201 protein-coding genes, 2 pseudogenes and 3 riboswitches (2 of these 206 only partly in view) are annotated in these 230,686 nt (G+C 67.1%); of the genes and pseudogenes, 129 read left to right on the top strand and 74 right to left on the bottom strand.

Translation table 11 applies throughout. The features are described 5' to 3' along the window. A protein-coding gene (locus I1A62_RS22420) for a PucR family transcriptional regulator (RefSeq protein ID WP_219459894.1) crosses the window boundary here: on the bottom strand, positions 1-394 show its 5' portion. The gene continues 1,181 nt to the left of window position 1, outside the view; 394 of the gene's 1,575 nt are visible here — the first part of the coding sequence; its start codon is at positions 392-394; its stop codon lies off the left edge, out of view. A gap of 163 nt (positions 395-557) precedes the next feature. Between I1A62_RS22420 and I1A62_RS22415 the strand changes: the two genes are divergently transcribed. Then, entirely contained in the window at positions 558-1,940 is a 1,383-nt protein-coding gene (locus I1A62_RS22415; RefSeq protein ID WP_219459892.1) for an MFS transporter, read from the top strand. Positions 1,941-1,977: 37 nt separating this feature from the next. Next, positions 1,978-2,994 (top strand): agmatinase, encoded by a 1,017-nt coding sequence (speB, locus tag I1A62_RS22410; protein WP_219459891.1) that lies wholly within the window; start codon positions 1,978-1,980, stop codon positions 2,992-2,994. An 85-nt stretch (positions 2,995-3,079) separates the two neighbouring features. On the opposite strand, the gene I1A62_RS22405 is transcribed toward speB, so the two are convergent. Beyond that, on the bottom strand, positions 3,080-3,760 hold the full coding sequence (locus I1A62_RS22405; protein ID WP_219459886.1) for a TetR/AcrR family transcriptional regulator: 681 nt from the start codon (positions 3,758-3,760) through the stop codon (positions 3,080-3,082). 184 nt (positions 3,761-3,944) lie between these two features. On the opposite strand from I1A62_RS22405, the gene I1A62_RS22400 reads away from it, so the two are divergent. The 6 genes from I1A62_RS22400 (at position 3,945) to I1A62_RS22375 (ending at position 11,859) form a co-directional block, all read left to right on the top strand. Then, positions 3,945-5,552, top strand: a complete 1,608-nt coding sequence (locus I1A62_RS22400; protein ID WP_219459884.1) for an AMP-binding protein — start codon at positions 3,945-3,947, stop codon at positions 5,550-5,552. Positions 5,553-5,884: 332 nt separating this feature from the next. After that, the gene (locus I1A62_RS22395; RefSeq protein ID WP_219459883.1) at positions 5,885-8,629 is read left to right on the top strand and encodes a branched-chain amino acid ABC transporter permease/ATP-binding protein; all 2,745 of its coding nucleotides are present in this window, start codon (positions 5,885-5,887) and stop codon (positions 8,627-8,629) included. Next, positions 8,626-9,366, top strand: coding sequence for an ABC transporter ATP-binding protein (locus tag I1A62_RS22390; protein ID WP_219459881.1), 741 nt, complete (start codon positions 8,626-8,628; stop codon positions 9,364-9,366). The genes I1A62_RS22395 and I1A62_RS22390 overlap by 4 nt, the downstream gene beginning before the upstream one ends. Before the next feature lie 79 nt (positions 9,367-9,445). Beyond that, positions 9,446-10,696: an ABC transporter substrate-binding protein gene (locus I1A62_RS22385; RefSeq protein WP_219459879.1), complete on the top strand. Its 1,251-nt coding sequence runs from the start codon at positions 9,446-9,448 to the stop codon at positions 10,694-10,696. 21 nt (positions 10,697-10,717) lie between these two features. Beyond that, positions 10,718-10,966: a hypothetical protein gene (locus I1A62_RS22380; protein WP_218272598.1), complete on the top strand. Its 249-nt coding sequence runs from the start codon at positions 10,718-10,720 to the stop codon at positions 10,964-10,966. A 77-nt stretch (positions 10,967-11,043) separates the two neighbouring features. Further along, positions 11,044-11,859 carry a mycofactocin-coupled SDR family oxidoreductase gene (locus I1A62_RS22375; RefSeq protein ID WP_219461338.1) on the top strand — a complete coding sequence of 272 codons (816 nt, stop codon included), beginning with the start codon at positions 11,044-11,046 and terminating at the stop codon, positions 11,857-11,859. Positions 11,860-11,935: 76 nt separating this feature from the next. Here I1A62_RS22375 and I1A62_RS22370 read toward each other — a convergent pair whose 3' ends face one another. Next, positions 11,936-12,595 carry a TetR/AcrR family transcriptional regulator gene (locus tag I1A62_RS22370; protein WP_219459877.1) on the bottom strand — a complete coding sequence of 220 codons (660 nt, stop codon included), beginning with the start codon at positions 12,593-12,595 and terminating at the stop codon, positions 11,936-11,938. 295 nt (positions 12,596-12,890) lie between these two features. Here I1A62_RS22370 and I1A62_RS22365 point away from each other — a divergent pair, with 295 nt between their 5' ends. The 12 genes from I1A62_RS22365 (at position 12,891) to I1A62_RS22310 (ending at position 26,611) form a co-directional block, all read left to right on the top strand. Next, on the top strand, positions 12,891-13,811 hold the full coding sequence (locus I1A62_RS22365) for a VOC family protein (RefSeq protein WP_219459876.1): 921 nt from the start codon (positions 12,891-12,893) through the stop codon (positions 13,809-13,811). A gap of 31 nt (positions 13,812-13,842) precedes the next feature. Continuing rightward, positions 13,843-14,979, top strand: a complete 1,137-nt coding sequence (locus I1A62_RS22360; protein ID WP_218272591.1) for an acyl-CoA dehydrogenase family protein — start codon at positions 13,843-13,845, stop codon at positions 14,977-14,979. Position 14,980: 1 nt separating this feature from the next. Then, complete coding sequence (locus tag I1A62_RS22355) at positions 14,981-16,009, top strand: acyl-CoA dehydrogenase family protein (RefSeq protein ID WP_219459873.1); 1,029 nt, start codon at positions 14,981-14,983, stop codon at positions 16,007-16,009. Between the two features lie 195 nt (positions 16,010-16,204). Then, positions 16,205-17,071 carry a branched-chain amino acid ABC transporter permease gene (locus I1A62_RS22350; protein WP_219459860.1) on the top strand — a complete coding sequence of 289 codons (867 nt, stop codon included), beginning with the start codon at positions 16,205-16,207 and terminating at the stop codon, positions 17,069-17,071. 18 nt (positions 17,072-17,089) lie between these two features. Then, on the top strand, positions 17,090-18,907 hold the full coding sequence (locus tag I1A62_RS22345; RefSeq protein ID WP_219459858.1) for an ATP-binding cassette domain-containing protein: 1,818 nt from the start codon (positions 17,090-17,092) through the stop codon (positions 18,905-18,907). After that, positions 18,897-19,619: an ABC transporter ATP-binding protein gene (locus tag I1A62_RS22340; protein WP_219459855.1), complete on the top strand. Its 723-nt coding sequence runs from the start codon at positions 18,897-18,899 to the stop codon at positions 19,617-19,619. Before I1A62_RS22345 ends, I1A62_RS22340 begins: the two co-directional genes overlap by 11 nt. A 109-nt stretch (positions 19,620-19,728) precedes the next feature. Then, positions 19,729-20,946, top strand: a complete 1,218-nt coding sequence (locus I1A62_RS22335; RefSeq protein WP_219459854.1) for an ABC transporter substrate-binding protein — start codon at positions 19,729-19,731, stop codon at positions 20,944-20,946. Then, positions 20,936-21,544 (top strand): PaaI family thioesterase, encoded by a 609-nt coding sequence (locus I1A62_RS22330; protein WP_219459852.1) that lies wholly within the window; start codon positions 20,936-20,938, stop codon positions 21,542-21,544. The genes I1A62_RS22335 and I1A62_RS22330 overlap by 11 nt, the downstream gene beginning before the upstream one ends. A gap of 281 nt (positions 21,545-21,825) precedes the next feature. After that, the gene (locus I1A62_RS22325; protein ID WP_219459850.1) at positions 21,826-23,055 is read left to right on the top strand and encodes an ABC transporter substrate-binding protein; all 1,230 of its coding nucleotides are present in this window, start codon (positions 21,826-21,828) and stop codon (positions 23,053-23,055) included. 69 nt (positions 23,056-23,124) lie between these two features. Next, entirely contained in the window at positions 23,125-24,435 is a 1,311-nt protein-coding gene (locus tag I1A62_RS22320; protein WP_219459848.1) for a Rieske 2Fe-2S domain-containing protein, read from the top strand. Positions 24,436-24,535: 100 nt separating this feature from the next. Further along, positions 24,536-25,258 carry a VOC family protein gene (locus I1A62_RS22315; RefSeq protein ID WP_219459847.1) on the top strand — a complete coding sequence of 241 codons (723 nt, stop codon included), beginning with the start codon at positions 24,536-24,538 and terminating at the stop codon, positions 25,256-25,258. 36 nt (positions 25,259-25,294) lie between these two features. Continuing rightward, complete coding sequence (locus I1A62_RS22310; RefSeq protein ID WP_219459845.1) at positions 25,295-26,611, top strand: Rieske 2Fe-2S domain-containing protein; 1,317 nt, start codon at positions 25,295-25,297, stop codon at positions 26,609-26,611. Between the two features lie 88 nt (positions 26,612-26,699). Here the strand turns inward: I1A62_RS22310 and I1A62_RS22305 are convergent, their stop codons facing one another. The 5 genes from I1A62_RS22305 to I1A62_RS22285 form a co-directional block, all read right to left on the bottom strand. Then, the gene (locus I1A62_RS22305; RefSeq protein ID WP_219459843.1) at positions 26,700-27,896 is read right to left on the bottom strand and encodes a lipid-transfer protein; all 1,197 of its coding nucleotides are present in this window, start codon (positions 27,894-27,896) and stop codon (positions 26,700-26,702) included. Continuing rightward, the gene (locus tag I1A62_RS22300; protein ID WP_219459841.1) at positions 27,893-28,336 is read right to left on the bottom strand and encodes a Zn-ribbon domain-containing OB-fold protein; all 444 of its coding nucleotides are present in this window, start codon (positions 28,334-28,336) and stop codon (positions 27,893-27,895) included. Before I1A62_RS22300 ends, I1A62_RS22305 begins: the two co-directional genes overlap by 4 nt. A 6-nt stretch (positions 28,337-28,342) precedes the next feature. After that, entirely contained in the window at positions 28,343-28,831 is a 489-nt protein-coding gene (locus I1A62_RS22295; RefSeq protein ID WP_219459840.1) for a nuclear transport factor 2 family protein, read from the bottom strand. Positions 28,832-28,873: 42 nt separating this feature from the next. After that, on the bottom strand, positions 28,874-30,826 hold the full coding sequence (locus tag I1A62_RS22290) for an NAD(P)/FAD-dependent oxidoreductase (RefSeq protein ID WP_219459838.1): 1,953 nt from the start codon (positions 30,824-30,826) through the stop codon (positions 28,874-28,876). A gap of 65 nt (positions 30,827-30,891) precedes the next feature. Beyond that, a complete protein-coding gene (locus I1A62_RS22285) occupies positions 30,892-32,403 on the bottom strand; it encodes an MFS transporter (RefSeq protein ID WP_219459836.1) in 1,512 nt (503 codons plus the stop codon). Positions 32,404-32,720: 317 nt separating this feature from the next. On the opposite strand from I1A62_RS22285, the gene I1A62_RS22280 reads away from it, so the two are divergent. The 7 genes from I1A62_RS22280 (at position 32,721) to I1A62_RS22250 (ending at position 39,858) form a co-directional block, all read left to right on the top strand. Beyond that, on the top strand, positions 32,721-34,217 hold the full coding sequence (locus I1A62_RS22280; protein WP_219459803.1) for a carotenoid oxygenase family protein: 1,497 nt from the start codon (positions 32,721-32,723) through the stop codon (positions 34,215-34,217). A gap of 5 nt (positions 34,218-34,222) precedes the next feature. Continuing rightward, entirely contained in the window at positions 34,223-35,272 is a 1,050-nt protein-coding gene (locus I1A62_RS22275; protein ID WP_219459834.1) for an LLM class flavin-dependent oxidoreductase, read from the top strand. Further along, the gene (locus I1A62_RS22270) at positions 35,272-36,024 is read left to right on the top strand and encodes an enoyl-CoA hydratase (RefSeq protein WP_160097143.1); all 753 of its coding nucleotides are present in this window, start codon (positions 35,272-35,274) and stop codon (positions 36,022-36,024) included. Before I1A62_RS22275 ends, I1A62_RS22270 begins: the two co-directional genes overlap by 1 nt. Before the next feature lie 27 nt (positions 36,025-36,051). Further along, complete coding sequence (locus I1A62_RS22265; protein WP_219459833.1) at positions 36,052-36,501, top strand: nuclear transport factor 2 family protein; 450 nt, start codon at positions 36,052-36,054, stop codon at positions 36,499-36,501. Continuing rightward, a complete protein-coding gene (locus I1A62_RS22260) occupies positions 36,501-37,325 on the top strand; it encodes an alpha/beta fold hydrolase (RefSeq protein ID WP_219459831.1) in 825 nt (274 codons plus the stop codon). The genes I1A62_RS22265 and I1A62_RS22260 overlap by 1 nt, the downstream gene beginning before the upstream one ends. A 192-nt stretch (positions 37,326-37,517) precedes the next feature. Further along, positions 37,518-38,825: a Rieske 2Fe-2S domain-containing protein gene (locus I1A62_RS22255; RefSeq protein ID WP_219459830.1), complete on the top strand. Its 1,308-nt coding sequence runs from the start codon at positions 37,518-37,520 to the stop codon at positions 38,823-38,825. 22 nt (positions 38,826-38,847) lie between these two features. Continuing rightward, complete coding sequence (locus tag I1A62_RS22250; protein ID WP_219459828.1) at positions 38,848-39,858, top strand: hypothetical protein; 1,011 nt, start codon at positions 38,848-38,850, stop codon at positions 39,856-39,858. 64 nt (positions 39,859-39,922) lie between these two features. Here I1A62_RS22250 and I1A62_RS22245 read toward each other — a convergent pair whose 3' ends face one another. Beyond that, positions 39,923-40,363, bottom strand: coding sequence for a nuclear transport factor 2 family protein (locus tag I1A62_RS22245; protein WP_219459826.1), 441 nt, complete (start codon positions 40,361-40,363; stop codon positions 39,923-39,925). Positions 40,364-40,550: 187 nt separating this feature from the next. On the opposite strand from I1A62_RS22245, the gene I1A62_RS22240 reads away from it, so the two are divergent. From I1A62_RS22240 to I1A62_RS22205, 8 genes are all read left to right on the top strand, one after another. Next, positions 40,551-41,615: a phosphotransferase gene (locus tag I1A62_RS22240; RefSeq protein WP_219459825.1), complete on the top strand. Its 1,065-nt coding sequence runs from the start codon at positions 40,551-40,553 to the stop codon at positions 41,613-41,615. Between the two features lie 57 nt (positions 41,616-41,672). Then, on the top strand, positions 41,673-43,472 hold the full coding sequence (locus I1A62_RS22235) for a long-chain fatty acid--CoA ligase (protein WP_219459823.1): 1,800 nt from the start codon (positions 41,673-41,675) through the stop codon (positions 43,470-43,472). A gap of 56 nt (positions 43,473-43,528) precedes the next feature. Continuing rightward, on the top strand, positions 43,529-44,224 hold the full coding sequence (locus tag I1A62_RS22230) for a nitroreductase (protein ID WP_219459821.1): 696 nt from the start codon (positions 43,529-43,531) through the stop codon (positions 44,222-44,224). Further along, positions 44,221-45,237, top strand: a complete 1,017-nt coding sequence (locus I1A62_RS22225) for a PDR/VanB family oxidoreductase (protein ID WP_219459820.1) — start codon at positions 44,221-44,223, stop codon at positions 45,235-45,237. Before I1A62_RS22230 ends, I1A62_RS22225 begins: the two co-directional genes overlap by 4 nt. Before the next feature lie 85 nt (positions 45,238-45,322). Then, positions 45,323-46,489: a thiolase family protein gene (locus I1A62_RS22220; RefSeq protein ID WP_219459818.1), complete on the top strand. Its 1,167-nt coding sequence runs from the start codon at positions 45,323-45,325 to the stop codon at positions 46,487-46,489. A 61-nt stretch (positions 46,490-46,550) separates the two neighbouring features. Next, on the top strand, positions 46,551-47,702 hold the full coding sequence (locus I1A62_RS22215) for an acyl-CoA dehydrogenase family protein (RefSeq protein ID WP_219459816.1): 1,152 nt from the start codon (positions 46,551-46,553) through the stop codon (positions 47,700-47,702). Further along, entirely contained in the window at positions 47,702-48,730 is a 1,029-nt protein-coding gene (locus I1A62_RS22210) for an acyl-CoA dehydrogenase family protein (protein WP_219459815.1), read from the top strand. The genes I1A62_RS22215 and I1A62_RS22210 overlap by 1 nt, the downstream gene beginning before the upstream one ends. 100 nt (positions 48,731-48,830) lie before the next feature. Beyond that, complete coding sequence (locus tag I1A62_RS22205) at positions 48,831-49,100, top strand: TetR family transcriptional regulator (RefSeq protein WP_219459812.1); 270 nt, start codon at positions 48,831-48,833, stop codon at positions 49,098-49,100. A 918-nt stretch (positions 49,101-50,018) separates the two neighbouring features. On the opposite strand, the gene I1A62_RS22200 is transcribed toward I1A62_RS22205, so the two are convergent. After that, positions 50,019-51,698, bottom strand: a complete 1,680-nt coding sequence (locus I1A62_RS22200; protein WP_257890869.1) for a 4Fe-4S binding protein — start codon at positions 51,696-51,698, stop codon at positions 50,019-50,021. A gap of 734 nt (positions 51,699-52,432) precedes the next feature. Between I1A62_RS22200 and I1A62_RS22195 the strand changes: the two genes are divergently transcribed. The 4 genes from I1A62_RS22195 to I1A62_RS22180 all read left to right on the top strand — a co-directional run bounded on the left by I1A62_RS22195 (position 52,433) and on the right by I1A62_RS22180 (position 57,988). Beyond that, the gene (locus I1A62_RS22195; protein ID WP_219459809.1) at positions 52,433-53,671 is read left to right on the top strand and encodes a cytochrome P450; all 1,239 of its coding nucleotides are present in this window, start codon (positions 52,433-52,435) and stop codon (positions 53,669-53,671) included. A 198-nt stretch (positions 53,672-53,869) separates the two neighbouring features. Then, positions 53,870-55,291 carry an aldehyde dehydrogenase family protein gene (locus I1A62_RS22190; RefSeq protein ID WP_257890868.1) on the top strand — a complete coding sequence of 474 codons (1,422 nt, stop codon included), beginning with the start codon at positions 53,870-53,872 and terminating at the stop codon, positions 55,289-55,291. A gap of 53 nt (positions 55,292-55,344) precedes the next feature. Continuing rightward, positions 55,345-56,859 (top strand): MFS transporter, encoded by a 1,515-nt coding sequence (locus tag I1A62_RS22185; RefSeq protein ID WP_219459807.1) that lies wholly within the window; start codon positions 55,345-55,347, stop codon positions 56,857-56,859. 37 nt (positions 56,860-56,896) lie between these two features. Next, positions 56,897-57,988, top strand: coding sequence for a zinc-binding dehydrogenase (locus I1A62_RS22180; protein WP_219459805.1), 1,092 nt, complete (start codon positions 56,897-56,899; stop codon positions 57,986-57,988). A gap of 21 nt (positions 57,989-58,009) precedes the next feature. Here the strand turns inward: I1A62_RS22180 and I1A62_RS22175 are convergent, their stop codons facing one another. After that, positions 58,010-61,297 (bottom strand): protein kinase, encoded by a 3,288-nt coding sequence (locus tag I1A62_RS22175; RefSeq protein WP_219459804.1) that lies wholly within the window; start codon positions 61,295-61,297, stop codon positions 58,010-58,012. 138 nt (positions 61,298-61,435) lie between these two features. Between I1A62_RS22175 and I1A62_RS22170 the strand changes: the two genes are divergently transcribed. Beyond that, positions 61,436-62,146 (top strand): TetR/AcrR family transcriptional regulator, encoded by a 711-nt coding sequence (locus I1A62_RS22170; RefSeq protein WP_257890867.1) that lies wholly within the window; start codon positions 61,436-61,438, stop codon positions 62,144-62,146. Between the two features lie 87 nt (positions 62,147-62,233). On the opposite strand, the gene I1A62_RS22165 is transcribed toward I1A62_RS22170, so the two are convergent. Then, complete coding sequence (locus I1A62_RS22165; protein ID WP_219459803.1) at positions 62,234-63,730, bottom strand: carotenoid oxygenase family protein; 1,497 nt, start codon at positions 63,728-63,730, stop codon at positions 62,234-62,236. Between the two features lie 352 nt (positions 63,731-64,082). Here I1A62_RS22165 and I1A62_RS22160 point away from each other — a divergent pair, with 352 nt between their 5' ends. The 6 genes from I1A62_RS22160 to I1A62_RS22135 all read left to right on the top strand — a co-directional run bounded on the left by I1A62_RS22160 (position 64,083) and on the right by I1A62_RS22135 (position 70,705). Beyond that, complete coding sequence (locus I1A62_RS22160; RefSeq protein WP_219459802.1) at positions 64,083-65,237, top strand: acyl-CoA dehydrogenase family protein; 1,155 nt, start codon at positions 64,083-64,085, stop codon at positions 65,235-65,237. A 276-nt stretch (positions 65,238-65,513) separates the two neighbouring features. Continuing rightward, positions 65,514-66,677, top strand: a complete 1,164-nt coding sequence (locus I1A62_RS22155) for a CaiB/BaiF CoA-transferase family protein (RefSeq protein WP_219461326.1) — start codon at positions 65,514-65,516, stop codon at positions 66,675-66,677. Between the two features lie 18 nt (positions 66,678-66,695). Beyond that, the gene (locus tag I1A62_RS22150) at positions 66,696-67,520 is read left to right on the top strand and encodes an SDR family NAD(P)-dependent oxidoreductase (RefSeq protein WP_219459801.1); all 825 of its coding nucleotides are present in this window, start codon (positions 66,696-66,698) and stop codon (positions 67,518-67,520) included. A 60-nt stretch (positions 67,521-67,580) separates the two neighbouring features. Then, positions 67,581-69,383 carry a long-chain fatty acid--CoA ligase gene (locus tag I1A62_RS22145; RefSeq protein ID WP_219459800.1) on the top strand — a complete coding sequence of 601 codons (1,803 nt, stop codon included), beginning with the start codon at positions 67,581-67,583 and terminating at the stop codon, positions 69,381-69,383. Positions 69,384-69,387: 4 nt separating this feature from the next. After that, positions 69,388-69,909, top strand: coding sequence for a MaoC/PaaZ C-terminal domain-containing protein (locus tag I1A62_RS22140; protein ID WP_219459799.1), 522 nt, complete (start codon positions 69,388-69,390; stop codon positions 69,907-69,909). Position 69,910: 1 nt separating this feature from the next. Next, positions 69,911-70,705: an enoyl-CoA hydratase/isomerase family protein gene (locus I1A62_RS22135; RefSeq protein WP_219459798.1), complete on the top strand. Its 795-nt coding sequence runs from the start codon at positions 69,911-69,913 to the stop codon at positions 70,703-70,705. A 52-nt stretch (positions 70,706-70,757) separates the two neighbouring features. Here the strand turns inward: I1A62_RS22135 and I1A62_RS22130 are convergent, their stop codons facing one another. Continuing rightward, a complete protein-coding gene (locus I1A62_RS22130) occupies positions 70,758-71,861 on the bottom strand; it encodes an alkene reductase (RefSeq protein WP_219459797.1) in 1,104 nt (367 codons plus the stop codon). A gap of 274 nt (positions 71,862-72,135) precedes the next feature. Here I1A62_RS22130 and I1A62_RS22125 point away from each other — a divergent pair, with 274 nt between their 5' ends. The 3 genes from I1A62_RS22125 to I1A62_RS22115 all read left to right on the top strand — a co-directional run bounded on the left by I1A62_RS22125 (position 72,136) and on the right by I1A62_RS22115 (position 76,176). Continuing rightward, entirely contained in the window at positions 72,136-73,611 is a 1,476-nt protein-coding gene (locus I1A62_RS22125) for an MFS transporter (RefSeq protein WP_219459796.1), read from the top strand. 67 nt (positions 73,612-73,678) lie between these two features. Further along, on the top strand, positions 73,679-74,692 hold the full coding sequence (locus tag I1A62_RS22120) for an Lrp/AsnC family transcriptional regulator (protein WP_219459795.1): 1,014 nt from the start codon (positions 73,679-73,681) through the stop codon (positions 74,690-74,692). 131 nt (positions 74,693-74,823) lie between these two features. Then, on the top strand, positions 74,824-76,176 hold the full coding sequence (locus tag I1A62_RS22115; RefSeq protein WP_219459794.1) for an amidase: 1,353 nt from the start codon (positions 74,824-74,826) through the stop codon (positions 76,174-76,176). Here the strand turns inward: I1A62_RS22115 and I1A62_RS22110 are convergent. Genes I1A62_RS22110 through I1A62_RS22100 form a run of 3 tightly spaced genes read right to left on the bottom strand, consistent with a single transcriptional unit; the run spans position 76,146 to position 79,863 of the window. After that, complete coding sequence (locus I1A62_RS22110; protein ID WP_219459793.1) at positions 76,146-77,096, bottom strand: hypothetical protein; 951 nt, start codon at positions 77,094-77,096, stop codon at positions 76,146-76,148. The two genes, I1A62_RS22115 and I1A62_RS22110, sit on opposite strands and share 31 nt — an antisense overlap. Next, positions 77,093-78,283, bottom strand: coding sequence for an aromatic ring-hydroxylating dioxygenase subunit alpha (locus tag I1A62_RS22105; protein WP_257890866.1), 1,191 nt, complete (start codon positions 78,281-78,283; stop codon positions 77,093-77,095). The genes I1A62_RS22110 and I1A62_RS22105 overlap by 4 nt, the downstream gene beginning before the upstream one ends. Positions 78,284-78,333: 50 nt before the next feature. Beyond that, a complete protein-coding gene (locus I1A62_RS22100; protein ID WP_219459792.1) occupies positions 78,334-79,863 on the bottom strand; it encodes a class I adenylate-forming enzyme family protein in 1,530 nt (509 codons plus the stop codon). Positions 79,864-79,980: 117 nt separating this feature from the next. On the opposite strand from I1A62_RS22100, the gene I1A62_RS22095 reads away from it, so the two are divergent. After that, positions 79,981-80,586 (top strand): TetR family transcriptional regulator, encoded by a 606-nt coding sequence (locus tag I1A62_RS22095; RefSeq protein WP_124394774.1) that lies wholly within the window; start codon positions 79,981-79,983, stop codon positions 80,584-80,586. Between the two features lie 163 nt (positions 80,587-80,749). Here I1A62_RS22095 and I1A62_RS22090 read toward each other — a convergent pair whose 3' ends face one another. Then, positions 80,750-81,652 carry a LysR family transcriptional regulator gene (locus tag I1A62_RS22090; RefSeq protein WP_124394773.1) on the bottom strand — a complete coding sequence of 301 codons (903 nt, stop codon included), beginning with the start codon at positions 81,650-81,652 and terminating at the stop codon, positions 80,750-80,752. 140 nt (positions 81,653-81,792) lie between these two features. On the opposite strand from I1A62_RS22090, the gene I1A62_RS22085 reads away from it, so the two are divergent. The 3 genes from I1A62_RS22085 to I1A62_RS22075 are packed head-to-tail and all read left to right on the top strand — an operon-like array spanning position 81,793 to position 86,050. Then, positions 81,793-83,160, top strand: a complete 1,368-nt coding sequence (locus tag I1A62_RS22085; protein ID WP_219459791.1) for an MFS transporter — start codon at positions 81,793-81,795, stop codon at positions 83,158-83,160. Next, entirely contained in the window at positions 83,157-84,872 is a 1,716-nt protein-coding gene (locus I1A62_RS22080; protein ID WP_219459790.1) for an acyl-CoA dehydrogenase family protein, read from the top strand. The genes I1A62_RS22085 and I1A62_RS22080 overlap by 4 nt, the downstream gene beginning before the upstream one ends. After that, complete coding sequence (locus tag I1A62_RS22075; protein WP_124394770.1) at positions 84,869-86,050, top strand: CaiB/BaiF CoA-transferase family protein; 1,182 nt, start codon at positions 84,869-84,871, stop codon at positions 86,048-86,050. The genes I1A62_RS22080 and I1A62_RS22075 overlap by 4 nt, the downstream gene beginning before the upstream one ends. Before the next feature lie 12 nt (positions 86,051-86,062). On the opposite strand, the gene I1A62_RS22070 is transcribed toward I1A62_RS22075, so the two are convergent. Then, complete coding sequence (locus I1A62_RS22070; protein ID WP_219459789.1) at positions 86,063-86,758, bottom strand: FadR/GntR family transcriptional regulator; 696 nt, start codon at positions 86,756-86,758, stop codon at positions 86,063-86,065. Between the two features lie 193 nt (positions 86,759-86,951). Between I1A62_RS22070 and I1A62_RS22065 the strand changes: the two genes are divergently transcribed. The 3 genes from I1A62_RS22065 (at position 86,952) to I1A62_RS22055 (ending at position 91,174) form a co-directional block, all read left to right on the top strand. Continuing rightward, a complete protein-coding gene (locus tag I1A62_RS22065; protein ID WP_124394768.1) occupies positions 86,952-88,316 on the top strand; it encodes an SLC13 family permease in 1,365 nt (454 codons plus the stop codon). A gap of 153 nt (positions 88,317-88,469) precedes the next feature. Next, complete coding sequence (locus I1A62_RS22060) at positions 88,470-89,666, top strand: CaiB/BaiF CoA-transferase family protein (protein ID WP_219459788.1); 1,197 nt, start codon at positions 88,470-88,472, stop codon at positions 89,664-89,666. Beyond that, complete coding sequence (locus I1A62_RS22055; RefSeq protein WP_219461322.1) at positions 89,666-91,174, top strand: carboxyl transferase domain-containing protein; 1,509 nt, start codon at positions 89,666-89,668, stop codon at positions 91,172-91,174. The genes I1A62_RS22060 and I1A62_RS22055 overlap by 1 nt, the downstream gene beginning before the upstream one ends. A gap of 68 nt (positions 91,175-91,242) precedes the next feature. Here the strand turns inward: I1A62_RS22055 and I1A62_RS22050 are convergent, their stop codons facing one another. The 5 genes from I1A62_RS22050 to gcvP are packed head-to-tail and all read right to left on the bottom strand — an operon-like array spanning position 91,243 to position 98,429. After that, positions 91,243-92,625 (bottom strand): L-serine ammonia-lyase, encoded by a 1,383-nt coding sequence (locus tag I1A62_RS22050; protein WP_219459787.1) that lies wholly within the window; start codon positions 92,623-92,625, stop codon positions 91,243-91,245. Between the two features lie 2 nt (positions 92,626-92,627). Next, positions 92,628-93,896, bottom strand: coding sequence for a serine hydroxymethyltransferase (gene glyA, locus I1A62_RS22045; RefSeq protein ID WP_219459786.1), 1,269 nt, complete (start codon positions 93,894-93,896; stop codon positions 92,628-92,630). Beyond that, positions 93,893-94,297: a glycine cleavage system protein GcvH gene (gcvH, locus tag I1A62_RS22040; RefSeq protein WP_124394764.1), complete on the bottom strand. Its 405-nt coding sequence runs from the start codon at positions 94,295-94,297 to the stop codon at positions 93,893-93,895. The genes glyA and gcvH overlap by 4 nt, the downstream gene beginning before the upstream one ends. Before the next feature lie 38 nt (positions 94,298-94,335). Then, positions 94,336-95,451 (bottom strand): glycine cleavage system aminomethyltransferase GcvT, encoded by a 1,116-nt coding sequence (gene gcvT / locus I1A62_RS22035; protein WP_219459785.1) that lies wholly within the window; start codon positions 95,449-95,451, stop codon positions 94,336-94,338. Beyond that, positions 95,448-98,429 (bottom strand): aminomethyl-transferring glycine dehydrogenase, encoded by a 2,982-nt coding sequence (gcvP, locus tag I1A62_RS22030; RefSeq protein WP_257890865.1) that lies wholly within the window; start codon positions 98,427-98,429, stop codon positions 95,448-95,450. The genes gcvT and gcvP overlap by 4 nt, the downstream gene beginning before the upstream one ends. A 121-nt stretch (positions 98,430-98,550) precedes the next feature. After that, a riboswitch (glycine riboswitch) is annotated at positions 98,551-98,642 on the bottom strand. A 291-nt stretch (positions 98,643-98,933) separates the two neighbouring features. Here gcvP and lipA point away from each other — a divergent pair. The 5 genes from lipA (at position 98,934) to I1A62_RS22005 (ending at position 104,504) form a co-directional block, all read left to right on the top strand. Further along, positions 98,934-99,854, top strand: coding sequence for a lipoyl synthase (lipA, locus tag I1A62_RS22025; RefSeq protein ID WP_219459783.1), 921 nt, complete (start codon positions 98,934-98,936; stop codon positions 99,852-99,854). Positions 99,855-99,887: 33 nt separating this feature from the next. Beyond that, positions 99,888-101,258, top strand: coding sequence for a dihydrolipoyl dehydrogenase (lpdA, locus tag I1A62_RS22020; RefSeq protein ID WP_219459782.1), 1,371 nt, complete (start codon positions 99,888-99,890; stop codon positions 101,256-101,258). Positions 101,259-101,456: 198 nt separating this feature from the next. After that, positions 101,457-101,548: riboswitch (glycine riboswitch) on the top strand. 3 nt (positions 101,549-101,551) lie between these two features. Continuing rightward, a riboswitch (glycine riboswitch) is annotated at positions 101,552-101,651 on the top strand. Between the two features lie 86 nt (positions 101,652-101,737). Then, positions 101,738-102,466, top strand: a complete 729-nt coding sequence (locus I1A62_RS22015; RefSeq protein ID WP_124394759.1) for a DUF5058 family protein — start codon at positions 101,738-101,740, stop codon at positions 102,464-102,466. Between the two features lie 25 nt (positions 102,467-102,491). Next, positions 102,492-103,229: a hypothetical protein gene (locus tag I1A62_RS22010; protein ID WP_124394758.1), complete on the top strand. Its 738-nt coding sequence runs from the start codon at positions 102,492-102,494 to the stop codon at positions 103,227-103,229. A 51-nt stretch (positions 103,230-103,280) separates the two neighbouring features. Next, a complete protein-coding gene (locus I1A62_RS22005) occupies positions 103,281-104,504 on the top strand; it encodes an amidohydrolase (protein ID WP_124394757.1) in 1,224 nt (407 codons plus the stop codon). Positions 104,505-104,573: 69 nt separating this feature from the next. Here the strand turns inward: I1A62_RS22005 and I1A62_RS22000 are convergent, their stop codons facing one another. The 6 genes from I1A62_RS22000 to I1A62_RS21975 all read right to left on the bottom strand — a co-directional run bounded on the left by I1A62_RS22000 (position 104,574) and on the right by I1A62_RS21975 (position 110,037). Further along, positions 104,574-105,917, bottom strand: coding sequence for an MFS transporter (locus tag I1A62_RS22000; protein ID WP_219459781.1), 1,344 nt, complete (start codon positions 105,915-105,917; stop codon positions 104,574-104,576). Between the two features lie 146 nt (positions 105,918-106,063). Further along, entirely contained in the window at positions 106,064-106,468 is a 405-nt protein-coding gene (locus I1A62_RS21995; protein WP_219459510.1) for an integrase core domain-containing protein, read from the bottom strand. Beyond that, on the bottom strand, positions 106,450-107,106 hold the full coding sequence (locus I1A62_RS21990; protein ID WP_219459780.1) for a hypothetical protein: 657 nt from the start codon (positions 107,104-107,106) through the stop codon (positions 106,450-106,452). The genes I1A62_RS21995 and I1A62_RS21990 overlap by 19 nt, the downstream gene beginning before the upstream one ends. Continuing rightward, complete coding sequence (locus I1A62_RS21985) at positions 107,079-107,543, bottom strand: hypothetical protein (protein ID WP_307720204.1); 465 nt, start codon at positions 107,541-107,543, stop codon at positions 107,079-107,081. The genes I1A62_RS21990 and I1A62_RS21985 overlap by 28 nt, the downstream gene beginning before the upstream one ends. 67 nt (positions 107,544-107,610) lie before the next feature. After that, positions 107,611-109,116 (bottom strand): NAD(P)/FAD-dependent oxidoreductase, encoded by a 1,506-nt coding sequence (locus I1A62_RS21980; protein WP_219459779.1) that lies wholly within the window; start codon positions 109,114-109,116, stop codon positions 107,611-107,613. A 30-nt stretch (positions 109,117-109,146) separates the two neighbouring features. Continuing rightward, positions 109,147-110,037, bottom strand: coding sequence for an SDR family oxidoreductase (locus I1A62_RS21975; RefSeq protein WP_219459778.1), 891 nt, complete (start codon positions 110,035-110,037; stop codon positions 109,147-109,149). Positions 110,038-110,113: 76 nt separating this feature from the next. On the opposite strand from I1A62_RS21975, the gene I1A62_RS21970 reads away from it, so the two are divergent. The 7 genes from I1A62_RS21970 to I1A62_RS21940 all read left to right on the top strand — a co-directional run bounded on the left by I1A62_RS21970 (position 110,114) and on the right by I1A62_RS21940 (position 117,320). After that, on the top strand, positions 110,114-110,761 hold the full coding sequence (locus I1A62_RS21970) for a TetR/AcrR family transcriptional regulator (RefSeq protein ID WP_124394753.1): 648 nt from the start codon (positions 110,114-110,116) through the stop codon (positions 110,759-110,761). A 95-nt stretch (positions 110,762-110,856) separates the two neighbouring features. After that, a complete protein-coding gene (locus tag I1A62_RS21965; protein ID WP_219459777.1) occupies positions 110,857-112,128 on the top strand; it encodes a hypothetical protein in 1,272 nt (423 codons plus the stop codon). Between the two features lie 96 nt (positions 112,129-112,224). Next, entirely contained in the window at positions 112,225-113,577 is a 1,353-nt protein-coding gene (locus I1A62_RS21960; protein ID WP_219459776.1) for an MFS transporter, read from the top strand. Positions 113,578-113,595: 18 nt separating this feature from the next. Then, positions 113,596-114,357 (top strand): IclR family transcriptional regulator, encoded by a 762-nt coding sequence (locus tag I1A62_RS21955; protein WP_219459775.1) that lies wholly within the window; start codon positions 113,596-113,598, stop codon positions 114,355-114,357. A gap of 170 nt (positions 114,358-114,527) precedes the next feature. Further along, positions 114,528-116,261: an FAD-dependent oxidoreductase gene (locus tag I1A62_RS21950; protein WP_219459774.1), complete on the top strand. Its 1,734-nt coding sequence runs from the start codon at positions 114,528-114,530 to the stop codon at positions 116,259-116,261. A gap of 1 nt (position 116,262) precedes the next feature. After that, entirely contained in the window at positions 116,263-116,571 is a 309-nt protein-coding gene (locus tag I1A62_RS21945; RefSeq protein ID WP_206008905.1) for a YciI family protein, read from the top strand. Continuing rightward, positions 116,568-117,320, top strand: a complete 753-nt coding sequence (locus tag I1A62_RS21940) for an SDR family NAD(P)-dependent oxidoreductase (RefSeq protein WP_219459773.1) — start codon at positions 116,568-116,570, stop codon at positions 117,318-117,320. Before I1A62_RS21945 ends, I1A62_RS21940 begins: the two co-directional genes overlap by 4 nt. 5 nt (positions 117,321-117,325) lie before the next feature. Here the strand turns inward: I1A62_RS21940 and I1A62_RS21935 are convergent, their stop codons facing one another. The 3 genes from I1A62_RS21935 to I1A62_RS21925 all read right to left on the bottom strand — a co-directional run bounded on the left by I1A62_RS21935 (position 117,326) and on the right by I1A62_RS21925 (position 120,283). Next, entirely contained in the window at positions 117,326-117,784 is a 459-nt protein-coding gene (locus tag I1A62_RS21935) for a hypothetical protein (protein ID WP_219459772.1), read from the bottom strand. Between the two features lie 41 nt (positions 117,785-117,825). Next, a complete protein-coding gene (locus tag I1A62_RS21930; protein ID WP_124394746.1) occupies positions 117,826-119,217 on the bottom strand; it encodes an MFS transporter in 1,392 nt (463 codons plus the stop codon). Between the two features lie 139 nt (positions 119,218-119,356). After that, complete coding sequence (locus tag I1A62_RS21925; RefSeq protein ID WP_124394745.1) at positions 119,357-120,283, bottom strand: LysR family transcriptional regulator; 927 nt, start codon at positions 120,281-120,283, stop codon at positions 119,357-119,359. A 122-nt stretch (positions 120,284-120,405) separates the two neighbouring features. Between I1A62_RS21925 and kdgD the strand changes: the two genes are divergently transcribed. The 3 genes from kdgD to I1A62_RS21910 are packed head-to-tail and all read left to right on the top strand — an operon-like array spanning position 120,406 to position 124,187. Beyond that, positions 120,406-121,320: a 5-dehydro-4-deoxyglucarate dehydratase gene (gene kdgD / locus I1A62_RS21920; protein WP_219459771.1), complete on the top strand. Its 915-nt coding sequence runs from the start codon at positions 120,406-120,408 to the stop codon at positions 121,318-121,320. A 2-nt stretch (positions 121,321-121,322) separates the two neighbouring features. Continuing rightward, positions 121,323-122,927, top strand: a complete 1,605-nt coding sequence (locus I1A62_RS21915) for an aldehyde dehydrogenase (NADP(+)) (protein ID WP_219459770.1) — start codon at positions 121,323-121,325, stop codon at positions 122,925-122,927. A gap of 51 nt (positions 122,928-122,978) precedes the next feature. Continuing rightward, the gene (locus I1A62_RS21910; protein WP_124394742.1) at positions 122,979-124,187 is read left to right on the top strand and encodes a mandelate racemase/muconate lactonizing enzyme family protein; all 1,209 of its coding nucleotides are present in this window, start codon (positions 122,979-122,981) and stop codon (positions 124,185-124,187) included. A gap of 187 nt (positions 124,188-124,374) precedes the next feature. Here the strand turns inward: I1A62_RS21910 and I1A62_RS21905 are convergent, their stop codons facing one another. The 5 genes from I1A62_RS21905 to I1A62_RS21885 form a co-directional block, all read right to left on the bottom strand. Beyond that, positions 124,375-126,246, bottom strand: coding sequence for a glycosyltransferase family 2 protein (locus I1A62_RS21905; protein ID WP_219459769.1), 1,872 nt, complete (start codon positions 126,244-126,246; stop codon positions 124,375-124,377). Next, complete coding sequence (locus tag I1A62_RS21900) at positions 126,243-128,153, bottom strand: hypothetical protein (protein WP_219459768.1); 1,911 nt, start codon at positions 128,151-128,153, stop codon at positions 126,243-126,245. The genes I1A62_RS21905 and I1A62_RS21900 overlap by 4 nt, the downstream gene beginning before the upstream one ends. Further along, positions 128,150-129,346, bottom strand: coding sequence for an NAD-dependent epimerase/dehydratase family protein (locus I1A62_RS21895; RefSeq protein WP_219459767.1), 1,197 nt, complete (start codon positions 129,344-129,346; stop codon positions 128,150-128,152). The genes I1A62_RS21900 and I1A62_RS21895 overlap by 4 nt, the downstream gene beginning before the upstream one ends. 218 nt (positions 129,347-129,564) lie before the next feature. Beyond that, on the bottom strand, positions 129,565-129,708 hold the full coding sequence (locus tag I1A62_RS21890) for a hypothetical protein (RefSeq protein ID WP_219459766.1): 144 nt from the start codon (positions 129,706-129,708) through the stop codon (positions 129,565-129,567). Positions 129,709-129,821: 113 nt separating this feature from the next. Beyond that, entirely contained in the window at positions 129,822-130,730 is a 909-nt protein-coding gene (locus I1A62_RS21885) for a DUF389 domain-containing protein (RefSeq protein WP_257890957.1), read from the bottom strand. A gap of 198 nt (positions 130,731-130,928) precedes the next feature. Here I1A62_RS21885 and I1A62_RS21880 point away from each other — a divergent pair, with 198 nt between their 5' ends. After that, positions 130,929-132,683 (top strand): SulP family inorganic anion transporter, encoded by a 1,755-nt coding sequence (locus tag I1A62_RS21880; RefSeq protein ID WP_257890864.1) that lies wholly within the window; start codon positions 130,929-130,931, stop codon positions 132,681-132,683. Positions 132,684-132,776: 93 nt separating this feature from the next. Here the strand turns inward: I1A62_RS21880 and I1A62_RS21875 are convergent, their stop codons facing one another. The 3 genes from I1A62_RS21875 to I1A62_RS21865 form a co-directional block, all read right to left on the bottom strand. Beyond that, a complete protein-coding gene (locus I1A62_RS21875) occupies positions 132,777-133,571 on the bottom strand; it encodes an enoyl-CoA hydratase-related protein (RefSeq protein WP_219459764.1) in 795 nt (264 codons plus the stop codon). Positions 133,572-133,762: 191 nt separating this feature from the next. Next, entirely contained in the window at positions 133,763-134,074 is a 312-nt protein-coding gene (locus I1A62_RS21870; RefSeq protein ID WP_219459763.1) for a DUF202 domain-containing protein, read from the bottom strand. Beyond that, entirely contained in the window at positions 134,071-134,463 is a 393-nt protein-coding gene (locus I1A62_RS21865; protein ID WP_219459762.1) for a YidH family protein, read from the bottom strand. Before I1A62_RS21865 ends, I1A62_RS21870 begins: the two co-directional genes overlap by 4 nt. Before the next feature lie 84 nt (positions 134,464-134,547). Between I1A62_RS21865 and I1A62_RS21860 the strand changes: the two genes are divergently transcribed. From I1A62_RS21860 to I1A62_RS21840, 5 genes are all read left to right on the top strand, one after another. Beyond that, positions 134,548-135,072 (top strand): MarR family winged helix-turn-helix transcriptional regulator, encoded by a 525-nt coding sequence (locus I1A62_RS21860; protein WP_219459761.1) that lies wholly within the window; start codon positions 134,548-134,550, stop codon positions 135,070-135,072. A gap of 150 nt (positions 135,073-135,222) precedes the next feature. Further along, a complete protein-coding gene (locus I1A62_RS21855) occupies positions 135,223-136,569 on the top strand; it encodes an MFS transporter (protein WP_219459760.1) in 1,347 nt (448 codons plus the stop codon). Beyond that, positions 136,566-137,792, top strand: a complete 1,227-nt coding sequence (locus I1A62_RS21850) for a CaiB/BaiF CoA-transferase family protein (RefSeq protein ID WP_219459759.1) — start codon at positions 136,566-136,568, stop codon at positions 137,790-137,792. Before I1A62_RS21855 ends, I1A62_RS21850 begins: the two co-directional genes overlap by 4 nt. Continuing rightward, on the top strand, positions 137,789-138,982 hold the full coding sequence (locus tag I1A62_RS21845; RefSeq protein ID WP_219459758.1) for an acyl-CoA dehydrogenase family protein: 1,194 nt from the start codon (positions 137,789-137,791) through the stop codon (positions 138,980-138,982). Before I1A62_RS21850 ends, I1A62_RS21845 begins: the two co-directional genes overlap by 4 nt. Before the next feature lie 52 nt (positions 138,983-139,034). Then, a complete protein-coding gene (locus I1A62_RS21840; RefSeq protein WP_219459757.1) occupies positions 139,035-140,018 on the top strand; it encodes a LysR family transcriptional regulator in 984 nt (327 codons plus the stop codon). Positions 140,019-140,125: 107 nt separating this feature from the next. Here I1A62_RS21840 and I1A62_RS21835 read toward each other — a convergent pair whose 3' ends face one another. Together I1A62_RS21835 and I1A62_RS21830 are read right to left on the bottom strand one after the other, a co-directional pair. Then, on the bottom strand, positions 140,126-141,031 hold the full coding sequence (locus I1A62_RS21835) for a LysR family transcriptional regulator (RefSeq protein ID WP_219459756.1): 906 nt from the start codon (positions 141,029-141,031) through the stop codon (positions 140,126-140,128). Next, on the bottom strand, positions 141,024-141,935 hold the full coding sequence (locus I1A62_RS21830) for a LysR family transcriptional regulator (protein WP_219459755.1): 912 nt from the start codon (positions 141,933-141,935) through the stop codon (positions 141,024-141,026). Before I1A62_RS21830 ends, I1A62_RS21835 begins: the two co-directional genes overlap by 8 nt. Positions 141,936-142,042: 107 nt before the next feature. On the opposite strand from I1A62_RS21830, the gene I1A62_RS21825 reads away from it, so the two are divergent. The 9 genes from I1A62_RS21825 to I1A62_RS21785 all read left to right on the top strand — a co-directional run bounded on the left by I1A62_RS21825 (position 142,043) and on the right by I1A62_RS21785 (position 152,021). Continuing rightward, the gene (locus I1A62_RS21825; protein ID WP_257890863.1) at positions 142,043-143,146 is read left to right on the top strand and encodes a nitronate monooxygenase family protein; all 1,104 of its coding nucleotides are present in this window, start codon (positions 142,043-142,045) and stop codon (positions 143,144-143,146) included. A 16-nt stretch (positions 143,147-143,162) separates the two neighbouring features. Further along, the gene (locus I1A62_RS21820; RefSeq protein WP_219459753.1) at positions 143,163-144,602 is read left to right on the top strand and encodes an MFS transporter; all 1,440 of its coding nucleotides are present in this window, start codon (positions 143,163-143,165) and stop codon (positions 144,600-144,602) included. Then, complete coding sequence (locus tag I1A62_RS21815) at positions 144,599-145,477, top strand: crotonase/enoyl-CoA hydratase family protein (protein WP_219459752.1); 879 nt, start codon at positions 144,599-144,601, stop codon at positions 145,475-145,477. The genes I1A62_RS21820 and I1A62_RS21815 overlap by 4 nt, the downstream gene beginning before the upstream one ends. A 55-nt stretch (positions 145,478-145,532) precedes the next feature. Then, positions 145,533-146,648 carry an alcohol dehydrogenase catalytic domain-containing protein gene (locus I1A62_RS21810; RefSeq protein ID WP_219459751.1) on the top strand — a complete coding sequence of 372 codons (1,116 nt, stop codon included), beginning with the start codon at positions 145,533-145,535 and terminating at the stop codon, positions 146,646-146,648. After that, positions 146,645-147,196 (top strand): thioesterase family protein, encoded by a 552-nt coding sequence (locus tag I1A62_RS21805; RefSeq protein WP_219459750.1) that lies wholly within the window; start codon positions 146,645-146,647, stop codon positions 147,194-147,196. The genes I1A62_RS21810 and I1A62_RS21805 overlap by 4 nt, the downstream gene beginning before the upstream one ends. A 121-nt stretch (positions 147,197-147,317) precedes the next feature. Then, a complete protein-coding gene (locus I1A62_RS21800; RefSeq protein ID WP_219459749.1) occupies positions 147,318-148,559 on the top strand; it encodes a CaiB/BaiF CoA-transferase family protein in 1,242 nt (413 codons plus the stop codon). Between the two features lie 146 nt (positions 148,560-148,705). Continuing rightward, on the top strand, positions 148,706-149,839 hold the full coding sequence (locus I1A62_RS21795) for an acetyl-CoA C-acyltransferase (RefSeq protein WP_219459748.1): 1,134 nt from the start codon (positions 148,706-148,708) through the stop codon (positions 149,837-149,839). Between the two features lie 29 nt (positions 149,840-149,868). Continuing rightward, positions 149,869-151,014: an acyl-CoA dehydrogenase family protein gene (locus I1A62_RS21790; protein WP_219459747.1), complete on the top strand. Its 1,146-nt coding sequence runs from the start codon at positions 149,869-149,871 to the stop codon at positions 151,012-151,014. A gap of 8 nt (positions 151,015-151,022) precedes the next feature. Next, a complete protein-coding gene (locus I1A62_RS21785) occupies positions 151,023-152,021 on the top strand; it encodes a nitronate monooxygenase family protein (protein WP_219459746.1) in 999 nt (332 codons plus the stop codon). 106 nt (positions 152,022-152,127) lie between these two features. On the opposite strand, the gene I1A62_RS21780 is transcribed toward I1A62_RS21785, so the two are convergent. Beyond that, on the bottom strand, positions 152,128-153,330 hold the full coding sequence (locus I1A62_RS21780) for an acyl-CoA dehydrogenase family protein (protein ID WP_219459745.1): 1,203 nt from the start codon (positions 153,328-153,330) through the stop codon (positions 152,128-152,130). A 180-nt stretch (positions 153,331-153,510) separates the two neighbouring features. Between I1A62_RS21780 and I1A62_RS21775 the strand changes: the two genes are divergently transcribed. The 11 genes and pseudogenes from I1A62_RS21775 to I1A62_RS46435 all read left to right on the top strand — a co-directional run. Next, a complete protein-coding gene (locus I1A62_RS21775; protein WP_219459744.1) occupies positions 153,511-154,422 on the top strand; it encodes an ABC transporter ATP-binding protein in 912 nt (303 codons plus the stop codon). A 1-nt stretch (position 154,423) separates the two neighbouring features. Beyond that, positions 154,424-155,329 carry an ABC transporter permease gene (locus tag I1A62_RS21770; RefSeq protein WP_219459743.1) on the top strand — a complete coding sequence of 302 codons (906 nt, stop codon included), beginning with the start codon at positions 154,424-154,426 and terminating at the stop codon, positions 155,327-155,329. Positions 155,330-155,401: 72 nt separating this feature from the next. Further along, a complete protein-coding gene (locus I1A62_RS21765) occupies positions 155,402-156,502 on the top strand; it encodes an ABC transporter substrate-binding protein (protein WP_219459742.1) in 1,101 nt (366 codons plus the stop codon). 160 nt (positions 156,503-156,662) lie between these two features. Then, complete coding sequence (locus I1A62_RS21760; RefSeq protein ID WP_219459741.1) at positions 156,663-157,121, top strand: MaoC family dehydratase; 459 nt, start codon at positions 156,663-156,665, stop codon at positions 157,119-157,121. 203 nt (positions 157,122-157,324) lie between these two features. Then, complete coding sequence (locus I1A62_RS21755; protein WP_219459740.1) at positions 157,325-158,071, top strand: SDR family NAD(P)-dependent oxidoreductase; 747 nt, start codon at positions 157,325-157,327, stop codon at positions 158,069-158,071. Next, positions 158,068-158,730, top strand: coding sequence for an enoyl-CoA hydratase/isomerase family protein (locus I1A62_RS21750; RefSeq protein WP_219459739.1), 663 nt, complete (start codon positions 158,068-158,070; stop codon positions 158,728-158,730). Before I1A62_RS21755 ends, I1A62_RS21750 begins: the two co-directional genes overlap by 4 nt. A gap of 21 nt (positions 158,731-158,751) precedes the next feature. Continuing rightward, the gene (locus tag I1A62_RS21745; RefSeq protein ID WP_219459738.1) at positions 158,752-159,822 is read left to right on the top strand and encodes a phosphotransferase family protein; all 1,071 of its coding nucleotides are present in this window, start codon (positions 158,752-158,754) and stop codon (positions 159,820-159,822) included. Between the two features lie 55 nt (positions 159,823-159,877). After that, complete coding sequence (locus I1A62_RS21740) at positions 159,878-160,612, top strand: enoyl-CoA hydratase-related protein (protein WP_219459737.1); 735 nt, start codon at positions 159,878-159,880, stop codon at positions 160,610-160,612. 25 nt (positions 160,613-160,637) lie between these two features. Continuing rightward, complete coding sequence (locus I1A62_RS21735) at positions 160,638-162,209, top strand: acetolactate synthase large subunit (protein ID WP_308340771.1); 1,572 nt, start codon at positions 160,638-160,640, stop codon at positions 162,207-162,209. A gap of 75 nt (positions 162,210-162,284) precedes the next feature. Continuing rightward, a complete protein-coding gene (locus I1A62_RS47245; RefSeq protein ID WP_219459735.1) occupies positions 162,285-162,488 on the top strand; it encodes an acyl-CoA dehydrogenase family protein in 204 nt (67 codons plus the stop codon). Next, a pseudogene (locus I1A62_RS46435) lies at positions 162,407-162,577 on the top strand (DNA alkylation response protein); the annotation flags it as partial. The gene I1A62_RS47245 and the pseudogene I1A62_RS46435, both read left to right, overlap by 82 nt. A gap of 206 nt (positions 162,578-162,783) precedes the next feature. Here I1A62_RS46435 and I1A62_RS21725 read toward each other — a convergent pair. After that, positions 162,784-163,560, bottom strand: coding sequence for an SDR family NAD(P)-dependent oxidoreductase (locus I1A62_RS21725; protein WP_219459734.1), 777 nt, complete (start codon positions 163,558-163,560; stop codon positions 162,784-162,786). Continuing rightward, positions 163,557-164,771, bottom strand: coding sequence for an acyl-CoA dehydrogenase family protein (locus I1A62_RS21720; protein WP_219459733.1), 1,215 nt, complete (start codon positions 164,769-164,771; stop codon positions 163,557-163,559). The genes I1A62_RS21725 and I1A62_RS21720 overlap by 4 nt, the downstream gene beginning before the upstream one ends. Positions 164,772-165,018: 247 nt before the next feature. On the opposite strand from I1A62_RS21720, the gene I1A62_RS21715 reads away from it, so the two are divergent. The 7 genes and pseudogenes from I1A62_RS21715 to I1A62_RS21685 all read left to right on the top strand — a co-directional run bounded on the left by I1A62_RS21715 (position 165,019) and on the right by I1A62_RS21685 (position 174,696). Beyond that, positions 165,019-166,011, top strand: coding sequence for an NADPH:quinone oxidoreductase family protein (locus I1A62_RS21715; protein ID WP_219459732.1), 993 nt, complete (start codon positions 165,019-165,021; stop codon positions 166,009-166,011). A gap of 37 nt (positions 166,012-166,048) precedes the next feature. Then, a complete protein-coding gene (locus I1A62_RS21710) occupies positions 166,049-168,358 on the top strand; it encodes an acyl-CoA dehydrogenase (protein WP_219459731.1) in 2,310 nt (769 codons plus the stop codon). 359 nt (positions 168,359-168,717) lie between these two features. Continuing rightward, a complete protein-coding gene (locus I1A62_RS21705; protein ID WP_219459730.1) occupies positions 168,718-168,849 on the top strand; it encodes an acyl-CoA dehydrogenase family protein in 132 nt (43 codons plus the stop codon). A gap of 177 nt (positions 168,850-169,026) precedes the next feature. Then, positions 169,027-169,236 (top strand): annotated as a pseudogene (locus I1A62_RS21700) (SDR family oxidoreductase); the annotation flags it as partial. 74 nt (positions 169,237-169,310) lie between these two features. Next, positions 169,311-170,954 carry an AMP-binding protein gene (locus tag I1A62_RS21695; RefSeq protein WP_219459728.1) on the top strand — a complete coding sequence of 548 codons (1,644 nt, stop codon included), beginning with the start codon at positions 169,311-169,313 and terminating at the stop codon, positions 170,952-170,954. 153 nt (positions 170,955-171,107) lie between these two features. Further along, a complete protein-coding gene (locus I1A62_RS21690; protein WP_219459727.1) occupies positions 171,108-172,541 on the top strand; it encodes an MFS transporter in 1,434 nt (477 codons plus the stop codon). A gap of 91 nt (positions 172,542-172,632) precedes the next feature. Further along, on the top strand, positions 172,633-174,696 hold the full coding sequence (locus tag I1A62_RS21685; protein ID WP_219459726.1) for a 3-hydroxyacyl-CoA dehydrogenase NAD-binding domain-containing protein: 2,064 nt from the start codon (positions 172,633-172,635) through the stop codon (positions 174,694-174,696). Positions 174,697-174,769: 73 nt separating this feature from the next. Here the strand turns inward: I1A62_RS21685 and I1A62_RS21680 are convergent, their stop codons facing one another. Beyond that, positions 174,770-175,675, bottom strand: coding sequence for a LysR family transcriptional regulator (locus tag I1A62_RS21680; RefSeq protein ID WP_257890862.1), 906 nt, complete (start codon positions 175,673-175,675; stop codon positions 174,770-174,772). A gap of 123 nt (positions 175,676-175,798) precedes the next feature. On the opposite strand from I1A62_RS21680, the gene I1A62_RS21675 reads away from it, so the two are divergent. Further along, positions 175,799-176,707 carry a LysR family transcriptional regulator gene (locus I1A62_RS21675; RefSeq protein WP_219459724.1) on the top strand — a complete coding sequence of 303 codons (909 nt, stop codon included), beginning with the start codon at positions 175,799-175,801 and terminating at the stop codon, positions 176,705-176,707. A gap of 146 nt (positions 176,708-176,853) precedes the next feature. Beyond that, the gene (locus I1A62_RS21670) at positions 176,854-177,705 is read left to right on the top strand and encodes a crotonase/enoyl-CoA hydratase family protein (protein ID WP_219459723.1); all 852 of its coding nucleotides are present in this window, start codon (positions 176,854-176,856) and stop codon (positions 177,703-177,705) included. On the opposite strand, the gene I1A62_RS21665 is transcribed toward I1A62_RS21670, so the two are convergent. From I1A62_RS21665 to I1A62_RS21635, 7 genes are all read right to left on the bottom strand, one after another. After that, a complete protein-coding gene (locus I1A62_RS21665) occupies positions 177,610-179,172 on the bottom strand; it encodes an MFS transporter (protein ID WP_219459722.1) in 1,563 nt (520 codons plus the stop codon). The genes I1A62_RS21670 and I1A62_RS21665 overlap by 96 nt on opposite strands. A 49-nt stretch (positions 179,173-179,221) precedes the next feature. Next, a complete protein-coding gene (locus tag I1A62_RS21660; RefSeq protein ID WP_219459721.1) occupies positions 179,222-180,358 on the bottom strand; it encodes a CaiB/BaiF CoA-transferase family protein in 1,137 nt (378 codons plus the stop codon). Between the two features lie 157 nt (positions 180,359-180,515). Beyond that, a complete protein-coding gene (locus I1A62_RS21655; protein ID WP_219459720.1) occupies positions 180,516-181,538 on the bottom strand; it encodes an AraC family transcriptional regulator in 1,023 nt (340 codons plus the stop codon). A gap of 73 nt (positions 181,539-181,611) precedes the next feature. Then, positions 181,612-182,613, bottom strand: coding sequence for an NAD(P)-dependent oxidoreductase (locus I1A62_RS21650; RefSeq protein WP_219459719.1), 1,002 nt, complete (start codon positions 182,611-182,613; stop codon positions 181,612-181,614). Between the two features lie 31 nt (positions 182,614-182,644). Next, positions 182,645-183,172, bottom strand: a complete 528-nt coding sequence (locus I1A62_RS21645) for a 2,4'-dihydroxyacetophenone dioxygenase family protein (protein WP_219459718.1) — start codon at positions 183,170-183,172, stop codon at positions 182,645-182,647. Between the two features lie 98 nt (positions 183,173-183,270). Further along, positions 183,271-184,356, bottom strand: a complete 1,086-nt coding sequence (locus tag I1A62_RS21640; protein ID WP_219459717.1) for a zinc-binding dehydrogenase — start codon at positions 184,354-184,356, stop codon at positions 183,271-183,273. A gap of 283 nt (positions 184,357-184,639) precedes the next feature. Then, positions 184,640-185,728 (bottom strand): Lrp/AsnC family transcriptional regulator, encoded by a 1,089-nt coding sequence (locus tag I1A62_RS21635; protein WP_219459716.1) that lies wholly within the window; start codon positions 185,726-185,728, stop codon positions 184,640-184,642. Between the two features lie 101 nt (positions 185,729-185,829). Here I1A62_RS21635 and I1A62_RS21630 point away from each other — a divergent pair, with 101 nt between their 5' ends. Together I1A62_RS21630 and I1A62_RS21625 are read left to right on the top strand one after the other, a co-directional pair. Beyond that, complete coding sequence (locus tag I1A62_RS21630; RefSeq protein WP_124394739.1) at positions 185,830-187,131, top strand: MFS transporter; 1,302 nt, start codon at positions 185,830-185,832, stop codon at positions 187,129-187,131. Next, positions 187,128-188,429 (top strand): amidohydrolase, encoded by a 1,302-nt coding sequence (locus tag I1A62_RS21625; protein ID WP_219459715.1) that lies wholly within the window; start codon positions 187,128-187,130, stop codon positions 188,427-188,429. The genes I1A62_RS21630 and I1A62_RS21625 overlap by 4 nt, the downstream gene beginning before the upstream one ends. A 46-nt stretch (positions 188,430-188,475) precedes the next feature. Here the strand turns inward: I1A62_RS21625 and I1A62_RS21620 are convergent, their stop codons facing one another. From I1A62_RS21620 to I1A62_RS21585, 8 genes are all read right to left on the bottom strand, one after another. Then, complete coding sequence (locus I1A62_RS21620) at positions 188,476-189,318, bottom strand: metallophosphoesterase (RefSeq protein ID WP_124394738.1); 843 nt, start codon at positions 189,316-189,318, stop codon at positions 188,476-188,478. A gap of 43 nt (positions 189,319-189,361) precedes the next feature. Next, complete coding sequence (locus tag I1A62_RS21615; RefSeq protein WP_124394737.1) at positions 189,362-190,264, bottom strand: carbohydrate ABC transporter permease; 903 nt, start codon at positions 190,262-190,264, stop codon at positions 189,362-189,364. A gap of 21 nt (positions 190,265-190,285) precedes the next feature. Beyond that, complete coding sequence (locus tag I1A62_RS21610) at positions 190,286-191,254, bottom strand: carbohydrate ABC transporter permease (protein WP_219459714.1); 969 nt, start codon at positions 191,252-191,254, stop codon at positions 190,286-190,288. After that, complete coding sequence (locus I1A62_RS21605) at positions 191,254-192,120, bottom strand: phosphodiesterase (protein WP_124394735.1); 867 nt, start codon at positions 192,118-192,120, stop codon at positions 191,254-191,256. Before I1A62_RS21605 ends, I1A62_RS21610 begins: the two co-directional genes overlap by 1 nt. Before the next feature lie 26 nt (positions 192,121-192,146). Beyond that, positions 192,147-192,896: a tyrosine-protein phosphatase gene (locus I1A62_RS21600; protein ID WP_219459713.1), complete on the bottom strand. Its 750-nt coding sequence runs from the start codon at positions 192,894-192,896 to the stop codon at positions 192,147-192,149. Between the two features lie 34 nt (positions 192,897-192,930). Beyond that, positions 192,931-194,292: an extracellular solute-binding protein gene (locus I1A62_RS21595; RefSeq protein WP_219459712.1), complete on the bottom strand. Its 1,362-nt coding sequence runs from the start codon at positions 194,290-194,292 to the stop codon at positions 192,931-192,933. Further along, complete coding sequence (locus I1A62_RS21590; protein WP_219459711.1) at positions 194,292-195,461, bottom strand: ABC transporter ATP-binding protein; 1,170 nt, start codon at positions 195,459-195,461, stop codon at positions 194,292-194,294. The genes I1A62_RS21595 and I1A62_RS21590 overlap by 1 nt, the downstream gene beginning before the upstream one ends. Before the next feature lie 139 nt (positions 195,462-195,600). Next, entirely contained in the window at positions 195,601-196,470 is an 870-nt protein-coding gene (locus I1A62_RS21585) for a MurR/RpiR family transcriptional regulator (RefSeq protein ID WP_095862689.1), read from the bottom strand. 212 nt (positions 196,471-196,682) lie between these two features. On the opposite strand from I1A62_RS21585, the gene I1A62_RS21580 reads away from it, so the two are divergent. Next, the gene (locus I1A62_RS21580; RefSeq protein ID WP_124394731.1) at positions 196,683-196,886 is read left to right on the top strand and encodes a three-helix bundle dimerization domain-containing protein; all 204 of its coding nucleotides are present in this window, start codon (positions 196,683-196,685) and stop codon (positions 196,884-196,886) included. 67 nt (positions 196,887-196,953) lie between these two features. On the opposite strand, the gene I1A62_RS21575 is transcribed toward I1A62_RS21580, so the two are convergent. The 5 genes from I1A62_RS21575 to I1A62_RS21555 form a co-directional block, all read right to left on the bottom strand. Continuing rightward, a complete protein-coding gene (locus I1A62_RS21575; RefSeq protein WP_257890861.1) occupies positions 196,954-197,769 on the bottom strand; it encodes an FAD:protein FMN transferase in 816 nt (271 codons plus the stop codon). Next, positions 197,766-198,254 (bottom strand): FMN-binding protein, encoded by a 489-nt coding sequence (locus tag I1A62_RS21570; RefSeq protein ID WP_124394730.1) that lies wholly within the window; start codon positions 198,252-198,254, stop codon positions 197,766-197,768. The genes I1A62_RS21575 and I1A62_RS21570 overlap by 4 nt, the downstream gene beginning before the upstream one ends. Before the next feature lie 7 nt (positions 198,255-198,261). Continuing rightward, a complete protein-coding gene (locus I1A62_RS21565; RefSeq protein WP_257890860.1) occupies positions 198,262-199,707 on the bottom strand; it encodes a ferredoxin reductase family protein in 1,446 nt (481 codons plus the stop codon). 217 nt (positions 199,708-199,924) lie between these two features. Continuing rightward, positions 199,925-200,590 (bottom strand): zf-HC2 domain-containing protein, encoded by a 666-nt coding sequence (locus I1A62_RS21560; RefSeq protein WP_257890859.1) that lies wholly within the window; start codon positions 200,588-200,590, stop codon positions 199,925-199,927. Next, positions 200,580-201,137, bottom strand: a complete 558-nt coding sequence (locus tag I1A62_RS21555) for a sigma-70 family RNA polymerase sigma factor (protein WP_257890858.1) — start codon at positions 201,135-201,137, stop codon at positions 200,580-200,582. The genes I1A62_RS21560 and I1A62_RS21555 overlap by 11 nt, the downstream gene beginning before the upstream one ends. Positions 201,138-201,348: 211 nt before the next feature. On the opposite strand from I1A62_RS21555, the gene I1A62_RS21550 reads away from it, so the two are divergent. From I1A62_RS21550 to I1A62_RS21530, 5 genes are read left to right on the top strand one after another with little or no spacing between them, the layout of a single operon-like run. Next, on the top strand, positions 201,349-201,840 hold the full coding sequence (locus I1A62_RS21550) for a hypothetical protein (RefSeq protein ID WP_257890857.1): 492 nt from the start codon (positions 201,349-201,351) through the stop codon (positions 201,838-201,840). Then, positions 201,824-202,942, top strand: a complete 1,119-nt coding sequence (locus tag I1A62_RS21545; protein WP_219459710.1) for a catalase family peroxidase — start codon at positions 201,824-201,826, stop codon at positions 202,940-202,942. The genes I1A62_RS21550 and I1A62_RS21545 overlap by 17 nt, the downstream gene beginning before the upstream one ends. After that, positions 202,932-203,516, top strand: a complete 585-nt coding sequence (locus tag I1A62_RS21540) for a cytochrome b (RefSeq protein WP_219459709.1) — start codon at positions 202,932-202,934, stop codon at positions 203,514-203,516. The genes I1A62_RS21545 and I1A62_RS21540 overlap by 11 nt, the downstream gene beginning before the upstream one ends. 27 nt (positions 203,517-203,543) lie before the next feature. Beyond that, positions 203,544-203,873 carry a helix-turn-helix transcriptional regulator gene (locus I1A62_RS21535; RefSeq protein WP_219459708.1) on the top strand — a complete coding sequence of 110 codons (330 nt, stop codon included), beginning with the start codon at positions 203,544-203,546 and terminating at the stop codon, positions 203,871-203,873. Beyond that, entirely contained in the window at positions 203,873-204,571 is a 699-nt protein-coding gene (locus tag I1A62_RS21530; RefSeq protein ID WP_219459707.1) for a cation transporter, read from the top strand. Before I1A62_RS21535 ends, I1A62_RS21530 begins: the two co-directional genes overlap by 1 nt. An 18-nt stretch (positions 204,572-204,589) precedes the next feature. Here I1A62_RS21530 and I1A62_RS21525 read toward each other — a convergent pair whose 3' ends face one another. The 3 genes from I1A62_RS21525 to I1A62_RS21515 are packed head-to-tail and all read right to left on the bottom strand — an operon-like array spanning position 204,590 to position 207,679. Continuing rightward, a complete protein-coding gene (locus tag I1A62_RS21525) occupies positions 204,590-205,801 on the bottom strand; it encodes a CoA transferase (protein WP_219459706.1) in 1,212 nt (403 codons plus the stop codon). 25 nt (positions 205,802-205,826) lie between these two features. Continuing rightward, positions 205,827-206,834 carry a MaoC family dehydratase gene (locus I1A62_RS21520; protein WP_219459705.1) on the bottom strand — a complete coding sequence of 336 codons (1,008 nt, stop codon included), beginning with the start codon at positions 206,832-206,834 and terminating at the stop codon, positions 205,827-205,829. Then, positions 206,831-207,679, bottom strand: a complete 849-nt coding sequence (locus I1A62_RS21515; protein WP_124394721.1) for a CoA ester lyase — start codon at positions 207,677-207,679, stop codon at positions 206,831-206,833. Before I1A62_RS21515 ends, I1A62_RS21520 begins: the two co-directional genes overlap by 4 nt. Before the next feature lie 181 nt (positions 207,680-207,860). Between I1A62_RS21515 and I1A62_RS21510 the strand changes: the two genes are divergently transcribed. The 3 genes from I1A62_RS21510 to I1A62_RS21500 all read left to right on the top strand — a co-directional run bounded on the left by I1A62_RS21510 (position 207,861) and on the right by I1A62_RS21500 (position 211,408). Further along, complete coding sequence (locus I1A62_RS21510; protein ID WP_219459704.1) at positions 207,861-209,012, top strand: acyl-CoA dehydrogenase family protein; 1,152 nt, start codon at positions 207,861-207,863, stop codon at positions 209,010-209,012. A gap of 242 nt (positions 209,013-209,254) precedes the next feature. Next, positions 209,255-210,523, top strand: coding sequence for an IS110 family transposase (locus I1A62_RS21505; protein ID WP_219458512.1), 1,269 nt, complete (start codon positions 209,255-209,257; stop codon positions 210,521-210,523). Between the two features lie 132 nt (positions 210,524-210,655). Next, positions 210,656-211,408, top strand: coding sequence for a GntR family transcriptional regulator (locus I1A62_RS21500; protein ID WP_124394719.1), 753 nt, complete (start codon positions 210,656-210,658; stop codon positions 211,406-211,408). 94 nt (positions 211,409-211,502) lie between these two features. On the opposite strand, the gene I1A62_RS21495 is transcribed toward I1A62_RS21500, so the two are convergent. After that, positions 211,503-212,645 carry a beta-mannosidase gene (locus I1A62_RS21495; protein WP_219459703.1) on the bottom strand — a complete coding sequence of 381 codons (1,143 nt, stop codon included), beginning with the start codon at positions 212,643-212,645 and terminating at the stop codon, positions 211,503-211,505. A 169-nt stretch (positions 212,646-212,814) separates the two neighbouring features. Between I1A62_RS21495 and I1A62_RS21490 the strand changes: the two genes are divergently transcribed. After that, on the top strand, positions 212,815-217,299 hold the full coding sequence (locus tag I1A62_RS21490) for an AAA domain-containing protein (protein WP_219459702.1): 4,485 nt from the start codon (positions 212,815-212,817) through the stop codon (positions 217,297-217,299). A gap of 21 nt (positions 217,300-217,320) precedes the next feature. Here I1A62_RS21490 and paaI read toward each other — a convergent pair whose 3' ends face one another. The 3 genes from paaI to paaZ are packed head-to-tail and all read right to left on the bottom strand — an operon-like array spanning position 217,321 to position 220,104. Continuing rightward, positions 217,321-217,743, bottom strand: a complete 423-nt coding sequence (gene paaI / locus I1A62_RS21485) for a hydroxyphenylacetyl-CoA thioesterase PaaI (protein WP_219459701.1) — start codon at positions 217,741-217,743, stop codon at positions 217,321-217,323. 7 nt (positions 217,744-217,750) lie between these two features. Further along, complete coding sequence (locus I1A62_RS21480; RefSeq protein WP_124394715.1) at positions 217,751-218,068, bottom strand: EthD family reductase; 318 nt, start codon at positions 218,066-218,068, stop codon at positions 217,751-217,753. Further along, positions 218,065-220,104: a phenylacetic acid degradation bifunctional protein PaaZ gene (gene paaZ / locus I1A62_RS21475; RefSeq protein WP_219459700.1), complete on the bottom strand. Its 2,040-nt coding sequence runs from the start codon at positions 220,102-220,104 to the stop codon at positions 218,065-218,067. The genes I1A62_RS21480 and paaZ overlap by 4 nt, the downstream gene beginning before the upstream one ends. Before the next feature lie 159 nt (positions 220,105-220,263). On the opposite strand from paaZ, the gene I1A62_RS21470 reads away from it, so the two are divergent. From I1A62_RS21470 to I1A62_RS21420, 11 genes are all read left to right on the top strand, one after another. Then, positions 220,264-221,484, top strand: a complete 1,221-nt coding sequence (locus I1A62_RS21470) for a thiolase family protein (protein ID WP_124394713.1) — start codon at positions 220,264-220,266, stop codon at positions 221,482-221,484. Further along, complete coding sequence (locus I1A62_RS21465; RefSeq protein WP_219459699.1) at positions 221,481-222,209, top strand: enoyl-CoA hydratase/isomerase family protein; 729 nt, start codon at positions 221,481-221,483, stop codon at positions 222,207-222,209. The genes I1A62_RS21470 and I1A62_RS21465 overlap by 4 nt, the downstream gene beginning before the upstream one ends. Further along, positions 222,206-223,060 (top strand): 3-hydroxyacyl-CoA dehydrogenase family protein, encoded by an 855-nt coding sequence (locus I1A62_RS21460; protein WP_219459698.1) that lies wholly within the window; start codon positions 222,206-222,208, stop codon positions 223,058-223,060. The genes I1A62_RS21465 and I1A62_RS21460 overlap by 4 nt, the downstream gene beginning before the upstream one ends. 38 nt (positions 223,061-223,098) lie before the next feature. Next, positions 223,099-223,890: an enoyl-CoA hydratase-related protein gene (locus I1A62_RS21455; RefSeq protein WP_219459697.1), complete on the top strand. Its 792-nt coding sequence runs from the start codon at positions 223,099-223,101 to the stop codon at positions 223,888-223,890. An 86-nt stretch (positions 223,891-223,976) separates the two neighbouring features. Then, the gene (gene paaA, locus I1A62_RS21450) at positions 223,977-224,930 is read left to right on the top strand and encodes a 1,2-phenylacetyl-CoA epoxidase subunit PaaA (RefSeq protein WP_219459696.1); all 954 of its coding nucleotides are present in this window, start codon (positions 223,977-223,979) and stop codon (positions 224,928-224,930) included. Further along, complete coding sequence (paaB, locus tag I1A62_RS21445) at positions 224,927-225,232, top strand: 1,2-phenylacetyl-CoA epoxidase subunit PaaB (RefSeq protein ID WP_072936989.1); 306 nt, start codon at positions 224,927-224,929, stop codon at positions 225,230-225,232. The genes paaA and paaB overlap by 4 nt, the downstream gene beginning before the upstream one ends. Positions 225,233-225,281: 49 nt before the next feature. Beyond that, positions 225,282-226,199: a 1,2-phenylacetyl-CoA epoxidase subunit PaaC gene (gene paaC, locus I1A62_RS21440; RefSeq protein WP_219459695.1), complete on the top strand. Its 918-nt coding sequence runs from the start codon at positions 225,282-225,284 to the stop codon at positions 226,197-226,199. Between the two features lies 1 nt (position 226,200). Then, a complete protein-coding gene (paaD, locus tag I1A62_RS21435) occupies positions 226,201-226,710 on the top strand; it encodes a 1,2-phenylacetyl-CoA epoxidase subunit PaaD (RefSeq protein ID WP_087559854.1) in 510 nt (169 codons plus the stop codon). A 2-nt stretch (positions 226,711-226,712) separates the two neighbouring features. Further along, complete coding sequence (paaE, locus tag I1A62_RS21430) at positions 226,713-227,810, top strand: 1,2-phenylacetyl-CoA epoxidase subunit PaaE (protein WP_219459694.1); 1,098 nt, start codon at positions 226,713-226,715, stop codon at positions 227,808-227,810. Between the two features lie 32 nt (positions 227,811-227,842). Beyond that, positions 227,843-229,141: a phenylacetate--CoA ligase PaaK gene (gene paaK, locus I1A62_RS21425; protein WP_124394706.1), complete on the top strand. Its 1,299-nt coding sequence runs from the start codon at positions 227,843-227,845 to the stop codon at positions 229,139-229,141. A gap of 11 nt (positions 229,142-229,152) precedes the next feature. After that, positions 229,153-230,115, top strand: coding sequence for a helix-turn-helix domain-containing protein (locus tag I1A62_RS21420; protein ID WP_124394705.1), 963 nt, complete (start codon positions 229,153-229,155; stop codon positions 230,113-230,115). Positions 230,116-230,211: 96 nt separating this feature from the next. On the opposite strand, the gene I1A62_RS21415 is transcribed toward I1A62_RS21420, so the two are convergent. Continuing rightward, positions 230,212-230,686: the final stretch of an amidase gene (locus I1A62_RS21415; RefSeq protein ID WP_219459693.1), read on the bottom strand. It continues 797 nt past the right edge of the window; the window shows 475 of its 1,272 coding nt (coding positions 798-1,272); the start codon falls outside the window, past its right edge; the stop codon is at positions 230,212-230,214.

The raw sequence follows: 230,686 nt of genomic DNA, 5'->3' as shown, positions 1-230,686 counted from the left end.
GATGCGACTGGTCGACGAGGGTGGCTTCGGCCACCGACCGGGAAATGGCGACGAAGGGGAGGGGGTACCGGATCCACAGGACCGGAAACCCCAGCTCGTCGCTGGTGCGGGTGAATGCCGCCGTCAGGCGCGGGCAGTACATGTTCTCGCCGATGCCCAGCCCGGCTACTCCGGCGTCCGCGAGGTGCCGGACCAGGTCGGCCTGCTCCTTCGCCGACTTCGGGAACGACATGCCGTTGGTCATCAGGAACTCGCCGCCGGTGACCCATCGCCACGGTTCGGGCAGGTCGGAGGTGTGGGTCCAGGTGACCTCGCGACCGAGACCGGACGCCCCGGAATACACGTCCAGGCGCAGATGCGGGATCTCGACGAGCTCACCGACGGTGATGGCCACGGAGCCTCCTCTGCGTCAATGCCCAATCATGTTTGTGCGATCGAATAAAGCGTAACCACCGGTTTTGCGCATTGGCTACTCGTGCTGCGCCGGAACGGCCAGGCACTCTGTGTTGGACGTCACAATCGGCAGCACCCGCACTTGATCCAGTCCAGGAGCCCCAATGACAACTACCGGTCATCTCATAGACGATGCACCGTTGACCTCCTTCCACAAGAAGCTGACAGCGTTCTCATCCGGCGGGCCGTTCATCGACGGCTTCGCGTTGTCGATCATCGGCGTCGCGCTTATCACCCTCGAACCGGCCATGGATCTCAGTGCCACCGAGATCGGTCTCATCGGCGCGGCCAGCCTGGTCGGCATCTTCGTCGGCGGCGGTGTGTTCGGGTACGTGACGGACAAGATCGGCCGGCACGTCATGTACATCGCCGACCTCGTCGCGCTCGCCGTCTTCTCCGTCCTCTCCGCGTTCTGCGGTGAGGCCTGGCAGATCATCCTGCTGCGGTTCCTGCTGGGTGTCGCCATCGGCGCCGACTATCCGATCGCCACGTCGCTGCTCGCCGAGTTCCTGCCGAAACGGCAGCGTGGCCGGCTGCTGGGTGCCATGTTCGTGGTGTGGGCCGTCGGCGCCGCGGCCGCGTACGTGGTCGGTTTCTTCGCGAGAGGACTCGGACCCGACGCGTGGCGCTTCCTGCTGGCGAGCCCGGCGATCTTCGCGATCATCACGCTGCTCGCCCGGATGGGCACCCCGGAGTCTCCCCGCTGGCTGATGAGCAAGGGGAGGATGGCGGAGGCCGACGCGTCCATCAAGCGCGTCTTCGGCGAGCAGTACGGCGTCGCCGACCTTCCGGAGGAACCCGTCGTCAGCACGTCGTTCTTCCGGGTGTTTCAGAAGCCCTACCTGCGACGCACCATCTTCGTGGCGATCTTCTGGACGGCCCAGGTGATCCCGCTGTTCGCGGTGTACACGTTCGCCCCCGACCTTCTCGAGTCCTTCGGGCTGTACGGCGACGCCAACCTGTACGGCGGCTCGCTCCTCATCGCGATCCTGTTCGTTGTCGGCGGCATCCCCGGACTGTGGCTGGTGGAGAAGATCGGCCGCCGGAAGTTGCTGATCGGGTCGTTCGCGATCATCGTCGTCGCCCTCGCCGTGCCCGCGCTGATTCCCGACGTCTCGGCGAAGATCTTCTTCCTCGCACTCGCGGTGTTCGCCATCAGCTCCGGTGCCTCGAGCTTCCTCGAGGTGGTCTACCCGAACGAGTTGTTCCCCACCGAGGTTCGGGCCACCGCGGTCGGTATGGGCACGGCGATCAGCCGCATCGGCTCTGCCGCAGGCACCTATCTGATGCCGATGGCGCTGGTGACGTTCGGAGCCGGCGGGGCGTTGATGATCGGCGCGGTGGTCACCCTGGTCGGACTCGTCGCCTCCATTTTCCTCGCACCGGAGACCCGCGGCGCGTCGCTGTCGGACACCGCGTCGAAAACCGAGTCAGAAGAAGTAGAGAAGTCCGCCGAACCCGGTCCGGCGCCCGTGACCCGCGCCTGACCTGACAAGAACCTTCCCGAGTACAGGAGAGACAGCCATGCCCCAGCGCAGAGAATCCCTCGTCGGTGCACTGCCCGCAACCCAGGTTCCCCGCTACGCCGGCAAGGGCACCTTCGCCCGCATTGCCGACATCCACGAGGTCGACGACTACGACATCGCGATCCTCGGTGTCCCCTTCGACGGCGGCACGTCGTACCGGCCCGGCGCCCGGTTCGGCCCCATGGCCGTCCGGCAGGCGGCGCGTGCGCTGCGCCCCGGTTATCACGTCGAACTCGGTGTGGCACCGCTCGAAGAAGTGCAGGTCGTCGATGCCGGCGACGTGACGGTGACGCCGTACGACCTCGGCGAGGCCTGCCGGCAGATCGAGGCACACGCCGCCGAGATTCTCGGCGGCGGCGACCGCAGGATCGTCTCGATCGGCGGCGACCACACGATCGCCCTGCCGAATCTGCGGGCGCTGCACGCCAAGCACGGACCGATTGCCTTGGTGCACTTCGACGCTCACCTCGACACCTGGGACACCTACTTCAACGCACCGGTGACGCACGGGACGATCTTCCGGCGCGCGTTCGAAGAGGGTCTTCTCGTCGAGGACCACTCCATCCACGTCGGAATCCGCGGTCTGATCTACGACCAGGCCGACCTGAACGACGACGCGCGGATGGGATTCCGGATCATCCGCGCGGGCGATCTGGACGTGATGGGCATCGAGGCGGCCGTCGACGTGGTCCGCCGGCGCGTCGGGGACGTCCCGGTGTACGTGTCGATCGACATCGACGTCCTCGACCCCGCGTTCGCCCCCGGAACCGGCACGCCGGAAGCGGGTGGCCTGACATCCCGCGAACTGCTCCGGATGCTGCGCCAGCTGACCGGGCTCAACGTCGTCGGCGCCGACGTCGTCGAGGTGGCCCCGGCCTACGATCACGCCGAGATCACCTGCGTTGCAGCCGCTACCGTGGTATTCGACCTCGTGTCGCTCATGGTCGCGGGTTCACAACGCGACACCGTCGCCGCGGCGGCTGACGCCATCGGCGCATCGGTGCCGAGTTACTGAGCGTCCTGAATTTCTCAGCGTCCCGACGAAGCGGTGCCCCGGCGACGGGGCACCGCTTTCTGCGGTCAACTGTGCCGGTCGCCTCTCACGCGGTCGGTTTCTTCCGCGCGGTCGGCGCCCCGGCCTCGGTGCCCGGGTCCGGGAGGACGATCAGGCGTACGGCCTCCTGCGCGATCGATTCGCTCGTGTACTTTTCACGGCTGCTGTACCACCGGGACACCCAGTTGACCATGCCGAGAATGAGCCTGGTGGCCACGAGGGGATCGTCGGCGCGCAGGTGGCCGCCCTCGATGGCACGTTCGACCGTTCTCGTCCACAGTCGTTCGTACCCACTGGCCCATTTGCGCCATCTCTCGTAGGTTTCTGCCGGCAGCCCTATCCCGAAGTACACACCCGCGTACTCACGCATGCGGATCGAGGCGTCCACCTGGAACTCGATGAGAGCGATGAGCGCCTCGCGCGGGTCCTTGATCTTCCGCATCAGCTTGCGGGCCTCGACCTCGACGTTGCGGGCGCTCCGCTCGAACAGCAGCGTGTGCAGGTCGTCCATCGAGCGGACGGTTCGGTAGAGGGTCGCGCGTGACAGGCCGAGTTCCTCCGCCACGGACTCGATGGACACCGCGTCGTAGCCCTTCTCGGCGTACAACTTGGCCGCGACGTCCGCGACGACATCCAGGTCGATGACGCGCCGTGGACGCCCCACCGGGCGTTTGCCCCCGTCTGCTTCGGCGACAGCCTCGGTCGTCCTCCCACTTTTCCCCGGCATCGTGCCTCCACATCGCATCGGATATCGGGTCCACGATACGAGATCATGCGAGGTTCGACGCCGATCCCCGGACGGGGACACCCTGGCGCAGGGTCGGAAGCCGAGGTTGACGACAGTTTGCTATTTTGAGATAGTTCATTTCGTAATCCTCGGGACACCGGCCCGAAGCGCACACGGAGGTCTTATGCAGGCGTCTTGGCAGGGGATCAGGCATATTCCGGTCACCGACATCCTGGCGGAGCTGGTCTCGGCGAAACCCGGTGGCGTGTTCGCCAAGTTCGGTGAGTGGGCTCCCACATACGCCGAGATCGACGCCCGCGCGAAAGAACTTGCCGGTCAGCTGCACGCGCTGGGCGTGCTTCCAGGAGACCGGATCGCCACGCTGGCGCCGAATCGATACGAGCTACTCGAACTCTTCGTCGGTATCGCCCGTATGGGCGGCATCCAGGTTCCGCTCAATCCCTACCTGAAGGGCGAGTTTCTCAGCCACCAACTGCGAGATTCCGCAGCCAGGATCGTGGTCACCGACGGACCGGGCTGGCGCGCACTACGGCCGCTGCTGCCCGAGGTGCCGTCGATCGAAGCGGTCGTGCTGTTCGACGACGTGGACGACCACTCGGCGGACATTCCCACCGTGCTCTACCGGGAGATGCCCCACGGGATCGCGCCCTCGGTCGACGTGGGCCCCGAAACGACGATGGCGATCATGTACACGTCCGGTACCACCGGGCAACCGAAGGGATGCGTCCTCTCGCACGGCTACTACGCACGGGCCGGCCAGACCATCGCCGAGGTCATGAGGTTGACCGAGGACGATGTGTTCCTGACCCCGCTGCCGCTGTTCCACGCGGGTGGCCAACTGGCGTCGATCATGCCGTCGCTCATCGCCGGAATTCCCGTCGTCGTGGTCCCGGCGTTCAGTGCAGGCGGATTCTTCGAGACGGCCACCGAGGCCGGCGCCACCGTTGCCAACGCGGTGGGTGCGATGGGGATGATGCTGCTCGGTACGCCGCCGGGCAAGTACGACAAGGCACACAAACTCCGGCTGTTCAACGTGTCGCCACTGGCGTCGACGTATCACCCGGAATTCCGGGAACGATTCGGTGTCGACCCCTGGACCGAGTCGTACGGCCAGACCGAATGCGTGTTCCAGACCCTGAACTCCCCGTACGGTCGGCGCGACCGGGACAGCAACGGCAAACCGCTGCGAGATCTGGAGATCGCGTTGCTCGACGACCGGGGACAGCAGGTGTCGCAGGGCGAGGTGGGCGAGATCTGCGTGCGTCCGCGTCACCGCTTCGCGATGTTCGACGAATACTGGCGGCGCCCGGAAGACACCCTGGACGCATTCGAGGGATTGTGGTTCCACACCGGGGACTACGGCACGATCCGCGAGTCCGGTGCGCTCCGCTTCGTCGACCGCAAGAAGGACGCGCTCCGAGTGCGCGGCGAGAACGTGTCGAGTCTCGAACTCGAGGCGGCGCTGTGCCGCCATCCCGCCGTCGTCGAGGCCGCTGTGCACGCCGTGCAGTCCGAGCTGGGGGAGGACGACATCAAGGCGTGCCTGGTCGTGCGGGAGGGTGAGACGGTCGAACCGTCCGGTCTGTTCGAGTGGATGCAGGACCACGTTCCCTACTTCGCGGTACCGAGGTATGTCGAGATCGTCGCCGAGCTCCCGAGGAACCAGGTCGACCGGATCCAGAAGCACCTGTTGCGCGAGCGCGGAGTGACCGCCGGAACCTGGGACCACCGCGCTCTCGGGCTGACCATCGCCCGGGGCGCGCGCCGCTGATCCTCTCTGTTCATGGGATGTGCTGGTTTTCAAGCACATTGGATGTAGACGAACTCTTGTGCCCGGGTGATCGGGCCTCCCTGTGACGCCTGCTCCGCGGTACTCGCGACGCACGGTGCGGCACTGCTGCGCGTGTGAGTCCACGCGCAAAATCGTTGTGATGCAAGCGTCTCGGTGCCGATTGATGTGTGAACATGCTTCGCAAACTAATTTGCGACGGTAAGTCTTGCAATTATCGATTACTACTCATAGAGTGGGTCACGTCACACCGACCCAGCTTCGACGGCAATCCTGGCCCGAAGGCATGCGGTCTCGGAACCCCTAGGAGAGGCATGTCGAGTTTATTGCCGTTCGTGATTGCCGGGCTGACGCTCGGTGCGGTATACGGCCTGGCCGGCGTGGGTCTCGTCCTGACCTACAAGACCTCCGGTGTCTTCAACTTCGCCCATGGCGCGTTAGCCACCGTCGCCGCGTACTCGTTCTACTCACTGCACATCACAATGAAACTGCCGTGGCAGATGGCCGCCGCGATCGCGATCTTCGTGATCGGCCCGCTGCTCGGCCTGGCCATGGAGCTGCTGGCCAGAAGGATCCAGGCGACGAGCCTGCCACTGCAGGTCGCGGCCACGGTCGGTGTCCTGCTGGCGATCGGGGCGTCCGCCCAGCTGATCTACGGCACGGACCAGCTCCTGATCGTGCGGAAGTTCCTCGGAACCGGCACCTTCGAGCTCGGGGACACGACCGTCCTCACTGCCGACGTCATCACCTGCGCAGTCGCTCTGCTCGCCACCGTCGCACTGTCCGTCTACTTCAAGTTCACCCGACGCGGCATCGCGATGCGCGCGGTCGTCGACAACCCCGACCTGCTCGACGTCGTCGGCACGAGCCCGTCGATGACGCGCCGGATCGCCTGGGTCATCGGCGGCGTGTTCACGGCGGTCAGTGGCGTGCTGTTCGCGCCCCTGCTGCCGCTCGACGCCGTCCAACTGACGTTCCTGGTCGTCTCCGCGTTCGGTGCGGCCGCGCTGGGAGCCTTTTCGAACCTGTGGGTCACCTTCCTCGGCGGTCTGGTGATCGGTGTGCTCGCCTCGCTGTCCACCAAGTGGTTCACCGACGGAATTCTCGCCGGAATCCCTGCGGCGCTGCCCTTCCTCGTCCTCTTCGTCGTGCTGCTGGTCTTCCCGAAGCGTGCCCTGTCGGTTCCGGCGTTCACCGTTCCGCGTCCGCGTCCGGTCTGGGCGGCACCCATGCGCATGCATGTCGTCGCCGGCATCGCACTCGTCTTGGTCCTGGCGGCTGTTCCGATGTTCGCAGGCGTCTACCTGACGGCGTGGACGACCACTCTGGCCCTGGTCATCGTGTTCCTCTCGCTCGTTCTTCTCGTCCGCACCGCCGGGCAGGTGTCGCTCAGCCACGTGGCGTTCATGGCCATCGGCGCGGTCGCATTCTCCCGCATCGGACTCGACAGCGGGCTGCCGTGGATCGTGTCGCTGATCCTCGCCGGTCTCGTCGCGGTCCCCGTCGGCGCGATCCTCGCCATCCCCGCGAGCCGGCTCGGCGGACTGTATCTCGCCCTCGCGACGTTCGGCTTCGCCGTCCTGTTGCAGGAGATGTTCTACAGCCAGCGCTTCATGTTCGGCGCGAGCGTCACGAGCCTGAATGTCCCCCGTCCGGGTATCGACTGGTTCCAGTCCGACTCGGGCTACTACTACGTCGTCCTCGCACTGGTCGTCGTCACCGCGATCGCCGTGATGGCGCTCAACATCGGTCGGCTCGGAAAGTTGTTGCGGGCCATGTCGGACTCACCGACCGCCCTCGCGACGAGTGGTGCCTCCGTCAACGTCACCCGGGTCCTGGTGTTCTGCCTGTCGGCGTTCCTCGCGGGAGTCGGCGGCGCACTCGTCGGCGCCGCGCAGACGTCGATCTCGGCGATCTCCTACCCACCGATGCTGTCGCTGACCTACTTCGTGCTGATCATGATCGCTGCCGGCGGAATGCCGTGGAGCGCAGTCATGGCCGCCGTCGGTATGACCCTCATCCCGGCCTACGTCCACGGGGAGACCGTCAACATCGTCTTCCAGCTGCTGTTCGGTGTCTTCGCGGTCATTGCCGCGATGCAGCCCAGCTCGGCAGGCGGCGCCCCCGTCGCAGTGCAGCGCGTCGTCGACCGGATATTCGGTTCGAAGGGCAAGCACACCGAGAAGGCGAAAGCCGCAGTCGTGCCGGTCGAGCGTGAGCGGGTGTCCGGCGGCGAGTTGAAGGTCGAGGATCTCCGTGTCCAGTTCGGCGGAATCGTCGCCGTCGACGGCCTCGGCTTCTCCGCACCCACCGGAACCATCACCGGTCTCATCGGGCCCAACGGCGCGGGCAAGACCACGACGTTCAACGCCTGCTCGGGTCTCAACCAGCCCGCCCGCGGCCGAGTTCTGCTGAACGGCAAGGACGTCTCGCGTCTCGGTCCGGCCGCCCGGGCCCGGCTGGGTCTCGGACGTACCTTCCAGCGGATGCAGCTGCTGGACTCGCTGACGGTGCGCGAGAACGTCGCAATCGGTCTCGAGGCCGCCCTCGCCGGTGCCAACCCGATCAAGCACATCCTGCCCAAGCGCGGGGAGCACGCGATCGTCGATGCGCGGACCGAGGAAGCGCTCGCACTGTGCGAGCTGACCGAACTCGCGGACACGCCGGCCGCATCCCTGTCGACCGGTCAGCGCAGGCTCGTCGAACTGGCGCGGTGCCTAGTGGGTGATTTCCGGATCCTGCTCCTCGACGAGCCGTCGTCCGGCCTGGACCGGGCGGAGACCGAACGGTTCGGCGAGATCCTGCGTCGCGTCGTCGACGAACGCGGGGTCGGCATCCTCCTCGTCGAACACGACATGGCGCTGGTTCTCGACGTCTGCGAGAACATCCACGTCCTCGACTTCGGCAAGCACATCTTCTCCGGCACCGCCCGGGAGGCCATGCAGTCCCCGATCGTCCAGAGCGCCTACCTCGGGGAAGACCACGACTTCGACAAGGCTGTCGCCGACGAACTCGACGACATGGCAGTGCAGCTCCCGGAAGGTGTGCCCGCATCATGACCAACGACAACACCGTTCCCGCGATGGAACTGAAGAATCTCACGGCGGGATACGCCGGAGCGCCAGTCCTGCGCAAGGTGAACATCACGGTCCCGCCGAACACGGTCGTGGCACTGCTCGGCCCCAACGGCGCGGGCAAGACCACGCTGCTCCGCGCCGCCGGCGGGCTCCTCGGGCCCAGGGAAGGTACCGTCACGGTCGGAGGCACGGACGTCACGACGCGCCGTCCCCATCGCCGCGCCGCGGCGGGACTGTGCCTCGTACCGGAGGGCCGCGGTATCTTCTCCCGCTTGACGGTCCGCGAGAACCTGGCCCTGTTCGCACCGGCCGGCAGCAAACAGGACTGCTTCGACATCGCACTCGAGGCGTTCCCTGTCCTGGGCCGCAGGCTCAAGCAGGAGGCGGGCAAGATGTCCGGCGGCGAGCAGCAGATGCTCGCTCTGACACGGTGTTTCATGACCTCGCCGAAGGTCGTCCTCCTCGACGAGGTGTCCATGGGGCTCGCCCCGCTGATCGTGGACCAGATCTTCGAGGCCCTGCGGAAACTGGCCGCGACGGGCACCTCGCTGCTGCTGGTGGAGCAGTACGTCGGACACGCACTGGCCTTCGCCGACCGCCTGTACCTCCTCGATCGGGGTGAAGTGGCGTTCTCCGGATCGCCCGACGACATCGACGAGGACGAGTTGGTCCAGCAGTACCTCCACGTCGACACATCCGAGCACGCACGCACCGCGTGACCCGCATTCGAACCACTACACATCCCCCTCGAATCTCTCGTCCGCGAACCCTCGGGCATCGCGTCCACAAGGAGTAAAAATGCGCAATTGGAAGAAGGCCCTGGCTGTCGCCGGCACGGCGGCCGCACTGGCCGCCGTCACCGCCTGCAGCGGGGCATCGTCCTCGGGTACCGACCCCGTCAGCACGGCGTCCGGCGACCCGATCCGGATCGGATTCGTGTGTAGCTGCTCGGGCCCACAGTCGGACGCCCTCGGCGCGACCGACGAGATCGCTCTGGCGTGGGGAAAGGCGGTCAATGCCAAGGGCGGCATCAACGGCCACCCCGTCGAGATCGTCGTGAAGGACGACGGCCTCGATCCGACGCGATCGCTGCAGGCGGTCAAGGAACTCGTCGAGGTCGAGAAGGTCGTGGCCATCGTGGGCGAGGCCAGCCCGGTCGTCGACTCCTGGGCGAACTACGTCGACGCTCAGGGTATTCCGATCGTCGGCGGGCTGTCGTTCTCGCCCCCGTTCCAGAAGAGCCCGAACTTCTTCGCCAGTGGGCCGTCGCTCGCGGTGCAGGAGTACGCGGTGTACAAGATGGCGAAGGAGCAGGGCCGAACGAACCTCGGATTCCTGTACTGCGGTGAGTCGCCGGCATGCAAGGACTCCCAGGTTCTCGCCGGGAAGATCGCGGATTCGTTCGACCTCGACTTCGAGGCGATGCAGATCTCGGCGAACTCCCCGAACTTCACCGCTCAATGCATCCAGTTGAAGGAGCAGGGAGCCGACGTCCTGAAGATTCTGAACACATCGCCCGTGCAGTCGCGGGTCATGGAGAGCTGCCGGCAGCAGGGCTACCAGCCTGCCACCCTGTCCACCGCCGGCGGTCTGTCGGACGACTGGCTGAAGGATCCGAACTTCGACGGCAGGCTGACGTCCTCACCGGCCGCGAACTACACCGACGAGAGCATCCCCGCAGTCAAGGACTATCTGGACGCCGTCGACCAGCAACTTCCCAACCTGCGCGGAACCAGTCAGTTCAGCCAGCCGAACTCCCTGGTGTGGGTCGGATTCGAATTGTTCGAGGCCGCCGCGAAGGCCGGCAACGTCGGTCCGACGTCGACGCCGGACGACGTGCGGAAAGGTCTGTACGCTCTGAAGGATGAAACGCTCGGCGGTTTCTCCATCCCGCTCAATTTCACAGAGGGCACCCCGGCAAACATCCCCTGCTACTTCACGTTCGAAGTCGAGGGCGGTGAGCTGAAGTCTCCCGACGGCCCGGGCTACAAGTGCCTCAGTGACGACGAGGTGGCCAACCTCCAGCGGCTGAACCAGCCGAACACCTAACCGATCCAAGGAGTGAGTGAAATGCAGGTCGTGAATCAGGGCATCACGCAGGATGTCTCTCTGGCGGTGCTGCTCGACAACGCCCGTACCGCTATCGCGGCGGCTCGCGATGCCGGCCTCGACATCCAGAGCATCGGCATCAGCCCTGCTGACTTCGAAGCGGTCCGGGAGGCGAAGGAGTTCGAGTTGCGGGTCGGTGTTCCGCTGCGGCTCTTCGGTATCGCCATCGAGTCCGACGACGAGGTCAGTCTGGGCGCGGTGCGCCTGTAATTCGCCGTCCCGCGGTGCGCGACCGGTCACTCTGCTTGACCGACCGAAATGAATTCGAGAATTATGGAGAATATTTGATGAGTCAGCGCTTGCAAGGAAAAGTTGTTTTCGTGACCGGCGTCGCCCGCGGTCAGGGCAGGGCGATCGCGGTTCGCGCGGCCCAGGAGGGCGCTGACGTCATCGGGATCGACGTCGCCGATCACCTGCCCGGTGTTCCGTACGATTCGGCGACGCTCGAGGATTTGAAGGAGACGCGTTCGCTGGTCGAGGCGACCGGGCGCCGGGCGCTGATCGAGCAGGGCGATGTCCGTGATCTGGGCTTCATGACCTCGCTGGTCGACCGGGGTGTGGAGGAGTTCGGCCGGTTGGACGGAATCGTCGCCAATGCGGGTATCTGTATCCCGAACACGTGGGACGCGACGACGCCGGAGGAGTTCCGTGACACGATGGACATCAATGTCACGGGGGTCTGGCACACCGTGATGGCGGGTGCCAAGCACCTCGTCGATGCGGGCGGCGGTTCGATCGTCATGACCAGTTCGTACGCTGGGGTCAAGATTCAGCCGTTCATGGTTCCTTACACGGCCAGCAAGCATGCGGTCACCGGGATGGCGCGCGCCTTCGCTGCCGAATTGGGCAAGCACAATATCCGGGTGAACAGCATCCATCCGGGCGCTGTCGAAACCCCGATGGGCTCGGGTGACATGCAGCAGCGAATTGCTCAGGTGGAGGAGACCAATCCTCCGCTGGGTCTGATGGCGACGGCATTCCTGCCGGACCGCCGAATCGATGTCGACGACATCGCGGACCTGGTGCTCTTCCTGGTGTCGGACGATTCGAAGAAGATTACGTCCGAGCACATCAGTATCGATGCGGGCGCGCATTCCTACTGAGCAGGCTGCCTAGCAGAGGGCCCTCGATACCACCGGATTTCCGCTGGTATCGAGGGCCCTTCCCCGTTCCGGGCGGTCAGGAATCGGAGGAATCGGGTGTCGGCCCGCTCCAGTTGGGGAGCACGAGTTTGATGGCCGAGTTCGCGATGTCGTCCGGTGTCGGTCCGCTCGCCGAGCTGTACCAGCGCGACACCCAGTTGACCATGCCCAGGATCAACCGCGTGGTGGTCCTGACGTCGTCGCTCTCGAGGTAGCCGGCTTCGACCGCGCTCTTGACCGCCTCGGTCCAGAGTTGCTCGTACCCGCCCGCCCACGAGCGCCACTTGTCGTATACCTCGGGGGACAGCCCCCAGCCGAAGTAGACGCCCACGTAGTTCCTCATCCGGACGGACGCGTCGATCTGGAAACGGATGAGGGCGATCAGCGCGGTTCCCGGCTCGTCGTGTGCGCTCAGAATCTTGCCTGCCCTGTTCTCGACCGTCGACAGAATGCGTTCGAGGAGGATGTTGTGCAGCTCGTCCAGGGAGCGCACGGTCCGGTACAGGGTCGCGCGGGACACGTCCAGCCCTTCTGCGACGGCCTCGATGGACACGGCGTCGAAGCCGTGCTCGTCGTAGAGTCGAATGGCGACGGCAGCGACCTCGTCTGGGTCTATCCGCAGTTTCGGGCGCCCGACCGGACGTTTCGCAGGAACCGTCCGATCGCCGGAACGGCTACCTGTCGTTGTTCGAGTCATACGTACTCTCCTGGTATCGGCAAGGTCTGAGGTGCGCCCCGCTCTTGCTCGGCAGAGCCGCCACATGTTCGACACCGGCGGTCGGGCAGCAATTCGATGTTCGCCAGCTTAGTTGCTGGCGCGGAACGGTACCAGTGCCCGAGCGTGCTTACCGAGAGCGCTTTCCGCTCAACTCTTCTCCGCGTGTGCGAGCTGGTGCGATCCGGAATGAATTGACACGGGGAGTTCCGCAGGAAACATTTATGGCATAAGCTGTCTCAATATAAAGACGTCGATATGAAAGGAGGTCGAGTCCTTGTACGACGCACTTGTGTCCGCCGACATCGTGACCGACGATCCGGACGGAGCGGCCGCGACCCTCGTGGAACTACTGGGCCTGCCGGCACCGAGGCCGAATGCCTTCCTCGAACCGGAGGGCCACGGATTCCGGGCGGCGTGGTTGCGGATGCAACCGTCGCTGCGGTCGGCGCCGACCCGTATCGAACTGATCGGTGCCCGCCCACGGACCGCGCCACACGACTACGTGGAGGATCGCATCGACGCCCAGGGCAACCGCCCGGTCCGCACGCACGCGACAGTACTCGCCGGCGACGTCGAGGCAGTGATGAAGCACCTCCGGGCGAACGATGTGCGGCACCGGGTCACCCCGGTGAGCGAGGACTTCGACTTCCCCCGGGTGTGGGTCGGCGTCACCGCCGACGACCCACTGGGGTACGACGCCGACGTGGACGCCGGTCTGTGGATCGAGGTCGTCCCCACCTCGAGTTCCGGTGTGCCCGCCGTACCCGCCGAGGACGGTGCCGGTGACGGCCCAGGTGTGCGCAGGATCAGGGCCCGGCGGTTTCTGGTCGACGACGTCGACGCCGCGGTGCGGGCACTCGACGCGAACCTCGGCCTGGTGGCCACCTCGGTCGGCACGCACGAGTACGGGGTCAGCGCGACCTACGAGTTGGGGAATCCGCTCAGTGCGGCGCTCGAACTGTGCCAACCGCGCCCGGACTCCGAGTTCGGCGCGTTCCATCGGGCGTGGGGTCCGGGGCCGCACGCCATCGTCCTCGAAGTCGGCGACCTCGACCACATGGAGACGGTGCTCGCCGATCGTGGTGTCACGGGTGTCACCTCGACGAATGCGGACGGGGAGCGGATCCGTCGCCTCGACCCGTCGTCGACGCTGGGTGTCCCGTTCGAGTTGGTCGAACCCCGATCGCACTCCTGACCCGTAACCAATTCAAATCCAAGGTGGCAAAATGAATCTCGAGGAATCCTCGACCGACCACGAATTTCGGATGGAGGCCCGCGACTGGCTGCGGACGAATCGTCCGGCCGAACGGTTGCCGTCCCCCGATACCGAGCGCGGCTTCGCTCTCAACCGGGAGTGGGAGCGGACTCTCTTCGAGGCCGGGTGGGCTGCGGTGTCCTGGCCTGCGGAGTACGGCGGCCGCGGTCTCGGCCTGTGGGAGTGGATGATCTTCGAGGAGGAGTACTTCGCGGCGGGCCTGGGCCCGCGGGCCGCACAGAACGGGCTGTTCCTCCTGGCGCCGTCCTTGTTCGAGTTCGGCACGGACGCGCAGAAGGCGGAACTGCTGCCCCGCATCGCGGGGGTCGAGGACATGTGGGCGCAGGGCTGGTCGGAACCCGAGGCGGGCAGCGACCTGGCCGCTGTGCGGGTTCGGGCGGACAGGGACGAGGCGGCCGGCGGTTGGCGGGTCAACGGTCAGAAGACCTGGAGCACGCGCGCCCCGTTCTGCAACCGTCTCTTCGCGCTGGTCCGCACGGATCCCGAGTCCACGCGCCACCGCGGCCTGTCGTACCTGCTGATCGATCTGGACGCCCCCGGCGTCACGGTTCGTCCGGTGCAGAAGCTGGGCAACGAGACCGGGTTCGGCGAGATCTTCTTCGACGACGTGTTCGTTCCCGACTCCGATGTGCTCGGCGGGGTCGGTAACGGATGGAAGGTCGCGATGGCGACGACGGGGTCCGAGCGTGGTCTCATCCTGCGCTCGCCCGGCCGGTTCATGGCTGCGGCCCAGAATCTCGTCGATCTGTACGCCTCCGCCGACGGGCCTTCGTCGACCCTGAAGCGGGACGTCGTCGACGCGTGGATTTCGGCCCAGGCCTACCGATACAACTCGATGAAGACCGTCACCCGGATAGCGGAGGGCGGCAAGGTCGGAGCCGAATCGAGCGGCAACAAGGTGTTCTGGTCGGAGATGGACGTGCACATGCACGAGACGGCGCTCGACCTGCTCGGTGACGGTGCCGAGATCGACGGAAAGTGGTGGCACGGGTTCATCACGTCGATGGCAACGCCGATCTTTGCAGGAACCAACGAGATTCAGCGCAACATCGTCGCTGAGCGTGTACTTGGAATGCCGAGGAGCTGACATGCGTTTCGCACCGACCGAGGAACAGATCGCCTTCGCGGAGGCGACGAGAAGTTTTGTGTCACGGGAGTGCCGGCCCGACGTGGTCCGGGCGGCATGGGCCACCGGACGGGCGCCTGCGGCCCTGTGGGACGGGCTCGACGGGCTCGGCCTCCTGACGCTGCTCGCACCGGAGGAACTCGGTGGCGGTGGTAGCGAACTGGAGCTGACGTCGGCGTTCGAGGAGTTGGGCCGGGCCGCCGTGCCCGGGCCGATCGTCGAGCACGCTGCCGTCGCCGTCCCGCTGCTCGCCGCACTGGCTCCGGACCGGCTCGCGGATTCCGCAGTGATGGGCGGAGGCCTCACTGCGACCGTCTCTGACGTCGTTCCCTATCTCGGCGCCGGACACGCGCTCGTGCTGGAATCGGATCGCATCCGGCTCGTCGACCTGGACGGCATCGAACCGCGGGAATCGATGGACTCGTCCCGGATGGTCGGACGCCTGGACCGGTCGCGGATCGACGCGGCCGAGGTCCTCGCGCAGGGTCCCGGCGTGGCCGCCCACATCGCGCACGCGGAGGACCGTGCAGCGCTGACGACGGCCTCGTTCCTGCTCGGACTGTCCGCAAGGGCAATCGAGATCACCGTCGAATACACGTCGAGCAGAAGACAATTCGGTGCCCCGGTCGGGACCTTCCAGGCGGTCAAACATCACATGGCGAATGCGCACATCGCGGTCGAGATGGCCCGCCCGGTAGCGGAGGCGGCTGCCTGGTCGATGGCGACGGGCGCCGACGACTCCCGTCGCGTCTGTTCGATGGCGAAGGTGATGGCGAACAAGGCTGCCCGCACAACGGCCAAGGCAGCCCTGCAGTGCCACGGCGCCATCGGGTACACGATGGAAGCCGATCTCCACCTGTACCTGATGCGGATCTGGAGCCTGCTCAATGCCTGGGGGACAACCGAGCTCCACTCGGACCGGGTGTTCGACGCCTTGGGTGATGTCGTCACGGATGAGAGTCTCTCGCGGCAGGCGATTCTCGTCGGCTGAACCGCGGTCGGGGCCGATCCCAGGATCGGACCCGACCGCACTGTTCGTGTAATCAACTGGGGCAAAGTCAATTTGACGAGAATGCTCTTGTGTCTTAGATGTGAGACCAATAGGCTCTAAACTATGTGGCGGAGCTCACGCCACGGTCCCGGGACGATGTGGTGTTTCCGACGGGGCACGGCGAAAGGATTGCACGTGACGTTGCTGTGGTCGGCCTTGGCGATCGGCGCTCTGTACGCCCTCGTCGCGGCGCTGTTCAACATCGGAATGGCGCAATCCGGGGTATTCAATTTCGCTGCGCCGCAGACCGTGATGGTCGGAGCTTTCGTCTCGTACGAATTCGTTTCCCGGGGACCGCAAATCTCCGCCGTCCTGCTGGTGCCGATCTGCCTATTGGTCGGCGCCGTACTCGGCTACGTGACCGAACTGGTCGCCGTGAGGCCGGTCATCTCGAGGGGCGGTGACGGCATCTTGATCACCACGGTCGGCGTCGCCTTCGTCCTCGAGGGGATCGCCTTCGCGACGTACGGAACCGACGGGCACCGGGTTTCGGTCTTCGGGCTGGACCGGGGTATCGACCTCCTCGGCGGACGACTCGCCGTGGTCGACATCGTCCTCGTCTTCGCCGCGGTGGCCGGCATCCTGGCCCTGCACACCCTGACCCGCCGGAGCCGATGGGGGCTCGAGGGCCGGGCCGTGACCATCGACTCCACATCGGCGATGCTCAGGGGCATCAACGGCGCCCGCGGCCGGGCTCAGGTGCTGATGCTCGCCGGCGCACTGGGGAGTGCGCTGGGCATCCTGGCCGCCACGAAGATCCACTCCTCGTTCGACCTCGGGATCCAGCTCCTGGTCTACGCCTTCGTCGCATTTGCGGTGGGGGGAATCGGCAGCTTCCACGGGTGCCTCGTCGGCGGGCTGATCGTCGGCCTCCTGCAGGCGTACACGGCCCGCTACATCGGCGCGGAATACTCACTGATCTTCGCGTTCGCCCTCCTTCTCCTGACGCTGCTGATCCGCCCGACAGGGCTGTTCGGGACACGTCAACTCCGGCTCATCTGAACTAGGAGAAATCGACCCATGGAGCGCATCGTCAAGTACGGCTGGACCGTACCCGTCGTGTTGTGGCTCGTCGTCCTGCTCCTCCCCGCGCTCGGCTTCTCGATGCTGTCCGAGCGCCAGATCATCCTGATCGGCGTCTATTGCCTCGTCACGGCAGGCATTAACCTCAGCTTCGGGTTCGGCGGTGAACTCGCGCTGGGTCAGGTTGCCGTGATGGCGGCCGGGGCGTACAGCGCGATGATCTTGGGCATCAACGGGATCGACGATCTCGTCGTCAATCTCGTCGTCGGCTGTGTTGCGGGTGCCCTGCTGGGTCTGGTCACCGGCCTGCCCGGTCTTCGGCTCAGCAAGTGGTCGCTCGGTCTGACGTCGTTCTTCCTGATCATGTTGTTGCCGTCCGTCGTGGTAGCCCTGCGGGACCACACCGGCGGGCTGGAGGGCAAGTTGATATCCCCGCCCACGTTCCTCGGCGTCCCGCTGACGACCGGCGAACTCTACACCGCCACCGTCGTGGTGGTCGGATTGTGGCTCGTCATCTTCCGCAACCTGATTCTCTCCGGCTACGGCGTCGCATTGAGATCGTTCCGGGAGAACCCGCGCCTCGTGGAATCTCTGGGTCACTCGGCCACCACGATGAAGCTGAGTTCGTATGTCGTGGGCTCGATTCCCGCCGCGATGGGCGGAGTGCTCTATGCGTACCTCGCCGGATACATTTCACCGGCCCCGTTCAACCTGTCGATGCTTCTGGCGGTTCTGGCGGCCTCGGTCCTCGGCGGAACACGCAGCATCTACGGTTCGGTGATCGGTGCGGCGATTCTCGTGATCGTCCCGGACCGCATCTCCTCGTTCGAGGTGTACTCGATGGCGATCTTCGGTGCATTCCTGGTCATTGTCGCCGTGCTGTTCTCGCACGGCATCGCGGGCTACCTGTCGATGCTGACGAAACGGATGCTGGTTGGTGTGCCGGGAAGCCGGAAACTTGCCGTGCCACAGCGCGCGGACGTGGTGCTACCGGACTTGAGCGGGGGCACGCTGTCGGCGAGTGGTGTGACGAAGCACTTCGGCGGCGTGGCCGCGCTCGACGGGGCCGGTGTCGTCGCCGAGCCGGGCATGATCACCGCGATCATCGGCAGCAACGGCGCGGGGAAGACGACTCTGCTCAACGCGATCTCGGGGTTCATCCGGCCGGAGTCGGGAGTGATCGAGGTCGACGGCACGTCGATCTCTCGCCTCACAGCCGCTGCCGCGGCCCGGTCGGGCATATCCCGTGCGTTCCAGACCCCGGCGATTCCCGACGAGATGAGCATCCGGGAGATCGTCGCTTCCGGAATGCTGCGCACGGGCCGATTTCGTCCCGCGACCGCAATCCTCCGCCTGCCGTCCTACCGACGCGCGCGGCGTGAGGAGACCGACCGAGCCGAAGCGTTGATCGCACTCGTCGGGCTCGATCACCTCGCGGATCAGGAAGCGGCCACGCTTCCCCTGGGCACGCGTCGCCTGCTCGAGGTCCTCCGTGCCGCGGTCGGTGCGCCCAAGGTGATCCTGCTCGACGAACCCGCCGCGGGCCTCGACGAGACCGCGCTGAACGATCTGACGCGCCTGTTGCAGTCGCTCCGGAAACTCGGCGCAACGATCGTCCTCATCGAACACAACGTGCCATTCGTGATGTCGTTGGCCGACACAGTGTTCGCGATGCACCTCGGGAAGGTCATCGCGTCAGGTGATCCCGAGGCGGTGCGAAACTCTCCCCAGGTGATCGAGAGTTACCTGGGTCGTCCGCTGACCGTGGCAATGCCCGAGACGTTCGATCCGCAAGGAGCGCAGGATGTCCGATGAGATTCGCGGTGGGCGACTCGAGGTGACCGGCGTCAAGGTCGCCTACGGCGACATGACGGCCGTGTGGGATGCCGGACTGACCGCCTCGCCCGGAAGGGTCACGGTTCTTGTGGGGCGCAACGGCGCCGGGAAGACGTCGCTGCTCAACGGAATCGCCGGGTCGCTTCCGATCAGCGCGGGTTCGGTGGTGCTGGACGGAAAGGATCTCTCCGGCTCGCCTGCGTGGAAGCGGGCACGTTCCGGGATCAGCCTGGTCCAGGAGGGTCGGCGGATCTTCGGAGACCTGCGAGTCGACGAGAATCTCCTGCTCGGACTGCCCCGGGTGTCGTCGGCCGACCGGCGGCGACTGCTGGACGACGTGTTCGAGGACTTCCCGCTCCTGCACGAGATGCGTGCCCGCGTGGCCGGGGCCCTGAGCGGTGGGCAGCAGCAACTGCTCGCCATCGCGCAGGCGATCGCCGGTCAACCCCGGGTGCTGCTCGTCGACGAGCCGTCGTCAGGCCTGTCCCCGGTTGCCTTCGCCCAGGTCCTGGACGTGATCAAGTCCGTACGGGACCGCGGTCTCGCCGTCGTGCTCGTCGACCAACTCGTCGACATGCTCCTCGACGGGATCGCCGACGACGTCGTCGTCCTCGATCGGGGGAGGGTGACGTTCGCGGGTTCGGCCGAGGAGATGACCCCCGATCGGATCACTTCGGATTTTCTCGTCTGAGGCCGTCGCCGGTGGGCCTCGCGTGAGGCCCACGTCGAAGCGTCGTACCCCGGGCCACGTCGTACCCCGGGCCACGTCGTACCCCGGGCCACAAGGAAAGTAGGAATCGATGAATCGCACCGCCACCCGCCGATGGCTCACCGGCCTGGCCGGGCTGTCGTGTACCGCTCTCGTGTTGACCGGTTGCAGTGCCGGTGCGGGTGCGGGCAACGACGGGTCCGCATTCCACGTGCTTGCCCTGGCCCCGCTGAGCGGGCCACTGAGCTCCCTCGGATCTCTCCAGGTCGCGGGGCTCGAGGCCGCGGCTGACATCATCAACGACAAGGGCGGCATCGACGGCCGCACGGTAGTCGTGGACGCCGAGGACAACGCCGGTGACGCCGCGACCGGCGTCGAACGGCTACAGACGTACCTGACCGACGACGGCAGGCCGGACATGCTCATGCCGGGTCTGACGAGCCAGGAGGTGATGGCCGTCCTGCCTCTCGCCACCGCGAACCAGATCCTGACCATCCACGTCGGTGGTGCCACCGATGCGAACGATCCCGAGAAGTTCCCGTACGCATTCGGTTCCGGGACGACGTTCATGGAAGTGAACGCACGCGTCATCGAGCACTTCCAATCCGAGGGGTACCACAAGGTCGCGTACATCGGGGCAGACACGACGAGCGCACGACTGAGCTTGGCCGCGATGGAGAAGGCAGGTAGCGAGCACGGGATCTCGGTAGTCTCGGAACTGGTGGCGCCGACATCGGTCGACGTCACACCCACGATGCTCAAGCTCGCCGCGCAGCAGCCGGACGCACTGTTCCTCGCGGGAGCCGGGCCGATCACCGGCGTCTACCTCTCGAGTGCCCGGACCGCCGGATGGGACAAGCCGATCTTCGGCAGCAGCGAGACGTGCGCAACCGACTTCGCCACCATCGCCCAACCCGAGCAGTGGGCGGACGTCCAACTCCACTGCTACGCCTTCGCGGTCGAGGGGCAGCCGAGTGCGCAGAGCGACACGTTCGCCGCGTTCCGCCAGGCACTGGGCAACCACACCGACCAGCCGATCGGTGTGAGCCTCGTGACCCCGGGGTTCACGTACAACGATCTGATCCTCGCGTGGGGGGCGTACGAGGCCAGCGAGAGCAACGAGGCCGCGGATCTCGCGGACGCACTCGAGAGCGGCAGGGTTCCGGCCGAGATCCGGGAGAAGTACATCGGGCCCGTGGACTGGGACTTCACCACCGACGACCACACGATGACGTGGGGTGCAGACGAACTCGTGTTCGTGCACGCGGGCCCGACTGTCGACGGAATGCTTGTTCCCGATGCCGACTAGCGAGGTACAACCCGATCGGGAGATCGCCGGGAGGACCGAATCGCCGATCCTCCCGGCACCGGTCTTCGATCGTCTCATCGCCGAGATGCGACGCTTCCAGGACCTGCTCGCAGGCGCGGCCCTTCCGGTTGCCGAAGCGGAACAGCTGACAACCCTGCTCGCGACAGGTGCGTCGTCGCTCGCGGCGCACCAGGTGCCCGACGTCCGGCGCGACTTCTCGAACCGCCGCGACGTGCCGAGCCGCGGCCAATCGATGACACCGTGGTTCGAGGTGGTCGAACGGGATCACGACAGCGTGGTCGCCCAGGTGCGATTCGGGCGATTCTTCAACGGTGTGGGCGGTGTGGCACACGGCGGCACGATCCCGCTGATCTTCGACGACGTGCTCGGGTCACTGGCGTCGTGGGAACGCTCACGTTCGCGCACAGCCTATCTCAACGTGTCGTACCTGTCGGTCACACCGCTCGACACCACCCTGATACTCGAGGCCGCGTTCGAGCGGGAAGAGGGGCGCAAGCGCTTCCTCCGGGGCACGTTGCGGAACGGCGACACCGAGTGCGCGCGAGCGGAGTCGCTGTTCGTCGCCACCACGATCTGACACGATGCACGTGCTGTGAATCGGGCAGTCCTTCCGTAATCCTTTGTTGCGCAACCGTCGAAGTCGATCGGGTTGCGAATTCCGGCCCTCCACATGTTGACATCCCCACCTCCGGTCGTGTGTAGTGGGTCACATCACAGTTTTGAGTCGATAGTTCTCGTAATTGGAAATCGACCGGGGGTGGCTCGTCTCCAGCTCCTTCCCGTCGATCCGGTTCCCGATATGTCAGCAAGCGTGAATGTGCTGGGCCGCAGTTTCATTGGAATCCTGGAAGGAACGTCATGAATTTGTGGAGGAAGCTGGCCCCGATCGCCGGGGCCGCGCTGATCGCCCTGGTCGCCGGATGTGGCCAAGCCGAGGAACCGGCGAGCACGGTGACCGGGGACCCGATTCGTATCGGATTCGTGTGCAGCTGTTCCGGGGCACAGTCCCATGCCCTCGGCCGGACGGCGGACGTCGCCGAGGCATGGGCCAAATCGGTGAATGCCTCCGGCGGGATCAACGGCCACCCGGTCGAGGTCATTCTCAAGGACGACGGACTCGACGCCGCCCGCTCGCTCCAGGCCGTGAAGGAGTTGGTCGAGAACGACAAGGTCATGGCCATCTCCGGTGAAGCGAGTCTGGTCAGCTCCTCGTGGGTGAACTACCTCGCGGACAAGAAGGTCCCCGTCGTGGGTGGGCTCACCTTCTCCACACCGTACGAGACCAGCCCCGACTTCTTCTCGACCGGTGCGTCGTTGACGCTGCAGGAATACGGTGCCTATTCCCTCGCCAAGGCGCAGGGAGCCGAAAAACTCGGCTTCCTGTACTGCTCCGATTCACCGGCCTGCAAGGACTCCGCGGGCGTCGCCGAAAAGATCGTCGACGGCCTGGGTATGGCGATCGTCTCGGCGCCCGTCTCGTCGACCGCCCCCAACTACACGGCGCAGTGCCTGCAGATGCGCGACGAGGGAGTGGACGCCCTCATGATCCTCAACTCGGGACCCGTACAGACACGCGTGCTGTCGAGTTGTGCCCAGCAGGGGTACACACCGACCACCGTCTCCTCCGCCGGCGGCTCCTCGGATGCGTGGACGCAGGACCCGAATTTCGATGGTCGACTCATGGCATCGGCCATCGCGCCGTGGCAGGACGAGTCCGTCCCGGGGGTCCGGACCTTCCTCGACGCCATCGACACCTTCGCCCCCGACCTTCGCGGTTCGGAACTGTTCCAGCAGCCCGCCGCGCTCGTCTGGGCGGGACTCGAGTTGTTCAAGGCCGCAGCCGAAGGCGGCGGGGTGGGACCGCAGTCGACGCCGGCCGATGTGCGCAACGGCCTCTACGGTCTCGTCGACGAGACCCTCGACGGGTGGACTGCACCACTCAACTTCCACGAGGGGGAGACGTCGTCGGTGCCGTGCTACTTCGTGATGGGGATCGAGGACGGGGCATTCGTCTCCCCGGAGGGTGTGGACCCGATCTGTGTGGACGAAGGCGTGTACACGGGTCTGAAGGCTCTCCGCGCTCGCTGAGTGGGCGGTGAAGGCAAGGCCGGGACCCATGTCCGGGCGACATCGACAAACGTGTGTGGGAGTGAACTCATGCTGAACAAGGAAGACAACGATTTGTTGACTCGCGTCGAGGGTGACGCGCCGATGGGTGTCTTGATGCGTCAGTACTGGACGCCGGTGCTGATGTCGGAGGACGTCATCTCGGACGGTGCTCCGCGGCGGATCAAGATTCTCGGCGGCAAGTACGTGGCGTTCCGGGACACGGAGGGCAAGGTCGGGGTGCTGAACGAGGCGTGCCCGCACCGGGGTGCGTCGTTGGCGTTGGCGCGCAACGAGAATTGCGCCTTGCAGTGCCTGTATCACGGGTGGCGGGTGGATCGGACCGGCAAGGTGGTGGAGACGCCGTCGGAGCCGGCGGACAGCACGTTCAAGGACAAGATCCGGCACATCGGGTACCCGGTGCGTGAGGCCGGCGGTCTGATCTGGGCGTATTTCGGTGACCCGAAGGCCGAGCCGGAGTTCCCGGCGTTCGAGTGGACCGCTCGCAAGCCCGAGCAGATCTACACGATTCGGGTGGCGCAGCGGTGCAACTGGGCTCAGGCGATCGAGGGTGCCATCGATGCGGCGCATGCGAATTTTCTGCACAACGACTTGATGCGCCGATTAGCCGGCGGTGGCGACTACACCGGTGGGGGTGGCCTGCAAAATCTGACGCTCGTGGACGGTGCCCCCAAACTGGAGATCCAGAATCTGCCCTACGGCTTCCAATACGCAGCCGTCCGCAATGCGGTGTCGGAGGGCAGGCCGATGCAATACGTGCGGACCACCCAGTTCGTCGCTCCGAACTGGGCCCTTTTCTCCGCGCCCGAGGGGTGGGCTTTCAATCAGGTGTTCGTGCCGGTCGACGACGAGAACACCATCTTCTACTTCATCCACGCCCGACTCGACGACGAGAACATCTCGCCCGACTACCGCGCCAAGATTCTGGAATGGTCCGGCGTCGGCGAACTCGACGAAAACTTCCACATGGATTTCCACTCGGGGAACATGTGGCGGCAGGACCGGGACCTGATGGACCGCAAGAAGCACGGCGACAAATTCAGCTTCAGCGGCATGACCGGAAATCAGACCGAGGATCTCGGGGTGCAGGAGAGCATGGGCCCGATCGAGGATCGCACGCGTGAGCACCTGGGTACGTCCGATCTGGCCGTCATTCGGATGCGTCGCCTGATGCTCGATGCCGCACGCCGCAACAAGCGCGGTGAAACGCCCATCGCTCTGGGTGGCGGTTTCCTGTACGGCGAGATCCGCCCGGGAGAAGACCTGATCGAACCCGGCGTGCGCTGGCAGGAGACCGTCGGTTCGCGTGGCGAGGCGCCTGCGGCAACGCGAACCGTGTAGAGAACGGCGAAGAATCTGGCACCGCGGAGTGGAGCCCGGGACACGGCCCCGGCCTGGACTTCATTGCGCGACTACAACGATCAAGATCGGTAGGTTTCATATGACTCACATTCGTCTCAGGCATGTCGCGGTGGTGACCGCCGATCTGGCGGGCACGGTCGACACGGTGCAGCAAGCTCTGCGGTTGCCGAAGCCCTTCAACGACGATCTGGCGAACCAGTTCTCGACGCACAATGCCGTTTTCAGCCTGGGCAACTCGTTCCTCGAGATCTGCTCGCCCTACGAGGACGGTCCCGTTCGGAGATACGCCGAGGAACGCGGCGGCGATGCCGGATACATGGCGGTGTTCCAGGTTCCGGACAACGACCGTGCCCGAGCCAGATTGGACGAGCTGGGGGTGCGGATCATCGCGGAGCTCAAGTTGTTCGACCAGGGCGCGAACATGCTGCACCCGAAGGATGTGCCGGGAGCGATGGTGTCGGTCGACTGGGCGACGCCGTACGAATCGTGGAGGTGGGGAGGTCCGGCCTGGTCCGGAAGGGTTCCCGAGCATCCCGAAGGTGGGATCGTCTCCATGGAGGTGCGGATGCTGGATGCACACCGCGCCGCCGAGAAATGGGCATTGGCCCTGGACGCCAGGGTGGAAACGGTCTCGGACGACGAGGCGCACGTCCACCTGCTCGAGACCGGCCAGGTCGTGCGCTTCACCACGACGAAGGACAAGCTGCACGAGGGAATCTGCGCCGTCGAAGTGAAGCTCCCGAGCGACATCGTCGTGAAGGAGCAGTTCGACGTCGCCGGCGTCCACTTCACCTGTGTCTGATACCCACCTCCCACGGACTCGATTTGGAGACTGCTCATGCTGAACAAGGAAGACAACGATTTGTTGACTCGCGTCGAGGGTGACGCGCCGATGGGTGTCTTGATGCGCCGCTATTGGGCGCCGGTGCTGATGTCGGAGGACGTCGTCTCGGACGGTGCTCCGCGGCGGATCAAGATTCTCGGCGGCAAGTATGTGGCGTTCCGGGACAGTGAGGGCAAGGTCGGGGTGCTGGATGAGGCGTGTCCGCACCGGGGTGCGTCGTTGGCGTTGGCGCGCAACGAGAATTGTGCTCTGCAGTGTCTGTATCACGGGTGGCGGGTGGATCGGAATGGCAAGGTGGTGGAGACGCCGTCGGAGCCGGCGGACAGTACGTTCAAGGACAAGATCCGGCACATCGGGTACCCGGTGCGTGAGGCCGGCGGTCTGATCTGGGCGTATTTCGGTGACCCGAAGGCCGAGCCGGAGTTCCCGGCGTTCGAGTGGACCGCTCGCAAGCCCGAGCAGATCTACACGATTCGGGTGGCGCAGCGGTGCAACTGGGCTCAGGCGATCGAGGGTGCCATCGATGCGGCGCATGCGAATTTCCTGCACAACGATCTGATGCGCAAGTTGGCAGGCGGCGGTGAGTACACCGGCGGCGGTGGACTGTTCGACAAGGTCCTCGTCGGAGGCGCTCCGCGGCTCGAGATCGACAACCTGCCCTACGGGTTTCAGTACGCTGGTATCCGGGACGCGACACTGAAGGACGGAACGCCCAAGCAGTACGTGCGGACGACGAAATTCGTTGCGCCGTACTGGGCAATGTTCTCAGCACCGGAGGGATGGATCTTTTCGCAGGCCTTCGTGCCGGTCGACGACGAGAACACGGTCTTCTACTTCATCCATGCCCGGGAGGGCGACGAGATCATCGACGAGCCCTACCGGGCCAAGATTCTGGAATGGTCCGGTGTGGGTGAACTCGACGACGATTTCCACATGGACTTCCACTCGGGGAACATGTGGCGGCAGGACCGGGACTCGATGGACCGGAAGAAGCACGGCGACAAATTCAGCTTCAGCGGGATGACCGGAAATCAGACTGAGGATCTCGGGGTGCAGGAGAGCATGGGCCCGATCTACGACCGCACCCGCGAACACCTGGGTACGTCCGACCTCGCCGTCATTCGGATGCGTCGCCTGATGCTCGATGCCGCACATCGGAACCAGCGCGGCGAGACGCCGCTGGGCCTGGCAGGGGACTACCGCTACGACGAAATCCGTTCGGCGGAGGAACTGATCGATCCGGGTGTGCGCTGGCAGGACGTCGTCGGGGTCCCGTCGTCGGTCAAGGCCGCACAGCCGACCGACGCATGACCCGCTCGTGAGCTGAACGCACAACGCCTCGACCCCGTTGCACCGATAGAGAATCGGTACAACGGGGTCGAGGCGTGTGGACCGAAGGTCAGGCGGTGACGATCACTGCTGAACCGTGACCGAAGAGACCCTGGTTGATCGACATGCCGACATTGGCGTTCGGGACCTGACGCTCTCCCGCGTCGCCGCGCAACTGGATCGTCAGTTCCACGACCTGGGCGATGGCCTGTGCCGGTACGGCTTCGCCGAAGCTCGCGAGTCCGCCGCTCGGGTTCACAGGCACCCGTCCGCCCAGTGAGGTGACGCCGTCGTGCAGAATCTTCTCGGCCTCGCCCTCGGCGCACAGCCCGATGTGCTCGTACCAGTCGAGTTCGAGAGCAGTCGAAAGATCGTAGACTTCAGCAAGATTCAGGTCGTCCGGCCCGAGACCGGCCTCGGCGTACGCCGAGCTGGCGAGCGACGTCTTGAAACCCTCGTCCGGCGCGGGCACCGCGAGTGTCGAGTCGGTGGCGAAGTTGGGCATCTCGATGACGTTGTTCGGGTAGGTCGGCGAGTTCGTGGACAGCGCCGATATGCGAACGGCGCGGCCACCGCGTTCGAGCTGCTTACGGCGCGCGTAGTCCTCGCTCGTGATGACCAGTGCCGCGGCGCCGTCACTCGTGGCGCACACGTCCAGCAGATGCAGCGGCTCGGCGACGTACGCGCTCGCCAGCACCTCGTCCTCGGTGACCACCTTGGTGAACCGTGCGTTCGGGTTGAGTGCGCCCGCGCGGCTGTTCTTCGCCTTCACCATCGCGAAATCGCGTTCGCTCGCGCCGTACGCCGCGATGCGGCGCTGCGCGTAGAGACCGAAGTAGGTGGGGTTGGTGGCGCCGAGAAGCCGGAACCGCAGCCAGTCGGGATCGGTCTGATCGCCGCCGCCGAAGGGGCCGAAGAACCCCTTGGGGGCGACGTCGGCGCCGATCACCAGGGTGACGTCGCACAGACCGGCGAGGATGTGGGCCCGGGCGGCCCCGATCGCCTGAGCCCCCGACGCGCACGCGGCGAACGAGCTGCTCAGACGGGTTCCGTTCCAGCCGAGCTCCTGTGCGAATGCCGCGCCGCTGACCAGGCCGGGATAGCCGCCGCGCCACGTGTTCGCGCCGGCGACCATCTGCACGTCGGTCCAGTCGATGCCGGCATCCTCGAGGGCTGCACGAGCAGCTACCCGGCCGTACTCGACGAACGACTTCCCGAACTTGCCCCACGGGTGCATACCCACCCCGAGAACGGCTACTCCACTCATGATGCGACCTCCACGGTCTCGGAATTGTCGAGGGTCCAGCGCCACACCAACTGGACGCCGTCTTCGTCCTCCAGCAGCTTCTCGGTGCGCAGCGACACCGTGTCGCCGACGTTCGCGGGCGGGCTGTCGGGGCTGAGCTGCCCCAGTACGACCAGGCCGTCCTCCTCGAGCTCGACAGCGAGCACGGTGTAGGGCTCGAACGGATCGCCGGAGACGTAGGGGGCCGGAGGCTTGTAGTGGTTGCGTGTCCACGACCAGATCCGGCCGCGGGTGCTCAGAGGGTGGGTTTCGAGCACATCGCCGCCGCACCGCGGGTTGCGGCAGCGGTCGATGGTCGGGGGGAAGAAGACAGAATGGCAGCGCGTGCACGCCTTGCCCAGGAGCCGGGTCTCGCTCGCGTCGAACCAGTCGGGCACGGCGGAACGGGAAGGTGTCGTCATGATTCCCTAGTTCCTTTCGGGGTCGTGGGTGGTGGCAACGAGGTTCGTGGCCTTCGGCCGGTCGGACGCCGAATCTTCGGGTGGCAGCAGCGGGACGAAACCGGCGCGCGCAGTGAGCAGAGTGTCGCCGTACTCGTCCATCCGCTGGATCAGCCCGTCGCGGAACGTGTAGATCCAGCAGTAGTCGTTGGTGTAGGTCTCGCCGTCGATTCGCGTGGCGCGCATGAGCTGCCGGACGACTGCGGTCTCGCCGTCGACCACGACCGCGACGACATCGCGCTCGATCGTGTCGACCTGAAGTACCCGGCTCGTGTTCGCCCCGGTGAGGGCGGCGGCCACCCGATCGCGGCCGCGGAAGGGCCGGGGGCGGATGCCGGCGGGTGGATGCCATTCGACGTCCTCGGCCAGCAGCGCCGCGATTGCGTCGGCGTCGTTGCGAGCGCGGGCCTCATTGAATTGCAGGACCAGAACCCGGGTGCGTTCGGTGTCGGTCATGTCGAGATGCCTTTCGTCTTCGTAGGTATGAGGGGCTGCGGCTCATTGATCGCGCGTGCGTTCGATGAACTCGTCCGCGACCAGACGGCGAGTGCGATGCCAGTAATCGGCGTTCGTCCACGGGGTGTTGGTGACGATGCGGCCCTTGCTGTTGCGGTAGTAGGTCGTCATTCCGGAGTGGGTCCAGATCGAACCGTCCAGCGCAGCGTCGATCTCGCCGTTGTAGGCGTCGAAGACCTCCTGCCGGCATTCGATGCTCGACAGGTTCCGCTTCGCCATCCGCTCGAGCGCCTGCAGCACGAAGCGGACCTGCATTTCGACGCTCAGGACGTGGCTGCCACCGTGGCCCGCATTCGTGTTGGGGCCGTACAGGATGAATATGTTGGGGAAGTTGGGCACGGTCATGCCCAGGTAGGCCCGCGCGTCGTCGGCGCCCCAGCTCTCCCGCAACGTCGTTCCGTCGCGGCCGTGAATCTCCATGGGGGCGAGCATGTTGAGCGTTTGGAACCCGGTGGCCAGCACGATCACGTCAACCTCGTGCTCGGCGCCGGACGAGGTGACCACGCGCTGACCGTCGATGCGGGACACACCCTCGTCGACGAGGGCGACGTCGTCACGGAGAAGGGCGTCGAACCACCCGTGGTCGAGCAGCGGACGCTTGCCGTAGGGCGGGTAGTCGGGGACGCACTTCTCGATCAGCTCGGGGCGGTCAGCAAGCTTCTGCTCGATGTACCGGGTCAGGAACTTGCGGTGGCGCTCGTTCTCGGAGTTGATCGACCGGTCCTGATGCGGCCATTCCGGATCGATGCGCAGCATCGGGTGCAGCCGGTCACCGAACTTCCACGCCTGCTGTAGCCGGTACCAGGCGAGGTAGCCGGGGAACTCGGCCATGAGGAACTGCTTGGCCGGCTCCACGCCGCGAGTGGTGTTGGGATTGGGCATGATCCACTGCGCCGAGCGCTGAAAGACGGTCACCTCACGGGCGGTGCCCGCGATGGCGGGCACCAATTGCATCGCGGAGGCGCCGGTTCCGATCACGGCGACGCGCTTGTTCTCCAGGTCGATCCCGGGATCCCACGCGCCGGTGTGGACGACCGGTCCGGTGAAGGAGTCCAGACCGTCGAGGTTCGGGTAGGCGGGACGGTTGAGCAGACCCACCGCCGTGATGACGACCGGGTACTCCGCGGTGTGCGTGGAGTTGTCGGCCCGGCGGAGCGTGACCCGCCAGTGCTGCCGGTCCTCGATCCACTCGGCGGCTTCTAGTTCGGTGCCGAACTGGACCTGTTTGCGGATGCCGTACGACGTCGCGATGTCGAGGAGGTAGCCCTCGACCTCCGACTGCTTGGCGAAGTACCGGGGCCAATCCGCTCGCTGGGCGAACGAGTACGAGTAGAGGTGTACGGGAGTGTCGACGCCGCAGCCCGGGTAGACGTTCTCGTGCCAGGTGCCGCCGGCGTCCGGGTTCTTGTCGATGATCGTGTACGGCACACCGGCCTCGTCGAGACGGATGGCCGCGCACAGTCCCGAGAAGCCGGTGCCGACTACCAGGACGTGGGGTGCCCGTTCACCGGACGCGGTGTCGATGACCGGCGTTGCGCGGGAGAGCGCACCGAGTTCCTCGGCGAGCATGCCACCCTGTGCGCTCGGCACTTCTTCGTCCAGGCACCGGCTGAGGACGTGCAGTACCTGCTCGGGTGTCAGGGTGGGAGCGTCCGGCAGTTCGCCGCGGCGATGCGCCAGTACGACGTCGAACGCAAGCGTGCGAAGCTCGGCTCGAACGTCGTCGGGCATACCGCCGTCGTCGTGGTCGCCCGGCCCGCGCATGGCGGTGGGCCGGAATTTGCCTTCGAGAAGTGACAGATTGCCAGTGAGCTGCACGACCGCCGCCAGCAGTGTCGGCAGATTGGCATCGTCGAGCGCGGCGGCGAGGGACTGCTGGAACTCGGCCTCTGCGGGGTCCGAGACGGACATCGGCGCGGGAGTTGTTTGGGTCACAGGATTCCTGACTTCTGGCGACGGGAAGGGGCTCCGCGACTCGGCGGATTTTGAAACTCTAAATATCAGAATAGGTTACGCGCGCGTCGCGCCGCAATGGGAACCGCTGAATTGCTCGAGGCGGGTGAGGACGTTTCATTGCCTGCGAGCGCATTCCGGCAAGGATCGATCGTTGTGACCTCGGTGTGTGCCGGGAACCGTCGGGGCAGGAGAACGCCCAGGGCCGTGGTCACGAGGGCGCACATCCCGGCCACCACCCACACGACGTCGAACGCTCGTGCCGTGGGGACGGGGACGGATCCGGAGTCGATGCTGAGCGAGACGAGGATCATCGCGAGGGTGGCACTCGCCAGCGACGCGCCGATGGAACGGAGGAGGGTGTTGATGCCGTTGGCGGCCGAAGATTCGGATTCCGGTGCGGCCGCCATCACCAGCCCCGGAAGTGTGGCGAACGAGACGGCGGTGCCCCCGGCGATCACGAATGCAATGGCCGTGACCGTAACGACGGTGCCGGGCACCACGAGCCGGACGGCGCACGCGACGGTGGTGACGACACTCCCGATCAGCAGCACGGCCCGACCGTTCCAGCGGTCGATGAGCATGCCGGCGAACGGCGAGACCATCACCTGAGCGAACGCGGTCGTCGCGACCGCGAGGCCTGCGGAGGTGGCGGTGAGACCGAAGCCGTGACCGGTCCAGGACGGTAGTTGTAGTTGCTGCGTCGTGGCGAGCGTGTTGATGAACATCGCGAACGTGATGAGCATGCCGGCCAGATTGGTCAGCAGAACCGGGCGATGGACGGCGGTCCGCAGGTTCACCAGGGGATTGGGCGCCCGCCACTGCAGCGGCGCCCATACCGCGAAGACGACGACGGCTGCGGCAACACAGCCGAGGGTGCGCGGACCAGCCCAGCCCCAAGACCCGCCCTTGGACAGCGTCAGCAGCAAGGCAGCGAGTCCCAGCGACAGCAGCAGCGCGCCGACGAAGTCGAACCGTCCGGGTGACCGTGATCCGATGTCGGGGACGATGAGGAGCGCGCCGACGGTCAGCAGCGCACTGCAGGTTCCCGCGACCCAGAACACGGTGAGTGGTCCCGCCATGTCTTGCAGGAACCCCGCGAGCGGGATTCCGAGCGTGGTCCCGATGCCGAGCGTCGCGCTCAGGCCGCCGATCGCGGTGCCGATTCTCGCAGGGGGCAGCGTGTCCCTGAGGATGCTGATCGCGACGGGCACGAGCGCCGTCGCGAAGCCCTGGAGCGACCGTCCGGCGATGAGTGCCGGAAACGTGCCGAGGAGAGCCATGAACGAGCCTGCGGTCATCACCGACATGGCGATGACGAGCATCCGGCGCCGGCCCACCATGTCGGCGAGCCGGGTGACCACCGGGGTGGCGACCGCGGCGACGAGCAGGGTCGAGGTGACGAGCCAGGAGGCGTCGTCCGTGCTCACCCCGTAGGTCTCCGGCACCGACGGAAGCATCGGGATCGCAATCGTGTGCTGGAGCGAGACGATCGTGCCGCACAGCGCCATCAACGTGACGATCAGCCAGGTGGGAGGCGTTCGGCGGGGGAATATCACTACAGTGCCTCCGGTCTGTGATCCGTGCTCGAGACGAACCGGAGGCAACCGAGATGCTCCGGGCAGGCGTGAAGTGACGGTCGTGTTTTCGTCTGCCTACCGACCCGACCCACGATATTATGATATTTGAAGTATCATAAGTATCACGCAGCCTGCAAACGTCTCGCCGCCCGGAGTCCGGCGCGAGTGCGTCCATGCAGGTCAAGTGCTCGAATCGAGCAATGTGAACGAACGTTTCCATTCGTGTCCGGGCGGTGCTAATGTGCGACATGCTGCCGGATTTTCACCCAGCCGTCGCTATCGGAGGTACGAAGAAAATGGGATATCCGTTACCCAAGGGCAATTCGTTGCGGGGGCCGTTTCAGCCGATGCGTTTCGAGGCGACGGTCGAGGAGTGCATCGTCACGCACGGGGAGGTCCCCAAGGAGCTCGCGGGTGGTTTCTATCGAGCGGGCCCGACGTGGCGGCGTCCGACCAAGCAGGGGAACAATCCGCTGATCAGTATGGACGGCATGGTGCAGGGTCTCGTCTTCGACAATGGTCGGGCGGATTTCCGTAACCGGTGGGTCCGGACCCCGAAGTTCCTCGCCGAGGAGAAGGCGGGACGGGCCCTGTTCGAGTGGACCGACGGCGGGTTCGGGGACTGGCGCGATCACGCCTACGGCGACGTCAAGCGCGACCAGTACACCACCGGTGTTCCGCAGGGAACCAACAACATCAACGTCTTCCCGTTCGCCGGCCAGATCCTCGCGTCCGGTGAGCAGGGCGGACCGCCGATCGCCCTGCACCCGATCACGCTGGAGACGACGGGCGTCGTCCCCTGGTCGACGAAGCTGTCGCCGGGTCTGCACGAGAAGTGCACCTTCGGTGATGCGTCGTTCACCGCGCATCCCAAGTGGGACCACGACACCGGCACCCTGTACGGGTGGAACTGGCGGGACGAGGCGCCCTACGTGACGATTCACATCGTCCATCCCGACGGGGCGGTGGAGTCGCGGGATCTGCACGATGCGCCGTACAACACTGTTGCGCATGATATCTGGTTGACCCCGGAGTGGATCGTGATGCCGTTCCAGCCGTTCACCGCCGACAAGAAGCAGATCACCGAGCAGAATCTCGGCGTCTGGGGCTGGGACCGGGAACTGCCGATCGTCATCGGGCTGATCCCGCGCCACGACCTCCAGGGTGAGGTCCGGTGGATCAGCACGGACATTCCCGCCGAGTACGTCATGCACACGATGGCGGCCAACGTGGACGGCAACCTGCTCACGCTGGACGCGCCGATCTTCAACCGCCCACCCTTCCCGTTCGTGGAGGACTTCGCGGAGGGCGAGGACGTGGCGCTGTTCTTCTCGGTCTCGCGCAGCTTCCTCGGACGTTGGACGATCGACCTCGAGACCGGCTCCGCGAAGACCGAGCAGCTCTCCGACCGCCCGTCCGAGTTGCCGAAGGTCGACGAGCGGTTCTACGGCAAGCCCTACACCTTCGGGTTCCAGGTCGGTGGCGTGATCAAGCGCAACGGCATGTCGATGAACAGCCTGGTCGTGACGAACATGAAGACGCTGTCCGAGCAGGTGTACCAGATCCGGTCGACGGAGGCGGCGGCGGTGCTGGAGGCGACGTTCGCGCCGCGCACCCCGACGTCTCCGGAGGGCGACGGCTACATCATCGTGCCGGTGTCGTGGTGGGCCGAGGGCCGGGGCGAGTATCTGATCTTCGACACGTACGACATCACCACGGGTCCGGTCGCGCGGATCGAGATCCCGTTCCTGATGGGCTGGACCCCGCACGGACACTGGATGGACTTCCGCTGACCGGCATGAAGGTCGGGGTGTATTTCGATCTGCGGGTGCCGCACGGATCGGGACTCGACCCGGCCCGCGTCTACGCGCACACCCTCGAGATGTGCGAGTTCGCCGAGGCCTCGGGCCTCGACTCCATCTGGGTCAGCGAACACCACGGGTTCGACGACGGCTACCTTCCGCAGGCGCTCACGTTCGCCGCGGCGGTCGCCGCGCGCACTCGCACCGTCCGGGTGGGAACCGCGCTCGTCGTCGCACCGTTGCACGCCACCGTCGAACTGGCAGAGCAGGCGGCGGTCGTCGATCTGATCTCCGACGGCCGTCTCGACCTGGGGCTCGGCGCGGGCTATCAGCAGGCCGAGTTCGATCTCTACGGCGCCGACCGCGACGCGCGCTTCGCCACTATGACGGGTCAGGTATCCGAACTGCGGGAGATGTGGTCCGGGCAGCGGGTGACACCGGCGCCGGTCCAGTCGCCGATTCCGATCTGGCTGGGCAGCGGCGGCGAGTACGGCGCGCGTCGCGCCGGGCGACTCGGCGCCAACTTGCTGTTCGTGAATCCCGACCTGATGCCCGCGTACCGGCAGGGACGCGCCGACGCGGGGCTCGACCCCGGCACCGGGCGCATGGGTGGTCCGTTCTTCGCGCTTCCGAGCGAGGATCCGGACCGCGAATGGTCCGAGATGTCCGGGTACATCGCGTATCAGCAGAACTCGTATCGACGTCACATGGCCCGCGGAGTCGATGGGCCGCCGCCGCGGGAATACGACCCTGCGGCCGGACGGAACAGGCCGCTGTCCGGACCGGGCGCATTCTGGTTCGGGACACCGGAAGACCTCACCGCCCGGTTCGCCGCCTGGATCGGCGACTGTCCGGTCGACACCGTCTTCCTGTGGGCCTCCGTCGGAGGCATGCCGGAGAAGACGGTCGAGCGCACCGTCGACCTGATCGGTCGTCGGATGGCGCCGCTCCTTCGTGGAATCGGTCAGGGCGGCAACAACTGTGAAAGAAGTAAGACACCGCTGCCGGTCGAACCGGCAGACGAATCCGGGAGTGTGATCGTGTAATGGGCTCGACGATCGAGCTGACGAACCGGGGACCGGTTCGCCACATCCAACTCAATGCGCCTGAGCGCCTCAACGCCCTCGACCGGGACATGCTCGACGAGCTTGCCGCCGCGATCGCCACCGTCGCCGCGGACCGGGAGGCGAGTGCGCTGGTCGTGTCCGGCGCGGGCCGGGCGTTCTGCGCGGGCGCCGACGTCGGCAGCCTGTTCGGCGACACCACCCGGCCGCCCGCGGAGATCCGCGACGAACTCAAGACGGTGTACGCGAGTTTCCTCGGGATCCACGACCTGAAGATCCCGACGATCGCGGCGGTGCAGGGCGCCGCAGTCGGCGCGGGCGTCAACATCGCGCTGGCCTGCGATGTCGTGGTCGCCGGTCCACGAGCACGCTTCGTGGTGTCGTTCGCCGACATCGGCCTGCACCCCGGCGGTGGCTGCAGCTGGTTCCTGACCCGCAGGATGGGCGCCGACCGTGCGATGGCGACAATCCTCGGCGCCAAGACGATCGGAGCGGACGAGGCGTACCGCGAGGGCTTGGCGACCGAACTCGCGGACGACCCGGTGGCAACGGCACTCGAACTCGCGGAGCGGTATTCGACGCGGGATCGCGGGATGCTCGCGGACATGAAGCGTGCGGTTCAGCTCGCCCAGGACGGCGACCTGGCGTCGGTACTCGAATTCGAGTCGTGGGCGCAGGCGTCGTCGGTCACGCAGCCGGCGTTCCAGAAGTACGTGGCCGAGTTCGGCCGATGATTCGTGGAAATCGCGAAAGGAACCGACATGCCTGACAGCACTCACGTCACACTCACACCGGCCGAGGTGGTCAGCGCGTTCTACGGCGCGCTCATCGACCAGGATCCCGAGCGGCTGGGGGAGCTGGCCGACGCCGGCTTCGACGACGCGATCTTCGTGGAGATGCCGTCGTCGCTTCCCTACGGGGGCCGGGTCGAGGGCGCACGGCGACTTCGCGCAATGTTCCAGGCCATGGCCCGCGGTGTGGTGGACGTCGGCCCCCGCGGACTGACCCTCGATGCGCTCGTCGACGGCGGCAACCGCGTTGCCGCGCGGCTGTCGTTCGACTGGTACCCGCCGGGTGGCGGTGCGCCGATCGCGTCCGGCGCCGTCGAGGAATGGACATTCGAGAACGGCAAGGCGACCGCGATCCGCGCGTACTACCGGGATACGGCCGAGCTTCTCGCCGCCTCGGCCACTGCGGCGGAGGGCGCCTGATGGAACTGATCGGGGTCGGCAGCGGTGTCCGCCTCGCCGTGCACGAGCTCGGCGAGGGACCGCCGGTCGTGCTGGTGGCGGGTTTCGGTCTCGACCACTCGGTGTGGGATCGCCAGGTGCGGGTGCTGGCCGACGCGGGTTTCCGGGCGATCTGTGTGGATCAGCGGGGGCACGGCCGCTCGGACAAGCCCCGCCACGGGTACGACGTCCCGCAGCTGGCCCGTGACCTGCTCGACGTGATCGAGACCCTCGATCTCGACGGAGTGACACTGGTCGGGCACTCGTTCGCCGGGCAGGTGGGGTTCAAGGCCGCGGCCCTGGACTCCGGCCGGATCGCCGGGCTCGTGCTGGTGGGATCGAATGCGGTCCGTGCCAGCCGAAGCGCGGACTTCCCGTTCGGTGCGCCCGCGAGCGAGGTGCTGCCGCGTCTCCTCGACGCAGAGAACGCCGATCGGCTGGGGTCTCGGCGGACCAACCTGGCGGGTGCGTTCGCGCAGCCGCCGACGGAGTCGACGATCGAGTGGCTCATGCGGGTGTCGTTACAGATGCCGTCGTGGGCGGCGATCGAGTGCTACCGCTCGATGCTCGAATCCGATCAGATCGACGCGCTCGCGCACGTTCGCCTGCCGGTCCTACAGGTGGTGGGACGTGCCGACCCCGTGCACTCCGCGCGGGGTGCTGCCTGGGTCTCGGAGCAGCTGACGCGGTCGCGACTGGTCACGATCGACGGGTGCGGCCACTATCCGATGCTGGAAGCGCCCGACGCGCTCGAGCGGGAGTTGCTCGCATTCGCGCAGGTGGTGGGGTGCGAGCGGCCCGCGTAGGAGCGATCGGACACGTCGTGTCGTCCGTTTCCTTGCCACGTCTATTATGAGACGGTAATATTCAAAATAAGCGCGTGGGATGGATCACCAGCGTCACCGGCCGAGTCGCACATCGAGTAGGTACGGATCCTCCACCCTCGACGAACTTGGAACCGCAGTCCGGTCGTCAGACCCCGAACTTGGAGAGAACTCATGCTGAACAAGCAAGACAACGACCTGCTCACCCGCGTCGAGGGTGACGCGCCGATGGGTGTCTTGATGCGTCAGTACTGGACGCCGGTGCTGATGTCGGAGGACGTCGTCTCGGACGGTGCTCCGCGGCGGATCAAGATTCTCGGCGGCAAGTACGTGGCGTTCCGGGACGCGGAGGGCAAGGTCGGGGTGCTGAACGAGGCGTGCCCGCACCGGGGTGCGTCGTTGGCGTTGGCGCGCAACGAGAATTGCGCTCTGCAGTGCCTGTATCACGGGTGGCGGGTGGATCGGACCGGAAAGGTGGTGGAGACGCCGTCGGAGCCGGCGGACAGCACGTTCAAGGACAAGATCCGGCACATCGGGTACCCGGTGCGTGAGGCGGGCGGTTTGATCTGGGCGTACTTCGGTGACCCGAAGGCCGAGCCGGAGTTTCCGGCGTTCGAGTGGACCGCTCGTAGGCCCGAGCAGATCTACACGATTCGGGTGGCGCAGCGATGCAACTGGGCTCAGGCCCTCGAGGGGGCCATCGACTCGGCCCACTCCAACTTCCTGCACAACGACCTCAACCGGCGCCTGGCCGAGGGCGGCGACTACACCGGCGGCGGCGGCCTGCTCAACTTCCAGCTGACCGACGGGGCGCCCCGTCTCGAGGTCGAGAACCTGCCCTACGGGTTCCACTACGCAGGCATCCGCGATGCACTCGTCGACGGCGAGCACAAGAAGTACGTGCGCACGACGCAGTTCGTCGCCCCGTCCTGGGCGCTGTTCTCGGCACCGGAGAATTGGGTGTTCTCGCAGGTGTTCGTGCCGGTCGACGACGAGAACACCATCTTCTACTTCATCCACGCCCGTCTCGACGACGAGAACATCGAGCCCGACTACCGCGCCAAGATTCTGGAATGGTCCGGCGTCGGCGAACTCGACGAAAACTTTCACATGGACTTCCACACGGGGAACATGTGGCGGCAGGACCGGGACCTGATGGACCGCAAGAAGCACGGCGACAAATTCAGCTTCAGCGGCATGACCGGCAACCAGGTCGAGGACCTCGGCATCCAGGAGAGCATGGGTCCCATCGAGGACCGCAGCCGCGAGCACCTGGGCACGTCGGACCTGGCCATCATCCGCATGCGCCGCCTGATACTCGACGCCGCGCGCAAGTACGCGAAGGGTGAGACCCCGATCGGCCTGGGCCGGAACTTCTCGTACGAGGAGATCCGCGCCGCGGAGAAGATGATCGAGCCGGGATCCTCGTGGAAGGGTCAGGTGGGTTCGCGCGGAGTCGCCGAGAACACCGCGGTCAACTGAATCCGGTCGAGAGGAACAGAACATGGATGCACAGTCCGCATTCTTCAACGTCGTCGCGGCCGACGAGGCGATGCACGATCCCGGCCCGGAGTCGAACTGGAACGAGTCGGCCTTCTTCCACGTCGTCGAAGAGGACGGTTCGGCCGGGGCGCTGTTCCGCATCGGCCGCCGGGTCAACGAGGGTTTCGCCGAGGTAACGGCGCTCCAGTTGCGCAGCACGGGTGACGCGCTGGTCGGTTTCCGGAAAGCGAAGATCACCGACAACCTCCGATGGCAGGCCGGGGACCTCGACTTCGCCTCGGAAGGGACCGGCGGGGGCTGGTCGATCTCGTTCGACGGCGAACTGAGCCACCTCGCCGACGGCACGGAATTCGCGGATCCGGGTACGGCATTCCGTAACTCGCCGAAGGAGAAGGTCGCGTTCGACCTGTCGTGGGCCGACCTGGCCCCGCCGTACCGCACGTCGACGGACGGCACGTATCACGGCGGCGACTCGGTCGCCAAGGACCACTATGCCGGCGTCGGACAGGTGACCGGGATCGTCCGAATCGACGGTCAGGAGAAACGAATTCGCGGATTCGGTTTCCGCGATCACTCGTGGGGCGTGCGCAACTGGCAGTCGATCGACTGCTGGCGGTGGGTGTACGGCCAGCTCGATGCCGGCAACCTGTTCTCCGTCGTCGCGATGCAGGTCGGCACACCCGAACCCGCGGTCGCGGGCATCGTCCTGAAGGACGGTACGCCGCACGTGGTCACGGAGATGAGCGTGAAATGCCGGTACGACGGCGCCCCGGACTACTGGCTGGCCGGCGCGGACGTCACGATCCCGCTGCCGGACGGCGACGTGTTCGAGGCGACCTACCAGCCGACGTGCCGTCTCCCGCTCCGGCACACGAAGGGTGACGAGGTGCTGCGCATCGTCGAGCATCTCGCGAACGTGCAGATCAACGGCAAGTCCGGTGCCGGCTGGATCGAGGTCACGGACCGGATGGAGGACGGCCGCCCGTTCGGGCTCGTCCACGGCGACGCCTGACCCGGGACTTCCGCCCGTTTCGCCGATCACCGGACCGCCCGTGCGTCACGCACGGGCGGTTCCGTCATCTCTGCAGGTCAGGAAGCTCGTGGTGGGCGAGTCGCACGGCGCTCAGGTGCGCGAACTTCCAATCGCCGTCGATTTTGACGTACCGCTCGTCGTATCGCGCGAGCGTGAGCCGGGCGGGGCCGTCGTGGAAGTCGACGACGCCCACGAAATGCCACGTTGCGCGCGCAGTGTTCCCGGTCACCGTGATGTCGAGATTCGTCGTGTTGTGCTGCGAGAAGCGTATGGACTGCCCGAAACGCTCGAATGCCCGGCGAATCTCGTCGTGACCCCGGTATGCGCCGAGTCCGTCGGCCTCCCAGATGCCGTCGGCGGCGAAGAGCCGGACGATCGCGTCCGGATCGTGGTGATCGTCGCAGACGTTGCAGTACTCGGCTTTCAGGCGACGGATTCGCTCGATGTCCTCGAGCCTGATCAGGCGTTCTTCGATGCTCGGCACGGTGTCTCCCGGCGGTGTGGAACGGGTGGTCCCGGCGAATTCCGGGCGGTATGTGGATCGACTCACCGTGCGGTGCAGGATGTGAGTCAGGTAACGCGGGTGGCTTGACGGCGCTGCGTGCGGTTCCTATATTGAACCTAGCAGTCTCAATTATATTCGCGCCGACAGTCGAGGAGACTCCGGTTTCATGCTTGATACTTCCGATTTCCAGCCGAGCGCGCCGGACGAGATCACGGCCGCGTGGCTCACCGGGGCCCTCCGCCTGCAGAACCCGACGCTGACGGTCGAGCACCTCGAGGTCACCAAGATCATCTGGGGCACAGCCACGAAGGTGCTCCTCGAGGCCACCTACTCCGGACAGCCGGACGTCCCGCTGTCCCGCAACCTGTGCGTCAAGGGCGGCCTGGATCGTCGGCTCGACGACGTCTCCGACGACGCGATCCACACGATGGAGGCCCGGTTCTACGGGGAACTGCGCCACCTCTTCGAGTCGTCGGCGCCCGAGTGCTACTACGCCGGCGTCGACCGGAACGGCGACAGGGGACTGATCGTCCTCGAAGACATCGCCGCGGCGGGATCGACGTTCGTCGAGCCGGGCGACGTCCTGACCGTCGATCAGGTCGCGAGCGGACTGCGTCACCAGGCGAAGTGGCACGCCGCCACCTGGGGGAAGACCGCAGCCGACCTTCCGGGCGTCGGCGTCGGCAGCATCAACCGCAAGGCCGCGAAGCTCTTCTACCGGGAGAAGTACTGGAATTCGCACTTCGCGCAGGAGGGTGCGCCCCAGTACCCCGCGAAGCTTCAGAACCCGGAGCTGCTGTACCGGGCGTTCAAGTCCGTGTGGGAGTCGGACGACGTCGCCGTGCACTCCCTGCAGCACGGCGACGCACACCTCGGCAATACGTTCCTGCGTCCGGGCGGCGACCTCGGCTTCATCGACTGGCAGTGCTACTGCTTCGGACCGTGGTCCTACGACGTCGCCTACTTCCTCTCCGGTGCGTTGTCGGTCGAGGACCGCAGGAGCAGCGAACAGGACCTCCTCCGGGACTACCTGGACCAGCTCGCGGCGGCAGGCGGACCGCGGATCCCGTTCGACGAGGCGTGGGCCGACTACGTCCGGCACCTCGTCCACGGACTGATGTGGACGATGACACCCAAGGTGATGCAACCCTTCGAGCGCAGCCGGATCATGAGCGACCGCTACGTGACCGCCGTGATGGACCACGGCGCCGTCGCAGGCGTGTACGCGTGACGGTCCGCCGCGCTCGTACTCGAGTAGAGCTTTCGGAAATGAACAGGAGAGACCGAAGTGCACGCTGACAGTGGTCGAGAAGGTTCCGTCCTCGCCCCGGACTCCGCTCCGGCGAGTCTGTGCGCCCGTTTCCAGGACAGCGCCGCGCGCTACCGGGACCGGATTGCGTTCACGTCGTTCGACGGGTCGTTCGCAGACATCACCTGGGGTGAATACGCCCGCAAGGTCGAGGAAACCGCGGGTGCGCTCGCGGCCATGGGAGTGGGCCCGGGTGACTGCGTCGCACTCCTGTTCTCCACCCGCCCCGAGTTCCACTGGTTCGACCTCGCGGCCCTGCACCTGGGTGCCCGCACGGTCTCGGTCTACAACACCGCGCCGCCGCAGTTCATCGAGTACCTACTCACCAACTCCGGCGCCCGGGTCCTGGTCACCGAGCGCGCGTACGGCGCGCAGGCGGAGCAGGCCGCAGGCCTTATCGAGCACGTCACGGTCATCGACGAGGCCGCGGGTGGCCGGCACGCGTGGGCCGACCACGTCGCCGCGACACCCGCCGACTTCGACTTCGAGGCGCGCTGGCGGCAGGTGTCCTCGTCCGACCTCGCGACGATGATCTACACGTCCGGGACGACCGGTGTGTCGAAGGGCGTCCAGCTCACACACGGCAACATCCTGTGGGCGGTCGGCACCTACATGGAGCGGATGGGTCTGCCGTTCGGCTCCGCGCAGATGTCGTACCTGCCGATGGCCCACATCGCCGCGCGGAACATGGACCACTACGGGCAGATTCTGCGCGGCTTCCAGATGACGCTGCTCACCGACCACTCCGAGGTCCTCGACGGCATGCTGAAAGTTCGCCCGGGCCTGTTCTTCTCCCCACCGCGCATGTGGGAGAAGCTGAGGTCGCGCATCCAGGCCGAGATTGCCGCGCAGAGCGACCCGGCCCACCGTGCGGAGCTCACCGCCGCCCTCGAGCGGGGTCTCGAACGCGTCCGGCGGGACGAGAAGGCGGACGAGGCGGAGATCGCCGTCATGCGCGACATCCGAGCACTGGTCGGCCTCGACCGGATCGCGGCCGCGATCATCGGCGGCGCCCCCGTGGCGCGGGAACTGATGGAGTTCTTCCACGCCGTGGGGGTTCCGCTGGGTGAGTCGTACGGCATGTCGGAGAACGGCGGCGTGTGCACCACCAACCCGCCGGACGGCGTGCGCTTCGGAACGATCGGCGTCCCCCTCGACGGGCAGGAGGTCCGCCTCGCCGACGACGGCGAGATCCTCGTCAAGGGGCCCGGTGTCATGGTCGGCTACCGCGACATGCCGGAGGCCACCGCCGAGGCGATCGACGGCGACGGCTGGCTGCACACCGGTGACATCGCGACGCGGGACGCCGACGGCTACCTGACGATCGTCGACCGCAAGAAGGAACTCATCATCAACGCCGCAGGCAAGAACATGTCCCCGGTGCTGATCGAGGGTGAACTCCGCAAGCACGGCCGGTTGCTGTCGACCGCCGTCGCGATCGGCGAGGGTAGGCCCTACATCGTGGCGTTGCTGACCCTGGACCCGGACGCTCTCGCCACACACTGCGCCGACAACGGCATCGAACCCGCTCCGCTGGAGGAGTTGGCCACCGACGCGCGGATCCTCGCCGTCGTCGAGGAGGACGTCGAGACCGCGAACCAGGGGCTCTCACGCGTCGAGCAGATCAAGAGGTTTCACATCGTCACCGACACGTGGACACCGGGCGGAAACGAGGTCACCTCGACCCTCAAGATCCGCCGCAAGGGTGTCGCCGACCGCTACCAGGAAGAGATCCGGGCACTGTACGACCGTCGTGCCCTCGCCGGCTCCGCCGGCTGAACCGCCGAACACGACACCGACTCTCCCGAGAGTCCGACCGAATGTGGGAACCCTTCATGGACCTGATCAACTCGACGCCTGCCGATGTCCTCTCCACCCTGCTCGAGGAGCGCCGTAGCTGCCGCAGCTACCGGCCGGAACCCGTCGACCGCGACGTCATCCGGTCGATCGTCGCGGACGCGAGCCACGCCCCGTCCTGGTGCAACACGCAACCGTGGAACGTGATCGTCACCGAGGGTGAGGAGACCGAACGATTTCGCAAGGGCCTCAGCGAGCACGTCGGTGAGAAGTTCGAGGACGAACCCGATTTCACGTTTCCGGCGGGCTACGAGGGCCAGTACCTGGCCCGCCGCCGCGAGTGCGGGTTCCAGCTCTACGAGAGCGTCGGCATCGCCAAGGGCGACCGCGTCGCGTCCCGCCGGCAGATGTTCGAGAACTTCTCGCTGTTCGGGGCTCCGCACGTCGCGATCGTGACCACCGAGCGCAACCTCGGCGTCTACGGCGCGGTGGACTGCGGACTGTTCGTGCAGAGCTTCCTCCTCGCCGCACAGGCCCGCGGCATCGGGGCCGTTCCCCAGGCCGCCATGGCCAGCCAGGCCCCGTTCATCCGGGACTTCTTCGGCATCCCGGAGGAGCGGATGATTCTGCTCGGCATCTCGTTCGGGTACGCCGACACCTCGGATCCGGTCAACGACTTCCGCACCCGACGGCAGACCGCCGACGAGATCATTTCCTGGGCAGGTGAGCAATGACCATCGACGAGGCACAGACTCGATTCGAGAGCACCGCGGGCGAAAGCGGGGACGACGTGAACGACGAAGCGCTGCGGTTGCAGGTCGTGGAGGCGGTCGACGTGTCCGACTGCGTCCGCGGATTCCGGCTCGCCGCCGAGGACGGCACCGCACTGCCGGCCTGGGAGCCGGGTTCCCACCTGGACCTGGTCCTGCCGTCGGGCCTGATCCGGCAGTACTCGCTGTGCGGCGATCCCGCCGACGGCTCCGCGTACGAGATCGCGGTGCTGCGGGAACCCGAATCCCGCGGCGGCTCGATCGAACTGCACTCGTCCGTCCAGGTCGGCGACGTGCTCGTGGCACGCGATCGGCGGAACCACTTCGAGTTGCGTCCCGCGCCGTCGTACCTGTTCGTCGCCGGGGGAGTGGGCATCACGCCGATCCTCCCGATGATTCGCGCCGCGGCCGACCAGGGCGCGACGTGGCGGCTCGTGTACGGCGGACGCAGCCGTTCGTCGATGGCGTTCGTGGAGCGGGCCACGGGATTCGGTGCGGAGTCGGTCGACATCGTCGCGCACGACGAGCGCGGACTTCCGGACCTGGCAGCCGAGGTTGCGGCGACGAATCCCGACGCCCTGATCTACGCGTGCGGGCCGGAGGGCCTGCTCCGGGCACTCGAGGACGTGTGCACGGAGGCCGGGCGCAACTCGTCGCTGCACTTCGAACGATTCGGGGCGTCGAGCGAACCGGCCGAGGCGGGAGACAACACCTCCTTCGAGGTCGTGCTCGAGCGAACCGGTACGACCGTGCAGGTCACGGAGGACATCACGATCCTCGAAGCGGTCCGAGAGGTAGTTCCTGACGCGCCCGCGTCGTGCGAGGAGGGATTCTGCGGAACATGTGAAACGCGTGTTCTCGGTGGGGTTCCCGAGCACCGCGACTCCGTGCTGTCGGACGAGGAACGCGAGGCGAACGAGACGATGATGATCTGCGTCGGGCGTTCGTGCACCTCCCGGCTGATCCTGGACCTCTAGATCCCGCACTTCCCGGCGCCGATCGGAGAACGATCGTTCTGCCCGTCGCGCCGGGATCAGGCATCACCGACACGAAGGAGCCCTCATGGTCGAGGCCATCGTCACCTCCGCCGTCCGCACTGCAATCGGGACGGCGTTCAAGGGCAGCCTGGCGCGCACGCAGCCCGATGTACTGACCGTTCCGGTCATCACGGCGGCGCTGAAGGAATCGGGCGTCGCACCCGATCTGGTCGACGACGTCATCCTCGCCGAATCACTCCACGGCGGAGGTGATATCGCACGCTTCTCCGCGATCGACGCCGGCCTGACGCACGTGCCGGGCCTGGCGGTGAACCGGCACTGCGCCGGCGGGCTCAGCAGCGTACTCCTCGCCGCGGCCGGGGTGCGCGGTGGCGGCGAACGCTCGATCATCGCCGGCGGCGTCCAATCCTCCTCCACCGCACCCATTCTGCGGCTCCGTGAGGACCCGGACACCGCGTGGCTGTTCCAGTCGCACCGGCCGGCCACCGACGCGCCCGCCGACGACATGTCCGTCACCGTGGGCTGGAACGCAGCGCGCCTCAGTGGAATTTCGCGGGAGGACCAGGACGCGTGGGCGTTGCGCTCGCATCGACGCGCGCTGGCGGCGATCGAGAAGGGCGTGTTCGCCGACGAGATCGTGCCGCTGTCGGTGCCCGCAGCGGACGGCACGGTACGAATTTTCGATACCGATGAGCACCCGCGCGCCACGACCGACGCCGCGAAACTCGCGTCGCTGCGGGTGCTGCACCCCGAGATCCCCAGTTTCAGCGTCACCGCAGGCAATGCCAGCGGGATCAACGACGCCGCTGCCGCGCTCATGATCACGTCTTCGGATGTCGTCGACGCCGACGGCCTGCCCGCCCTCGCGACGATCCGGGGCGGAGCCTCGGTCGGTGTCGACCCCGTGCGCACCGGACTCGCCGTGGTCGACGCGGTCCGGAAGACGTTGTCCCGCACAGGTATGTCGGTCACCGACATCGACCTGTGGGAGATCAACGAGGCGTTCGCCTCGGTTCCGATCGCGGCCTGCCGCGCGCTGAATCTCGACGAGGACCGCGTCAACCCGTTCGGCAGCGGGTGCTCCCTCGGGCACCCCGTGGCGGCGACCGGCGCGCGCATGCTGACGACCCTCGTCCACGAACTCGGGCGCCGCGGTGGTGGCACCGGCGTGGCCGCGATGTGCGCCGGCGGCGGGATGGCCTCGGCGGTGATCGTCGAAGTCGGCCCCTGAGTACCCCGATTCCCGCGGGCCACCGCCCGCGCCCACGCTTCCCGATCCCGAAAGCCTGCACATGAACACTTCTCGATTGGTTCCCCCGGTGTCGGACGATCCGCACGCCATGGACGAGTTACGCCGCGAAGTCCGCGACTTCATCGCCGAGTGCCTCGCCGACGGTCGCGTCCGCCGGCAGGTCGACTGCTGGCTGGCCGGGTGGGACGAGGACTTCACCCTGGCGCTCGCGGCCCGCGGCTGGCTCGGCATGACCGTGCCGAGCGAATACGGCGGGCACAGCCGCAGCCACCTGGAGCGATTCGTCGTCACCGAGGAACTGCTCGCGGCCGGCATGCCGGTGTCCGCGCACTGGATCGCCGATCGGCAGATCGTCCCCTCCTTGCTGAAGTACGGCACCGAGGTCCAGAAACACAGATTCCTGCCCGCCATTGCGAGCGGCGACTGCTACTTCGGAATCGGCATGAGCGAACCGGACTCCGGCTCCGACCTCGCCAGCGTCCGCACCAAGGCCACCCGCGTCGACGGGGGATGGTCCGTCACCGGAACGAAGGTGTGGACCTCGGGTGCGCACCGCGCGCACATGTTCATCTGCCTGGCACGAACCGCCCCGGTCGATCCTGCGCACCGGCACGACGGTCTCAGCCAGTTCATCGTCGACCTGCATTCTCCGGGCGTCGACGTCCGCCCGATCGTCTCGATGAACGGCGGGCACCACTTCAACGAGGTCATCCTCGACGACGTATTCGTTCCGGACGAGATGGTGTTCGGTACCATCGGCAACGGATGGCAGCAGGTCACCTCCGAGCTGAGTTTCGAACGCAGCGGACCGGAGCGCTTCCTGTCGACGTTTCCTCTGCTCGCGGAGTCCGCCGAACAGATGCGCCGTGAGGCGTTGCCCCGGCACACCGACGTGGGCCGGTATGTGGCGCGGATCGCCGGGTTGCACCAGATGTCGACAGCCGTGGCCGGAGCACTCGGACGGCACGAACCGGCGGATACCGCGGCGGCGGTCGTCAAGGTCCTGGGAACCTCCACCGAGGGTGATATCGCCGATTTCGCCGATCTGCTCACCGGCGACCCGTCCGCCGAGCAGGCGGAGTACGCGGCGATGCTCGAGAGCGCCGTCGTCCAACGTCCGGGATTCACGCTCCGTGGCGGCACCAACGAAGTTCTGCGCGGCGTGATCGCACGAGGATTGGGGATGCGCTGATGACCACCGCAACGACGATCGACACAGATCTCGTCGACATGATGTCCGCGGTCTTCGCGCGGCACCGGCAGCAACACGAACCGGCGATCGGCGCGGCCCGCTGGGACACCACGCTCTGGGCGCAGCTCGACGAACTGGGCCTGGTCCGCCTCACCGGCTCCGAGGCCACGGGCGGGAGTGGCGGAAGCTGGCTCGAGGCGGCCGAACTGATCCAGGCCGCGGTCTGCAACGGTGTCCGGGTGCCCGTCGCCGAACACGACCTCCTCGCCGGGTGGCTCCTCGAGACGGCCGGTATGCCGGTCGGCACATCGCGGCGCACAGTGGCCGTGCTGGGCGCCTACGGTGCCGCGTCGGGTGTGCCGTGGGCACGCGAGGCCGAGCGGATCGTCACCGTGTGGCACGACGGAAACACCTACCGCGTAGCCGATCTCGCGACGGGCGTCTTCGAGATCACCGAGGGTGTCAACCTGGCCGAGGAGCCACGTGACACCGTGCGCATCGACCTGGAAGCGCTGTCCGGCGTCGCCGTCGACGAGTCGGTCGTTCGGCAGTTCTTCCTGCGTGGTGCGCTGATCCGGGCTCTGCAGACGTGCGCTGCACTCGACCGGATCGTCGAGCTGTCGGTGGCCCACGCGGGTGAACGGTCGCAGTTCGGTCGTCCACTCGCCAAGTTCCAGGCGGTGCAGAACCTGGTGGCCGATATCGCGGCGGAGGCTGCGCTGGCCCGGGCGGCCACCGAGGCCGCGCTCGCCGCGGCGGTGCGCACCCAGTGGGCGGCAACAGGTCTCGAGTTCTCCATTGCGGTCGCCCGGTCGTGTGCCGGGCACGCCGCGTCGGTCGTCGTGCGCAACGCCCATCAGGTGCACGGAGCGATCGGCACGACCCGCGAGCACCGGCTTCACGAGTTCACCAAGCCGGCACTGGCCTGGCGGTCGGAGTTCGGGTCCGTTCACTACTGGGACGACAAGCTGACCGACGCTGCGCTCGCCGCCGGCCGCGACGGCCTGTGGGGTCTCGTCACCGGCTAGAGGAGTCCCAGCCCGCGTGCGGTACAGACGGGTCGACCCGACGTTGCCCCCACGTTTTCCGATCACCGGACCTGGAAACGATCGTCTTCGTCGTCCTGCGGTGACCCTGCCGTTCTTCGGGCGGAGTTTTGATGGCGTCGGGGTCGGTGCGATCGCCGCCGCTGCGGGTATCACCGGTTCTGCTGTCTACCGCCATTTCTCCACTAAGGACGAGGTCCTCGCCGCGCTCGTCGATCGCCTCCTCGATGCTCTGCTGATTCGGATCGGCGAACCGATTGATTCCCCCACAGGCGGATTTCGAAGGCCTCATCGCCGCACATGTGGAATTCTCGATCGACAATCCCGAGCACACAACCAACTGGAACCGTGAGCAGGCGACGTTGTCGCAGGTGTACCGCGCAAACATCACGAGGCGTTAGCGCAGGTACATCGATCGTTGGATCCGCGCGCTTGATGCCAACTATCCCGGCCATGCGCGAGAAGAACTCGCGGCGGCAGTTCGCGCAGTGCATGGCCTGATCTCGTCGGACAGTCCCGTCCCGAGGGAACCACTCGTCCTTCGGGCATCTCGGGCGTGCTCCAGCGAATGGCCAAGGGGGCATTGTCGGGTTTGGAATCGCGCGGACGAATTTGAATAACTTCGTAGTCAACACGTCTTCGGTGCGGACTGCCTGGCCCGCGCTGACAGCAAGCCGGCTCAACCGGTGCTTTGTGCACCAGTCCGCGACCAGCGCCCACGCGGCGCACGGCGTACAGGGCTGAGACGGCATACGCGATTGCGAGCGAACCCCGCGCTCGCGCCCGCGACCGTTCGCGGGGCCGGGACGACGACGATCCAGACCTGTAGACCTCAGGGTGCGCCGGGGCGATGGCACCGACAGCTGGCGAACATGACTCACCGGCATCAATAGACCGAAACCAGCTGCACCGCAACCGCATCGCCTGCTCGAATCCGGGGCTGGATGGTGGGTCGATCTACGACACGGCTGGCGTTTCAGTCCTCACCTATAGCGCGCCCGGGTGGGGACGTCTCCATCAGCGCGGAGCTCTTGTGATTGAAGTGACTCATGATGCATGAGTTTTCTTCGCAGTTTGGTGCCGGTTGCATTGTGGAAGATCGCTCAGCCGCGGAGTACGCGGTTCGCCCCCGGCCCCAATGCGGCGGTAGCCCACGGGTCGGCGGCGGCAGAGGCCGCCGGGCGCAGCTGCTGGTGAGGGCGAAAATCGTGTTCGAACACGCGTCGACACCGGTGAAGGGACGACCGGAACACATCGACCATCGGTGCCGTCAGGCTGGGGGCATCGAGGCCCGCAGCAGGTCGGCAGTGGTGACGAACTTGGTGCGCGACCGGCCGTCGGTCCGGCCCGCGGCGCGTTCGCGCTCGTCGATCCGCTGCCAGCCCTCATAGTCGACATACTGCGGAGCGCGTTCCGCGACGAGTGCGGCAAGTTTCTCTCGCCCGCCGACCGGCGGCACGAGACGGCCCGCGACGAAGTCCTCGATCAGGCCGTCCACGGTCTGTTCCGAACACAGTCGGTTCGTGCCGATCACGCCGCTCGGACCGCGCTTGATCCAGCCGGCGGTGTACACCCCGGTTACGGGATTGCCGGTGGCGGGGTCGACTACACGGCCACCATCGTTGGGGATCGTGCCGCGGCGGTCGTCGAACGGCAGGTCGGGTATCGGTTTCCCCCGGTACCCGATAGAACGCAGGACGAGACCGGTTTCGAGAGTCTCCAGCACGCCGGTGCCCGACGCCACTGCCCGACCGTCCACTGTCGTGAGTGCGGTGCGTTCCAGGGTGATCGCCTCCACCTTCCCGTTCCCCGTGAGCTCGATCGGGGACGAGAGAAAGCGGAGCACGATACGTTTGTTGCCCGGTGTGACCGGCCGCTGCGCGTACTTCTCGAGTTGGCCTACTTTCCAGCGGATCCGGGGTTCGGTGTTCGGGTCGTCGTGCGACGCCTGCGTGGATGGATCGAGGGCGAGTTCGTTGTCTTCGACGACGATGTCGACGCCCTCGAGGTTGCCGAGGGCCATGAGTTCGGGTGTCGTGAAAGCGGCCTGCACCGCACCTCGTCGCCCAACGATGACAACCTCACGGATCGCGGAGCCGCGTAGCGCGGCCACGGCGTGTTCCGCAATCTCACTCCGGGCCAGGTCCTTGGGGTCGGTTACGAGGATCCGCGCGATATCGAGGGCGACATTGCCGTTGCCAATGATCACGGCACGCTCACCGGACAGGTCGAACACCCGGTCCGCATAGTCGGGATGACCGTTGTACCAGGCGACGAACTCGGTGGCTGCGTGGGAACCCGGCAGGTCCTCGCCCTCGATACCCGCGCGCCTGTCACCTGCGGCGCCGACGGCGTAGATGACGGCGTGGTGGTGGGCCAGCAACTCGGCATGGGTGAGATCGGTGCCGATCTCGACCCCGAAGTGGCATTCCGTGTTCTTGTGGCCGAGCGCGCGGCGAAACAGGTCGCCCACAGCCTTGGTGCTGGTGTGGTCCGGGGCGACGCCGCTGCGGACCAGCCCGTACGGGGTGGGGAGGCGGTCGAACATGCTCACCTCCACACGGGCGCGGGACGTCAGGTCGAGGGCCGCGTAGCAGGCAGAAGGGCCCGAGCCGACGATGGCGACTCGCAGAGTACCCAGATCTACGGGGGCGTTGACGTGGTCCCGGCCAGTCGGCCACTCCGGCCCGATGGGGTACCGCTCGTAGTACTCGGTGGCGAGCTGCTGGTACGGCTCCTGGTCCTCGGTGAGTTCGTGGTCGGCGTAGATGGCGTCGGTGGGGCACTCGTCGGCGCACGCACCGCAGTCGATACACGTGTCGGCGTCGACGTAAAGCATCTCGGTCGTCGCGAAGGGTGCCTCGTCCGGTGTCGGGTGGATGCAATTGACGGGGCAGACCGACACGCAAGACGCATCGTTGCAACACGATTGGGTGATCACGAAAGCCACGGCGGGACCTCTCTGGAACGGTGGGAGCGGTACCGCGTCGTGGTTGGACTGCCGACTGCGGTGTCGCGCTCTTCGATTGCCGCGATTGTGCCGTATTTTGATCCTCATTGTCTATATATTGTTCGGGGTCGGCTCCGGTCCGGTCGGAGTCTCGCGCCGGCCGTGTTCCGTCAGGGATCCGTCGACGCCTCCCCACCCGACGACACCACACCCGGATCGTGCGTACGACGGGCGTATGAAGTCATCTCGGGTCCGGCTCCGCCCTTCCTTGAAGGGCCGTAAAGACGGTGATGGGAGTTTATGTCGCGATCATTTGAAAGAAAGCTCATCCAGAAGATTTGCGACTGCCAGTCTTGCAATTATGAGGCCCGACTCGTTAGAGTGTGACGTATACGACCTCACCGGTGCGGATCTCGTATTTACCTACAAGACCTCCGGTATCAAGTGATAAGGAGCGGGTGAGAACGCAGACCGTCAACCAGAACTTCACGCGGGAGCCTTTCCACAGCCACCGCGGTCCCATCTGACCGTCGTACGACGTCGAGGACATCGCCCTCTGGTTGTCTTCCTCGTCTCGAACGACTCGAATATGATCACGGCTGAGCGCAGCAGTTCGATGCGGGCGCACACTCACTGAGAAATCTGGCTCCATTACGTTGATGACTGCTCGGCGGTCTCGGCGCACCGGGCCGGAACCCGTACCGCGCGGATCTTTCCAACCGAGAGGAACATCAATGACCGACATTCTGTCGTCCAAGGTCGGCGGCCTGCTGTCCGGCTTCGACCCCTGGGATCCTGCGCATGTCGACGATCCGATCGCCGTCTACACGATGATGCGCGAGACCGAACCGATGCACTGGAACACGAAGCGCGGGTTGTGGTTCGCGACGCGGTATGACGACGTCGCCCTGGTGCTGCGGGATCACGAGAACTTCTCGTCCGCCCAGTACAACATCGACAAGCCGCACATGACCGAGCGGCCGGTGGATGGCGAGCGGTACCAGGCGTTCAAGGGCCCGACGATGGTGACGACCGAGCCGCCCGAACATACACGTCTACGCAAGGGCTCGGCGCCCGCCTTCTCGACGCGCGGTCTCAAGCGGCTCAAGGATCGTGTGGAGGGCATCGCCGAACGACTGCTGAACCAGGTCGAAGGCAACGAGGGCATGGACGCCATCGCCGACTACGCCTACCCGCTGCCGGTCTACGCGATCGCTGAACTCCTGGGGGTGCCCCATGAGGACCAGGACGAGTTCTTGGCGCTGGCTCTGGCGGACAAGGGGAGCCCCGCGCACGACCCCAATGCGACCAAAGAGACGCTGGAGCGCACCGCTGCCCACGGGCGCCGCCTGCGCGATTTCGTCGAGGACGTGATCGAGAAGAAGAGGAAGCAGCCAGGCGAGGACCTCATCAGCTCCCTGTTGGTGTCACAGCAGGAGGACAACCTGACGCATGCCGAGATGATCGACACCATCCACCTCATGATGGAGGCGGGTCACATCACGACCGTGAACCTCATCGGTAACGGCCTCGATGTACTGCTTGACCGTCCCGAGGACATGGAGTGGCTCCGCAACGACCCCGACCTCGCGACTTCGGCTGTGCAAGAGTGCCTGCGCTATGTCGGCCCGGTACAGTTCACCGGGCGCACGGCGATCAAGGACACGGTGCTCGGTGGCCAGCTCATCAAGGCCGGCGAGGCCGTCATCCCGCTGATGCCGGCGGCGAACCGAGATCCGTTGCAGTTCGCGGATCCGGAGGAGTTCCGGATCGATCGCAAGCCCAACCGGCACCTGGGAGTCGGGATCGGCATCCATGTATGCATCGGTGCAGCACTCGCGCGACTGGAAACCGAGATCGCGTTCACCAAGCTGCTTTCACGCTTTCCGAACCTTCGGCGAGCGGGCGAGGCCGAGTGGAACACCAGCTTCGAGCTGCGTGGCCGGACGACACTTCCGGTCGCCTTCCGCTGAAATTAATTTGCGACAAGACGTCTTGTAATGATCTGGTTATCCGGATTAGAGTGAGGGACATCACGATGCGGCGGCCGGTCTCGGCAGCCTCACGGAATTACAGGTGAAGCGGACGACGATGCGTAAGTCCTGTTTTTCGCCGACAAGACGCAGCAATCGCAGGAATGTGAGATCACCTGCAGATGGAGGAGCCGGGTAATGGCTGAGCATTTCGCCGCTGAAATGGTCATCAACGGTAGGCGCGTGACGAGTGACTCCACCGTGGGTGTGCTCGATCCCGCGACCGAGGAAGTGTGGGCCGTCGTACCCGAGTGCTCCGATGCTCAGCTCGACGAGGCCTTCGCCGCTGCCGCGGAAGCTCAGCCCGCCTGGTCGCGGGACGAGGAGGCGAGAAGGAAGGGACTGCGTTCGGCCGCGGATGTCCTGCGCCGCAACGAGGACGAACTGTCCGAACTCCTCACCAGGGAACAGGGTAAGTCCCGCGCAGATTCACGGATGGAGATCCAGCTGTCGGCGATGTGGCTGGAACAGTTCGCCGACATGCCGGTGCCCGAGAGTTCGGTGCCGGACGACTGCGCGGGCTTCGCGGTCACCGCCGAGCGCCGGCCGCTGGGTGTGGTTGCGGCGATCACTCCGTGGAACTTCCCTGTGACACTTGCATGCTGGAAGCTCGGTCCCGCTCTCAGAACCGGCAACACGGTGGTGCTGAAGCCGTCGCCGTACACGCCCGTCTCCACGTTGAGATTCGGTGCCCTGATTGCCGAGGTGCTCCCGCTCGGCGTCGTCAACGTGGTCTCGGGCGGTGATTCGCTCGGCGCCCGCATGACCACACATCCGATTCCCGCGAAGGTGAGTTTCACCGGTTCGGTGGCGACGGGCAAGGCGGTGGCCCGATCGGCCGCGGACGATCTGAAGCGCATCACGCTCGAACTCGGCGGCAACGATCCGGCGATCCTGCTCGACGATGCCGACCCCGAAGCCATAGCCGAGAAGCTGTTCACGTTGAGCTTCGCCAACAACGGTCAGCTCTGCGGTTGTATCAAGCGAATCTATGTTCCCGCTGCGCATTTCGACCGCGTGGCAGAACTGCTGTCGGAACTCGCTCGTGGCGTGCGGGTCGGGCCCGGCATGGTCGACGGTACGGATCTCGGGCCGATCAACAATCGCCCCCAGTACGAGCGTGTGCTGGGTCTGCTCGAAGACGCTATTTCCCACGGAGCGAAAGCGATCGCCGGTGGCGAGCCGCCCGCCGGACCGGGCTACTTCCTGCCGCCCACGGTTCTGGTCGACGTTGCCCCGGACAGCCGGATCGTGCAGGAGGAACAGTTCGGACCCGTGCTTCCGCTCGTCCGCTACACCGACCTGGATGCCGTCATCGATGACGTGAACTCGTCGAAGTTCGGTCTCGGTGCATCGGTCTGGGGCCGCGATGTCGACCGAGCACGCGCGATCGGCCGCCGCCTCGAATCCGGCACGGTATTCGTCAATGCGCATTCGATCGCAGCACCGAACATTCCTGTCGGGGGCACCAAATGGAGCGGTCTGGGGATGGAGAACGGCCTCGAGGGTCTTCACGAGTACACGCAGCTGAAAGTGACATTCGAGTCGCAGGACTCCTGAGCCCGTCATCCATTAGGGCACTGTTTCTTGCTGAGAAGGGAACCGGAACAATCATGGACACCCCTGCCGACGAGAGGGTACCGGCGCCGCACGCCGCTGACGGGGTACCTGCTGCGAGTTGGACCCCACGTCTGATCATTTCGCTGATCTCGCTGTGCCTGCTCCTCGAAGTCACCGCGTCATCCAGCGCCATGACCGCGTTCGCCATCCCCGCCATTTCGCAGCACTTCCACACGGCGCAGGGCGCCTGGGCGGTGGCCGCCACCCTGCTCAGTGGTGCTGTCCTGTCGCCGCTGGTCGGCAAGCTGGCGGACATGTACGGCAAGCGCAGGCTGCTGCTGCTGGTCATGCTCGTGGCGACGGTGGGTTCCGTGGTCTCCGCGCTCGCGCCGTCCTACTTTCTGTTCGTGCTGGGACGCGTCCTGCAGGGGTTGATCGGGACCACGCTCTTCCTCGTCTATTCCCTGATCCGGGACGTGTTCCCGCGCAACAAGGTTGCCGTGGCGATGAGCCTGTCGATGGCCGGGCTGAGCATCTTCACCACCGCGTCGCCCTACCTGACCGCGTGGATCCTCGACCTCTGGGGCCTGCGCGCGATCTACTGGATGACCGCGTGTGCCCTCGTCGTCCTGGCCGGCTTCATCACGGCGAGTACCGCAGAGACGCGGGTGCGGGTGCGGTCGAGGCTGGACTTCGTCGGTGCCGCACTGCTCGGAATCGGGCTGGCCGGAGTCCTGATCGGGGTGACGTTCGGGCCGACGTGGGGCTGGACTGCGAAGGGAACGCTCGCGGGGTTCGTCATCGGGATCGTCGCGCTCACCGCCTGGGTGGTGTCGGCGAACAAATTCGCGGATCCGCTCGTCGATCTGCGACTGTTCCGCAAGCGCGCGGTCGCCTTGACCGCCGTGACCGCGAGCTGCGGGTACGCGTGCGCCCAGGCCCTCTTCGTGCTGCTGCCGATGGTGTGCATGACCCCGGCAGTGCTGGGTCTGGGATACGGCCTCGGGCTCGACGGGTTCGGGTTCGCCCCGGTACTCGCCGTCTACGGCTTCGCCAACATGGTCGGTGGCATCACCGTCGCGAAGCTGGTGAGCGGCATCCCCGCCCGCCGTTTGATGGGGGCAGGTCTGACGATCGCCGGTCTCGGTGCTCTTCTGATCACGTTGTCCCACCAGCAATTCGCCCTGCTGCTCCTGTTCAGCTTCATCGCGGGCTACGGCCAGGGCATCATTCTGGCCTCGGTGCCGAACCTGATCGTCGCCGCGGTACCCGCGGAGCAGCAGGCATCGATCGCCGGCCTCGTGAACGTCTTCACCCTGACCGGTGCCGCCGCACTGCCCGCCGTCGCGTACGCAGTCCTGAACTCCAACGTCGCGCTGGTCGCCGACGGCGAAGTCTTCTCGACGAGTACGGGCGTGACACTGGCGTTCCTCATGCCCACCGTGGCCGCCTTCGTCGGTGCGGCTCTCGCCGTGTTCGTGCCGTGGCGCCAGATGCAGCAATCACCGACACCGCCCGGTGTGGAGGAAGAGGGCACCGGCCGCGAGTTGGCGGACACCACGTTCTAGGACTCCGGGCCGACCCAACGAAACTGAGGAAGAAGACATGAAAGCATCAATCGTCGAGGAGCTCCGTCGCGGTTTCACGGTGCGCGACATCGAGATCGCTGCGCCGCTGGGCCGCGAAGTACTGGTCGACGTCAAGGCGTCCGGGCTGTGCCATTCGGACCACAGCATCGCGACGATGGGTCTCGGCTACGAGTTTCCCATCGTGCTCGGACACGAGTTGGCGGGCGTGGTCAGCGCGGTCGGCCCCGATGTCACGGACATCTGTGTCGGCGACCACGTGGTCGCCAGCCTTCTGCAGTTCTGTGGGACGTGCGTCAACTGCCTCTCCGGCAAGACCTATCGCTGCTTGCGCACCGAGGCGACCCTGCGGGGAGAGGGCGAACCGCCGCGGCTCGGCACCGAGGCAAAGCCGATCGCCCAGATGAACGGCCTCGGTGGATTCGCGCAGCAGGCGCTGGTTCACGAGAACCAGCTCGCGGTCGTGCCCGAGGAGATGCCGTTCGCGCCGGCCGCTCTGCTGGGGTGCGGCGTCTTGACCGGAGCCGGCGCCGTACTCCACACCGCCGACGTGCAGATCGGCGAAACCGTCGTCATCATCGGCGCGGGCGGCGTCGGCATGAACGGCGTGAGCGGCGCGAGGATCGCAGGGGCCGCCACGATCATCGTCGTCGACGTGCACGACGCCAAGCTGGAACGCGCACGCGCGTTCGGCGCTACCCACACCATCAACTCGGCCACGGTCGACCCGGTGGCCGAAGTCCTCAGGATCACCGGTCACGGCGCCGACTACGTGTTCGACTTCGTCGGCATCAGTTCCGTCACCCGGCAGGCACTGGAGATGCTGGCCAAGGGCGGAGGTCTGTACCTCGTCGGCCTGGGTGCCAACGACGCCCGCCTGGAGATCGACAACGTCACGATGCTGACGAAACAGATCCACGTCCACGGTGTCTGGATGGGGTCGTCGAACCTCAAGCGAGACATTCCGCTGTACGCCGCGCTCTACCTTCAGGGACGGATGAACCTCGACGACCTGGTGTCCAAGGAGATTTCGCTGCACGAAATCAACGAGGGCTACGAGGCGCTCGCGGATTCGTCCTCCGCTCGCCTGGTCATCACCGACCTGTCCTGATCGGCGACGGCCGCAAAGGCGTCACGGTGATGGTGCGGGTCGGTCTCCGTCGTGCGATTCCACCACCCACGCGGCGATCTGCGTGCGGGAAGTGAAGCCCAGTTTCGTCAGGATGTGCTCGACGTGGCCCTGGGCGGTGCGGGGCGAGATCACCAGACGGTTGGCGATCGCCTGGTTGGTGAGGCCTTCGGCGACGAGGTCGGCGACCTGTCGTTCCCGTTTGGTGAGTCTCACCGGCGAACCGGCGGGAGCGGGGGAGGCCGGCGGTTGCTCGTCGAGGGCGTACGCGACCGCCGCATCGAAATCCAGGTGCTGCCCGCTTCGGTAGGCCGCGGTGAATGCTCTGTCGCCGAGCGCCCGCCGCGTCTGCTGCTCGCACGTGTCGTGGTAGACGAGCATGTTCGAGTACATGACGGCGACGCTGTCCACCGACCGCCCCAATTCCTCGGCTGCGCCCATCAGAACCGTCGCCCGCGCCCAGTCGCGGCGTTCGCTGGCGACCCAGGCCAGAGCCTCGAGGCAGGACGCGGTGATGCGGGGGCTGTGCACTCGCCGCGTGATCTGCAGTGCCTGTTCGAGCAACTGCACGGCGCCGTCGGCATCGCCCCTGCGCCACTTGACAACTGCCATGGACCACAGCGAATACGACCGAAACATCGATTCGCCGCGCGCCTCGGTGGTCGCGAGCAACCGCTCGTGGCACTCGGTCGCGCGCTCCGTCTCACCGTGCAGTCCGTATGCGAGTGCCAGCGTGTACAGCGCACTCGTCCGCAAGGTGCGGTTCGCTTGCTTGTCGAACTCCGCGAGGGCGGCCTCGAGAACGGGGCACGCACTCGCGAGATCACCGCGGTACAGGGCGAGGGTGCCGTCGGCGTAGGTGATGAGAGCGAGAATCAGGGGGTCGCTGGTCTGCGCAGCAACCGCGCGTCCCTCCTCCATCGACGCGACAGCGGTCTCGAGGTCACCCTGAACTTCGGCGAGGACGATGCCGGCATACAGGGCCTTGATCCGTTCGAGGGTCGGCTGACCGTCGTGCTGGGTCAGCAGGCGGTCGAGCCAGCGCCGTCCCTCGTTGTAGAGACCCTGCGACGCCCAGAACAACAGGAGCGCAGCGGAAATGCGCAGTCCCGCGTCGGGGCTGTCGGACACGCTGAATTCGAGGGCCTCACGGAGGTTCGGTTGTTCCCGCTTCAGGCGGCTGATCCAGTCCAGCTGTCGGGCGCTGATCCACTCCGCCTCCGCCTCCAGCGCCAGCGCCTCGTACCAATCCCGGTGGCGGCGACGCAGAGCGAGGTCCTCGCCGGTCTGTTCGAGCTTCTCGTAGCCGTACTCGCGGAGGGTCTCGAGCATCCGGAACCGCACCACCGACCCGTGTTCCTCCCGGATCAGGATCGATTTGTCGGCCAGGGACGTCAGTGTGTCGAGCAGTTCGTCCGGGCCCAGGCCGGCGCCGCAGACCTGCTCCGCGGCATCGAGTTCGAAGCTGCCGGCGAAGACCGCCAGCCGTCCCCACACCAGTTGTTCACGGGCGGTGCACAGTTCGAAACTCCAGTCCACCGACAACCGCAGGGTCTGTTGCCGGGTCGGGGCGCCGCGGCTGCCGTGGGTCAGGAGTGTGTAGCGGTCGGTCAGTCGCTGCAGGATCTGTTCGGGTGACATCGCCCGCAACCGGGCGGCGGCCAGTTCGATCGGCAGCGGCAGCCCGTCGAGGCGGTGGCAGATCCCCGCCACCGCCGCCGCGTTGTCTTCGGTAAGCGCGAATCCGGGAACGGCGGCGGCGGCGCGTTCGGCGAACAGGGTCACGGCATCGTATTTGGGTAGACCGCGCAGGGAGAGCCTGCGGTCGGGATCCGGCACGGCCAGCGGCGGGACCCGCAGCACCGTCTCCCCGCCGATGCCGAGGGGTTCGCGGCTCGTGGCCAGAATCCGCAGTGCCGGGCACGCTCGCAACAGGGTGTCGGTCAGCTCCGCCACTGCGTCCACCAGGTGCTCGCAGTTGTCGAACACCAGCAGCAGTTCCCGTGCCGCCAGATGCTCCACGAGGACCTCGCGCAGCGGCCTCGCCGAATGGTCCCGCACGCCCACGGCGGCGGCCACCGCGTCGACCACCAGCGACTCTTCGCGCAGCTCGGCCAATTCGATCAGTCGCGCACCGTCGGCGTATTCGCGTTGCACAGTCGCCGCGACCCGCATCGCCAGCCGGGTCTTGCCGACACCCCCGATCCCGGTCAAGGTCACCAGCCGAGACCCGCCGAGCAGGTTCTTCGCCTCGGTGAGTTCGTGGCGGCGGCCCACGAAACTCGTCAGGTCCAGGGGCAGGTTCCCGGTCACGCCCCGCGGGGTGGGTGCCGTGGAGCGGTGCGGACTGCCCCGCACAGCTTGCCCGTCGTTTCCGTTCGCGGCCGGGTTCACGTGCAGCGCCATCTCGTCGACGCCGAAGTCGTGGCGAAGCTGGATCTGCCGCAGTTCCTCTCCGAAGTCTCCGGCGGTGGCCGGGCGCTCGTCCTGTGCGCCGGACATGGCGCGTCCGATCACGTCGGCCACGTCTTCGGGGATCCCGTGCTCACGCAGGTCGGGGACGGGTTGCGTGGTGATCCGCAGGAACTGCGCGACGACCTGTTCCCCGGTGCGGCGCTCGAACGCGGCGTGGCCGGTGAGGGCGCTGAACAGGGTGGCACCGAGGCCGTAGACGTCGGCGGCCGGGCTCGGTGGATCGCCTCGGAGGACTTCCGGTGCGGTGTACGCCGGCGACCCGGCCACAGTCCCGGTGGCGGTGTGGAAGCCGCCGGTGATGTGGGCGATGCCGAAGTCGGTCAGTGCGGGTTCGCCGTAATCGGTGAGCAGGATGTTCGCGGGTTTGACGTCGCGGTGCAGGATGCCGAGCCGGTGCGCCGTCTCCACGGCGCCGGCGATCTTCACGCCCAGGCGCAGCGCCTCGGTCAACGGCAGTGGCCCGCTGCGGCGGATGAGGGCGTCGAGGGAGTCCTGCGGGTGGTACGGCATCACGATGTAGGGAAGGCCGCCCGCGGTGGCCCCGACCTGCAGAATGTTGACGATGTTCGGGTGCCCGGTCAGCCTGCCCATCGCCCGCTGCTCGCGGAAGAATCGGGCCCGGTTCTCTTCGTCGATCTCGGTGGTGAGTACCTTGACCGCCACCGTGCGATCCAGGTCCGCCTGCGTGCAGCGGTAGACGACGCCGAAACCACCGCGCCCGATCTCCTGGGCGTCTGCAAATCCTGTGGCACTCAGCTCCGCGGTGACGGAGACAACCGGGTACCGCTGAGTCTCGAGCGGATCGTTTTCGCCCATCGGAACGCCACACTCAGTTCGTCACGCGGAAGTTCTCGCGTGCGAGCCCCGACGGCACGACCCCAGGAGATCCACCTTGCACTCACCTCTCGACGGCGTTCACTCAGGATATCGCTGTAGAGGCCGTTACCGGCGAACTTGCTCGGTGGAAACGATCGTTTTTGGTGCTTCGGCCGTATTCCGAAGCCAACATTCGAGGAAGAACGGTTGTGCGACGTTCACAGGTGGGGATTCGTTTCCAGCCTTCGGGCCCTTAGAATCCTGGGTATGTCCAGAGAAGATCAGATCCTCAGTGCGGCGACCCGACTGTTCTCCGAGCGGAGCTTCGACGGAGTCGGCGTCGATGCCATCGCCGCGGCTGCCGGCATCACCGGTTCGGCCGTCTACCGCCACTTCTCCAGTAAGGACGAGGTGCTCGCCGCGCTCTTCGACCGTCTCCTCGACGCGCTGCTGATCCGGATCGGCGAACCGATCGACTCTCCGGAAGCAGAACTGGAACGCCTGATTGCCGCGCACGTCGAATTCTCTATCGGCAATCCGGAACTCACCACGATCTGGAACCGTGAGCAGGCGACGCTGTCGCAGGTCTATCGCGCGAACATCATGCGGCGTCAGCGGATGTACATCGACCGCTGGATCGCAGCGCTCGACGCGAACTTTCCCGGCCATGCGAGGGAAGAACTCGCGGCGGCGGTTCGTGCGGTGCACGGCCTGATCTCGTCGGATACCTCCCGCAGGGAAGGGGCGAAGCGTCCGTCGGATATCGCCGGCATGCTGCATCACATGGCCCGAGCCGCCCTGACGGCGTTGGCCGGCGATCGCGCTGTCGACGCTGTGAGGGGTGCTTGAGGGGTTCTCGGCGGTGGCTGGCAGAGGTCCGGCCGCCGGATGCTGCGAGTGCATCACCGGCGGCCGGGACGAAGGCGCGCGCTCCGGTCAGCGGAAGTCCATCCAGTGTCCGTGCGGGGTCCAGCCCATCAGGAACGGGATCTCGATCCGCGCGACCGGACCCGTGGTGATGTCGTAGGTGTCGAAGATCAGATACTCGCCCCGGCCCTCGGCCCACCACGACACCGGCACGATGATGTAGCCGTCGCCCTCCGGAGACGTCGGGGTGCGCGGCGCGAACGTCGCCTCCAGCACCGCCGCGGCCTCGGTCGACCGGATCTGGTACACCTGCTCGGACAGCGTCTTCATGTTCGTCACGACCAGGCTGTTCATCGACATGCCGTTGCGCTTGATCACGCCACCGACCTGGAACCCGAAGGTGTAGGGCTTGCCGTAGAACCGCTCGTCGACCTTCGGCAACTCGGACGGGCGGTCGGAGAGCTGCTCGGTCTTCGCGGAGCCGGTCTCGAGGTCGATCGTCCAGCGTCCGAGGAAGCTGCGCGAGACCGAGAAGAACAGCGCCACGTCCTCGCCCTCCGCGAAGTCCTCCACGAACGGGAAGGGTGGGCGGTTGAAGATCGGCGCGTCCAGCGTGAGCAGGTTGCCGTCCACGTTGGCCGCCATCGTGTGCATGACGTACTCGGCGGGAATGTCCGTGCTGATCCACCGGACCTCACCCTGGAGGTCGTGGCGCGGGATCAGCCCGATGACGATCGGCAGTTCCCGGTCCCAGCCCCAGACGCCGAGATTCTGCTCGGTGATCTGCTTCTTGTCGGCGGTGAACGGCTGGAACGGCATCACGATCCACTCCGGGGTCAACCAGATATCATGCGCAACAGTGTTGTACGGCGCATCGTGCAGATCCCGCGACTCCACCGCCCCGTCGGGATGGACGATGTGAATCGTCACGTAGGGCGCCTCGTCCCGCCAGTTCCACCCGTACAGGGTGCCGGTGTCGTGGTCCCACTTGGGATGCGCGGTGAACGACGCATCACCGAAGGTGCACTTCTCGTGCAGACCCGGCGACAGCTTCGTCGACCAGGGGACGACGCCCGTCGTCTCCAGCGTGATCGGGTGCAGGGCGATCGGCGGTCCGCCCTGCTCACCGGACGCGAGGATCTGGCCGGCGAACGGGAAGACGTTGATGTTGTTGGTTCCCTGCGGAACACCGGTGGTGTACTGGTCGCGCTTGACGTCGCCGTAGGCGTGATCGCGCCAGTCCCCGAACCCGCCGTCGGTCCACTCGAACAGGGCCCGTCCCGCCTTCTCCTCGGCGAGGAACTTCGGGGTCCGGACCCACCGGTTACGGAAATCCGCCCGACCATTGTCGAAGACGAGACCCTGCACCATGCCGTCCATACTGATCAGCGGATTGTTCCCCTGCTTGGTCGGACGCCGCCACGTCGGGCCCGCTCGATAGAAACCACCCGCGAGCTCCTTGGGGACCTCCCCGTGCGTGACGATGCACTCCTCGACCGTCGCCTCGAAACGCATCGGCTGAAACGGCCCCCGCAACGAATTGCCCTTGGGAAGTGGGTAGCCCATATCTCTCGTCTCCCGGTGGTGAAAGTGAGCACCACGATGTCCCGTGGTGGACCACCAAAGTAACACGACCCACCAGCTTTAGTAAACGAACGTTCTCAACAGATTTCCAAGCTGTCGAAACACTCGTCGAGGCCCCCGGTGGTCCACGCTGATCTGCAATTTCTAGAGAATTATTCTGCGCTCGGGTCGGGTGTGAGTGGATCTGGTGTCGGTTCGGAACCGGTGCTACCGTCAATTGGTGAACGAACGTTCTCGGTCGCACGAAATTGGCTCGGCCCTTGCTGGCCCGGATTGGCGACCGTTTCGCGCTGGAGCGGAGAAGGGGAGACAAGTGGCGAACGATATGCCCGCAATGAGCCTGGTTCCGTCGGAGGACGAAGCTGCGCTTCGTCAGGTGGTAGCCGACGTGGCCAAGAAGTTCGACCATGACTACTTCATGGAGAAGACGCGCCAGGGACTGCCGGTCGACGAACTCTGGGACGAACTCGCCGCGCTCGGCTTCCTCGGAGTCAGCCTGCCGGAGGAGTACGGGGGCGGTGGCGGCGGCCTCTGGCAGCTGGCCATCGTCGCCGAGGAGTTGGCCGCGGCAGGATGCCCGCTCCAGTTGCTCGTCTACTCGCAGTCGATCGGTGGCAGCATCCTCGCCAAGCACGGCACGGACCAGCAGAAGGAGCGGTGGCTGCGGGGCCTCGCCACCGGAAAACTCAAGTTCTCGTTTGCGCTCACCGAGTCGGATGCGGGATCGAACTCGCAGGGGGTGTCCACGTCGGCCCGCGTCGTCGACGGCAAGTACGTGCTGTCGGGCACGAAGACGTTCATCTCCGGCGTCGAGGGTGCCGACGCGATTCTGGTCGTGGCCAGGACCGGGACGGACGAGAAGACCGGCAAGGGGCAACTGTCGCTCTTCATCGTCGACAGCGATGCGCCCGGGCTCAGCCGGCAACTGGTTCCGACTGCGCTGCAGGCGCCGGACAAGCAGTGGACGTTGTTCTTCGACGACGTGACGCTCGATGCCGACCGGCTGGTCGGCGAGCTGCACCGGGGATTCCGGGCCGTGTTCGACGGTCTCAATCCCGAGCGCGTGCTCGGTGCGGCGTTCTGCGTGGGAATCGGCCGCTACGCGCTGGACAAGGCGGCCCGGTACGTCAACGAGCGTGAGGTGTGGGGTGTGCCGATCGGCAAACATCAGGGCGTCGCGCACCCGCTGGCGGCGGCGAAGGTCGAGTTGGAGTCGGCCCGCTTGATGATGGAGAAGGCTGCCCGGCTCTACGACGCCGGATTGTCGGCGGCGGAGACCGCGAACATGGCGAAATACCTCGCCGGCGAGGCCGGCGTCCACTGTCTCGACAGTGCCATTCAGGTGCACGGAGGAAACGGCTTCGCGCTGGAGTACGGATTGACCGACATGTGGTGGCTGGCGCGTCTGATCCAGGTGGCTCCCGTGTCGCGGGAGATGGTCCTGAACTTCGTCGCCGAGCACTCGCTGGGACTCCCGAAGTCATACTGACAACGGAGTTTCCAAGCGATTGCGGCGATTGCACCCAGGTGCGGTTCCGGTGAAACAGATCACAGAAAGTGCTTGACCGCGAGATATGAGCAAAGTACTCTCAAAATTAATCCCGAACCCCCGACTCGCTTGGTCGAGAGGGTTCGACCTTTCTGCCGAAAGACATCTCGCGAGAACTGCCGACATTGCAGACACGGAGAATCCGTGCTTCCACCTGCTTTCGGTGCGCAAGGCCGCCCCCGATTCCCGGCTGTCGAAGACTGGAGTGACGTGAAGATGGACAACAGCGGAGTACGCCCACGAGGCCCTCTGGCGGGCCTGCGGGTGGTCGAGCTCGCCGGGATCGGCCCGGCGCCCTTCGGCGCGATGCTCCTGGCCGACCTGGGCGCCGAGGTCCTCCGGGTGCAGCGCCCGCGGAAGGCGAAGGCGGGGCCCGTCGACCCGCCGCCGCTCGACTTGATCGAGAGGAACAGAACCGTGTGGGAACTAGACCTCAAGGACCCGGCGGCCCGCGCCGACCTGATCGCGGTCATCGAGCAGGCCGACGCCGTGATCGAGGGCTTCCGGCCGGGAACCACGGAGCGTCTCGGCCTCGGTCCGGAAGAGATGCGGGAGCGCAACCCGAAGCTCGTGTACGGGCGGATGACGGGATGGGGTCAGGACGGTCCGCTCGCACAGACCGCGGGGCACGACATCAACTACATCGGTTTGACCGGAGCCCTCGACATGATCGGGGAGCCCGGGTCGGCCCCGCTTCCGCCGCTGAATTACGTGGGCGACTACGGCGGTGGCGGCATGCTCCTCGCCATGGGACTGCTTGCGGCCGTGTGGGAGGCATCCCGATCGGGAGTGGGTCAGGTCGTCGACGCGGCCATGGTGGACGGGGCGACCGTCCTGTCCACGCTCTACTTCAGCCTGAGTAACGCCGGGCGGTGGCGGGCCGAGCGTGGCAGCAACATGCTCGACGGCGGGGCACCGTTCTACCGCACGTACCAGACAGCCGACGGCAAGTACATGGCACTCGGCGCACTCGAACAGCCCTTCTACGAGGAGTTCGCCGCCCGGGCCGGTATCGAGAGCATGAGTGAGGCGGAGCGCCTCGACCCGGCGAACTGGAACGCGCTCGCCGCGAAACTGTCGGCGCTGTTCCTGACCCGGACCCGTCGGGAGTGGACGGAGCTGTTCCAGGACACGAACGCCTGCTGCACTCCCGTGCTGGGCCTCTCGGAGGCCGCAGAGCACGAGCACATCAACGCCCGGTCGACGATCCTCTCGGTTGCCGGTGTGGCGCAACCGGCGCCGGCGCCGCGGTTCAGCAAGACGCCGTCCGGCACGCCGTCGAGTCCGGCGCAGCACGGCGACTGGCGAGAACTGACCGCGTCGTGGGGTGCCCCGATCGGCAGCACGGACCGGCACGCGCCGCAGCCGGCCACCACCTGACCAGAAGGAGCCTCACACGTGGGAATTCTGAAGAACCAGGCAGTCGTGATCACCGGTGCGGGAGGGGGACTCGGCCGGAGCTATGCCCTCGCGGCGGCTACCGCGGGCGCGGCCGTGGTCGTCAACGACATCGACCGGGACGGGGCGCACGGCGTCGTCGCCGAGATCCGCGCGTCGGGGGGTAGGGCCGAACCGTACGTCGGATCGATCGCAAAGTGGGACGAGGCCGCGGCGCTCGTCGGGCATTGTGTCGAGTGCTTCGGCGCAATCGACGCGCTGGTCAACAACGCCGCCATCATGCACATGGGCGACGTGCTCGACGATACCGAAGCCGACTACCGCGCACTGGTCGAGACGAACCTACTGGGCTCGGCGTTCGTGGGGCTCCACGCCGCGCGGGCCATGGTCGGGTCGGGCGGCGGCCGGATCGTCAACGTCACCTCGACCGCACATCTCGGCCGATCCGGCACGAGCGCGTATGCGGCGACGAAGGGCGCGGTGTCGTCCCTCACGTACGGATGGGCCGTCGATCTGCAGAGCCACGGGATCAAGGTCAATGCGATCGCGCCGAGCGCACGGACCCCGATGCTGGAGGCCAATCCCATTGCAGGGATCGACTATTCGACACTTCCGTCGCCCGACGAGATCGCACCGCTGGCGGTCTACCTGATGAGCGACCGCGTCGCGTTCACCGGTCGAGTGCTGCGCCTCGAGAAGCGTGATCTCAAGGTGATGAACCTGCCCAGCTTCCCCGAGCGCGGTGTCGGTCGCGATACGTGGACAGCCGAGGACGTGGCCGCGGCACTCGAGGAGCACCTGGGTGAGCGCGCCACCGCGGTCTGATAATCCGCGCCTCTTCCATTTCGAGCCAACCGATTTCGGGGATTGCTGAAAGGACCAGCCATGACCATGCAGGCGGACCGGCCGAAGGCCCTCTACGCGAACACACTGCCCGAGGCATTTCAGCTCACGCTTCGGGAGCGTCCCGACGAGGTCGCGTTCCACGCGACCGACGAGATCCCCGCCATGACCTGGGCGCAATACGCGGAACAGGTGCGAACGGCCGCGGCGGTGCTGACGGGTCTGGGGTTGCGCCGCGGCGACACCATCGCGTTGCTCTTCACCTCGAGGCGAGAATTCCACTTCGTCGACTCGGCGGCCCTCCACCTGGGAATCACCAGCTTCTCGCTCTACAACAGTGCCTCGCTCGAGGCCATGCGCTTCGTGCTGAACAACTCCGGTACCCGCGTTGTGTTCACGGAGGCGGCGTTCGCCGGCCGCGCGGCCGAACTGAGTGCCTTCGTCGACAGGGTCGTCGTCATGTCCTCGGAGCCACACTCGCTGACCGACTGGGACACCCTGGCGGCCGAGACCGACGCCGACTTCGATCTGGAGACGGCCGCAGCCACCGTCTCGCCCGACGACGTCGCCACCCTGGTGTACACGGCCGGCACCACAGGCGATCCCAAGGGGGTTGAGCTGACCCACGCGAACATCACGTTCGCAATGCGGACCTTCGTCGAACGGATGGAGATCCCGCAGGGAGCCAACCAGCTGTCGTTCCTGCCGATGGCGCACGCGATGGCGAGAATGATGGACCACTACGTCGCGATGATGCTGGGATTCAGCGTCAGCATCTGCGCCGACCCGGCCCGGATTCTCGCCGACCTGAAGGACGTGCGGCCGAGTTTCTTCGCATCCACACCGCGAGTCTGGGAGAAGCTGCGCGCCGACATCGACACTGCGGTCGCGGGTGAGGTGGACGTGGAGCGCAGGGCCGAGATCACGCGCGTCATCGAGTTGGGGATCGAACGGGTCCGCGCGGAGCAGAAAGCGTTCGCGGCCGGCCTCGATTGCCCCGAATTCGACTTCACACCGGACGAAGCGGAATTGCTCCGGAATCTCAGACGGCAGGTCGGGCTCGATCGGATCTCGGCGTCGATCGTCGGCGGCGCGCCCGTGGACTCGGAGATGGTCGAGTTCTTCCACGCACTCGGTGTCCCGCTGGGTGAGGCCTTCGGCATGACCGAGTCGTCGGCGGTCTGCGCGGCCAACCCGCCCTCCCGGGTCCGGTTCGGCACGGTCGGCCCCGCGCTGGACGGCGTGACCGTCCGTCTCGCGCACGACGGCGAGGTTCTCGTCAAGGGGCCCAACGTGATGCGTGGCTACCGCGGCATGCCCGAACGCACTGCGGAGGCGATCGACCGGGACGGTTGGCTGCACACCGGAGATGTCGCACGGGTCGACGGCGACGGCTATCTCAGCATCGTCGACCGCAAGAAGGACATCATCATCAACTCGGCAGGCAAGAACATGTCGCCGACGCTGATCCAGAGTGCGCTCGCGCGGGCCACCAGTCTCGTCAATCACGTTGTGGTGGTGGGAGACCGGCGCCCGTACAACGTCGCGCTCCTGGTGCTCGACGCGAACGAGGTGCTTCGGTTCGCCCGGGCGAACGGCGTCGTGGCTGACGATGCGTCCGAACTACTGGACCACCCGACCGTCAAGGCGGAGCTGGACGACGCGGTGGAACGGGCGAATTCCGGCCTGTCCCGCCCCGAGCAGATCAAGAGTTACCGCGTCCTCGAGGGCGACTGGGTGCCGGGTCGGGACGAGCTCACGCCGACGATGAAGCTCAAGCGGGCCTCCATCATGAACAAGTACGCCGCGATCATCGACGAGATGTACGAGACGGCGAAACGCTGAGTCGATGCAGAGCTCAGGACGACGAATTGCGCGACCGACTGTCGCGGAGAGTTCGACGGTCTATGCCGACGACTTCGTAGCCGGGCAGCGTATCCCGCTGGGATGCCGGTTCGTCAGCGAAGAAGAGATCGTCGAGTTCGCGCGCAAGTGGGATCCGTTCCCATTCCATCTGGACCGCGATGCGGCGGCGAAGTCCGAGTTCGGTGGTCTGGTGGCCAGCGGGTTGCACGTGCTGGCCATCCTTCAGGTTCTCGAGTACGAGGCCGTGCTCCGTCGCACGGCGATGGTCGCGGGCCTCGGCTTCGACGAGATGAGGCTGCACGCTCCCGCGTACGCGGGGGACACGCTGACCGGCAGCATGGTGATCCGCAGGGTGCGCATGCGCGCCGACGGACGCGCTGTCGTCACGTGGCAGGGACTACTCGACCGAGGCGACGCACGGGTGCTGTCCATGGAAGGGGCCGCGATGATCCGGCAGCGGCCGACGTTCCCCGAAGTCCCGGACGACGCCGGAAGATCGGAGTGAAATGAGTATGAGCGTTATGGACGGTGTCTCCGACTCGATCGTGGTGGAACAGTCCGACGGGATCTGCGTCGTGCGCCTCAACCGGCCACGGGTGGGTAACGCCATCAGCGCTGAGATGTTCGAACGGCTCGGAGACGTGTTCGGGGAGATCGACGCCGACGACCGCATCCGCGTCGCCGTCCTGACAGGTACCGGCGATCGTGCATTCTGTGCGGGCGCCGACCTCGAGGAGTTCATCCCCACGCTGACCGGCGGCAACCTGGGCACCGTGATCCCCGATCCGAGCAAACGAATCTTCTCCGACGTCTACACGCCGATCATCGCCGCGGTCAACGGTGCCTGCATCGCGGGCGGCATGGAACTGTTGCTGGGAACGGATATTCGCCTTGCCGCCGAGCACGCGACGTTCGCGACTCCCGAGACACGGCTCGCGCTGGTCGGCGCGGGCGGCACCGTGTCGCGGCTCGCGCGCCAGGTGCCGTGGGCCGTCGCCATGGAGATGCTCCTGACGGGGGCTCCCATCGACGCCCACCGGGCGCGGGAGGTGGGACTGGTGAACCGTGTGGTTCCGGCTGCCGATCTGCTGGACGAGGCGTTGCGGCTCGCTGAGAGCATCTGCGCGGCAGGACCGTTGGCGACACGCGCGACGAAGGAGATCGTCGTCAAGGGGGCCGCGATGGAAAGGCCGTTCGGCATCGAGGCCGAACTCGCCGGGCAGGTCTTCGGCACCGAGGACGCGATCGAGGGACCGCGGTCGTTCGTCGAGCGGCGTGCTCCACGCTTCGAGGGGAGATAGGACTCTGCGCCTACGACTGCCGCGCCGCGAATTCGTAGCGCGGCAGTCGGCGTTACGGCGCCGCGGACAGTGCCGGGTAGTCGGTGTACCCCACCTCGAAATGTCCTGTGGGGCTCGTGTAATAGGTGGAACGGAAGGGCTCGTTCAGGGGAGCGCCGGTCTCGAATCGCTTCGGAAGGTCGGGGTTCGCGATGAAGGATCCACCGAAGCTGACCGCGTCGGCGGCACCCGACTGGAGGAATTCCTCGGCGGAGTCCCGGTCGAAGCCGCCGTTGGCCACGACGACGCCGTCGTAGTTGCGGCGAACCAGCCCGATCGGATCGATTCCGGCTTCGGAGTGCCTGCCGCGGTAGTCCGACACCTCGACGAAGGCCAGCCCCATGCCGCTCAGGCGTTGGCAGACATTGCTGTAGAGGGCTGTGCTGTCGTCGTCGTGGACGTCGTTGAAATAGAAGCCCGGTGAGAGTTTCACCGCGATGCGTTCGGCGCCCACTCGTTCGGCCGCGCCTTCGATGACCTCCATCAGGAATCTCGACCGGTTCTCGATCGAGCCGCCGTACGAATCCGTTCGCAGATTGGTTGCCGACGAAAGGAATTGCATGGGAAGGTATCCGCCGGCGGCGTGGATCTCGACGCCGTCGAAGCCTGCGCGGATCGCCCGCGTGGTGGCCTCCACGAAGTGGTCGATCTCGCGGGCCACGCCGGCGCTGTCGAGAGCGTCCGGTGTCGGGAACGGCCGATCGTGCCGCGGGCACCGGATCGAGTAGCCCCTGAACCCGGGATCGGGCTGCACGGCAGAGGGGGCCACCGGGTTGGCTGCGCCCGGGAGCAGTTCCGGAAACGTGATGCGCCCGACGTGCATGAGCTGGGCGAAGATTCGGCCGCCGGCCCGGTGTACGGCATCGACCACGGGCGCCCAGCCACGCTCGTGCGCGTCCGTATACATCGCCGGCTGATTGTGCTCGCCCCGTCCGAGCGGGGAGGGGTTGACGCCCTCGGTGATGATGATTCCCGCACCCGCGCGTTGCGCGTAGTACTCCGCCATTATCGGTGTCGGGGTCTGGTCGAGGTCGGCGCGGAGTCTGGTGCACGGTGCCATGAAAACTCTGTTGGCCGCGTCGACTTTGCCGACGCGCAGCGGTCTGAGCAACTTCATGGCCACGATATTTTCTCCTACCGTCGTTCCGACAAGTTATGAGAAAGTATGGCTCAAAAATACCGATGGGTGCAAGGGTGGGGGCGCCTGCTCGTCCGGCCGAATCCGGCGTCCGCGGCCCCAGCGCCGAAAGTCCGGAAAATTTCCGCCGTTGCGCAGCTGTTCCGGCTCCGGCGAGGTCGTTTGGCCGCGTTTGCGGATGCTTCGTCCAATTGACGGCAATGGCGGTGACCATCTTCTCAGTCTCGATGTCCGTTCCCCGAAGGAGTACAACATGCGCGCCGACCTTTCGCGTGACCCGGAAAGGGCTGAATCAGCAGCCTTCGCCGTCGTCGGCTTTCTCATCGTCATGGAGTTCGGCAGCGGACTGCTGCAAGGCTGGTATCCGCCGTTGCTCGCAAGCATCGGAGATGCGCACGACGTGTCGGCGGCCGCGCTGAACTGGGTCAATGTGATTTTCCTGTTGACGTCGGTGGCCTTCGTGCCGATCATCGCCAAACTCGGCGACATCTACGGACACCGTCGGATGCTGGTGCTCGCCGCCGCACTGGTCGCCGTCGGTTCGCTGCTCGTCGCGTTGGCCCCGACATTCGGACTGCTCCTGGCGGGCCGTGTGCTCCAGGCACCACTGATCGCCTTCCTCCCACTCGAATTCGCGATAGTCCGTGATCGCGATCCCGAGACGGCCGGCCGCAACATTGCCTACCTGGTCGGTTCCCTCACTGCCGGTGTTCTTGCCGGAGGCCTTGCCTCCGGAGCGATGATGACGGCTGTCGAGGACCTCACCCTCGTCCTTCTCGTTCCGGCCGTGATGATGCTCGTCTGTGTTCCGACGGCCCGCTTCCTCGTTCGCGAGACCGCGGCGCGGAGCCGGGCGAAGGTCGACTGGCTGGGTGCGATCCTGCTGGCGTCCGGTTTGCTGGCACTCCTCAGCGGCGTGTCCAACGGAAACAGTCTCGGGTGGTCTCATCCACTGATCCTGGCGCTGGTCGTGGGAGGCACGGTTGTTCTGATCGTCTGGGTATGCGTCGAGCGTCGTGTGACCGATCCTCTCGTCGACTTCACGGTCATGGCTCGCGGACGCCTCGTGCTGCCCGTGGTGATCGCCGCTCTGATCGGAGCGCAGATCTTCGGATCCCAGGCGCCGACCGCGCTGTTCATGCGATCCGATCCGAACGTCTACGGGTTCGGTCTGGGTGTCAGCGCTTCCCTCGCAGGCATGCTGCTGGCCGTCAACGCCGCAGGTGCGTTCCTGGGTTCCGCGCTCAGCGACCGGATTGCGCGTGCGAGTGCCCGGCACCACGCCATTGTCCTGGGGGCGGGGTTGACCGCCTGCGCCTATGCGCTGATGATCGTCGTCCCGGCCGGCGCCCCAGTCTTTTCCGCGTACCTGTTCCTTCAGGGGTTCGGCATCGGAATCCTCGTCGGACTCGTGCCTGCCGTCATCGTCGGCCGTGCTCCGGCGGATTCCGTCGGCATCGCGTCCGGCATCTACAACACGTCCCGCACCGGGGCCGGCTCGATCGCGGGCGCGATCTTCACCTTGGTCATGTCGTCGATGCTGACCACCGTCACTGTCGGCGGCGTCGACAAGACCGTCTCGTCGCTGGGTTCCTATCACGCCGTCTGGGCGACGTGTGCGGCAATCTGTGTCGCGATCGCGGTGCTGGCGTTGTTCCTGGACGCAGATCGCGGCCACCGCGACGTCGAGAATTCCGAGGCGACTGCACGCGACACCGTCGGCTCGTGAAACGCCGTCGCCCATGCCCTCGACGCAGGGCAGGTAGGGTTCATGTCTGCGGATCGAAGGACAGGCAATGCAGGATTACGAACCGGATGACGTCGATTTTGCACTGATGCACGCACTGCAGATCGAGCCGCGAGCGACGTGGAAGTCGCTCGCCGGAATCCTGGGTGTCGACCCGGTGGCCTTGTCGCGGCGGTTCCGGCGCCTGCACGAGGCCGGCCTCGTCTGGGTCACCGGCTACGCCGCAGAGGTGGCGGGTCACAACGCGCTGGTCGAAGTGGAGTGCACTCCTGGCAAGGCGGCGCTCACCGCCAGGATTCTTGCCGAAGACCCCTTGGTGTCCAGCATCGATCTGACCGCAGGTGGTCGTGACCTCATGCTGACCGTGATCGCCCGGAACTCGGGCGAGGCCTCACGATTCCTGCTGCACCGGCTCGGGGAGTACCCGGACATTCGGCGGGCACGGACTCACCTCATCACCGACGTGCTCTTCGAGGCGGGGAACTGGAGGCTGCGGACGTTGTCGCCTTCGCAGGTAGCGCAGGTTCCGCGGTCACGTCCGCCCCGTCCCCGCGCGGCGAGAACCATCGCTCCGGAACTCAGACGCGTGATCCACCGCGAACTGAGCGTGGACGGCCGCGCGTCGACGACCGCGATCGCGGAGTTGGCCGGAGTCAGCAACCAGCGCGTGGCCGACGCGATCGCGACGATGCGGCGGGACGGCTCTTTGGGACTGCGCACCGACATCGCCCGCACCTACTCCGAGTGGCCCGTCTATGCGTGGTACTTCATGCAGGTTCCCGCAGCCCTGGTCGAACGGCTCAGAACGTCACTGGGCCGGATCGAGGAAGTGCGGCTGGCGGTGCTCGTCGCCAGCGAATACAACCTGATCATGGCCGTCTGGTTGCGCACCCTGAACGACGTCCACCGGTTCGAACTGCTTCTCGAGAAGCTCCTGCCCGGGGCGCGGGTGGCGGATCGATCGCTGGTCATGGAGATCCGGAAGCACGTGGGTCACATCCTCGACGACAGGGGCCGTGCCACCGGACCGGTGGTGCCCATGGTGCCGTTGAGCAGGTCGTGACCGGCAGCTGTCGCGCAAGGTGATGGCCGGATCGGCACCCGAATCCTCCGGCATCCGGACTCAGCGAGGCCTTCTCGCACGCTTTCCTGACATTTTCGCCACCGAGTTCCCACTCCGGTCAGAGTACGAGAATGATCACCACAGCAAGCGCATCCGCAGAAACCGAGGTCCGGGCCGGCCTCGACCACATCGAGAAGTACGAACCGGAGATCACCTCGTTGATCACGGTCCGTCAGGACGAGGCGATCGCCGAAGCGCGACGACTCGACGAGCAGGTCGAGAACGGCGCCTGGCCCGGCCCGCTGTACGGAATGACCCTCACCGTCAAGGACAACTTCGATGTGGCGGGTACTCCGACGACGAACGGAACCGCGTTCGCCTATGCGCCGCATGCCTCCGAAGACTGCTTCGTCATCGACCGGGTGAAGGAGGCGGGCGCCGTCATCCTGGGAAAGGCGAATCAGTCGGAATACTGCCAGTCCGTCACGAACCAGAACGTTCATCACGGCTCGTGTCGGAACCCGTGGGGTCTGGACCGCATCGCAGGCGGATCCAGCGGCGGTTCGGCCGCCGGCGTCGCCGCGGGGATCGCGACGGCATCGATCGGAAGTGACTCCGGTGGATCGATCCGGATCCCGGCAAGCCTGAACGGTGTTGTCGGACTGCGACCCTCGGCGGGTCGCCTCTCCAACCGCCGCACCGCATCCACCCGCGTGGCGACCTTCACCGTCGGGGGACCCCTCGCACGCACGGCCGTCGACGCCGCCCGGTTGTTCCACGCCATGGACGCGTACGACCCGGCCGATGTGACGTCGGTCGACCGACGTCGTGACCACACCCTCGCCCTGGGCCGGGAGGGTCTCCGGGGCCTCCGGATCGGCGTCCCGACCAACTACTTCATGGACGGCGTGGACAGCGAGATCCTGGCAGCGGTGAACACCGCCATCGGTACCCTCGGCGACCTCGGCGCAGAGATCACCGACGTGCACGTGCCGGGTGCCGAGGACTGCCGAACGCATTTCTATCCGATGGTCACGGCAAACTTTTTCGCCCTCTACGGCGAGTACCTCGATCGGCCCGCCGAGGATCTCGATCCCGAAGTCGTGATGTCACTGGAACACGGCCGGTCGGTCACGGCGACCCAGTTCGCCGAGGCGGCAATGTACCGGCAGTTGTTCATCCGCAACCTCGAGAACCTCTTCGGCAACGTCGACGTATTCGTCTGCCCGACAGTGCCGATCGCAACACCTCGACTCGGGAAGCTCGAGCACTCGGATATGATGAACGTGTCGCGCAACAACTTCGTGCAGCCGTTCGCCGGAATCCCGGCCATATCGATTCCGTGCGGACTCCGCTCCGACGGTATGCCGATCGGATTGCAGATGACGGCGGGATACTGGAAGGACACCGTCCTGCTGAACGCGGCCGTCGCCTTCCAGAATGCGACCAGCTTTCACACGCAGCGGCCCGCGCTCATCGGCTGACCGAGCATGAACAGGGCGTCGCTCCGGTCGTGCTGGAAGGCGGCGGATCTGAGCACGTCGAGTGTGGTGGCATCGGTTGCGTCGACGCTGGTTTCGATGGAGACGGCGCCGCATGCCCAGAGGTGCTCGATCGCGGTCCGGACGACGCCCACCGACCGGTCGGCGGCCGCGTCGAGGCGGAGTAGGCCGATACGGTGCGGTTCATCGGTCAGGCCGAGTCGGACGTGGCCTGCGACGGACCCGTCGGCGTCGGTGACGCACAACCGCCTCGTGTCGGTGGCGTCGGCCTCCTCGAAGTGCTGCCACACGGACGGCGCATCGGCGTCGGGGCCGGCGTCCGCCGTCACCACGAACCGCCGTTGCGGATCGCGAGCCATGCGGGACGCGGCGTAGTCGGAACGGGAAGGCAGGAGGAGCCTGTCGCGCCTGCCCCCGAATTGGGCGCCGAATCGGCGCGCCAGCCGGCCGGACGCCGGATGTGAGCCGTAGGAGCACCCGACGAACGTTGCACCGTCGATGGTCCCGAACGGTGCGGGCAGCCCCGACAGGTCGGAGCCGACAGCCTCGAAGACGGCGGTGGCGACGCCCATCGACCGGAATTGCGGATCGACCACGATGTCCACTGCCCACAGCGACGATCCCAGTTCCCGCGCGGTGACCACCGCGGCGAGCACGGGCGCACTCGGCGAGGCGGTGGTCCACCGGTGCAGGAGGGTGCAGACCTCGGCGGTCAGGTAGCGGGCCGGGGACCGCGAAAAGTACTGGTCCGGTGCGGAGAAGCCCATCTCCGCATCGGCGTCGCGCGCCGCCCGGAACAGAGGGGCAGTGCCCTGTGATGGGGGACCGTCGTAGCAACGGAGCGAGATCAGGTCGGGCTCGGTGTCCGTGTCCGTGTCCGCGTTCGGGGCGTGCACGCTCACGCCTCCGGCGCGGTCTCGACGAGCCGGCGCACTTCCCGCCGGAAGAGGTGGCTGGCCAGTTCGTTCCGGCCGAGCAACATCGTTCCCGCATCCATGCTCGACAGCACACGTTGCGAACCGTCGAGGATGGGGAAGTCCTCGTCGTGGAGGATCGAGATGAGGATGTCCCAATTCTTCTTCCACCGTTTCTCCCAGTGTTCCTCGGCCAGCCCGCTGTCCTCGACCGTCGGGGCCATCACCCGCATCTGCATGATGGACTCGTTCGGATCTGCCCCCACCGGACGGAACGTGAGAAGCTCGATATGGGTCGCGTGCTTGAGCAGCATGGTGTTCGGTGCGAGAAAGCAACTTTCGATGGTGTGGTTCACCATCGACGGATCCCAGGTCACGTCCTGGCCGATGAACTGGTCGATGCTCTTCCGGCTGGTCAGGAACCAGAAGTGGCGACCGTAGTCCTCCATGGCAACGGCGTTGGTGTGCAGCATCTTCCCTGCCGTGTTGGGATGCGCATACTTGACGTGGTAGTTGTCGAGGAACCCGTCCTGCATGATCTTCCAGTTGGTGGGACGGCGATAGGTGTGCGGATCGATGCTGACGAGACGGTCGATGCCGAACCCGGCGAGAATCTCGTCCATCTCGGGACCGAGCCACGCCGCGACGTCGATTTCTCGTCGGGCGTTGTCGATGATCCAGACGAAGCCGTGGCGCTCCGCGACGGGAAGCTCCACGAGGCCGAACCGGGACCGGTCGAAGTCACCGAAAGTGTTGTCGAGGGTCACGTTCCGCAGCCGGCCGTCCGGATCGTACGACCACCGGTGATACGGGCACGAGAAGATCCGGCACTTGCCGGATTCCTCGGTCACCAGCTCGGCGCCGCGATGCCGGCACGCGTTGACGAATGCTTTGACGCTGCCGTCCTTCTGCCGGATGACGATGGCCTTGTTGCGCGGCAGTTCGACGGAGATGAAATCGTTCTTGCCGGCGAGTTCCGTGCTGTGCGCGACGATGAACGGCACTTCACCGAAAATGCGGTCCCGTTCGAGCTCGGCCAGCGCCGGATCGTGGTAGTCGGAAGACTGGAACGGTGCGATCTCGTCCCACTGGTCGGTGACGGAATCGCTGAGGTGCGTCAGCAGCTTCTTCAGTGCGCGGTCCCGCACGGTCTGCATGTCGTTGTCGATGGCCATGATGAAAGAACTCCAACTCGTTCGCGATGGGCACTTGTGGCGCGAGGCGGCTAGGACGCGGTTCGTCCGATGCGATCGTGGTGCTCGGAGAGGTCGGCGTATTCGGCTCGCAGGATCCGTTTGTCGATCTTCATGCTGGACGTGCGCGGCAGCGGGCTGTCCCGGAACACGACATAACGGGGCACCTTGTAGTTCGAGAGCCGATTCCGGCAGTGTTCGACGATCTCGCCGGTGGGGACCTCACTTGCGGTTCGAAGCAGAACGGCCGGGGTTTCACCGAACTCGTCGTCGGAGACGCCGATGACCGCGGCCTCGAGCACGGCAGGCAACTCGAGGACGGCGCGTTCGAGTTCCGCAGCGTAGATGTTCATCCCGCCCGAGATGATGACGTCCTTCGTACGGCCCACGACCCGGATCGCGCCCTCGTCGTCTTTGGCGCCGACGTCGCCGGTGCGCAGCCAGCCCCCTGCGAACGTCTGCTCGGTGAGCGCGTCGTCCTGCCAGTAACCTCGGGCGACGCCGGGGCCGGAGACCCAGATCTCGCCCGGTGTTCCCGTAGTGCAGCGTGTTCCGTCGAGGTCCATGATCTCGACGGCGGTGAGGATGCCGCCGAAGCCGACCGATTCCGGTTTGCGAATGGACAGTTCGACGGTGGGAAAGGTGACCATCGACAGCGACTCGGTGAGCCCGTACGCCTGGCGCAGGCCGACTCCCTTCGCGGACCAGGCTTCGATGAGGCTGAGAGTCACCGGATTTCCGCCGATGAACACCACCTTCAGCGACGACAGGTCGGTGGACTCGAACGACGGGAGCGCTGCCATCTGCTCGAAGAAGATGGTGGTGCCCGCCATCGTCGCGACGCCTTCGGACGCGATGAGCGACATCGCGACCTGCGGATCCCACTTGGGCAGCATCACGATGCTGCCGCCGAGAACCAGGGGTGCGAGGAATCCGTTGAGCAGGCCTGCGGCGAACGACATCGAGCTGAGGTTCAGGGTGCGCGCGCCCATGAGTTCGGGCGCCTGCAGCGACCACTCGAAGAACGCGCCGAGCAGCGATTCGTGGGTGTAGACGACGCCCTTCGGCAGTCCGGTCGACCCGGACGTCGGAATGATGCACACCGCGTCTGTCGGATCGGTCGAGGGAGCGGGCAGGGGCGCGTCCAGATCGGTGGTGTACATCGTCCAGGCATCGAGGATCCGGGGCGGTTCGCCGACGCCGGTGCAGGCTGATTCCGCGGTCTCGCGGTTGGCCGCCGCGGTGACCACGGCTCTCGGGGTCAGCTTCTGATAGACCTCGCCCAGTTCGACGGCCTTGTGCCGCTCGTTCAGTGGGCACAGCAGGGCTCCCGCCCGGATCGCCCCCAGAGCGGCGATCGCCCACTCCACGGAGAGACCGCCGAGGACCCCGACCCGGTCGCCGGGCCGCACGCCCGAAGACACGAGATGCGCGGCGGCCCGATCCATCGCGACGCTCAGTTCGCTCCAGGTCAGCGAGAGGTCGTGACAGATCAACGCCGGTGCGTCGGGTTGGCGAACCGTCCAGGCCTGGACGGCGCGGAGAATGGTGGTGTCACGCATCGACGTGCTCCTTGAAGGACTCGGGGGTGGTGGGCTGGGGTGGCGTGTGCGGCCGGATCTGCGGGCCGAGGGGGACGCCGGTCGGGGGTACGATTCGCGCGGACCTGAGGAGGATCAGTGGGACGCAAGCCGGCGATCACGCGGAGCGCCGTGGTGTCTGCCGCGATCGAGATCATCGACCGCGACGGCATGGACGGATTCAGCCTCGAACGGATCGCAACGGCGCTCAATGTGCGGGCACCCTCCCTGTACAACCACTTCGCCGACAAGACCGAGATCCTGTCGGAGGTGGCGCGTGCGGTGGTGCTGGAGACTCCGCGGATTCCGGACCCGGCACCGGGGCAGTGGCGGGACTGGTTGATCGCCGAGTCCCTCGAGTTCCGGAATTCGTTGCTCCGCCACCCGAATGTCGTTCCGGTGGTGTTCACCTGGTTTCCCGAGAACCTTCTGCACAAGTTGTACGCGCAGTATTCGAGGCTGTTGGGCGATCAGGGAGTTCCGTTGTCCCGTCAGCTGTTTCTGCTCGAGGCCACCCACCGCATGACGGTGGGATCCGCGATGTGCACCGCGACCGGCAGACCCGCGCTCGTGGAGTTGCCGCCGAACGGTTCGGTGGAGCCGTCCGAGGGAACGTCCGTCGCGGTGCGGGACGCCGACGAGGCGCTGTTCGTCGAGATGCTCAGAGCGTTCCTGGTCGGTGTCGACGTCGAAGGTGGAAACTGACCGCGGTCCGACTCCGGGTCGAGTCGATCAATGGGCGGGCGATCGGCGGTGAAGACATCCCAGGCCTCCTCGGGCTGGTGAAGCGCGTGTCTGGTGTGAGACAACGCTACATTGAGCGTGACTTGTCTCACGAGAAATAAACTATAGGCGTTAGTAAATTCGGTCAAGCCCCTACGTGGCCGACATGTCCGATCACGTCGCGCAGCACCCGGGTGACCGTCTGCACCGCGGGCGACGGATTCGCGTCCTGCCAGGCCATCGCGATCGGGAGGGTCGGGGCATCGCCCGCGATGGGCAGGTATTCGACCCCGTCCATCGTGAGGTGTGCCGTCGAATCGACCACGACGGCCACCCCGACCCCGGCGCCGACCATCGCGAGCAGGCTGTACGGGTCGGGGGCCTCGTGCGCGACGACGGGGGCGAACCCTGCCGCCGCGCACAGCGCGAGTGTGGCGTCGCGGACCACGGAACCGTGTTCGGCGGGGTAGATCACGAACCGTTCGCTCGCCAGTTCCTGCGGCGCGACGGCGCCCGCCGCGACGAGGCGGTGGCCGGCCGGGACCGCGACCATCAGTGCCTCCTCGAGCACGGTGTGCGTCGCGAAACCCCGCGGGACCGGCAGTCCGACGATGCCCATGTCGAGGGTGCCGCGGGCGAGGGCGTCGAGGACCTCGCCGGAGTACATCTGCGGGCGAAGGTCGAGTTCGATGCCGGGGTAGGTGTCGGCGAGGGAGCGGGCGAGGACCGACAGCACCGTGTAGCCGCCCGCGCCGCCGAACCCGACGGTCACGCGGCCGGTCTCCCCGGCGGCCGCCGCCTGCGCGATGCCCCGCACGATCCCGATCTGCGCCTCGATGGTGCGGGCCGGACCCACCAGTGCCTCGCCCGCGGCCGTGAGCCGCACGGAGCGGGTGGTGCGGACGAACAGGTCGGTGCCCAGTTCCCGTTCGAGGGCCCGGACGGTCTGGCTGAGCGGGGACTGCGCGACATGGAGACGCTCGGCGGCCCGCCCGAAGTGCAGTTCTTCGGCCACCGCGAGGAAGGCGTGCAGGTGACGGAGTTCCATGACGCTCCTCGAGGACTATGTGTCTGGATCACCTAAACAAGCTGAATTAAGTCTTGGACTCTACACGGAATCCCGGCCATAGTGATGCACACCACCTCAATATCGGTGTGACGCCCCGATCACGAAAGTCAGGGAGAACCGTGAATCCGAATCCCGGCCGCGACGCGGCACCACCCGAATACAGCACCCGGCAGGCCCGCAAGGCGGGTGTCACCGCCTTCGTCGGCACCACCATCGAGTGGTTCGACTTCTACATTTACGGCACCGCGTCCGCGCTGGTGCTGGGCCGGTTGTTCTTCCCCGACGCCTCGCCGGCGGTGGGCACCCTCGCCGCCTTCGCGACGTTCGCGATCGGGTTCGTGGCCCGCCCGCTCGGCGGGATCGTGTTCGGTCATTTCGGCGACAAGTTCGGACGCAAGAACGCCGTCGTCATCACGCTGATCCTGATGGGGATCGGAACGGTCGGGGTCGGCTGCCTCCCCACCTACTCGCAGATCGGGATCTGGGCGCCGGTGCTCCTCGTCGCGCTCCGCGTGGTCCAGGGCGTCGCCATGGGCGGTGAGTGGGGTGGCGCCGTGCTCATCGCCACCGAATTCGCGCCACCGAACAAGAAGGTGCTGTATGGCGCGTTCGCGCAGCAGGGATCGCCCGTCGGTAACCTGCTCGCGACCCTGGCGTTTCTCGCGCTGACATTGTTGTCGGACAGCGTGTTCGAGTCCTGGGGCTGGCGTCTGCCGTTCCTCGCGTCCGCCGCGCTCGTCGTCGTCGCGCTGTACATCCGGCTGCGTATCTCGGAGACCCCGGAAATGAAGAAGGCCGTCGTCGCGCAGGAGCGCACCCGGATGCCTCTCGTCGAGGTGCTGCGTTCGCACCCCGTCGAACTCGTCCTCGGGGTGGGCGCGGTGGTCGCGGGTGTCGCCATCACCTACGTGAAGACCACGTTCGCACTCGCCTGGGCCACCGCCGATCTCGGCTTCGACCGCGGCGACTTCCTCCTCGTGATCACGATCGCGCTCGTCGCACAGGTACTCGTCCAGCCGTTCGGCGCCGTGCTGGCCACGAAGATCGATCCGTCGCGGGCGATCCGGTGGATGCTGCTGCCCGAACTCGTGTTGCTGCCGTTGATGTTTCTCCTGGTCCAATCCGGGTCGGTGCCGCTGGCCATGCTCGGCATGGTGCTCGCCACCGCGCCGCACGCGATGTACTACGCCGCGCTCGCCGGCATCCTCGCCCAGGTCTTCCCGACCAATGTCCGGTACACCGGAATCTCGTTGTCGTATCAGCTGTCCACGGCGATCTTCGCCGGAACCGCCCCGATGCTCTGCCAGTTCCTGCTCACCCACACCGACTCGATCTGGCCGGTCGTCGCCCTCGGGCTCGGCTACGTCGTGCTGTCCCTCGCCTGCATGACGCTGCTGCTCCGCCGAGGCAAAGCCCGCTCGGGCGGAGTCGACACCGAGCCCCGTCCCGAACACGCCTCGACCCGGAAAGATGCTGCCCACTCATGAATTTCGCTCACACCGACCCGGCCCTGCGCATCGTCGTCGACCGGTGGACTGCGCCGTCGGACCGCGCCAAGCTGACTGCCCTGCTCGACCGGCTGGGCGCCGACGCCGGCGGGCGACTCGACGCGCTCGCTGCCACCGCGGACAAGAATCCGCCCGTGCTCGAGCAGTTCGACCGCGACGGCGAACGCATCGACCGGATCACGTACCACCCGGCCTACCAGGAGTTGTGCCGCGCCGCCTACAGCGAATACGGACTGTCCGCGCTGTCGCACCGCGGCGGCCTGCACGGCTGGGACGCGGTCCCGCCGCACCTGGTGAAGTACCTCGCGTCGTACGTCTTCGTGCAGGCCGAGTTCGGGCTGGCGTGTCCCGTGTCGATGACCGACGCCGCCGCCCGCACGCTGCGCATGTTCGGTGACCCCGAGGTATTCGGACCGTGGATCGACGCGCTGACCTCGACGGACCCCGAGGGTGCGATGACCGGCGCGATGTTCATGACCGAACCGCAGGCAGGCACGGACATCGCCCGCACAGAGACCCGGGCCGAACGCGACGGCGACGCGTGGCGGCTGACCGGGAAGAAGTGGTTCGCATCCAACCCCGACGCCGACGTCATCGTGACCCTCGCCCGGTTCCCCGACGGCGCCGACGGCTCCACCCGCGGCGTCGGAATGTTCATGGTGCCCAAGGTTCTCGCGAACGGGGAGCGCAACAGCTACACGATCGACCGGCTGAAGGACAAGCTCGGTACCCGCTCGATGCCCAGCGGCGAGGTGTCGCTGACCGGGGCGTACGCCCTGCAGGTGGGCGAACTCGACCGCGGGTTCCGGCAGATGGCCGAGATGGTGAACACCTCGCGGCTGTCGAACGCGATGCGGTCCAGCGCCCTGATGCGGCGGGCCGTCCGCGACGCCGTCGACCACACCCGGGTGCGGGTCGTGTTCGGCAAGACCCTGTTCGACCAGCCGCTGATGCGCGCCACCCTGCTGCCGCTCGCGCTCGACGCCGAGGCGGCGCTCGCCCTGGTGGCGTACAGCGCGCAGTGTCTGCAGTCCGCCGACACCGGAGACGACTCCGCGCGGGGGTTGATCCGGGTCCTCACCCCGCTCGCGAAGCACTACGTCTGCAAGCGGGCCCGGGTGGTCACGGGCGAGGCGATGGAGGTCCGCGGCGGCAACGGCTACATCGAGGAATGGGCACACGCCCGCCTGGTCCGCGACGCCCACCTGGGGTCGATCTGGGAGGGATCGAGCAACGTCATCGCCCTCGACGTGCTGCGGTGCATGCGCAAACTCGGTGCGCACCGTCAGCTGGCGGACACGATGCGCGGCGTCCTCGCCGGACTCGGACCGGACTGCGGCGCAGGCACCGACGTGCTCCGTCGACGGTGGGACGACCTCGTCGACGAGGGCGACCTGCGGGTCGCCGGAGACGAGGACACCGCGCAGGCCGGGTGCGCGCGCTACGCCAACGATCTGGCCCGCGCGACGATGGCCACGCTGCTCTACGACCTCGCCGATTTCGCCGTCACGTCGGGCCGCGGCTACCGGTCGCTGCTCGTCGCCAACGCGTACCTGTCGAGCGACTCCGGCGACGTCCCGGGCGTCGCCCTCCGCCACCTCGCGGCCGTCGTCGACGGCACCGACGTCGCCGCGGACGTCGCGCAGGCCGCCGCACCCCGATCCGACTCTGCGACAGGAGTTCTGCTGTGAACGCCACCCACACCGGACCGGCACCCCTCGCGGGGGTGCGGGTGCTGGACCTCTCCAAGATCCTCGCCGGACCGTACGCCACCATGTCGCTCGCGGACCTCGGCGCCGACGTCACCAAGGTCGAGCATCCCGAGGGCGGCGACCCGACCCGGTCGTGGGGGCCGCCGTTCGTCGGCGCCGACGCCACGTACTACCTCGCGATCAATCGGGGCAAGAAGTCGGTGACCGTCGACCTCAAATCGGACGAGGGACAGGACCTGATCCACCGGATCCTGGGGGAGACCGACGTCGTCGTCGAGAACTTCAAACCCGGCAGCGGGTTGCAGCGGATTTTCGACTACCGGACGCTGTCCGAGCGGTACCCGCACCTGGTCGTGCTGCACATCTCCGCGTTCGGGGAGGAGGGTCCGTTGCGGGACGAACCCGGCTACGACATGATCGCGCAGGCCGCCGGTGGCCTCATGTCGCTGACCGGCGAGCCGGGCGGGGCGCCGATGAAGGCCGGATTCGCGATGGGCGATCTGGGGGCGGCGCTGTTCGGGCTGATCGGCGTGCTCGCTGCCCTCGTGGAGCGGTCTCGGACCGGCCGCGGGCAGTACGTGACGACGTCGCTGTTCGAATGCCAGCTCGCGCTGCACGTGAACTGGGCGACGAACTACTTCGCCACCGGGGAGCGTCCCGGCGCGCTGGGCTCCGGTCACCCGAATCTCGCTCCGTATCAGGCGTTCCCCGCGAGCGACGGGTATTTCGTCGTCGCGGTGGGCAACGATACGCAATGGGCGAGCCTGTGCTCGGCGATCGGGCGGGACGACCTGACGGCCGATCCGCGGTTCGAGCGCAACCGGGACCGGGTGGCGAATCGCGGCGATCTCGAGCGGGAACTGTCGGCGGCCTTCGCGCCGGGCACCGTCGAGCACTGGTGCGACACGCTTGCCGCGCACGCCGTGCCCGTGTCACCGATCCGGCACCTCGACGAGATCTACGCCGACCCGCACACCGCGGCGCTCGGCATGATCGGCACGGTCGAGCACCCGACGATCGGCAGCCTGCGGCAGATCGCGTTCCCGGTCAGCTTCTCCGGCGAACGCCCGCACCTGACGTCCGCGCCGCCGGTCCTCGGCGCCGACACCGACGCGATCGTCGGTGCCCACCGCCCGCACTCGATGGCAGGCGGGTAGTCCCGGATCCGGTCAGCTGCCCTCGCGCAGCAGCGCGACGTCGGACACCATCCGGATGTGATCGGCCATCGCACGGGAGGCGCCCGCGGAGTCCCGGTCTCGAATCGCCGTCGCAATGCGACGGTGCCCTTCGAGCGAGGCCCGCGGGCGTTCGGCCTGGGAGAGGGATTCGATCCGGGTCTCCCGGATCAGCCCGGAGATCTCGTGCATCAGCTTGGCCAGCAGCGACGAGTGCGCGGCGACGGTGATGGCCTCGTGGAACTGTTCGTCGCCGACGACGCCGCGATCACCGGCGGCGATCTCGGATTCCATCGTCGCGAGTGCGGAATCGATCGCCGCCATCTCCGTGTCGGTCCGGCGCTCGGCGGCGAGCCCCGCCAGTTTGACCTCGAGTGCCTCACGGGCCTCGATCACCTCGGGGAGCCGGTCGGCGTGTTCCCGCAGGGCCTTGATCGCGCGTTCCTCGATGGGTTGCCGGACGAGTACGGCGCCGTCGCCGTGCCGCACCGACACCACGCCCTGCACCTCGAGTGCGACGAGCGCCTGGCTCAGGGACGCGCGGGACACCCCCAGTTGAGCTGCGAGTTCGCGCTCGGCGGGAAGGCGGTCGCCCGGCGTCATCTCATGTTCGGCGATGTGGGCGCAGAGTTGTTCGACGATCACCTCGTACAGCCGCGGTCGCGCTACCGGACGCAGTTGCTCAGCCACTGGGCCACCCACTCTCCATTCCACTGAAACTACTCCACGGTATCTCCCGGAGGCAGGTAACCGCACGCACAGTTGCTGTTGACAGTGATCCGGAACACTGCTTCGATGAAGTGGCTAGGCCAATTTGCCACTGAGTCAATTCTCGGGGTGTCGGCCGAGACCAGTTGCCACTGCCACAGAACCGGAGACTTTCATGTCGACCGAGTTGATCCCCATCCTTGCGCTTGCCGTCATGTTCCTGGCGGCGACCGTGCTGCCCGTGAACATGGGCGCCCTCGGCTTCGTTGCCGCCTTCTTCGTCGGCACCCTGTCGCTGCACATGAGCAGCGACGACATCATCGCCGGATTCCCCAGCAGCCTCTTCCTGACGCTGGTCGGCATCACCTACCTCTTCGCGATCGCCCAGAACAACGGCACCGTCGACCTGATGGTCCGCGGGGCGGTCCGGCTGGTCCGCGGTCGTGTCGCCCTGATCCCCTGGGTGATGTTCGGGATCACGGCGGTCCTCACCGCGATCGGCGCGCTCGGCCCCGCCGCCGTGGCGATCGTCGCGCCGATCGCCCTCGGCTTCGCCGCGCGGTACAAGATCAACGCACTCCTGATGGGCATGATGGTCGTGCACGGAGCCCAGGCCGGCGGATTCTCGCCGATCAGCATCTACGGCGTCACGGTCAACGACATCGCGTCGAAGGCGGGACTGACCAACAGCCCGCTCACGCTCTTTCTCGGAAGTCTCCTGTTCAATGCCGCGATCGGGGTGCTCCTGTTCGTGTTCCTCGGCGGACGGGACCTGATCGGGCGCAGCGTGCACGACGACGGTGTCGAGGACACGGCGGGAACCGGTGCCGGCGGCTCGGGGGGTGGAGCGCCGACGATCGGTGGTGACGGGGGGTCGGGCGGAGCTACCGCCACCAAGGTGCGTCCGGCGCAGACCCTCGCGGGCGCACCCGCGCGCTCCGGCGTCACGTTCGATCAGGGCCTCACTTTGGTGGGTCTCGCCGCGCTCGCCGTGTTCTCGCTGATCCTCGATCTGGACGTGGGATTCATCTCGATGACGGTGGCGGTGGTCCTGGCGCTCGCCTCGCCGAAGGCGCAGAAGGGTGCGATCGCGCAGATCAGCTGGTCGACGGTGCTGCTCATCGGCGGCGTCCTCACCTTCGTGGGCGTCCTGCAGGAGGCGGGCACCGTCGAGTACGTCGGCAACGCCGTGGCAAGCCTGGGCATGCCTCTTCTCGTCGCCCTGCTCCTCTGCTACATCGGGGCCATCGTCTCCGCCTTCGCCTCGTCCACGGCGATCCTGGGGGCGACGATTCCGCTCGCGGTTCCTTTCCTTCTCGCTGGTGAGGTAGGTGCGGTCGGCGTCATCGTCGCCCTCGCCATCTCCTCCACCATCGTCGACGTCAGCCCCTTCTCGACCAACGGAGCGCTGGTCCTCGCGAACGCGCAGAACGTCGATCGAGACCGGTTCTACAAGCAGATCCTGAAATACAGCGCCCTCGTCGTCGCCGTCGGGCCACTCGCGGCCTGGGCGATTCTCGTGGTGCCCGGCTGGCTCTGACCGTCGGCGGGTAGGCGTCCGGCCCGCCACCTCGAAAACTCGGCTCTTGACATCGGTCGGATCAGATGTTTCATTTAATTGGCTAGTCCACTAGGTCACTGCACCAACAGTCCAGCTCTCGCGGCTCTCGCCAGGAAGTAACGGTGGTTTCACATGTCCACGAAAACGATGGAGCGCACGGGTCCGCTACAAGGAGTCGTCGTCGTCGATCTGACGCGCGCACTGGCGGGTCCCCACGCGGCGATGATGCTCGGCGATCTCGGCGCGGACGTCATCAAGGTCGAAACCCCGCACGGCGGCGACGACACCCGCGGGTGGGGGCCGCCGTTCGTCGAACCCGCCGACGCGCCGCGCGAATCGACGTACTTCCTGTCCACGAACCGGAACAAGAAGTCGATCACCCTGGACCTCAAGGCCGACGACGGACGGGCCACCCTCGAGTCCCTCGTCCGGCGAGCCGACGTCCTCATGGAGAACTTCCGCACCGGGGTCCTCGACCGGCTCGGGTTCACCACCGAGCGTCTCGCCGAACTGAATCCGCGCCTGGTCGTCCTGTCCATCAGCGGTTTCGGCCACGACGGACCCGAAGGTGGACGCGCAGGCTACGACCAGATCGCCCAGGGCGAGGCCGGGCTGATGTCGCTGACCGGCCCCAATCCCGACGACGTCCAGCGCGTCGGCGTCCCCATCGCGGACCTGCTCGCCGGCATGTACGGGGCGTTCGGGGTCGTCGCCGCGTTGCAGGAACGCGAACGCACCGGACGGGGCCGCGTCGTGCGAACGTCGTTGCTGGCCAGCGTCGTCGGCGTGCACGCCTTCCAGGGGACGAAGTGGACCGTCGCCGGCGAGGTCGGCGAGGCGCAGGGCAACCACCATCCGTCGATCTCCCCGTACGGACTGTTCCGCACCGCCGACGGCGCCGTGCAGATCTCGGTCGGCAGCGAAGGACTGTGGAAGCGCTTCTGCGCCGGCTTCCACCTCGACCCCGACGCCCCCGGCATGGCCACCAACCCCGAACGCGTCGAGAACCACAAGCAGGTCCTCGAACTGGTCGAGGACGCGTTCGGCGCGTACACGAGCGACGAACTCCTGATCGAACTCGACCGGATCGGGGTGCCTGCGGGACGCGTCCGGACCATCTCCGAGGTCTACGAATGGGAGCAGACCAAGTCGCAGGGGCTGCTCGTCGACGTCGACCACCGCACCCTCGGCAACATCACGCTGCCCGGCCCGCCCCTGCGGTTCTTCGAACCGGACGGCACCGAGGTCACCGAAACCCGGCACACCGCACCGCCCGTCCTCGGCGCGGACAACGACACCGTGATGTCGTGGCTGAAGGAATGCAGCTGATGGCGCGCCTGACCGCTCCCGGACTGCTCGATCTGGTGGTCGACGCCGGCACCTGGGAGTCGTGGGACATCCCACCGATCCAGGTCGCGGCGGACTCCGAGTACGCGGACGAGCTTCTCCGTGCGCAGGAGAAGACCGGCCTCGACGAGGCGGTGCTCACCGGAGTCGCCACCATCCGCGGCCGCCGAACCGCAATCCTCGTCTGTGAGTTCGGTTTTCTCGGCGGCTCCATCGGAGTGGCGGCGGGGGAGCGACTGGTCGCCGGGATCCGGCGTGCCACCCGCGAAGGCCTTCCGCTGCTCGCCCTGCCCACGTCGGGTGGGACGCGCATGCAGGAGGGGACGACCGCGTTCCTGCAGATGGTCAAGATCACGGCGGCGGTGATCAAGCACAAGGAGGCGCACCTGCCGTATCTCGTCTACCTCCGGAGCCCCACGACCGGCGGGGTGTTCGCGTCCTGGGGATCGCTGGGCCACGTCACCATCGCGGAACCGGGAGCGCTCGTCGGATTCCTGGGGCCGCGCGTGTACGAGGCGCTGTACGACGCGCCGTTCCCGACGGGTGTCCAGACCGCCGAGAACCTGCACGCACACGGACTCATCGACGCGGTGCGGCCGCCGGACCAGCTCGCCGAGATCGTCGACCGCGCGCTGCGCATCATCACCTCCAGCCGTGGTGGCCGGCCGGCTCCCGCCGACCCCGCCGTGCACGAGAGTCTGCCGGACGTGCCCGCGTGGGAGTCGGTGCTCGCGTCGCGACGCGAGGACCGGCCCGGGGTACGCGACGTGATGTTCCATTCGGCCTCGGATGTTCTCCCGCTCAACGGAACCGGTCAGGGGGAGATCGATCCGGGTCTGATCCTCGCGCTCGTCCGATTCGGTGACATGCCCTGCGTCCTGCTCGGGCAGGACCGTCGCGGGCAGACCACCCGGTCGCCGCTCGGCCCGGCCGCCCTGCGGGAAGCGCGCAGGGGAATGCGGCTGGCGGCGGAACTGAACCTGCCGCTGGTGACGGTCATCGACACCGCGGGAGCCGCATTGTCGAAGGAGGCCGAGGAGGGCGGGCTCGCCGGCGAGATCGCGCGCTGCATCGCCGACATGGTCTCACTCGACGTTCCCACGATCTCCCTGCTGCTCGGGCAGGGCACCGGCGGCGGCGCGCTGGCGTTGATTCCGGCCGATCGGGTGCTCGCGGCCCAGCACGGCTGGCTGTCGCCGCTGCCGCCCGAGGGTGCGAGCGCGATTCTGCACCACGACATCGCGCACGCGCCGGACATGGCCGCCCGCCAGGGCATCCGGTCCTCCGATCTCCTCCTGAGCGGCATCGTCGACGAGGTGATCCCGGAATTCCCCGACGCAGCCGAGGAATCCACGGCATTCTGCACCCGGGTCGGTGCGGTGCTCCACCGCGAGCTGGCGCTCCTCGACGCGGCGGACACCACCCAGCGACTCTCCGAACGTGCGGCGCGATTCGACCGGATCGGTCTGTTGCAGCCCGCACCTGCATGACCGCGGTGCCGGGGATCCCGATCGGATCCCCGGCGTCGCGTCTCTTCGGCCGCCCCGGGAGGGGCGTGTCAGCATTCGACGAGGTTCACCGACACATTGACGGCCAGACCGCCGGTGGACGTCTCCTTGTACTTCGAGCTCATGTCGGCGCCGGTGGCCCGCATCGTCTCGATCACCTGATCGAGGCTGACGCGGTGGGTGCCGTCGCCGCGCAGTGCCATCCGGGCGGCGTTGATCGCCTTGCCCGCCGAGATGGCGTTGCGCTCGATGCACGGAATCTGCACCAGCCCCCCGATGGGATCGCACGTCAGACCGAGACTGTGTTCCATCGCGATCTCCGCCGAGTTCTCCACCTGAGCGGGGGTGCCGCCGAGGATCTCGGCGAGACCGGCGGCGGCCATCGACGCCGCGGAGCCGACCTCACCCTGGCAGCCCACCTCGGCCCCGGAGATCGAGGCCCGCTCCTTGTACAGGGATCCGATTGCGCCTGCCGCCAACAGGAATCGCACCGACGTGCCGTCCGGATCCGCCTTCCCTGCCGGGGTGTAATGCAGTGCGAAGTGCAGCACCGCCGGGATGATGCCGGCCGCGCCGTTGGTGGGGGCGGTCACGATCCGCCCACCGGACGCGTTCTCCTCGTTGACGGCGAGGGCCACCAGATTCACCCAGTCCTCGGCGAACGCAGGATCACGGTGGGGGTCTTCCGCGTTCAGTCGCTCGTACCAGCCGCGGGCGCGTCGGCGCACCTGCAGATTGCCGGGCAGGTACCCGTCCCTGCTGATTCCGCGTTGCTGACACTCGACCATCACGTCCCGGATGTGCAGCAGTCGCGCCCGGACCTCCGACTCGGGCCGGAGGGCCCGTTCGTGCTCGAGCATCACCTCGCTGATGCCGAGTCCGTAGTGCTCGCTGAGGTCGAGCAATTCGCGCGCCGACCCGAACGACAACGAGTTCGCACCGGCGCCGACGGACACCGCCGGTTCGGCGCCGGTGACGACGAAGCCGCCGCCGATCGAGAAGTACGTCTGCGCGTGCAGTTCGCGACCGTCCGCCCCGGTGGCGGTGAGGGTCATCCCGTTGGGGTGAAAGTCCAGCACCGTCAACGGATGCAGCACCATCTCGTCCTCGGCGAGCGGGATCTCGACGGTCCCGGCGACGCGGATCCGACGGCTCGCCCGCACCGCCGCGAGTCGCGTCTCCATCTCCTCGGTGGCGATGGTCTCCGGCCGATACCCCTCGAGGCCGAGGAGGATCGCCGACATGGTGCCGTGGCCCGCGCCGGTCGCTGCGAGCGAGCCGTACAGGTCGACACGGACACCGGCGACGTCCCCGAGAACGCCGAGTGCGCCGAGGTCGTCGACGAACGTCCCCGCCGCCCGCATCGGCCCGACCGTGTGCGAACTGGAGGGGCCGATGCCGACGGAGAAGAGGTCGAAGACGCTGATGGTCATCCCTACAGCTCCGGGTAGAGGGGGTATTTGTCGGCGAGCGCGCGGACCTGGGCCGCGAGTGCCGACGTGTCGGTACCTTCGGCGGCGACGAGGGCCTGCGCGATCAGGTCGGCGACCGTCACGAAGTCGTCCCGGCCGAAACCGCGCGCCGCGAGTGCAGGCGTGCCGATCCGCAGGCCGGACGTCACCATCGGTGGCCGCGGGTCGAACGGAACGGCGTTGCGGTTGACGGTGATTCCGATCGCGTCGAGGCGGTCCTCGGCCTGCTGCCCGTCGATGTCGGCGTCCCGGAGGTCGACGAGGACGAGGTGCACGTCCGTGCCGCCGGTGAGGACGCTGATTCCGGCTTCCTTGACGTCGGGGCGGCTGAGGCGCTCGGCGAGTACCTTCGCCCCGTCGAGGCAGCGTTCCTGGCGTTCCGCGAACTCGGGTTCGGCGGCCATCTTGAATGCCGTTGCCTTGCCGGCGATCACGTGTTCGAGCGGGCCGCCCTGCTGGCCGGGGAAGACCGCCGAGTTGATCTTCTTCGCGATGGTCGCGTCATTGGTCAGGATGATCCCCCCGCGGGGCCCGCCGAGCGTCTTGTGCGTCGTCGACGTCACGACGTGCGCGTGCGGCACCGGGGACGGGTGATATCCGGTTGCCACGAGGCCGGCGAAGTGGGCCATGTCGACCATCAGGTAGGCGCCGACCTCGTCCGCGATCTCCCGGAACCGGGCGAAGTCCAATTGGCGCGGGTAGGCCGACCAGCCGGCGATGATCAGTTGCGGCCGGTGTTCACGCGCCGCCTTCGCGACCTCGTCCATGTCGATGAGGTAGTCCTTCTCGGACACCCCGTACGCTGCCACGTTGTAGAGCTTGCCGGAGAAGTTGAGCCGCATGCCGTGGGTGAGGTGGCCGCCGTCGGCGAGGGACAGGCCGAGGATGGTGTCGCCGGGCTTGATCAGCGCGTGCATCACCGACGCGTTCGCGGTGGCGCCCGAATGCGGTTGCACGTTGGCGTATTCCGCGGCGAAGAGGGCCTTGACGCGGTCGATGGCGAGCTGCTCGATGGAGTCGACGTGCTCGCAGCCGCCGTAGTAGCGGCGCCCAGGGTAGCCCTCCGCGTACTTGTTGGTCAGCACCGAGCCCTGCGCCTGCATGACCGCGAGCGGCGCGTGGTTCTCCGACGCGATCATCTCCAGGCCGGTGCGCTGACGCTCGAGTTCCTTGCCGATCAGAGCGGCGACGTCCGGATCGAAGTCCGCGAGGTCGCGGTTCAGGACGCTCATGCGTTCGCTCCGTTCTTCTCGGCGTACTCGGCGGCGGTGAGGAGCTCTCCGGCCGCGGACGGCTGGACTGCGAACAGCCAGCCCTCTCCGTACGGGTCGGAGGTGACCAGGCCGGGGTCGTCGACGGCGGCAGTGTTGATCAGGGTCACCCGGCCGCTCACCGGCGGGTACAGCTCGGAGACGGTCTTGGTGGACTCGACCTCGCCGCACGATTCGCCGGCGACGATGGTCGTCCCGACCTCGGGCAGATCAACGAAGACGAGTTCGCCGAGCGAGTTGACGGCGACGGACGTGATGCCGACGCGGACGGGCTCGTCGGGCAGCTCGGCGCCCGGCGCGATCAGGACCCATTCGTGGTCGTCGGTGTAGCTGCGGTCGTCGGGGAAGGCTGCTGAAGACATGGCGGTACCTTTTTCGGGGCCGAAGGGAGTGGGAGGGTTCAGGAACGGCGATAGAACGGCGACGGGGTGACCACGAACGGTTCCTTCTTGCCGCGGATGTCGACGGTCAGCTCGGTGCCGGGCTCACGGAACGCGATGTCCACGAACGCCAGCGCGATCGGATGCCCGAGCGTCGGGGACAGGGCGCCGGACGTGATCGTGCCGACGGCCGCTCCGCCGGTCGTGTCGTGAACGGTGTATTCGGCGCGGGCGGCGCGGCGTCCGGTGCCTGCGAGACCGACGAGCACCCGCTGGGGGGCTTGCTCCGACAACGCCTGCAGGGCGTCGCGGCCGACAAACGCCTTGTTCAGCCGGACCACCTTGCCGAGACCGGCCTCGTACGGGTTCGTGTCGAGGGTCAGTTCGTGCCCGTAGAGCGCCATCCCGGCCTCGAGCCGCAGGGTGTCGCGGCACGCGAGACCCGCGGGGACGCCGTCCCGCTCCGTGGTGGCGGCCAGCAGTGCGCGCCACAACGCGACGGACTGTGCGTTCGGCACGTACAGCTCGAAGCCGTCCTCACCGGTGTAGCCGGTGCGGGCCAGGAGGACGTCGATGCCGGCGACGACCGCCCGGGTCACCGCGTAGTACTTCAACTCCGCCACCGCCTCCACCTGCCCGGCGGGAACGAGGGACTGCACGATGTCCTGGGCTGCCGGTCCCTGCACCGCGATCAGCGCGGTCTCCGCGGACTGGTCGTCGACGTTCGCCGAGAAACCGTCGGCGCGCGCCGCCAGTTCGCGGTACACGGCCGGAGCGTTCGCAGCGTTCGCGACCACCAGGAAGTGCTCGTTGGCGAGCCGGTAGACGACGAGATCGTCGATCACGCCGCCGTCCGCGTTGCACAGCAGCGAGTACTTGGCCCGCCCGACACCGATCTTCGACAGCTCGCCGGCCAGGGCGTAGTCCAGCAGTGCCCCGGATTCTGTTCCGGTGACCGCGATCTCACCCATGTGCGAGAGGTCGAACAGTCCGGCGGACGTACGGACGGCGTGGTGTTCGGCGAGTTCGCTGTCGTACTTCAGCGGCATCTGCCAGCCCGCGAAGTCGGTGAAATGCGCTCCGAGAGCGCTGTGCTCGTCCAGTAGCGGGGACGCGGGTGTCGTGGTGACGGTCATGCGAAGGCCTCCTCGGGGGTCTCGGCGAGCGCCCCGGAATTTGCTGCTGCGGTTTTGATTGGCAGTTCGATGTCGGTGGTGTTCTCGAAGGCCTCGGGCGCGGGGCACGAGCACACGAGGTTGCGGTCGCCGTGCACGCCGTCGATGCGGCGAACCGGAGGCCAGTACTTGCCGGTACGCAGCGACGCGACGGGGAAGGCGGCCAGGTGCCGCGGATAGGGCAGATCCCAGTTGTCGGCGGTGACCTGATCCGCGGTGTGCGGGGCCTGACGAAGCGGGCTGCGTTCGAGCGGCCACACACCCTCGCCGACCAGATCGATTTCGCGGCGGATCGAGATCATCGCCTCGATGAAGCGGTCGAGTTCGGCCAGATCCTCGGATTCGGTGGGCTCCACCATCAGCGTGCCGCTGACGGGGAACGACAGGGTGGGAGCGTGGAAACCGTAGTCGATCAACCGCTTTGCCACGTCCTCGGCGGTCACGCCGGTGGCCTTCGTGACCGGACGGAGGTCCAGGATGCACTCGTGCGCCACCAGACCCGAGGGTCCGGTGTACAGGACGGGGAAGTGCGCGTCGAGTGACTTCGCGACGTAGTTGGCGGCCAGCACCGCGGACTTGGTGGCCTCCGTCAGCCCGTCCGGGCCCATCAGGGCGATGTACGCCCACGTGATCGGCAGGATGCCGGCGGAGCCGTAGTTCGCCGCCGACACCGGGGTGCCGAGTTGGTCTCCGCCGAGCGGGTTGCCGGGCAGGAACGGCGCCAGATGCTTACGCACCGCGACCGGTCCGACGCCGGGGCCGCCGCCGCCGTGCGGGATGCAGAACGTCTTGTGCAGGTTCAGGTGCGACACGTCGCCGCCGAACTTCCCGGGCTGGGCCAGGCCGACGAGCGCGTTGAGGTTGGCGCCGTCGACGTACACCTGGCCGCCGGCCTCGTGCACGAGGTCGCACACCGTCCGCACGTCGTTCTCGTACACGCCGTGGGTGGACGGGTAGGTGAGCATGATCGCGGCGATCTTGCCTTCGTGTGCCGCGATCTTCGCGCGCAGGTCGTCGAGGTCGATGTTGCCGTTGGACGCCGTCGCGACCACGACCACCCGCATGCCGGCCAGCACTGCCGACGCGGCGTTGGTGCCGTGCGCGGACTGCGGGATGAGGCAGATGTCGCGTCCGTGGTCGCCGCGGCTGTCGTGGTAGCCGTTGATGGCCAGCAGACCGGCCAGTTCACCCTGCGATCCGGCGTTGGGCTGCAACGACACCCGGTCGTATCCGGTGATCTCACCGAGCCACCGCTCGAGGCCGCGAATGAGCTGCAGGTAGCCGCTGGTCTGTTCGACCGGGGCGTACGGGTGGATGGACGCGAACCCCGGCCAGCTGATCGGCTCCATCTCCACGGCGGAGTTGAGCTTCATCGTGCACGAGCCGAGCGGGATCATGGTGCGGTCCAGTGCGAGGTCCTTGTCCGACAGCGCGCGCAGGAAGCGGAGCATCGCCGTCTCGGACCGGTGCTCGTGGAACACGGGGTGCTGCAGGTAGTTCGACGTGCGCAGCAGCGACTGCGGCAGCGCGGAGACCGTTGCCGTCTCGACTCGCGCGCCGAACGCGGACAGGACGCGGTCGACGATCTCGTCGGTGGTGCATTCGTCGCAGGCGATCGCGACGTGGTCCGCGTCGACCAGCCTCAGGTTGATGCCGGCGCGGTCGGCGCGGTCGACGACATCGCGGGCCCCGGCCGGAACGTGGACCAGCACTGTGTCGAAGAAGCTGTCGTGGACCACCGAGTGTCCCGCCATGCGGAGGCCGCCCGCGACGGCCGTCGCATGTCCGTGTACCCGAGTCGCGATGGCGCGCAGCCCTTCCGGGCCGTGATAGGCGGCGTACATCGCGGCGACGTTCGCGAGGAGCGCCTGCGCGGTGCAGATATTGCTGGTCGCCTTGTCCCGCCGGATGTGCTGTTCGCGGGTCTGCAGTGCCAGCCGGTAGGCGGTCTTCCCGTCGACGTCGACGGACACACCGACGAGCCGGCCAGGGAGCATGCGCTCGAGCCCGCCGCGCACGGCCATGTAACCGGCGTGCGGCCCACCGAAGAACAGCGGCACACCGAAACGCTGCGCGGATCCCACCGCGATGTCGGCACCCTGCTCACCGGGCGGCGTCAGCAGCGTCAACGACAGCAGGTCGGCCGCGACCGTGGTCAGGGCGCCGCGCTCCTGGGCGGCGGCGATGAGCGGCGCCAGATCGCGCACGTGCCCGCTGGCCCCGGGCGCCTGGAACACGACCCCGAACAGGTCACCGTCCGGAAGACCGCCGGTCAGGTCGGCCACCTCGACGTCGATGCCCACCGACTTGGCCCGGCCGCGCACCACCGCGAGGGTCTGCGGCAGACAGTCGGCGTCGACGACCACGCGGGGCGTCGCCGACTTCGCCTTGTTCGCGCGCCGCATCAGCAGCACCGCCTCCATCACCGCGGTCGCCTCGTCCAGCAGGGACGCACCGGCGAGGGGGAGGGCCGTCAGGTCCTCGATCACCGTCTGGAACGTCAGCAGCGCCTCGAGCCTGCCCTGGGAAATTTCCGGCTGATACGGGGTGTACGCGGTGTACCAGGCCGGCGACTCGAGCATGTTGCGGCGCAGAACTGCGGGCGTGATCGTGTCGTGGTAACCGAGGCCGATCATCTGGACGCGGGTCTCGTTGCGCTCCGACAGCGTGCGCAGGTCGGACAGCACCTGCTGCTCGGACCGCGCCACCGGCAGGTCCATGGCCTCCGAGCTGCGGATCTGATCAGGCACCGCGGCATCGATGAGCTGATCGAGCGTGTCGTAACCGAGGGCGCCGAGCATGCGCTGGGTGGCGGAAGCGTCAGGGCCGATGTGGCGTGACGGAAAATCGCTGGTGAGGGGCGCGCTGCGATGCGCGTGGCGGGATTCGACTGACACGAGGTGACTCCGGTTTCGTTGAGTCCGGACCGCACCGGACATCGACAGGGGGCACCTCCCCGCTCTGTCCTGAAACCTGAGAGTTTGGGCGCACCGCATGAGCGGCGTGCTCTTCACCTTCGGTAAGTACCGGCCTGCGGCCGATTCTGTTCTCCAGAGTTGCCTCTTCGCTGCGGTACTGGGGCCTGAGAGATTCCCGGGGAGGAAGTTGCTCCTACGGCGCCTCCGAAAAGGAGGTTCTCCCGCTGCGCGTCAACGGCGTATTCAGTTGTGGTTGGCCAAACAGTACACAGGCGTGGCGGGTTTGTCTCCCCAGGCTCCGTCCCGGTCGCCGAGCGGGCGGCGATGTTGCCAAAACGCCTCGTCGTTTGGCATCCTCGAGTGATCCTCGCTCGGACGTGACCGCACACGCCGATCGGTGAGAGCCCAGACAGCCTCGAGTGCAACGGTTGTCGTCGTGTGCTCGCCTTCCCCTCACTTTCCCCCCGTGCCGTGCTGCCGGGGTCGCATACCGACCGGTTTCGACCGGTCATAGGAGTTCCCCACATGACTGCACACCCTGAGGGCCGCCGCCTGCTCCGCCTCGAAGTCCGCAACGCCCAGACCCCGGTCGAACGCAAACCGTCGTGGATGAAGGTGCAGATGCGGACCGGCCCCGAATACCGTGATCTCGCCGCCCTCGTCGAACGCGAGAACCTGAACACCGTGTGTCAGGAAGCCGGATGTCCCAACATCTTCGAATGCTGGGAGGACCGCGAGGCCACGTTCCTCATCGGCGGCAGCCAATGCACCCGACGGTGTGACTTCTGCCAGATCGACACCGGCCGTCCCGCGGCCCTCGATCGGGGAGAACCCCGGCGGGTCGCGGAATCGGTGCGGACCATGGGCCTCCGGTACGCCACCGTCACCGGCGTGGCACGTGACGATCTGCCCGACGGCGGCGCCTGGCTGTACGCCGAGACGGTCCGCCAGATTCACGAACTGTGCCCGGGCACCGGCGTCGAACTGTTGATCCCGGACTTCAATGCCGACGCCGCGCAACTGCGCGAAGTGTTCGGCACCCGCCCGGAGGTACTCGCGCACAACGTGGAGACCGTTCCCCGGATATTCCGTCGTATCCGGCCTGCCTTCACCTACGAGCGTTCCCTCGACGTGATCACACGCGCGCGGGAGGACGGTCTGATCACCAAGTCGAACCTGATCCTGGGGATGGGGGAGACCACGGACGAGGTGATTCAGGCACTCCGGGACCTGCATGCCGTCGGCTGCCAATTGATCACGATCACGCAGTACCTCCGGCCCTCGGCCCGGCATCATCCGGTGGAGCGGTGGGCGAAACCCGAGGAGTTCGTGATGCTCGACGGGGTCGCTCGCGAGATCGGATTCCTCGGTGTTCTGTCCGGCCCGCTCGTGCGGTCGTCCTACCGGGCGGGCTGCCTGCACGCACAAGCCGTCGCCGCTCTCTGATTTCTTCCACTTCCGTTCCAGCAAGGAGTTCCCATGTCCCGATCTGCAGATGTCGTCATCCTCGGCGGCGGTTCCGGCGGCTATGCGGCCGCCATCCGCTCGGCCGAACTGGGCCGTTCGGTCATTCTGATCGAAGAGAACGAACTCGGCGGCACCTGCCTGCACCAGGGGTGCATCCCGACCAAGGCGCTGCTGCATTCCGCCGAGGTCGCCGACAATGCCCGCACGGCCGCGCAGTTCGGGGTCGACGTCACGTTCGGCGGCGTCGACCTCGAAAAGGTGCTGAGCTACCAGAGCACCATCGTCACCCGCCTGCACAAGGGCCTGCAGGGCCTCGTCGACTCCCACGGCATCACCGTCGTCAACGGACGCGGGCGGCTGGTGGGGCCCAACGGTATCGAGGTCGACGGCGAGCTGATCACCGGTGCGGCCGTCGTTCTGGCGACGGGCTCGTCTCCGAAGACGTTGCCGGGCATCAGCATCGGCGGCAGAGTCGTCACCAGCGACCAGGCGCTCGTGCTGCCGACGGTCCCGAAGAAGGCGATCATCCTCGGCGGCGGCGTCATCGGCGTCGAATTCGCCAGTGTGTGGGCGTCGTTCGGTGCGTCGGTGACGATCGTCGAGGCGATGCCGAGGCTGGTCCCGAACGAGGACGAGGCGGTCTCCAAATACCTGGAGCGGGCGTTCCGTCGTCGCAAGATCGCCGCGAAGACCGGGGTGCGGGTCACCGAGGTGGCGCAGGACGAGGATGCGGTGACCGTCACCCTCGACTCCGGCGACGTGCTCGACGCCGACGTCGTGTTGGTCGCGGTGGGCCGCGGTCCGAACACCGACTCGATGGGGTACGAGGAGACCGGCGTGGTCCTCGACCGGGGATTCGTGGTCACCAGCGACCGGCTGCGCACCACCGTGCCGAACGTCTTCGCGGTCGGCGACATCGTGCCCGGCCTCCAGCTCGCGCACCGCGGCTTCCAGCAGGGCATCTTCGTGGCGGAGGAGATCGCCGGGCTCCGTCCCGACGTCATCGACGAGACCGGCATCCCCCGCGTCACGTACTCCCACCCCGAGGTCGCGTCGGTCGGGTTGACCGAGACCGCGGCGCGGGAGAAGTTCGGCGATGACATCCGGACGGTCGTCTACGACCTCGCCGGCAACGGCAAGAGTCAGATCCTCAAGACGTCGGGGGCGGTCAAACTCGTCGTGGCGCCGGACGGCGTCGTGGTCGGTGTGCACATGGTCGGCGACCGCGTCGGCGAGCTGATCGGCGAGGCGCAGCTGCTGTACAACTTCGGGGTCGACGCCGCCCAGGCCGCGAAGTTCGTGCACGCCCACCCCACCCAGGGCGAGGCCCTCGGCGAGGCGCTCCTGGCGGTGGCCGGCAAACCGCTGCACGTCCACGCCTGACCCCAGGTGAGTGGCAAAGTGTGCCCGGGTACGCTTTGCTGCTCACGTGGGGGTGTTCGGTATGCGAACGCGCAGTGGGGATTCGGTCCCGGATCGTGTTTACACGTCGGAACGGTTCGGTCATCGTTTCGTAACACGACTGAGGAACAGTACGTTCCGAGTCGGTTCGGCTCGGAACCATCTCGATGGTTCCTCCCAATGAACCTGGCTGGAGAGTTCCGGGACCGAGTCCCGGGCGCCGAAGGAGCAAGTACCCACACACTCTCAGGCACCAGGACAGTCAGGGTCGGGAACTCTGGAGAGCAGCATGTCGATGGTTGCGGCATGCTCACCGACGGGGCACGAGAACACTTCCACGAGTGTGTCTCAACACTCTCAGGTCACGGGACAGAGCGGGTGTCACACGAGGTGATCCACCGGATCGCCTCCACGCCGCTCGGGCGACCGGTACCCGGTTGCTCACTCTCCCCGGGAGATCCATGAACATTGCGAGTGGGGCATCCACGAACATCATGGCCGTCGCCAATTCACCCGTGCTCTGGGTGGCGGTGGCCGGCATCTTCGCCATCATCGTCGTGCAGTCGGCGATCTACATCACCGCGGTCCGCAAGGTCGCACCGGTCGCGGACATGTCACCGGAAGACATGAAAGTGTCGTTCCGCTCTGGTGCGGTGTCGGCGATCGGACCGTCCCTCGCCGTGTGTCTGGTGGCGATTGCACTGCTCGCGCTGTTCGGCACCCCCGCGGTGCTGGCGCGTATCGGCCTGATCGGTTCCGCCGCGTACGACGTGTCGGCGGCCAGTATCGCCGCCGACTCGGTGGGCGCGAAACTCGGCGCCGACAGCTACACCCAGAACGTGTTCGTCGTCGCGTTCTTCGCGATGAGCATCGGCGGGGTGATGTGGATGCTGTCCGCGCTGATCGTGACCCCGCTGCTCAAGCGTGGGGACGCGAAGATCCGCACGGTGAATCCGGCGTTGATGGCGGTCGTGCCGTCGGCGGCGCTGATCGGTGCGTTCGCCTCGCTCGGCTTTCAGGAACTGACGAAGTCCAGTTACCACATCGTGGCCTTCGCCGCGTCCGCGGCCGCAATGGGTCTCTGCCTCTTCGTGGCCCGGCGGTTCGGCAAGGGCTGGCTCCGCGAATGGGGACTGGGCATTTCGATCCTCGTCGCGCTCACCGTCACCTACCTGACCACCACGTCCTGACATGACCACTGCGAAAGGCTCCCCGATGACCACAGGTGAAGCGGTGGCGGTGTCCACCGGAGAACGTGAACTCGCCGAGTTCGACACAACGACGTCCCGGTGGGGGCGCATCACGATGCTCTTGGGGTTGCTCCTGTCGATCGGCGCGCCCCTGTACCTGGTCTTCTTCGGTGACGTGGATGTCACGGCGGGCCAGTTGTGGACGGCGTTCGCCGCGGTCGCCGGAACGTTTTTCATCATCTGGCTGGTCGAGCCGCTGACCTACTTCCCGATCCTGGGTCCGGCGGCGATGTATCAGGCGTTCATGATCGGCAACATCGCGAACAAGCTCTTGCCGGCGGCGCTGATCGCGCAGACGAACATCGGGGCCAAGCCGGGAACCAAGCGGGCCGAACTCGCGGCGGTCCTGGCGATCTGCGGCGCCGCGATGGTGCACCTGCTGTCCTTGGCGGTGTTCGTCGGTCTGCTCGGCACCTGGCTGATCAGTGTGATTCCCGCCGACATCGTGGCCGTCACCCGCTCCTACATCCTGCCGTCCGTGCTGGGTGCGGTTCTGGTGCAGGCGATAGTGTCGATGAAGCAGCCCCGGGCCACCGTGATCGCGTTGCTGGTGGCCGCGATCATCACGTTCGTCGTCGTCCCGGCGGTGCCGAGCCTCGCGTTGTCGTCGACCGGCATCGCGGTGATCGTGACGGCGGTCCTCGCGTGGTTCCTCAGGAACAAGAACGATCAGCGCCCAGCCGAGCTCGCGACCATCGAGTAGGAATCGATGCGCGGAGATATCTCACATTCACCTGATTCGAAAGAAGGCTCCATGACCGACCTGACGATCGCGCTCACCGACGAGCTGCGGACGAAGATGCATGACCTCTACCGCCACCTGCACGCGAACCCGGAACTGTCGATGCAGGAACACAAGACCGCCGAGCTGATCCAGAGTTCCCTCGTCGCACTGGGGATCGACACCTTCGTCTGCGGCGGCACCGGAGTGGTGGGTGTGCTGACCAACGGCGTCGGCCCGACCGTCGCGTTCCGCGCCGACTCGGACGGGCTGCCGATCGCCGAGGACACCGGCGTCGACTACGCCAGCGCCGCGACCGGGCATCTCGACGACGGCACCGAGGTGCCCGTGATGCACGGCTGTGGCCACGACACGCACGTCGCCACTCTCCTCACCGTCGCCGAACTGCTCGCCGGTGCGCGGGAGGCGTGGGCGGGAACGATCGTGTTCCTGTTCCAGCCGGGCGAGGAAACGGCAGCCGGGGCGAAGGCGATGGTCGAGGACCGCCTGTGGGACCGGGCACCCAAGCCGGAGATCGTCTTCGGGCAGCACGTCGGGCCGATGTTGGCCGGCACCGTGCACGTCGCGAGTGGCGACGCGATGGCGATGGCCGATTCCCTGAAGGTCACCGTCTACGGCCAGGGCTCACACGGCTCCCAGCCCCAGGATTCGATCGACCCGATCATCCAGGGCGTCAACATGATCAACCGCATCCAGACCATCGTGTCCCGCGAAGTGCACCCGATGAAGCCGGCGGTCGTCACGGTCGCCACGTTCCATGCGGGGCTGAAGGAGAACATCATCGCCGACCGGGCCGAGTTCACGATCAACGTGCGCACCCTCGACCCCGAGGTGCGTGAGCAGGTCAATGCCGCGCTGCGCCGCATCATCTACGCCGAGGCCGCCGCGTCGGGGGCGCCGAAGCCGCTGATCGAGGAGCTGTACACGTTCCCACGCAACTACAACGACCCCGAGGCCACCGCCGAACTCGTCGCCGAGCTGCAGAAAGTGCTGGGCGAGAACAACGTCACGCCGTCGTCTCCGATGATGGGCTCGGAGGACTTCGGCCTGCTCGCCGAGGTGATCGGCGTTCCGTCGGTGTTCTGGATGTTCGGTGGTCACACCGCGGAGACCCTCGAGAGCGGAAAGCCTGTGCCGGTGAACCACTCACCGTTCTTCGCGCCCGAGATCGAGCCGACTCTCGCCACCGGCGTACAGGCGGCGATGACGGCGATCCTGTCGAAGGTCGGAATCTAGGCCCTCCGGGCCCGTGCGCCTTCCTGGTTGTTCCAGCAACCACAAAGGCGCACGGGTGGCGGAGCCGCCTCAGTGGGTGGTCAGCGGTGCCTCGGCGGTGGCGTCCACGCCGGACTCGAATCGCAGTCGCGACACGGCGATTCCGGCGAGGGCGAAGGACGCGGCGACGAGGATGTACAGCTGCGTCGGCGACCAGTCGCGGTCGAGGAGGGCACCGGCGACGATCGGTGACGCGATGGCGCCGACGCGTCCGATGCCGATGCCCCAGCCGACTCCGGTGGCGCGGACGGCCGGTGAGTAGACCGACGGCGTGATCGCGTACAGACCGGCGATGCAGCCGTTGGCGAAGACGCCGATGAGGGCGCCGAGCCCGAACGCGACGACGATGGATGCGGTGGCGGGGACGAAGACGACGAGGAGCACCCCCGCGATCGCCAGGTAGGCGATGAGCACCCGCTTCAGGGCGAACCGCGCCGACAGCGCGCCGAGCAGGGTGGCGCCGAAGATGCCGCCGAGGTTGAGGAGCACGCCGCCGGTGACGCCCTGGTTCGCGGACATGCCCGCCTCGACCAGCAGTTTCGGGGTCCAACTGGTGACGAAGTAGAAGCCGAACATCGCCGTGAAGAACGCGAACCACACCAGGAGGGTGCTGCGGCGCCGCTCCGGAGAGAGGAGCACGCGCACCGCGAATCCGGCGTCCGCAGCGGCGGCGGCGCGCGGTGCGGGCAGTTCGTCGAGGGGCGACTGACCGGACCGTTGCGCGAACGCGTTGATCCGGTCGAGGGCATTGGCCGGGCGACGGACGAGCAGGAAGTCGATCGATTCGGGGAGCCGCGCGTAGACGACGGGGATGATCACGGCCGTGCACAGGCCGCCGAACAGGAACACCGAGCGCCAGCCGAGCGAGTTCTGCAGCACGACGGCGATGATGCCGCCGAGGGTGGCGCCGACGGCGTAGCCGGTGGAATTGAGGCTCACGGCCAGCCCGCGCCAGCGGTTCGACGCGTACTCACTGGCAATGACGTTGCTGCTGGCGAGGATTCCGCCGATGCCGACACCGGTGAGTGCGCGGAGCAAACCGAGTTGCAGCGCGTTCTGGCTGACCGCCGACAACAGCATGCCCGACGACGCGAGCGCCAGGCACAGCAGGATCATGGCGCGGCGACCGATGGTGTCGGCCCACGGCGCCAGGAACAGCGATCCCGCGGCCATGCCGAACAGCCCGGCGCTGAGCAGGAGGCCGACGACGGAGCCGGACAGATCCCACTCCTGCGACACCGACTGCGCGGTGAACGCCATGACGAGGACGTCGAAGCCGTCGAGCACGTTGAGTAGACCGCAGATGGCGATGGCGCCCCATTGGTAGCGCGTCATCGGACTGCTGTCGATGCGTTCGCGTAGGTCGAATTGCATGCGCGGGACCTGCTCTTCCTCGGAGATGGCCTGTGATGTGGCTCACGACTCACCTACCGTGGCTGACGGGTCACCCGTTTCCAACTCCGATTCCGAATGTCGGAAGGCTCCGCCCGTGAGTACTTGTTAACCGCGGGCGGTAGTTGTCAACCTGTCTGAGACAGGTTCTGGTTGATGTTGATGCCTGTCGGTTGTGGCGGGTGTGGTGCCAGGGGTCGGCCGCGGAACCGTTCGGGGTGTTCGGCCCAGATCTGGTCCAGCCGGTGCTGTCGGCGGCGGTGTTCCTCGGTGTCGAGGCCGAGGAACACCGATGCGGGGGTGTGCCGGCCCAGGGCACTGTGCCGGTGTTCGAGCGCGTAGCGGGTCATGAACGTCTCGGTCCATCGCCGCGCGTGGTCGATGTCGTCGAACCGAAGCGGGCACGACAAGTCGTACTTGATGGTCTTGAACAGCGACTCGGAGAACGGGTTGTCATCGCTGACCCTCGGTCGTGAGTAGGTCCGGCACGCGCCCGCCTCGTCGAGGGCGGCGATCAGGGCATGTGAGCGCATCGACGGACCATTGTCGGCATGCACCACCTCGGGCACCCCGAACGCCTCGAACGCCTGGCGAACATCTGCACCGCCAACTCGGGAACCTCGGCGTACTCGATCCGCCAGGCCACCGGGAACCGCGAGAACACGTCCATCACCAGGTACAGCAGATACCTGTCCTGCTTGCGGGGACCGTGCAACATCGTGATGTCCCACGACCACAACTGCCCGGCCCGACCGGCCCGGGCGACCGGTGCCCGGCGGGCCGCGGCCGTGGCCCGCCGGGTGCGGCGACGGTCCCCGGTCAAGTTCTGCGCACGCGCCACCCGGTAGAACGTCGACTCCGAACACGCGACGAACCCGGCGTCGAAAGAACGCCAATACACCTGCACCACAGACAGATCCGTGTTCTCCTCGGCCAGGATCAACTCGACGATCCGGGCGCGCTCGTCGTCGGACAACGCGGCGGGCTGCCGCCGCTGAACGTGCGGGACCGGCTCGGTGACCGGAACGTAGTGCCGGTAACCGCGGGTGCGCCGGTAGTAACTCGACCGCGGCACACCGAGCAGGGCGCACGCCGCGGTGACCGGCATCGCCGCGTCCCGGACCAACACCCCGACGGTGTCGATCAGGACAGCTTCTCTCGCTCGAGCCACTGCGCGTACTCGTTCGCGCTCATCAACGCCGGTGGGATCGCAGATGGGTCCTCGTTCGAGCGCTTGGTGATCCCCTGCAAGAGCTCGAACGCTTTTCCCAGGATCTCCTGGGCGGTCTCCGCCTGTTCCACCTGGGCCTTGAGCCGTGTGTTCTCCCGGCGCAGCCGCGCCAGCTCGGCCCGATCCCGACTGTCCATCCAATTCCTCGACTTCTCTGCCGCGGCGACCATCGCCTGCGTGTATTGTCCGCTCTCCCGCGCGCGAAGCCACGCAGTGACGTGGTTCTTGCTCAGGTTCAACTCACGCAGCAGGCGCGTCTTGGCGCCGTGCTCGGTGCACTCGTCCCACCGGCGCAGCACCTCGATCCGGAACGCGATCGGAAACGAACGCCTACCCGTCGGACCACGCCCGATCGGAAAGCTGTCGATGTCGGTCACAGGGAACTCCGCTCCCCACGCTGACTGCCAGGTGTCTCACGACCATGCTGACAGCCAGCGCGGGCGGTTAACAAGTACTCACGGGCGCGAAGCGCATAGCGTCGTCGACGATCTTGCCGTGCCGCAGTGTGACCAGGTCGCGGAAGTAGTTCATCCGCAGCCGCCACGGCGCCTTCGAACCCTGCTTCGGGAACGACTCCACCGACCGCAGCACGTAGCCGGCGGCGAAGTCGAGGAACGGCTCCTCGTCGACCGCGCTGTCCCGCTCGGGGGAGCACTGCGCGAATCCGTTCGCGTCCATGTGCGCGAGCAACCGGCAGACGTATTCGCACACGAGGTCGGCCTTCAGCGTCCAGGACGCGTTGGTGTAGCCGATGACGAACGCGAAGTTGGGCACCCCGCTGAGCATCATCCCCTTGTACGCCATGGTCTCGGTGAGGTCGATGTCGCGTCCGTCGACGGCGAGTGTCATCCCGCCGAACGCGAGCAGGTTCAAACCCGTTGCGGTGACGACGACGTCGGCACGCAGCTCGTCGCCGGACTTCAGCGTGATCCCGGTTTCGGTGAACGTGTCGATGTGATCGGTCACGATCGACACTTCGTCGTTGCGGATGGAGCGGAACAGATCCCCGTTGGGCACGAGGCACAGTCGCTGATCCCACGGGTTGTAGCGGGGCGTGAAGTGTTTGTCGATGTCGTAGCCCTTCGGCAGCCACTTCTCCTGGAGTTGCCGGATGCGGCTCTTCATGAATTCCGGGTACCGCTGGCACAGTTGGTAGATCGCCGTCGCCACCGATGCGTTCTTGAGCCGGGTCAGCGCATAGGCGAGCCGGGTGGGCAGGTGGCGCCGCAGTTTGTTGGCCAGCTTGTCCTTGGCGGGCATCGAGATGATGTACGTGGGCGAGCGCTGCAGCATGGTCACGTGCGCCGCCTCGGCGGCCATCGACGGTGCCAGCGTCACCGCGGTGGCCCCGCTGCCGATGATGACCACCCGCTTACCCGCGTAGTCGAGGTCCTCGGGCCACTTCTGCGGGTGCACGACCTGCCCGGCGAACCGGTCGATGCCCGGGAACTCGGGGGTGTAGCCCTCGTCGTAGCGGTAGTACCCGCTGCAGGACATCAGGAAATCGGCGGTGAACCGGACCGTCTCACCGGTGTCGGTGCGCTCGGCGTCGATCGTCCAACAGGCGTCGGGGGTCGACCACTCGGCGCGAACGACCCTGTGCCGGAATCGGATGTTCCGGTCGATCCCGTGCTCGGCCGCCGTGTCCTTGACATACTCGAGGATCGCGGGACCGTCGGCGATCGACTTGTCGTTCTCCCACGGCCGGAAGCGGTAGCCCAGCGTATACATGTCGGAATCGGACCGAATGCCGGGGTAGCGGAACAGGTCCCACGTGCCGCCGATCGATTCGCGGCTCTCCAGGATCGCGTAGGTCCGTCGGGGAAACTTGTCCTGCAGGTGGTACGCGGCACCGATCCCGGACAGTCCGGCCCCGATGATCAGCACGTCGAGATGTTCGACGGGAGCCTTCGCGCCGGTGGTGTCGGCGGCGGTATCGGTGTGTGACATGAACACTCTCTCGCTGGATGGGACGGGTGGCTACTTCGGGTCTACGGCGACGTCGTCGAGAGCGACATTACGTGCGCTGGTGGAGCGGCCGAGCTTCGCGACCTCCTCGTCCATCCGCGGCAGGATCTCCGGCACGTGCGGAAGCAGGTTGCGGTCGCCGACGCGCGACGTCACCACCGCCTTCAGCCAGCCGACGAGCTCGACCCACCGCGGCACGTAGACCCGGCGTTTGCGCCCGGTGAGGCCGTCGACGAACGCGGCGACACACGGGTCGACGGACGTGGTTTTGCCCAGCGGTCCCGGCAGGACCGCGAGAAGTTGGTTGAACGCGGTGAGGTCGGCTTTCGCGTCCTGGACGAGCGGTGTGTCGATCCACGACATGTGGGCCGAGCCGACGGCGACTCCGCGGTGGGCGACCTCGAGACGCAGGGTGTTGGCGAAATGTTCGACGCCGGCCTTGCTGGCGTTGTAGGCGGCCAGACCGGGTGCGGGCGCGAATGCGGCGAGCGACGAGACGACCAGGATGTAGCCCTTCCGCTCGATCACGGACGGTAGCGCGGCGCGGACCGTATGGAAGACGCCGAGGATGTTGATGTCGATGACCCGCTTGAACGTGGCGGGATCGACCTGCATCACCGAGCCGTAGCTGGCAATGCCGGCGTTCGCGAGAACGAAGTCGATGCCCCCGAACTTCGCGACGCCGGAGTCGACGGCCTTCTGCACGGCGGGCAGGTCGCAGACGTCGGCGGCCACGGCGAGCGCGTCGTCACCGAGTTCGGCGGCGAGGGCCTTCAGCGGTGCGGCATCCAGATCGATCAGAACCAGTTTGACGCCCCTGCGGGCGAGAGCGCGGGACGTTTCGGCTCCGATGCCACGCGCGGCGCCGGTGACGAGTGCGACTTTGTTCCTGAGCGTGGGCATGCGATCTCCTGGCGTGTGATCTGGCACCGTTCAGTGTCAGTTTGTATCTGGAACTGTGCGGTGTCAATATTGGGGAGTGAGTTCGCCCAGGCTCGACGAGACGGGCCGCACCTACCGCGGTGCGGGCCCTCGTCAGCGTCAGGAAGAGCGCCGCGCGCGTCTCGTCGATGCCGCCGTCGAAGTGTTCGGGACCAGTGGATACCGGTCCGCCACCGTCGAGAAGATCTGCGCGACCGCCGGGCTCACCAAGCGCTACTTCTACGAGTCGTTCGACGACAGCGAGGCCCTGCTGCTGGCGGCGTACGCGAGCGTGACCGACCGTCTCCGGGACAGCGTCCTGCGTGGCGCGGGGGACGGGGGCGCCGATTTGGACGCCAGGGTTCGCGGCGCGCTGACCGCATTCTTCCGGTCCGTCGCCGACGACCCGCGGATCCCACGGATCGCCTTCCAGGAGGTCCTCGGTGTCGGCCCGGAAGTCGACGCCGCCTACCGCCGCGTCACCCGGTCGTTCGTGGACGCCGTGCTCGTCGTCATCGGTCCCGCCGTCGACCGCGCGGCGTTCCCGGAGTTCCACCTCCGCACCCTCGCGACCGGCCTGGTCGGGGCGGTGCTGATGATCGCCCAGCAGTGGGTGCTGTCGGAGAACCGCCAGCCGATCGAGACCGTCATCGCCAGCGCGCACACCATTCTCTCGGCCGTCCTGGGTGAACTCGACCCCACGTGAGTGGCGTCGTGTGCCGGGGCACTCTTTAGCGCTCACGTGGGGGAATCCAGGGCAAAACCCTGACGCCATCACATATATGTTGTTAAATACCTGGCATGCCCGGTGCTGTGCACTGCCAATCACCTCGGGTCCGCAACACGACGATCCGCGGGGTGCTCGTCGCGTTGCTCGGGGTTCTCGCGTTGACCGGTCCGGCGCCGAATGTCGCGCACGCCGCCGGCTACGCGGGTCTCCTCGACATCACGCCCGCGAACGCGGCGGCGGAGTCGATCGGCGGGCTCGACCCCCGGCTGCCCACCGACTCCGCCGCACTCGGTGCCGCGCTGGCCGCCGCCCGCTCCGACGGCGTCGCACCGACCAGGTATTCCGCTCTGCTGCAGCAATATTGGCTGGCGCGAGGATCCGAGGCGTCCGGCATCGACCTCGCCGGATGGGACCCGAACGCCGGGCTGATCGCCAACGCGGAGGTGGTCGACCGGGTCTACGAGAACTACGGCCGGTATCAACTCCAACGCACCGAGCTCTACTGGTCCGGTATGGCCGGGCTGGCGGGAGGCTCGTTCACCGCCGGCTTCTGGGACCTCGACCTCGGCCGGACCGTGCTCGGAGTCGACGCCGTCCACACACTCGGCAACGCCGTCGCGTCCACGGTCCGCGGACTGCCCGGCGAGGCCACGACGCTCCTGCCCTCGGACCCGAGAACTCTCGCCACGGTCGGTCCGGCGATGACGGCGGGCGACCTGGACTGGTATCAGAAACGCCTGCTGATGATGCAGAAACACATCTACTTCGACATGGTGCCCATGCACGAGGCGTATCTGAACGACGGCAGGGCCGCCGTCGAAGAGATGGCCGCCGCGGGACTGCTCGACGAGAACGCCGAGATCGCCTGGAACGGCATCTTCTCCGGCACCCCGGCGGGATACGCGGACGCCCTGTTCCGGATGGCGTCGCGTGAGCAGAATCAGATCATCGCCGACCAGTGGGACGTCACGGCGGCGGCACGCGACGGTGTCGGCCGGGCGCTCACCTACGCCACCACCCTCGCGGCGCAACCCTCGGTCCCGGGCGCGCGGGCACCGGGTCAGGTCGCGCCGATGTCGGTGACGGGCGACGTCAACGGCTCGGACTACCGGCTGCGGACACCCCTGCCCGGTTTCAACTGGGCCGACCGCGAACCGCGCTGGCAGTACATCGTCAGCGACATCGCGTCGTCCTACCAGCGGCTCGCCGAGGGTCGTCCGGGCGAATTGCGGGCTCTGCTCGCCATCCCGTTCCGCGACTTCGTCGACACCCAGCGGGTGCTGCGACGAGTGCCCGACCTCGCCCGCGACATGAGCACCGGCTGGGAGTTGTCCCCGGCGTAGCGCCGGCTTTCCAATGGATGGATGTGACGTTGCGCACGCGTGGTCGCGGTTGGCACGTTGAGTCACACCACGCCAGGCCCGATTGCAGGAGAGTCGATGAACGTATCCGCCGTGACGCACGACAGCCCGACAGACGCGCCACCCGTCGAGGTCGCGAAGACGCCGAAGAAGGCGGCCCTCGCGTCGTTCCTCGGGAGTGCGCTCGAGTACTACGACTTCTTCATCTACGGGTCCGCCGCCGCCCTCGTCTTCGGGCACACGTTCTTCCCGGCCGGCAATGACGCGATCGGCACGGTCGCCGCGCTCGCGACGTTCGGCGTCGGCTACGTGGCCCGCCCGGTCGGCGGAATCGTGCTGGGCCACTTCGGGGACAAGCTGGGCCGCAAGAAGATTCTGTTGCTGACGCTGCTCATCATGGGCCTGTCGAGTCTCGCGATCGGGTTCCTGCCCACCTATGAGCAGATCGGTATCGTCGCCCCGATCCTGCTCGTCCTGTGCCGCCTCGCGCAGGGGTTCTCCGCGGGCGGTGAGGCGGCGGGCGCGAGCACGCTCACCCTCGAGCACTCACCCGAGGGGCGGCGGGCGTTCTTCACCAGTTTCACGATGACCGGCTACGCGGCCGGGATGGTGCTCGCGACCCTCGTCTTCATCCCGGTGGCCGCGCTGCCGAAGGAGCAACTCGACAGCTGGGGCTGGCGAATCCCGTTCTGGTGCAGCGCCGTGATGCTCGTCGTCGCCTACTTCGTGCGGACCAAGCTCGACGAGACCCCGGTGTTCGAGGAGTCGCGCGAGCACGCGGAGGTGCAGAAACTGCCCGTCGTCACGGTCGTGACCACCCAGTGGCGGGACGTCCTGCGGATCGCCCTGTGCTCGCTGTTCGCCGTCGGGCAGACGGTGTTCACCGTCTTCGGACTCGCCTACGCCACCGGACCCGACGTCGGCATCGACCGCACCACGATGCTGTGGGCGTCGTCGGCGTCGATCGCGGGGTCCATCGTCGCGATACCTCTGCTCGCCACGCTGTCGGACCGCGTCGGACGCCGCCCCGTGTGGATCACCGGCACCCTCGGGTGTGCCGTGACGATCTTCGGGTACTTCTGGGCCATCTCGGTCGGCTCCGTTCCGCTGATCTTCGTCGCCGCGCTGCTCACGATGACGCTGTTCTACTCGATGGTGAACGGCCTGTGGCCGAGCTTCTTCACCGAGATGTTCGCTGCGCCCGTGCGCTATTCCGGGTTCGCCGTCGGCACGCAGATCGGTTTCCTCATCGCCGGTTTCGCCCCGGCGATCGGCTGGGCGCTGCTGGGCACCGGGGTGAACGCATGGGTCCCGGTCGCGGTGTTCACGGCGCTGTGCATGCTGGTCTCGTCCGTCGCAGCCTTCACCGCCCGCGAGACGTACCGGGTGCCGCTGGCCGAACTCGGGCTACCGTCGACCTCGCGGGAGTAGCCGGAGGACAATAGGGCGATGTCACGGACACCGACAGGAGAATCGGTCACTGCCCGCGTCGTGAGGGTCTTGTCTTCCTTCGACGCGGACACACCGTCCCTGTCGGTGTCCGACATCGCGCGTCGATCCGACCTCCCCGTCGCGACGGCGCACCGCATCGTCGGCGAACTCGTGAAGTTCCGCCTCCTCGAGCGCAACGACACCCGGATCAGCATCGGGGTCCGGATGTGGGAGCTGGGGTCCCGCGGTTCGCACACGCTCAGCCTGCGCGAGGCCGCGATGCCGTTCATGGAAGACGTGAACGCCGCGATCAAACAACACACCCAGCTGGGCGTCCTCGACGGCAACGAGGTGCTGTTCGTCGAACGGCTCTCCACCCGCGGGTCCGTCGTCAACGTCACCAAGATCGCCGGACGGCTGCCGGTGCACGCCTGCTCGTCCGGTCTGGTCCTGATGGCGAACGCCTCCCGCGACGTGCAGGACGAACTGCTGTCGCAGCCGCTCGAACGGTACACCGACGCCACCGTCACCGACCCCGACCAGATGCGGCGTCTCCTCGCTGAAGTGCGGCACCAGCACTTCGCGGTGGCCGCCAATCTCATCACCCCGGGTGCGACAGGAGTCGCTGTGCCCGTGCGGGACAGTGATGCTGGCAAGGTGATCGCCGCCCTGTCCGTCGTCATCCCGCACGATCAGGCGAACCCGCAGTCGGTGGTGGCGGCGCTGACGACGGCGTCGCGCGGCATCACCCGGGCGATGACGCGCGGATCGCGGCACTGACAGAAACCTTTCCATCCATTGGAGTCGAGCTGTGACCCCAGTCTCGGCTCGGCCAGAGTGGGTGACACGAACACACCGTCACCGATCGCGCACTGTGACTCGAAACATGCTGCACAGCATCGTCTTCGCATACCACGATCGAGTGCCGACTCTCCAGGGAAGGTCCATACATGAGCTCGAAATCCGTCAAATGCGACCTGTTGGTCATCGGGTCCGGGGCCGCGGGCATGGCCGCCGCGCTCAAGGCCGCGAGCGAAGGCCACAGCGTCATCGTCGCCGAGAAGTCGCAGTGGCTCGGCGGCACCACCGCCATCTCGGGCGGCTGGGCGTGGGTGCCGGGCAACAAGCAGGGTGTCGCGCAGGGCGACACCCGTCAGGAGATCGAAACCTACATCCGGGCACTCGCCAAGGACTGCTACAAGGCCGAGATGGTCGACACCTTCCTCGACGAGGTCCCGGAGGCGATCGACTGGCTCGAACGCGACACCGACGTTGAATTCGTCTATCCGGAAATGGCGCCGGACTACCAGATGGACGCCCCGGGCGCGAAGCCGTCGGGACGGGCGATCTCCGGCAAGGTCGTCGACGCGCGCACGCTCGGCGAGAATCGGCTCCGGTTGCGCCCCTACCTCGACACGTACACCGTCTTCGGTTACATGCCCGAGGTCGGACCCGACATCGCGCAGTTCCTGCACGCCAACCAGTCGTTGAAATCGTTTGCCTACGTGTCGAAGAAGCTCCTCAAGACGTGGGTCGAGACGGTGCTCTGCCGTCGGTCGTTCGACCGGACCAACGGCAATTCGCTGATGGTGCGGATGGTGTCGTCCGCCGCGAAGCTCGGCATTCGGATGTGGACCGAGACACCCGTCACGAAGATCCTGCAATCGGAGAGCGGGGTGGTCACCGGCGCCGTGCTCGGGGGCGTGCACGCGGGAACGGTGGAGGCGCGGCTCGGCGTCGTCATCGCGGCGGGCGGATACTCCTCGGACGCGGCCCTACGCTCCGAATACTGGGGTCATGATCCGCACGGCGACAACCACTTCACGCCGACGGTCGGGCACGACGGCGACAATGTGCGCCTGGCCGCACCGCTCGGCGGGCACGTCGACACCGACGTCCACGAGCCGGCCGCGTGGGCCCCGGTCACGGTATTCACCGGTCTGCGCGGACAGCAGCGGATCTTCCCGCACCTGCGGGCGTTCGGGCTCCCGGGACTGATCGCCGTGAACCGCAAGGGTGAACGCTTCGCCAACGAGTCGAGTTCGTACCACGACTTCGGGATGGCGATGATTCAGGAGAACGCCGGCCAGGACGAGACGTTCGGCTACATCATCGCCGACTCGAAAGCCATGAACAAGTACGGAATCGGCTACGCGAAGCCGTGGCCCATCCCGCAGGGCTATTTCAAGAAGACCGGATTCCTCCACAAGGCCGACACGGTCGAGGAACTCGCCCGCAAGATCGGTGTCGACGCCGCCGGGCTGAAGAAGACCCTGTCCGAGTTCAACGCCGGTGCCGCCAAGGGGGAGGACCCGAAGTTCAATCGCGGATCCAACTGGTTCCACCACTTCAAGGGCGACATGGAGCACCAGCCCAACCCGAACCTCGAGCCGCTGGACAAGGGGCCGTACTACGCGGCGAAGATCGAGATGGGCGACCTCGGCGCCTACTCCGGCCTCGCCGTCGACCGGCACAGCCAGGTCCTCGACGACGACAACCAGCCGATCCCCGGTCTGTTCGCGGCCGGTTCCGCGGCGGTCAGCATCTTCGGCGGCGGCTACCCGGGCTACGGCGCCAACATCGGGCCCGCGCTCGTCTTCGGATACACCATCGGCCGGGACGCCGAGGTCCTCGCGTCGCTGCGCAGCGAATCCGCCGCACCGACTGTCCTGGAGGAGGTCTGACGTGCCGTTCTACCTCGTCCGCTACACATACAGCGGCGACACCGCCGGCCGGGACACACACCGTCCCGAACACAAGAGTCACCTGCAGGCCGCCGCCGACCGCGGACTCATCCTCGGGTCCGGACCGTTCGCCGCGGGAGAAGATCCCGGCGCGGCCATGGTCTACGAGGCCGCGGACCGGCAGGACGTCGTCGACGTCGTCGAGGGCGACCCGTTCACAAAGCACGGGCACGTCGCGTCGTACGACATCACCGAATGGATTCCGATGATCGGCCCGTGGGCCGTCGCAGCAGTGGGAGGCAGGTCATGACAGGTCGAGTGGCAGGGAAAATCGCCGTCGTCACCGGGGCGAACGGCGATCTGGGCGGCGCGACCGCCCGGATGCTCGCCAAGGAGGGCGCGCGGGTTGCCGCGCTCGACCTGAAACTCCCCGATGCACCCTGGGATTCGGAGGCGATCACGCCGTTCGCCGTGGACGTCACCGAAGAGACCAGCGTCGCCGACGCCGTCGCCGCGATCGTCGAGACCGTCGGCGTCCCCGACGTTCTCGTCAACTGCGCCGGCATCATCGGCAGGCCCGCACCGTCACACGAGGCGTCGGTCGCCGAGTTCGACCAGATCTTCGATGTCAACGTCAAGGGCGTCTGGTTGATGACCAAACACGTGGTGCCCCACATGATCGGCAGGAAGAAGGGCAGCATCGTGAACTTCTCGTCGATCCACGGGCTGACCGGAGGCTCCAACGTCCCGCTGTATCACGCGTCGAAGGGCGCGGTGCGGCTGCTGAGCAAATCCGACGCCGTCACGTACGGGCCGGACGGAATTCGCGTCAATTCGATCCACCCCGGGTCGATGCGAACGGCGATGAGCCGGCGGTCGGCGGAGGGCAGCGCGCTCGGGCCGGAGGAGTACTACCGCCAACTCGTCTCGGGCAACCCCCTTCCGCGGCAGGGCGAACCGGACGAGATCGCGTACGGGGTGCTCTACCTCGCCTCGGACGAGTCCGGATTCACCACCGGCACCGAACTCGTCGTCGACGGTGGTTACACGGCGCACTGACGCCGTCAGCCGAAATGCCGCGCCAGACGCCGGTGCCGGTGCCCGAAGAACGCGCCCAGAACGCGGGCGAGCACCGGCGTCAGCGGCACCAGCGGAAGCCTCGGCTCGAACGTGATCCGGTCGTGGACGCCGGTGCTGCCGTCGTCGAACGGCCGGAGCGTGCGTTCGTGCTCCCACCGCCGCATGCTGAGCATCGTCGACTTCTCGTGGAACCGCAGTCCCGGTTCCAGTTCCGCGATGCTCAGGTCGTCGTAGTCGAACGGGACCAGCCCGAACAGTCGCAGCCACGCCCGCCCGAGCGGTTCACCGACCGCGACCGAGTCGATGCTGATCGACTCCTGACCGCGCGGGATGCTCATCGTCATCCACGGACGCATCTCGTCGTTGATCCCCTCCGGGTCGACGACCCTCGCCCACACCTGCCCGATCGGCGCGCCGACGACCGAGCTGCGTTCGATGATCACCGTCCCATCATCGTCGCGTCGCACGACGGGGTGCAACGGGGTCAGTGCTGACGCTGGGCGCGCTTGCGGTCGGCGCGGGCCTGCATTTCGGCGAGGTCGAGGCGCTTGATCGGGCCGACGACGAAGATGTACGAGACGACGGTCAGCAGTGCGCACACACCCACGTAGACGAGGGCGAGTTCGAAGGAGCCGTAGCTGTCGACGATGTAGCCGATGACGATCGGTGTGGTGATGCTGGCGACCGATCCGAAGGTGTTGAAGACGCCGCCGCCGAGGCCGGAGATTTCCTTCGGCGAGATGTCGGCCATGACGGCCCAGCCGAGCGCGCCGAGACCCTTGCCGAAGAAGGACACGCACATCAGGACGACGACGAGCCAGGAGGCGTCGACGAAGTTGCAGCCGATGATCGCGGTGGCGAGTAGCAGGCCGGTGATGATCGGGGTTTTGCGAGCCCTGGTCAGGGACCAGCCCAGGCGCAGCAGCGCATCCGAGATCAGGCCACCGCTGATGCCGCCGACGAAACCGCAGATCGCGGGGAGGACGGCGATGAAGCCCGCCTCGAGGATGCTCATGCCTCGTTCCTGGACGAGGTAGACCGGGAACCAGGTGAGGAAGAACCAGGTGATGGTGGTGATGAAGAACTGACCGACGAACACGCCGAGCGTCATCCGGTTGGTCAGCAGGAGTTTCATGTAGCGAAGCTGATCGGATCCGGCCTGCTGTTTCTGGCCGGGCTGGTCCATGTCGACCAAGGCGCCACCGGCTTCGATGTACTCGAATTCGGGCTGCTTCAGGCGCGGGTGCCTGCGGGGGCTGTAGACGACCTTCGTCCAGATCAATCCGAGGGCGATGCCGATGCCGCCGATGACGGTGAAGACGTGCTCCCAGCCCATGGCGGTGACGAGCCACCCCATGATCGGGGCGAAGACGACGGTCGAGAAGTACTGCGCGGAGTTGAAGATCGAGGCAGCGGTACCGCGCTCCTTGGCCGGGAACCAGGCGGAGACGATCTTGGAATTGCCGGGGAATGCAGGGGATTCGGTGAGCCCGACAAGGAATCGGAGGGCGACCAGCAGCCCCACCGCGGTGCCCATGCTGAAGCTGCCGAGGAATCCTTGCAGGACGGTGAAGGTCGACCAGGTCACGATCGCCCAGCCGTACACCTTCTTCGCGCCGTAGCGGTCGAGAAGCCAGCCGCCCGGAATCTGTCCGATCAGGTACGCCCACCCGAAGGCGGAGAAGATGTATCCGAGGGTGACCGAGCTGATACCGAATTCGTCCTGGATCGAGTCGCCGGCAATCGAGATGGTCGCGCGGTCCGCGTAGTTGATCACGGTCACCGCGAAGATCATCGCCAGGATCGTGTATCGGACCTTGCCGATCTTCAAGGTCGAGGCGATGGTCGACTGTTCGACCGATCGACTGAGTGTCATGACTGAGGGCTCCTTCGGAGGGGCGTGAAGAATGGTGCCGGCGAATGGACCGTGTCGTGAGTCACATCCGCGAATGAACCGAATGTACAGACGCCGACGTATGCGCGTCCAAGCCCGAAATCGCATCAAGTCATCCAAGTTAGGTATCGGACTCGGCGCCTCGTGGCGCCGGGTCCACGGGCGTCTCGGCAACCAACTTCGCCAGCAGGCGCGCCAGGGCCGGATTCTCGTTGTCGATCCGCCACACCAGGTCCAACTCCACCTGGGCGGGGCGTGGGGTGGTCAACGGCCGGTACGTGACACCGTCGAAGTGCATCTTGCTCGCCGATTCCGGCACGAGGGCGAGACCCCAGCCGAGGTTGACCAGGGCGAGCATGCTGTGGAACTGGTGCATGTACTGGACGACGACGGGGGCAACCGAGGCCTCGTGGAACACCGAGGACAGCAGTTCGAAGAAGTACCGCGACTCGATGGGCGTGTACATCACGACGTCGACACCGTGCAGGTCGGTGACGTCGACGGGCCTGGTCAGACCGGCCAACTCGTGCTCGGTGGGGATGGCGACGACGAGCGGTTCACGCAGCAGCGGGTGCGAGGCCAGGTCGGGCCGCGTCACCGGTGGACGGACCAGACCGAGGTCCAGCGAGCCCTCCGACAGCGCCTCGAGCTGATCCATGGTGACCAACTCCCGCAGTTCGACCTCGACGTCCTCGATGGTCGCCTGGGCGGAAGTCAGCACGGTCTCGAGGCCCGAGTAGACGCTGCCGCCCGTGAATCCGACCCGGAGAATGCCCGTCCTGCCCTGGGACGTCTTGCGCACCGACAGCGCGACGCGCTCGGACTGCTGCAGCAGCCTGCGAGCATCGGCCAGGAACGCCTTGCCTGCCGGAGTGAGTTTGACCGCCCGGCTCGAGCGGTCGAAGAGCAGGACGTCGAGGTCCTTCTCGAGGAGCTGGATCTGCCGGCTCAGCGGTGGCTGTGTCATGCGCAGCCGATTCGCGGCCCGCCCGAAGTGCATTTCCTCGGCGACGGCCACGAATTGCGTCAGCTGATTGAGAGAAAACATCCGATACCTTTCCTGTATCAAATGATTCTAAAGAAGTGTTGGACTTGAATAGTACCTAGTTCCTAGCCTTGTGGATCAGTGCACAGGAAGCGCACGATTGTCGATGAGGAGACCCACACGCCATGACCACCGCCTCGCCCCAGGAGATCGCCCGCAAGCTCGGCTCCGGTCTGTTGTCGTTCCCGGTCACGCACCTACACGAGGACGGGTCGTTCGACGAGGCGGCCTACCGCGAGAACATCGGCTGGCTCAGCCAGTTCGACGCGTCGGGACTGTTCGCGGCCGGCGGCACCGGTGAGTTCTTCTCCCTCACCCCGGCCGAGGTCGAGCAGGTCGTCACCGCCGCGGTCCGGGAGGCTCCCGAAGGCCTGCCGGTGATCGCCCCCGCCGGCTACGGCACCGCGACCGCGGTCGAGATGGCCCGGTCCGCCGAACGCGCAGGCGCGCACGGAATCCTGTTGCTTCCCCCCTACCTGACCGAGGCCAGCCAGGACGGTTTGGTCGCGCACGTCAAACAGGTCTGCGCCGCCACCGATCTCGGTGTCACCATCTACTCCCGCGCCAACGCCGTCTACACCGAGGCGGCCGTCGCCGAACTCGTCGACAACTGCCCGAACCTGGTGGGATTCAAGGACGGGGTCGGCAACATCGAGCAGATGACCCGCATCTACGCCGGCATCGGGGACCGCCTCACCTACGTCGGCGGGTTGCCGACCGCGGAGATGTTCGCTCTGCCGTATCTGGCACTCGGTGTGACGACGTATTCGTCGGCGATCTACAACTTCGTCCCGCAGTTCGCACTCGACTTCTACAACGCCGTCCGCAGCGGAGACAACGCGTTCGTCGTCAACGCCCTCAACGAGTTCGTGATCCCGTACTGCAACCTGCGCAACAAGAAGCAGGGATACGCGGTCAGCATCATCAAGGCAGGCATGAAGGTCATCGGCCGGCCTGCCGGCCCCGTCCGCAGCCCGCTCACCGACCTCGACGATGTCGAACTCGCCGAGCTGGCCGACCTGATCAAGAAGGTGAGCTGATCGTGACCGCCTCGCACACAATCGAACTCACCGGCGCCTCGCTCATCGGTGCGGACGAGATTCCCGGCACCCGGTCCCCGTTCCAGGCCACCGACCCGGCCACCGGCGCCGCACTCGAGCCGATCTACCACGAGGCCGACGAGGCGGCTGTCGCGACGGCCGCCGAACTCGCCTGGGAGGCCTTCGGCAGCTACCGGCACACCAGCTTCGAGCAGCGGGCCGCGTTCCTCGCAACGATCGCAGCCGAACTCGACGACCTGGGTTCGGTGCTGATCGACCGGGTCCACGCCGAAACCGGCATCCCGACCGCGCGGGTGCAAGGTGAACTCGCCCGCACCACCGGCCAGCTTCGATTGTTCGCCGCGGTGGTCCGGGAGGGCAGCTGGACCGGCGCCCGCCTCGACACCCCGAACCCGGACCGCACGCCGTTGCCGAAGCCGGACCTGCGTCAGCGCAAGGTACCGCTCGGCCCGGTCGCCGTGTTCGCCGCCAGCAACTTCCCGCTCGCATTCTCGGTCGCCGGCGGCGACACCGCCTCCGCGCTCGCCGCCGGGGCGCCGGTGATCGTGAAGGCGCACTCGGCGCACCCCGGCACCTCGGAATTGGTCGGGCGGGCGATCCGCAGCGCGGTCCGCGCCCACGACCTGCCCGAGGGCACCTTCTCCCTCGTGTTCGGCTCGGGGCAGACCGTCGGCATCGCGCTCGTCACCGACCCGCGCATTCGCGCAGTCGGATTCACCGACTCCCAGCAGGCCGGGATCGCCCTCACCGCAGCCGCGGCGGCGCGCCCGGTGCCCATCCCGGTGTACGCCGAGATGTCGAGCATCAACCCGGTCTTCGTCCTGCCCGGTGCCCTCGCCGACCGGGCCGAAGAACTCGGCTCGGGTTTCATCGCGTCGATGACGACCGGCGTCGGTCAGCTCTGCACGAGCCCCGGCCTCGTCTTCCTCGTCGATGCTCCCGGCGCCGACCGGTTCGTCCGGGCGGCCGCCGAAGCCGTGCGGGCCGCGACGCCGGCACCGATGCTCTACCCCGGCATCGCGGCGTCGTTCGCCGACGGCGCCCGCCGATTGGCGACGAACGAGAACATCGATACCGTGGCCGTCGCCGACACCGCTCCCGCTCAGGCCGGGTGCTCCGGGGTGCCGCAACTGTTCGTCACCACCGGCGAGCAATTCCTCGACGACCATCAGCTTCAGGACGAGGTCTTCGGCCCGGCTTCGGTGATCGTCCGAGTCGCCGACGTGGCACAACTGACGGCGATCATCGACCGCTTGGAGGGGCAGCTGACCGCCACGATTCAGGCCGCCCCGACCGATCACGCGCACTCGCGCGTCCTGGTCGACCGGCTCGAACTCATCGCAGGCCGCGTGCTGTTCAACGGGTGGCCCACCGGTGTCGAGGTCGGCCACGCCATCGTGCACGGCGGGCCGTTCCCCGCCACCACCGCGCCGTCGACGACCTCCGTCGGCAGCCGTGCCATCGAACGTTTCCTGCGCCCGGTCGCATACCAGAACGTTCCCGAGGAACTCCTCGCCGACGAACTGCGCACCGGCAATCCCCTCGGCATCTGGCGGCGCATCGACGGCGCCGTGACGCAGAGCTGACCGAACGCTCACAACCCCGGCAACGACGCCACCCCTGAAGGAGAATGACCGATGTCCAACAATTCCCTCGCGAGCCGGCCGACCAGCGCGCTGGCAGCACCCGACGCCGCGATCAAGGCACTGGCGGCCGGTGCGGCCACGCTCGACCGTATCGAGTCGGTGAAGCTGTCCTCGATCACCCTTCCGTTGAAGAACCCCATCAGCGACGCCAAGGTGCTCACGGGCCGGCAGAAGCCGATGACCGAGGTCGCGTTCCTGTTCGCCGAGATCCGCACCGAGCAGGGCCACGAGGGCATCGGATTCAGCTACTCCAAACGAGCCGGTGGCCCCGCCCAGTTCGCCCACGCGAAGGAGATCGCGCCGGTCCTGATCGGTGAGGACCCCAACGACATCGCCAAGATCTGGACCAAACTCGTCTGGGCCGGAGCCTCTGTCGGTCGTAGCGGCGTCGCCACCCAGGCCATCGCCGCCGTCGATATCGCACTGTGGGACCTCAAGGCCAAGCGCGCCGGTCTGCCGATTGCCAAACTGCTCGGCTCCCATCGTGATTCGGTGCAGACCTACAACACGTCCGGCGGTTTCCTCCACACCCCGATCGAGCAGGTTCTCGAGAACGCCTCGGCCTCGCTGGCCAGCGGCATCGGCGGCATCAAGATCAAGGTCGGCCAGCCGGACTGGAAGCAGGACATCGCCCGCCTGGAGAAGGTCCGCGAACACCTCGGCGACGAGGTCCCGCTGATGGTGGACGCGAACCAGCAGTGGGACCGCCCCACCGCGATGCGGATGGGTCGAATCTTCGACAAGTTCAACCTGATCTGGATCGAGGAACCCCTCGACGCCTACGACGCCGAAGGCCATGCGCACCTCGCGCGCAGCCTCGACACGTCCATCGCCACCGGTGAGATGCTCGCCAGCGTCGGCGAGCACGTGCGCCTGATCGAGGCCGGTGCGGTCGACATCATCCAGCCCGACGCACCGCGTATCGGTGGCATCACCCAGTTCCTGAAGCTGGCCACCCTTGCCGAGCAGAAGCACTTGCAGCTCGCGCCGCACTTCGCGATGGAGATCCACCTGCACCTCGCCGCGGTCTACCCCTACGAGCCCTGGGTCGAGCACTTCGACTGGCTCGATCCGCTGTTCAACGAACACCTCGAAATCCGGGACGGCCGCATGCACCTGTCCGACCGTCCAGGCCTCGGCTTCACCCTCAGCGACCAGGCCCGGGCCTGGACCGTGGGAACCGCCGAGTTCGGCAAGTAAGCACAGACCCGCCGGGCGGCGAAGTGAACCGTCTTTCCTTCGCCGTCCGGCGTCGCAACGGGGGTGACGTGCGACGAGATCGGTAGCGCCCGCATCCGATCAGCCGATCTCGCGCACGTCACCTCTTCCTGTGGCAGAGGCGGATCCCGTGTCGCCTCCGCAGCCAGGGAAGTGCATCCAGGCCGGATCAACCCCCGGCACGTCGCGGCGGTCGGCGACGGCTCCGGGGGATCGGGATGGACCGGGGGAGCCGGGGGTGCATGGGTGGGTAGATGAGCGTGAGTACCGCGGCGAGGGTGAAGTAGCTGCGGAGCACACGGAAGCAGAGGTAGGCGGGGATGTACTTGACCGAGCTGGGCTGCCAGATCAGGCAGACGATCAGGGTCATGATCATGGACATGCCCAGCAGTGTGGCGACGATCGGCTGCCAGCGCATGGAGGTGAACGTCGTGTGGAAGGCGAAACCGGCGATCATGGCATACATGAGCAGCGGCGCGAGCATGGCGCGACGGGCGGCGTTGACCAGGTTGAAGGGTAGGACGAAGGTGCCGATCATGGTGCGCCGGTCCAGTAGGATCGCCCGATTGCGGGCGGCGAGGTGGTAGATGCTGCGGAACCAGCGGGTGCGTTGCTCGCGCAGATGGGCATAGGACGCGGGTGTTTCGCTGTAGTACACGGCCTTGTAGTCGGCGACGTTGTGGTATCCGGCGGCTGCGAGTCGCATGCAGATGTCGGTGTCCTCGCCGTTCATCCCCTGCACCATGCCACCGACGCGGAGGACCTGTTTGCGGCGATAGATCGCGAACATGCCGGGGATGCCCATCACACCCTGGTAGCCGTCCAGGGAGACCTGAAAGAAGCCGTGGCGCATGTAGACCTCCACGAGCCGGCACTTGTCGATCCACGTCTTCTGCTCGGCAGGCATCGGGATTCCCCCGACGCAACCGACTTTCGGGTTCGCGAAGTGTCGCATCGCGGTTTCCAGGCACCCGGGCCCGATCGCGGTGTCGGCATCGATGCGGACGACGAAATCCTCCCTGATGTGTTCGATTCCCATGTTCAGGGCGTGGGCCTTGCCCGGGGTGGGGCACTCGAGAACCTCCCCGGTGATGTGGGTGCAGTCGGCGATGGCCGCTTCGGCGACGTCGTGGGTGGTGTCGGCAGAGGCGTTGTCGACGACGTAGAGGTGGATGCGATCGGGGTAGGTTTCTGCGCCGGTGTCGACGGAGGCGATGGTGTCGGCGATGCTGTGTGCTTCGTTGTGTGCCGGCACGAGGATGGCGAGGGGCGCGGTGAATTGATGGCGGCGTGACTTGTTCAGGGCCCGGACACCCAGCACGGCGGTGGAGGCGGCCAGGATCTGCTGCATGAGGAACACACCGGCGCCGATGCCGCCGAGGATCGCCCAGTCCTTCAAGACGTCGACGACGTGGCCGAAGGCGTGCAGCGCGATGACCGCACCCGCACTGGCGAGCACCAGGCAGCCGGCCAGCGCGAAGAATGCGGCGGGCGGGATACGGGGGTCGAGGGGCAACGGACCCTGCGGCGGAAGCTGAGCCTGCCGAAGGACGGTGTGCGGAAAGATCGCGAGTGCGAGAAGCCCGGAGATCATCTGCACGCCGAACACGGAGATCGAGATGATGCCGGCGTTGTGGAGCAACCACGCAATCGTGTCGATCACGATGCAGAACGCGAGGTACTTGCCCAGCAGCGACAGTCCGAGATACAGGCGTCGCCAGATGTTGGAGTAGGCGCGCAGTGCGTAGGTGAGGAAGAAGATCACCAGGAACATCCGCAGCGGGAACTGGACGTCGCCGCGGCCCCCGGACAGGAAGACCAGGTCCCTCGGTGCGTCCAGCACATCGGCGTGTGCGAGAAACATCCGAACACACATCGCCAGGATCGAGATTCCCACGAATATGACCAGGAACCCGTTGGTGCCGCTGGCGGGCCGGTCGACGGCGTAGTCGGCGGGTGCGCTGTCGACCGACCGGAAGTGGTCGGCGATCGCGTCGGGCTCGTGCACGGGTTCGTGCGCGGGGTGGGCGACATCGGTCATCTCGGTGGATCCTGGCGCGGGGGTGTGCTGAGGGCGATGGTGCCGTCGCCGTTCACGGCGAAGCTGCCTTGAGGTGTCACCACCAGCGCGGTCTCCCGACCGAAATCGGGCAACTGCGTTGTGCCGATGCTGCCGACGTACTGGATCGCCAGTCCGGGGGCGCCGCTGGTGCTCGTGACCGTCTCCACCAGTATCCCGTTGTCGAACGAGGGAATGTTCAGCACGGACGCATCCGGCCCGGACACGATGCGGCCGTCCTGGATCCGGACGAGGGGGTTCACGTCCGGACTCTGCCCGATCAGGATGAACGGTTCGCCCGCCGTGGGCTGGGTATTCCAACGGAAATCTGGACGGTATTGCGCTGGAACGAACTTCGTGAGCGTCGGGACGATGGCATTGAGCTGAGAGATTGCGTTGACATTCCGGGACTGCGGAACGTAGATGGCGAAGCCGGGTGCCAGGCCGCGCGGCAGCGCCGTGAAACCGGCGCCGGGATCGGTTCCGAGTTCGAGGGCCGAGCCCGCCTGCAGCTGGACCGGGTAGCTGGTCACGCGCACATCGCAGCCGCCCAGATCGCGGTCACGCTCCACCGACAACGTCAGGGTGTTTTCGAGCAGCGCGTCCTGCGGTGGCAGCGCGACGGTCACCGTGCCCGCGGTCGGGTTCAGCAGGCGGCTGTCGACGAGGTGACCGTTGAGGTCGACGTTCAGTATCCAGGTGAGATCGGCGGGCGACGCGGGGAGTTGCATCTCGACGCGAACGGACTGCGGCAGCCGCCCGCCGGGAAGGTCGGCCAGCGAATAGCCGACGCGCCAGCGCCGGGTCTCGGTGATCTGACCGACGGACATGTCCGCTCCCAGCGCCTCGAGGGCCACCTGGTCGCCGGTGAACTGAGCGGGCGTCACCTTCCGCGGATCCTCCCCGGCGGAATCGGCGGTGGTCACGGCCGGCCCGGTCAAGTAGGTCGAGATCAGGGAGCCGTCGGGTGCGGTCACGCCCACGACGGCGGTGTCGTCGACGGTGCCGACGGCGACACCGCCACCTGTTTCCTCCGACGGCGACCAGCCTGCCTGGTCCTTCAACGTGGCGGTGGGGCCGACGAGGATCGCGTTGTCGACATCGGACTCGGGAAGTGTGTCCGCGAACCGCACCTGGTGGCCCGCCCTGGTCAGCGCCATTCCCAGCTGCGCCGCGGTGGTGCGCCACGGGTCTCCCCGATCGGCGAGGACCACGGTGAGTTGACGGTCCCAGGACACCACGGCGTCGCGGACGGTGTGGATCGGCTCCGCGAGCGCGGCCTCCACGACGGTGGCGGGGTCGACGTGGATCTGCATCCCCGCCGAGTGATCGGGCGTGCACGTCTCGTCGTGCCGGGTGCCGTTCGCGCGTACCTGGACGCGGACCTGACCGTCGTCGGCGATCTGGTCGGGGACCGTTACGTACGCGTCGATTCCGTTCTCCCCGGTGGGCAATTCGTTCTCGAAGACCTGCTGACCGTCCATGCTCACACTGAGGAAGACCGTGCTGTTGGCGGCGATCTGCGAGGTGCCGGTCAGATGCAGGCGGGTCTCGTCGCGAGCGGAATCAGCCGGAAGGGTCACCAGATAGCTCGTCGACGGAGAATCGTCGGTCAGCCAGACACCGTCGGCGTGCCCGGATCCGGCCAGGGTCTTCGTGAAATGCCGATCGGCGGGCACGTTCAGACTCATGTCGTCCGCGTCCTGGGTGAACCACGACGGCCGGGCGACGAGGAAGGCCAGCAAGACCACCAGCGCGATCCCGAGGAGCCACCACGCCGAACGCGGGACCGACCGGCCACGCTCGCCGGCAAAATAGTCCGGCTTGCCCGGCTGTGACTGGCCGGACGGCTCCGTGGCGGAGCCGTCCGACGTGTCGTCGTCGCTCAAGCGCTCTGCTCCTCCGCCGCGGACCTGCGACTTTCATTCCAATACGACCGACACGGGATGCGGGAGACGTCGATCCGTCCGGCGTACGTGCGTGCGATGTCGACCTCGGCCGACAGCAAACCCGAGTCGAGTCTGATCGGGGCAAGACCCAGCCCGAGCAGCCGGTCGTTGCGGGCCGCGAGCTGGTTCTCGTCGGCCTCCTGCCGGGGGTTGGTCACCATGTCGACGACGGCGCCGACCGTTCGCGCGACCAGCTTCGCGAGATCCGCCACTCGATGTGTCTCGGTCATCTGATTCATCACTCGGACCTCCCCGCCGACCTGAGCACCCGACTCCACCGCCAGCCGTATGCAGCGCACGGTGTCGTGGATGTTGATGAAGGCCCGGGTCTGACCGCCGGTCCCGTGCACGGTCAGCGGATATCCGATGGCCGCCTCCACGAGAAAGCGGTTCAGCACGGTGCCGTAGTCACCGTCGTAGTCGAACCGATTTACCAGCCGCGGATCACGTTCTGTCTCAACGGTTTGCGTTCCCCACACGATTCCCTGATGGAGGTCGGTCACGCGCACACCGTCGTTGCGCGCGTAGAACTGGAACAGCAGCTGATCCAACGACTTCGACAAGTGGTACACACTGCCCGGCTGCGTCGGATACAAGATGTCACGACTGTGCATCTCGCCGTGGCGATCCGGGTAACTGACGGTCAGGTACCCCTCCGGCAGATCCACGGGGACCGTCTCGTAGCCGTACACCCCCATGGTCCCCAAGTGGACGACGTGGATGTCGTTCCCGGCCTGGACGACCGCAGTCAGCAGATTGTGAGTGGCGTTGAGATTGTTGTCGATCGTCTGCCGCTTGTGGGAAGGCGACTTCATCGAGTACGGGGCCGACCGCTGCTCGGCGAAATGCACCACCGCATCCGGGCGCACGGTGGTGAGCAGTTCGATCATTGCGTCGTAGTCGTGGGCGACGTCGAACTTCGCGAAAGCGATTCGGCGGCCGGTGACCTCGTCCCACGCCTCGATGCGCTCGGAGAGCGAACGGATGGGTGTCAGCGACTGCACCCCGAGTTCGTCGTCGGCTCGCCGGCGGACGAAATCGTCGACGATGGTCACCTCGTGTCCGCTTGCCGACAGGTGCAGCGCACTCGGCCATCCGCAGAATCCGTCGCCACCCAGCACCACTACCCGCATCGCGCTCCTCTTTCATCGTCGCGACGCGTCGCCCCCGCAATGCGCTGAGCCGTCGGAGTGAGCCGGCCCTCCGGCGAGGTGCCCGCTCCTGAGAACGAGGTTCACTGTCGCTGAACAATGAGCATTCGCCCGCATTGCCTCCGTCACATCACCCGCGAGGGGTGATACGCGACGGGGCGGGTTCGGCGAGGCCGGAGTCGCGCCTGGCGCTCGAGTCCTCAGTCCGGGGTGACGATCGCGAAATCCTTGTCGCCCGGTTCGAGGACGGCGGCGAGTCGGTCGAGTGCGGGCAGGGCCCGAGTCGTCGTGGTCAGAGTCGTGTCGGCATCGCCCTTCTGCGGATGCGAGCTGTAGGTGAGCACCCCCGTTCCGGGTGATGACGGCTCGTGCTGCACGCGAAAAGCCCTCAGGCTCTTGAGTGTTGTCGTGTGACGCCGACCCACCCCGGTAGCGAAAGCGCCGACGCGGCCTACGTCTAATCGGCGGAGATCCGCGAACCCACGGTGTGGACGACCAACAGGCGGGGATGCCAGGGCACGAGCGCGTCGACGGAATCCTCGAGTGCGCTGATCGGGGGAAGCTCCTCCGGGCCGAGGACGGCGACGGTCGCGGTATGACCCTGCCAGGACACGTCGGTCACCTGTGCCCCCGGCACGTCCTCGAGCCATTGCTGCGCCGCTGTCGCGATCTGCCCCGCCCACACCGAGGACAGTGAGTTGACCACCATCGGGATGGCCACCGCCACCAGGGCCGCGGCGAGGACCGTGTAGGCCCGGCCCCGACTGCCGCCCGCGGGAGCCTCGACCTCGACCGCGTACCCCGCGGCGACGAGCACGACACTGGCGGTGATGATCATGGCCAGGACATTCGACGCGAACAGCACCGCCGCGCCCGCCGCGAGGGCCGGTGCCCCGGAGCCGAGGCAGACCCCGACCACCGCCAGCGGGGGGACCAGGGAGATCGCGATGGCGACTCCGGGGAGTACGTCGCCGACGTCCCGGCGTGCCGCCGCGATGGCGCCGACCAGGCCCGTGGCGAGGGCGGCCGTCAGATCCATCAATGTCGGTGACGTACGCCCGAGCACCTGCGAGTTGGTGAGCACGTCGGTCGGATTGGGCACGATCTGGACGACCACGGCCCCGAGGACGACGACGAGCGCGGCGCCGAGCGCCACCATGAGAAGACTTCTCCCGATCAGCGAGGCCCGGCCGGTGGTGATCCCCAACCCGACACCGAGGATCGGCGTCGAGAGCGGCGCGACGATCATCGCACCGATGACCGTCGCGGTGGAGTCCGCGACGACGCCGGACACCGCGATGAGCGCCGACAGGGTCAGCATCACCCAGAACGCGGAGCGTTTGGCCGCGCGATCACCGGTGAACATGTTGAAACGCTCGTCGAGCTCAGCCGACGTTCGACGTTGCGTATCCGGAACCAACTTCACGGATCCACTCCTGTCCGGAGCCGTCGCCGTGCGACGGCATGGTGCGACCTGCGTGCCCGGCCTTCTTCGATACTGGCGGTCACCGACCGCTCGTGGCCTCACCCGATGCGGATGAAGCGGGCGGCGGCGGAATGTCTCATGCTGACCGGACCGGAGTTTCCCCGCCGCCAGGAGGGTGCTGGGCATGACCACGCCGTCGATGACCCCGAGCACATGAGCGGGCTCGGGCGCCGACTGCGGACCCTGATACCTCGCGAGCGCATGACCCGTACGGATGTGATCGCGGGGATTCCCGGTGCCATCGGCAGCGTGCCGGACGGAATGGCCTCGGGTGTCCTGGCCGGTGTCAGCCCCGTGCACGGCCTGTACGCGAGCATGGCCGGTCGGCTGTTCGGCGGATTCTCCACCAGCACCCGGCTGATGGTGGTGACGACGACGAGCGCGTCGGCACTGGCGGCAGGGTCGGCGCTGACCGACGTCGCGCCGGAAGACCGGCCGGCGGCGCTGGTGCTGCTGACCTTCGTCGCCGGGGCGGCCATGATCCTCGCCGGGGTGCTGCGGCTGGGCCGCTACACCCGATTCGTGTCGCATTCGGTCATGACCGGATTCCTGATGGGCATTTCCGCCAACATCGTCTTCGGGCAGCTTCCGACGCTGCTCGGGACGGACGCCGAGGGTGAGGTTTCCCTGACGAAGGCGGTGGATGCGCTCACCCGTCCCGGAGACATCGACGTGCGGTCGCTGGTGTTGGGTTCGACCGCACTGCTTCTCATGGCAGGTCTCGGCCGCACCCGTCTGAGACTGTTCGCCTCCCTGGCGGCGCTGATCGTGCCGACCCTGCTCATGGTCGTCCTCGGGTGGAGTTCCGTCATCCAGGTGTCGGACGTAGGGGCGATACCGACCGGATTCCCGCTCCCACACCTGCCGGACCTGGGCACATTCACCCCGGGACTGGTCGGCGGAGCCCTCGCCGTCGCCGTCATCGTTCTGGTCCAGGGTGCGGGTGTCGCGGAGGCTGTCCCGAATCCCGACGGCTCACGATCCGAACCCAACCGGAACTTCACCGGTCAGGGTATCGGCAACGTCGCGGCCGCGGTGTTCCGCGGCATGCCGGTCGGAGGGTCGGTGAGCCAGACCGCGCTCAACAGCGCCGCGGGAGCACGAACACGCTGGGCCGCCATCTGGTCCGGGATCTGGATGCTCGCCATCCTCGTGGCACTTGCCGGTGTGGTCGGCCAGGTTCCGATGCCGACGCTCGCGGCAATTCTGGTCATCGCGGCCGTCGGCTCCGTCGACCTCGCGCGGGTAAGCGCCATCTGGAGCAGCGGATTCACCTCCCGCATCGCCCTCACCGTGACGTTCGTCGCCACGCTGCTGCTTCCCGTCACCGCGGCGGTGGGGATCGGCGTCTCGTTGTCGCTGGTGCTGCAACTCAACCAGGAGGCGATGGACCTCAAAGTGATACGACTCCGTGTGATGGGCACCCAGCTGATCGAGGACCCCGCACCGAAACATCTGTCCGACAACGAGATCGTCATCCTCGACGTCTACGGCAGCCTCTTCTACGCCGGTGCGCGCACCCTGCAGGCACGGCTTCCCGATCCGGCGAGCGCCCGATCACCCGTGGTGATCCTCCGGCTACGGGGACGCACCACGGTCAGTGCCACCTTCCTCACCGTGATCGCAGACTACGCGCGCCGCCTCGATGCGGTCGGTGGACAACTGTGTCTCAGTGGTGTGGATCCGCGGATCCGCGACGTCTGGACCGACGACCTGCTCACCGCCCAGGGCGTCGCAATCGAGTTCTTCACCGCGACGCCGGTCATCGGTGAGTCGACCCTCGCCGCCTACGCGCAGGCGCGTGTTCGTCTGCACCGCGGCGATGATGCGTGACGAGACTCGCGAACAGGCGCCTTCCGTTGGTTTCACCCGCACCGGATGACGCATCGGTGGGCGCCCGAGTCGGGATCGGATCGAGGCGCCGCGTCAGTGGCCGGTGAACGCGGGCCTGCGTTTGTTCACGAACGCGTCGGCGGCCTCGCGGGCATCATCGGAATGGAAGCACTGCACCATCCGGTCCGTCTCGGCGAGCAGATAGTCGCTCAGCGATGTGGTGGACGTCTGCAGCAGGTTCTGCTTCATCGCACGCAGGGCGAGAGGTGCCGACGCCGCGAGCCGCTGTGCCAGGGACCGGGCTTCGTCGTGGAGGTCCCCGGCGCCGGTCACCGCGGTGACCAAGCCGAGATCCAGTGCCGCCTGCGCGGTGAGTTTGCCCGGAGTCAAGAACAATTCACGGGCTCGGGCGCCACCGAGCATCCGGGTGATCAGCCAGACGCCTCCGAGGTCGCCGGAGAGGCCCGCATTCACGAAGGCCGTATTGAAAACTGCTCGGTCGGAGGCAATTCGGAAGTCCGCGGCGGCCGCGAGTGACAATCCTGCTCCGGCGCAGGCGCCGTCGATCGCAGCGATGGTGACCTGCGGTAGGTGATGGAACCGGTGAAGGGTGGCACAGACCTGCCGCAGTCGGGCGGTGTCGGTCACGGTCGAGTCGCCGCGCAAGGTGCGGGAGCCGGCGGGGGCGGCCAGGTCGGCGCCCACACTGAAATCGGTGCCCTGCCCGGACAGAATCACCACGCGTACGTCCGGTGAACACGCCAGGTCACTGATTGCCGAGCCCAGTTCCTCGAACACTGTGAAGGACACCGCGTTACGCCGGTCGGCATTGTCGATTACCACTGTTGCCGTGGCGTTCTCGACTGTCACGTGAACACGACCGGTCATGAAGTCCTCCTCGAGTGGTGGCGCCTCTGATCCAGCGCACTTCACATTGAAGGGGGCCGGAAATGACTACGTCAAAGTCTGAAAACCACCCGAACCGACTGCAATCGCTTATTGGTCTGCTCCCGGCGTTCACGCGCACCGGCACGGTGCTCCGCACGGCGCCGGAACCACCTGGACCGACACCCCCACTGTCACGTGTGCAGCATTCCGGCGACGGAGACCCCGGCCCCCAGGACGGCTGTGAACGCAACGACCGAGGCGGTACGCAGCAGGGTGGGCCAGGTGTCGTCGGCCGAGCACGCCCGTGCGGATCCTTTCGGGAAATGTCGAATGCCGAGGTAGCCGACGACGAGGCTGTTGACCAGGGCTCCGACCGCGAGAAGCGGTGCGTCCAGCCGGTACGCCGCGAACCCGATCGCCGCGGACGCCGCGAGCACGGACAGGCCGGTGCGTTGCCACGCCAGTGCGGTGCGCTGTGGTTGCAGCCCGGGGTCGTACGTCATCGCGAGTCGAGGGTGGAGAAGGCGGCGAACAGTGCCAATCCGGCCGACAGGAAGACGAGCCCTCCCGCCAGCCAGGCGAGGGGGATCGGCGCGGGGAGGGGCTCCTGTAGCCGTAGCGCGCGCTCGTTGCGTCGCCACGACCACAGGGCGACTGCTGCGAGAATCCCGCCGGTGCAACAGGCGATGATCGCGACGAAATGGACGACCAGGGTGGCGGCGGTCACCGTGGCCAATGTGGTCAGGGTGACGCCGCCGGCCACCAGCGCCAGGGCTGTGCGGACCCAGGCCAGCGCGGTGCGTTCGTTGGCCAGCGAGAAACGGACGTCGGGTTCTTCGCCCACGGCGTAGACGGCGATCGGCCGCCGGCGGGGCAGGTCTTCGCTGCTCATGCTTGTTCCCTGTGTGATCGGGCCGGTGTCGATGAGATAATTGATCTGACACCAGATAGTTCTGTAACAGAAGTAGGTTAGCGGATGGACGACAACGGAGCGACTCCTCACCCCACCGGCCCGGGTGGAAGCGCGGACGGGTGGGCATTGACCACGGTCATCACTCAACTGCGGCGGGCTCTGAGGTCGAGTGTCCGGGAGGAGTTCGCCTGGGAGTCGCTGCCGATGGCGCAGGTCGAGTTCCTCCAGCGACTCTCCTCCGAATCAGGTTTGCGGATCGTCGAATTGGCACGGAAGCACCGAATGGCCACCAACACCGTCAGCGCCCTCGTGCAGCAGATGGTCGAGACCGGTCTGGTCGTGCGCACGCCGGATCCCCGGGATCGCCGGGCGGTGCAAGTGGAACTGACCGGCGCCGGCCGCGAACGCCTCGACGCGTGGATGCGGGCGAACGAGCGGCGCATCTCTTCTGCGTTCGAGCGCCTCGATGCGGACCACCGTACTGCGATCGGCGCCGCGTTACCTGCTCTCGCGGCGCTGGCGGAACTCCTCGACACCGAAGAATCGCAGGCACCGAGCGGGCCGTCACCTGAAGGGTCGCGACCGTGACCTGAGGGTATAGGCAAATCCGTACGGTCCGACCGCGTTCTGCCGGTTGATCGGTACCGGGCGAACCGATCTGATGAGGGGCATGCACCTGTGGTTCGAGTCACTACCGGTGGTGCCCCTCAATCAGCCGAGACATTCCCGGAGGTCGTCATGGTGACTACGCAGTCCCGCGAACGCGACATCGGTCAGCGCTCCAAGGGAGCCGTCGATCGGCGCGCCTGGGGCATCGTCCTCTTCCTGTTCCTCTTCTTCACCTTGAACTTCGCCGACAAGGCGGCAGTGGGTCTGGCCAGCAAGCCGATTCGTGACGAGCTCGGTCTCACGGCCGGTCAGTACGGGTTGCTCAGCAGCGCCTTCTTCTGGCTCTTCGCGATCGGCGCGGTCACGCTGTCTGCCGCTCTGCGGAAGATCTCGTACACCTGGGGCGCAGCCCTGTTGATGGTGACGTGGATCGTGAGCATGGCCCCGCTGACGATTCCGACCTCGTTCGGGGTTCTCATCGCCTGCCGAATTGCGTTGGGGTTCTTCGAAGGGCCCGCACATGCACTGTGCCAGTCGATCGTCGCCGATCGATTCGCCCCGGACAAGCGCGCGACGGCCGGCGCCGTCGTCAATGCCGGTTCCTCGGTCGGCCCGCTGATTGCCGCGCCCACGCTGACGTGGGTGATCCTGACGTGGTCGTGGCACGCCGCGTTCGCAGTCCTCGTGGTCAGCGGTGTGGTGTGGCTGATCGGTTGGCTCTGGTATTCGGACCGGTTGCCGTTCCGCAGGCCCGAGTCGGCCATCGGCGACGGTACGAAGGTCGATGACCCGAACGGTGACATCGTGGTGCCCTTCCACCGTTTGCTGATGCTGCGAAGTTTCTGGGGTCTGGTATTGCTGTCGTTCGCCGGGTACCTGATCTCCTCGCTGAAGGTGTCCTGGCTGCCCGCCTACATGAACGAAGGGCTCGGATATTCCGCGAGCACGGTGGGAACGCTGGTGACCATCCCGTACGTCGTCGCCGTCGTCGTTCTGTTGAGCGCGGGCATGCTGTCGGGCCGGCTGCTCCGGGCAGGCCGCTCGTCGCGGGTGGCCCGCGGCTACCTCACGGGCGCGTTCCTGCTGTTCGGCGGCCTGTCGATGATCGTCTTCAGTCAACTCGAGCCCGGACCGGTGCAGTTGGTGTTCGTGGTCTGCGCGTTCGCGGTCAACAGCGTGGCCTTCTCGGTGGCCTTTGCCGGCGCGTCGGACTTTCTTCCCGCGCACCAGCGGGTGGCGTTCTTCGGGTGCATCATCGCCGCGTACAGCGTCGCGGGGATCGTCGCACCCTATGCACTCGGGCTCATCGTCGAACGCGCGGCCAGCGCGGCGGCCGGATATTCGACCGGCTTCATGTTCGTCGGCGCCGTGGTGTGCGTCCTCGGCATCGTCGGTGGCGTGATGTTGAACCCGGAGAGGGCCCGCGCCCAACTCGAGCGCATGACGGCCGAGTACGCGAGCAGGGAAGGGCGATGAGTGTGATGGGTGGACCGCTTTCAGGCATCCGAGTCCTCGACTTCGGCCAGTACATCGCCGGTCCCAGCGCGGCCCAGACCCTCGCGGATCTCGGTGCGGACGTGATCAAGGTCGAGAGCCTGCGCGGCGATCAGGCCCGCGGTATCGGACTGTTCGGCGAAGCGATGGTGCGGGCCTACAACCGGGACAAGCGCAGCATCGGACTCGATCTTGCTCGGCCCGAGGCGAAGTCGATTCTGGATCGGATGCTGGCGCAGGCCGATGTGCTGGTGCAGAACTTCCGGACCGGGTCCGCCGACCGACTCGGTCTCGGCCCCGACGAACTGCGTAGCCGGTACCCGCGTCTGATCTACGCCAACGTGACCGGATTCGGATCCCGTGGGCCGTCCCGGCACCGCCCCGGCCTCGACATCGCCGCCCAAGCGGAGTTCGGGTTGATGCACGCCACGGGCGAGGCCGACGGCGAGCCACAGCGACTCGGGTTGCCTGCCGCGGACGTCACGGCGGCCAATGCGCTCGCGGCCGGGATTCTCGCGGCGCTCTACGAGCGGGAGTCGACCGGCCGGGGCGCACACGTGGAGACGTCGCTGATGGAGGCGGTGCTGTCGATGCAGGCCGCGACCTGGGGCGAGTACACGCTCACCGGTCGTGCGCCCCGGCGCAAGGGAAACGGCCAGGCGCACGCCGCTCCTGCCGCGGATGTCATCCGGGTGACCGATGGAATGATCGTGCTCTCCGCGTATACGGCCGAAAAGTGGTCCGCGCTCTGTCATCTCGTCGGGCGATCCGACATGGTCGAAGACCCGCGGTTCGTCGACAATCCCGCGCGAGTTTCGCACCGGGCCGAGATGTTGGCCGCCCTCGACGAGGCGTTGGGGCGTATGACCCGAGACGAGGCGGTCGCTCTGTTGCAGTCCGCGCACATCGTGTGCGGCGCGATCCGTTCGTTCGACGACCTCGCCGAGGACAAGGACGTCCTGGCCTCCGAGATCCTCGTCGACGTCGCCGGTCCCGGCGGCGCTTCATTCACCAGTCCCGGTCTGGCCTTCACCCTCGACGGCCGTCGTCGCACCGTCTCCACGTCTGCGCCCGAGGTCGGGTGGGACACCGTCTCGGTGCTGCGCGACCTCGACTTCTCGGACGGCGACATCGCGGCGCTGATCGACAGCCGCGTCGTCACGGCACGCCACACCACACTCACCCCGGAAAGGGCTTCCTCATGATCGACCCGGACATCTTCGACTACGACTTCCCGACCTACCTGAAGACGATTGCCGAGTTCACCGAGAACGAACTCGTCCCCGCCGAAAACGAGATGGTCGCGGCCGGCGAGGTCCCCGCTCGCCTCCTGAACCGGATGGCAGCGCTCGGACTCTTCGGCATCTCGATTCCGCGCGCGTACGGCGGTCTCGAGTGGACGATGGAGCAGCAGGTGCAGCTCACGTTCGAGTTCACGCGCGCGTCCTGCGTCTACCGGTCACGCTTCTCGACGGTCATCGGCCTCTGCTCGCAAGCCATCCTCGACCACGGCACCGAGGAGCAGCGCCGACGGATGCTGCCCGCGATGGCGGCGGGCGAACTGGTCACCGCGTTCGCGCTCACCGAGGAGCACGCCGGATCGGACGCCGCGCACCTGAAGACCACGGCCGGGCGCCGCGGCGACGTCTACGTGTTGAACGGGAGCAAGCGGTACATCACGAACGCGGCCTGGGCCGACGTGTTCATCGTCTTCGCTCGCACCGACACGTCGGACCCGGGCGCGGGCGGGGTCTCGGCGCTCATTGTCGATGCCACGTCGCCGGGTGTGCGCACGGCCCTGCCGGAGATCATGAACGGGCACGCCGAAGCGCCGGTGGGGGAGATCTATTTCGACGGCGTCGAGGTGCCCGCGGAGAATCTGCTCGGCGGGGTCGAGGGGCAGGGCCTGACGATGGCGCTGCGCGGCATCAACCATGCGCGCCTGCACGTCGCCGCGACGTGTGTCGGGCAGGCGACCCGCATGCTCGAGGACACGGTGGCACATGTCAACGGCCGCAGTCAGTTCGGTGCTCCTTTGGCCGAACTGGGTGCGGTGCAGGCGACGTTGGGCGAAAGTTTCGCGGAACTCGAGGCGGGACGGGCACTGACCGTCGACAGCGCCCGGTCCTTCGACGCCGGTGAGATTCCCCGGCACCGGATCGCTGCCGCCAAGCTGTACAACTCCGAGATGGCGAGCCGGGTCGCCGACCGCTGCGTGCAGTTGCTCGGCGGTGAGGGCATCGTCGGACCGCACCCGGTCCCACGGATGTGGCGTGACGTGCGGGCCCTGCGCATCTACGAGGGCTCGTCGCCCGTGCACCAGCGAAACCTGGCCAAGGCAATGATCCGTCAGGTGGCGGCCGACGGCACGCTGCCGAACTCGTACCGAGTCTGACTCGAGGACGGAGGCACTCGTACCGGCCGCCCGTCGGGGGAATGATGGGGACATGGACATCCGCCAACTCGAGTATTTTCTCGCCGTCGTCGAGCACGGCGGAGTCAACCGGGCGGCCGGACACCTCCATGTGGCGCAGGCGTCGCTGTCGCAAGGTATTCGTCAGCTCGAACGGGAACTGAAGTTGACCCTGTTTCATCGCACGGGCCGCAACCTCGTCCTCAATCCCGCCGGGCAGCTGCTGGTCGAACCCGCGCGCAAAGTGCTCGACGACCTCCTGGCAGCCCAGGACATCATGCGCGGCGCTCGCGAACTCCACGTGGGGTCGATCACCATCGGAACGATGCCGGAGATGTCGAGCGAGGCGGTGGCCGCGTGGAGCGGATCCTTCACCCGTCTCCACCCCGACATCCGCATCGACCTGTCGGAGTACGCGAGTGCCGCGGACCTGTGCGACGAGGTGCTCACCGGTCAGTGCGAGTTGGGCTTCACGACGTTCCCCGTGCCCACCGACAATCTCGAGACCGTCCAACTCGGTGTCCAGCGGCTGCTCCTGGTGAGGCCGCCGGGAACGGTTCCGGACGTGGAGACGGCACCGTTCGATCTGGCGCGCCTCGAGCAGGTTCCGTTGGTGACGAGCAGTTCGGCGCTGCGGGAGAACGACATCGTTGCCACGATCTTGCGCCGCGAATCGGTGGTTCCCCGGATCAGCGCCCGGGTTCCCGACCGGCACGCGCAGCTGACACTGGTCCTCAACGGTTCGGCCAGCGCCTTCCTGCCCTTGAGGATGGCGACGGCCGCGCACCGGTTGGGTGCCCACGTATCGGAGACACAGCCGGCGATCCGCACCCCCTTCGGCATCGTTCACCGGCCCGGCGCACTGAATCCGGCAGCGAAGAGCTTCGTCATCCAAAGTCATGCAGACCTGGCGCACTGGAACCGGCTGATTGCCGAGCATCAACAAGCCGGCGCCTCGCTGCTCGAGGCGGCGTTGCTCGCCGACGACGAATTGCACGCCCGTCGGACAGGCGATTGACGACTCACCCGGATCGGGGATGTGTGCCCCGGATGTACGGCGTAGCTCGAGCTCGTCGCTGTGGGCGGCGCGGGCCGACCTCACGGATGTAGTACGGAGAATCGATGTCAGTGAATATGGGCGGCATGCCTTCTGCAGATCCGCAGAAAGGCGCGTGCGCTGGGTGAGAGGCGGCCCGCCTGGCTGATCACGACTGCTTGCCGCACGGTGGGCGGATCGAACTGCGCGACGCGGCAACCGAGTTGGGCTGCGATTCGGGCCCGATCCGGTAGGACGATGGCGGCCCCGAGCCCCTGTGCGGCGAGATAGATGAATGTTTCACGGTGTTCGGTTCGCACGGTGACGGCATCATCGATGCGCTGATCGAGCCTGCGCAATTGGCGATAGACCGCGGACTCCTCCCAATAGGGTCCGACGATGAGCCCGCATTCGAGGAGGTTTTCGATCCCGACGGTGGGTGCGTACATCTCGGCTTCAGGGGGGAACACTGCGAAGAAGGTTTGCTCCTCCAGATGCAGGGATACCAGGCCGCCGGAATTGGAGGGGAGTTCGGTGATACCGATGTCCACGCGACCGTCCCGAACCGAGTCCGCGACTGCTCTGATCGAGCGTGTTCGTGGTTGATCCACGGTGACCACGACTCCGGGATGTGCTGTGCGGAACTCGGCGATCAGGCCGGCGAGGGGTTCGACGGCCAGGCTGGGGAGTGCTGCGATGGTCAGTTCACCGGCGAGCACTCCGCGTAGTTCCGCCGCGGCCGCGCGGACGACTGCCACAGAATTCAGCGCCGTTCGGATCACGGGCTCCAAGGTCTCACCCGTATCTGTCAGGCGCAGGGGCCTCGAGTGGCGTTGGTACAGTTCGACGCCCAGGCTCGACTCCAGCCTGCGCAGTGCCTGGGATACCGCGGACGGGCTCATTCCGAGCCGGGTGGCCGCTGCGCCGATGCCGCCACCGTCCAGTACCTCGACGAATACCTCGAAGAGGCGGGTATGGCTGGCGACGTTACCCATGACCGAGCCTTGTCGCGACCCGTTCGGCCATTGCGTCCCGGGCGATCTCGGTGAACGCGCGCACCGATACCCATTCAGTGTCCGGCGGCCGAAGGAGCACCAACGGCTGTGTGACCGGCGGGTCCAAGCGGACAACTCTCAACCCCAATGTGTCTCGCGCGAGGAGTGCCTGCCGGTCGGGAAGTACGGCAGCACCGGCGCCACCCAGTACGAGCGGCAACACGGACTCCTCGTGTTCGGTCTCGACGGCGATCGATCGGGCGACGGTATCTGCGCCGGCGATGGTTTCGAGGGTTTGGCGAATGGAACCACCACGCAGAGATGTGACGAGTCCGCGTTCGAGCAAGCCCTGAACGGAGATCATTCCGACGTCGTCGGTGCCGTCCGTGTCCGGAAGTACCGCCAGGAGCCTCCGGTCGCCCAGCGGCGTGACGGACATTCCCTGGGCAGACGGCGACCCGAGGTCGAGTGCGAGATCCGCTGAGCCATCTCGGATCAGGTCCGCGCTGTCGATGCCCGCCGAGACCGACCGCATCTCGAGCCGGATCTGGGGATGCCGTTGCCGGAACGCACCGAAGAGATAGGTCAGTGGGTCCACGGCGAGGGTGGACGGACACGCCACTCGCAGGCTCCCTGCCTCATTGCGGTTGACCCGCAGCAACATCGAGCGGCTTTGCGTGAGTTGGTGCACGACTTGCCGCGCGGTGTTCAGGAATTCGCGACCTGCCGGGGTCAGCGCGGTGTGCCGGGCGGACCGCCGAAACAATTCCACACCCAGGTCACGCTCCAACGCTGAGATCGATTGCGACAGCCCTGGCTGGGTCACCCCGAGATGGACGGCGGCGCTCGAGATGGACCCGGCGTCGACAGTCGCCAGGAAGTGCTCCAGGTGGCGTTCCTGCATCAGGTAAACATAAGAGTCTCGTATGGAATTTCGCAAGTACAGCCTCTAGAACACGATGCTGCGGTCGGGCCATGCTGTGATCAACGGCTCGTCGACTGGAGGAACTTGTGAATCGTGCTCTGCAAACCACTATCTGTGATCGTTTCCGCGCCGAGGTACCCATCTTCGGATTTGCGCACTCACCGGAGGTCGTGGCCGCGGTCACGGAGGCGGGCGGAATCGGGATCTGGGGTGCCACCCGTAACACCCCGGAGGAGATTACCGACGGTCTCGGCCGGCTGCGGGATCGCCTGGGTGACGCCCCCTTCGGGATCGATCTCGTCCTACCTTCGGGTATGCCTGAGCGGGACGACCGGGCGGCATTGGAAGCGCAGATCCCGAACGAACACACGGCGTTCGTCGAGTCGCTGCGCGCCAAGTACGGCGTTCCTGTCGATGGCCTGCCGGGCACCCGGTCTCGATTCGTGCGCTCCCAGCAGATGGCCGAAAGGCAGCTGAAAGCGGTTCTCGATGCGGAGGTCCCCATCCTGGCCATGGGCGTCGGAAGTCCCGCAGCGGCGGTGCGGGCCGCGAAGGATCGGGGAAAGTGTGTCGTCGCCCTGGTCGGCACTCCCAAGCACGCACGAAGCGCTGTGGAGTCGGGGGCTGAGATCCTGGTCGCACAGGGCTACGACGCCGGTGCGCATACCGGCGAGATCGGGACCTTCAGTCTCGCTCCCCAGATCATCGCCCAGGCGGGCGACGTTCCAGTGGTCGTCGCGGGCGGCGTCGGCTGCGGCTCGCAAGTGGCGGCCGCTCTCGCTCTCGGAGCCGTCGGAGTCTGGCTCGGGACGGCATGGCTGTTCACGAAAGAACATGCGACGCATCCTGTCGTGCTCGACAAACTCATCCGGGCCTCGTCGAGCGACACCACCCGGTTGCGCGCCGACAGTGGGAAAACACTGCGTCAGATCAAGACGGCGTGGAGTGAGGAATGGGAGGCCCCGACTGCACCGAACCCACTGAAGATGCCGTTCCAGGACATCCTCGTCGGAGATTTCCTCGGGGCCGTCGAACGACACGAGATCGAACCGCTGCTCAAGTCCGAGGCCGGTCAGAGTGTCGGATTCTTCGACGAACCGACCACGGTCGCGGACGTGATCGCTCGCCTGACCGAGGAAGCCGATGACGCACTCGACGCCTTGACCCGACGTTCGTCGGTTCGGGTCTGAGAGGGAGGCGCCCGACATGAGCACAGCGGAGACCAAGGCGGTAGCCGTCGACGCCTCGGGGAGCGGATCGGGGTCCGGTGCCCGTCGTGTGGCGCGCACCGCGTGGAGCATCACGTTCATGGTGATGCTGTTCCAGATGATCAATTACGCCGACAAGGCCGTATTGGGCATCGTCGCGCGGCCACTCTCGGAGGATCTCGGCCTCTCGCATGCCGATATCGGATTTCTCGGCAGCGCATTCTTCATCCTGTTCTCGGTGACTGGACTGATCGGCGGCTTCGTCGCCGACCGGGTCAAGATCGTGTGGATGCTGCTGGGGATGGTGGTGCTGTGGTCGGTGCTGCAGGTTCCGATCGTGCTGATGGGCACGTTCGGGGCGTTGCTGGTCTGCCGAATTCTGCTCGGTGCCGCCGAGGGCCCGGCGGCCTCACTCAACAACGTCGCGGTCTTCGGGTGGTTCCCCAAGGACAAGCGAGCGTTGCCTGCCGCGATCGTCACCACTGGTGGATCGCTGGCGAAGGTCATGCTGGCCCCTGCCCTGGCGCTCATCGTCGCGGCATACGGGTGGAAGGCAGCCTTCCTCGGTCTGGGCGCCCTCGGCCTGGTGTGGTCGGTGGTGTGGCTGGCCGTCGGCAAGGACGGGCCGTATTCGGTCAGCCGGGCACGTGAGCGCGCGGTGGCCTCCAGCGAGACCGGGAAGGTCGCGCGGGTTGCATTCTGGCGCATTGCTGTTCGGCCGACCTTCTGGGGCGGTGCTCTCGGCATGCTCGCCATTTACGGTTTCGTGGCGGTGGTCCTGACCTGGTTGCCCTCGTACTTCGAGCAGGGTCTCGGATTCAGCCGTCTGAATTCCGGGTTCCTGTTCGCCCTCCCCAGTATCACCGGAGTCGGCGCACTGCTGCTGTCCTCGATCGTCTCGGACCGGCTGATTCGCCGTGGTTGCTCGGTGCGCCACGCGCGCGGGGGCGTCGCGGTCGTCGCGTTCGTGCTCTGCGGAGCCATGCTTCTGATCCTGCCCCACGTGGCCGGCGGCTGGATTGCGGTGCTGCTCGTGGTCACCGCCTATGGTGTCGGTCTGGCCACCTTCCCGCTGATGCAGATCGTCGTCAGTCACATCTGCCCGGAGCGGCAGGTAGCCTCGACCGTCGGTGTGTTCGTGGCCATCTATCAGGCATCGGGGTTGCTCGCTCCGTGGCTGGCCGGCCGCATCATCGACGCCGCCCCCACCCTCGCCGAGGGGTACGCGACCGCATTCCAGACGGTCGGAATCACCGCGATCGCCGGTGCTGTGCTCATCACACTGACCGTCGACCCCGAGCGGGACCGGGCTCGGATCGCCGTCCTCGACGTACTGACACATGCCGACGGATCCGTCGACGACGAGGTGCTCCTGTCGCATCTCCCGAATCATTCAGCACAGAAATCGCACAACCGAACGAGCTACGAGGCGAAATGAACAGCTACAAGACCGTGAAACAACAACTGTCCGAGGGCATCTTGACCCTGACGTTGAGCCGGCCCGGCAAACTCAACGCGTTCACCGTCGAGATGGCCGACGAGCTGGAATCGGCGTTCGCGAGCGCGAGTGACGACGACCGGGTGCAGGCGATCATCGTCACCGGGGACGGTGATGCGTTCTGCGCCGGAATGGACCTTTCGTCCGACGGCAACGTTTTCGGTCTCGACGAAACACTCGCCCCGACCCTCGACGACATGTACTCACGGCTGCACGACAGTGACATCGAGCGGGGTGTCCGTGACACCGGCGGCCGGGTGACGCTGGCCATCTTCAACTGCAACAAGCCGGTCATCGGTGCAATCAACGGTCCGGCGATCGGTATCGGCGCGACGATGACGCTACCGATGGATGTGAGGCTGGCGTCGGAGCGGGCTCGTTTCGGCTTCGTCTTCGGCAAGATCGGGATCACCCCTGAAGCCGCATCCACGTGGTTCCTGCCGCGGGTGGTGGGTCTGTCCCGGGCCCTCGAACTCGTGTACTCGGCCGATATCATCGACGCACCCGTAGCGAAATCTATTGGTCTGGTGAAGGATAAGTATCCGGCGGAAGAACTGCTGCCCGCGGCGCGGGCACTGGCCCATGCATTCACCGATCGCAGGTCTGCAGTCGCGACCGCACTCACCCGCCAGATGATGTACCGGAACAGCGCACTCCCGCACCCCGTCGAAGCGCACCGAATCGACTCGCTGTCGATGTTCTACACAAGCATCGGCGACGGTCGGGAGGGCGTGCGCGCCTTCCTCGACAAGCGCGAACCGAAGTTCGAATCGCGAATCTCACGCGACATGCCGCCCTTCTACCCCTGGTACTGAGAATTACGCACTTCGGAGCGGGATCCGACCACTTATTCTTCGCGACAGGAACACTATGAAGATCCACTGCGCAGTCCTCGACGGCATCGGCGTGCCGCGGCCGTACATACGGACGAAACCGCTGACAATCTGCGAACTCGACCTCGATCCGCCGGGCGACCACGAGCTACTCGTTCGGATCGACGTGGCGGGTCTCTGCCACTCCGACCTGTCGGTCGTCGACGGCAGCCGCGTTCGGCCCACCCCGATGGTGCTCGGCCACGAGGCCGCCGGAACCGTGGTCGAGGTCGGCGCGGCCGTAACGGACATCCGGCCGGATCAGAAGGTCGTCATGACCTTCCTGCCGCGATGCGCGCAATGCCGTGCCTGCGCCACCGACGGCCGAATCCCGTGCGAGAACGGTAGCGAATCCAACGACAAGGGCACATTGCTCACCGGTGCCGTCAGGCTCTCTCGGGACGGTGCCCCAGTGCTGCACCACCTCGGCGTGTCCGGGTTCGCCACGTATGCGGTCGTCGACCGCCGGTCCGTCGTCCCGGTGGACGACGACGTACCTTCGGACGTGGCGGCGCTGATGGGGTGTGCGGTCCTCACCGGGGGCGGCGCCGTCCTCAATGCCGGCCGGCCTCGTCCCGGAAGTCGTGTCGTGGTCGTCGGACTGGGTGGTGTGGGCATGGCAGCGGTACTGACGGCGCTCAGCGAGGACGGCCTGCACGTCACAGCCGTGGACACCCTGGACGCCAAACGTGAACAGGCACTCACGCTGGGAGCGCACGCGGTCTGTTCGCCGGACGAGGCGATCGACATCGGCCTGCGAGCCGACGTCGTCATCGAAGCGGCCGGTAATCCGCGCGCTTTCGAAACCGCCGTCGCGCTCACCGGCCCCGGAGGTTCTACGGTCACCGTCGGTCTACCGGGCCCATCGGCAACTGCAACGATCAGCCCACTCGGGCTGGTCGCGCAGGGGCGAACCATCACAGGAAGCTACCTCGGCTCCGCGGTTCCCAGCCGCGAAATACCGCAATTCATCCAACGGTGGCGGCAGGGCCGGCTTCCGGTCGAGCGGTTGGTCAGCTCGCGCGTCGAATTGTCGGCCGTCAATTCCGCCCTCGACGCCCTCTCGTCGGGTGAGGGGCTCCGTCACCTGATCAATTTCGAGGAATTCCAGTGACTCGTAGCGCTCGTGTACCGACCGTCCATGAGTACCCATGCCGAGTCGATACCGAGACACGGTGGAGTGACAACGACCAGTACGGGCACCTCAACAATGCCGTTTACTACGAGCTGTTCGATACCGCGATCAACGGGTGGATCGCTGAGCAGATTCTTGCGAATCCGGACCCGGACCCGGCGCAGCGGCCGATGGCGGTCGTCGCGGAATCGGCATGTACGTATTTCCACGAGTTGTCCTTTCCGCTCCGCTTGACGATCGGGTTCGGAGTCTCCCGACTGGGGCGCAGCAGCGTCACCTACGACCTCGTTATCGGCAAGAAGTCCGGCACTTCCCGCGCCGCCGGCGCTGCATCGACTGTCGCCGCCCGCGGCCACTGGGTTCATGTCTACGTGGACCCGAATACTCGGCGCCCGAGCGAGATCCCCGACAACGTGCGACGCGTCCTCGCCTCCGCGCGGATCGAGAAGTCCGACGACGACACCGCGGCGCGCGCAGTCGGCACCACGGCACGGATCGTGCACACCGCTCGAACGACGGTCAACTGATCGGCCGAACCTATTGCTGCCATCGCAAATGGAACCTTCCACCGTGAGCATCCGCACAGGACGATCGGGGGAGCGGATTCCACGAGGGACCGCCGCAGTCCGTAAAGAGGAGAAACGCAGCATGGAGATCCGCCCGGCTCGGCACGCGACCCAGGAAGGGCACCCCCTCCACGGCATCAAGGTGATCGACTTCGGTCAGTACATCGCAGCACCGGCTGCGACAGCGGTGCTCGCCGAATTGGGTGCCGAGGTCGTCAAGGTCGAACCGCTGTACGGCGACCAGGCCCGCCGGATCGGGCCGTTCGGGGACGCGATGATCCGGGCATACAACCGAGGCAAGAGATCGCTCGCCATCGACCTGCGCGACGAACGCGGCCGGAGGCTTGCTCTGCAGTTGACAGCCGATGCAGACGTGGTGGTGCAGAACATGCGCCCCGGTGCGATGGAGCGGCTGGGTCTGGGGCCGGAGGCTGTGCGCGCGGTGAACCCGCGGGCGATCTACGCGTCGGTGACGGGGTTCGGAATGCACGGTCCGTCCCGCAATCGCGCGGGACTCGATATCGCGGCACAGGCGGAAAGCGGGATCATGTCGGTGACCGGCGAAGCGGACGGCGGTCCCCTTCGGGTGGGGCTTCCGGTCGTGGATGCCTCGACGGCAAGCTCGCTCGCTCAGGCCATCCTGGCCGCGCTGTTTCGTCGAGAACGCACCGGGGAAGGCGCCGAGATCGAAATCTCGTTGCTGGAGGTGGCGATTCATCTTCAGGCGGCCAACTGGGAGGAATACCTCGGCACCGGTCGCGAACCGAGGCGGATGGGCAACGGGCAGCCGACGGTGGCGCCCGCGGCCGATGTGATCAGGACGGTCGACGGGCACATCGTGCTGTCCGCGTACACGGATGAGCACTGGGGCACCCTCTGTCGCCTCATCGATCGCACCGATCTGCTCACCGATTCACGCTTCGACTCGAATCCGGCTCGGGTCCGGAACCGTTCGACGCTGCTGCAGATTCTCTCCGACGCACTGTCCACCATGAGCACCGAGAGCTGTGTGAAGTGGCTGTCGGACAACGGCATCGTCGTGGGCGCGGTCCGCGGGTACGCGCAGGTTCTCGAATCCGGCGACGTGCACGCGACTGGCATCTTCCGCACGGACGCGCGCGAGGACGGGGGAGGGAAGGAGTACGTGGGACTGCCGTACAGCATCGGCGGGCTACCGCGTTCGGTCTCGGATCCCGCGCCCGAACTGGGCGAGCATTCCGGTGCCGTGCTGAGGGACGCCGGCGTGGACAGTGCGGAGATCGATGCGCTGATCGACGCCGGGATCGTCGCGCAGCCCGATGCCGTCCGAGAAGCCGCTGTCTGATCGGTGTGTCTGCTGCCCCCCGGGATGTGCCGTGTGACCACCTATAGCCCCATCCGATCGCACTGTTCGTATTCGCGTCTTTGTGCGCGATGCCGCGCGCTGATTGATTTGAGTGTGAATTGAACCGAGGCGCGAAGGAGCCACAAATGCGGGATGCAGTCATCGTCGATGCGGTACGAACTCCGGTCGGCAGACGCAACGGATCCTTGGCAGACATTCATCCGGCGGACCTGTCGGCGCATGTGCTGAAGGCGCTGGCCGAGCGAACCGGTATCGATCCGGCAGTGGTCGACGACGTCGTGTGGGGCTGCGTGGGTCAGGTCGGAGATCAGGCGAACAACATCGGCCGCAGTGGCGTGCTCGCTGCGGGCTGGCCGACGTCCGTGCCGGCGACGACCGTGGATCGGCAGTGCGGTTCGAGCCAGCAGGCGCTGCATTTCGCGGCCGCGGGGGTCATCGCCGGTCAGTACGACGTGGCGGTTGCCGGTGGTGTGGAGTCGATGTCGCGCGTGCCGATGGGATCGAGTCGCCAATCCGGGCAACCGTTCGGGCACACCGTGCTGGACCGATTCGGAGTCGAGACGTTCAATCAGGGCGTCGGGGCGGAGATGATTGCCGAGAAGTGGGCCTTCTCCCGCCGCCAACTCGACGAATTTTCCGTCAGATCCCACGAGAAATCCGCTGCCGCCGTCGATTCGGGCGCGTTGGCTGCTCAGATTGCGTCGCTGCCCGGTGTGCTGGAGACGGACGAGGGAATTCGGCGCGGGACCACGATCGACACGTTGGCCGGCCTGAAGACGTCCTTCAAGGAAGACGGCGTCATTCACGCCGGTAACGCCTCGCAGATCTCCGACGGCTCCGGCGCGCTGCTGGTGACCACGAGTGAGAAGGCCCGTCAACTCGGTCTGACACCGATCGCCCGAATCCACACCGCAGTGATGGCCGGCGACGATCCGGTGATCATGCTGACCGGGCCTATCCCGGCGACCGCGAAGGCGCTCGAGCGATCCGGCCTCTCCATCTCCGACATCGGCGCGTTCGAGGTCAACGAGGCGTTCGCGTCGGTTCCGCTGGCCTGGCTCGTGGAGACGGGAGCCGATCCGGCTCGGGTGAACCCCCTGGGCGGCGCGATCGCCGTCGGCCACCCGCTTGGTGGTTCGGGCGCAGTGCTCATGACGCGGCTCGTGCACCACATGCGGGACAACGGGATTCGATACGGCCTGCAGACAATGTGTGAGGGCGGCGGCATGGCCAACGCCACGATCCTCGAACTGCTCTGAACGACCACTGAACAGAAGGAAATTTCGGCATGAAGCGAACAGTGTTCAACGAGGACCACGAGACCTTCCGCAAGGTCGTCCGTGACTTCCTGGCCCGGGACGTCGAACCTCACTACGAGGCGTGGGCCGAGGCGGGTGTCGTGGACAAGACGGTGTTCCACAAAGCCGGCGAGATCGGCATCACGGGCCTGCAGATCCCCGAAGAGTACGGTGGTGGGGGCATCGAAAGTTTCAAGTTCAACGCGGTTGTCACAGAGGAACTCATTCGCTCCGGTGCGAGCCTCGGTGGGCTGATGCTGCACACGAACGTGCTGCTCCCGTACTTCCTGGAATACGCGACCGAGGAACAGCGCAAGCGGTGGTTCCCGGGAATGGTGTCCGGTCACATCGTCGGGTCCATCGCGATGACCGAGCCTGGCACCGGTTCGGACCTGGCGGGTATGGCGACCACCGCGGTGCGCGACGGCGATCACTACGTCCTCAACGGCGCCAAGACCTTCATCACCGGCGGCATCAACTGTGACCTCGTCGTGGTGGTCGCACGCACCAGCAAGGGTGAGAACCGGCGGGACGGGCTGTCGCTGTTGGTTGTCGAGGACGGTATGCCGGGCTTCGAGCGCGGTCGCAACCTGAAGAAGCTGGGTCTGAAGGCGCAGGACACCGCCGAGTTGTCGTTCACCGACGTCCGGGTGCCGGTGGAGAACCTGCTGGGCGAGGAGGGCAAGGCCTTCGGGTACCTGGGGTTCAACCTCCCGCAGGAGCGCCTCGCCACCGCGGTCAACGCGCAGGCCAGCGCGGAGGCCGCATTGGACATGACCGTCGAGTACGTCAAGGAACGCAAGGCGTTCGGCACCACCATCAGCAGCTTCCAGAACACCAAGTTCGAGCTCGCCTCGTGTGCGATCGAGATCGAGGCAGGACGCACGATGGTGGACCGCGCGCTCGAAGAACTGGATGAGGGCACGCTCACGGCCGCGGACGCAGCGAAGGTCAAGGTGTACACCACGGAATTACAGGCCCGGGTGATCGATCGCTGCCTGCAGCTGCACGGCGGTTACGGCTTCATGATGGAGTATCCGATCGCCAGAATGTACGCGGATGCCCGTGTCACCCGAATTTTCGCCGGCACCACCGAGGTGTGCAAGTCGATCGTCAGCAAGTCACTGGGTCTGTAGGAGGGCTGATGCTGAAGACACGATTCACCGAGCTGTTCGGGGTCACGCATCCCGTCGTGCAGGGCGGAATGCAGTGGGTGGGGCGGGCCGAGCTCGTGGCCGCGGTGGCGAACTCGGGTGCTCTCGGATTCATCACCGCGTTGACCCAGCCGAGCCCGGACGCGCTGGCGGTGGAGATCGCGCGTTGCCGTGAAATGACGGACAAACCGTTCGGCGTCAACCTCACCACCCTGCCGTCGATCAGCCCGCCGCCGTACGCCGAGTATCGCGATGCGATCATCGAGTCGGGTGTGAAGATCGTCGAGACGGCCGGGAACAACCCGGAGCCGCACATGCCGGCCTTCCGTGCGGCAGGCGTGAAGGTGCTGCACAAGTGCACCAGCGTCCGGCACGCGTTGAAAGCGGAGGCGCTGGGCGTCGACGCGCTGAGCATCGACGGATTCGAATGCGCCGGACACCCCGGCGAGGACGACGTTCCGGGACTCATCCTGATACCGGCGGCGGCACGGGCACTGAAGATTCCCTTCATCGCGTCCGGCGGATTCGCGGACGGACGGGGGCTGGCGGCAGCGTTGGCACTGGGCGCCGAGGGGGTCAATATGGGCACGCGGTTCATGTGCACGGCCGAGTCGCCGATCCACGAGACGGTCAAACATCAGATCGTCGACGCGTCCGAACTCGACACCGAGCTGATCTTCCGGCAACTGCGCAATACCTCGCGCGTCGCCAGCAATACGGTCAGCCGCGAAGTGGTCGGCGTGCTCTCCGCGGGCGGAGCGTTCGACGATGTTCGTGACCTGGTCGCCGGTGCGCGTGGCCGGAAGGTGTACGAACTCGGCGATCCCGAGGCCGGCATCTGGTCGGCAGGCATGTCGCAGGGCCTGATTCACGACATCCCCACGGTTGCCGAGCTGGTCGACCGGATTGTCGCGGAGGCCGAGGACCTGATCCAGGGCCGCCTTGCCGGACTGTGTGAGCGGAGTGCCGCCGCCCTCGCCGGCTCCTGACGGACGCAGGACACGTGAAAACGACACCGGGAGGAGCCGCTGAGGCTCCTCCCGGTGTCGTCTGTGATCACTGTGATCGGACGATCGGTTCGGGCTATGTCGCTCGTTAGCGAGCGAGGGCCTCCTGTGCGGCAAGTTCGTTGCGGGCCAGAACTTCCAGGTGCACTTCTTCGGGGCCGTCGGCGATGTGCAGGCCGCGCGCCAGTGCCCACCAACGTGCGAGTGGGCTGTCCGCCGACACGCCCATCGCGCCATGCACGCCGACGGCGCGGTCGAGAACCGTGACGGCGGTCCGCATAGCGAGGACCTTGGCCGCCGAGATCTGGCTCTGGGCGGCGCGGGAACCGAGCGAGTCGACGAGCGCCGCGGTGTGAAGGACGAACAACCGGGTCTGATCGAGCGCGATCCGAGATTCGGCGACCTGCGCGGTGAGTTGCCCCTTCCGGCTCAGGGTTCCACCGAAAGCCAGACGCTCTTCGGCCCTGCGGCAGGTCAGTTCCAACGCCCGCTCGGCGAGGCCGACCATGCGCATGCAGTGCTGCAGCCGTGCGGCGGCGAGGCGCACCTGCCCGACAGCGAAGCCGTGGCCCTCCTCGCCGAGTCTGTTCGCGGCGGGGACCCGGACGCTGTCGAAACTGATCTCGGCGGAATCGTCGTCGTACCCGAAGACCGACATCGCACGGTGAATGGTGACGCCGGGTGCACCGGCCGGGACCGCGACAACGGTGTGCCTACGGTGAGCGGACGCTGTGGGGTCGCTCATCCCGACCACGAAAAGTACGTTGCACCGCGGGTTTGCAGCGCCGCTGATGTACCACTTGTGTCCATCGACGACGTACTCGTCACCGTCTCGGCGAATGGTGGTGGCGATGTTGGACGCGTCGCTACTCGCCACCGCCGGTTCGGTCATGGCGAAGGCGGAACCGGACTTGGCCGCGAGGAGCGGATCGAGGAATCGGGTGCGCTGATCCGCGGTGGCGACAGCGTCGAGCATCACCATGTTCACAGAGTCGGGGGCGCCGCCGTTGATGGACTTCGGCGCGAGGTCGGGGCTCCGTCCGGTGACCTCGGCGATGTAGGCGTAGTCGAGGTAGCCGAGGCCGGACAACCCGGGAACACACAGATTCCACAGCCCGCGCCGCTTGGCCTCGTCGCGCAGCGAATCCAGAACCGCCGGTTCGTGTCCCGCGGGAAGCCCGGCTGCGCGCTGCTTCGTCACCTCGGCTTCGGCCGGGTACACGCATTCGTCCATGAACGACGTCAGTGCCCCGAGTAACTCCCGGGCACGTGGTGACGGAGTGAGATTCACAGATCTCACGGTGTCATCGGAACTTGTCATACTTTCACCTCTCACGTTCGGATCTACCTGCGTCGATTCAAAGGGCCGAGACTCCCGTCTGTCCAAGACGTGCTCCGCACGATGTCCGATAGGCCCCGGATATGGCTCCGGTGTATCAGCGGGGCCTATGAACGACAGTGCTGCTTCGTCTTGGACGACACCAAGAAGGTCCAGCAGGCTATCCATGCCTGTGATCCACAACACAGATCGGTTGGCGTGGGCGGGTTTCGGAATTACTCGACGAGGAGAAGTGCAACGGTGTCGATGATCAGAGTGTCAGGGGTGTCGCATGCGTTCGCGACTCCCGGTAACGGAGTGGTGCACGCGCTCGAGGAGATCGATCTGGATATTGCGGACGGTGAGTTCGTGGCGATCGTGGGTCCCTCCGGGTGCGGGAAGACGACCTTGCTCAATGCCATGGCCGGCCTCGACACACCCCTGGTGGGCGAGGTGACGGTGGCAGGGATGGTGCCGCGGGCCGGTGATCCCGAGGTCGGATACGTGCTGGCCCGCGATTCGCTGCTGCCGTGGCGCACCACGTTGGGTAACGCGGCGCTCGCGCTGGAGCTGCAGGGGGTGCCGGTGGTCGAACGTGAAGAGCGTGCAAGAGAGGCGCTGGGCGTCATGGGGTTGGGCGATTTCGCGGATTCCTATGCGGCGCAACTCTCCCACGGCATGCGTCAGCGAGTGGCACTGGCGCGATCGTTCGCCGCGAATCCGCGGATCTTGTTGATGGACGAGCCATTCTCCGCTCTGGACGCCCAGACTCGGATCAATGTGCACGATGCGTTCCTCGCCGCGTGGGAGCGCAACAGGATGACGGTCGCGCTGATCACCCACGACCTGACGGAGGCGGTGGGCCTGGCCGACCGGGTGGTCATCATGACCAGACGCCCGGGGCGGATCAAGTCGATCCACGAGGTGGACCTGCCCAGGCCGCGTTCGATGATCAATCTGCAGGGCAACGACCGGTTCCACCAGATCTTCGAGACGATCTGGCACGACCTCCGGGAAGAGGTCGTCGAGGACGCATCGTTCCAGGGAAAAGCGAAGGTGGCGTGACATGCCCGTCGAAACACGCAGTACTACCGGAAGTTCGCGGCAGGTCGTGGAGGATTCCGCGTGCAGGGGCGATCGCGAGCCTTCCGTCTCGTCCCGGCTCGACGGCCTGCTCACCCGGACGCGCCGCCGCGCTCACGAGCGAAGGAGCATCGTGTGGCCCTTGCAGGTCGCCGTCCTGATTCTGCTCGTCGCCGTGTGGGAGATCGTGGTCGAGGCCGGTGTGATGCAGGAACTGTATGTGTCGAAGCCGTCGGCCATCGCGGCCGCGTTCCGCGACGGCGTCGTCTCGGGAGCGCTGCTGACCGATCTGAAGGTCACCCTGTACGAGACGGTGGTGGGATTTGCTCTGGCGACGGTCACCGGTATCGCCGTCGGGCTGGTTCTGTCTCAGTTGCCTTTGCTGAACGCCGTTTTCCGTCCGTTCTTCACCGCGTTCAACAACCTTCCCCGGCTTGCCCTGGCACCGCTGTTCGTCCTGTGGTTCGGACTGGGTTCGGCATCGAAGATCGTTCTGGTTGTGTCGCTGTGCTTCTTCATCGTCATGTTCAACACGTACGCCGGGCTACAGAACGCGAACCGGGATCACCTGTTGCTGGCGAAGACACTGGGCGCGCGACGGATGACGCTGTTCCGCAAGTTCGTCCTTCCCTCTGCTGTTCCGACGATCTTCGCCGGGCTGCAGTTGGCGTTGACGTACGCATTCCTCTCCGCGGTCGTCGGCGAGATGTTGTCGGGATCGACGGGGCTGGGAGCGTCGATGCAGTTGGCGTTGACGTCGTACCGGACCGCGGACTTCTTCGCTGCCCTGATTCTGCTGGTCATCGTGGCCACGACCTTCTCGGGGATCATGCGCATCATCGAACGCAAGCAGCTGCACTGGAAGAGCTACGAGATGCAGGGCCTGTGAGTCGATTGCGTGCGTCACGGTCATTCTCAGTCATCGCGGACCAGGTCGGTTCCGCGCCTATGAAGGACACTCATGCCTGTTGAAACACATCCGAGAAGAAGAGCGGCGAAGGGCGTGGTGGCGATTCTCGCGCTGGGGCTCGCCGCGGCGACGGCATGTGGTTCGCCGTCCGCAGGATCCGGCGCGGGTGGTGGCGGCACCACTGTGCGCCTCCAGAATTACGCCGGCGGATCCACCTACCTCGCGTATCTGACGAAACAGCTCGGTTTCTTCGAGCACGAAGGTCTCGATGTCGAGATCGTCGATGTGTCGACGGGCCCGCAGGCCGCGAATGCGCTGCTCTCCGGATCCCTCGACGCTGCATTGCTCAACCCGTTCCTGGTGGAACCGCTTCTGAGTCAGGGGCAGAAACTCGAATTGATCAGCGGGCAGAAGGGACCGTATCCCTCGCTCGTCGGCTCGAAGGAGTTGACCCAGACCGGGTGGCCGCGATCGCTGGAACAACTGAAGGGCAAGAGTATCGGCGTTCTTGCGCTGGGGGGCGCTGATCAGACCATGTGCGAGATTGCGCTGCGCGGTGCCGGTGTCGACAAGCGAGATGTCACGTTTGTGGCGACCGGGTCCGGCCAGGGGACCGGTGCCGCCTTGTCCACCGGGAACGTCGATGCGGGCTGCGTGAGTGACGTCCCCACGGCGTCGCTGTCCGCGGAGGGTTTCCCGGTGTTGTTCGACTTCGTGAACCCGAAGGATCCGGTGGAGGAGTACCCGGAGGAAGTGCGTGCCGTAACGGGCGACTTCTCGTACCTGCAGTACTGGTCCCGCAGCGAGTGGGCGCAGAAGAATCCACAGAAGGTGGACGGTCTGCGCCGGGCGTTCGCGAAAACGGTCGCCTGGATGCGCGATCCCGCTCACGGTGACGAACTGGTCTCCATCATGTCGGCGTCGCCGTATCACGTGGAGACGCTCGCAGACAGCACGTTCGCCGACTTCGTGAAGCGTTCGGTCACGCTGTACCACGTCAGGTTCTCCGACGACAGCGCCCGGACGTGGATGCACATCATGGGCGACATCCGCGACACACCGATGCCCCCGACGAGCGAGTGGGTCGACGAATCGACACCCACCACACAGGCGGAGGTCGACGAGTTGCTGACGGCAGCGCCGGGAAACTGACGCCCTCTGTGCCCTCTCCGGCACCGGTGGTTCACCGGTGCCGGAGAGGGCAGCCGGATCATGAGGCAGTCCCTATCGGAGCGCACGGAAACTCGTCTTGGACGTCGGCCCCGAAATGCGGTTTTCTCTTTTCGAGAATCCACAGACAAGGAGTGACATCATGCGTGTTTTCGACGGCAACGACGACATTCTGGGGGCCGTGGGGGAGACCCTCGGCACCAGCGACTGGACAACGATCACCCAGGAGCAGGTCGACACGTTCGCCGATGCCACCGGCGATCATCAGTGGATTCACGTCGACGTGGATCGCGCGACGAGGGAGAGCCCGTTCGGCGGTCCGGTCGCGCACGGCTACCTGACCTTGTCGCTCGTGCCGATGTTCGGACAGCAGATCTATCGCGTCGCGAATGCGAAGATGGGCGTCAACTACGGTTCCAACAAGGTCCGGTTTCCGAGCCCGGTGCCGGTGGGTTCCAAGGTCCGCTCGACGGCGGTGCTCACGGAGGCGACGGCCGTCTCGGCCGACGTGGTGCAGATGGTGGTGACGCACACGGTCGAGGTCGACGGCGTGAGCAAGCCCGCCCTGGTGGCCGAGAGCGTGAGCAGAGTCTATTTCTGATGAGCATCCTTGCTTCTCTCGTGTGTCGGGGGCGCGGGTGAGCAACTGCAGCCTCGGGATCGTGACGACACCTGCCATTGCGTTTACCTAAGGAACGCATCGTGACTACGTCGTGGTCCCGGCCGAGTAGCGAGGCGATGATCGAACACGACCGCAGGCCCTGGGCCGACGGCACCGTACTTACCGATCCTGAGAGGAATTCGATGAGCGCATCATCCCCATTGGAGGGCACCGTGAGCCTGGTGACGGGCGGCGGACGCGGGATCGGCCGGGCGAGCGCGCTCGCACTCGCCCGTGCGGGTGCCGCGGTTGCCGTGGCCGCCCGCAGCCTCGATCAGGTCGAGGGCGTGGCCGAGGAGATCAGGGCCGAGGGAGGCCGGGCACTGGCATTGCAGGTGGACGTGACGGTCGCAGACCAGGTGCATGCGATGGTCAAGCAGACGGTGGCAGAGTTCGGTGGCCTCCACGTGATGCTGTGCAACGCGGGCGGGGGGCTCACCTCCGGGCGCCTGATCGACAGCGACGCGGACGAGTGGACGCACACCATCACCCTCAACCTCGACAGCGTGTTCCACTGCGCGCAGGCCGCGCTCCCGGTGATGTCCGAGCAGCGCAGCGGCAAGATCCTCGTGATGGGGTCCGGCACCGGACATACGCCGACGCCCGGCTCGTCCGCATACGCCGCGGCGAAAGCCGGTGTATCGCAGCTCGTCCGGGTGCTGTCGCAGGAAGTCTGGCGGGACGGAATCGACGTCAACGAGATTGTGCCCGGTCCGGTAGCCACCGAGCTGACGAAGGACAACTTCTCGCTGGGCGAGGCGCCCGCGCTGTCGAAGATGGAACGCGTGAAGGCACCGGAAGAGGTGGCCGAGCTGGTGGTGTGGCTGGCCACCCGACCGCCTTCCGGTCCCACCGGTCAGGTCTTCAGCCTCGCGAGGAGGGCGCTGTGAGTCACCTCGATGCAGACGTCGTCCTCATCCGGCGCCACCAGAGTGGGCGCATGGACATCGAATTGAACCGTCCGGGACGAAAGAATGCCCTGACGATCCCGATGGTGACACAGCTCGCGAGCGCCCTCGGCGACGCACAGGACGACGACACCGTCACGGCGGTGCTGCTGTACGGTGCAGGCGGATGCTTCAGCTCCGGATTGGATCTCGCCGAGGTCCGCCCGGGCGAGCCTGCGATCTCCGCGGCGATCGCCGAGCTGCACGCGCGCCTGGCCGCACTCGAGAAGCCCCTGGTCGGGGCGCTGGAGCGGGCCGCGGTCAACGGCGCGGCGGCGATCGCGCTGGCCTGCGACGTGCTGGTAGTGGGGGAGAGGTCATTCCTCCTGGTAGGCGAGGCGGAGATCGGTGTCGCGGCTCCGAACAACCTGCGATGGCTACTCGCGAAGTACGACGTGAACCAGGCCCTGCAGCTGACGTTGGCGTGTGACCGTCAGTACGGCCCCGATCTGTTGCGCCGTGGATTCGCGTACGCGGTGGTGCCGGACGAGCAGGTTCTCGGCAGGGCGACGGAACTCGCCGAGAAGATGGCGGCCTTCCCCGACGGCGGTGGAATCGCCATGAAGAAGGCGATTCTGGCACACGACACCCTGCACGTCTGAGTCCGAGCGGGCGAGAACACGATGACAGCAGACAACGCAACGGACGGACTGCAATGCGGAGAAGGGATCGACCTCTTTGGCGTCCGCCGGTGGCTCCGCGAACACATCGGAGGATTCGACGGGCCAGGCGGTGAACTGTCGGCGTCGCTGATCGCGGGTGGGCGGTCGAACCTCACCTACCTGCTCTCGAGGGCCGACGGGCGCCGACTGGTGTTGCGCCGCCCTCCTCTCGGGCACGTCCTGGCGACCGCCCACGATGTCGCCCGCGAACACCGGATCCTGTCTGCGCTGCAGGGGACGCAGGTTCCGGTTCCCGAACTCGTCGGGTCGTGTGACGACCCGACGGTCATCGGGGCCCCGTTCTACGTGATGGGGCACGTCGACGGGCAGGTCGTGCGCCGAACCGCCGACGTCCACGCGTTGCTCGACGAGAACGGGTGCAGGTCGGTGGGACTGGAGCTTGCAGGCACCCTGGCGCGGATCCACGAGGTGGATCCCGACGGCGTCGGACTGGGGAGTCTGGGCCGCCGCGACGACTACCTGGAGCGGCAGCTGACCCGGTGGATGAAGCAGTACATCGATACCCAGACCGATCCGGTTCCGGACGTCGACAGGGCGCACCAGAGGCTGGTCGCGCTGCGTCCGCCGCAGCGGCGCACGACCATCGTCCACGGCGACTACCGCATCGACAATGTCATCGTGTCCCGGTCCGGTGAAGTCCGTGCAGTCCTCGACTGGGAACTGTGTACGTTGGGCGACCCGCTGGCCGATCTGGGCCAGATGATGCTTCGCACGTCCTACACGGGGAAGATCGAGGACGGCGTTCCGCAACCGCCGCTGTCGGACGTTCCGGGCTTTGCCTCGGCGGAGGACATTCTGTCGGCGTACTCGAGCGCGAGCGGCGCCGACGTTTCCGATGTCTCCTATTACATCGCGTTCGCGGCGTGGAAGACGGCGTGCATCCAGCAGGGCGTCTACGTCCGTCAACGGGCCGGCGTGATGCTCGGCGGCAGCCGGGATGCGGGCGCGGTGCGTGACGGGGTCCGCAGGCGGGCCTCCGATGCGCTGCACATTCTCGCCGGCATGCAGTGATTCCTCTCCGATCCACCACAGCCGGCCCGCGTGCCGCACGACACGAAAGGTGCACATGACCATTCGAACCGAGACCGTCCACGAGGGCGTCCGCCTGTTGACGATGGACCGCCCGCATCGCCGCAACGCTCTCGATGCCGCCGATTACCAGGCTCTCGCGACAGCAATCGACGCCGCCGACGACGATCCCGACGTGCGCGTATCGGTTGTCACCGGCGCCGGTGGTGTTTTCACCAGTGGGAACGACATCGAGAACTTCCAGGACCGGACCGAGGGCGTCGGAGCCGGGATGGTGCTACTTCGCGCACTGGTATGTGCGCGGAAGCCGATCATCGCGGCGGTCGAGGGGTTCGCGATCGGCATCGGGACGACGATGCTGCTGCACTGCGACTTCGCCTTCGCCGGCCGGGCCACCCGATTCCGGGTCCCGTTCGTTCCGTTGGGACTGTGCCCCGAGGGTGGGTCGAGCTACCTGCTTCCGCAGGTGGCGGGACTGAAACGGGCCACCGAGTTGCTGATGCTGGGCGATGAGTTCGACGCCGATTGCGCGGCGGAGGCCGGGCTGATCAACCGTGTCGTTCCGGACGGCGATGCCCTCGAGGTCGCGCTCGAGCGGGCGGCCCGACTCGCCGCGGCGCCCGCCGAGTCGGTGGAACTGACGAAGATGCTGCTGCGTCGTCCGCTCCGTGATGCGGTGCTCGGGACCCTGGACGTCGAAGCCGTACACTTCGGTAGGAGAAGGCAATCCGAGGAAGCGCAAGCGGCTTTCGCCGGATTCATGCGAAGGTGAGTGCCGCCGGGGATGGTCGGCGTCGATGAAAGGTGGCCCGCGCGTGAACGGTGCACAGTCCGTGATCCGCACCCTCGTCGATTCGGGGGTCGAGGTGTGTTTCGGCAACCCGGGGACATCCGAGATGCATTTCGTGGCCGCACTCGATTCGGTTCCCGCGATGCGTGGTGTCCTCGGGTTGTTCGAAGGTGCCGTGACCGGTGCCGCGGACGGTTATGCACGGATCGCGGGTAAGCCCGCGGCGACACTGTTGCACCTCGGGCCGGGAATGGCCAACGGGCTGGCGAATCTGCACAACGCACGGCGCGCACACACGCCCGTCGTGAACGTCGTCGGCGACCATGCCACGTACCATCATCGGCTCGACGCTCCCCTCGAATCCGACATCGATGCACTTGCAGGCTGGCTCGAAGGCTGGTCGCGCCGGGCGGTCGATGCCGAATCAGTAGGCAAGGATGCGGCAGATGCCGTTGCTGCGGCGATGGATTCGCCGGGGCGTTGTGCGACGCTGATCCTGCCCGCCGACGTGTCCTGGGGCGAGGGTGGTGTATCCGCCCCGCCGGTGACGCCCTCTGCGCGTCGGCCCGTCGCGTCCGGGACGGTGCGCGCGATTGCGGCGGACGTGGTCGCGGACGGGCGCACCACAATTCTGCTCGGTGGCGAGGCATGCCGCGAGCGCGGGCTGCGGGCCGCCGCCAGGATCGCGGAGGCAACGGGTGCACAGGTCTTGGTCGAGACCTTCCCGGCCCGACTCGAGCGAGGGGCCGGACTGCCGGCGTTCGACAGGCTGGGATATCTGGCCGAACAGGCCACCCGGCAACTCCACGGCGCGGCCCGCCTGATTCTGGCGGGCGCCGTCTCCCCGGTCTCGTTCTTCGCATATCCGGGGAGACCCGGCGATCTGGTGCCCGAGGGGGTAACCGTGACGACGCTGGCCGAAGCGGGCGACGACGTGACGGGCGCGCTCGAGGCGGTTGCCGAAGCGGTTGCGCCGGGAGTGGAGCCGACAGTCCGGGCGCCGCTTCGTCCGCCTCTGCCGAGTGGTCCACTGACCGTCCGGAACTGGGCCGACGTGATCGGCGCGTTGCTCCCGGACAACGCGATCATCTCGGATGAATCGAACACGTCCGGCGGTGGTCTCGCGGCGGCACTGTCCGGTGCACCACGCCACGACGTGCTGATGCTGACGGGAGGCGCGATCGGGCAGGGAATCCCGGTGGCCACCGGTGCCGCTGTCGCGGCGCCGCACCGTCCGGTCGTCAACTTGCAGGCCGACGGCAGTGCGATGTACACGATCAGCGCTCTGTGGACGCAGGCACGCGAGCAACTCGACGTCACCACGGTCCTGCTGAACAATCGCGCGTACGCCATCCTGCGGATGGAGCTGGAACGTGTCGGAGCGGAAGGCGCAGGTGCTGCTGCGAATTCGATGCTCGATCTGTCGGCTCCGAACATGGACTACGTCAAGATCGCCGAAGGACTCGGCGTCCAGGCCTCGCGTGCCTCCACCGCGGAGGAATTGGCGGAGCAATTCGCGGCTGCGCTCGCCGAGCCCGGCCCGCATCTCATCGAGGCCGTGATTCCACCGCTGCTCTGATCGGTTCTGCGGAGTGCAGCAAAGGCCGGCGACCGAATACTGAACGGACCGAATACCGAACGGCGACAAGCCGTCGTGCTGGCCACGCACCACGCCAGATACCGAAAAGCTTTCGGCTCAACACTGATCGAGGCGCCGCTCATGCGCAACGCGCTCGTGGACCTGGCCGTGGAGTCCGAGGCGGCTGTCGCCAGCGGATGGCGCTGGTATTGCAGGGTTCGTTGTTGGTGCGGCACGCCGAACCGCCAGTGGCGGACGCATTCTCCGATTCGCGACTGAGTGGCGATTGGGGAATCGCCCTCGGCACCTTACCCTCCCGTGTCGATACCAAGCAGATTCTCGCGCGGGTCCCGGCTGCGCTGGGGTAGCGCGTGCCATGCGCCGTAGGTTGTTCTCCGGCGCTGCCCGAATTCGCATCCGTTGAGTCGGGTGGATCTGCGCCCTCGACCGCGGCCGTAGCCGGCAAGGCACGTGAACGGGCATTGGCACCAACAGCAGGAGGGGGCGCACCCAATTGGTATGGTCTCCGCGCCGGAAAGGCATCCGCGCGGAGACCATACTTCTACTGTGGGGCTCACGCCTGCGCGGCGGTGCGAAATTTCGGCTGCGCGACCGATCCGTCGGTGCGCCGGGCGCCGGGCACCCCGCGAAACTTGTACGGCTGGGGCTCGTGGCCCACCTGGATCAGCCACGCTTCGCCGGTGTTTCCGGCCTCGACGCAGCTGGTCACGGCGGACGCCACATCGTCGGCGGTGAGCATGGGATACCCGGACTCGCGGAGTTCTCCGGCTACCAGCGGGGTGTCCACGAAGCTCGGGCACACGGCGTTGATCGTGACGTTGTCTTCCGCCAGCTGGGCGGCTATCGAACGCACGTACCCGATGACCGCCGCCTTGGCGAGCGCATAGTACGGGTCGCGTGAAGTGGCGAGACCGGCCATCGACGCGGTGACCACGACGGCACCGCCACCGGACCGAGCGAGAGCCGGAGCGGCGGCGATGACGCCGTACACCACGCCGTGCACGTTGACGTCGACGACTTGGTGGTATTTCGACATCGGCACCTCGGATGCTGTGCCCCAGCCTGCCGTGATCCCGGCATTGAGGTGAACGAGGTCGAGTCGGCCGTGTACGCGTTCGATCGTGTCGATCGCGACGCGATATGCCTCGAGGTCGGTGACGTCGAGGCGGAGAAACGAACAGCCGAGTGACTCCGCGATCCGAGGTCCCGCGGCCGAGTCGAGGTCGGCGAGCACCACCTCGTAACCCTGCGAGCGCAGCCTGCGCCCGACTGCCTGCCCTACGCCACCGACACCCCCGGTAACCAGTGCGACCGGATTTGCTGAGGTCATGCCGTCTTCTCCGCCCGATACTTGGCGAACTCGTGCCGCGCGACCACCTGCCGGTGGACCTCGTCGGGGCCGTCTGCGATGCGGATGCCCCGGGCGTGGGCGTACAGGTCGGCGAGCGGCGTGGCGTCGGAAACTCCAGCGGAACCGTGGATCTGAATGGCGCGGTCGATCACCTGGCAGGCCATGTTCGCGGTTGCCACCTTGATCGCCGAGATCTGGTGCCGGGCCTTCTGTGCACCGACGGTGTCGATGAGGAACGCGGTCTGCAGTACCAGCAACCGGTTGGAATCGATGTCGATGCGCGAGTTCGCGATGTCGGCGCGGACGGTGCCCTGCTCGGCGATCGGCTTACCGAATGCGACGCGGGACTGCGCGCGACGGCAGGCCAGTTCCAGTGCACGCTCTGCGGAACCGATCAGGCGCATGCAATGGTGGATTCGGCCGGGTCCCAGCCGGGCCTGGGACAGCGCGAAACCGCTGCCCTCCTCCGAGAGGAGGTTGGTGGCGGGAACACGCACGTTCTCGAGGATGATCTCGCAGTGGCCGTGCTGATCCTGGAATCCGAACACGGGAAGCGGGCGAACGACAGTGACACCGGGAGTGTCGATGGGGACGAGAATCATCGACTGCTGGCGGTGCCGGTCGGCTCCGGGATCTGTCTTGCCCATGAGGAGCAGTACCTTGCACTCGGGCGAGGCGGCACCAGAGATGAACCACTTGTGGCCGTTGATGACGTACTCGTCACCGTCCCGTTCGATCCGGGTCTCGATATTGGTCGCGTCGGACGACGCGACGTTGCGTTCGGTCATGGCGAAGGCGGAGCGGATCTCGCCGTCGAGCAGGGGCTGAAGCCACTGGGCCTTCTGATCGTCGGTGCCGAACATGTGCAGCAGTTCCATGTTTCCGGTATCGGGTGCGGCGCAATTGAACACCAGCGGGGCAAATCGGAGGGACCGTCCCATCGACTCGCACATATGCGCGTACTCGACGTTGGTGAAACCCGAGACCGCGGGCAGCCACAGGTTCCACAGGTCGCGTTTCTTGGCCTCGATCTTCAATTCTTCGACGATTGCGGGCACGTCGTGGTTGTCGTAGCCGAGTTCGGCGCGTTGCCGGTGGTAGACCTCTTCGCTGGGGAAGACGAACTCCTCCATGAAGGCGTCCACCTGCTCGAGAGTGTCTTGTGCGCGGGGCGAAAGGGTCAGGTCCACTGCACTTCCTTGTCTTGTCAGGATGCTTGACGGATGAGTCGAACGATCGTCGCGCGAGAAGACGAGGTCAAAGACACGTTGCCTTACAGACCGGATAGGTTCCGATAATCACCGCAGGTTACAGCCACGCAGGGCGCCTATAGTCACCGCCTATTCCAACCTACGACAAGGTGTCTTGGACAGTACTCGGCCGATTCCCCTTGAATTGGTGCACTATCTCACCACTTCCGTCGTCAGAGGAGCACAGATGCGAGCATGGCAGATCACCCGGCTGGGGCAACCCGAGGATGCCCTCGAACTCGTCGAGTCGCCGGACAGGGCACCGGCGGCCGGCGAGGTCGCGGTTCGGGTCCGTGCTGCGGCTTTGGGGTTTCCCGACCTACTGCTGTGCCGCGGCGAGTACCACGACAAGCCGGATTTGCCCTTCACCATCGGCGGTGAAGCGGCGGGCGTCGTCGTCGAGGTCGGCCCGGATGTGGACGGTATCGACGTGGGTGACCGGGTGATCGTCACGGCCGGGGAGACTGTCGGCGGCACACTCGCCTCCCGGCTCGTGGTTCCGGCGGATCGGATTCTTCCGGCGCCGGTGGGGATGCCGCTCGAGCAGGCTGCGGCATTCTTCGTCGCCTATCAGACGTCGTACATGGCACTGTTCCGTCGAGGGAACCTGCGTAGCGGCGAGACCTTGCTGGTCCACGGTGCATCGGGTGGGATCGGCAGCGCCGCAGTGCAGTTGGGCAAGGCCGTGGGAGCGCGGGTGATCGCCGTGGCCGGCGGTCCCGTGAAGGCCGAGGTATGCCGTCGGCTCGGCGCGGACGAGGTCATCGACCACCGGGAAGAAGATTTCGTCGCGGTCGTGAAGGAACTGACCGGCGGCCGCGGCGCCGACGTGATCTACGACTCGGTGGGTGGAGATGTCTTCGACCGCTCCCGCCGGTGCATCGCGGTCGAGGGCCGCCTTCTCGTGGTCGGCTTCGCGGGCGGAACCATTCCGCAGTTCTCGGTCAATCACGCTTTGTTGAAGAACTATTCGGTGGTCGGCTTCCGTACACGCCCGTTCCGGGACGATCCGGTGTACGTCCGCGAGGTGCATGACGCCCTGTGCGACTTCCACTCGCGTGGACTGGTGTCTCCCCTGGTGGACACGGTCGACTTCGACGCTGTTCCGAAAGCGGTGGGCGAACTCGGTGAGCGAACGGTGGTCGGGCGCTTGGTCGTACAGGTTCCCGAGGTCGACTGATGCTGCGCTACAACGGACACCGCAAGGGAGAGACGACATGGGCTTGACGACGACGGTGGAGCATCGTGCGCTCCGCGAGGCGGTCCGGGAGTTCCTCGCCGCGACCAGTGAACCCGCCGAGGTACTGGCGGTCCAGGAGACCGAACTCGGGTACCGGACCGAGATGTGGGCGACGATGGCCGAGCAGCTCGAACTGCAGGGGTTGCTCGTGGACGAGAGGCACGGCGGTTCGGGTGCGGGCATCGGCGATCTCGTCGTGGTGGCGGAGGAGTTCGGACGCGTCGCGGCGTGCAGTCCCTTCTTCTCCAGCTCCGTTCTGACCACGCTGGCGATTGTGGACTGTGCCCAGGAGCAGTGGCGCAGTGAGCTTCTGCCCGGTCTCGCCGCGGGCACTCGCATCGGGTGCCTTGCATTCGCAGACGCCGACGGGTGGTGGACCGAGGGGGCGGAGCCTGTGCGCGCACACCGGGAAGGCGCCGGCTGGCGCCTGGACGGTCGAGCCCACCACGTGCTCTTCGGTCACTGCGCCGACACCGTTGTGGTGGCGGCCCGCACCGACGACGGGATCGGGCTGTTTCTGGTGGATTCGGCAGGCCGGGGTGTTCGGCAGGCGCGGCAGCCGGCGCTGGATCTGACGCGCCCGCTCACGACCATCACTTTCGACGGCGCCGAGGCGCACAGGATCAGTGGCGACACCGATGTATCCGAGGCACTGGCCGGGGCACTCGACAGGTCGCTGGTCGTGCAGGCCGCCGAGAGGGTGGGCGGGGCTCGCCGGTGTGTCCAGCTGACCACCGACTATGCGAAGACGCGCAGCCAGTTCGGTCGCCCGATCGGCGCGAATCAGGCGGTCAAGCACGGGTTGGCGGACTTGGTCCGCGCGCTCGAGCCGATCGCCGCTGCGGTCGATGTCGCCGCGCATGCCGCCGATACCCGGGCCCCGGAATTGCCGGCACTCGTGAGCCTGCTGTCCGTTGCCGGCGGTGAGCGGTACCTGGAGATCGCCGCAGAATCCATTCAACTGCACGGTGCGATCGGCTTCACCTGGGAACACGAGGCGCACCTGCATCTCAAGCGGGCGAAGACGGATCAGCTGATGTTCGGGTCCTCGACCTGGCACCGCGAGCGTCTGCTCGAAGGAGTTCTCGCCACGGCCGGCACCGCGGCCGAGACGCCGGTGCGCACCGACGAGCCCGCACCACTCGCGGAACTGCGGGCCGAGGTCCGGGCCTGGATTGCCGACCACCGCGCCGAGGGGATGCCTCTCGAGTATGCGCAGGAACCGTTCGGCCACGAAGAGTCCGATGTCGAGAAGCGCTGGATCGACCTGCTGCGCGAGGGCCGGTGGCTGTGCCTGTCGTGGCCGGAGGAGCACGGTGGCCGGGGGCTGGGGCCGATCGAGAACCTGGTCGTGGAGGAGGAGTTCGCCCACGCGCGCCTCCTACGCCCGCAGCTGGGGATGGGGGAGATCCTGCTTGCGCCCGCGCTGCTGGCCCACGGGACCGAGGAGCAGAAGCGCCGGTTCCTGCCGCGCATTCTGTCCGGCGAGGACACCTGGTGCCAGGGGTTCTCCGAACCGGAGAGCGGATCCGACCTCGCCTCGCTGCGCACCTGCGGAACCGTGGTGGGCGACGAGCTGCGGATCACCGGCGAGAAGATCTGGACCAGTCACGGTGACCAGGCGAACATGATGTTCCTGCTGTGCCGCACGGATCGGGAAGCACCGAGGCACCGGGGCATCTCCTATGTACTCGTTCCGATGACGGACAACGGCATCGACGTGGATCCCATCCGGCGGCCGTCGGGTGACAGCGGGTTCGCGCAGGAACGGATCGCCGACGCCCGCGCTCCACTGAGCAACGTGGTGGGCGGCCTGGGCAACGGGTGGAAGGTCGCGATGACCACACTCGGCGCCGAACGGGCGGGCCAGGCGGCGACACAGTACGTCGGTTATCGCCACGAACTGGGTGTGCTGATGGAGCGGCTGGAGAAGGGTGGTCGGTTGGGCGATGCGATCGTCCGTCAGCGTCTCGCGGAACTCGCGATCGAGGTCGAACTCATGCGCGTCGTCGGGTCCGTGATCGGTGCCCGACTCGCGGTGGGGCAACCGGTGGACGAATTGCTGGCGATCGACAAGGTCAACTGGTCGGAATATCACTGCGTCTTCGGTTCGTCGGCCCTCGAGCTCCTCGGAGCGTCCGCGCTGATTCGTCCCGAGGGGGACGGCTACCCGCTCGATGCGTTGCAGCGCGTGTTTCTCGAGAGCCGTGGACGCCGGATCGCCCGTGGGTCGAATCAGATTCAACGCAATATCATCGGCGAGCGTGTGTTGGGGTTGCCGCGGTAGCCGATCACCCCTTCACACGGGACTGCTGTCCGGCGTTGTCATCGGCGTCGAACCTGTTGTGGTCCTGCCGCTGGTGCGGGAAATCGAACCCGCGCGTGCTGCCTCCCACAATCTCGAACCTGTAAGGAGAACTGACACATGGACTTCTCATTGAGCATCGAAGAGCGCGATGTTCAGATGTGGGTGCGGACCTTCGTCGACCGTGAAATCCGGCCACTCGAAGAGGAAGCGCTGCGCAACGAATGGGCCGGCCGAACCGGAGTGGAACCGGAGACGATCCGGGCGCTGCAACTGAAGGCGCGCGAAGCAGGCTTCTGGGGGGGTGCAGACGCCGGAGGAGCTCGGCGGTATGGGTCTGAGTGCTGCCCATCGAACGCTGGTACCGCGAACTCCGGCTGGCCCGTATCTACGACGGCACCGACGAGATCCAGCGCAAGACCATTGCACGAAACCTGCTCGAGGGCAACGTGGTGATGGGCGAGTTCGGCTGATAACGGTCTGCCGTCTCGTGACCTTCCCCGTGAGTGGCTGACGAGTCTCTGGGCTCGTTCCCCGTTCACAGGGTGAAACTCGACAAGGAGTGTGTGGACGCGAATGCATGGTTCGACGTGGCAGGCAAGACCGTCGTGGTAACCGGAGGTTCGCGCGGTATCGGCCGGATGATCGCAGGGGCGAGCAAGGCCGCCGTGCACATGCTCACCCGCAAGCTGGCCGCGACGCTGGCACCCGACCAGATCACCGTCAACGCCATCGCGCCGGGCCGGTTCCCCAGCAGGATGACCGCCCACGCGCTCGATGACCCAGAGCGCCCCCGCGCCGGGGCTTATCTGATCGGAGCTGTGATTCCCGTCGACGGTGGAGTCAGCGGCGCCAGATGACCGCTCCAAAGCGGGTCCGGCCTGCGGCACGGCGGGCACAATCGACAGTATCGATCGAGAGCAGGTGCGAGGCGATGAGCTGGTACGACGACAGGCCGTGGTTGGCGCAGTACGACGACGTCGCGCGGGCCGCGGAGTCGGTAGCCTCGCGTACCGCCACCCAGATGCTCGCGGAGGCGGTGGCGGCGTCGCCGGACGGTGCGGCGGTGACCTATCTCGGGTCGACGCTGACGTACCAGGATGTCGACGAACTCAGTGACGGTGTCGCCGGCTACCTCCGCGAGCAGGGGTTCCGTCCCGGCGACCGGCTGGGCCTGTACCTGCAGAACGTCCCGCAGTTCGTGCTCGCCCTGTTCGGGGCGTGGAAAGCCGGCGGAGTCGTGGTCCCGCTCAACCCGATGTATCGGGACGAACTCGCCCACATCTTCGCCGATGCGGAGGTGACCGCGCTGATCTGCGGAGAGCGCGAGTGGGCGGACCGCGTTGCGTCACGCGCCGAGGAGGCGGGCGTTCGGATAGTCCTCACCGCGAGCGAACTCGATCTGCAGACGACGGACGACCCGCGTCTGTTCCCGGCCCGCGAGCGCACCCGCAGCCCTGGTATCGAGGATGTGCTGGAGGTAGCGCGGTCGCGGGCGGGGAGCGCAGTCGCGGACCCGGGACTACACCCCGACAGCGTTGCGCTCGTCTCGTACACCTCCGGGACGAGCGGACGTTCCAAGGGGGCCACCAACACGCACCGGAACCTGTGTGCCAACAGTTCCAACCTGCGGCTGCTTTCCCGTGTCCCCTCCGGTTCGCCGATCTTCGCGTTGGCTCCGCTGTTCCACATCACCGGCATGGTCGGTCAGTTGCTCAATGCGGTCGATCTGGCGAGCCCGCTCGTGCTGGCGTACCGGTTCGAGCCGGGGGTGGTGCTGGACGTCCTGCGGCGTGAACGTCCCGCCTTCATGATCGGACCGTCGACCGCGTACATGGCCCTGATGTCGCATCCCGACTTCTCCCGGGACGCGTTCAGCTCGTTCCGGACCGTCGCCTCGGGTGGTGCCCCGCTGCCCCCCGCCGTGGTGGAGCAGTTCCGGGACGCGACCGGTCTGTACCTTCGCAACGGCTACGGCCTCACCGAATCGTCCGCGGGGACCGCCGCCGTGCCCGTGGGACGGGAGGCTCCGGTCGACCCGGACTCGGGGACGCTGTCGGTCGGGGTGCCGCTCCCCGCCGCACTGGTGCGGATCGTGGACGAGAATCGCCGTGACCTCGAACCCGGCGAGGTCGGGGAGATCACGGTCGAGGGTCCGATGGTGGTGCCCGCGTACTGGAATCTGCCGGACGCGACATCGGAGTCGATACCGAACGGCCGTTTGTTCACCGGTGACATCGGATTCATGGACGAGGACGGCTGGTTGTATGTCGTGGACCGGAAGAAGGACATGATCAACGCCTCGGGGTTCAAGGTGTGGCCCCGTGAGGTCGAGGACGTGCTGTACCAGCATCCGGCCGTGCGGGAGGCCGCCGTCGTCGGGATGCCGGACGACTACCGCGGCGAAACCGTCGCGGCGTTCGTCAGTCTGCGGCCGGGGCATGCCGTCGAGCCGGAGCAGGTGGTGTCGTTCTGCCGGGAGCGGTTGGCCGCCTACAAGGCGCCGCGGTCGGTGGTGGTGCTCGACGAGTTGCCCAAGACTGCCAGCGGAAAGATTCTGCGTCGTGAGATGCGTTGAGAAGCAGATGGTTTCGACAGAGTGCGTGTGTGCTGTCAGGCATACGATCTGTCGATCGTCGGAATAGGGGCCCGGTCTTTGCTCTCTGTGACGTATGCCATTTGAATTGACTCTCATGAGCGCAACCACAGATGCCGAGACGGAGATCTCCTCATGACTGTCACCAACAGCCCGAATCCCGCGGGCAGTTCCGAGGTTGAGATGGCCGAGGCAACCCATTCGGTGGGAACTCGAACCGCACGTACCGCGTGGAGCATCACGTTTCTCGTGATGATCCTGCAGACGGTGAACTTCGCCGACAAGGCCGTGCTCGGTATCGTCGCCCGCCCGCTGTCGGAGGACCTGGGCCTGTCGAACGCCGACATCGGGTTCCTCGGCAGCATCTTCTACGTTCTGTTCGTCGTGACCGGTCTTCTGGGAGGTTTCATCGCCGATCGGGTGAAGATCGTCTGGGTGCTACTGGCGATGGCTCTGCTCTGGTCTCTCGTGCAGATCCCGATCCTGCTGGTCGGTACGTTCGGGGCCTTGATCATCAGCCGGGTCCTGCTCGGCGCCGCCGAAGGACCGGCCTCGTCGCTCTCGAACGTGGCGGTGTTCGGATGGTTCCCGAAGAGCAAACGCGGGCTTCCCTCCGCCGTGGTCACTTCCGGCACGTCGTTGGCCAAGATTCTCATGGCGCCCGCGCTCACTCTCGTCGTTGCCGCGTACGGCTGGAAGTCGGCGTTCTTCACGATGATGGTCGTCGGCACCGTGTGGGCGGCGGTGTGGCTGGTGGTCGGCAAGGACGGCCCCTACTCGGTGCACACGGCCCGGGAGCGCGCGAAGTCGTCGGGCGACACGGACAAGGTGAAGCGGGTGAGCATCCTCGCGATCGCGGCGTTACCGACCTTCTGGGGCGGCGTGCTCGGCATGTTCGCCATCTACGGCATGGTCGCGGTGATCCTGACCTGGCTCCCGTCGTACTTCGAGCAGGGGCTCGGCTACAGCAGAGTCAACTCCGGATTGCTCTTCGCGCTGCCCAGCGTGACCGGGATGGCGGCGATGCTGCTCGGTTCGTTCGTCACGGACCGACTGGCCGGACGGGGTACGACGGTGCGTGTCTCGCGCGGGCTCGTGTCGGCGGTCGCACTGCTGTTGTGCGGTGCCTGCCTGGCCGTGATCCCGTTCGTGACCAGTTCCTGGATCGCGGTGGTCCTGGTGGTCACGGGTTACGGCGTCGGTGTGGCCACCTTCCCCCTGATGTTCGTCGCCGTGAGTCACATCAGCCCCGAGCGCCAGGTTGCGTCGACCCTGGGTGTGTTCGCCGCGCTGTTCCAGACCTCCGGAATTCTGGCCCCCTGGCTCACTGGCTACCTCGTGGACGCGGCGCCGAATCCGGTCGACGGGTACACGACGGCCTTCCAGATCTTCGGTGTGGTGGCGATCGCGGGTGCCGTGGTGATGTTCCTGACCGTCGACCCCGAACGGGACCGTGCGAGGATCGCGGCGATCGATCCGCTGACCAACGCCGACGGTGCGGCCGAGGACGAGGAGCTGTATGCGGCGCCCCGCGGCGAGGACTCCGGACGCACACCGGAAGGAATGTGAGCCCGATCCCTGAAGTCGTCGGCTGACGGCTTCACGTCGAACCGACAGCTTCCTCTGCTCGATTCACCCGTTCACCCCGAAAGGTACTTTCATGTCCACCCAGTACAGCGTCGCCGGGAGCGTCGCGATCATTCGCCTCGACAATCCACCGGTCAACGGTCTCGGGTTGTCGACCCGGCAGGGGATCCTGCGGGACCTCGGCCGCGCCCTGGACGCGCCCGAGGTCGAGTCGATCGTGTTGACCGGCAACGGCAAGTTCTTCTCCGCCGGCGCCGACATCTCCGAATTCGGCACACCCAAGGCTTCGACGGAGCCGTCGCTGCGGACCGTGATCGAGGCACTCGAGGATTCGCCCAAACCGGTCGTCGCGGCCATGGAGGGAACGGCCTTCGGCGGCGGACTCGAACTCGCGCTGGGCGCACACTACCGGGTCGCGGCGAAGTCCGCGAAAGTCGGCCTGCCGGAGGTGAAGCTGGGGTTGGTGCCAGGCGCCGGCGGCACCCAGCGGTTGCCTCGTGTGCTGAATGTGCGGACCGCAGCCGACATGATCACCGGTGGATCGCCCCGCACGGCCGGTGTGCTGGCTGCCGACCCGGGTCAGCGGTTGTTCGATCGGGTGGTCGACTTCGATACCGTCTCCGCTGCAACGCAGTTCGCGACCGAGGTGGCGGCGTCCGGTCGGCGGCCGCGGATCCGGGACCTCGCGGTGGCCGGGACCGAGGATCTCGGAGCGTTGCGCGCGCAGCTGACCACACGAAGCCGCGGGTTCGCGGCCCCCCTGGTTGCCTGCGACCTCGTCGAGAAGGCGCGGTCCCTCCCCTTCGCCGAGGGGATCGACGCCGAGCACGCAGCGTTCCTCGAGCTGGTGGGCGGCGATCAGTCGGCGGCGTTGCGGCACGCGTTCTTCGCGGAACGGACCGCTCGGAAGATTCCGGGGATGGCCGCCGGCACGGCGGCGCGGTCGGTGCAGAAGGTGGCGGTGGTCGGCGCCGGCACCATGGGCGGCGGCATCGCCATGAACTTCCTCAACGCCGGGATCCCGGTCACCGTGCTCGAGACCGCGCAGGAGCCGCTCGACCGTGGTCTCGCCACCATTCGCCGCAACTATCAGGCGCAGGTGGACAAGGGGAAGCTGACACCCGAGGCCATGGAGAATCGACTGGGGCTGCTCCGCCCCACCGTCGACTACGCCGATCTCGCGGACTGCGATCTGGCCGTCGAGGCCGTGTTCGAGGACATGGACGTCAAGCGTGCGGTCTTCACCAGGTTGGACGACGTGATGAAGCGCGGTGCGATCCTCGCGTCCAACACCTCGACACTCGACATCGACACCATTGCCGAGTTCACCGGCCGGCCCGCCGATGTGGTCGGGATGCACTTCTTCAGCCCCGCGAACGTGATGACTCTGCTCGAGATCGTGCGCGCGGACAAGACCGCCGACGACGTTCTCGCGACCGCTTCGGCCGTCGGACTGCGCATCGGCAAGGTCACGGTCGTGTCCGGGGTGTGCGACGGGTTCATCGGAAATCGGATGCTGGCCCGCTATCGACGGGCCGCCAACGTTCTCCTCGAGGCAGGGGCGTCTCCGGAACAGATCGACTCCGCCATCGAGGGTTTCGGGTACGCGATGGGACCGTACCGGGTCGGCGACCTGGCCGGCGGCGACATCGGGTGGGCGATCCGCAAGCGCCGCTACGCCGAGAACCCGGACATGCCACGAGAGGAGATCTCGGACCGGCTGTGCGAGATGGGCCGATTCGGGCAGAAGACGGGAGCGGGCTGGTACGACTACGAGCCCGGTCGTCGTGACGCCATCCCGAGCCCCGTCGTCGCGGAACTGCTCGAGTCATACCACCGGGAGAAGGGCACCCGGCGGCAGGAATTCTCTCCCGACGAGATCGTGCAGCGACTGGTCTTCGCGCTCGTCGACGAGGGTGCACGAATTCTGGACGAGGGAATCGCCCTGCGCGCCTCCGACATCGACGTGGTCTATCTCGCGGGATACGGCTTCCCCCGGCATCGTGGTGGGCCGATGTTCCATGCCGACACCATCGGTCTCGACACGGTCGAGGAAGCCCTGCGGACGGTCGACCCCGGCACCGAACCGGCACCCCTGCTGACGCGATTGGCGAAGGAAGGCAAGACCTTCAACTGACACCGGGATACGGCGAATGCGGTTCGGCGCCGACGGAGCGAGTGTGATCTCCGCCGGCGCCGGACCGTCTCGTTCAGACCTGCCTGTCGCGCCACCGTAATGCCGTCTCGAGGAGCGCGCGCGCAGCCGGCGACAGCACGCCCGGTCGATGCATGATCGCCAGGTCGACGAGCACCGGTGGCTCCATCGCGCGGGGGACGACACCGGACTCGCCGGAGTTGTCGACGACGGAGGCGGTGGTCCACGCCATGCCGGCACCGGCGGCGACCAGCGGAACCACCGCCTGCCGGTGTGCCGTGACCACACCCAGTTTCGTGCGCCGAGAAGCCCGCCGTAACGCAGCCTCGATGGTGACGCGCCCGAGCGCACCGCTGGTGACGGCGATGACCGGAAGATCGGGAAGAAGCTCGAAGGGCAGAGGATCGGGCAGCGCGTCGGCGGTCTCCTGCCGAAGCGCGACACACAGTTCGTCTGTTTGCAATTGGTGCGACTCGAGGCGGAATGCGGTCCTCTCGGCGGTGTCGGCGGTGTCGAGGTAGCCGAAACCCAGTTCGACGCTTCCGTCGCGCACTGCGCGAGCGACATCCGCCTCGGATTCGAACTCGCTGAGGTGGACGCTCACGCTGGGGTAGGCGAGCCGGAGTTCGCCGATCAGTTCGGGAAGTGGCGACTCGGACGGGCCGGCGGTGGCACCGAGGTCGACGTGTCCGCCGTGCAGTCCGGAGAGTTCGGCGACGGAGGCTTGCGCGATGGCCACATCCCTGAGTAATTGCCGGGCAGGATCGACCAGCGCAGCGCCCACCGGCGTGGGGACCAACCCGCGGCCGACCCGGTGGAAAAGGGGGGTGCCCATTTCGCGTTCGAGGACGCGGATGGACTGGGACAGTGACGGCTGTGCGAGGTGGAGGGCGGCGGCCGCGCGGACGACACCGCCGTGCTCGACGACGGCGAGGAAGTGCTCGGCCTGCCGGAACTCCATGCCCACCTCGTCACTGCCGTGGCCCCGCGCCCGGGACGGTCATCCGCTCCGGACGGAAAGCGCGAACTCTGTGCTTCTCGCGTGCACAGCCTATCCTCCGGGGTTATTGGCTACCCTCGGGCAGTGGACTCACGTCAGCTTCGATATTTCCTCGCAGTGGTCGAGCACGGCAGCGTCACCCGGGCCGCTGAGGTTCTCTTTGTCGCCCAGCCGGCGTTGTCGCAGTCGCTGCGGGGTCTGGAGAGCGAGCTGGGCGTCGAACTGTTCAGGCGGGTGCCGCGCGGAATGGAGTTGACCGACGCCGGCGCGGCCCTTCTGGGCCCGGCCCGCCAGGTGATGCAGTCGTCGCAGCACGCGGACGAGGTCGTGCGGGGGATCGCCACGTTGGAACAGGGCCGGCTCGACGTGGCGAGCCCTCCGGACCTCGCGGTCGAACCGCTCGCGTCGCTCGTGGCACGCTTTCGCGCACGTCACCCGGGGGTGTGGGTCAACCTGATCGATCCGGGGCCGAACGCCGACGTCGAGAGCCTCCTGCGGAACGCCCGATGCGAGGTGGGTGTCGACTATCTCCCCGCGGACGACGACAAGCTGTCGACGTGTGCGCTCGGTAGGCGCCGCCTCCTGCTGGGGCTGCCTCCCGAGTCTTCCCACACCCAGCCGGAAATCTTCCCGATCGACCGTCTGGCCGATCTGCCGTTGGTGGCGGGTCCGAGGGGTACCGCCGTACGTGACGAGGTCGAACGCATCTGTGCCGACAATGGATTCACTCCTCGCGTGGCAGTGGAGGTCGAACACGAGCACAACGTGTATCTACTTGTTGCGGCCGGTGCCGGTGCCGCCTTCCTGACGGAGTCCGAAGCCCGGCGCTCCGAGAGCCGCGGGGTTCGGGTGGTGCGAACCGAGCCGGAGCTCGGCCACGACTTCGGTCTCGTCTTCCGGTCGGGTCCGCTGTCACCGGCTGCCCGTGCCTTCGTCGAGCTCGCGACGGCCCACACGAAGCCCGAAGGGGCTCCCGTCGAGCGTGACTGTTAGGTGAAGCACGGCGCGTGGGCGACCCATGCCCAGCGCCGATTATCGAGGGAGGCAATAGGTCTTTGACCGAAGGCGTCGCACCACGGACCGTGGAAGCAGCGTGCCGGCACATACGAGCACGGCCACATTCAAGGAGACGCTCACCGATGAAATTCGACACCATTCGTCTCGATGTCGAGGACGGTATCGCCACGATCACGCTGGACCGACCCGACCGTCTCAATGCCTACACGAAAACGATGAAATCGGACATCATCGCCGCGTTCGATCAGACCGATGCCAGCGATGAGGTCCGTGTGGTGATCGTGACCGGTTCGGGAAGGGGCTTCTGTGCGGGCGCTGATCTGTCCGAGGGGGGTTCGCGATTCGACGCTGCGGACGAGGCCGGCGGCGGAGTTCCCCGCGACGGCGGCGGCGAGATGGCCTTGCGAATCTACGCTTCCACCAAGCCGGTGATAGCGGCGATCAACGGTCCGGCAGTGGGAGTCGGCGCGACCATGACCCTGCCCATGGACATCAGACTGGCCTCGGAGACGGCAAAGTTCGCGTTTCCGTTCACTCGACGGGGCATCGTTCCCGAGAGTTGCTCGAGTTGGTTCCTCCCGCGCGTGGTCGGCGTCGACCGCACCGTGGAATGGCTGTACACGGGAAGGCTGTTCACCGCAGCGGAGGCACTCGACGCGGGTCTGGTTCGCGCCGTCCATCCGCCGGAGGAGTTGCTCGGTGCCGCTCGGCGAATCGCAGCCGAGATCGTCGACAACACGGCACCCGTCTCGGTTGCCCTGACCCGTCAATTGGTGTGGCGGATGCTCGGCGCGCCCCATCCGATGGACGCGCACATCGCGGAGTCCCGCGGAATGCGTGCACAGGGCTCGAGCAGCGACGCCCACGAGGGTGTCACGTCATTCCTGGAGAAGCGGCCGGCGCGTTTCACCCGCACTGTCGCCACGGATCTTCCCGACATCTTCCCGGGCTGGGCCTCCCCGGAATATCGCTAGCCGGCGCCGGTGGTCGTCGCGCGCACGGGCGGCGGCCACCGCGCCACCGAGAGCCAGAAAGGCGAGCAGGCCGAATGCGGCATGAAAACCGTGACCGAGGTCGCCGAAGACTGAGGGATCGAGCGAATCGGCGCGCCCGCCGAAGATCGCGGACTTGTCGCCACCGGTGAGGGGCGCCGTCACCACCGCCAGGCACAGTGAAGTTCCGATCGTGTTGCCGAGCATCTGGACGAGCGATCTGATGCCGCTGACCGCGCCGAGCGCGGCCTGGTCGCAGCGGCGCAGGATGGTCGCGCCATTGGCAACCACGAGGATTCCGGCTCCCGCTCCCGCAATCAGCCCGCCGCAACCTGCAAGCAGTGCATAGGTATGAGCCGTGACGGACAGCAGGACAATCAGGATCCCGAGGCTGGTCATGAGCGAGCCGGCGATACCGAGCACGTAGGCGCCGAAACGACGCTCGAGCAGGCGGTAGCTCAACGACGCGAGCATCGTGCCGATCGAGACCGGCACGACAGCGAGGCCGCCGATCGCTGCTCCGGAGGAATGCACGGTCTGAAACAGCAGTGCGATGAGCAAGACGAGGGGGAACCGCGCCGCGCAGTTGAGGAAGCTCGACACATTCGCCCAGCGAAATATCCGCTCGGCGAACAACGAGAGGTCCACCAGCGGAGACTCCGCCCGTCGTTCCCAACAGACGAAGGCAACGGCACTGCCCGCGGAGGCGCTCAACAGCCCCACGATCCGCAGATCCGTCCAGCCCGCCGCGCTCCCGAGGCTCAGCGCCGTGATCGCGGTGGTGACGGCGCCGATGCTCAGTCCGGAACCGAGCAGGTCGAGTCGCTGTCCGGAGGATTTCGGTGCTTCGTGGGGAAGCACGAAGAAACCGGTGAGCACCGCGCAGAAGGCGACAGCGACATTCGGCCACAGGACCCAGTGCCATCCCAGATGCGCCGCGATGACGCCACCGATGACGGGCCCAAGGAATTGAGCGAGCGAATTGACTGCGAAGTACACGCCCATCGCCCCGCTCAGTTGCTTCGGCGGATATGCGGAGGCGATGAGAGCGGCGCCGGTCGCGAACATCATCGCGGCGCCCGCGCCCTGAAATCCTCGGCCCGCGATCAGTATTCCGGCCGTCGGTGCCGTAGCCGACACCGAGCTGGACAGTGCGAACAGGCTCACACCGGACAGGAAGAGGCGCCGGCGGCCCACCAGATCGCCGATCCGGCCGAACACCACCAGCAACGAGCACATCGTGACCAGATAGGCCAGCAGGATCCAACTGGTCGCGACGGCGCTCGATCGGAGGTCGCCCGCGATCACCGGCAGCACGACATTCAGAGCGCTCTGGTTGAAACCGCCGAGGAACGCCGTGAACGATGCGATCAGGAGTACCCAGGCGGGCTTGCGTGAAACTGCATGATTTCGCGCTGTCCGCGCGCCGGCATCGACAGCGCCGGTCACGATCGTCCGCACCCAGTCGAGGGGAGTTCCCTGCTCGAGGCAGGGGCCGTCACGGGACGTTCAACCCGAGTTCGGCGAGCACTTCCTCGGTGTGCTCGCCGAGACGTGGTGCCCCGAGACGGGTCGGCTGCCAGGGCTCCGTACCGACTCGGACGTGCGGCGCGGGTTCACGCACGATGCCCAGGCCGGGTCGCTCGACCTCGCGGATCACGTCGTTCGCCTGCACCTGAGGGTCGGTCAACATCTCCTCGACGGTGTTGAGCGGCCCGCAGGGAATGTCGGCGTCGGAAAACAGCTTCAACACCTGGTCACGAGTCGAATCCTGGAACATCGCGGTCAGCTGATCATTGATCGTTGTGCGCGCTTCGCGGCGATCGACCAGCCCGGGAAACTTCTCGATCCAGTCCGGCCGTTCGATTGCCCCACAGAGCAGTCTCCACTGCGCATTGGTGGTGGCCGTGCAGATCAGCCACTTGCCGTCACCGGCGCGCAGGATCTGCGCCACCCGGGTGTTTCGTTCGACCTTCCCCGTGGGAGGTGCGTCGACGAATGTGTCGGTCTGCATCATGTCCGGCCAGAGAAAGGAGATCGCGGTGTCCAGCATGGTGACTTCGACGTGGTCGCCTCGACCGGTCCGGCCGCGCTGGACAAGGGCCGCGAGGATGCCCTGCGCCAGCGACATCGACGTCAGCTTGTCGGGGAGAACATTCGTCACCAACTGGGGAGTGTCCTCGTCCTGCGTGGCGGCCATCGAGGACACGCCCTGAATGATCGGGTCGTACACACGTTGTCCGGCATAGGGGCCCGTCGACCCGAAGCCCCGCACCGATGCCGTGATCAGCGCCGGATGTCGGGAACGAAGCTCGTCGAGTCCGAGACCCAGCCGTTCGGCGACACCTGGACGCCAATTCTCCATCACCACATCGGCCTTCGCGATCAAGGCGTGAACGGCCCGGATTCCCTTGTCCGACTTCAGATCGAGCACGATGCCGCGTTTGCCGCGATTGGCGTTGTAGTACATCGCCGACATGCCGCGGTGCATCGGATGATTTCCACGAAGCTGGTCGCCGTCGCGGCTCTCGACCTTGATCACGCTCGCTCCGAGTTCGGCGAGCATCGTCGCCGCATACGGGACGGACAGTACTCCGCCGAGATCGAGCACGTTGATTCCGTCGAGCGGCCCCATTGTTCCTCCTGTGAATCGTCCGTGACGCGCGAGTGGCACGTGCTTTCACATTCGGTGATCGCGGGGCTTGCGTCCAAGACCAAATGCCTCCACGAGTGATCGGCGGGATTGATGGGTGCGACTGGACTGGAGGCACCCGCGAATGCCGGACCGGTACTCAGGGCTGAGCGTGTGGACCGCGCCACGGCCTCGACGTCGAGCCGGTGATCAGCTGGCGTGGGGACTGCCCGAACCAGCGTTTGCAGGCGCGAGTGTAGCTGCTCTGCTCGGAGTAGCCCAGCATCCGCGCGATCTGCGCTACCTGGAGTCCCGTGGCGGACAGGCTCAGTGCGGCGGCGCGCCGGACTTCGTCGAGGATGGCCTCGAAGGTGGTGCCCGATTCGGCGAGTCGGCGTTGGAGCACCCTGGGGTGGAGCGACATTTCCCTGGCGACGTCGACGAGGCTCGCCTGGTGGAGCGGCAGGAGTCGCCGGATCAGGTCGTGCACGTGGTCGGCGACGGCGAGATCGGGACGTTTCGGTGCCAGGTATTTTTCGGCGAGAGCGCGGGCTGCGGAGTCCGAGCCGTGAATTCGCGTGTCCAGTGCACCGTTGGGCAACGCCAGGCAGTTCCGTGAGCCCTCGAACTCGATCGGGCAACCGAACAACTCCTCGTAGGCTTCCGGCTCCGCGGATCGTGCGTGCTGCATGGTGACCCGGAGTGGAACGAAGTCCGGGTCGACGAGCAGCCGGAGTGCCCCGAGTCCGATGCCGAGACTGAGTTCGACCATCTGGTCCCGGTGCGGTAGCTGGCGAAGCAACACGGTGAAGGTGAAGTCCGAGGCCGCCGCGCCCCTCCGCAGTTCGGTGGCAATGGAGGGGCTGTAGGTGTGCAGATAGCGGGACACGCCGTCGAGAGCGTCGGCCACCGTGTCGGCGTGGCGGGCGATGACCGCGATCGGGCCGAGGATGTCGATGCTCTGACGGCGCGCCAGCTGCAACCCGAAGTCGGGGCGTCCCAGTTCTGTCGCCGCTTCACCGATGACGGTGGCGACCGCGGTGTAGGTGAGGAAGCGGTCGTGGTCGCCGGCGACGGCCGGGTCCACTCCGTGCTCGAGCAGCACGGCATCGGGGTCGCCGCCCAGGTCGGTGACCAGATCCCCGAAGTTGGCCAGTGCCGATGCTCGGATGAGGTTGACCACAGTCGTCAATTGTCAAAAGGGGGCCGCGTCCCGTCAAGTACGCGGCGGCCTTACGGATGGCGAGGTGGTGACCTCAGGCCGGTATCAGTCCTTCTTCCCGGGCCCACGTCTCGACCCGCGTCATCCCCTCGTCGAACGACACCAGCGGCTCGTAGCCGAGGACGGTGCGGGCCTTGTCGATGGAGTATGCGCCGGGCCGGTTGAGCATCAGCATGGTTCCCGGGCTCAGCTCGCTGGGCAGGCCCAGTCGCCGCTGAACCGCGCCGACGGTGCTTGCGAGTGCGATGGCGAGTCCGGCAGGCAGGGTGCGGACGGGGCCGCCGATCATCTGGGCCAGCCGGCCGAAGTAGTGTGCGCAGCTCATGCCGTCGCCGTCGGTGATATTGAAGATCTGCCCGGCAGCGGCGTCGGAGGCGATCGCAAGCAGGGTTCCGTCGACGAGGTTGTCGATGTACACCGGTGTGAACGTTCCTTTTCCGCCGTTCGGCAGGATCAGCTGGCGAGCCGCGAGCATCTGCAGGATGAGGATCACCCAGGGCCGAGACTCCGGCCCGTACACGTCACCGGGTCGGATGACGGTGCAGTCGATTTCGCCGGCAGCGTGCGCGGCGAGCACGACGGCCTCGGAGTTGACTTTCGTGTCGGTGTAACTGTGTCCGTTGACGTGCACCGGATACTTCTCGTCCACACCGTCCGGGTAGGCGAAGCCAAACGCGGCTATCGACGACAGGTGGACGAAACGGCGCACGCCGGCACCGATCGCGGCGTCGAGCACCCGCCGGGTCCCCAAAACGTTGACCGTCCAGGCATCCTCGAGGGAAGCCACGTTCGACACGAGCGCCGCGGTGTGGATCACCACATCCACGCCATCGAGTGCCGCGGACCAGGAATCGGGGTCGGTGGTGCTCCCCGCCACGATCCCGTTCGCCGGGTCGGCTCGAAGGTCGACGCCCGTGACCTCGACGCCGAGGGCACGCATCCGCTGTGTGAGGGCGCGGCCGATGAATCCGTCTGCGCCGGTGATGAAGACCTTGCCCGGCAGTTCCGGTGCGGGACGGGGGATGGTTGCGGTCATACCGGCAACCCCTTTCGTATTCAGGCTGAAACTAGCTCGCGGTGTAGCGGGCACTGCCGCCGGTGAGGTAGTTGACCTTTCCGAGTCCCTGTGCCTCCGAGAGTTGTTCGGTCAGTGTCTTGATGGTGATGGCGTCGAGGATGGAATGGAACTGGCCGTCGGGGGTGAAGTTGACGTTCGCGCCGTAGACGATGAACAGGACGACGGTGTCCTCGGTGTTGTCCTCGGGGGCGTAGAACTGGTGGATCGACGACCCCGGTTCGTAGAGGTAGCTGCCCGCGGTCTGCGGCTGATCGGGGTACTCGCGGTACGCCCACTTGCCGGACAGGGTGTAACCGTGAACGGCGCCGGTGTGCAGATGCACGGGCAGTTCGGCACCGGGGGAGAAGTGCGCCAGGACCACCCAGATCCCGACCTCGGGATCGAGGAACAGCGGCTGGTAGTTGACGCCGGGGGCGAGCGCGTCCTTGATGACGGGGATGTCCGCGGCGTTGAGGGTGAGCAGTTCGTCCTGGGGCAGCGAGAACACGGGGGCCTTGGTGAAGGGCTGTGCGGTCATGTCGAGTCTCCTGTTGTGGATGTGTGACCCCGAATGGGGTTCGGATGGTGGAGCGTTTCCGGCGAGGGTGCGCCGGAACGAAGGTGTCGGGCCGGAAGTCAGCCCAGGGTGGGGTCGATGATGATCTTGGCGTCCTGCTCCGGGTCGGCCAGATCTGCGTAAGCCTGCCTGACATCGCCGAGCCCGACACTCCTGGTGATCAACGCGTCGACCTGGAGCTTACCGGCGGCGAGATGTGCCAGGGTTTCCGCGAATTCGTCGACCGTGTAATAGATTGAGAAGATCAGGTCGATCTCTTTCAGCACACCGAAGGTCGGCTGGAAGCGATCCTCCTGCATGCACAACCCAGCGACGACGACCCGCGAACAGGCAGACGCGCCGGCCAGGATCTGTTGGATGACCCCGGGAACGCCGACACACTCGAACACGACCGAGGGACGCACGGACAGCTCGGGAAACAGTGCCGTCCGGCGGCCGGCTCTCGCCGGGTCGGCGGTCGCCGCGACCTGGTGCCACGACTCGTACGGCGACGACTCCCGCGGATCGACCACGACGTCGGCGCCGAGTTTCGCGGCAAGAGCACGACGGGCCGGGGAGAAGTCGGCTGCGACGATCGGCCCGACGCCGCGCATCTTCAGCACCGCGATCGTCGCCAGGCCGATTGGACCGCAGCCGATCACAAGGGGAACGTCGTCGGCGCCGACCGCGCCGCGATTGACCGCGTGCAGCGCCACGGCGAGCGGTTCGGTCAACGACGCCGTGGCAGTGCCGAGGGTGTCCGGCACCGGCATCAGCAGTGCCTCGGACAGCACCATGTACTGCGCGTAGCCGCCGGGGGTATCGATTCCACCGAAGCCGAGCTGGGTGGGGACGTCGCGGAGCAGTAGCGGCGGCGACACCACCCGGGTGCCGGGCGCGAGGGTCCCGCTCGTGCCGGGTCCGTACGCGACGACCTCGGCGCAGAACTCGTGCCCGAGGACGACCGGCTTGCCGACGTCGAGCAGATCGCTGCCGGTGACAGCCTTCACGCCGGCCACGAACTCCGGTCCGTGACTGACGCAATGCAAATCCGATCCGCAGATTCCGTTGGCTAGCGTCCTGACCAGTACCTCCCCGGAGCGAGGCTCCGGCATCGGGATCTCGGTGACTTCGAGATCGCCGTTCCGCATGACAACTGCGTGCATGGACATCATCCGTTCCTGGTGCGCCGCTCGAAGGGCGGTTCGTCGAGATGCCCCAACGGTATGTGTCCCAGGTCTCGGACGTCTTGCCATAGGACGACGTCATTTTGTCATTTGACGACTGCGAACTTCGGTCGGTCACGGCCTGTTCTCGGGATCATCGTGCAGCCGCCGGCCAAGGAGTTGCGCCTGACGGCGTGCAGATCGGACTGGTCGGCAGCGGTTTTCGCGTGGTTCTCTATGCCGGGTCGTGGGCTCGGCGGGGAGGCCGAATCCATCGCGGTCCCTACATCTCCAGCGGGATGTGCTCGGCGGCGGTGCCGTCCGGGTCGAGCAGCTGCCCCATGCGTTTGACGGTGCGCAGGGTCACGGTGCGTGCGGTGATGCTCAGGCCCGGGATCCGCTCACCGAAGTGACCCTCGAGCCGGGCGGTCTCCTCCGCCGAGCGCGACCACACCGAGACGAGGAGGTTGCAGTTGCCGGTCACTGCGGCGCACAGACGTACGTCGGGGAGGGCGGAGAGTTCGCGGGCGGCGTCGTCGAGACGATCGGCAGGCACGTTCATCCGGTAGGTGGCGAGCAGCCGCCAGCCCGCGAGCTGCTGGGCGAAGTCGCAACGGAAGAGGATCTCGCCCTGGCGGATCATCCGCTGCAACCGGCGTCGCGCGGTCGGCTCGGCGATGCCGGTGGCGGCGGCGAGTTCGGCGTAAGTGCGGCGGCCGTCGCCGCCCAGTGCCCGGAGCAGGACGAGGTCCGGGCTCGAGGACGCATCCGGGTGCGTCCATGCCGGACGCGCGCCCAGCTGGGCGCGCTGGTCCCTGTCCAATGCGCGCACGCGCCAGCTGCTGCCCTCCCGGTACCCGCGCAGCGACACCCGGGTATTCACCGACAGTGCCCCGTCGTGCGCGCCGAGGTCGTGACTGAGGAAGTGCGCGAGCGCGGCAGGCCCGCGCGTCACGACGCTGAGGAACAGGTCGAAGTCTCCCGCCACCTGCTCGAGGCTGAACACCCGCGGATCGGTGACGAGCCGGTCGATCAGCGGCTCGATCGCGCCGGGACTGCAGCGGACTTCCACGTATGCCACGCAGTGATCGTCCGACGGCGTCGGATACGCGGTGACCCAGGACAGCCCGAGTTCCGTCAGGCGGTGCCAGCGGCGGGCCGCGGTGGTCGCCCCGATGCCCAGCGCGGTGCCGACCTGTGACCAGGGGGCACGTGGACTGGTCTGGAGGGCGTCGATCAGGGCCAGGTCCAGCTCGTCGAACGGTGGACGCCCACCCGTCGAGGATGCGTCCTGGCCGCGGCGGCTGTCGGATTCCGGCGCGTCCGGCGGTGTGGTGACGGAATCCTGCGTTTTCGTTCTTGCGACCCTCATGGTTCCTAGTCTTCACCCAGTGCGCGGCGGCCGTGTCGGAGGTGCCGAGGCGTCGACTTGGTGTGTCGGTGATTCGCCGACCCTGTCATCCGGGAGAAACTGTGAAACATCCACCAGAAGTGCACCGCGCCAACGCCGATCGGACCCCACTGGACCGGGCCGCGCGGATCACGGTGATCCTTCTGTTCGCCGCGTGGGTCGTCGATTACATCGATCGCCTCGCGATCAACCTCGCGCTGCCCTCGATCGGTGCCGAGTTCGGTCTCGGCCACACCCAGCAGGGCATGGTCATCTCCGCGTTCTTCCTTTCCTATGCGCTGTGCCAGATCCCCGGCGGTCTGCTCGCCGACCGGTTCGGTTCCCGACGAGTGGTCTCCTGGTCGCTGCTGATCTGGTCCCTGTTCACCGCCCTGACCGGCACTGCCTGGGCGTTCGCCGTGCTGCTGGCGATTCGGTTCCTGTTCGGGGTGGGGCAGGGGGTGTACCCCGCGGCGGCCATGAAGGCGGTCGCCGAACGCACCGCGCCGGGACAGCGAATGACGGCGACCGGGTGGGCGCAGAGTTCCAACGCCTTCGGCGCGGTGCTCGCCCCACTCATCGCGGCGCCGATCATCGCCCTGTGGGGCTGGCGGATGTCGTTCTTCGCGGTCGCCGGGCTCGGAGTTCTGGTCTGGGCGGCGATCCAACTGTGGCTGCCCGCCACGTTGCCGCAGTCCGACGACACCGAGGCCCGACCGGATCAACCGGGAGGATTGCGCACCGTTCTCGCCTCGGGGGTGATGTGGCGGTTCACCCTGATGTTTTTCGGCTACGGCATCATCGTGTGGGGCCTGAACTCCTGGATCCCGTCCTATCTCCAGACCGAGCGCGGCATCTCGCTCACGGGATCCGGGTTGCTGTCCGCGATCCCCGCCCTGGTCGGTGGCGTCGCGATCATCGCCGGTGGCAAACTCATCGACCGTCTCGGCGGACGGCATCGACTGATCGTCTTCCCCGCGATGACGGTCTGCGCGGTGTGCATCCTCTTCCTGAACCGGGTGACGTCGCTGACCGAATTCGTCGCGCTCCTGTCGCTGGCCACCGCTTCCGCCACGCTGTGCTACATGCCGATCTTCGCGATACCCATGCGCACGCTGCCTGCCGGGATGGTCGGCACCGGGTCGGGAATGATCAACTTCGGCGGTCAGGCCGCCGGATTCATCACCCCGATGGTGATGGGCGCGTTGGTCGATCGCTATTCCTACACTGCCGCGTTCGCCTTCCTCGTCGTCGGCGCCGTCCTCGCAGGCGCGTTCGCGCTGGGAACACCGCAGCATCCCAACGCTTTCAGTGCAGCCATTTCGCCCCGCGAGCCACAACGCCCGAACTCACCCAGCCACGACAACGTAAGGACAGCACCATGACCGCATTTTCCCAGACCGTCGCTCTGCCTCCCGGTACTCCCGCCCAGGCCGGCCTGGCGGTACTGCTGCCCGCACTCGCCGACCTCTACCGCGATCTGCACGCCCACCCCGAATTGTCCATGCAGGAGAACAGGACCGCGGACATCGTCGCGGCGGCGCTGCGCGCACAGGGCTGGGACGTCACCGAAGGCGTCGGCCGGACCGGCGTCGTCGGTGTGCTCCACAACGGCGACGGTCCGGTGGTGCTGCTGCGCGCCGACATGGACGGACTGCCGGTCCGCGAGGACACCGGACTCGACTACGCCTCCACCGACACCGGGATCGATCCCGACGGGGTGACGGTGCCAGTCATGCACGCGTGCGGTCACGACGTGCACGTCACCTGCCTGCTCGGCGTCGCCGCGCTGTACGCCGCGGACCGCTCCCTGTGGCGCGGCACCCTCGTGGTGGTCTTCCAGCCCGGCGAGGAGACCGCGCAGGGCGCCCGGGCGATGGTCGACGACGGTTTCGTCGAGCGCTTCCCCCGGCCGGATGTGTGCCTGGGCCAGCACGTCGGACCGTTCCCCGCCGGCACGATCGTCACCCGCCCCGGAACATTGATGGCTGCCGCCGACAGTTTCCGTATCCGGCTCTTCGGGCGCGGCGGGCACGGATCGGCGCCCGAACACACCGTCGATCCCATCGTCATGGGCTCGGCCGTGGTGGGGAGGCTTCAGGCGGTCGTGTCGCGCGAGGTGGCCGCCGGTGATTCGGCGGTGGTCACCGTGGGTTCGTTCCACAGCGGCCACAAGGAGAACATCATCCCCGACGAGGCGGAACTGAAGGTCAACGTCCGCACCTTCGACCCGCAGGTGCGTGACCGGGTGCTGCCCGCGATCCGCCGCGTCGTCAACGCCGAGGCGGCCGCATCCGGGGCGCCCAAGGACCCGGAGTTCAGCCCCCTCAACGACTTTCCGCTGACGGTCAACGACGAGGCCGCCACCGAGCGGGTCGTCGCCGCACTCGCCGGCGCCTTCGGTTCGGACCGGATACTGCCGATGCCACGTCCACTCGCCGGCAGCGAGGACTTCGGTGTGTTCGCCACCGCCGCCGGATGTCCCTCCGTCTTCTGGCATTTCGGCGGCGCCGACCCCGCGGCGTTCGCCCACCTGGACCTCACCGCCACGGCGGCCCTGGCACTACCCGAGGGAGTGCCGACCAACCACTCGCCGCAGTTCGCCCCCGTCATCGATCCGACTCTCGAAACCGGCGTCCGGGCCCTGCTCGCCGCGGCGGCCGCCTGGAACGCGGCGAGCTGAGACGTGTCGGCTTCACCGCCGGGACGGCGAGTGGTGGATCCGGGTCTCAGCAGACGGGGCTGTCCGCGAGTACCTCGATCGCCTCGACCACCTCGGGGACGGCGGTGACGTGAACGTCGTCGAGGCCGGGCACCGACCGGTAGGCCGCCCGGACAGCGCCATCGGTGCAGTCGTACTCGACGACGCCGAGTTGGTGGAGCGGGCCGGCGAAGGTGTCGTCCTCGCCGGCGACGAAGGCGGTGGCCGGTGCCCATACCTCGATCGCGTCACCGCGGCGGGTCTGCCGGTAGCAGTGCAGGTGTCCGCTGCCGACTGCGGCCAGTGACACCGTCTCGAGCAGTTCCAGCAGGCGGGCGCGGGACTCTCCGATGTCGAAGGCGTGCTCGCTCGGCTCCGGGATCGCCTGCCAGATCGGCTTGTGCAGGAACACGATCACCCGCTGGGTGTCCGGGATGTCGCGGACGGTGTTTTCGATCCACGTCCACTGTTCGCTCTCCCGGTCCAGTCCCGAGCCGAAGAGTTCACTGTCGAGGCCCAGGACGGTGAAGCCTTCGGTGTCGTGACGCCAGTGGTCGGGGCCCCACACCTTCTCGAATGCGGCGATTCGCTCGTCGGTGACGCCGATGCCCTTCCACGGGGTCGCGCCGGGCTCGCCGATGTCGTGGTTGCCCGGCACGACCAGCACGGGGGCGGTGAACTTCTGCATCAGGGTGTGGGCGTGGGCGCGGTCGGCGTCGTCGTCGGGGTGGATGATCACGATGTCGCCGGAGTGCACGACGAGGTCGGGCCTGACGGTGTTGTTGACGTAGTCGACGACGCGGTCGAAATTCTCCTGGGTGCGGCCACCGCGGGCGGTCAGGTGGGTGTCGCTGATCTGGACGATCTTCACGGAAGGGGCTCCTTCGGATGGGTGAATTTTGTTGTTGAAGTGACTATTTGAGTCCGGACCGCACGAACGCGTCGCGGACGTAGCGCTGCAGGAACAGGTAGATCAGGAAGATGGGCAGGCATGCGATGCCGGACGCGGCCATGACGGCGCCCCAGTTGTTGCCCTCCTCGCCGAGGAATCCGCGGATTCCGATCTGGACCACGGCATTCGACTGCCGCATCACCAGCGAGGGCCACAGGTACTCGTTCCAGGCCGAGATGAACAGCATGATGCCCAGCGCCGCGAGCGCCGGCCTCATGTTGGGCAGCACCACCTTCCACAGGGTGGCCCACGAGTTCTGTCCGTCGATGAGACTGGCGTCCAGCAGTTCCCGCGGGAACGCCTCCATGTGCTGACGCATCAGCAGAACTCCGAACGCCGAGCACAGATTGGGGATCACGATGCCCGCCACGGTGTTGAGCAGACCCATCTGCGAGATCAGCAGGTAGTTCGGGATCATCGTCACCTGGAACGGCACCAGCCACGATCCGACGAACAGCAGGAACAACACCTGCTTGCCGAAGAACGTCCACCGCGAGAACGCGTAGGCGGCGAGGATCGCGACCACCAACTGGCTCGTCGCCATCGCGAATGCCATGACGAACGTGTTGCCGAGCATCGACACCATCGGCAGGTTTTCCCACACGTAGCGGACATTGGCGAGGGAGAACGGCGAGGGAATCGGATTGACGGACAGCGAGTCCTCCGGCGCGCGGAACGCGGTGGCGAACATCCAGTACACCGGGAACACGCTGAAGAGGGTCACCACGGCGAGGACCACGTGACCGGTCGCGAGCCGGGGCAGTGAGCGAGTGGCGACGGGAGCGTCGCCGGGATCGCGAGCCGGGGGTGCCGCGATCGTGGCGGCCGCGGGGTTCGCCGGCCCGTCGACGAGTACAAATGTCATGAGTGGTCCTCGTTCTCGATCTCAGTTGTCGTAGAAGCTCAGTCGGTCCGACAGGCGGACGAACACGATCGCGATGAGCCCGAAGCCGAGGAAGAACAGCGTTCCCGCGGCGGCGGACAGTCCGGCGTCGAAGTTCTGGAACCCGAACTGGTAGAGCAGGTAGTAGATGTTCGTGGAGGCGCCGCTGGGTCCGCCCTGGGTGACGATGTCGATGATCGGGTACGCCCACTGCGCCCCGAGGAGGATCGTCATCAGCCCGAGGAACACCAATGTTGGCGACAACAGCGGAAGGATGATCCGGCGGGTGATCGTTGCCTGCGACGCGCCGTCGAGAGCGGCCGCCGACGCGTAGTCGGGACTGATGCCGGCCAGTCCGGCGGAGATCACGAGGACACCGAATCCGAGCATCTGCCACCCGACGATGAGCACCACACCGGCCAGCGCCAGCGAGGGTTCACGGAAGACGTTGCCGAGCTCGAAGCCCAGCGTCGCGGCGGCCCGGGGGATCGTGCCGCCGTCGGGATTGAACAGCCAGCGCCAGATCGCGCTCCCGGCGACCGGGGTGACCAGGAACGGGACGAAGATCAACGCCTGGTACACGGTCTTGGCGCGCCCCGACACCCGGTTCGAGAGCAGCGCCACGACCACGGGGAGCAGCAACGAGAACACCATGAACGCGAGCACGTACACGACGGTGTTGCGCAGTGCCTGATGGAGTTCGGGCAGCGCGAGCACCCGCGTGTAGTTGTCCAGTCCCACCGGTGTTTTCGGGCTGGTGGGGACCATGTTCCACTTGTAGAACGAGAGCCCGACGGTTTCGGCGAGCGGCTTGTAGATCCAGACGATCAGCAGCACGACGGCGGGCAGCAGGTACAGGTACGGGGTGAGACGGCGCACCACGCGGCCGGTACGGGACGGGCGGACGGTGGCCGCGCGGTCCGTACCGGACGGTGTGACCGGCGCGGCCGCGGCGGGAACTTCGGCGAACATCACTGCACCGCGGCGGTGGTGAGCTCTGCGATGGACTCCCGGATCTCGTCGGCACTCATCTCGTACACGGTGGGCGACACCTCCAGCGGGACCACGGTGTGCAGGACGCGGTCCCGGTAGACGTGCACCATGTTGAATCCCTGGGCGCCGTCCTGGCCGCGGAGCCCGCCCTGCTCGACGAGCAGGTCCTGGGTGTAGCAGGTCGCGGACGCGACCGAGACGGGGATTCCGGCGAAGGTGCAGGTGGTGGAGTAGTGCAGGTGGCCGGCGAGGATCCCGCGGACGTCGGTGTCTGCGAGCACCGTCTCGAGCCGGTGCTGATCTTGCAGTTCCACGGCTTCGATGGCGTCGAGGAGACTCGGCACCGGGGGGTGGTGCAGGGCGAGCAGGGTGCCGTGCGGCGCGGGCTCGGCGAGCACCTCGGTGAGCCACGCGAGTTGCTCGTCGCTGATCAGGCCGTGATGGTATCCGGGAACCGTGCTGTCCAGCACGATGATCCGCAGCCCGTTCACGTCGACGACTGCGTCGACCGAGTCCTGCGTGGGTTCGGCGTCGAGCAGGCCGCTCCGGAAGGCCGGGCGGGCGTCGTGATTGCCCATCACCCAGATCACCTTCGCGCCGAGACGCTCCGCGGCGGGCTCGACGATCCGGCGCAAACGCACGTACGCCTCGGGCTCGCCCATGTCGGCGAGGTCGCCGGTGAACACGATGGCCTCGGGGCGCTGCCCGGTCTTCTCGAGCCGCTCGAACAGCCGGGAGAGGTTTGCGTCGCTGTCGACGCGGTCGTGCAGCAGGTCACCGTCGGTGACGAAGTGGGTGTCGCTCAGATGCAGGATGTAGTGGTCGGGTCCGCTGTACTGGGACATGGCATTTCTCCTCGGGAAGTCGGGGGTCAGACGACGAGCGCGGCGCGCAGGTCGTCGAGTTCGGCCGCGGTCATGCCGTGGGCCAGCAGGTACTCGCGGACGCCGCCGTGCGAGTCGGTGATCGACTCCAGCGTCGCGTGCATGAGTGCCGCAGGGCTGGCATTGATCACGTGGTGGTCGATACCTTCGGGAAGACCGCGGGTGCGCATCTTCTCGATCATCATGGCGGTCCAGTCCCCGGCCAGCAGGATCTCCGTCATGGCGTAGTCCGCGACGATGTCCCGTTGGTCGACGCCGACGGCCGCCAGCGTCAATGCGACGACGATCCCGGTGCGGTCCTTGCCTGCGGTGCAGTGCACGATCGTGGGGTCGTCACCCGAGGCAGCGATGGCGCGGACCGCCCTGGCCAGGCGGGCGCCGTACCGCCCGACCATCTCCCGGTACACGACGGCGAGATCGAAGTTCACGTTGTCGAGATCGAGGGTGCCCTCGTAGACGGGCAGGTGCAGAACGCGGTGTCCGACCCCGGTGAGCGCGCTGGGGGCCTCGTCGAGTTCCTGCTGTTCGCGCAGGTCGATGACGAGGGCCAGGTTCCGCTCACGGAGGGCGACGCGCGCCGCGTCGTCGAGCCGGTGCAGGGCATCCGAGCGGAACAGCTTGTTCCATCTGGTGATCGCGCCATCCGCCGCGGCGAAGCCGCCGAGGTCACGAAAGTTGTAGGTGCCGTTCAGGCTCAGGCGCCGATGATGTCCGGGCGCCGGGAGAGTGCTGGTCATGTGTCGTGTCTCGTTCGATCGGAGGGAAAAGTGACTACCGGATGAGTTCCTGCACGCGCTGCTGCGCGGCCGCCATGGTGGGCGTGGGGTCCTTGCCGTAGAAGACGGAATCCTCAATGGCCTGGCCGAGGATGTCGTCGGCCTGAACGTAGCTGTTGCCGGGGTAGGACTTCCACGGCTCGAGCCGGTCGAGCTGGCTCAGGTTGGGGGCGAGAAGCGGATTGCCGTCGGCCCACGATTTCAAGGCTGCGGGGTCCTGGGTGAGGGACGGGCGCAGCGGCAGGTAACCGATCTTGCTGGAAATCTGGGTGTAGGCATGGTCGCTCGTCATGAATTTGATGAACTCCCATGCCGCCCGCTGCTTCGCAGGGTCCTGGGAGAAGGTGAACAGTGCCGACCCGGAGTTGGTGGGTACCGCCTGCCGTCCTTCGAACGCCGGCATCGGGGCTGCGCGCAGCTCCCAGCCGCCCGTCGTCGCCGCTTTCATGAACATGCCTTGCACGGCCGACGTCTGCAACTGGATGGCGACGTCGCCCTTGGCGAAGCTCTCGGCTTGCGTCGCCGAGCTGATGTTGGCGAGCACGCCGTCGTCGTACAGCTGCCGAAGCATCGTCACCGCCGAGACGGCTTCGGGTTCACCGAATTCGATGGTCGAGCGGTCCTGCGACAGCACGTCGCCGCCCGCCGAACGGAACAGCGCCTGCATGCACCAGTTGCCGCCCTTCACCGAGCACGACACCGACAGTGCGGGCTTGCCCGTCGCCGCGGTGACGGCCTTGGCTGCGGCGGCCACCTTCGGCCAGGTGGACAGGTCGACGTCGGCGGGCAGGCCCGCCTTCGCCAGCGCGGTCGCGTTGTAGAACAGGGTGGGTGTCGAGAACACGTAGGGAATGCCGTACGTTTCGCCGTTCCAGTCGGCGAGTGTCGCCGCCCGCGGATGGAACGGGTGCGCGCCGGCGAAGTTCGCCTGCACGGCATCCTTGCCTGCCAGAGCGTCGAGGGACTTTGCGCCGAGCTGGTTGACGGCGAAGTCGAGGGTGTCGAAGGTCAGCTGGGCGACGTCGGGCGGCGAGCCGGCCAGCATCTGGGTCTGGACGCTGCTCGCCGTGCCCGAACCGACGGCACCGCCGCCCTGCGGCGGCTGTCCCTTCACGTGGATGTTCGGGTGCTCTGACTCGAAGTCGGCGATCAGCCCGTTGATGGTGTCGGACCACAGGCCTGCCTGTGCCAGGTTGTAGGACTCGAAGACGATGTCCACCTGCTGGTTCGGGTCGAGTTCGGGCACCGGGTGATCGCTGCCCCCCGGCCCGGCGGCAGCCCCGCCGGTGGCACAACCGGCCAGGGTGGCCATGGCCACGGCCGCCACCAGGACGGCCGAGAATTTCGTTCTACGCATCACACTGCTCCTGTTGCGAAAGATTCGGTGGTGGAACGGTTCACCGCGGGGTGAACCGGGGACGGAAGATCGGTGTGTTCGGGCAGATCCACCCATTCCAGGCGGCGACCGGTCGCGCGGTCGAACAGGTGCAGGTGCGCGGCGTCGGCGGTGAGGACAGCGGATCGGTGCGGGCGCAACGCGATCGGCCGCGGTGCCCGCACGCAGACGGTGGACCCACCCACCTCGCAGTAGGCGACCTGCTCGCTGCCGAGGTTCTCGACGGACGTCACGTCCACCGACAGTCGCACCGGCAGGTCGGCGCCCGGGTCTGCCATCCGGAGGTGTTCGGGGCGGATCCCCAGGACGATGTCGCGGCCCTCGGTCTGCCCCGGCCACAGCGACGCGTGGACGCCGTCCGTGGCGGCGACAACGGCGCCGCCGACGGTGCGGACCCGGGCGTCGATCAGGTTCATGGCCGGGCTGCCGAGGAAGCCGGCGACGAACACCGACGCCGGCCGGTCATAGACGTCCTCCGGCGTGCCGAGTTGTTCGAGGGCACCGTTGTTCAGCAGGGCGATCCGCGTCGCCATCGTCATCGCCTCCACCTGGTCGTGGGTGACGTACACGAAGGTCGCACCGAGACGCCGGTGGAGTTCGGTCAGTTCGCGGCGGGTCGCGGTCCGCAGTTTGGCGTCCAGGTTCGACAGCGGCTCATCCATGAGAAATGCCTTGGGATTGCGGACGATGGCGCGGCCGACGGCCACGCGCTGCCGCTGTCCGCCGGACAGTTCCTTCGGTTTGCGGCCCAGGAGGTGAGCGATGTCGAGTTGCTGCGCGACGGTGTCGACGCGTTCGGCGGCGTCCGCTTTGCGCATCTTCTTCACCCGCAGCGGGAACGCGAGGTTTTTCGCGACGCTGAGATGGGGATACAGGGCGTAGTTCTGGAACACCATCGCCACGTCCCGCCTCCGCGCCGGCGCCATTGTGATGTCCTCGTCGTCGAGGAGGATCCGGCCGCTGGTGGGTTCGAGCAGGCCCGCGAGCATCCGCAGCAAGGTGGTCTTCCCGCAGCCGCTGGGCCCGAGTAGGACCAGGAAGTCGCCGTCCCGGATGTCGAGGTCGATGTTGTCGACGGCTGTGACGCCTCCGAATGTGCGACTCAGGTTCTCGATACGAATCCTGCCCATGGCCTCTCCCGATGAAATGCTGTTACCCGATCACGTTGAATCGGGAATTTTGGTTTCAGCGGAAGTTAGCCAGGCTAAAGTGAACGCGGGCCGAACGGGCCGCCAAGCATCGGTAATGCTTGGCGCAACGTCCGGCCGATCACGGATTGATCAGCGGCACAATCTGCTTGAACGTCGCGGCCGCCGCCTCCTCCGAACCGCCACGAGCCCGGCAGACCGCGATCTGCAGCCCGATCAGGAACGCCACCTGCACCACCGGCGACATCTCGCCCGGCCCGGTCCACGGCCCGCTGCCGCCCCCGACGACCAGTCCGATGTCGGACAGCTCCACGAGTGTCGACCGGGCGTAGCTGGTCACGCCGATCACCGTGGCCCCTGCCGCCCGTGCCGCCTCGGCCGGCCGCAGCGTGACCTGGTTCAGTCCGCTGCCGCTGATTGCGAGCAGCACGTCGCGCGAGGTGAGGTGCCCCGCTGTCAGCTGCTGGATTACCGCGTCGGCCGGCGCCTCTGCGGGCCGGCCGTTGGCGAGGAACCTGATCGCGACGGCCGCCGCGGACGGGCCCGAACCGCCGTTGCCCACGACGAGCACCCGGTCGGCGGACGCCAGCGCATGGACCGCCTGCTCGAAGGACTCGTCTTCGAGAGGTGCGAGTGCGCCGGTGAGGTCGTTGGCAAATTCGGTGAACACGGCTCGGAGCAGCCCGGCTCCGGACTGTGCGCCAGGTTCCGCATCCGTCGTCGGCGTGTCCGCGGCACCGAGGTCACGCAACAGCAGCATCCGCAGGTGCTGGAACCCCTTGAATCCGAGGTTCTGGCACGCCCGGACCACGGTGGCGTTCGACGTCCCCGCGTGTTCCGCGACGTCGGCTGCCGACCACCACGCCACGTCCCGGGGGCGTTCCACGCACACGTCCGCCACTCGGCGCTCGCTCGGCGCGAGCTTGGGTGCGACGGCGCGGATGGCGGCCAGGGTGGCCCCGACGGGCGGATCGACCAGTGACGTACTCATGCCCCTGAATAGCACACGGTGGTGAACGCCGGGAGCGGCCGGACGGCGGTGCCGGCGCCGCCGAAACACGTGGGCGACGCGCACCTCGCGTCGGTGGGGGTCGCCTATCTCACACTCACGTAAGTTTAATTTTCAACTTTAGCCGTGTGAAGATCGAGTGACACGGAGGTTGCGAGATGGAGTGGCCCCGGAATTCCCAGGGGAGGGTGATCATGTCCGTAGACGAAGAGCGACGTCAGGTCGAGTTGGTCGTCGACCGGCTTGCAGTGGAGCACGCCGGACTGCCACGCCACACGGTCGAGCAGATCGTGCACGACGTGTATGCGGCCTTCGACGCGGGGGTGGTGCGCGATTTCGTTCCACTGCTGGTCGAACGGTCCGCGAAGCGGAAGATCGCTGCTCTCACCAGTTTCTGACGCACGATCTCCGCACCGTCACGAGTGCAGCGGCGCCTGCAGAATGGCGGTGTCGTCGCCCGGTGCTCTACCGGTCAACGGCAGTTGCTGCTCGGCTCGTGGTTCCGTCGGCCCATACGACCAAGTAGGAGCGCCCGGGCCTGGTGGCGAGCCAGTCGGCGGCATGCTCGCCCATTGCATAGGCGGCGGTGGCGTCGATGTCTGCCCAGGTCAGTGTGTCGGCGATGACGGTGACCGAGGCGACGCCGGCGGGGGGCTCGCCGGTCCGGGCGTCGACGAGATGGTTGCCGCGGTGCGCGGTGCCGGAGGTGGCGACCGCGCCGGTGTGCACGGGCACGACGGCAATGAGAGTTCTCGTGTCGAAGGGGTTCTCGATTCCGATGCGCCATGGTGTCGCGTCGGGATCGAGGGTGCGGCAGGTCATGTCGCCGCCCGCGGAGAGGCAGAAGTCGGTGGCGTCCAGTGCCAGGAGGTGGTCGGCGGCCCGCTCGACCGCCCAGCCTTTCACGACGCCGTCGGCGTCGAGGACGATCTCGCCGGTGGGACCGGGTCGGCGGATCGCGAAGGCGCCACCGGATTCGCGTTCGGCGCGGTGGCCGAGGGCAAAGACCTCGGCCACCGCGGCGGGCAGTTGATCGGTTCCCTTCTCTCCTCGGATCATTGACGAAAGGAAGGAATCCGGTCGATACGTACTGAAGAGCCGATCCGTCGCACGCAAGGAGGCGAGTGTGTCGGCCCAGGCCTGGCGGCCGCGGCGATCGGCGGCGTGGCGTCCCCGCATCGCCAGACTGACCGGCATCCCCATCACGTGCTGGACGTAGCGCTGCGTGCGTTCGCGGCGCGCCGGGTCGGGTGTGGACCCGGGCAGGGTGTCGACGCTCACAGCCCCGCCTCGTCGAGAGCGGACTGCAGCGACTGCACATAGCCGGCGCTCGTGACGGTGGCACCGCTCACCATGTCGATGTCCGCACTTTGTTCGGCGAGGGTCTCGTCCACCAGCACGGGCAGGGCGCGGGCGTTGATTTGTTGGTCCTTGCCGTTGCCGTCCGGATACTGCGGAACGGTCACGTCGGTGATCGTGCCGCCCGACACCACGATCTGTACTTGCACGGGACCCCAACGGGTTTGGGCTGTGGAACCGGTTATCGTGGACGAGGACTCCGGTGCAGGGCCGCCGCCCGCGGAACTCGGTTCGGATGGTTCCGGGGGCTCGGAGGACCCTGAGGGTCCGAGATTTCCGGGTAGGGAGGTGGAGGCGACGACGGTGTCGGGGGCCGCGTCCATCGGGCCCTCGGTGGAGGTGTGGTACCCGAACAGCAGCACACCTGCGGTGATCGTGCTCAGCAGCCATGTGACGATGCGTTTCATCGAGAGGTCACCACCTGAAGGCTTCGGAGTGGACACGGCCGTCGGGGACGCCGGCCGCGCGGGTCGTGCGGTGAACCGCGTCGGTCCACGGCTGCGGACCGCAGATGTAGACCTCGCGGGAAGCGACGTCGGGTATCCAGTGGGTCAGCGCGGTGAGATCGTCGATCTCACCCATACCGCTGCCGAGCCACGACGCAGGGGACCGCCGTGGGCCGGGAAGCCACACGATCTGCAGACCTCGTCGGTCGGCCAGGTCATGGAGCTCCCGGACGAACAACGGTTCGGAAGTGTAGCGCAGCAGGATGATCGCCTCGCCGGGCCGGTAGTCGAGTTCTTCGGCCAGTGCTCGTATTGGGGCCGCGCCGACTCCGGCCCCGATCAATGCCACCCGGCGCGTACCGTGGGCGCGGTGTGAGGGTCGCCCGTAGGGGCCTTCGAACAGCGCCGGTGTACCCGGCGTCAGGGTGTGGGCGCGCGAGCTGCCCTCGCCGACCGCCTTGACAGAGATCCGCAGGCTACGACCGTCCGGTGCGGCCGACAGCGAGTAGGGATTGGCCCGGGTCCACCCGGGACTGCCCAGGAATCGCCAGTGGAAGAACTGGCCCGCGGCCGCGGGCAAACGGTCGAGTCGGCGTCCGGACAGGTGAACCGAGACGACACCGTCGCCTTCGGGAACGACGGCGATGACACGCAGTCGGTGCCGCGCATTGCGCCACACGGGAAGACCGACGCGCCAGACGAGTACCGCCGCAACGGCCAGGGCCCACAGGGTCCACCAGTAGACCGTCGCCGCGGGTGCGGTGAGGAACTCCTGACCGGTCCAGAGTTGGTGCGGAACAGCGAGTCCCACGCCCAGATACGCGTAGAGATGAAGCAGGTGCCAGCTCTCGTAACGCAGCCGGTCCCGCACCCACCGGATGCTGGTGACCACGACCATCAGCAACAGCGCGGTACCGACGACGGCCAGCAACATCCCGGGATAGTCGACGGTCAAGTCCCACAGCATCGCCGGACTCCGGGTGAGGTCGCCGCCGGCGTATCCCCAGATGATGATGCAGACATGCCCGACCATGACCGCGACGGACGTCGATCCGACGATGCGGTGCAAGCCGATGAGCCGGTCCTGACCGAAGGCGCGCTCGAGGATGGGAATACGCGCGACGAGGAAGACCTGCGCGAGGAGAAGACCGGCGGAAACCAGCCCGGCGAGGCGCCCCACGGACATCAGCGCGGTCTCGGGCACCACGAGATCCTCGATACCCCCGTCGGCCGTCCACCAGTAACAGACCACCAGGAGACTGAGCCAGAGCGAGATGCCGGCACCATAGCGGACGCCGGCATCGAACTGCCGAGCGGTGAACCGGTCCGCGGTGTGACGATCCGGGCGACCCCGATCGCTGTGCCGCGTATTCGGCGCTACGGGCGTTTCGATGGGGATCGGTTCGGTTCGCATGGGCTGTCCCTCGGGCGTGCGGTCGTCGAGTGCGGGCACGTCGCCCGGATGTCCAGGATCAGCGACCGAACTGGGTATCCGGATCGAGGTGGCTGTGAGTTTCCTGCGAAGTCATCGGGGACGCCGGTCATGCGCTCGTGACGAGCGGCCCGAACCGCTCACCGCATTGTTCGGCGACTGCCTGGTTCGCTCGCCGCGGCGCCGAACGAGGACACGGTCACGAGTGCAGCGGTGCCTGCAGAACGGCGGTGTCGTCGCCGGGTGCGCTGACGCCGAGCATGGTGGCGTCGGACATCGGTAGCGCCACGGCGAGGTTCATCGACATCTTCCGGTCGCCGCCGGCGATGAAACTGCCTGCGTTCATGCGACTTCCGTCGGGTCGTTGCAGCCAGACGTTGTACGTGCTGCCCTGGGGGAGTCCGGTGACGTCGAGGCTGATCCCGGTTCCCCAGGCGCGGTTCTCCACCCGAGCGGACGCCTCCACACCCGCGGCGGGCGCGGTGAAGGCCACCGGCTGTCCGGGCGGGGTGCTCGGGACGAGGGTGCGGAGGAAGAATCCCCCGGTGAGCAGGCCGAGAGCGGTGACGGCGGCCGCGGCGACGACCGCGATCCGGCGGTGCCGTTGCCGGCTGCGTTCGCGGTCGAGCGTCGCGAGGATCGTGCCGGGAAGTGCGGGGGACGGCGCCGGCGGCGGCTCGAGGAGCCGGTCGGGGTCCGCCTGCCCCAGGACCGAGGCCACCGGGGTCAGCTCGATCAACTCGGCCCGGCAATCCGGGCATCCGTCCAGGTGGGCGCGTAGCGCCACGGCTTCGTGGTCGTCGAGGCGCCCGAGCGCGTACATGCCCAGCAAGGTGTGCATCTGTCGGCAGCGATCACTGGTCACCGTGCCACCCCATTTCTTCCAGTACGAGTTTGAGCGCCTTCAGCCCGTAGTACACCCGACTGCGCACGGTGCCCACGGGGATGCCGAGTTCCGCTGCGACCTCGCTGGTGGGCCGGTCGCGCAAATGAATCTCGACGAGTACGACGCGGTGCTGTTCGGACAGTCGCCGCAGTGCCTCCTCGACCTGTAGTCCCACCAGCAACTGTTCCAGCGGGCGCTCGGGCACGGGAACGTCGGGCGGCTCGGTGTCGGCGAGCTGGGGCCGGGAGGCCCGCGCCCGGCTCGCGTCGATCACCACGTTGCGGCAGATGGCATACAGCCAGGTCCGGACGGTGGAACGCTGCGGGTCGTACCGGTCCGCGCCGCGCCAGGCTCGGAGGAACGTCTCCTGCACCACTTCCTCCGCGCGTCCCCGGTCTCCGAGCGAGCGGTAGGCGAGGGCGAACAGTTCGCCGGCGTGATCGTCGTAGACGGTCCGCAACACCGCGTTGTCGGCCAAATTCCCGACCGACTCCTCCGCCCGCTTGCGCGACATGCGTAGCCGCACGACCTCACCTCCTGCAACACCGGAAATGTCGTCGGCCCGTCCGACGTCCGCCAGGGTGTACGGACGTGAGTGCCGCGGCGTTCACCGTCGATTCTCCACCAGCGGCTTCGTGAAAGTTCGCGGCCGTCGTGAACGCGGCCGGCCGGCGGTCCGTACTCCCCGGCGTCGTCCGCGATCGGCGGGCGGCTTCAGAGGAGAGAACGGAGATCTGATGATCGCGAAGCGAGCGATTCTCGCGGTGGCCTGCGCGGGCGCTGCGGTTGCCCTGATGTCGGGCTGCAGCCAGGCGACCGAGGCCCCGGCCGCTGTGCCGACGACCGCTGCCCCGGACGCGGTGCCGGCGACCGGCGCATCGGATGCGGCGACGACGCTCGGCACGCGGGAGACCGCGCTCGGCACCGTGCTGACCGACGGTGACGGCTTCACGCTCTACCGCTTCGACGAGGACACCGCCGACCTGGTGCGGTGCGTGGGCCCATGTGCGGAGATCTGGCCGCCGACGCCCGGCACGCCGTTGCCGCACCCGGACGCCGTCCTGCCGGGCACGGTGGGCACCACGACGCGCCCGGACGGCGTCGAGCAGGCCACCTACGACGGTCACCCTCTCTACCGGTTCGCGAAGGACACGGCCCCTGGGCTGACGAGCGGCGACGGGGTCAAGGGCACATGGCACGTGGTGACGGTCGATGCCGCGCACGGGTGACGGCCACAAACCCTTCGTCGGTGGTCGTGCGGGCGCTACCGTCACCCGGCGCAGCGCCCTGATCGGTCTGGCGGCGGTCGGTGCGATCGCCGCGGTGGACGTCGGGGGGTTCCTGTTCGCCGGCGGCCGGCTGACCCCGCACGCCGTCACCCCGTCGCGGTTCGTCGATCGATTCGAGCAGGTCTTCGGCAGGCACGAGGGGTTCCGGCGCAACCACGCGAAGGGGGTGAGTGCCACCGGGTGGTTCACCGCAACCGGTGCCGGGTCCGCCGTGTGCACGGCGAGCGTCTTCCACGCAGGCGGCCGCTACCCGGTCACCGGACGGTTCTCGTTGACGGGCGGGCTGCCCGACGCCGCCGACGCCGCCGACACCGTGCGCGGTCTGGGGTTGGTGTTCCGGTTGCCCGGGGGAGAGCAGTGGCGGACCGCGATGATCGACAGTCCGGTGTTCCCGGACCGCACGCCGGACGGTTTCCGTGATCGGCTGCTCGCCTCGAAGAAGGTCCCGGACACCGGCAAACCCGATCCGGCCGCGATGGCCGCGTTCCTGGCCCGCCATCCGGAGACGGCGGCGGCGATGGACATCATCCGACGGCAGCCTCGCACTTCCGGATTCGGGGACAGCACATTTCACGGGCTCAATGCTTTCCGGTGCACCGACCGATCCGGGGCCACGGTTCCGGTGCGCTGGAAGCTGGTGCCGGAGCAACCTGTCCGGCATCCCGGCGCCGAGGAGGCCGGCCGCGACTACCTGTTCGACGCTCTCGTCCGGGACGTCACGCGAGGATCCCTGCGCTGGCGAATGTTCCTCACGATCGGGGAGCCGGGGGACCCGACGGACGATGCCACCCGACCGTGGCCTGCCGGCAGGAAGTCCCTCGACGTCGGCACGCTGACCGTCGACGCGATCGACACCGAAGCACCGGGCAACGCGCGGGACGTCAACTTCGATCCGCTGGTCCTGCCGAACGGCATTGCACCGTCAGATGATCCATTGCTCAGTGCGCGGTCCGCGGTCTACGCGGAATCGTTCAACCGGCGGTCCGGTGAGCCGAAATCGCCGAGTCGAGTCGACGTGTCGGAGGTGCCCGATGAGCGATAGTCCGACACGGTACGCGTTCACGTCGCGGTTGCTGCACTGGACGATGGCGATCCTCGTGATCGCCCAGCTCTTCCTCGGCGTCGCGATGGTGGCGTCGTTGGACGCCTACCACCTGTTGCGGACGGTGCATCAACCGCTGGGATTCGCGATCCTCGTCCTCGCGGTCGTGCGCATCGGCAACCGGGTCCTCCACCGGCCGCCGCTGTCCGCCGGGATGCGGCCCGCCGAGCGGATGGTCGCGACCGGGTCGGAATACCTGCTGTACGGACTCCTGGTGCTGCAACCGGTCACCGGGTGGGCGATGCTGTCGGCGGGCGGGTTCCCGATCGCCCTCGCCGCGCAGCTGAGTCTGCCCGCGATCGCGCCCCGCGATCCGGATCTGTACTCGGTGTTGCGGCAGTCCCACACGGTGCTCGGGTACCTTCTGTTCGCGGCGTTCACCGCGCACCTGTGCGCCATCTTGTTCCACACGTTCGTCCTGCGTGACCGGATTCTCGGCCGCATGACGATGGGGTGTCGACCCCGGCCCACCCAGCCGCCGCAGCGACAGGATCAAGAGTTCAGGGTTTCCTGAATACAGGAATCGCTGTATCGTCGGGCCATGGAGATATTGATCCACCGCGACGCGCTGGCCCGGTTCGGCTACGCGCTGTCGGACACGACGCGCACGCAGATCCTTCTGAGCCTGCGGTCGGGGCCCGGGTATCCGTCCGAACTGGCCGAACAGATCGGGGTGTCGCGCCAGATCCTGTCGAATCACCTGGCCTGCCTGCGTGGATGCGGCCTCGTCGTCGCGGCTCCGGAGGGGCGGCGCACCCGGTACGAACTGGCGGATCCGCGGATCGGGCGCGCGCTGGACGACCTGATCGGCCTGGTGCTGGCCGTCGATCCGTCCTGCTGCCCGGACGCCGAGACCGACGGCTGCTGCTGATGGCGTCGGAACTCGGAATGCCCGCCACGCGTCCGGCTCTCACCGCGGGGCGGCGGCAGGTCCTGGGGCGGCGGATCCGGTGGTTCGTGGCCGCGACGATCAGTTACAACGTGCTCGAGGCGATCATCGCGCTGAGCGAGGGCGCGCGGGTGTCGTCGACCGCGCTGATCGGGTTCGGTCTCGACTCGGTCATCGAGGTGTCCTCCGCGGCGGCCGTCGCCTGGCAATTCGCCGGGAAGGACCCGGAATCGCGGGAGCGGGTGGCGCTGCGGATCATCGCGTTCTCGTTCTTCGCGTTGGCCGTCTATGTCACGGTCGACGCGATCCGATCCCTCTTCGGCATCGGCGAGGCAGAGCACTCGATCGTCGGGATCACGCTGGCGGCGGTCAGTCTCACGATCATGCCGGTGCTGTCGTGGGCGCAGCGGCGCGCGGGGCGCGAACTCGGTTCCCTCTCGGCGGTCGCCGATTCCAAACAGACCCTGCTGTGCACCTACCTGTCCGCCGTCCTGCTGGTCGGCCTGCTGCTCAACTCCCTGCTGGGGTGGTCCTGGGCCGACCCGGTCGCCGCCCTGGTCATCGCCGCGATCGCGGTCAAGGAGGGAATCAACGCGTGGCAGGGCGACACCTGTTGCCCGGCGCCGGTCACCACCTCCGGTGCCGGCGCCGGTCCTGCCTGCGACTGCTGCGACGACTGAAAGGACCCGGCGACCGCGTCACTTCCCCCCGACGATGCCGCTGTCGAGGAGTTTGGCGACGTCGGAGTCGGAGCTGCCGAGGAGGTCGCGGAGGACGCTGCCGGTGTCGTCGCCGACGGCGGAGGCGGGTGCCACGGTGGCGTGGTGTCCGTCGAACGATGCAGGGTGGCCGGAGGCGAGGTAGGTGCCGATCCGCGGCTGGTCGAGGGGGGTGAACATCGGGTTGTTCTCGAGTTCGCCGGACTTCACGAGTTCCTCGAACGTGCGGTAGCGCTCGGCGAGGACGGACGTCTTCGAGAGTGCTTCGGCCACTTCGGCCGCGGTGTGTTGGCGGAACCAGCGGGTGAACAGTGCGGTGAGGACGTCGCGGTGGGTGAAGCGGTCGGCTTCGCGCGCGAAGTCGGCGTCGAGTGCGGTGGCGAGTGCCTCCACGGCGGCGGTGGTTCCGGTGACGGCAACGAGGTCGCGGAAGTGCCGTGGGGTGAGGGCCACGATCATGAACCGGGCACCGTCGCTGGTGGTGAAATCCGTTCCGTACGTGCCGTAGACGGAGTTGCCGGTTGCCGGCCTGCCGGAGCCGTTGATCTGCACCTCGGTGAGGTATCCGAGGGTGCCGGCGGTGGCGAGCGCGACGTCCTCGAGCGGCAGGGAGATGCGGGTGCCCTCGCCGGTGACGTCGCGGTGGCGGGCCGCGGAGGCGACTGCCAGCGCGGCGTACAGCCCGCACGCCACGTCCCAGGCCGGGAGGACGTGATTGACGACGCCGGCGTGATCGGCGGGACCGGTGATGGACGGGAAGCCGAGCCCGGCATTGACGGTGTAGTCGACGCCGGGGGAACCGTCACGGCCACCGAGGATTTCGAGGGTGATGACGTCGGAGCGGAGCGCACTCAGTGTGTCGTGGGCGAGCCAGTCACGACCTCCCGCGTTGGTGACGAGAATTCCGCCGCCCGCGCCGGGGGCCGCGACCAGTTGCTGGACGAGCCGCTGCCCCTCGGGGTTGCGCATGTCGACGGACACGGACCGCTTGCCGCGGTTGAGTCCGGTCCAGTAGATGCTCTCGCCGTCGCCCGTGATCGGCCAGCGGTTGTAGTCGGCGGCGCCGCCGATGGGGTCGATCCGGATGACCTCGGCCCCCAGCTGGGACAGGGTCAGTCCGCACAGGGGGGAGGCAATGAAGCTGGAGACCTCGACGATCCGAAGTCCGGCAAGGGGAGTGTGGGCGGTCACGAGAGATGCTCCTTGTTGGTGGAGGTCAGGCCATGAGGGCGGTGAAGCGCCAGTCGAGGACGGGGACGTCGGACGCTGTGGCGTTGTGCGCGAACACCAGTGAACGCAGATGTAGTATTCCGCCGCCGCCGGGCGACTCCTCGGCGCTCTCGATTTCGAGTTCGCTGGTGAGGGTGTCGCCTTCGTGGACGGGTCCGGTGTGGTCGCAGGACTTCCAGCCCAGGACCGTGACGAGGTTCGGCAGGGCGCGCGTGGCCTGCCCGAGCGCGATGCCGATGGTGTGCCCGCCGTAGACCAGTCGTCCGTCGGCGCCGACCCGTTCGTCGTGGTGGGTGGCCGCGATGTTGAGGGTGAGACGTGCCAGTTCGGGGGCGCTCGACACCACGTCGCCGCTGCTCCGCAGCACGGATCCGGCGAGGTCGGCCGAGAAGTGCTGTCCCGGAACCGTGTCGCGGTAGCGGGCGAGGTCCCAGCCCTCGGGGGCGGCGAACGACTGCTCCGACTGCGGGCCGATCGCGGACAGGTCGTCGGACTTGCGGACGCGGTCCTCGTCGGGGTTCTCGCTCAACGGGAGCATCGCGCAGCGGTAGAAGTCGAGGACGGTGCGGCCGTCCTGGTCGGTGGACGTCATCCGCAGAGCCGCCAGACCGGTGGGTTTGCGTCCCGGTTTCGCCGAGTTCTCCCGCAGTCCCACCACTTCGGTGCGCGTGTAGAGCGTGTCGCCGAGATGCGGGAAGTGATGGAAACGGAGGCCGCGGTAGAACAGGTTGGCCTTCACGTGGTGAGTGGCCAGCGTGGACTGTCCGATGGCGACGTCGGTGACGAGGCCGGGGTTCGCGACGGCGTCCGCGGACCCGGTGACGGCCCGGGACAGGTGCGCGTCGAGGGGCAGCCGCAGGCGGTCGCCGAGGATGGCCTGATGGGCGGCGGCGAGGCCGCTGGTGAGGGTGACGGCGGGGGCGGTGTCGAATTCCTGCCCGACCTCGAGTTCGTCGAAGTACGGGCCACCGACGTAGGTCTGCGTGATCGTCACTGTGCACCTACCTGGGCGAGAACGCGTCGTGCCGCGACTGCGACGGCCTCGTCGAGCATCTGCCCGTCGAGTTGCGCCGCCCCGGCGCCCGCGGCCTCGGCGGCGGCGAGTGCGTCGATCACGCGTCGCGCGTCCTCGACCGCGGTGTCGGTGGGGGTGAAGGCCGCAGCGGCGGACTCGACCTGGGCGGGATGGATGACCCATTTTCCGTCGAACCCGAGCGCGCTGGTCCATGCGGCCGAGTGGCGGAAGGCGTCGTCGTCGGCGATTCCGAGGAACGGTCCGTCGATGGCCTGGATGCCGGCGGCGCGGGCGGCGACGAGGATGCCGTCCTGGATCGCGAGCCAGTGCTCGGGGAGGGCGGAGCGGGACCGGCCGAGGGCCGCCCCGAGATCGGCGTACCCGATGACGACGGATTCGAGCCGGGCGACGGCGCGGGTGATGTCGGCGATGTTCTGCACGCCGACCGGGGTTTCGACGAGCGCCTGCAACCCGATGCCGGTACCGGCGAGAGCCTGATCGGCGCGGACCAGATCCTGCGCCGTTTCCACCTTGGGAACCACGATGCTCGTGAGCGCGGCGCCAAGGGAGGCGCACAGGGCGAGGTCGTCCTCCGCCCACGGCGTGGTCAGCGCGTTGATGCGAACCGCGACGGCCCGGGAGCCGTCCGAGTCGAGTACGAGGCGGCGCACGAGGTCGCGGGCCTCGGCCTTCTTGGCGGAGGCGACGGCGTCTTCGAGGTCAAGGACCACCTCGTCGGCGGTCGACCGCAGCGCCTTGACGGCCTTGCGCTCGTCGGATCCGGGGGCCACCAGAACGGCGCGCCTGCGGGTGAGGGTCTGCACGATGCTTCATTCCTAGGGTCCGGGAGCCCGGGTCGGGCTGGATATGTACGGCCAGCCTGATGCGGCTGCGCTGCTGATGCTGGCAGCGACGGAGCGGTCATGTCAAGACCGATCGTTGACTTTAGGCAGACATTGTCGGATTATGGCCGTACAAATGTTGTGGAAAGTGTGAGGTGGATTCATGGCCAAGCTGAACGAGGAAGAGTCGTACCTGGTCGAGACGGTGCGCGCGTTCATCGATCGCGACGTGAAGCCGACCGTGCAGGCGGTGGAACACGCCAACGAGTACCCCGAGAAGTGGATCGAGCAGATGAAGCAGATCGGGATCTACGGTCTGGCGGTCCCGGAGGAGTACGGCGGATCACCGGTGTCGATGCCCTGCTACGCGCAGGTGACGCAGGAACTGGCCCGCGGCTGGATGAGCCTCGCCGGTGCGATGGGCGGGCACACCGTCGTCGCGAAGTTGCTGTCGCTGTACGGCACGGAGGAGCAGAAGCAGCAGTACCTGCCGAAGATGGCGACCGGCGAGATCCGGGCCACGATGGCGCTGACCGAGCCCGGTGGTGGCTCGGATCTGCAGGCCATGTCCACCAACGCCAAGGCGGACGGCGACGATCTGCTGATCTCCGGTTCCAAGACCTGGATCTCCAACGCGCGTCGGTCGGGGTTGATCGCGTTGCTGTGCAAGACCGATCCGCAGGCGACTCCCAAGCACAGGGGCATCTCCATCGTCCTGGTCGAGCACGGCCCCGGTCTGACGGTGTCGCGGGATCTGCCCAAGCTCGGCTACAAGGGCGTCGAGACGTGTGAGCTGTCGTTCGACGGGTACCGCACCCCCGCTACCGCGATCCTCGGCGGCACCCCGGGCAAGGGGTTCGGGCAGATGATGAAGGGCCTGGAGACGGGGCGCATCCAGGTGGCCTGCCGGGCGCTGGGTGTGGCCACGGCGGCACTCGAGGATTCCCTCGCCTACGCGCAGCAGCGGGAGAGCTTCGGTCAGCCGATCTGGAAGCACCAGTCGATCGGCAACTACCTCGCCGACATGGCGACCAAGCTGACCGCGGCCCGGCAGCTGACCTGGCACGCGGCGGAGCAGTACGACAGCGGCGACCGGTGCGACATGGAAGCCGGCATGGCCAAGCTGTACGCGTCCGAGGTGGCGATGGACATCGCCCTCAACGCCGTCCGTATCCACGGCGGCTACGGCTATTCCACCGAGTACGACGTCGAGCGCTACTTCCGGGACGCCCCGCTGATGATCGTCGGCGAAGGCACCAACGAGATCCAGCGCAACGTCATCGTCTCGCAGTTGGTGTCGCGAGGCGGCATCTAGCCAAATTGTCCCTGGTGGGACGCCCGTTCCGGGCTGAAAATGGTGTGGTGGTCGCCCGTCGACGCCGTCCCCCTATGGTTCTTCGAGGCCGTCATCTAGCCGGGCGTTGGGGATCACGCCGTGGGCCCTTCACTGTTGCCGTCGTTGTCGAGCACGAGGATTAGATTCCGTTTCACCCCGGTGATCCCCACGGGTGACCACGCCTGATCAATCGGTGTGTGCGCCGGTGAGGAGAGGACGAGATGCTGGTGGAATCGCACGACGAGGAACAGATCATCGCCCGGGTCGCGGCCCTGGACATCGGCAAGGCGGAGGTGGTGTGCTGCGTCCGGATCCCGGCAGAGGCTGGACGGAAGAAACGGTTGCAGGAAGTGTCCACGCACTCGACGATGACCCGGGCGTTGACCGAGCTGGCGAATCATCTGGTCGAGTTGGCTGTCGAGCGGGTGGTGATGGAGGCGACGTCGGATTATTGGAAACCGGTGTTCTATCTTCTGGAGGCGCACGGCCTCGATCCGTGGCTGGTCAACGCCCGCGACGTCAAACACCTGCCCGGTAGGCCCAAAACCGATGTCCTCGACGCTGTCTGGTTGTGCAAGGTCGCCGAACGGCAAATGCTGCGACCCAGTTTCGTGCCGCCCTGGCCGATCCGCCGGCTGCGGGACCTGACCCGCTACCGCACCGATCTGGTCGGGGCGCGCACGGCGGAGAAGAACCGGGTCGAAAAACTTCTCGAGAGTGCCTGCATCAAACTCTCCGTCGTGGCCTCGGACATCTTCGGGGTATCTGGACGCGCGATGATGGACGCGTTGATCGCCGGCGAGCGGGACCCGAAGGTCCTCGCCCAGCTGGCGCGGTCGAGGATGCGGGCGAAGATCGCCCGGCTCGAGGAGGCGTTCAACGGGCACTTCGACGACCACCACGGGTTCCTGCTGGCCCGGATGCTGGGCCGGATCGACGCGATCGACGCCGACATCGCCGCGGTCGACGAGCAGATCGAGGCGCAGCTGGCCCCTTTCGGATCGGCGGCGGCACGCCTGGATGAGATCCCCGGCATCGGTCCCGTCGCCGCCGCCGCCATTCTCGCCGAGGTGGGGGTGGACATGTCCCGGTTCCCGACCGCAGGGCACCTGTGCTCGTGGGCGAAATTCTCGCCCGGAATCAGCTCCTCGGCCGGCAAGTCCAAGGGCAACGGTGCCACCGGGCACGGCAACCGCTACCTCGCCCGCGCCCTCGGTGAGGTCGCCGTCGTGGCCGGCCGCACCGACACCTTCCTCGGCGCCCGGTACCGGCGCATCGCCAGACGACGGGGTAAGAAACGGGCCATCGTCGCCGTCGGTCGCTCCATCCTGGTCATCGTCTGGCACCTGTTCTCCGACGACCACACCACCTTCCACGACCTCGGCCCCGACCACTACAGCCGCCATATCAACCCGGACACCAAGAAACGCAACCACATCCGCCAACTCGAAGCCCTCGGCTACACCGTCACCCTCACCCCGGCCGCCTGACCCGCACAACAACACCACCACGACCTTCCCGGCTCCGCTGCGCTCCGCCGGGACAACACGCGTGCCGGCACCGCAGGCAAGGTCACCTCATTTTCGGATTAGTCGGCGACCTGCACGTAGGATCGGTGCGCGATGAACGGTAGGGAACGAGAACGAGACACGGAGCCGGCGTACCAGCTGGTGTCGAGGCAGCTCCGCGAGCACATTGCTGCGGGCAAGTACCGCGGCGGGATCAAGCTGCCCACCGAATTCGAGCTCGCGGACCAGCACGGCGTGAGCAGGCAGACCGTTCGTCGCGCATTCCAGGACCTGGTGGCCGAGGGCATCGTCTACCGGGTCCCGGGCCGGGGCACGTTCGCCGCCGAGTCCGACGGCCGATACCTGCGGCAGCTGGGGTCGATCGAGGATCTGATGAACCTGTCCACGGACACCACCATGGAAGTGGTCACGCCGTTGCGCCGCCGGGTCGACATCGAGGCCGCGAGCAGGCTCCGCCTCGACACCGACCTCGTCAACACGGTCGTGTTCCGGCGGCGCCACGACGACACCCCGTTCGTGCTGACCACCGTCTACCTGCCCGACGAGATCGCCCGGTTCGTCGCCGACGCACCCGAGATGTCCGAGGGCGCCGTCACCTCGCACACGATCATCGGCCTGCTCGAACCGCATCTGCGGAGCCCCATCACCGAGGCCGCGCAATCGATCACCGTCGCGCCGGCGCCCCCGGACGTGGCGCGCGCGCTCGGCTGCCCCGAGGGGCACTCGATGCTGCGGGTCGACCGCCTCTACTCCGACTCGGACGGGCGGACCGTCGAATTGGCGGTCAGCTACTTCCTGCCCGAGCACTACACCTATCGCGTCACCCTCCGCCGCGGCGGGCGCTGACCGTCCAGGTCTTCGTCGCCTGAAACCCGTTCTCGCCGTGGGGTCGCCGTGTCCTCGGCCGGACTCCGCCTCCTGGGCTCGTTTGAGGTGCGGCCTACGTTTCGGCGGGCGCGGTGCCCGAACCCCAGCTTCCGAACTGCTCGACGACGCCCCACAGCGGGTCGGTGGGGCCGATGTCGTACGTGCACTCGGCGGGCCGGGGGTCCGGCACGAACGCCCACAGCAGCGCCCCCGCCGCGCCCGCGTCCCGCTGTCCCTGGATCTTGGCGCCGATGTGCGACGCCCGGTCCTCGATGGCGGCGCACGATCCGGCGAGTTCGCCGATCTCACCCACCAGGAGCGGTTTCCCGAGTGCCGCAGCCTGTTCGAGGCGCCGCGCGAGCCCGTTCCACTGATCGCCGGGCAGCGGAACCCCGTCGGCGCCGTAATCGTGGTACTGCACGACGTCGACATACGGTGACGCCGAAACGAATTGGTACTCGTCGCCCTGGGTTCCGCACTGGCCGCCGCCGGTGAATCCGGCCGTGATCAGCGTGCGCGGATCACGGGCCCGCACCTCGGTGCCCGCGGCGTCGAAGAAATCACGTAGCACCTGCGCCGCGCCGGGCTCACACGATCGGGTCCACCACGAGCAGTCGGCGTCGGTGCACGTGCTCGTCTCCGGTTCCCCGACGAGTTCCCACGCCGCCAGCGACGGCGAACCCCGGAAGCGGTCGACCGCGGTCCGCGTCCAATCCTGAAAGCTCATCAGCGTGCGGGGCGCGCCCGGCGTCATCGTCGTCCAGCCGTCCACGTACCACTGCCTGCCCTTGAACACCCCGTCCTCGCACGCCCCGTCCTGGGGTGCGAGAACCGGGATCAGCATCTGGTCGTGCGCCTCGGCCGCCGCGAACACGGCGTCCATCGGCCCGAAGTCCAGCTGTCCGGTGAAGCGGTTGATCGCCAGCGCCTGGAAGAGGTTGAAACGGGTCAGCGAGTGCGGCGGCAGCGCGGAGAAGTAGGAGTCGAGGTCGACCATCGCGCCGCAACCCCAGTTGACCGACCAGTTCGTGGCCAACTGATAGGCGTTGAATCCGGTCGGCCACCACGGTTGCCCGTCGAGCGCGAACCCGTCGGACGAGGCCGTGACCCTGGCGCCCGGCGCGGGAGCGGCAGCCGACACGAAGCCACCTCCCAGCGCCGCCAGTGCCACGGTCGCGATCACCGCGGCCAGCTTCGTGATGCGCGTCACCGTCATGAATGAATAGTAGGGACCAGTCGGTACGAATGGAGGCCCGTTTCGCGCCTCGAGCGACCGTCCAGTCCCCCTGACAGGGGACGACGCCTCGAACTTCACCCCCTCGACCCGATAGTGTGCACGGCGGGGGCAAGCGCACGTCATCACCGAGAATTCGCAGAGGTTTACATTGTCGAGTCCCGAAAACGACGCCGAGCTCGCAGGCCGCGTCCAGCGCCTGCTGCAGTTCCTGCGTGAGATCGTCCGGGCTCGCACGAAGCCGGTACTCCGCGTCGACCAGCACGAACAGGTCGAATGGCTGCATCAGGACGGCCGGACGATCCAACTCGATCCCGACGCCGCGCAGGGCGACATCGTCCTGCGCGTGCCCCTCATCGGCGTCGAGGATCCGCCGGACCTTCCCACCGTCCTGGCAGGCTGGGTGGACGCGTCGGCCCGCGCCGACAGCTCGCGGTCCGACCTCGAGCTGAACGCGTCCGACGCGTACGCCGAGGACTCCGACGAGGAATACGACGTGCGCCGCGCGTACGACGTCCGGCAGGCGTTCGACGCCTACGTCCCGCGGTGGCAGGCGTGGGCGAAGGCGGACCGGGAGCGTCGCCCGCACGCCGATCTGTACCAGTCGTTGCAGCGGATGCTGCAGGAGCTGAACGCCCGCCCCGAGTCGATCGAACTCGTGCTCGCGTCCGGTCTGCTGACCCTGGCCGGTGCGGGACCGGACGACGGTGTCCAGACCCACCTGGTCACCCAATCGGCGAGCATCCACCGCGATCCGCGGACCGGCGACCTGCTGGTGCGGCTGATCGCGGGCTCCCAGCCCCGGCTCGAAGACTCCCAGTTGTTCACCGGACTGGACGTCTACGACAGCGCGCACGCGATGCCGCTGCAGAAGCAACTGCAGGACACCGCCACGTCGCCGCTGAGTGACGGCGTCCGCGCACTGCTCGCGGAGTGGGCGCCGAAATCGCTCACCGCGCACGTGGACGTCCGGGACGACGTCCGGCAACCGGCCGACGACGCGGACGGCACCGTCACGCTGTCGCCCGCCCTGGTGCTGCGCAAGCGCAGCGCGTTCGCCCTGGTCGAGTACTACGAGCAGATGATCTCCCACCTCGACCGCGACGGCGCGACCGTCCCGCTCGGGCTCGCCCAGCTGGTCGAGGCGATCGAACCGGCGGACCGGCTGTCGTGGCTCGAGCGCACCGGCGCCGCCACCTCGTTGACTCTCGCCGAAGACCCGCTGTTCCCGCTTCCGGCCAACGCCGAGCAGTCGCAGATCATCGAGCGGCTCGGCGGCGACAGCGGAGTGGTGGTCGAGGGCCCACCCGGGACGGGCAAGACCCACACGATCGCCAACCTGGTGTCGGCGCTGCTCGCCCGCGGCCAGCGGGTGCTCGTCACGAGCGAGAAGGCGCAGGCGCTCCGTGTCCTGAGGGACAAACTCCCGCCCGAGATGCAGGAACTGTGCGTCTCGATCACCGACCTGTCCCGCGGCGGCTCGGACGAGCTCACCCGCAGTGTGGCGACCATCGCCGAACGGAAGTCGTCGTTCAACCCGCACAGCGAGGGCCAGAAGATCGCCGACCTCCGCGCCCAGCGGGACGAGGCCGTGCAGAAGCGGGCCGTCGTGCTCGAGCAGGTGAAGGCGCTGCGCGAGTCCGAGACCTACCAGCACGACGCCGTCGCCGACGGCTACGAGGGCACCGCTGCCACCATCGTCCGCAAGGTCATGGGCCTGCAGGACGCGTTCGAGTGGCTTCCCGGACCGCTGCTGAGCGAGCAACCGCCCCTCACCGGCACCGAGGTCGAGACCCTGCGCCGGCTGTGCGTGACGGCGTCCCCCGAGCGCGCGCAGCGTGCACGCCAGACGCTTCCCGCGCTGGATTCCCTGCTGCCGAACCGGGCCGAACTCGAACGGCTCTGCTCGCGGGCGTCGACCAGCATCCCGATCGACACCCCGCAGTCGGCGCATCTGCTCGAGGTCCTCGGTGGCGTCGAGCCGGAGACCGCGTACTCCATTCGCAGGCACTGCAAGGAACTGCAGGCCCGCGCGCACGACGTCCTCGACCTGGACGGTCAGTTCCAGAGCCTCGCCGACACCGTCCTGTCCGGCCGGGCCACCCACCTGTGGGGTCGGCTGGACGCGCTGCCCGCGATCGTCGAGGCGGCCGCCGCCGCCGACCGGTACATCGGTGCGCAGGACGTCCAGTGCGCCGTCATGACCCGACCCGCCCTGCAGGCGATGGGTGCGCTCGCCGTGGCCATGGAATCCGGGGCCGTCGAGTGGAAGACCCGCTTCCGTCGCAGCGAGGAGCAGAAGGCCGTCGAGGAACTCGGCCTCGACGCCACCGTCGACGGCGTCCCCGCCACGACCGCCGCCGCGGTGCGGTTGGTGACCGAGCATCTGCGCGCCCACGACGCCGCGCAGACCGCCGCGACCCTGCTGGCCGATCTGCGGATTCCGGTGGACATGAACGGGTCTCGCGCCGTTCAGGTCGACAGCCTCAACATGATCGTCGGCCGGGTGGCCCGCGTGCGCGCCCTCCTGGTCGCCCGCGACGCGCTCGCCCGTGAACTTTTCGCGCTGTCCCCGAACGCGCCGCGGATCCGCAACCTCGCGGACGCCACCGCGGTGGCCGGGGCCGCGGAGGCCATCACCACCCGCGCCGACGTGGACAGTGCGCGTGCGGAACTCGACGGCATCGTCTCGGCCGTCTCCACCGAGGTCGACGCGGGACCGTCACCGGAAGGCACCGCCCTGGTGGCGGCGCTCGACCAGGCCGACAACGCCGCCCTGTCGGAGGCTCTCACCAGGTACGCGATCGCCCGCGTCGAACAGCAGGATCAGTGGCTGTTCGACGAGTTGTCCGACCGGCTCTCACCCGTCGCCCCGGCACTGTACGACCTGGTGCGCAGGACGGCGGCGCTCACCGAGTGGGACGAGATGAGCTGGCAGATGCCGGAGGCGTGGGCGTGGCGCCGCGCCCGCCAATGGGTCACCGAACAGCACCGGGCCGGTCGTGAGCAGGAACTCGAAGCCGAACTCAACGCCGTCGACGCGGATCTCGCGCATCTCACCGCGCGGCTCGCGGCGGCCACCGCCTGGCGCGACTGCCTCGAACACCTGACGGCCGACCAGGTGCGGGCACTGCAGACATACCGCGAGCACATCTCGAGCATTGGTGCAGGCGCCGGAAAGTACGCCGAGAAGTACCGCAGCGCAGCACGATCCGCGATGGGGGAGGCGCAGGGCGCGGTGCCCGCGTGGGTGATGCCGCTGCAGCAGGTCCTCGCGTCCATCCCGCCCGTGCCGGGCAGCTTCGACGTCGTCATCGTCGACGAGGCGAGCCAGGCCGACATCACCAACCTGTTCCTGCTGTGGCTGGCGCCGCGGGTCATTGTCGTCGGCGACGACAAACAGTGCGCCCCCGCCGACATCCCCACCAGCGGCACCCTCGACGACGTGTTCACCCGCCTGGACGCGTACCTGCCCGACCTCCCCGAGTACGTCCAGGCCACGCTCACCCCGCGGTCGAGTCTGTTCTCGATCCTGCGCACCAGCTTCGGGCAGGTCGTCCGGCTCCGCGAGCACTTCCGCTCGATGCCCGAGATCATCAACTGGTCGAGTACCCAGTTCTACGGCGAACTGCCGCTCGTCCCGGTGCGGCAGTTCGGCGCGGATCGGCTTCCGCCGCTGAAACATACGTACGTATCCGACGCCTCTGTGTCGGGCAAGGACTCGACGCTCACCAACCACATCGAGGCCGCCGCCCTCGTCGACCAGCTCATCGAATGCCTCGTCGACCCCCGCTACGACGGCAAGACGTTCGGAATCGTCGTGCTGCAGGGGCAGTCCCAGGTCGACGCCATCCGAACCGAACTCGTCAAGCGCATCGGCATCGAACAGTGGGAGCAGCGGCGACTGCGGGTCGGGACACCGCCGGACTTCCAGGGCGACGAACGGAGCGTCGTCTTCCTGTCGATGGTCGTGGGACCCGAGCAGAACTTCGCACCGCTGACGGCGAACCAGTACAAGCGGCGGTTCAACGTCGCGGCGACACGGGCACAGGATCAGCTGTGGCTGTTCCACTCCGTGACCGTCGACGAACTCAAGCGGGCAGACCTGCGCAACTCCCTGCTCAGCTACATGATGTCGACGTCACCGGCGCCGGCCGACCCGATGCCGCAGGACGTCGACCGCGACGTGCGGATCCCCCCGTTCGACAATCTCCTCGAGCAGCGGGTGTTCAACGACATCGCCGAACGCGGCTACCACGTCAATTCCCAAGTCGAGGTGAACAATCGGCGCATCGACCTCGTCGTCACCGGCGGCACCATGAGGCTCGCCGTCGAATGCGACGGCGACGCCTTCGCGATCACCCAGGAACAACGGATCGCGGACCTCGAACGCGAGCAGGAACTCAAGCGGTGCGGCTGGACGTTCTGGCGCGTCCGCGAATCGGAGTACTACCTCGACCCGAAGGCCGCGCTGTCGAGCCTGTGGGACACGCTGGACAACCTGGGCATCGCCCCGCACGCGGTCGATCACGCGATGGCCATCGAGGCCGCCGCCACCGAACGCGCGGCGCGCGATGCGGCAGCCGCCACCGAACGCGGGAAGCATGCTGCGCCCATAGGCGCTTCGCACCCGTGAGTACTTATTAACGTCCGGCGGTTAATAAGTACTCACGGGCCGAAGGCATCGGCTGTCGCCGCGGAACTCGGCGATGACCTCGTCGCCGCGGCGGACGGTGACGTCGTAGAGGCCGTTGCGCCCGTAGCGGGCCCGCTCCACGGCCTCGGCGACGAGGGTGTCGCCGAGGCGGGTGGACGCGAGGAACCGGATGTCGGCGCGGGCGGCGACCGCGGCAGTGTCGTACCCGTTGCACGCCATCGCGAATGCGGTGTCGGCGAGGGTGAACACGAAGCCGCCGTGGGTGATGCCGTGACCGTTGACCATGGTCTCACCCACGACCATCGACGCGACCGCGTGACCGGGGCTGAGCTCGAGGATCTGGATGCCGAGCGCGCGGGACGCGTTGTCTGCCTCGAACATCTCCCGCGCGATACGACATTCCGCGGACGCGTCGACAGTCATGGTTCTCCTACTGGTTGTAGACGGATTCTTCTTCTTGGACGTACATGGTGACGCCACCGGTGGCGAAGTTGCGGACGTCCTTGCCCGCCTGCTTCATCTCCTCGGACTGCAACCCGGACTTCATGGTCTCGGCGTCGGGGAAGATGAGGCTCGCGACGGCGTAGTACGGCGGCTTCCCACCGTCGAGGGCGCTGCACTTGCCCCACGTGAAGTCGGACAGGCCGGGGACCTTGCGTGCCAGCGGCATGTGGGTGTCGCGGTAGTAGGCGTCGAACGCGTCGGGGTCATCGGGCTGGCCGTAACAGACGGCGACCTTGAAGCTCATGCATCTTCTCCTTTGGCGACGAGGGTGAGAACGTCGTACGTTGCGACGGGGTCGCCGTCCTGGTTGACGACGACTGCATCCCAACGGACTTCACCGTAGTCGGCGCTGCTGCGCGGCGTGATGAGCTTCGCGGTCAGGGTGACGGTGAGGCTGTCGTCGGCCTTGACGGGGGTGAGGAACCGGAGGTTGTCGACGCCGAAGTTGGCGAGGACGGGACCGGGGTTGGGCTCGACGAACAGGCCGGCGGCGAGGGAGACCACCAGGTACCCGTGGGCGACGATGCCCCCGAACAGCGGGTTGGCGGCCGCGGCCTCGGGGTCGGTGTGCGCGTAGAACGTGTCGCCGGTGAACTCGGCGAAGTGGTCGATGTCGGCGAGGGTGACCTGACGGGGGCCGCCGACGATGGTGTCGCCGATCCGCAACTGCGCGAGGTTCTTCCGGAACGGGTGGACGCCGTCGTCGTTGCGCTGGGATCCGGTCACCCACTTGTTCCCGACCGCGGTGAGGATGTCGGGGGTGGCCTGGACGGCGGTGCGCTGCATGTGGTGCAGGATGCCGCGGATGCCGCCGAGTTCCTCGCCGCCGCCTGCGCGGCCTGGTCCGCCGTGGACGAGGACCGGCAGGGGTGAGCCGTGGCCGGTGGATTCCTTGGCGTCGTCGCGGTTGAGGACGAGGACGCGGCCGTGGAACGGGGCGAGGCCCAGCACGATGTCGCGGGCGAGTGCGGAATCGCGGGTGACGAGGGACGCGACGAGGCTGCCCTTGCCGCGGGCGGCGAGTGCGATGACCTCGTCGGTGCTGTCGTATCCGATGACGGTGCTGACGGGGCCGAACGCCTCGATGTCGTGGGGTTCGGTGGCGTCCTTGTCGTCGGAGCGCAGCAGGATCGGCGGCAGGAACGCGCCGGTCGCCTTGTCGGCGCCGACGACGTCGAAGTTGTCCGGGTCGCCGACGACGATCTGCGCCGACTTGGTGAGGCCGCGGAGCGACTTCAGCACCTCGTCGCGCTGTTCGAGGCTGGCGAGCGCACCCATGGTGACGCCGTCGGCGTCGGGGGCGCCGACCACAACGCGGGATAGCCGGGCCTGGGCGGCGGCGATGACGTCGTCCATCAGCGCGGACGGCACGAGGGCGCGCCGGATGGCGGTGCACTTCTGGCCGGCCTTCACCGTCATCTCGGTGACGAGTTGCTTGACGTAGAGGTCGAATTCTTCGCTGCCCGGTTCGACGTCGGCGCCGAGGATGGACGCGTTGAGCGAGTCGGCTTCGGCGTTGAAGTGGACGCCCTCACCGACGACGTTCGGGTGCGCCCGCAGGGTGGCGGCGGTGTCGGCGGAGCCGGTGAACGCGACGGAGTCCTGACCGCCGAGGTGGTCGAGGAGCCCGCGGGCACTCCCGGACAGCAGCTGGACCGAGCCTTCGGGCAGCAGCCCGGATTCGATGATGCGACGGAACACCAGTTCGGTGAGGTACGCCGACTGGCTCGCGGGCTTCACGATCGACGGGACGCCGGCGATGAACGCGGGGGCGAGCTTCTCGAGGAAACCCCACACCGGGAAGTTGAACGCGTTGATCTGGACGGCGACGCCGCGGCGGGACGTGTAGACGTGCTGGCCGAGGAACGTGCCCTTCTTGCCCAGCTGTTCGAACGCTCCGTCGAGGTAGACGGTGTCGTTGGGTAGTTCCCGCCTGGCCTTGCTGGCGTAACTGAGGAGGGTGCCGAAGCCGCCGTCGATGTCGACGCCGGAGTCGCGCTTGGTGGCGCCGGTCGAGGTCGACAGAGCGTAGAACTCGTCCTTGCCCGCCATGAGTGTGAGGGCGAGCGCCTTGAGGGCGGCGGCGCGCTCGTGGAAGGTCAGCTTCGCCAGCGCCGGTCCGCCGACCTCGCGGGCGTAGGTCACCATCTCGCCGAGGTCGAGACCGGTCGCGGAGATGCGCGCCACCTCGGAGCCATCGACCGCGCTCAGCAGCGGGGTTCCCTCGTCCGGCGCGGTGTACCAGCGTCCGGCGGCGTAGCTTTCCAGTAACTTGCTCACGACAACTCCATTTCACCGTACGTTCGGTCGGTTAACAGAATCGTCGCTTTCGCCGCTGGTTGTCAAGGGAGCATCGCAAAATTTCGTGCGCCACCTTCCCTTGCGTACCGACCGAAGATTCGGTTATTAATAGACGGCACCCCCGTGAAGGAGAAGACTGTGGCCGAAGTGTTTCTGGTGGACGGAGCCCGTACCCCGCAGGGTCGGTACGGCGGAGCGCTCGCAGGAGTGCGCCCCGACGACCTTGCCGGTCTCGTCGTGGCCGAGGCAGCCCGCCGGGCGGGAATCCCGGGCGAGGCCGTCGACGAGGTGATCCTCGGCGCCGCGAACCAGGCCGGCGAGGACAACCGCGACGTCGCACGCATGGCTGTGCTGCTCGCGGGCCTGCCCGACAGTGTCCCCGGCTACACGGTGAACCGGCTGTGCGCGAGCGGTCTGACCGCCGTCGCGTCGGCCGCGCACACCATCCGCAGCGGCGAGGCCGACATCGTGATCGCCGGCGGCGTCGAGTCGATGACCCGCGCACCCTGGGTGATGGCCAAGCCCGGCACCCCGTGGGCACGACCGGGGGAGGTGGCCGACACCTCGCTCGGCTGGCGCTTCACGAACCCGCGGTTCACCGCCACCGACGCGGATGTTCCGGCCGGGGCCGGACCGGACGTCCGCAAGGTGACGCTGTCGATGGGCGAGACGGCCGAGGAGGTCGCCGCGCTCGAGGGCATCACCCGCGCCGAGAGCGACGCGTTCGCGCTGCGCAGCCAGGAGCGGGCGATCGCCGCCGTCGACGCCGGCCGGTTCGACCGCGAGATCGTCCCGGTGCCGCTGCGCGACGGCGAACTGACCGCCGACGAGACCCCACGACGGGGAACCACGCTGGAGAAGCTGGGCAAGCTGAAACCCGTCTTCCGCGAGGACGGCATCGTCACCGCCGGCTCGTCGTCCTCCCTCTCGGACGGCGCCGCTGCCCTCGTCGTCGCGAGCGAGGCCACCGTCGAGCGGTACGGCCTGACCGTCCGCGGCCGCATCGTCACCAGCGCCAGCGCGGGCATCGCCCCCAACATCATGGGTCTGGGCCCGGTCCCGGCCACCCGCAAGGCGCTGGCCCGCGCCAACTGGTCGATCTCCGACCTCGGCGCCGCCGAACTCAACGAGGCCTTCGCCGCGCAGTCGCTCGGCGTGATCCGGCAGCTGAAGCTCGACGAGAGCATCGTCAACGCCGACGGCGGCGCCATCGCCCTCGGTCACCCGCTGGGCTGCTCGGGTGCGCGGATCCTGCTGACGCTGCTCGGCCGGATGGAACGCGAAGGCGCCCGCCGCGGGCTGGCCACGCTGTGCGTGGGCGTCGGCCAGGGTGTCGCGATGCTGATCGAGGCGCCGTGAACACGCTGAAGGTCGAGGACCGTGACGACCGCATGGTGGTCACGCTGCACCGGCCCGCGCAGCGCAACGCGATCAACGCGGAGATGATCGCCGAACTGCACCAGGTGTGCGCGGTGTTGGAGGCGACGCCCAAGCCGATGCTGCTGACCGGCGAGGGCGACCACTTCGCGGGCGGCGCCGACATCGCCGAACTGCGTGAGCGTGGCCGCGACGAGGCGTTCGCCGGCATCAACCGCACGCTGTTCGACCGCATCGCGAAGCTGCCGATGCCCACCGTCGCCGCGGTCAGCGGATACGCGCTCGGCGGCGGCGCCGAACTGTCCTATGCCTGCGACCTGCGGATCGCCACCGAGACCGCGGTGTTCGGGAACCCCGAACCCGGCCTGGGCATCATGGCCGCGGCGGGCGCGAGCTACCGGCTGCCGGAACTGGTCGGCACGTCCGTCGCCAAGCAGGTGCTGCTCGGCGGCCGGAACCTGGACGCCGATGCGGCGCTGCGGCACGGACTCGTGATGGACGTCGTCGCACCCGGCGAGCACATCGATGCAGCGCACAAGGTCATCGACCGCATCACCCGCTCGGCGCCGCTGGCCCTGAAGCTCACCAAGATCATCGTCGACGCACCGGGCTCGCACCCGTTCGCCGACGACATCGCCCAGGCGGTGCTGTTCGAGAGCCGCGACAAACACGACCGCATGACCGCCTTCCTGGAGAAGAAGAAATGACGAACACAGCACCGAAGAACGTCGGCGTCGTCGGCGGCGGCCGGATGGGCGCGGGCATCGCGCAGGTCTTCGCCACCGCCGGCTCCACCGTCACCATCGCCGAGAGCGGCGACCGGCAGGCGGCCCTGCAGCGGGTGTCCGACGGACTCGACCGGGCGCACGAACGCGGCAAGCTCGGTGACGCCGACCCCGCGACCATCCTCGGACGCGTGTCGACGGTAGAGGCGCCCGATGCACTCCCGCCCGCCCTCGATCTGGTGGTCGAGGCGGTGCCGGAACTGGTCGACCTCAAGCTCGGCGTCCTGGCGCTGGTCGAGAAGACCGTGTCGCCCGCCACGGTGATCGCGACCAACACCAGTTCGATCTCCATCGCCGAACTCGGTGCCGCGCTGAACGATCCGGCCCGCCTCATCGGGATGCACTTCTTCAACCCCGTCCCGGCGTCGACGCTCGTGGAGATCGTGCGGGCCCCCGCCACCGACGCCGGGGTGGTCGAGAAGGTCCGCGAGTGGGTGTCCCTGCTCGGCAAGACCGAGGTGCTCGTCAACGACTCCCCGGGCTTCGCCACCAGCCGGCTCGGGGTGTGCCTCGGACTCGAGGCCATCCGCATGCTCGAGGAGGGCGTCGCCGACGCCGAGTCCATCGACCGGGCCATGGAACTGGGATACCGGCACCCGATGGGGCCGCTGCGGTCCACCGACCTCGTCGGCCTGGACGTCCGGCTCGCGATCGCCGAGCACCTCGCGAAGACCCTCGGCGAGCGGTTCGCGCCGCCCGCCCTGCTCCGCGAGAAGGTCGCCCGCGGCGAACTCGGCCGCAAGACCGGCCAAGGCTTCTACACCTGGTCCTGAGAGGCCACCCCACCACAACCAGCAGGAGGCGCATTCTCATGAGCAGTAACGACGTGATCGGACTTTCCCTTGACGCGGGACTGGCCACCATCACCCTGAGCCGGGCGGGCGCGTCCAACGCGCTGGACCGCGCGGTGAAGGAACAGTTGCTCGCCGCGGTCGAGAAGGTGGCCGGCGACGACAGCGTGCGTGCCCTGCTGCTGGCGGCGGAGGGGAAGAACTTCTGCGTCGGCCAGGACCTGGCCGAGCACGTGGCCGGTCTCGAGGCCGACCCTGCCCACGCGATGGACACCGTCGCCGAGCACTACAACCCGCTGCTCCGGGCCCTGGCCGGGGTCCGGGTGCCGGTGATCGTCGCGATCAACGGGGCGTGCGTCGGGGCGGGTCTCGGCATCGCCCTGGCCGGGGACATCCGGATCGCGGGGGAGGGCGCCAAGTTCGCCACCGCGTTCACCGGGATCGCCCTGGCCGGGGACTCCGGGCTCAGTCACACGCTCGTGGAGGCGCTCGGGGCGAGCCGCGCGACGGGGCTGATGATGCTCGGCGACCGGTTCACGGCCGCGCAGGCGCTGGACTGGGGGCTGGTGCACCGGGTGGTGCCCGACGCCGAACTCGGGGACGCGGCCGCCGCGCTGGCGCGGCAGCTCGCCGACGGTCCTACGGCCGCGTATGCGCAGGTCAAGTCGCTGGTCTCGGCGGCGTCTGCCGGGCTGTCGGAGGCGCTCGAGCGGGAGCGCGAGGCCGCGGAGGCGCTCGGGCAGTCGAAGGATCACCGCAGTGCGGTCGACGCGTTCCTGGCGAAAACCGCGCCCACCTTCGAAGGACACTGACGTAATTCGGCTCCCGCCCTTGTGTGGGCGGGGGCTGACATGCATACTTGATACCAACCGATCATTCGGTAATAGAGGTAGGACATATGACCACGTCACACGCTTCCGGTGAGCTGCAAACGCTCTTCGATGACACCATCGCCGCCGACCAGAGGGTCGAGCCCCGGGACTGGATGCCCGACGGCTACCGCAAGACGCTGATCCGGCAGATCGCGCAGCACGCGCACTCGGAGATCATCGGCATGCAGCCGGAGGGCAACTGGCTCACCCGGGCGCCGTCGCTGCGTCGCAAGGCGATCCTCATGGCGAAGGTCCAGGACGAGGCCGGGCACGGCCTGTACCTGTACTCGGCCGCGGAGACGCTCGGAGCCGACCGCGCCGACCTCACCGAGAAGCTGATCGAGGGCAAGCAGAAGTACTCCTCGATCTTCAACTACCCGACGCTCACCTACGCCGACGTGGGAGTCATCGGCTGGCTGGTCGACGGCGCCGCGATCTGCAACCAGGTGCCGTTGTGCCGCAGCTCCTTCGGGCCGTACGCCCGCGCGATGATCCGGGTCTGCAAGGAGGAGTCGTTCCACCAGCGGCAGGGCTTCGAACTGCTGATGACGATGATGCGCGGCAGCGACGCCCAGCGGGAGATGGTGCAGGAGTCGGTGAACCGCTGGTGGTGGCCGGCGCTGATGATGTTCGGACCGCCGGACGACCAGTCGCCGAACTCCGAGCAGTCCATGAAGTGGCGCATCAAGCGGCACACCAACGACGAACTCCGTCAGCGGTTCGTCGACATGTCCATCCCGCAGGCCGAGGTCCTCGGCGTGACGTTCCCGGACCCGGACCTGAAGTGGAACGCCGAGCGCGGCGCCCACGACTTCGGCGAACCGGACTGGAGCGAGTTCATGCAGGTGATCAAGGGCAACGGCGCCTCGAGCGTCGAGCGCGTCGCCAACCGGCGGGCAGCACACGAGAACGGGGCGTGGGTGCGGGAGGCCGCAACGGCCTTCGCCCGCCGCGAGAGCAACAAGGAGAACGCACGATGAGCACGGACGACACCGCGGTGCGCGCGGACTGGCCCCTGTACGAGGTGTTCCTGCGGGGCAAGCGCGGACTCAACCACGTCCACGTCGGATCCCTGCACGCCGCCGACGACGAGATGGCCGTCCGCCACGCGCGGGACGTGTACACCCGGCGCAACGAGGGTGTGAGCATCTGGGTGGTGCGGTCCAGTTCGATCGTGGCGTCCAGCCCGTCGGAGAAGGACCCGTACTTCGCGCCCAGCGGCGACAAGGTGTACCGGCACCCCACGTTCTACGAGATCCCCGACAACGTTCCCCACATGTGATCCGGCCCAGACCGTTTCGCAGGCCGACGAGAATTCCGAGGATGTACCGATGACCGACCACGACAACGCCTACGACGGCCTCGTCGACGAAGACAGCCACGGCCAGTGGGCTTTCGGCACCAGCTTCGACGACCCCCTGGCCGGCGTCGACACCACGGTTCCGGGTGACGTCGACCTCGCCGCCCTGGCCGGATACTGCCTGATGCTCGGCGACGATGCGCTGATCAGCTCGCAGCGGCTCGCCGAGTGGAGCACGCGCGCACCGGAACTCGAGGAGGAGGTCGCGCTCGCGAACGTCGGCCTCGACCTGCTCGGTCAGGCGCGACTGCTGCTCGCCCGGGCGGCCGCCGCGGATGCGTCGGTCGTGCCGTTCATTTCGGACACGAGCCCGATTCCCGCCGAGGACGCGCTCGCGTTCTTCCGCGACGAGAACCGGTTCCGCAACACCCGGCTGGCCGAACTCGACAACGGCGACTTCGCGCAGACCGTCACGCGACTGCTGGTCTTCGCCACGTGGCGGCTGGCCCTGTTCGACCGCCTGCGCACCTCCCGCGACCCCGTTCTCGCGGCGGTCGCGGTGAAGGGTGTCAAGGAACTCACCTACCACCGCGACTACGCCGCCCGGTGGGTGGTGACGCTCGGTTGCGGTACGGCGGAGTCGAAGTCGCGCATGGAGGACGCCCTCGCCCGGGTGTGGCCGTACGTCGAGGAACTCTTCACCCCGACCACCGAGGAACTCGCCCTCGCCGCGGTGGGTGTCGGCGTCGAGCCGCGGGACCTCCGTGAGGAGTTCGACACCGTGCTCGCCCAGGTGCTGAAGGCCGCGGAACTCACCGCCCCCGAGGGCCGGACCGTCGGCACCGTCGGCGGCCGGGCCGGACGTCAGGGCCTGCACACCGAGGCCCTCGGACTGCTGCTTGCCGAGATGCAGAGCGTGGCCCGGGCCCATCCGGAAGGAGTGTGGTGACATGACCACCGCAGTGCGCAGCGACGCCCGCCGCCTCGCCGAGTCCGTCCTGGACCCGGAGATGCCGATGCTCACGCTCGCCGATCTGGGCGTGCTCCGCGACGTCGAGGAGCACGCCGACGGATCGGTGGTTGTCACCATCACCCCCACCTACTCCGGGTGCCCCGCCATGGCCACGATGCGCGACGACATCGAGCACACCCTGCAGGACGCCGGTTTCGGCAGCGTCGAGGTCCGGACCGTCCTCACCCCGCCGTGGAGCACCGACTGGATCAGCGACGACGGCCGGCGCAAGCTGCGCGAGAACGGCTACTCGACGCCGGGGCCCGCGCCCCTGCGCACGTCCGGTCCCGTTCCGCTGACCCTCACCGTCAAGCCGCGGGCCGTGACGTGCCCGGTGTGCCACTCCGCCAACACCCGTCTCGACTCGGAATTCGGGGCGACGCTGTGCAAGGCGCTGTACCGGTGCCTCGACTGCCTCGAACCCTTCGATCACGTGAAGGAAATCTGATCATGACCACAGCGGTGTCCCCGAAGCCCGGCGCGGCGTTGCGCAACAGGGCGTTCCACACGCTCACCGTCGCCGACGTCGAATCCCTCTGCGACGACGCGGTCGCGGTCACGTTCGACGTTCCCGCCGACCTCGCCGACGAGTTCGCGTTCGGCCCCGGCCAGTCGCTCACGCTGCGGCGCACGATCGACGGTGTCGAGCACCGCCGCTCCTACTCCATCTGCGCGCCTGCCGGTTCCGCGCCGCGGGTCGGTGTGCGCGAGGTGTCCGACGGCCTGTTCTCGACGTGGCTCGTCCGCGACGTCCGGCCCGGCGACCGGATCGAGGTGCAGGGCCCGAGCGGAACGTTCGTCGCCGACCCCGAAGCCGGCGGCCGCCACGTGCTGATCGCCGCCGGATCCGGCATCACCCCGATGCTGTCGATCGCCGCGTCGATGCTCGCCAACCCCGAGGCCGAAGTCGTTCTCCTGTATGGAAACCGGCGCACCCGCTCGGTGATGTTCGCCGAGGAGATCGCCGACCTCAAGGACATGTACGGGTCGCGCTTCGACGTGGTGCACGTCCTGTCCCGCGAGCCCCGCGAGGTGGAACTCTTCACCGGGCGCCTCGACGCCGACCGGTTGCGCGCCCTGTTCACGTCCATCGTGCCGCTCGCCGACATCGACCACTTCTGGCTCTGCGGCCCGTTCGGGATGGTCACCGACGCCGAGACGGTTCTCGGGGAACTGCAGATCGACAAGAGCCGGGTGCACCACGAACTGTTCTTCGTCGACGACGTTCCGCCGCCGATGGAGAAGCACCGCGAACCCGGTGTCACCGGGCCGAGCAGTGAGGTGACCCTCGTCCTGGACGGCCGCTCGACCACCGCGACGTTGCCGCGAGACGAGTCGATCCTCGACGCCGCCGAGAACTACCGCTCGGACCTTCCGTTCGCCTGCAAGGGCGGCGTCTGCGGAACGTGCCGCGCGAAGATCACGTGCGGTGACGTGGACATGCGCCGCAACTATGCGCTCGAGGACTACGAGGTCGACTCCGGCTTCGTGCTGACGTGCCAGACCTTCCCGGTCAGCGACAACGTGACCGTCGATTTCGACGCCTGACCTTTCCCAGCCCGCCCACCCCGGAGACTAGAATGACCAGTATCGCCACCCCCTCGCAGGACATCGAGTTCGCCACGCGCGACCGGATCTCGACGCTGCAACTCGAACGTCTGCAGTGGTCACTTCTCCACGCGTACACCAACGTTCCGCATTACCGGAAGGCGTTCGACGACGCCGGTGTGCACCCGAGCGACCTGAAGGACCTGTCCGATCTGGCGAAGTTCCCGTTCACCGCGAAGGCGGACCTGCGGGCCAACTACCCGTTCGGGATGTTCGCGGTACCGCAGGAGAAGGTCTCCCGCATCCACGCCTCCTCCGGCACCACGGGCAGGCCGACGGTGGTCGGGTACACCGCGAACGACATCAGCAACTGGGCCGACCTGATCGCCCGGAGCCTGCGGGCCGGTGGCGTGAAGCCGTCCGACAAGGTGCACGTCGCGTACGGGTACGGCCTGTTCACCGGCGGCCTCGGCGCGCACTACGGCGCCGAACGGCTGGGCTGCACGGTGATCCCGATGTCCGGGGGCATGACCGACCGGCAGATCCAGCTGATCGAGGACTTCGAACCGGACGCGATCATGGTGACGCCGTCGTACATGCTCACGATCGTCGACGCGATGATCAAGAAGGGCATCGACCCGTCGAAGACGTCGCTGCGGACCGGGGTGTTCGGGGCGGAGCCGTGGACCGAGGAGATGCGCACCGAACTCGAGAAGCAGTTGAACATGGACGCCGTCGACATCTACGGACTGTCCGAGGTGATGGGCCCGGGTGTCGCGATGGAATGCGTCGACACCAAGGACGGCCTGCACATCTGGGAAGACCACTTCTACCCGGAGATCATCGACCCGGTCACCGGAGAGGTGCTGCCCGACGGCGAGGAGGGCGAACTCGTCTTCACCTCGCTCACCAAGGAGGCCATGCCGATCATCCGCTACCGCACCCGCGACCTCACCCGCCTGCTGCCGGGCACGGCACGGTCGGTGCGGCGGATGCAGAAGGTCACCGGGCGCACCGACGACATGATCATCCTGCGCGGGGTGAATCTGTTCCCCACCCAGATCGAGGAGCTGATCCTCACCGTCTCCGCGCTGGCCCCGCAGTTCCAGTGCATCCTCGATCGCCCCGGTAGGATGGACGAACTGACCGTACGAGTCGAAGCCCGCCCCGACGCGTCCGCCACCGATCATCCCCGTTCCGCCGCCGAACTCCAGAAGCTGGTCAAGAACCGCATCGGAGTGAGCGTGAAGGTGGACGTGGTGGCGTCCGGCGCACTGGAGCGGTCGCTCGGCAAGGCACGGCGACTGATCGACAACCGCTCCGCTCTGTGAGGTGATCGAAGGTGCGTCTCGGTGGTGAACACGCGCGTGACGACGACGGGCAGTTCGAGCACTGGCGGCAGGCCGTCTCCACGGCGTTCGTCCCCCTCGCCGTGGTGTCCACCGCCGAGGACGGCGACGCCAGGTTCACCGGGACCCTGCGCACCACCGCGCTCGGCGGGCTGCAGCTCAGCGAGGTCGGGGGACGGGCGGTGGACGTCCGGCGGACCCGTACGTCCATCAAGCGGTCCGACCCCGGCCTGGTGAAGGTGGGCCTGCAACTGTCGGGCCGCGGCGTCATCGTCCAAGACGACCGTGAGGCCGTGCTCGGGCCCGGCGATTTCGCCGTCTACGACACCAGCAAGCCGTACGACCTGCACTTCGCCGGCGACTTCAGCATGTTCGTGCTGATGTTTCCCCGCGAAATGCTGCGCATCGCCTCGCGGGAACTGGGCACCGTGTCGGCGCGCCGCATCCGCGGCAGCAGCGGGATGGGCGCGCTCGTCTCGCCGTTCCTGACGAACCTCCACCACTCCGTCGTGACCGGCACGATGCCGACGACCCCGCTCGTCGAGGACGCGGTCGTCGACCTGCTCAGTGCCGCGGTGCAGTCGGAGGCACCCGCTGACGCCGCCGCTCCCGGCGCGACACTGCTGCTCCGTGTGAAGTCGTTCATCGACGCGCACCTGCACGACCCCGCACTCGACACCGCCACCGTGGCGTCCCACCACCACGTGTCGACGCGGCACCTGCAGAAGATGTTCGAGGCCGACGGGCACACGGTGGCCGGGTGGATCCGTCACCGCCGGCTCGAGAAGTGCCGCCGCGATCTCAAGGACGCCCGCTTCCGCGACGAGAGCATCGGAACCATCTGTGCCCGGTACGGTCTCGTCAACTCTTCGCACTTCTCGCGGCTGTTCAAGGACACGTACGGCGTGTCGCCGCGAGCCTTCCGCGAACAGGAACTCCTGCCGATCAGCGTGTGAGGTCGGCGCCGGCTCCCCCCACGTGAGTGGGAAAGCGTGCCGGAACACACTTTCCCACTCACGTGCGGAGGGCGACTCGCTCGCCCGTGAGCGGTGTCAGAGCATGGATTCCAGCCACGCTGCCGTCGCGAACAGGCGCTGCTCGGCGCCGGGGCGCCCGATCAGCTGCAATCCGAGGGGCAGGCCCGCGCTGTCACGCTTGCCGGGGATGGTGACCACGGGCAGGCCCATCGCCTGCCACGGTCGGCTCAGCACCGGCGTCCCCGTCGCGTCGTGGCCGCGGGGAGCGGCGCCGAGCGCCGCGGGTCCCAGGATGGCCTCGTCCTCGTCCAGCGCCGCGAGCAGCAACCGCCGGGTCTCGGCGATTCCGGCCAGGGCGGCACGGTACTGCGCCTCGGTGGTCTGGGCACCCGCCGCGAACAACTCGGCGAGGGGTGCACTGATCTTCCCGGGCTGCGTCGCCTCGGCGGCGCGTTCCCGGGCGGCGTCGTACGCCATCACCGTGTGGTGGTGTTCCGTCAGCGCCACGACGGCCGCGGCGGTATCCATCTCACGGCATCGAACACCCGCG

It is taken from the genome of Rhodococcus sp. USK10 (assembly GCF_019378875.1).
GTDB lineage: Bacteria > Actinomycetota > Actinomycetes > Mycobacteriales > Mycobacteriaceae > Rhodococcus_F > Rhodococcus_F pseudokoreensis.
Note: the sequence above shows the minus strand (reverse complement) of the source record. Positions and strands in the feature narration are given on the sequence as shown.

What these genes read in the sequence shown, in the direction of transcription:
- I1A62_RS22415 (WP_219459892.1), top strand. Translation starts at nt 558, where the DNA reads ATGACAACTACCGGTCATCTCATAGACGATGCACCGTTGACCTCCTTC.
- speB (WP_219459891.1), top strand. Translation starts at nt 1,978, where the DNA reads ATGCCCCAGCGCAGAGAATCCCTCGTCGGTGCACTGCCCGCAACCCAG.
- I1A62_RS22405 (WP_219459886.1), bottom strand. Translation starts at nt 3,760, where the DNA reads ATGCCGGGGAAAAGTGGGAGGACGACCGAGGCTGTCGCCGAAGCAGAC.
- I1A62_RS22400 (WP_219459884.1), top strand. Translation starts at nt 3,945, where the DNA reads ATGCAGGCGTCTTGGCAGGGGATCAGGCATATTCCGGTCACCGACATC.
- I1A62_RS22395 (WP_219459883.1), top strand. Translation starts at nt 5,885, where the DNA reads ATGTCGAGTTTATTGCCGTTCGTGATTGCCGGGCTGACGCTCGGTGCG.
- I1A62_RS22390 (WP_219459881.1), top strand. Translation starts at nt 8,626, where the DNA reads ATGACCAACGACAACACCGTTCCCGCGATGGAACTGAAGAATCTCACG.
- I1A62_RS22385 (WP_219459879.1), top strand. Translation starts at nt 9,446, where the DNA reads ATGCGCAATTGGAAGAAGGCCCTGGCTGTCGCCGGCACGGCGGCCGCA.
- I1A62_RS22380 (WP_218272598.1), top strand. Translation starts at nt 10,718, where the DNA reads ATGCAGGTCGTGAATCAGGGCATCACGCAGGATGTCTCTCTGGCGGTG.
- I1A62_RS22375 (WP_219461338.1), top strand. Translation starts at nt 11,044, where the DNA reads ATGAGTCAGCGCTTGCAAGGAAAAGTTGTTTTCGTGACCGGCGTCGCC.
- I1A62_RS22370 (WP_219459877.1), bottom strand. Translation starts at nt 12,595, where the DNA reads ATGACTCGAACAACGACAGGTAGCCGTTCCGGCGATCGGACGGTTCCT.
- I1A62_RS22360 (WP_218272591.1), top strand. Translation starts at nt 13,843, where the DNA reads ATGAATCTCGAGGAATCCTCGACCGACCACGAATTTCGGATGGAGGCC.
- I1A62_RS22355 (WP_219459873.1), top strand. Translation starts at nt 14,981, where the DNA reads ATGCGTTTCGCACCGACCGAGGAACAGATCGCCTTCGCGGAGGCGACG.
- I1A62_RS22345 (WP_219459858.1), top strand. Translation starts at nt 17,090, where the DNA reads ATGGAGCGCATCGTCAAGTACGGCTGGACCGTACCCGTCGTGTTGTGG.
- I1A62_RS22340 (WP_219459855.1), top strand. Translation starts at nt 18,897, where the DNA reads ATGTCCGATGAGATTCGCGGTGGGCGACTCGAGGTGACCGGCGTCAAG.
- I1A62_RS22335 (WP_219459854.1), top strand. Translation starts at nt 19,729, where the DNA reads ATGAATCGCACCGCCACCCGCCGATGGCTCACCGGCCTGGCCGGGCTG.
- I1A62_RS22330 (WP_219459852.1), top strand. Translation starts at nt 20,936, where the DNA reads ATGCCGACTAGCGAGGTACAACCCGATCGGGAGATCGCCGGGAGGACC.
- I1A62_RS22325 (WP_219459850.1), top strand. Translation starts at nt 21,826, where the DNA reads ATGAATTTGTGGAGGAAGCTGGCCCCGATCGCCGGGGCCGCGCTGATC.
- I1A62_RS22320 (WP_219459848.1), top strand. Translation starts at nt 23,125, where the DNA reads ATGCTGAACAAGGAAGACAACGATTTGTTGACTCGCGTCGAGGGTGAC.
- I1A62_RS22315 (WP_219459847.1), top strand. Translation starts at nt 24,536, where the DNA reads ATGACTCACATTCGTCTCAGGCATGTCGCGGTGGTGACCGCCGATCTG.
- I1A62_RS22310 (WP_219459845.1), top strand. Translation starts at nt 25,295, where the DNA reads ATGCTGAACAAGGAAGACAACGATTTGTTGACTCGCGTCGAGGGTGAC.
- I1A62_RS22305 (WP_219459843.1), bottom strand. Translation starts at nt 27,896, where the DNA reads ATGAGTGGAGTAGCCGTTCTCGGGGTGGGTATGCACCCGTGGGGCAAG.
- I1A62_RS22300 (WP_219459841.1), bottom strand. Translation starts at nt 28,336, where the DNA reads ATGACGACACCTTCCCGTTCCGCCGTGCCCGACTGGTTCGACGCGAGC.
- I1A62_RS22295 (WP_219459840.1), bottom strand. Translation starts at nt 28,831, where the DNA reads ATGACCGACACCGAACGCACCCGGGTTCTGGTCCTGCAATTCAATGAG.
- I1A62_RS22280 (WP_219459803.1), top strand. Translation starts at nt 32,721, where the DNA reads ATGGGATATCCGTTACCCAAGGGCAATTCGTTGCGGGGGCCGTTTCAG.
- I1A62_RS22275 (WP_219459834.1), top strand. Translation starts at nt 34,223, where the DNA reads ATGAAGGTCGGGGTGTATTTCGATCTGCGGGTGCCGCACGGATCGGGA.
- I1A62_RS22270 (WP_160097143.1), top strand. Translation starts at nt 35,272, where the DNA reads ATGGGCTCGACGATCGAGCTGACGAACCGGGGACCGGTTCGCCACATC.
- I1A62_RS22265 (WP_219459833.1), top strand. Translation starts at nt 36,052, where the DNA reads ATGCCTGACAGCACTCACGTCACACTCACACCGGCCGAGGTGGTCAGC.
- I1A62_RS22260 (WP_219459831.1), top strand. Translation starts at nt 36,501, where the DNA reads ATGGAACTGATCGGGGTCGGCAGCGGTGTCCGCCTCGCCGTGCACGAG.
- I1A62_RS22255 (WP_219459830.1), top strand. Translation starts at nt 37,518, where the DNA reads ATGCTGAACAAGCAAGACAACGACCTGCTCACCCGCGTCGAGGGTGAC.
- I1A62_RS22250 (WP_219459828.1), top strand. Translation starts at nt 38,848, where the DNA reads ATGGATGCACAGTCCGCATTCTTCAACGTCGTCGCGGCCGACGAGGCG.
- I1A62_RS22240 (WP_219459825.1), top strand. Translation starts at nt 40,551, where the DNA reads ATGCTTGATACTTCCGATTTCCAGCCGAGCGCGCCGGACGAGATCACG.
- I1A62_RS22230 (WP_219459821.1), top strand. Translation starts at nt 43,529, where the DNA reads ATGGACCTGATCAACTCGACGCCTGCCGATGTCCTCTCCACCCTGCTC.
- I1A62_RS22225 (WP_219459820.1), top strand. Translation starts at nt 44,221, where the DNA reads ATGACCATCGACGAGGCACAGACTCGATTCGAGAGCACCGCGGGCGAA.
- I1A62_RS22220 (WP_219459818.1), top strand. Translation starts at nt 45,323, where the DNA reads ATGGTCGAGGCCATCGTCACCTCCGCCGTCCGCACTGCAATCGGGACG.
- I1A62_RS22215 (WP_219459816.1), top strand. Translation starts at nt 46,551, where the DNA reads ATGAACACTTCTCGATTGGTTCCCCCGGTGTCGGACGATCCGCACGCC.
- I1A62_RS22210 (WP_219459815.1), top strand. Translation starts at nt 47,702, where the DNA reads ATGACCACCGCAACGACGATCGACACAGATCTCGTCGACATGATGTCC.
- I1A62_RS22195 (WP_219459809.1), top strand. Translation starts at nt 52,433, where the DNA reads ATGACCGACATTCTGTCGTCCAAGGTCGGCGGCCTGCTGTCCGGCTTC.
- I1A62_RS22190 (WP_257890868.1), top strand. Translation starts at nt 53,870, where the DNA reads ATGGCTGAGCATTTCGCCGCTGAAATGGTCATCAACGGTAGGCGCGTG.
- I1A62_RS22185 (WP_219459807.1), top strand. Translation starts at nt 55,345, where the DNA reads ATGGACACCCCTGCCGACGAGAGGGTACCGGCGCCGCACGCCGCTGAC.
- I1A62_RS22180 (WP_219459805.1), top strand. Translation starts at nt 56,897, where the DNA reads ATGAAAGCATCAATCGTCGAGGAGCTCCGTCGCGGTTTCACGGTGCGC.
- I1A62_RS22175 (WP_219459804.1), bottom strand. Translation starts at nt 61,297, where the DNA reads ATGGGCGAAAACGATCCGCTCGAGACTCAGCGGTACCCGGTTGTCTCC.
- I1A62_RS22165 (WP_219459803.1), bottom strand. Translation starts at nt 63,730, where the DNA reads ATGGGCTACCCACTTCCCAAGGGCAATTCGTTGCGGGGGCCGTTTCAG.
- I1A62_RS22160 (WP_219459802.1), top strand. Translation starts at nt 64,083, where the DNA reads ATGAGCCTGGTTCCGTCGGAGGACGAAGCTGCGCTTCGTCAGGTGGTA.
- I1A62_RS22155 (WP_219461326.1), top strand. Translation starts at nt 65,514, where the DNA reads ATGGACAACAGCGGAGTACGCCCACGAGGCCCTCTGGCGGGCCTGCGG.
- I1A62_RS22145 (WP_219459800.1), top strand. Translation starts at nt 67,581, where the DNA reads ATGACCATGCAGGCGGACCGGCCGAAGGCCCTCTACGCGAACACACTG.
- I1A62_RS22140 (WP_219459799.1), top strand. Translation starts at nt 69,388, where the DNA reads ATGCAGAGCTCAGGACGACGAATTGCGCGACCGACTGTCGCGGAGAGT.
- I1A62_RS22135 (WP_219459798.1), top strand. Translation starts at nt 69,911, where the DNA reads ATGAGTATGAGCGTTATGGACGGTGTCTCCGACTCGATCGTGGTGGAA.
- I1A62_RS22130 (WP_219459797.1), bottom strand. Translation starts at nt 71,861, where the DNA reads ATGAAGTTGCTCAGACCGCTGCGCGTCGGCAAAGTCGACGCGGCCAAC.
- I1A62_RS22125 (WP_219459796.1), top strand. Translation starts at nt 72,136, where the DNA reads ATGCGCGCCGACCTTTCGCGTGACCCGGAAAGGGCTGAATCAGCAGCC.
- I1A62_RS22120 (WP_219459795.1), top strand. Translation starts at nt 73,679, where the DNA reads ATGCAGGATTACGAACCGGATGACGTCGATTTTGCACTGATGCACGCA.
- I1A62_RS22115 (WP_219459794.1), top strand. Translation starts at nt 74,824, where the DNA reads ATGATCACCACAGCAAGCGCATCCGCAGAAACCGAGGTCCGGGCCGGC.
- I1A62_RS22105 (WP_257890866.1), bottom strand. Translation starts at nt 78,283, where the DNA reads ATGGCCATCGACAACGACATGCAGACCGTGCGGGACCGCGCACTGAAG.
- I1A62_RS22100 (WP_219459792.1), bottom strand. Translation starts at nt 79,863, where the DNA reads ATGCGTGACACCACCATTCTCCGCGCCGTCCAGGCCTGGACGGTTCGC.
- I1A62_RS22090 (WP_124394773.1), bottom strand. Translation starts at nt 81,652, where the DNA reads ATGGAACTCCGTCACCTGCACGCCTTCCTCGCGGTGGCCGAAGAACTG.
- I1A62_RS22080 (WP_219459790.1), top strand. Translation starts at nt 83,157, where the DNA reads ATGAATTTCGCTCACACCGACCCGGCCCTGCGCATCGTCGTCGACCGG.
- I1A62_RS22065 (WP_124394768.1), top strand. Translation starts at nt 86,952, where the DNA reads ATGTCGACCGAGTTGATCCCCATCCTTGCGCTTGCCGTCATGTTCCTG.
- I1A62_RS22060 (WP_219459788.1), top strand. Translation starts at nt 88,470, where the DNA reads ATGTCCACGAAAACGATGGAGCGCACGGGTCCGCTACAAGGAGTCGTC.
- I1A62_RS22055 (WP_219461322.1), top strand. Translation starts at nt 89,666, where the DNA reads ATGGCGCGCCTGACCGCTCCCGGACTGCTCGATCTGGTGGTCGACGCC.
- I1A62_RS22050 (WP_219459787.1), bottom strand. Translation starts at nt 92,625, where the DNA reads ATGACCATCAGCGTCTTCGACCTCTTCTCCGTCGGCATCGGCCCCTCC.
- glyA (WP_219459786.1), bottom strand. Translation starts at nt 93,896, where the DNA reads ATGAGCGTCCTGAACCGCGACCTCGCGGACTTCGATCCGGACGTCGCC.
- gcvH (WP_124394764.1), bottom strand. Translation starts at nt 94,297, where the DNA reads ATGTCTTCAGCAGCCTTCCCCGACGACCGCAGCTACACCGACGACCAC.
- gcvT (WP_219459785.1), bottom strand. Translation starts at nt 95,451, where the DNA reads ATGACCGTCACCACGACACCCGCGTCCCCGCTACTGGACGAGCACAGC.
- gcvP (WP_257890865.1), bottom strand. Translation starts at nt 98,429, where the DNA reads ATGTCCGGTGCGGTCCGGACTCAACGAAACCGGAGTCACCTCGTGTCA.
- lipA (WP_219459783.1), top strand. Translation starts at nt 98,934, where the DNA reads ATGACTGCACACCCTGAGGGCCGCCGCCTGCTCCGCCTCGAAGTCCGC.
- lpdA (WP_219459782.1), top strand. Translation starts at nt 99,888, where the DNA reads ATGTCCCGATCTGCAGATGTCGTCATCCTCGGCGGCGGTTCCGGCGGC.
- I1A62_RS22015 (WP_124394759.1), top strand. Translation starts at nt 101,738, where the DNA reads ATGAACATTGCGAGTGGGGCATCCACGAACATCATGGCCGTCGCCAAT.
- I1A62_RS22010 (WP_124394758.1), top strand. Translation starts at nt 102,492, where the DNA reads ATGACCACAGGTGAAGCGGTGGCGGTGTCCACCGGAGAACGTGAACTC.
- I1A62_RS22005 (WP_124394757.1), top strand. Translation starts at nt 103,281, where the DNA reads ATGACCGACCTGACGATCGCGCTCACCGACGAGCTGCGGACGAAGATG.
- I1A62_RS22000 (WP_219459781.1), bottom strand. Translation starts at nt 105,917, where the DNA reads ATGCAATTCGACCTACGCGAACGCATCGACAGCAGTCCGATGACGCGC.
- I1A62_RS21995 (WP_219459510.1), bottom strand. Translation starts at nt 106,468, where the DNA reads ATGCGCTCACATGCCCTGATCGCCGCCCTCGACGAGGCGGGCGCGTGC.
- I1A62_RS21980 (WP_219459779.1), bottom strand. Translation starts at nt 109,116, where the DNA reads ATGTCACACACCGATACCGCCGCCGACACCACCGGCGCGAAGGCTCCC.
- I1A62_RS21975 (WP_219459778.1), bottom strand. Translation starts at nt 110,037, where the DNA reads ATGCCCACGCTCAGGAACAAAGTCGCACTCGTCACCGGCGCCGCGCGT.
- I1A62_RS21965 (WP_219459777.1), top strand. Translation starts at nt 110,857, where the DNA reads ATGCCCGGTGCTGTGCACTGCCAATCACCTCGGGTCCGCAACACGACG.
- I1A62_RS21960 (WP_219459776.1), top strand. Translation starts at nt 112,225, where the DNA reads ATGAACGTATCCGCCGTGACGCACGACAGCCCGACAGACGCGCCACCC.
- I1A62_RS21955 (WP_219459775.1), top strand. Translation starts at nt 113,596, where the DNA reads ATGTCACGGACACCGACAGGAGAATCGGTCACTGCCCGCGTCGTGAGG.
- I1A62_RS21950 (WP_219459774.1), top strand. Translation starts at nt 114,528, where the DNA reads ATGAGCTCGAAATCCGTCAAATGCGACCTGTTGGTCATCGGGTCCGGG.
- I1A62_RS21940 (WP_219459773.1), top strand. Translation starts at nt 116,568, where the DNA reads ATGACAGGTCGAGTGGCAGGGAAAATCGCCGTCGTCACCGGGGCGAAC.
- I1A62_RS21930 (WP_124394746.1), bottom strand. Translation starts at nt 119,217, where the DNA reads ATGACACTCAGTCGATCGGTCGAACAGTCGACCATCGCCTCGACCTTG.
- I1A62_RS21925 (WP_124394745.1), bottom strand. Translation starts at nt 120,283, where the DNA reads ATGTTTTCTCTCAATCAGCTGACGCAATTCGTGGCCGTCGCCGAGGAA.
- kdgD (WP_219459771.1), top strand. Translation starts at nt 120,406, where the DNA reads ATGACCACCGCCTCGCCCCAGGAGATCGCCCGCAAGCTCGGCTCCGGT.
- I1A62_RS21910 (WP_124394742.1), top strand. Translation starts at nt 122,979, where the DNA reads ATGTCCAACAATTCCCTCGCGAGCCGGCCGACCAGCGCGCTGGCAGCA.
- I1A62_RS21905 (WP_219459769.1), bottom strand. Translation starts at nt 126,246, where the DNA reads ATGACCGATGTCGCCCACCCCGCGCACGAACCCGTGCACGAGCCCGAC.
- I1A62_RS21895 (WP_219459767.1), bottom strand. Translation starts at nt 129,346, where the DNA reads ATGCGGGTAGTGGTGCTGGGTGGCGACGGATTCTGCGGATGGCCGAGT.
- I1A62_RS21885 (WP_257890957.1), bottom strand. Translation starts at nt 130,730, where the DNA reads ATGTTCACCGGTGATCGCGCGGCCAAACGCTCCGCGTTCTGGGTGATG.
- I1A62_RS21880 (WP_257890864.1), top strand. Translation starts at nt 130,929, where the DNA reads ATGCTGACCGGACCGGAGTTTCCCCGCCGCCAGGAGGGTGCTGGGCAT.
- I1A62_RS21875 (WP_219459764.1), bottom strand. Translation starts at nt 133,571, where the DNA reads ATGACCGGTCGTGTTCACGTGACAGTCGAGAACGCCACGGCAACAGTG.
- I1A62_RS21870 (WP_219459763.1), bottom strand. Translation starts at nt 134,074, where the DNA reads ATGACGTACGACCCCGGGCTGCAACCACAGCGCACCGCACTGGCGTGG.
- I1A62_RS21865 (WP_219459762.1), bottom strand. Translation starts at nt 134,463, where the DNA reads ATGAGCAGCGAAGACCTGCCCCGCCGGCGGCCGATCGCCGTCTACGCC.
- I1A62_RS21860 (WP_219459761.1), top strand. Translation starts at nt 134,548, where the DNA reads ATGGACGACAACGGAGCGACTCCTCACCCCACCGGCCCGGGTGGAAGC.
- I1A62_RS21855 (WP_219459760.1), top strand. Translation starts at nt 135,223, where the DNA reads ATGGTGACTACGCAGTCCCGCGAACGCGACATCGGTCAGCGCTCCAAG.
- I1A62_RS21850 (WP_219459759.1), top strand. Translation starts at nt 136,566, where the DNA reads ATGAGTGTGATGGGTGGACCGCTTTCAGGCATCCGAGTCCTCGACTTC.
- I1A62_RS21845 (WP_219459758.1), top strand. Translation starts at nt 137,789, where the DNA reads ATGATCGACCCGGACATCTTCGACTACGACTTCCCGACCTACCTGAAG.
- I1A62_RS21840 (WP_219459757.1), top strand. Translation starts at nt 139,035, where the DNA reads ATGGACATCCGCCAACTCGAGTATTTTCTCGCCGTCGTCGAGCACGGC.
- I1A62_RS21835 (WP_219459756.1), bottom strand. Translation starts at nt 141,031, where the DNA reads ATGGGTAACGTCGCCAGCCATACCCGCCTCTTCGAGGTATTCGTCGAG.
- I1A62_RS21830 (WP_219459755.1), bottom strand. Translation starts at nt 141,935, where the DNA reads ATGCAGGAACGCCACCTGGAGCACTTCCTGGCGACTGTCGACGCCGGG.
- I1A62_RS21820 (WP_219459753.1), top strand. Translation starts at nt 143,163, where the DNA reads ATGAGCACAGCGGAGACCAAGGCGGTAGCCGTCGACGCCTCGGGGAGC.
- I1A62_RS21815 (WP_219459752.1), top strand. Translation starts at nt 144,599, where the DNA reads ATGAACAGCTACAAGACCGTGAAACAACAACTGTCCGAGGGCATCTTG.
- I1A62_RS21810 (WP_219459751.1), top strand. Translation starts at nt 145,533, where the DNA reads ATGAAGATCCACTGCGCAGTCCTCGACGGCATCGGCGTGCCGCGGCCG.
- I1A62_RS21800 (WP_219459749.1), top strand. Translation starts at nt 147,318, where the DNA reads ATGGAGATCCGCCCGGCTCGGCACGCGACCCAGGAAGGGCACCCCCTC.
- I1A62_RS21795 (WP_219459748.1), top strand. Translation starts at nt 148,706, where the DNA reads ATGCGGGATGCAGTCATCGTCGATGCGGTACGAACTCCGGTCGGCAGA.
- I1A62_RS21790 (WP_219459747.1), top strand. Translation starts at nt 149,869, where the DNA reads ATGAAGCGAACAGTGTTCAACGAGGACCACGAGACCTTCCGCAAGGTC.
- I1A62_RS21785 (WP_219459746.1), top strand. Translation starts at nt 151,023, where the DNA reads ATGCTGAAGACACGATTCACCGAGCTGTTCGGGGTCACGCATCCCGTC.
- I1A62_RS21770 (WP_219459743.1), top strand. Translation starts at nt 154,424, where the DNA reads ATGCCCGTCGAAACACGCAGTACTACCGGAAGTTCGCGGCAGGTCGTG.
- I1A62_RS21765 (WP_219459742.1), top strand. Translation starts at nt 155,402, where the DNA reads ATGCCTGTTGAAACACATCCGAGAAGAAGAGCGGCGAAGGGCGTGGTG.
- I1A62_RS21760 (WP_219459741.1), top strand. Translation starts at nt 156,663, where the DNA reads ATGCGTGTTTTCGACGGCAACGACGACATTCTGGGGGCCGTGGGGGAG.
- I1A62_RS21755 (WP_219459740.1), top strand. Translation starts at nt 157,325, where the DNA reads ATGAGCGCATCATCCCCATTGGAGGGCACCGTGAGCCTGGTGACGGGC.
- I1A62_RS21745 (WP_219459738.1), top strand. Translation starts at nt 158,752, where the DNA reads ATGACAGCAGACAACGCAACGGACGGACTGCAATGCGGAGAAGGGATC.
- I1A62_RS21740 (WP_219459737.1), top strand. Translation starts at nt 159,878, where the DNA reads ATGACCATTCGAACCGAGACCGTCCACGAGGGCGTCCGCCTGTTGACG.
- I1A62_RS21735 (WP_308340771.1), top strand. Translation starts at nt 160,638, where the DNA reads ATGAAAGGTGGCCCGCGCGTGAACGGTGCACAGTCCGTGATCCGCACC.
- I1A62_RS21725 (WP_219459734.1), bottom strand. Translation starts at nt 163,560, where the DNA reads ATGACCTCAGCAAATCCGGTCGCACTGGTTACCGGGGGTGTCGGTGGC.
- I1A62_RS21715 (WP_219459732.1), top strand. Translation starts at nt 165,019, where the DNA reads ATGCGAGCATGGCAGATCACCCGGCTGGGGCAACCCGAGGATGCCCTC.
- I1A62_RS21710 (WP_219459731.1), top strand. Translation starts at nt 166,049, where the DNA reads ATGGGCTTGACGACGACGGTGGAGCATCGTGCGCTCCGCGAGGCGGTC.
- I1A62_RS21695 (WP_219459728.1), top strand. Translation starts at nt 169,311, where the DNA reads ATGAGCTGGTACGACGACAGGCCGTGGTTGGCGCAGTACGACGACGTC.
- I1A62_RS21690 (WP_219459727.1), top strand. Translation starts at nt 171,108, where the DNA reads ATGACTGTCACCAACAGCCCGAATCCCGCGGGCAGTTCCGAGGTTGAG.
- I1A62_RS21685 (WP_219459726.1), top strand. Translation starts at nt 172,633, where the DNA reads ATGTCCACCCAGTACAGCGTCGCCGGGAGCGTCGCGATCATTCGCCTC.
- I1A62_RS21680 (WP_257890862.1), bottom strand. Translation starts at nt 175,675, where the DNA reads ATGGAGTTCCGGCAGGCCGAGCACTTCCTCGCCGTCGTCGAGCACGGC.
- I1A62_RS21670 (WP_219459723.1), top strand. Translation starts at nt 176,854, where the DNA reads ATGAAATTCGACACCATTCGTCTCGATGTCGAGGACGGTATCGCCACG.
- I1A62_RS21660 (WP_219459721.1), bottom strand. Translation starts at nt 180,358, where the DNA reads ATGGGGCCGCTCGACGGAATCAACGTGCTCGATCTCGGCGGAGTACTG.
- I1A62_RS21650 (WP_219459719.1), bottom strand. Translation starts at nt 182,613, where the DNA reads ATGACCGCAACCATCCCCCGTCCCGCACCGGAACTGCCGGGCAAGGTC.
- I1A62_RS21645 (WP_219459718.1), bottom strand. Translation starts at nt 183,172, where the DNA reads ATGACCGCACAGCCCTTCACCAAGGCCCCCGTGTTCTCGCTGCCCCAG.
- I1A62_RS21640 (WP_219459717.1), bottom strand. Translation starts at nt 184,356, where the DNA reads ATGCACGCAGTTGTCATGCGGAACGGCGATCTCGAAGTCACCGAGATC.
- I1A62_RS21635 (WP_219459716.1), bottom strand. Translation starts at nt 185,728, where the DNA reads ATGAGGGTCGCAAGAACGAAAACGCAGGATTCCGTCACCACACCGCCG.
- I1A62_RS21625 (WP_219459715.1), top strand. Translation starts at nt 187,128, where the DNA reads ATGACCGCATTTTCCCAGACCGTCGCTCTGCCTCCCGGTACTCCCGCC.
- I1A62_RS21615 (WP_124394737.1), bottom strand. Translation starts at nt 190,264, where the DNA reads ATGACATTTGTACTCGTCGACGGGCCGGCGAACCCCGCGGCCGCCACG.
- I1A62_RS21610 (WP_219459714.1), bottom strand. Translation starts at nt 191,254, where the DNA reads ATGTTCGCCGAAGTTCCCGCCGCGGCCGCGCCGGTCACACCGTCCGGT.
- I1A62_RS21605 (WP_124394735.1), bottom strand. Translation starts at nt 192,120, where the DNA reads ATGTCCCAGTACAGCGGACCCGACCACTACATCCTGCATCTGAGCGAC.
- I1A62_RS21600 (WP_219459713.1), bottom strand. Translation starts at nt 192,896, where the DNA reads ATGACCAGCACTCTCCCGGCGCCCGGACATCATCGGCGCCTGAGCCTG.
- I1A62_RS21595 (WP_219459712.1), bottom strand. Translation starts at nt 194,292, where the DNA reads ATGCGTAGAACGAAATTCTCGGCCGTCCTGGTGGCGGCCGTGGCCATG.
- I1A62_RS21590 (WP_219459711.1), bottom strand. Translation starts at nt 195,461, where the DNA reads ATGGGCAGGATTCGTATCGAGAACCTGAGTCGCACATTCGGAGGCGTC.
- I1A62_RS21585 (WP_095862689.1), bottom strand. Translation starts at nt 196,470, where the DNA reads ATGAGTACGTCACTGGTCGATCCGCCCGTCGGGGCCACCCTGGCCGCC.
- I1A62_RS21580 (WP_124394731.1), top strand. Translation starts at nt 196,683, where the DNA reads ATGTCCGTAGACGAAGAGCGACGTCAGGTCGAGTTGGTCGTCGACCGG.
- I1A62_RS21570 (WP_124394730.1), bottom strand. Translation starts at nt 198,254, where the DNA reads ATGAAACGCATCGTCACATGGCTGCTGAGCACGATCACCGCAGGTGTG.
- I1A62_RS21565 (WP_257890860.1), bottom strand. Translation starts at nt 199,707, where the DNA reads ATGCGAACCGAACCGATCCCCATCGAAACGCCCGTAGCGCCGAATACG.
- I1A62_RS21550 (WP_257890857.1), top strand. Translation starts at nt 201,349, where the DNA reads ATGATCGCGAAGCGAGCGATTCTCGCGGTGGCCTGCGCGGGCGCTGCG.
- I1A62_RS21545 (WP_219459710.1), top strand. Translation starts at nt 201,824, where the DNA reads ATGCCGCGCACGGGTGACGGCCACAAACCCTTCGTCGGTGGTCGTGCG.
- I1A62_RS21540 (WP_219459709.1), top strand. Translation starts at nt 202,932, where the DNA reads ATGAGCGATAGTCCGACACGGTACGCGTTCACGTCGCGGTTGCTGCAC.
- I1A62_RS21535 (WP_219459708.1), top strand. Translation starts at nt 203,544, where the DNA reads ATGGAGATATTGATCCACCGCGACGCGCTGGCCCGGTTCGGCTACGCG.
- I1A62_RS21530 (WP_219459707.1), top strand. Translation starts at nt 203,873, where the DNA reads ATGGCGTCGGAACTCGGAATGCCCGCCACGCGTCCGGCTCTCACCGCG.
- I1A62_RS21510 (WP_219459704.1), top strand. Translation starts at nt 207,861, where the DNA reads ATGGCCAAGCTGAACGAGGAAGAGTCGTACCTGGTCGAGACGGTGCGC.
- I1A62_RS21505 (WP_219458512.1), top strand. Translation starts at nt 209,255, where the DNA reads ATGCTGGTGGAATCGCACGACGAGGAACAGATCATCGCCCGGGTCGCG.
- I1A62_RS21500 (WP_124394719.1), top strand. Translation starts at nt 210,656, where the DNA reads ATGAACGGTAGGGAACGAGAACGAGACACGGAGCCGGCGTACCAGCTG.
- I1A62_RS21495 (WP_219459703.1), bottom strand. Translation starts at nt 212,645, where the DNA reads ATGACGGTGACGCGCATCACGAAGCTGGCCGCGGTGATCGCGACCGTG.
- paaI (WP_219459701.1), bottom strand. Translation starts at nt 217,743, where the DNA reads ATGACTGTCGACGCGTCCGCGGAATGTCGTATCGCGCGGGAGATGTTC.
- I1A62_RS21480 (WP_124394715.1), bottom strand. Translation starts at nt 218,068, where the DNA reads ATGAGCTTCAAGGTCGCCGTCTGTTACGGCCAGCCCGATGACCCCGAC.
- I1A62_RS21460 (WP_219459698.1), top strand. Translation starts at nt 222,206, where the DNA reads ATGACGAACACAGCACCGAAGAACGTCGGCGTCGTCGGCGGCGGCCGG.
- I1A62_RS21455 (WP_219459697.1), top strand. Translation starts at nt 223,099, where the DNA reads ATGAGCAGTAACGACGTGATCGGACTTTCCCTTGACGCGGGACTGGCC.
- paaA (WP_219459696.1), top strand. Translation starts at nt 223,977, where the DNA reads ATGACCACGTCACACGCTTCCGGTGAGCTGCAAACGCTCTTCGATGAC.
- paaB (WP_072936989.1), top strand. Translation starts at nt 224,927, where the DNA reads ATGAGCACGGACGACACCGCGGTGCGCGCGGACTGGCCCCTGTACGAG.
- paaC (WP_219459695.1), top strand. Translation starts at nt 225,282, where the DNA reads ATGACCGACCACGACAACGCCTACGACGGCCTCGTCGACGAAGACAGC.
- paaD (WP_087559854.1), top strand. Translation starts at nt 226,201, where the DNA reads ATGACCACCGCAGTGCGCAGCGACGCCCGCCGCCTCGCCGAGTCCGTC.
- paaE (WP_219459694.1), top strand. Translation starts at nt 226,713, where the DNA reads ATGACCACAGCGGTGTCCCCGAAGCCCGGCGCGGCGTTGCGCAACAGG.
- paaK (WP_124394706.1), top strand. Translation starts at nt 227,843, where the DNA reads ATGACCAGTATCGCCACCCCCTCGCAGGACATCGAGTTCGCCACGCGC.